193 protein-coding genes, 6 tRNA genes, 2 pseudogenes and 1 riboswitch (1 of these 202 only partly in view) are annotated in these 230,686 nt (G+C 69.5%); of the genes and pseudogenes, 99 read left to right on the plus strand and 102 right to left on the minus strand.

What is annotated here, in order from left to right:
- From ACFYXF_RS10460 to ACFYXF_RS10485, 6 genes are all read right to left on the minus strand, one after another.
- Positions 1 to 798 carry the beginning of an ArnT family glycosyltransferase gene (locus ACFYXF_RS10460; RefSeq protein ID WP_389349145.1) on the minus strand. 1,479 nt of this gene lie to the left of the window's left edge, so the window shows 798 of its 2,277 coding nt (coding positions 1-798); the start codon lies at positions 796 to 798; its stop codon lies off the left edge, out of view.
- A complete protein-coding gene (locus ACFYXF_RS10465) occupies positions 795 to 2,288 on the minus strand; it encodes a glycosyltransferase (RefSeq protein ID WP_389349146.1) in 1,494 nt (497 codons plus the stop codon). Before ACFYXF_RS10465 ends, ACFYXF_RS10460 begins: the two co-directional genes overlap by 4 nt.
- 14 nt (positions 2,289 to 2,302) lie before the next feature.
- Positions 2,303 to 3,895 (minus strand): ATP-binding protein, encoded by a 1,593-nt coding sequence (locus ACFYXF_RS10470; protein WP_389349459.1) that lies wholly within the window; start codon positions 3,893 to 3,895, stop codon positions 2,303 to 2,305.
- A 275-nt stretch (positions 3,896 to 4,170) separates the two neighbouring features.
- On the minus strand, positions 4,171 to 4,908 hold the full coding sequence (locus ACFYXF_RS10475; RefSeq protein ID WP_235476918.1) for a response regulator transcription factor: 738 nt from the start codon (positions 4,906 to 4,908) through the stop codon (positions 4,171 to 4,173).
- Between the two features lie 379 nt (positions 4,909 to 5,287).
- Positions 5,288 to 6,196 carry a DUF2797 domain-containing protein gene (locus ACFYXF_RS10480; protein ID WP_389349147.1) on the minus strand — a complete coding sequence of 303 codons (909 nt, stop codon included), beginning with the start codon at positions 6,194 to 6,196 and terminating at the stop codon, positions 5,288 to 5,290.
- Positions 6,197 to 6,286: 90 nt separating this feature from the next.
- Positions 6,287 to 6,637 (minus strand): HGxxPAAW family protein, encoded by a 351-nt coding sequence (locus ACFYXF_RS10485; RefSeq protein ID WP_389349148.1) that lies wholly within the window; start codon positions 6,635 to 6,637, stop codon positions 6,287 to 6,289.
- Positions 6,638 to 6,796: 159 nt separating this feature from the next.
- Between ACFYXF_RS10485 and ACFYXF_RS10490 the strand changes: the two genes are divergently transcribed.
- Positions 6,797 to 7,225 (plus strand): MarR family winged helix-turn-helix transcriptional regulator, encoded by a 429-nt coding sequence (locus ACFYXF_RS10490; RefSeq protein ID WP_389349149.1) that lies wholly within the window; start codon positions 6,797 to 6,799, stop codon positions 7,223 to 7,225.
- Positions 7,226 to 7,253: 28 nt separating this feature from the next.
- Here ACFYXF_RS10490 and ACFYXF_RS10495 read toward each other — a convergent pair whose 3' ends face one another.
- Positions 7,254 to 8,894, minus strand: coding sequence for a CocE/NonD family hydrolase (locus ACFYXF_RS10495; protein WP_389349150.1), 1,641 nt, complete (start codon positions 8,892 to 8,894; stop codon positions 7,254 to 7,256).
- Positions 8,895 to 9,134: 240 nt separating this feature from the next.
- On the opposite strand from ACFYXF_RS10495, the gene ACFYXF_RS10500 reads away from it, so the two are divergent.
- Complete coding sequence (locus ACFYXF_RS10500) at positions 9,135 to 9,656, plus strand: tyrosine-type recombinase/integrase (RefSeq protein WP_389349151.1); 522 nt, start codon at positions 9,135 to 9,137, stop codon at positions 9,654 to 9,656.
- Between the two features lie 185 nt (positions 9,657 to 9,841).
- Here ACFYXF_RS10500 and ACFYXF_RS10505 read toward each other — a convergent pair whose 3' ends face one another.
- From ACFYXF_RS10505 to ACFYXF_RS10515, 3 genes are all read right to left on the minus strand, one after another.
- On the minus strand, positions 9,842 to 10,336 hold the full coding sequence (locus ACFYXF_RS10505; protein WP_389349152.1) for a hypothetical protein: 495 nt from the start codon (positions 10,334 to 10,336) through the stop codon (positions 9,842 to 9,844).
- Positions 10,337 to 10,755: 419 nt separating this feature from the next.
- Positions 10,756 to 10,828 (minus strand) — tRNA-Arg (locus tag ACFYXF_RS10510).
- Positions 10,829 to 11,024: 196 nt separating this feature from the next.
- Positions 11,025 to 11,115 (minus strand) — tRNA-Ser (locus ACFYXF_RS10515).
- 194 nt (positions 11,116 to 11,309) lie between these two features.
- Here ACFYXF_RS10515 and ACFYXF_RS10520 point away from each other — a divergent pair.
- Together ACFYXF_RS10520 and ACFYXF_RS10525 are read left to right on the plus strand one after the other, a co-directional pair.
- On the plus strand, positions 11,310 to 11,801 hold the full coding sequence (locus tag ACFYXF_RS10520; protein WP_389349153.1) for an SSI family serine proteinase inhibitor: 492 nt from the start codon (positions 11,310 to 11,312) through the stop codon (positions 11,799 to 11,801).
- Positions 11,802 to 12,058: 257 nt separating this feature from the next.
- Entirely contained in the window at positions 12,059 to 16,627 is a 4,569-nt protein-coding gene (locus ACFYXF_RS10525) for a PAS domain-containing protein (RefSeq protein WP_389349154.1), read from the plus strand.
- Between the two features lie 93 nt (positions 16,628 to 16,720).
- On the opposite strand, the gene ACFYXF_RS10530 is transcribed toward ACFYXF_RS10525, so the two are convergent.
- The 6 genes from ACFYXF_RS10530 to ACFYXF_RS10555 all read right to left on the minus strand — a co-directional run bounded on the left by ACFYXF_RS10530 (position 16,721) and on the right by ACFYXF_RS10555 (position 22,352).
- Positions 16,721 to 18,397, minus strand: coding sequence for a long-chain fatty acid--CoA ligase (locus ACFYXF_RS10530; RefSeq protein WP_389349155.1), 1,677 nt, complete (start codon positions 18,395 to 18,397; stop codon positions 16,721 to 16,723).
- A 158-nt stretch (positions 18,398 to 18,555) separates the two neighbouring features.
- Positions 18,556 to 19,128 (minus strand): SigE family RNA polymerase sigma factor, encoded by a 573-nt coding sequence (locus ACFYXF_RS10535; RefSeq protein ID WP_389349156.1) that lies wholly within the window; start codon positions 19,126 to 19,128, stop codon positions 18,556 to 18,558.
- Between the two features lie 225 nt (positions 19,129 to 19,353).
- A complete protein-coding gene (locus ACFYXF_RS10540; protein WP_389349157.1) occupies positions 19,354 to 20,520 on the minus strand; it encodes a lipid-transfer protein in 1,167 nt (388 codons plus the stop codon).
- The gene (locus ACFYXF_RS10545; RefSeq protein WP_389349158.1) at positions 20,517 to 20,915 is read right to left on the minus strand and encodes a MaoC family dehydratase; all 399 of its coding nucleotides are present in this window, start codon (positions 20,913 to 20,915) and stop codon (positions 20,517 to 20,519) included. The genes ACFYXF_RS10540 and ACFYXF_RS10545 overlap by 4 nt, the downstream gene beginning before the upstream one ends.
- Positions 20,912 to 21,862, minus strand: coding sequence for a bifunctional MaoC family dehydratase N-terminal/OB-fold nucleic acid binding domain-containing protein (locus ACFYXF_RS10550; RefSeq protein ID WP_389349159.1), 951 nt, complete (start codon positions 21,860 to 21,862; stop codon positions 20,912 to 20,914). Before ACFYXF_RS10550 ends, ACFYXF_RS10545 begins: the two co-directional genes overlap by 4 nt.
- Before the next feature lie 184 nt (positions 21,863 to 22,046).
- Positions 22,047 to 22,352 (minus strand): hypothetical protein, encoded by a 306-nt coding sequence (locus ACFYXF_RS10555; protein ID WP_389349160.1) that lies wholly within the window; start codon positions 22,350 to 22,352, stop codon positions 22,047 to 22,049.
- A 412-nt stretch (positions 22,353 to 22,764) separates the two neighbouring features.
- Here ACFYXF_RS10555 and ACFYXF_RS10560 point away from each other — a divergent pair, with 412 nt between their 5' ends.
- The gene (locus ACFYXF_RS10560; protein WP_389349161.1) at positions 22,765 to 23,625 is read left to right on the plus strand and encodes a bifunctional DNA primase/polymerase; all 861 of its coding nucleotides are present in this window, start codon (positions 22,765 to 22,767) and stop codon (positions 23,623 to 23,625) included.
- A gap of 323 nt (positions 23,626 to 23,948) precedes the next feature.
- Here the strand turns inward: ACFYXF_RS10560 and ACFYXF_RS10565 are convergent, their stop codons facing one another.
- Positions 23,949 to 24,215 carry a hypothetical protein gene (locus tag ACFYXF_RS10565; protein ID WP_389349162.1) on the minus strand — a complete coding sequence of 89 codons (267 nt, stop codon included), beginning with the start codon at positions 24,213 to 24,215 and terminating at the stop codon, positions 23,949 to 23,951.
- Between ACFYXF_RS10565 and ACFYXF_RS10570 the strand changes: the two genes are divergently transcribed.
- The gene (locus ACFYXF_RS10570; protein ID WP_389349163.1) at positions 24,193 to 25,407 is read left to right on the plus strand and encodes a hypothetical protein; all 1,215 of its coding nucleotides are present in this window, start codon (positions 24,193 to 24,195) and stop codon (positions 25,405 to 25,407) included. The genes ACFYXF_RS10565 and ACFYXF_RS10570 overlap by 23 nt on opposite strands.
- Positions 25,388 to 25,963: a hypothetical protein gene (locus ACFYXF_RS10575; protein ID WP_389349164.1), complete on the plus strand. Its 576-nt coding sequence runs from the start codon at positions 25,388 to 25,390 to the stop codon at positions 25,961 to 25,963. The genes ACFYXF_RS10570 and ACFYXF_RS10575 overlap by 20 nt, the downstream gene beginning before the upstream one ends.
- Before the next feature lie 86 nt (positions 25,964 to 26,049).
- On the opposite strand, the gene ACFYXF_RS10580 is transcribed toward ACFYXF_RS10575, so the two are convergent.
- A tRNA-Ser gene (locus ACFYXF_RS10580) sits at positions 26,050 to 26,136 on the minus strand.
- Positions 26,137 to 26,201: 65 nt separating this feature from the next.
- Complete coding sequence (locus tag ACFYXF_RS10585) at positions 26,202 to 27,686, minus strand: S1C family serine protease (protein ID WP_389349165.1); 1,485 nt, start codon at positions 27,684 to 27,686, stop codon at positions 26,202 to 26,204.
- A 309-nt stretch (positions 27,687 to 27,995) separates the two neighbouring features.
- Between ACFYXF_RS10585 and ACFYXF_RS10590 the strand changes: the two genes are divergently transcribed.
- The 3 genes from ACFYXF_RS10590 (at position 27,996) to ACFYXF_RS10600 (ending at position 30,773) form a co-directional block, all read left to right on the plus strand.
- Positions 27,996 to 28,805, plus strand: coding sequence for a glycerophosphodiester phosphodiesterase (locus ACFYXF_RS10590; protein ID WP_389349166.1), 810 nt, complete (start codon positions 27,996 to 27,998; stop codon positions 28,803 to 28,805).
- 197 nt (positions 28,806 to 29,002) lie between these two features.
- On the plus strand, positions 29,003 to 29,641 hold the full coding sequence (locus ACFYXF_RS10595) for an ATP-binding protein (RefSeq protein WP_389349167.1): 639 nt from the start codon (positions 29,003 to 29,005) through the stop codon (positions 29,639 to 29,641).
- A gap of 166 nt (positions 29,642 to 29,807) precedes the next feature.
- On the plus strand, positions 29,808 to 30,773 hold the full coding sequence (locus ACFYXF_RS10600) for a DUF5926 family protein (protein ID WP_389349168.1): 966 nt from the start codon (positions 29,808 to 29,810) through the stop codon (positions 30,771 to 30,773).
- Positions 30,774 to 30,995: 222 nt separating this feature from the next.
- On the opposite strand, the gene ACFYXF_RS10605 is transcribed toward ACFYXF_RS10600, so the two are convergent.
- Together ACFYXF_RS10605 and ACFYXF_RS10610 are read right to left on the minus strand one after the other, a co-directional pair.
- Complete coding sequence (locus tag ACFYXF_RS10605) at positions 30,996 to 31,568, minus strand: hypothetical protein (protein ID WP_389349169.1); 573 nt, start codon at positions 31,566 to 31,568, stop codon at positions 30,996 to 30,998.
- A 56-nt stretch (positions 31,569 to 31,624) separates the two neighbouring features.
- A complete protein-coding gene (locus ACFYXF_RS10610) occupies positions 31,625 to 32,302 on the minus strand; it encodes a bifunctional DNA primase/polymerase (protein ID WP_389349170.1) in 678 nt (225 codons plus the stop codon).
- A gap of 494 nt (positions 32,303 to 32,796) precedes the next feature.
- Between ACFYXF_RS10610 and ACFYXF_RS10615 the strand changes: the two genes are divergently transcribed.
- Together ACFYXF_RS10615 and ACFYXF_RS10620 are read left to right on the plus strand one after the other, a co-directional pair.
- Positions 32,797 to 34,329, plus strand: coding sequence for a PP2C family protein-serine/threonine phosphatase (locus tag ACFYXF_RS10615; RefSeq protein WP_389349460.1), 1,533 nt, complete (start codon positions 32,797 to 32,799; stop codon positions 34,327 to 34,329).
- Between the two features lie 81 nt (positions 34,330 to 34,410).
- On the plus strand, positions 34,411 to 35,877 hold the full coding sequence (locus ACFYXF_RS10620) for an aminopeptidase P family protein (protein WP_389349171.1): 1,467 nt from the start codon (positions 34,411 to 34,413) through the stop codon (positions 35,875 to 35,877).
- A gap of 67 nt (positions 35,878 to 35,944) precedes the next feature.
- On the opposite strand, the gene ACFYXF_RS10625 is transcribed toward ACFYXF_RS10620, so the two are convergent.
- Together ACFYXF_RS10625 and ACFYXF_RS10630 are read right to left on the minus strand one after the other, a co-directional pair.
- A complete protein-coding gene (locus ACFYXF_RS10625) occupies positions 35,945 to 36,763 on the minus strand; it encodes a triphosphoribosyl-dephospho-CoA synthase (protein WP_389349172.1) in 819 nt (272 codons plus the stop codon).
- Between the two features lie 9 nt (positions 36,764 to 36,772).
- Positions 36,773 to 37,711 carry an intradiol ring-cleavage dioxygenase gene (locus ACFYXF_RS10630; protein ID WP_389349173.1) on the minus strand — a complete coding sequence of 313 codons (939 nt, stop codon included), beginning with the start codon at positions 37,709 to 37,711 and terminating at the stop codon, positions 36,773 to 36,775.
- Between the two features lie 484 nt (positions 37,712 to 38,195).
- Between ACFYXF_RS10630 and fxsA the strand changes: the two genes are divergently transcribed.
- The 4 genes from fxsA (at position 38,196) to fxsT (ending at position 46,416) form a co-directional block, all read left to right on the plus strand.
- The gene (gene fxsA, locus ACFYXF_RS10635; protein WP_389349174.1) at positions 38,196 to 38,393 is read left to right on the plus strand and encodes an FxSxx-COOH cyclophane-containing RiPP peptide; all 198 of its coding nucleotides are present in this window, start codon (positions 38,196 to 38,198) and stop codon (positions 38,391 to 38,393) included.
- Between the two features lie 37 nt (positions 38,394 to 38,430).
- Entirely contained in the window at positions 38,431 to 40,824 is a 2,394-nt protein-coding gene (locus ACFYXF_RS10640; RefSeq protein ID WP_389349175.1) for an FxsB family cyclophane-forming radical SAM/SPASM peptide maturase, read from the plus strand.
- A 310-nt stretch (positions 40,825 to 41,134) separates the two neighbouring features.
- The gene (locus ACFYXF_RS10645) at positions 41,135 to 42,382 is read left to right on the plus strand and encodes a TIR-like protein FxsC (protein WP_389349176.1); all 1,248 of its coding nucleotides are present in this window, start codon (positions 41,135 to 41,137) and stop codon (positions 42,380 to 42,382) included.
- A gap of 68 nt (positions 42,383 to 42,450) precedes the next feature.
- Positions 42,451 to 46,416: an FxSxx-COOH system tetratricopeptide repeat protein gene (fxsT, locus tag ACFYXF_RS10650; RefSeq protein WP_389349177.1), complete on the plus strand. Its 3,966-nt coding sequence runs from the start codon at positions 42,451 to 42,453 to the stop codon at positions 46,414 to 46,416.
- 80 nt (positions 46,417 to 46,496) lie between these two features.
- On the opposite strand, the gene ACFYXF_RS10655 is transcribed toward fxsT, so the two are convergent.
- Both ACFYXF_RS10655 and ACFYXF_RS10660 read right to left on the minus strand, forming a co-directional pair.
- Entirely contained in the window at positions 46,497 to 47,369 is an 873-nt protein-coding gene (locus tag ACFYXF_RS10655) for an alpha/beta fold hydrolase (RefSeq protein ID WP_389349461.1), read from the minus strand.
- Between the two features lie 94 nt (positions 47,370 to 47,463).
- Complete coding sequence (locus tag ACFYXF_RS10660) at positions 47,464 to 47,958, minus strand: ATP-binding protein (protein ID WP_389349178.1); 495 nt, start codon at positions 47,956 to 47,958, stop codon at positions 47,464 to 47,466.
- Between the two features lie 251 nt (positions 47,959 to 48,209).
- Here ACFYXF_RS10660 and ACFYXF_RS10665 point away from each other — a divergent pair, with 251 nt between their 5' ends.
- From ACFYXF_RS10665 to ACFYXF_RS10705, 9 genes are all read left to right on the plus strand, one after another.
- The gene (locus tag ACFYXF_RS10665) at positions 48,210 to 49,052 is read left to right on the plus strand and encodes a hypothetical protein (protein ID WP_389349179.1); all 843 of its coding nucleotides are present in this window, start codon (positions 48,210 to 48,212) and stop codon (positions 49,050 to 49,052) included.
- A gap of 196 nt (positions 49,053 to 49,248) precedes the next feature.
- Entirely contained in the window at positions 49,249 to 49,992 is a 744-nt protein-coding gene (locus tag ACFYXF_RS10670) for a YcnI family protein (RefSeq protein ID WP_389349180.1), read from the plus strand.
- An 89-nt stretch (positions 49,993 to 50,081) separates the two neighbouring features.
- Positions 50,082 to 50,735, plus strand: coding sequence for an SCO family protein (locus tag ACFYXF_RS10675; protein ID WP_389349181.1), 654 nt, complete (start codon positions 50,082 to 50,084; stop codon positions 50,733 to 50,735).
- A complete protein-coding gene (locus ACFYXF_RS10680) occupies positions 50,732 to 51,199 on the plus strand; it encodes a copper chaperone PCu(A)C (protein WP_389349182.1) in 468 nt (155 codons plus the stop codon). Before ACFYXF_RS10675 ends, ACFYXF_RS10680 begins: the two co-directional genes overlap by 4 nt.
- 19 nt (positions 51,200 to 51,218) lie before the next feature.
- Entirely contained in the window at positions 51,219 to 53,195 is a 1,977-nt protein-coding gene (locus tag ACFYXF_RS10685) for a copper resistance CopC/CopD family protein (protein WP_389349183.1), read from the plus strand.
- Between the two features lie 8 nt (positions 53,196 to 53,203).
- Positions 53,204 to 54,511, plus strand: a complete 1,308-nt coding sequence (efeB, locus tag ACFYXF_RS10690) for an iron uptake transporter deferrochelatase/peroxidase subunit (RefSeq protein ID WP_389349184.1) — start codon at positions 53,204 to 53,206, stop codon at positions 54,509 to 54,511.
- A gap of 51 nt (positions 54,512 to 54,562) precedes the next feature.
- Positions 54,563 to 55,495: a prephenate dehydratase gene (pheA, locus tag ACFYXF_RS10695; protein WP_389349185.1), complete on the plus strand. Its 933-nt coding sequence runs from the start codon at positions 54,563 to 54,565 to the stop codon at positions 55,493 to 55,495.
- Positions 55,496 to 56,032: 537 nt separating this feature from the next.
- On the plus strand, positions 56,033 to 57,310 hold the full coding sequence (serS, locus tag ACFYXF_RS10700) for a serine--tRNA ligase (RefSeq protein ID WP_389349186.1): 1,278 nt from the start codon (positions 56,033 to 56,035) through the stop codon (positions 57,308 to 57,310).
- Complete coding sequence (locus ACFYXF_RS10705; protein WP_389349187.1) at positions 57,307 to 58,119, plus strand: HAD family hydrolase; 813 nt, start codon at positions 57,307 to 57,309, stop codon at positions 58,117 to 58,119. Before serS ends, ACFYXF_RS10705 begins: the two co-directional genes overlap by 4 nt.
- 288 nt (positions 58,120 to 58,407) lie before the next feature.
- Here ACFYXF_RS10705 and ACFYXF_RS10710 read toward each other — a convergent pair whose 3' ends face one another.
- From ACFYXF_RS10710 to ACFYXF_RS10730, 5 genes are all read right to left on the minus strand, one after another.
- Complete coding sequence (locus ACFYXF_RS10710; RefSeq protein WP_235476883.1) at positions 58,408 to 58,635, minus strand: hypothetical protein; 228 nt, start codon at positions 58,633 to 58,635, stop codon at positions 58,408 to 58,410.
- Between the two features lie 90 nt (positions 58,636 to 58,725).
- Positions 58,726 to 59,445 (minus strand): ABC transporter permease subunit, encoded by a 720-nt coding sequence (locus ACFYXF_RS10715; RefSeq protein WP_389349188.1) that lies wholly within the window; start codon positions 59,443 to 59,445, stop codon positions 58,726 to 58,728.
- Between the two features lie 11 nt (positions 59,446 to 59,456).
- Positions 59,457 to 60,368: an ABC transporter ATP-binding protein gene (locus ACFYXF_RS10720; RefSeq protein WP_235476881.1), complete on the minus strand. Its 912-nt coding sequence runs from the start codon at positions 60,366 to 60,368 to the stop codon at positions 59,457 to 59,459.
- A complete protein-coding gene (locus ACFYXF_RS10725) occupies positions 60,365 to 61,270 on the minus strand; it encodes an ABC transporter permease (protein ID WP_389349189.1) in 906 nt (301 codons plus the stop codon). Before ACFYXF_RS10725 ends, ACFYXF_RS10720 begins: the two co-directional genes overlap by 4 nt.
- Positions 61,260 to 62,246 carry an ABC transporter ATP-binding protein gene (locus ACFYXF_RS10730; protein ID WP_389349462.1) on the minus strand — a complete coding sequence of 329 codons (987 nt, stop codon included), beginning with the start codon at positions 62,244 to 62,246 and terminating at the stop codon, positions 61,260 to 61,262. Before ACFYXF_RS10730 ends, ACFYXF_RS10725 begins: the two co-directional genes overlap by 11 nt.
- A 276-nt stretch (positions 62,247 to 62,522) precedes the next feature.
- On the opposite strand from ACFYXF_RS10730, the gene ACFYXF_RS10735 reads away from it, so the two are divergent.
- The 6 genes from ACFYXF_RS10735 to ACFYXF_RS10760 all read left to right on the plus strand — a co-directional run bounded on the left by ACFYXF_RS10735 (position 62,523) and on the right by ACFYXF_RS10760 (position 68,270).
- A complete protein-coding gene (locus ACFYXF_RS10735) occupies positions 62,523 to 63,365 on the plus strand; it encodes a M24 family metallopeptidase (protein WP_389349190.1) in 843 nt (280 codons plus the stop codon).
- A gap of 46 nt (positions 63,366 to 63,411) precedes the next feature.
- Positions 63,412 to 65,166 (plus strand): SDR family oxidoreductase, encoded by a 1,755-nt coding sequence (locus tag ACFYXF_RS10740; RefSeq protein WP_389349191.1) that lies wholly within the window; start codon positions 63,412 to 63,414, stop codon positions 65,164 to 65,166.
- 151 nt (positions 65,167 to 65,317) lie between these two features.
- Positions 65,318 to 65,866, plus strand: a complete 549-nt coding sequence (locus ACFYXF_RS10745) for an RNA 2'-phosphotransferase (protein WP_389349192.1) — start codon at positions 65,318 to 65,320, stop codon at positions 65,864 to 65,866.
- Between the two features lie 35 nt (positions 65,867 to 65,901).
- A complete protein-coding gene (locus tag ACFYXF_RS10750; RefSeq protein ID WP_389349193.1) occupies positions 65,902 to 66,348 on the plus strand; it encodes a hypothetical protein in 447 nt (148 codons plus the stop codon).
- 62 nt (positions 66,349 to 66,410) lie between these two features.
- Entirely contained in the window at positions 66,411 to 67,322 is a 912-nt protein-coding gene (locus tag ACFYXF_RS10755) for an LLM class flavin-dependent oxidoreductase (RefSeq protein ID WP_389349194.1), read from the plus strand.
- 78 nt (positions 67,323 to 67,400) lie between these two features.
- Positions 67,401 to 68,270, plus strand: a complete 870-nt coding sequence (locus ACFYXF_RS10760) for an HAD family hydrolase (RefSeq protein WP_389349195.1) — start codon at positions 67,401 to 67,403, stop codon at positions 68,268 to 68,270.
- A 74-nt stretch (positions 68,271 to 68,344) separates the two neighbouring features.
- Here the strand turns inward: ACFYXF_RS10760 and ACFYXF_RS10765 are convergent, their stop codons facing one another.
- The 6 genes from ACFYXF_RS10765 to hisC all read right to left on the minus strand — a co-directional run bounded on the left by ACFYXF_RS10765 (position 68,345) and on the right by hisC (position 78,446).
- On the minus strand, positions 68,345 to 69,406 hold the full coding sequence (locus tag ACFYXF_RS10765) for a M23 family metallopeptidase (protein ID WP_389349196.1): 1,062 nt from the start codon (positions 69,404 to 69,406) through the stop codon (positions 68,345 to 68,347).
- Between the two features lie 102 nt (positions 69,407 to 69,508).
- On the minus strand, positions 69,509 to 71,023 hold the full coding sequence (locus ACFYXF_RS10770) for a GAF domain-containing sensor histidine kinase (RefSeq protein ID WP_389349197.1): 1,515 nt from the start codon (positions 71,021 to 71,023) through the stop codon (positions 69,509 to 69,511).
- Positions 71,024 to 71,074: 51 nt separating this feature from the next.
- Complete coding sequence (cydD, locus tag ACFYXF_RS10775) at positions 71,075 to 74,602, minus strand: thiol reductant ABC exporter subunit CydD (protein ID WP_389349198.1); 3,528 nt, start codon at positions 74,600 to 74,602, stop codon at positions 71,075 to 71,077.
- 78 nt (positions 74,603 to 74,680) lie between these two features.
- Complete coding sequence (gene cydB, locus ACFYXF_RS10780; protein WP_389349199.1) at positions 74,681 to 75,685, minus strand: cytochrome d ubiquinol oxidase subunit II; 1,005 nt, start codon at positions 75,683 to 75,685, stop codon at positions 74,681 to 74,683.
- Between the two features lie 21 nt (positions 75,686 to 75,706).
- A complete protein-coding gene (locus ACFYXF_RS10785; protein ID WP_389349200.1) occupies positions 75,707 to 77,215 on the minus strand; it encodes a cytochrome ubiquinol oxidase subunit I in 1,509 nt (502 codons plus the stop codon).
- Between the two features lie 151 nt (positions 77,216 to 77,366).
- Positions 77,367 to 78,446 (minus strand): histidinol-phosphate transaminase, encoded by a 1,080-nt coding sequence (hisC, locus tag ACFYXF_RS10790; RefSeq protein WP_389349201.1) that lies wholly within the window; start codon positions 78,444 to 78,446, stop codon positions 77,367 to 77,369.
- Between the two features lie 441 nt (positions 78,447 to 78,887).
- On the opposite strand from hisC, the gene ACFYXF_RS10795 reads away from it, so the two are divergent.
- The 3 genes from ACFYXF_RS10795 (at position 78,888) to ACFYXF_RS10805 (ending at position 82,607) form a co-directional block, all read left to right on the plus strand.
- A complete protein-coding gene (locus tag ACFYXF_RS10795) occupies positions 78,888 to 80,000 on the plus strand; it encodes a LacI family DNA-binding transcriptional regulator (RefSeq protein WP_389349202.1) in 1,113 nt (370 codons plus the stop codon).
- A gap of 413 nt (positions 80,001 to 80,413) precedes the next feature.
- Complete coding sequence (locus ACFYXF_RS10800; RefSeq protein ID WP_389349203.1) at positions 80,414 to 81,532, plus strand: metallophosphoesterase; 1,119 nt, start codon at positions 80,414 to 80,416, stop codon at positions 81,530 to 81,532.
- Between the two features lie 205 nt (positions 81,533 to 81,737).
- Positions 81,738 to 82,607, plus strand: coding sequence for a hypothetical protein (locus tag ACFYXF_RS10805; protein WP_389349204.1), 870 nt, complete (start codon positions 81,738 to 81,740; stop codon positions 82,605 to 82,607).
- 93 nt (positions 82,608 to 82,700) lie between these two features.
- Here the strand turns inward: ACFYXF_RS10805 and thiC are convergent, their stop codons facing one another.
- Positions 82,701 to 84,503: a phosphomethylpyrimidine synthase ThiC gene (gene thiC, locus ACFYXF_RS10810; protein WP_389349205.1), complete on the minus strand. Its 1,803-nt coding sequence runs from the start codon at positions 84,501 to 84,503 to the stop codon at positions 82,701 to 82,703.
- Positions 84,496 to 84,682: riboswitch (TPP riboswitch) on the minus strand. Its footprint overlaps the gene before it by 8 nt.
- A 437-nt stretch (positions 84,683 to 85,119) precedes the next feature.
- Between thiC and ACFYXF_RS10815 the strand changes: the two genes are divergently transcribed.
- Positions 85,120 to 86,724: a YibE/F family protein gene (locus ACFYXF_RS10815; RefSeq protein ID WP_389349206.1), complete on the plus strand. Its 1,605-nt coding sequence runs from the start codon at positions 85,120 to 85,122 to the stop codon at positions 86,722 to 86,724.
- A gap of 83 nt (positions 86,725 to 86,807) precedes the next feature.
- On the opposite strand, the gene ACFYXF_RS10820 is transcribed toward ACFYXF_RS10815, so the two are convergent.
- The 4 genes from ACFYXF_RS10820 to ACFYXF_RS10835 all read right to left on the minus strand — a co-directional run bounded on the left by ACFYXF_RS10820 (position 86,808) and on the right by ACFYXF_RS10835 (position 89,201).
- Positions 86,808 to 87,245 carry an SsgA family sporulation/cell division regulator gene (locus tag ACFYXF_RS10820; protein ID WP_235476861.1) on the minus strand — a complete coding sequence of 146 codons (438 nt, stop codon included), beginning with the start codon at positions 87,243 to 87,245 and terminating at the stop codon, positions 86,808 to 86,810.
- Between the two features lie 99 nt (positions 87,246 to 87,344).
- Positions 87,345 to 88,283, minus strand: a complete 939-nt coding sequence (locus tag ACFYXF_RS10825) for an IclR family transcriptional regulator C-terminal domain-containing protein (protein ID WP_389349207.1) — start codon at positions 88,281 to 88,283, stop codon at positions 87,345 to 87,347.
- A 215-nt stretch (positions 88,284 to 88,498) separates the two neighbouring features.
- Positions 88,499 to 88,711 carry a DUF5326 family protein gene (locus ACFYXF_RS10830; RefSeq protein WP_006373816.1) on the minus strand — a complete coding sequence of 71 codons (213 nt, stop codon included), beginning with the start codon at positions 88,709 to 88,711 and terminating at the stop codon, positions 88,499 to 88,501.
- Between the two features lie 172 nt (positions 88,712 to 88,883).
- Positions 88,884 to 89,201, minus strand: coding sequence for a cupin domain-containing protein (locus tag ACFYXF_RS10835; RefSeq protein WP_389349208.1), 318 nt, complete (start codon positions 89,199 to 89,201; stop codon positions 88,884 to 88,886).
- A 48-nt stretch (positions 89,202 to 89,249) separates the two neighbouring features.
- Here ACFYXF_RS10835 and ACFYXF_RS10840 point away from each other — a divergent pair, with 48 nt between their 5' ends.
- The 5 genes from ACFYXF_RS10840 to ACFYXF_RS10860 all read left to right on the plus strand — a co-directional run bounded on the left by ACFYXF_RS10840 (position 89,250) and on the right by ACFYXF_RS10860 (position 93,075).
- Positions 89,250 to 89,627, plus strand: coding sequence for a phage holin family protein (locus tag ACFYXF_RS10840; protein WP_389349209.1), 378 nt, complete (start codon positions 89,250 to 89,252; stop codon positions 89,625 to 89,627).
- A 9-nt stretch (positions 89,628 to 89,636) separates the two neighbouring features.
- Positions 89,637 to 90,128 (plus strand): low molecular weight protein-tyrosine-phosphatase, encoded by a 492-nt coding sequence (locus ACFYXF_RS10845; RefSeq protein ID WP_389349210.1) that lies wholly within the window; start codon positions 89,637 to 89,639, stop codon positions 90,126 to 90,128.
- Positions 90,125 to 91,294, plus strand: coding sequence for a cystathionine gamma-lyase (locus ACFYXF_RS10850; protein ID WP_389349211.1), 1,170 nt, complete (start codon positions 90,125 to 90,127; stop codon positions 91,292 to 91,294). Before ACFYXF_RS10845 ends, ACFYXF_RS10850 begins: the two co-directional genes overlap by 4 nt.
- A gap of 234 nt (positions 91,295 to 91,528) precedes the next feature.
- Entirely contained in the window at positions 91,529 to 92,434 is a 906-nt protein-coding gene (locus ACFYXF_RS10855) for a LysR family transcriptional regulator (protein ID WP_389349212.1), read from the plus strand.
- Between the two features lie 158 nt (positions 92,435 to 92,592).
- Complete coding sequence (locus ACFYXF_RS10860) at positions 92,593 to 93,075, plus strand: NUDIX domain-containing protein (protein ID WP_389349213.1); 483 nt, start codon at positions 92,593 to 92,595, stop codon at positions 93,073 to 93,075.
- A gap of 15 nt (positions 93,076 to 93,090) precedes the next feature.
- Here the strand turns inward: ACFYXF_RS10860 and ACFYXF_RS10865 are convergent, their stop codons facing one another.
- The gene (locus ACFYXF_RS10865) at positions 93,091 to 94,749 is read right to left on the minus strand and encodes a globin domain-containing protein (protein WP_389349214.1); all 1,659 of its coding nucleotides are present in this window, start codon (positions 94,747 to 94,749) and stop codon (positions 93,091 to 93,093) included.
- Between the two features lie 414 nt (positions 94,750 to 95,163).
- A complete protein-coding gene (locus ACFYXF_RS10870) occupies positions 95,164 to 95,796 on the minus strand; it encodes an HAD family hydrolase (RefSeq protein ID WP_389349215.1) in 633 nt (210 codons plus the stop codon).
- A gap of 162 nt (positions 95,797 to 95,958) precedes the next feature.
- Between ACFYXF_RS10870 and ACFYXF_RS10875 the strand changes: the two genes are divergently transcribed.
- Both ACFYXF_RS10875 and ACFYXF_RS10880 read left to right on the plus strand, forming a co-directional pair.
- Positions 95,959 to 96,825, plus strand: a complete 867-nt coding sequence (locus ACFYXF_RS10875) for a GNAT family N-acetyltransferase (RefSeq protein ID WP_389349216.1) — start codon at positions 95,959 to 95,961, stop codon at positions 96,823 to 96,825.
- A gap of 41 nt (positions 96,826 to 96,866) precedes the next feature.
- Positions 96,867 to 97,319 carry a GNAT family N-acetyltransferase gene (locus ACFYXF_RS10880; RefSeq protein WP_389349217.1) on the plus strand — a complete coding sequence of 151 codons (453 nt, stop codon included), beginning with the start codon at positions 96,867 to 96,869 and terminating at the stop codon, positions 97,317 to 97,319.
- Positions 97,320 to 97,372: 53 nt separating this feature from the next.
- Here the strand turns inward: ACFYXF_RS10880 and ACFYXF_RS10885 are convergent, their stop codons facing one another.
- On the minus strand, positions 97,373 to 98,758 hold the full coding sequence (locus ACFYXF_RS10885; protein ID WP_389349218.1) for a serine hydrolase domain-containing protein: 1,386 nt from the start codon (positions 98,756 to 98,758) through the stop codon (positions 97,373 to 97,375).
- Positions 98,759 to 98,823: 65 nt separating this feature from the next.
- Positions 98,824 to 100,299: a replicative DNA helicase gene (gene dnaB, locus ACFYXF_RS10890; protein ID WP_389349219.1), complete on the minus strand. Its 1,476-nt coding sequence runs from the start codon at positions 100,297 to 100,299 to the stop codon at positions 98,824 to 98,826.
- Between the two features lie 460 nt (positions 100,300 to 100,759).
- Here dnaB and ACFYXF_RS10895 point away from each other — a divergent pair, with 460 nt between their 5' ends.
- The gene (locus ACFYXF_RS10895) at positions 100,760 to 102,097 is read left to right on the plus strand and encodes an MATE family efflux transporter (protein ID WP_389349220.1); all 1,338 of its coding nucleotides are present in this window, start codon (positions 100,760 to 100,762) and stop codon (positions 102,095 to 102,097) included.
- A 140-nt stretch (positions 102,098 to 102,237) separates the two neighbouring features.
- Here ACFYXF_RS10895 and rplI read toward each other — a convergent pair whose 3' ends face one another.
- The 4 genes from rplI to rpsF all read right to left on the minus strand — a co-directional run bounded on the left by rplI (position 102,238) and on the right by rpsF (position 103,988).
- A complete protein-coding gene (rplI, locus tag ACFYXF_RS10900) occupies positions 102,238 to 102,684 on the minus strand; it encodes a 50S ribosomal protein L9 (RefSeq protein WP_006381650.1) in 447 nt (148 codons plus the stop codon).
- 18 nt (positions 102,685 to 102,702) lie between these two features.
- Entirely contained in the window at positions 102,703 to 102,939 is a 237-nt protein-coding gene (gene rpsR, locus ACFYXF_RS10905) for a 30S ribosomal protein S18 (protein WP_006381652.1), read from the minus strand.
- A gap of 57 nt (positions 102,940 to 102,996) precedes the next feature.
- On the minus strand, positions 102,997 to 103,617 hold the full coding sequence (locus tag ACFYXF_RS10910) for a single-stranded DNA-binding protein (protein WP_389349221.1): 621 nt from the start codon (positions 103,615 to 103,617) through the stop codon (positions 102,997 to 102,999).
- Between the two features lie 80 nt (positions 103,618 to 103,697).
- Positions 103,698 to 103,988, minus strand: a complete 291-nt coding sequence (gene rpsF, locus ACFYXF_RS10915; protein ID WP_006381649.1) for a 30S ribosomal protein S6 — start codon at positions 103,986 to 103,988, stop codon at positions 103,698 to 103,700.
- Between the two features lie 265 nt (positions 103,989 to 104,253).
- On the opposite strand from rpsF, the gene ACFYXF_RS10920 reads away from it, so the two are divergent.
- From ACFYXF_RS10920 to ACFYXF_RS10930, 3 genes are all read left to right on the plus strand, one after another.
- Positions 104,254 to 104,568, plus strand: coding sequence for a hypothetical protein (locus ACFYXF_RS10920; protein WP_105970260.1), 315 nt, complete (start codon positions 104,254 to 104,256; stop codon positions 104,566 to 104,568).
- Between the two features lie 151 nt (positions 104,569 to 104,719).
- Positions 104,720 to 105,841: a peptidoglycan bridge formation glycyltransferase FemX gene (gene femX / locus ACFYXF_RS10925; RefSeq protein WP_389349222.1), complete on the plus strand. Its 1,122-nt coding sequence runs from the start codon at positions 104,720 to 104,722 to the stop codon at positions 105,839 to 105,841.
- 66 nt (positions 105,842 to 105,907) lie between these two features.
- Entirely contained in the window at positions 105,908 to 106,939 is a 1,032-nt protein-coding gene (locus tag ACFYXF_RS10930; protein ID WP_235476843.1) for an alanine racemase, read from the plus strand.
- Between the two features lie 82 nt (positions 106,940 to 107,021).
- On the opposite strand, the gene ACFYXF_RS10935 is transcribed toward ACFYXF_RS10930, so the two are convergent.
- Both ACFYXF_RS10935 and ACFYXF_RS10940 read right to left on the minus strand, forming a co-directional pair.
- Complete coding sequence (locus tag ACFYXF_RS10935) at positions 107,022 to 108,530, minus strand: glycosyltransferase family 87 protein (RefSeq protein WP_389349223.1); 1,509 nt, start codon at positions 108,528 to 108,530, stop codon at positions 107,022 to 107,024.
- A gap of 153 nt (positions 108,531 to 108,683) precedes the next feature.
- Entirely contained in the window at positions 108,684 to 111,407 is a 2,724-nt protein-coding gene (locus ACFYXF_RS10940; RefSeq protein WP_389349224.1) for a transglycosylase domain-containing protein, read from the minus strand.
- Between the two features lie 383 nt (positions 111,408 to 111,790).
- Here ACFYXF_RS10940 and ACFYXF_RS10945 point away from each other — a divergent pair, with 383 nt between their 5' ends.
- The 4 genes from ACFYXF_RS10945 (at position 111,791) to ACFYXF_RS10960 (ending at position 115,550) form a co-directional block, all read left to right on the plus strand.
- Positions 111,791 to 112,477, plus strand: coding sequence for a PadR family transcriptional regulator (locus tag ACFYXF_RS10945; protein WP_389349225.1), 687 nt, complete (start codon positions 111,791 to 111,793; stop codon positions 112,475 to 112,477).
- A 43-nt stretch (positions 112,478 to 112,520) separates the two neighbouring features.
- A complete protein-coding gene (locus ACFYXF_RS10950; RefSeq protein ID WP_389349226.1) occupies positions 112,521 to 113,603 on the plus strand; it encodes an inositol-3-phosphate synthase in 1,083 nt (360 codons plus the stop codon).
- A 119-nt stretch (positions 113,604 to 113,722) separates the two neighbouring features.
- Positions 113,723 to 114,985: an MFS transporter gene (locus ACFYXF_RS10955; protein WP_389349227.1), complete on the plus strand. Its 1,263-nt coding sequence runs from the start codon at positions 113,723 to 113,725 to the stop codon at positions 114,983 to 114,985.
- A gap of 115 nt (positions 114,986 to 115,100) precedes the next feature.
- A complete protein-coding gene (locus tag ACFYXF_RS10960) occupies positions 115,101 to 115,550 on the plus strand; it encodes a hypothetical protein (RefSeq protein WP_389349228.1) in 450 nt (149 codons plus the stop codon).
- Positions 115,551 to 115,666: 116 nt separating this feature from the next.
- On the opposite strand, the gene ACFYXF_RS10965 is transcribed toward ACFYXF_RS10960, so the two are convergent.
- Positions 115,667 to 117,109 carry a CCA tRNA nucleotidyltransferase gene (locus tag ACFYXF_RS10965; protein WP_389349229.1) on the minus strand — a complete coding sequence of 481 codons (1,443 nt, stop codon included), beginning with the start codon at positions 117,107 to 117,109 and terminating at the stop codon, positions 115,667 to 115,669.
- A 219-nt stretch (positions 117,110 to 117,328) separates the two neighbouring features.
- Here ACFYXF_RS10965 and ACFYXF_RS10970 point away from each other — a divergent pair, with 219 nt between their 5' ends.
- From ACFYXF_RS10970 to trxA, 7 genes are all read left to right on the plus strand, one after another.
- Positions 117,329 to 119,710 (plus strand): DUF6049 family protein, encoded by a 2,382-nt coding sequence (locus ACFYXF_RS10970; RefSeq protein WP_389349230.1) that lies wholly within the window; start codon positions 117,329 to 117,331, stop codon positions 119,708 to 119,710.
- Between the two features lie 47 nt (positions 119,711 to 119,757).
- A complete protein-coding gene (gene murJ, locus ACFYXF_RS10975) occupies positions 119,758 to 122,019 on the plus strand; it encodes a murein biosynthesis integral membrane protein MurJ (protein WP_389349231.1) in 2,262 nt (753 codons plus the stop codon).
- Positions 122,020 to 122,135: 116 nt separating this feature from the next.
- Positions 122,136 to 123,833, plus strand: coding sequence for a protein kinase family protein (locus ACFYXF_RS10980; protein WP_389349232.1), 1,698 nt, complete (start codon positions 122,136 to 122,138; stop codon positions 123,831 to 123,833).
- Positions 123,834 to 123,856: 23 nt separating this feature from the next.
- A complete protein-coding gene (gene sigM / locus ACFYXF_RS10985) occupies positions 123,857 to 124,567 on the plus strand; it encodes an RNA polymerase sigma factor SigM (protein ID WP_235476833.1) in 711 nt (236 codons plus the stop codon).
- Entirely contained in the window at positions 124,564 to 125,364 is an 801-nt protein-coding gene (locus ACFYXF_RS10990) for an anti-sigma factor family protein (protein WP_389349233.1), read from the plus strand. The genes sigM and ACFYXF_RS10990 overlap by 4 nt, the downstream gene beginning before the upstream one ends.
- A 168-nt stretch (positions 125,365 to 125,532) precedes the next feature.
- Entirely contained in the window at positions 125,533 to 126,504 is a 972-nt protein-coding gene (gene trxB / locus ACFYXF_RS10995) for a thioredoxin-disulfide reductase (RefSeq protein ID WP_369029133.1), read from the plus strand.
- A 42-nt stretch (positions 126,505 to 126,546) separates the two neighbouring features.
- Positions 126,547 to 126,879, plus strand: coding sequence for a thioredoxin (trxA, locus tag ACFYXF_RS11000; RefSeq protein WP_037754283.1), 333 nt, complete (start codon positions 126,547 to 126,549; stop codon positions 126,877 to 126,879).
- 81 nt (positions 126,880 to 126,960) lie between these two features.
- On the opposite strand, the gene ACFYXF_RS11005 is transcribed toward trxA, so the two are convergent.
- The 9 genes from ACFYXF_RS11005 to rpmH form a co-directional block, all read right to left on the minus strand.
- Positions 126,961 to 127,578 (minus strand): GNAT family N-acetyltransferase, encoded by a 618-nt coding sequence (locus ACFYXF_RS11005; RefSeq protein ID WP_369029135.1) that lies wholly within the window; start codon positions 127,576 to 127,578, stop codon positions 126,961 to 126,963.
- 331 nt (positions 127,579 to 127,909) lie between these two features.
- Positions 127,910 to 129,013 (minus strand): ParB/RepB/Spo0J family partition protein, encoded by a 1,104-nt coding sequence (locus tag ACFYXF_RS11010; protein ID WP_389349234.1) that lies wholly within the window; start codon positions 129,011 to 129,013, stop codon positions 127,910 to 127,912.
- On the minus strand, positions 129,010 to 130,083 hold the full coding sequence (locus ACFYXF_RS11015; RefSeq protein WP_369029266.1) for an AAA family ATPase: 1,074 nt from the start codon (positions 130,081 to 130,083) through the stop codon (positions 129,010 to 129,012). The genes ACFYXF_RS11010 and ACFYXF_RS11015 overlap by 4 nt, the downstream gene beginning before the upstream one ends.
- Positions 130,084 to 130,406: 323 nt before the next feature.
- Positions 130,407 to 131,123 carry a 16S rRNA (guanine(527)-N(7))-methyltransferase RsmG gene (gene rsmG / locus ACFYXF_RS11020; RefSeq protein WP_235476827.1) on the minus strand — a complete coding sequence of 239 codons (717 nt, stop codon included), beginning with the start codon at positions 131,121 to 131,123 and terminating at the stop codon, positions 130,407 to 130,409.
- A 181-nt stretch (positions 131,124 to 131,304) separates the two neighbouring features.
- Positions 131,305 to 131,820 (minus strand): protein jag, encoded by a 516-nt coding sequence (locus ACFYXF_RS11025; protein ID WP_369029137.1) that lies wholly within the window; start codon positions 131,818 to 131,820, stop codon positions 131,305 to 131,307.
- A 15-nt stretch (positions 131,821 to 131,835) separates the two neighbouring features.
- Positions 131,836 to 133,122, minus strand: coding sequence for a membrane protein insertase YidC (gene yidC, locus ACFYXF_RS11030; protein WP_389349235.1), 1,287 nt, complete (start codon positions 133,120 to 133,122; stop codon positions 131,836 to 131,838).
- 3 nt (positions 133,123 to 133,125) lie between these two features.
- Positions 133,126 to 133,479, minus strand: a complete 354-nt coding sequence (gene yidD, locus ACFYXF_RS11035) for a membrane protein insertion efficiency factor YidD (protein ID WP_105970238.1) — start codon at positions 133,477 to 133,479, stop codon at positions 133,126 to 133,128.
- A complete protein-coding gene (gene rnpA / locus ACFYXF_RS11040) occupies positions 133,476 to 133,847 on the minus strand; it encodes a ribonuclease P protein component (protein WP_235476823.1) in 372 nt (123 codons plus the stop codon). Before rnpA ends, yidD begins: the two co-directional genes overlap by 4 nt.
- 21 nt (positions 133,848 to 133,868) lie before the next feature.
- Complete coding sequence (gene rpmH / locus ACFYXF_RS11045) at positions 133,869 to 134,006, minus strand: 50S ribosomal protein L34 (protein ID WP_006381191.1); 138 nt, start codon at positions 134,004 to 134,006, stop codon at positions 133,869 to 133,871.
- Positions 134,007 to 134,393: 387 nt separating this feature from the next.
- Between rpmH and dnaA the strand changes: the two genes are divergently transcribed.
- The 9 genes from dnaA to ACFYXF_RS11090 all read left to right on the plus strand — a co-directional run bounded on the left by dnaA (position 134,394) and on the right by ACFYXF_RS11090 (position 147,302).
- On the plus strand, positions 134,394 to 136,283 hold the full coding sequence (dnaA, locus tag ACFYXF_RS11050; RefSeq protein ID WP_389349236.1) for a chromosomal replication initiator protein DnaA: 1,890 nt from the start codon (positions 134,394 to 134,396) through the stop codon (positions 136,281 to 136,283).
- An 881-nt stretch (positions 136,284 to 137,164) separates the two neighbouring features.
- Positions 137,165 to 138,295 (plus strand): DNA polymerase III subunit beta, encoded by a 1,131-nt coding sequence (dnaN, locus tag ACFYXF_RS11055; RefSeq protein WP_105970234.1) that lies wholly within the window; start codon positions 137,165 to 137,167, stop codon positions 138,293 to 138,295.
- A gap of 164 nt (positions 138,296 to 138,459) precedes the next feature.
- Entirely contained in the window at positions 138,460 to 139,335 is an 876-nt protein-coding gene (gene gnd / locus ACFYXF_RS11060) for a phosphogluconate dehydrogenase (NAD(+)-dependent, decarboxylating) (RefSeq protein WP_389349237.1), read from the plus strand.
- Between the two features lie 52 nt (positions 139,336 to 139,387).
- Positions 139,388 to 140,509 carry a DNA replication/repair protein RecF gene (recF, locus tag ACFYXF_RS11065; protein ID WP_389349238.1) on the plus strand — a complete coding sequence of 374 codons (1,122 nt, stop codon included), beginning with the start codon at positions 139,388 to 139,390 and terminating at the stop codon, positions 140,507 to 140,509.
- On the plus strand, positions 140,506 to 141,066 hold the full coding sequence (locus tag ACFYXF_RS11070) for a DUF721 domain-containing protein (RefSeq protein ID WP_389349239.1): 561 nt from the start codon (positions 140,506 to 140,508) through the stop codon (positions 141,064 to 141,066). The genes recF and ACFYXF_RS11070 overlap by 4 nt, the downstream gene beginning before the upstream one ends.
- A gap of 373 nt (positions 141,067 to 141,439) precedes the next feature.
- The gene (gene gyrB / locus ACFYXF_RS11075) at positions 141,440 to 143,512 is read left to right on the plus strand and encodes a DNA topoisomerase (ATP-hydrolyzing) subunit B (RefSeq protein WP_389349240.1); all 2,073 of its coding nucleotides are present in this window, start codon (positions 141,440 to 141,442) and stop codon (positions 143,510 to 143,512) included.
- A gap of 42 nt (positions 143,513 to 143,554) precedes the next feature.
- Positions 143,555 to 146,149: a DNA gyrase subunit A gene (gene gyrA / locus ACFYXF_RS11080; RefSeq protein ID WP_389349241.1), complete on the plus strand. Its 2,595-nt coding sequence runs from the start codon at positions 143,555 to 143,557 to the stop codon at positions 146,147 to 146,149.
- An 18-nt stretch (positions 146,150 to 146,167) separates the two neighbouring features.
- Complete coding sequence (locus ACFYXF_RS11085; protein WP_389349242.1) at positions 146,168 to 147,073, plus strand: DUF3566 domain-containing protein; 906 nt, start codon at positions 146,168 to 146,170, stop codon at positions 147,071 to 147,073.
- A gap of 155 nt (positions 147,074 to 147,228) precedes the next feature.
- Positions 147,229 to 147,302, plus strand: a tRNA-Ile gene (locus ACFYXF_RS11090).
- Between the two features lie 132 nt (positions 147,303 to 147,434).
- Here the strand turns inward: ACFYXF_RS11090 and ACFYXF_RS11095 are convergent.
- Positions 147,435 to 147,734 (minus strand): DUF6344 domain-containing protein, encoded by a 300-nt coding sequence (locus ACFYXF_RS11095; protein WP_389349243.1) that lies wholly within the window; start codon positions 147,732 to 147,734, stop codon positions 147,435 to 147,437.
- Between the two features lie 318 nt (positions 147,735 to 148,052).
- On the opposite strand from ACFYXF_RS11095, the gene ACFYXF_RS11100 reads away from it, so the two are divergent.
- Together ACFYXF_RS11100 and ACFYXF_RS11105 are read left to right on the plus strand one after the other, a co-directional pair.
- Positions 148,053 to 148,181, plus strand: a complete 129-nt coding sequence (locus ACFYXF_RS11100; RefSeq protein WP_003999697.1) for a DLW-39 family protein — start codon at positions 148,053 to 148,055, stop codon at positions 148,179 to 148,181.
- Positions 148,182 to 148,371: 190 nt separating this feature from the next.
- Positions 148,372 to 149,763: a hypothetical protein gene (locus ACFYXF_RS11105; protein WP_389349244.1), complete on the plus strand. Its 1,392-nt coding sequence runs from the start codon at positions 148,372 to 148,374 to the stop codon at positions 149,761 to 149,763.
- 9 nt (positions 149,764 to 149,772) lie between these two features.
- On the opposite strand, the gene ACFYXF_RS11110 is transcribed toward ACFYXF_RS11105, so the two are convergent.
- Both ACFYXF_RS11110 and ACFYXF_RS11115 read right to left on the minus strand, forming a co-directional pair.
- Positions 149,773 to 151,662 (minus strand): serine/threonine-protein kinase, encoded by a 1,890-nt coding sequence (locus tag ACFYXF_RS11110; protein ID WP_389349245.1) that lies wholly within the window; start codon positions 151,660 to 151,662, stop codon positions 149,773 to 149,775.
- Positions 151,663 to 151,884: 222 nt separating this feature from the next.
- Positions 151,885 to 152,433, minus strand: a complete 549-nt coding sequence (locus ACFYXF_RS11115) for a DNA-binding protein (RefSeq protein ID WP_235476814.1) — start codon at positions 152,431 to 152,433, stop codon at positions 151,885 to 151,887.
- A 182-nt stretch (positions 152,434 to 152,615) separates the two neighbouring features.
- Between ACFYXF_RS11115 and ACFYXF_RS11120 the strand changes: the two genes are divergently transcribed.
- Together ACFYXF_RS11120 and ACFYXF_RS11125 are read left to right on the plus strand one after the other, a co-directional pair.
- Positions 152,616 to 152,688: transfer RNA gene (locus ACFYXF_RS11120), tRNA-Ala, on the plus strand.
- Between the two features lie 228 nt (positions 152,689 to 152,916).
- Positions 152,917 to 153,522 carry a GtrA family protein gene (locus tag ACFYXF_RS11125; RefSeq protein WP_389349246.1) on the plus strand — a complete coding sequence of 202 codons (606 nt, stop codon included), beginning with the start codon at positions 152,917 to 152,919 and terminating at the stop codon, positions 153,520 to 153,522.
- Positions 153,523 to 153,570: 48 nt separating this feature from the next.
- On the opposite strand, the gene ACFYXF_RS11130 is transcribed toward ACFYXF_RS11125, so the two are convergent.
- Complete coding sequence (locus tag ACFYXF_RS11130; RefSeq protein ID WP_389349247.1) at positions 153,571 to 155,808, minus strand: MMPL family transporter; 2,238 nt, start codon at positions 155,806 to 155,808, stop codon at positions 153,571 to 153,573.
- 228 nt (positions 155,809 to 156,036) lie between these two features.
- Positions 156,037 to 156,741, minus strand: coding sequence for a DUF5324 family protein (locus ACFYXF_RS11135; RefSeq protein WP_389349248.1), 705 nt, complete (start codon positions 156,739 to 156,741; stop codon positions 156,037 to 156,039).
- A gap of 391 nt (positions 156,742 to 157,132) precedes the next feature.
- Here ACFYXF_RS11135 and ACFYXF_RS11140 point away from each other — a divergent pair, with 391 nt between their 5' ends.
- Both ACFYXF_RS11140 and ACFYXF_RS11145 read left to right on the plus strand, forming a co-directional pair.
- The gene (locus ACFYXF_RS11140) at positions 157,133 to 157,660 is read left to right on the plus strand and encodes a peptidylprolyl isomerase (RefSeq protein WP_389349249.1); all 528 of its coding nucleotides are present in this window, start codon (positions 157,133 to 157,135) and stop codon (positions 157,658 to 157,660) included.
- A 152-nt stretch (positions 157,661 to 157,812) separates the two neighbouring features.
- Positions 157,813 to 158,709, plus strand: a complete 897-nt coding sequence (locus ACFYXF_RS11145) for a rhomboid family intramembrane serine protease (protein WP_389349250.1) — start codon at positions 157,813 to 157,815, stop codon at positions 158,707 to 158,709.
- 317 nt (positions 158,710 to 159,026) lie between these two features.
- On the opposite strand, the gene crgA is transcribed toward ACFYXF_RS11145, so the two are convergent.
- A complete protein-coding gene (gene crgA / locus ACFYXF_RS11150; protein ID WP_006383246.1) occupies positions 159,027 to 159,281 on the minus strand; it encodes a cell division protein CrgA in 255 nt (84 codons plus the stop codon).
- A gap of 141 nt (positions 159,282 to 159,422) precedes the next feature.
- Between crgA and ACFYXF_RS11155 the strand changes: the two genes are divergently transcribed.
- The 6 genes from ACFYXF_RS11155 to ACFYXF_RS11180 are packed head-to-tail and all read left to right on the plus strand — an operon-like array spanning position 159,423 to position 163,934.
- Entirely contained in the window at positions 159,423 to 160,202 is a 780-nt protein-coding gene (locus tag ACFYXF_RS11155; RefSeq protein ID WP_389349251.1) for a DUF881 domain-containing protein, read from the plus strand.
- 27 nt (positions 160,203 to 160,229) lie between these two features.
- Positions 160,230 to 160,940, plus strand: coding sequence for a class E sortase (locus ACFYXF_RS11160; RefSeq protein ID WP_389349252.1), 711 nt, complete (start codon positions 160,230 to 160,232; stop codon positions 160,938 to 160,940).
- Between the two features lie 43 nt (positions 160,941 to 160,983).
- The gene (locus ACFYXF_RS11165; protein ID WP_198539328.1) at positions 160,984 to 161,166 is read left to right on the plus strand and encodes a hypothetical protein; all 183 of its coding nucleotides are present in this window, start codon (positions 160,984 to 160,986) and stop codon (positions 161,164 to 161,166) included.
- Positions 161,163 to 161,801, plus strand: coding sequence for an aminodeoxychorismate/anthranilate synthase component II (locus ACFYXF_RS11170; RefSeq protein ID WP_389349253.1), 639 nt, complete (start codon positions 161,163 to 161,165; stop codon positions 161,799 to 161,801). The genes ACFYXF_RS11165 and ACFYXF_RS11170 overlap by 4 nt, the downstream gene beginning before the upstream one ends.
- Positions 161,798 to 163,150: a class E sortase gene (locus tag ACFYXF_RS11175; protein ID WP_389349254.1), complete on the plus strand. Its 1,353-nt coding sequence runs from the start codon at positions 161,798 to 161,800 to the stop codon at positions 163,148 to 163,150. Before ACFYXF_RS11170 ends, ACFYXF_RS11175 begins: the two co-directional genes overlap by 4 nt.
- 34 nt (positions 163,151 to 163,184) lie before the next feature.
- Positions 163,185 to 163,934: a class E sortase gene (locus ACFYXF_RS11180; protein ID WP_389349255.1), complete on the plus strand. Its 750-nt coding sequence runs from the start codon at positions 163,185 to 163,187 to the stop codon at positions 163,932 to 163,934.
- Between the two features lie 102 nt (positions 163,935 to 164,036).
- Here the strand turns inward: ACFYXF_RS11180 and ACFYXF_RS11185 are convergent, their stop codons facing one another.
- From ACFYXF_RS11185 to ACFYXF_RS11215, 7 genes are all read right to left on the minus strand, one after another.
- A complete protein-coding gene (locus tag ACFYXF_RS11185) occupies positions 164,037 to 165,089 on the minus strand; it encodes a restriction endonuclease (protein ID WP_389349256.1) in 1,053 nt (350 codons plus the stop codon).
- A gap of 145 nt (positions 165,090 to 165,234) precedes the next feature.
- Positions 165,235 to 167,235, minus strand: coding sequence for a Stk1 family PASTA domain-containing Ser/Thr kinase (pknB, locus tag ACFYXF_RS11190; protein ID WP_389349257.1), 2,001 nt, complete (start codon positions 167,233 to 167,235; stop codon positions 165,235 to 165,237).
- Between the two features lie 171 nt (positions 167,236 to 167,406).
- Positions 167,407 to 168,879: a peptidoglycan D,D-transpeptidase FtsI family protein gene (locus ACFYXF_RS11195; protein WP_389349258.1), complete on the minus strand. Its 1,473-nt coding sequence runs from the start codon at positions 168,877 to 168,879 to the stop codon at positions 167,407 to 167,409.
- Positions 168,876 to 170,315, minus strand: a complete 1,440-nt coding sequence (locus ACFYXF_RS11200; protein ID WP_369029162.1) for an FtsW/RodA/SpoVE family cell cycle protein — start codon at positions 170,313 to 170,315, stop codon at positions 168,876 to 168,878. Before ACFYXF_RS11200 ends, ACFYXF_RS11195 begins: the two co-directional genes overlap by 4 nt.
- Positions 170,316 to 170,342: 27 nt before the next feature.
- The gene (locus tag ACFYXF_RS11205; protein WP_389349463.1) at positions 170,343 to 171,899 is read right to left on the minus strand and encodes a Stp1/IreP family PP2C-type Ser/Thr phosphatase; all 1,557 of its coding nucleotides are present in this window, start codon (positions 171,897 to 171,899) and stop codon (positions 170,343 to 170,345) included.
- Between the two features lie 98 nt (positions 171,900 to 171,997).
- Positions 171,998 to 172,522, minus strand: coding sequence for an FHA domain-containing protein (locus ACFYXF_RS11210; protein WP_164315837.1), 525 nt, complete (start codon positions 172,520 to 172,522; stop codon positions 171,998 to 172,000).
- A 10-nt stretch (positions 172,523 to 172,532) separates the two neighbouring features.
- Entirely contained in the window at positions 172,533 to 173,399 is an 867-nt protein-coding gene (locus ACFYXF_RS11215) for an FhaA domain-containing protein (protein ID WP_389349259.1), read from the minus strand.
- A gap of 348 nt (positions 173,400 to 173,747) precedes the next feature.
- On the opposite strand from ACFYXF_RS11215, the gene ACFYXF_RS11220 reads away from it, so the two are divergent.
- A tRNA-Leu gene (locus ACFYXF_RS11220) sits at positions 173,748 to 173,831 on the plus strand.
- A 190-nt stretch (positions 173,832 to 174,021) separates the two neighbouring features.
- Here ACFYXF_RS11220 and ACFYXF_RS11225 read toward each other — a convergent pair.
- Positions 174,022 to 175,764: a hypothetical protein gene (locus tag ACFYXF_RS11225; RefSeq protein ID WP_389349260.1), complete on the minus strand. Its 1,743-nt coding sequence runs from the start codon at positions 175,762 to 175,764 to the stop codon at positions 174,022 to 174,024.
- Entirely contained in the window at positions 175,765 to 176,676 is a 912-nt protein-coding gene (locus ACFYXF_RS11230; RefSeq protein WP_389349261.1) for a hypothetical protein, read from the minus strand.
- 111 nt (positions 176,677 to 176,787) lie between these two features.
- Between ACFYXF_RS11230 and ACFYXF_RS11235 the strand changes: the two genes are divergently transcribed.
- A complete protein-coding gene (locus ACFYXF_RS11235) occupies positions 176,788 to 177,099 on the plus strand; it encodes a helix-turn-helix domain-containing protein (protein WP_389349262.1) in 312 nt (103 codons plus the stop codon).
- Between the two features lie 215 nt (positions 177,100 to 177,314).
- Here the strand turns inward: ACFYXF_RS11235 and ACFYXF_RS11240 are convergent, their stop codons facing one another.
- On the minus strand, positions 177,315 to 177,857 hold the full coding sequence (locus tag ACFYXF_RS11240) for a hypothetical protein (RefSeq protein WP_389349263.1): 543 nt from the start codon (positions 177,855 to 177,857) through the stop codon (positions 177,315 to 177,317).
- A 349-nt stretch (positions 177,858 to 178,206) separates the two neighbouring features.
- Positions 178,207 to 180,837, minus strand: a complete 2,631-nt coding sequence (locus ACFYXF_RS11245; protein WP_389349264.1) for an AAA family ATPase — start codon at positions 180,835 to 180,837, stop codon at positions 178,207 to 178,209.
- Between the two features lie 329 nt (positions 180,838 to 181,166).
- Between ACFYXF_RS11245 and ACFYXF_RS11250 the strand changes: the two genes are divergently transcribed.
- The gene (locus ACFYXF_RS11250; protein WP_389349265.1) at positions 181,167 to 181,496 is read left to right on the plus strand and encodes a hypothetical protein; all 330 of its coding nucleotides are present in this window, start codon (positions 181,167 to 181,169) and stop codon (positions 181,494 to 181,496) included.
- A 57-nt stretch (positions 181,497 to 181,553) separates the two neighbouring features.
- Positions 181,554 to 182,021, plus strand: coding sequence for a hypothetical protein (locus tag ACFYXF_RS11255; protein ID WP_389349266.1), 468 nt, complete (start codon positions 181,554 to 181,556; stop codon positions 182,019 to 182,021).
- A gap of 119 nt (positions 182,022 to 182,140) precedes the next feature.
- Here ACFYXF_RS11255 and ACFYXF_RS11260 read toward each other — a convergent pair whose 3' ends face one another.
- The 5 genes from ACFYXF_RS11260 to ACFYXF_RS11280 form a co-directional block, all read right to left on the minus strand.
- A complete protein-coding gene (locus ACFYXF_RS11260) occupies positions 182,141 to 182,506 on the minus strand; it encodes a hypothetical protein (protein ID WP_389349267.1) in 366 nt (121 codons plus the stop codon).
- Positions 182,507 to 182,733: 227 nt separating this feature from the next.
- Positions 182,734 to 183,096 (minus strand): hypothetical protein, encoded by a 363-nt coding sequence (locus ACFYXF_RS11265; RefSeq protein ID WP_389349268.1) that lies wholly within the window; start codon positions 183,094 to 183,096, stop codon positions 182,734 to 182,736.
- Positions 183,093 to 183,884, minus strand: a complete 792-nt coding sequence (locus ACFYXF_RS11270; RefSeq protein WP_389349269.1) for a hypothetical protein — start codon at positions 183,882 to 183,884, stop codon at positions 183,093 to 183,095. Before ACFYXF_RS11270 ends, ACFYXF_RS11265 begins: the two co-directional genes overlap by 4 nt.
- Positions 183,881 to 185,905, minus strand: coding sequence for a hypothetical protein (locus ACFYXF_RS11275; RefSeq protein WP_389349270.1), 2,025 nt, complete (start codon positions 185,903 to 185,905; stop codon positions 183,881 to 183,883). Before ACFYXF_RS11275 ends, ACFYXF_RS11270 begins: the two co-directional genes overlap by 4 nt.
- A gap of 29 nt (positions 185,906 to 185,934) precedes the next feature.
- Complete coding sequence (locus ACFYXF_RS11280) at positions 185,935 to 186,348, minus strand: hypothetical protein (RefSeq protein WP_389349271.1); 414 nt, start codon at positions 186,346 to 186,348, stop codon at positions 185,935 to 185,937.
- A 403-nt stretch (positions 186,349 to 186,751) separates the two neighbouring features.
- Here ACFYXF_RS11280 and ACFYXF_RS11285 point away from each other — a divergent pair, with 403 nt between their 5' ends.
- Positions 186,752 to 188,659 (plus strand): hypothetical protein, encoded by a 1,908-nt coding sequence (locus ACFYXF_RS11285; RefSeq protein WP_389349272.1) that lies wholly within the window; start codon positions 186,752 to 186,754, stop codon positions 188,657 to 188,659.
- 13 nt (positions 188,660 to 188,672) lie between these two features.
- Here the strand turns inward: ACFYXF_RS11285 and ACFYXF_RS11290 are convergent.
- Together ACFYXF_RS11290 and ACFYXF_RS11295 are read right to left on the minus strand one after the other, a co-directional pair.
- A pseudogene (locus tag ACFYXF_RS11290) lies at positions 188,673 to 188,882 on the minus strand (sporulation protein); the annotation flags it as partial.
- 164 nt (positions 188,883 to 189,046) lie between these two features.
- Positions 189,047 to 189,424, minus strand: a complete 378-nt coding sequence (locus ACFYXF_RS11295; RefSeq protein ID WP_389349273.1) for a MerR family transcriptional regulator — start codon at positions 189,422 to 189,424, stop codon at positions 189,047 to 189,049.
- Positions 189,425 to 189,541: 117 nt separating this feature from the next.
- Between ACFYXF_RS11295 and ACFYXF_RS11300 the strand changes: the two genes are divergently transcribed.
- Positions 189,542 to 190,615: an alkene reductase gene (locus ACFYXF_RS11300; protein ID WP_389349274.1), complete on the plus strand. Its 1,074-nt coding sequence runs from the start codon at positions 189,542 to 189,544 to the stop codon at positions 190,613 to 190,615.
- A 234-nt stretch (positions 190,616 to 190,849) separates the two neighbouring features.
- Here the strand turns inward: ACFYXF_RS11300 and ACFYXF_RS11305 are convergent, their stop codons facing one another.
- The 4 genes from ACFYXF_RS11305 to ACFYXF_RS11320 all read right to left on the minus strand — a co-directional run bounded on the left by ACFYXF_RS11305 (position 190,850) and on the right by ACFYXF_RS11320 (position 194,441).
- On the minus strand, positions 190,850 to 191,635 hold the full coding sequence (locus ACFYXF_RS11305; RefSeq protein ID WP_389349275.1) for an SDR family NAD(P)-dependent oxidoreductase: 786 nt from the start codon (positions 191,633 to 191,635) through the stop codon (positions 190,850 to 190,852).
- A 16-nt stretch (positions 191,636 to 191,651) separates the two neighbouring features.
- Positions 191,652 to 192,596: a cyclase family protein gene (locus ACFYXF_RS11310; RefSeq protein ID WP_389349276.1), complete on the minus strand. Its 945-nt coding sequence runs from the start codon at positions 192,594 to 192,596 to the stop codon at positions 191,652 to 191,654.
- 67 nt (positions 192,597 to 192,663) lie between these two features.
- Complete coding sequence (locus ACFYXF_RS11315; protein WP_389349277.1) at positions 192,664 to 193,641, minus strand: VOC family protein; 978 nt, start codon at positions 193,639 to 193,641, stop codon at positions 192,664 to 192,666.
- Positions 193,642 to 193,733: 92 nt separating this feature from the next.
- Positions 193,734 to 194,441 (minus strand): TetR/AcrR family transcriptional regulator, encoded by a 708-nt coding sequence (locus ACFYXF_RS11320; protein WP_389349278.1) that lies wholly within the window; start codon positions 194,439 to 194,441, stop codon positions 193,734 to 193,736.
- A gap of 226 nt (positions 194,442 to 194,667) precedes the next feature.
- Between ACFYXF_RS11320 and ACFYXF_RS11325 the strand changes: the two genes are divergently transcribed.
- Complete coding sequence (locus ACFYXF_RS11325; protein WP_389349279.1) at positions 194,668 to 195,639, plus strand: LLM class flavin-dependent oxidoreductase; 972 nt, start codon at positions 194,668 to 194,670, stop codon at positions 195,637 to 195,639.
- 160 nt (positions 195,640 to 195,799) lie between these two features.
- On the opposite strand, the gene ACFYXF_RS11330 is transcribed toward ACFYXF_RS11325, so the two are convergent.
- A complete protein-coding gene (locus ACFYXF_RS11330; RefSeq protein ID WP_389349280.1) occupies positions 195,800 to 196,741 on the minus strand; it encodes an AraC family transcriptional regulator in 942 nt (313 codons plus the stop codon).
- 164 nt (positions 196,742 to 196,905) lie between these two features.
- On the opposite strand from ACFYXF_RS11330, the gene ACFYXF_RS11335 reads away from it, so the two are divergent.
- A complete protein-coding gene (locus tag ACFYXF_RS11335; RefSeq protein ID WP_389349281.1) occupies positions 196,906 to 197,751 on the plus strand; it encodes an LLM class F420-dependent oxidoreductase in 846 nt (281 codons plus the stop codon).
- A gap of 192 nt (positions 197,752 to 197,943) precedes the next feature.
- On the opposite strand, the gene ACFYXF_RS11340 is transcribed toward ACFYXF_RS11335, so the two are convergent.
- Positions 197,944 to 198,555: a phosphoribosylanthranilate isomerase gene (locus tag ACFYXF_RS11340; RefSeq protein WP_389349282.1), complete on the minus strand. Its 612-nt coding sequence runs from the start codon at positions 198,553 to 198,555 to the stop codon at positions 197,944 to 197,946.
- Between the two features lie 28 nt (positions 198,556 to 198,583).
- Entirely contained in the window at positions 198,584 to 199,234 is a 651-nt protein-coding gene (locus ACFYXF_RS11345) for a GntR family transcriptional regulator (RefSeq protein WP_389349464.1), read from the minus strand.
- A 146-nt stretch (positions 199,235 to 199,380) separates the two neighbouring features.
- On the opposite strand from ACFYXF_RS11345, the gene ACFYXF_RS11350 reads away from it, so the two are divergent.
- The 8 genes from ACFYXF_RS11350 (at position 199,381) to ACFYXF_RS11385 (ending at position 205,085) form a co-directional block, all read left to right on the plus strand.
- A complete protein-coding gene (locus tag ACFYXF_RS11350) occupies positions 199,381 to 200,055 on the plus strand; it encodes an SDR family oxidoreductase (RefSeq protein ID WP_389349283.1) in 675 nt (224 codons plus the stop codon).
- An 88-nt stretch (positions 200,056 to 200,143) separates the two neighbouring features.
- Positions 200,144 to 200,542 (plus strand): Rid family hydrolase, encoded by a 399-nt coding sequence (locus ACFYXF_RS11355; protein WP_389349284.1) that lies wholly within the window; start codon positions 200,144 to 200,146, stop codon positions 200,540 to 200,542.
- A gap of 35 nt (positions 200,543 to 200,577) precedes the next feature.
- Positions 200,578 to 201,243, plus strand: coding sequence for an NAD(P)H-binding protein (locus ACFYXF_RS11360; RefSeq protein ID WP_389349285.1), 666 nt, complete (start codon positions 200,578 to 200,580; stop codon positions 201,241 to 201,243).
- A 181-nt stretch (positions 201,244 to 201,424) separates the two neighbouring features.
- Positions 201,425 to 202,537: an NADH:flavin oxidoreductase/NADH oxidase gene (locus ACFYXF_RS11365; protein WP_389349286.1), complete on the plus strand. Its 1,113-nt coding sequence runs from the start codon at positions 201,425 to 201,427 to the stop codon at positions 202,535 to 202,537.
- A gap of 35 nt (positions 202,538 to 202,572) precedes the next feature.
- Positions 202,573 to 203,316 (plus strand): SDR family oxidoreductase, encoded by a 744-nt coding sequence (locus ACFYXF_RS11370; protein WP_389349287.1) that lies wholly within the window; start codon positions 202,573 to 202,575, stop codon positions 203,314 to 203,316.
- A 31-nt stretch (positions 203,317 to 203,347) separates the two neighbouring features.
- Entirely contained in the window at positions 203,348 to 203,749 is a 402-nt protein-coding gene (locus tag ACFYXF_RS11375) for a RidA family protein (RefSeq protein WP_389349288.1), read from the plus strand.
- Between the two features lie 69 nt (positions 203,750 to 203,818).
- The gene (locus ACFYXF_RS11380) at positions 203,819 to 204,256 is read left to right on the plus strand and encodes an SRPBCC family protein (RefSeq protein WP_389349289.1); all 438 of its coding nucleotides are present in this window, start codon (positions 203,819 to 203,821) and stop codon (positions 204,254 to 204,256) included.
- A gap of 184 nt (positions 204,257 to 204,440) precedes the next feature.
- Positions 204,441 to 205,085, plus strand: coding sequence for a LuxR C-terminal-related transcriptional regulator (locus ACFYXF_RS11385; protein WP_389349290.1), 645 nt, complete (start codon positions 204,441 to 204,443; stop codon positions 205,083 to 205,085).
- 67 nt (positions 205,086 to 205,152) lie between these two features.
- Here ACFYXF_RS11385 and ACFYXF_RS11390 read toward each other — a convergent pair whose 3' ends face one another.
- Entirely contained in the window at positions 205,153 to 205,446 is a 294-nt protein-coding gene (locus ACFYXF_RS11390) for a hypothetical protein (RefSeq protein WP_389349291.1), read from the minus strand.
- Between the two features lie 557 nt (positions 205,447 to 206,003).
- Between ACFYXF_RS11390 and ACFYXF_RS11395 the strand changes: the two genes are divergently transcribed.
- Both ACFYXF_RS11395 and ACFYXF_RS11400 read left to right on the plus strand, forming a co-directional pair.
- A complete protein-coding gene (locus ACFYXF_RS11395) occupies positions 206,004 to 208,157 on the plus strand; it encodes an ABC transporter permease (protein WP_389349292.1) in 2,154 nt (717 codons plus the stop codon).
- A 209-nt stretch (positions 208,158 to 208,366) separates the two neighbouring features.
- Positions 208,367 to 209,296, plus strand: a complete 930-nt coding sequence (locus ACFYXF_RS11400) for a helix-turn-helix domain-containing protein (protein ID WP_389349293.1) — start codon at positions 208,367 to 208,369, stop codon at positions 209,294 to 209,296.
- A gap of 25 nt (positions 209,297 to 209,321) precedes the next feature.
- On the opposite strand, the gene ACFYXF_RS11405 is transcribed toward ACFYXF_RS11400, so the two are convergent.
- Together ACFYXF_RS11405 and ACFYXF_RS11410 are read right to left on the minus strand one after the other, a co-directional pair.
- Positions 209,322 to 210,452 (minus strand): ABC transporter substrate-binding protein, encoded by a 1,131-nt coding sequence (locus ACFYXF_RS11405; protein ID WP_389349294.1) that lies wholly within the window; start codon positions 210,450 to 210,452, stop codon positions 209,322 to 209,324.
- 230 nt (positions 210,453 to 210,682) lie between these two features.
- The gene (locus ACFYXF_RS11410; protein WP_389349295.1) at positions 210,683 to 212,629 is read right to left on the minus strand and encodes a pectinesterase family protein; all 1,947 of its coding nucleotides are present in this window, start codon (positions 212,627 to 212,629) and stop codon (positions 210,683 to 210,685) included.
- 257 nt (positions 212,630 to 212,886) lie between these two features.
- On the opposite strand from ACFYXF_RS11410, the gene ACFYXF_RS11415 reads away from it, so the two are divergent.
- Positions 212,887 to 216,642, plus strand: a complete 3,756-nt coding sequence (locus ACFYXF_RS11415; RefSeq protein WP_389349296.1) for a hypothetical protein — start codon at positions 212,887 to 212,889, stop codon at positions 216,640 to 216,642.
- A gap of 243 nt (positions 216,643 to 216,885) precedes the next feature.
- Here the strand turns inward: ACFYXF_RS11415 and ACFYXF_RS11420 are convergent, their stop codons facing one another.
- The 7 genes and pseudogenes from ACFYXF_RS11420 to ACFYXF_RS11450 all read right to left on the minus strand — a co-directional run bounded on the left by ACFYXF_RS11420 (position 216,886) and on the right by ACFYXF_RS11450 (position 226,739).
- On the minus strand, positions 216,886 to 217,311 hold the full coding sequence (locus ACFYXF_RS11420) for a hypothetical protein (RefSeq protein WP_389349297.1): 426 nt from the start codon (positions 217,309 to 217,311) through the stop codon (positions 216,886 to 216,888).
- A 25-nt stretch (positions 217,312 to 217,336) separates the two neighbouring features.
- Positions 217,337 to 217,960 (minus strand): hypothetical protein, encoded by a 624-nt coding sequence (locus ACFYXF_RS11425; protein ID WP_389349298.1) that lies wholly within the window; start codon positions 217,958 to 217,960, stop codon positions 217,337 to 217,339.
- Positions 217,953 to 218,573, minus strand: a complete 621-nt coding sequence (locus ACFYXF_RS11430) for a hypothetical protein (protein WP_389349299.1) — start codon at positions 218,571 to 218,573, stop codon at positions 217,953 to 217,955. Before ACFYXF_RS11430 ends, ACFYXF_RS11425 begins: the two co-directional genes overlap by 8 nt.
- Positions 218,567 to 219,274, minus strand: coding sequence for a hypothetical protein (locus ACFYXF_RS11435; protein WP_389349300.1), 708 nt, complete (start codon positions 219,272 to 219,274; stop codon positions 218,567 to 218,569). Before ACFYXF_RS11435 ends, ACFYXF_RS11430 begins: the two co-directional genes overlap by 7 nt.
- A gap of 47 nt (positions 219,275 to 219,321) precedes the next feature.
- Complete coding sequence (locus tag ACFYXF_RS11440) at positions 219,322 to 222,744, minus strand: hypothetical protein (RefSeq protein ID WP_389349301.1); 3,423 nt, start codon at positions 222,742 to 222,744, stop codon at positions 219,322 to 219,324.
- Positions 222,741 to 223,516 (minus strand): annotated as a pseudogene (locus ACFYXF_RS11445) (DUF4132 domain-containing protein). The gene ACFYXF_RS11440 and the pseudogene ACFYXF_RS11445 overlap by 4 nt, the downstream one beginning before the upstream one ends.
- A gap of 211 nt (positions 223,517 to 223,727) precedes the next feature.
- The gene (locus tag ACFYXF_RS11450) at positions 223,728 to 226,739 is read right to left on the minus strand and encodes an ATP-binding protein (RefSeq protein ID WP_389349302.1); all 3,012 of its coding nucleotides are present in this window, start codon (positions 226,737 to 226,739) and stop codon (positions 223,728 to 223,730) included.
- 189 nt (positions 226,740 to 226,928) lie between these two features.
- On the opposite strand from ACFYXF_RS11450, the gene ACFYXF_RS11455 reads away from it, so the two are divergent.
- Together ACFYXF_RS11455 and ACFYXF_RS11460 are read left to right on the plus strand one after the other, a co-directional pair.
- The gene (locus ACFYXF_RS11455; RefSeq protein ID WP_389349303.1) at positions 226,929 to 227,390 is read left to right on the plus strand and encodes an Lrp/AsnC family transcriptional regulator; all 462 of its coding nucleotides are present in this window, start codon (positions 226,929 to 226,931) and stop codon (positions 227,388 to 227,390) included.
- A gap of 138 nt (positions 227,391 to 227,528) precedes the next feature.
- Entirely contained in the window at positions 227,529 to 230,360 is a 2,832-nt protein-coding gene (locus ACFYXF_RS11460; protein WP_389349304.1) for a LuxR C-terminal-related transcriptional regulator, read from the plus strand.
- Positions 230,361 to 230,686: the final 326 nt, after the last annotated feature.

Below are 230,686 nucleotides of genomic sequence, written 5' to 3' on the forward strand. Positions count from 1 at the left end.
CACCTGTCCGATGCGCCTGCGCACGCTGGTCGGCGCGAAGATCACATAGACCAGGGCGAGCACCGGCAGGATCAGGAAGGCCTGGAGCGTCTTGACCAGGAAGGCGAAACCGATCGCCGTACCCGCCCAGAGCAGCCACTTCGTCTCGGCCTTCTCCATGGCGCGCTGGGTCGCGTACACCGCGGCGGCCATGAGGAGCGCGAGGAGCGCGTCCGGGTTGTTGAAGCGGAACATCAGCGCGACGACGGGCGTCAGCGCGAACACCGCCATCGTGAGGAAACCGGCCGTGGCGTTGAACCGGCGCCGCACGGACGCGTACAGCACACCCGCCGTGGCGACGGCCATCAGGACCTGCGGGAACAGGATCGCGAAGGATTTGAGGCCGAAGACCCTGACGGACAGCGACATCGGCCAGAGGGAGGCCGGGGGCTTGTCGACGGTGATCGCGTTGGCCGAGTCGAGGGAGCCGAAGAAGAAGGCCTTCCAGGACTGGCTGCCGGCCTGAACCGCCGCCGAGTAGAAGGAGTTGGCGTATCCGGAGGCGGTCAGGTTCCAGCAGTACAGCGCGCCGATCACCAGCAGCGTGGCGAGGAACGCGGGCCGTACCCACCGGTTGTCCTCGGGCCGCCCGCGCCACAGTCTGTGCACGAAGGGCTGGTTGGGCTCACCGGAGGAGGGCGCCGGCACGGCGGTGTCGGTAACCACCGTCTGCTGTACGGCTGTTGAGTCCGATGAGTCCGATGAGTGCGGTGAGTCCGGCGGCGGATAGGTCGTCTGGTCGAAGTGAGCGGTGGTCATCGCGGGTTCCTCGGATCCTGGAGATCGTTCGGGCGCACCGGCCGGAGCCGCGTGGTCGGCTCCCCCCAGGTGCGGTCCGCGACTTCACCGGCGCGGAACTGGTCAGTGGGGTAAGGGGAGTTGCCGTACGAGCCGTTGTCGTACTGCGAGTTGCCGTACTGCGCGTTGTTGTACGAAGTCGAGGTGTAGGCCTGGTACGTGGGTGAACTCGGCGTGTGCGAGGCCACGACGGTCGAGGCCGCCGGCTCGTCGCGCTGGTCCGGGAACACCCAGGCCCTGAAGAGCAGGAACCGCAGCACCGTCGCCGCGAGGTTGGCGGCGATGAGCACCGCCAGTTCCGTGGAGTGACCGGGGTCGCTGGTCGCCGCGTTGAGGGCGGCGAGCGAGCCACTGGTCAGGGCGAGTCCGATGCCGAAGACGACCAGGCCCTGCGCCTGGTGGCGGACGGCACCGCCCTTGCCGCGCACCCCGAAGGTCAGCCGCCGGTTGGCCGCCGTGTTGGCGACCGCGGAGACCAGCAGCGCGAGCGCGTTGGCGATCTGCGAGCCGGCGAAGCCCCGGAAGGCGCTGTAGAGCAGCAGGTAGAAGAGGGTCGACATCCCGCCGACCACACAGAACCCGACGAGCTGGCGGGCCAGCCCCTTGGGTACGTCCTTGATGTCGCGGTCGCGCGGATCGTCGCCGAAGGGCCGGGCGAGCCGGTCCAGCGGGAGCGAGCCGGAGGCCAGGGCCTTGCCCACCCGCACCACCCCCTTCAGGTCGCCGGTCGCCGTCTTGACGATGTGGACGGTCGAGTCCGGGTCGTCGACCCAGTCGACCGGCACCTCGTGGATGCGCAGTCCGGCGCGCTCGGCGAGCACCAGCATCTCGGTGTCGAAGAACCAGCCGGTGTCCTCGATGAGCGGCAGCAGGATCTGGGCGACATCACGCCGGATGGCCTTGAATCCGCACTGCGCGTCGGAGAAGCGGGCCTGGAGCGAGCCGCGCAGGATCAGGTTGTACGTCCGGCTGATGAACTCCCGCTTCGCACCGCGCACGACGCGCGAGGAGCGGGCGAGCCGGGAGCCGATCGCGAGGTCCGAGTGACCGGAGATCAGCGGTGCCACCAGCGGCAGCAGGGCGTTGAGGTCGGTCGAGAGATCGACGTCCATGTAGGCGAGGATCGGCGCGTCGGACGCGGACCACACTGTCCGCAGGGCCCGGCCGCGCCCCTTCTGCTCCAGCCGGAAGGACCTGACCTCCGGTATCTCCGCCTCCAGCCGCGCGGCCACCTGAGGGGTGGTGTCCGTCGACGCGTTGTCCGCGACCGTGATGCGGAACGCGTACGGGAACGTGCGCTTGAGGTGCTCGTGCAGTCTGAGCACACATGGCTGGAGGTCCTTCTCCTCGTTGTAGACGGGGATCACTACGTCCAGGACAGGCGTACCGGCGTCTCCGGCCGGGAGGTGCTCCCGCGCCGGCAGAGTGCCGGGAGAAGAGTCGGTTCGCATAGGACCGACTTTCGTCAGGCCCCCTGTTCCACCCATGTGGTGGCACTGTGCTGTACCTGTGAGTCCGATTGCCAGTTTGTTTCGGGGGCAAGAGCTGGCAAATGCACCGTAAAGATGGTCTGTCCGGGCACACTGTCGACGGTCACGGCACCGCCGTGCGCGGTCGCGACGGCCTGCACGATGGCGAGCCCGAGGCCGGTCGACCCGGTGGAACGGGAGCGCGCCGAGTCGCCTCGCGCGAACCTCTCGAACACATGCGGCAGCAGATCGGCGGGGATGCCCTGTCCGTCGTCCTGCACGTCCACACACAGCCACGGCCCGCGCCGCTGCACGCGCGCGGTGACGGTCGTACCGGGCGGTGTGTGCGTACGGGCGTTGGCCAGCAGGTTCACCAGGACCTGCTGGAGCCGGGCCGCGTCCGCCGACACCAGCGCGGGTTCGTCGGGCAGGTCGAGCCGCCAGTTGTGGTCCCGGCCGGCGGCGCGCGCGTCGCTGATCGTGTCCACGACGAGGGGGACGAGGTCAGTCTGGTCGAACTGGAGCGGGCGCCCCGCGTCCAGGCGGGCCAGGAGCAGCAGATCCTCGACGAGGAGGGTCATCCGCCCGGCCTCGGACTCGATCCGTCCGAGGGCGTGCCGGGTGTCGGGCCCGGTCTCCTCACGTCCACGTCTGGTCAGCTCGGCGTATCCACGGATCGACGCGAGCGGCGTACGCAGCTCATGGCTGGCGTCCGCGACGAACTGGCGTACGCGCATCTCGCTCTGCTGGCGTGAGTGCAGGGCGCCGTGCACATGGTCGAGCATGCGGTTGAGGGCGGCGCCGACCTGGCCGACCTCGGTGTGCGGGTCGGTCTCGGACTCGGCGACCCGCTCGTTGAGGGTCACCTCGCCGGTGTGCAGCGGGAGTTCGGAGACGCGGGTGGCCGTGGAGGCGACCTTGCGGAGGGGGCGCAGGGCCACTCCGACGAGCACGGAGCCGGCGATACCGGCGGCGACCAAGCCTGCGGTCGTGACGCTGACCTCTACGAGGATCAGGGTGTTGATGGTCGCGGTCACGGAGTCGGTGGGGAGGGCGACGTAGTAGCTGCCCCGGTCTCCGGTCGTGTACTTGACGCGGTACTCGCCGAGCCCGGTGAGGGTGACGGTGTGCAGACCGCCGTCCCGGGAAACGGCGGCCAGCTCGGACCTCTGCGTCTCGTTGAGCGCGACGGCTTCCATGTCGCTGACGCCGGTGTCGCTCGTGCTCGTGCTCGTGGTCGACTGCATCTTGGCGATGTAGGCCTGGGTGACGCCGCCGTTCGCGTCGACGCTGGCGGCGACGGTGTCCTCCTGCGTCCCGCCCTTCTTCATGAAGTCCGTGAGCCGTTGCGCGGCGGTCTGCGTACCCGTGCCCGCGCCGGAGGTGGTGCTGTTGCCGGTGGAGGACGAGGAACCCGAGGAGGACGAGTCGTTCTCGGCCCCCGGCGCCCCCTCGGGCGGGGTGCCGTTGCCACCGCCCTGACCGGGCCCGTTCGGGGGAGGGCCGACGCGCCGGGCGGCCTCACTGACCTGGGTGCCCAGCTGCTTGTAGAGGTGCTGTTCCAGCGCGATGGTCGTCACCGTGCCCATCACGGCGCACACCACGGCGATCAGCGAGACCGCCGAGACCACCAGCCGCGTGCGCAGCGTCCGCGGCTTGTTCTGCCGCGCCTTCCGCTGCAACCTGTGCGACTTCCTCTGACTGCTCACCGTGCTGCCCTCCTGCCGGGCTCGACTACGTCTTCCGGAGCGGCACCACCATTGACGCGCCCTACATTCTGACCGCGCGCCGTCCCGTACGCCGGGGAACCGACCGACCCGCGACTATGAGGGCGAACACATGCCCGCCCCACGCCGAGTACGGATCAGCCGGCGGGCTTGATCAGATACCCGGCACCGCGCCGGGTGTGGATCATCGGCTCGCGCCCGGCGTCTATCTTCCGTCGCAGGTAGGAGATGTACAGCTCGACGACGTTCGCCTGGCCGCCGAAGTCGTACGACCACACGCGGTCGAGGATCTGGGCCTTGCTGAGCACGCGCCGCGGGTTGCGCATCAGGAAGCGGAGCAGCTCGAACTCGGTCGCGGTGAGGTGGATGCCCTCCCCGGCACGGGACACCTCGTGGCTGTCCTCGTCGAGGGTGAGGTCACCGACGACCAGTACGGAGTCGGAGCGGCGGTCGGCGGCACCGGAGCGCCGGATCAGGCCGCGCAGCCGTGCCACGACCTCTTCGAGGCTGAAGGGCTTGGTGACGTAGTCGTCGCCGCCCGCGGTGAGGCCCGCGATCCGGTCCTCGACGGCGTCCTTCGCCGTCAGGAACAGCACGGGTACGTCGGGCAGCTCGCGCCGCAGCCGGCCGAGGACGGTGAGGCCGTCCATGTCGGGCAGCATCATGTCGAGTACGACGGCGTCGGGCCGGAACTCGCGCGCGGTCTGCACCGCGCCCGTTCCGTCACCCGCGCTGCGGATCTGCCAGCCTTCGTAGCGGAGGGCCATGGAAAGCAGCTCGGTGATCGACAGCTCGTCGTCCACCACAAGCACTCGGACGGGGCTCCCGTCCGGCCTCAGCAGTTCGGTGCGCCCCTGGGGCGAGGTCGTGGTCATAGCGGACACCTTGTCGGTGTCCTCTGAGAGCAAGCTTTCTGGAACCTGTGATTTTCCTGAGAAACTCACAGGCGCCTCTCAGGGAACCTCTGGGAATCCGCCGCCCAAATGTCGCTTACGGCCCCGCCCGGCCAACCCTGCCCGCCCCACCCATACCCGTCCTGACCTGCCCTTTCCCCGGCCACGCAGGCCGCCGGCCCCGTTGACGACAAGCCCCTGAGGCCACCAGAGGGCATCCTGTGCGTCTCCTGGGCGAACCTGATCCGACGTTGCGCACGCCACTTCCGTACGCCCGATTCGTCCCCTCCGACCTCCTCTTCTCACCTCATCCTCATACCGATGTCAGACCTTCCTCAGCTCGGTACCCCCCTGAATCGGCTCAGAACAACCCGTCCTGCACCCCCGCCGCCTCCCGCGCCCCCTTCGTCCCCTTGAACTCCCGCACAGGCACAGTGAGTCCACCGCTCCCGACCGGCACCAGCTCCCACCCCGTCATCAGCCTCGTGTCCAGCACGACCACGCCCCGCCCGTCCTCAGCCGCGTCCCCGAGGTCGAGATGCAGATCGGGCCCGGCCGCCGCCACCAGCTCACCCCCGACGACGCCACCAGCCGTCAGCTCGCTCACCGCACCCACGGCCGACGCCACCCCCGCCAGCCCGAACACCCCGACGTGGTCGACGACTTGGCAGGGCGCCCGCTCCAGGGACTCGGGCCAGGCGTCCAACCCCACCGCCCGGGCGTGCAGTTCCTCGACCTCGACGGCCCGCTCCGCCGCGGTGCCCGGCAACCCGGCCCGCACCGCCCGCTTGTCGGCGTACGGAATCCGGTCCGGGACCCCGAGCGCGGCGCGCAGCAGTTCCTCCGTACGCCGGGCGGCCATCAGCGGGCCGGACCCCAGCCAGCTGAAGGCGACCGCGCCCTGCTCAAGCAGCCGCGCCGAGCCCCGCTCCAGCGCCGTGATGCCGACCTTGGTCATGCCGGGCCCGAACCAGGCCAGATATACGTGATAGGGGCGTGGGTCGTCCGCGATCGTGTCGGCGGCGACCGAGTGCGCCCGGTCCAGCCGCGCGCACTCCTCGCACCGCGCCCCCGTACTCCGCCCCGACACCGCCGCCCGTATCGGACAGGCGTTGCCCCGCGCTCCCACACATGTCCGTACGCCCCCTTCCGTGACCCCGAAGGCCACCCTCTTTCCCCACGTCAGCGCACTGTCACGCCCACCGTCCCACCGCAGCACGGGACCGTCCGCCGACCAGCGCAGCCCCGAGCATCTCCATGCCTGTGCCATCCCTTGCGAGAGTACGGGCTGCCACTGACAACGCCCCCTCGACCAGCAAAAGACCAGTTCAGATGGCTAGCGAGGCAGAGAGGCAGAGATTCAGGCGCGTTCCGGAACGGCCTCGGCGCCGGTGCTGACGGCCGTACCACTCACCCGCCGCCCCCGCCCCGCCAACCGGCACCCCACACACCCCGGATGCCCGGCCCGCGCCGACCGGTCCCGCTCCCGCATCCGCCACTCGCCGACCGGCCGCACGCCCGGCGCCTTCCCCCACCCGGCGAGATGCAGCACCCAGGTGACCAGTACGGCGACCACGAGTACCGCGATCCCGCCCGTCACCGCGAGGGCCGAGGTCGTACAGATTCCGAGGCCGAGCACACAGGACCCGACGGTCCCGATGGCGGTGCCGGTCCAGCCGGCGACGGTGTGTCCCTCGTCGTAGGTGCTCACGTCCGCGTCTCCCCACGTAGAATCGAGAATCTCTCACGCCGTAAGCAGTTTAACCACAAAACCTCTCACGAGCTAAGGCAATACCCGATGCAAGGCCCCGCGCAAGGCCCACCCGCCCCGTCCCGCATGCCCGCGTCCCCCGCCCAGATGCTCACGGCGATGGACCACACCATCGCGACGCATCTGCTCAGCCAGCAGGAGATGGCCCGGCGTCTCGGCCTGAACGTCACCGACCTCACCTGCTTCGCCTTCGTCCTGGAGGCGGGCGAGGAGCTGCTCACCGCCGGTGACCTGGCCGAACGCGCGCATGTCACCACAGGCGCGGTCACCGGGATCCTCAACCGCCTCGAACGCGCGGGCTACATCACCCGCCGCCCCGACCCGAACGACCGCCGCCGCGTCCGCGTGGCCGCCCAACCGGCCGCCGTGGCCCGGGTGCACGCCCTCTACGAGCCGTACTACGCCCGCCTGGCCGCCCTGATCGCCGACTACTCCCCCGACGAAGTCGCCGTACTGGCCGACTGGTTCACGCGCCAAGGCCAACTGGCCCGGGAGTACATGGACAAGATCCGCGAGACGGACACGTAGCCAGACATGCGGGGGAACGGGTGGTCACTCACTCCCGCACCGGCAGAACGACCGCCGACGGACACCCACCCCCGTGATGGACCTCCTGGTCGGCGGCGAGCAGAACCGTCGCCGTGCCATGCGGCTCGCCGGTCCCGGTGTTGCGCGCGAACCTCGGGAATGCCCCGCTGGACACCTGCACCCGGATGCGGTGCCCGCGCCGGAAACGGTAGGCGGTGGGCCACAACGAGACGCGGACGAGGCGGAGTTCATCGGCCCCGGTGACACTGACCAGCCCGTCGCACACGTTGTACGACCGACCACGCGCGTCGACATCGCACACCCGCACGAAGACATCGGCGTGGGCCAGGCTGGACCTGAACCAGATCTCCGCCCCGACCTCCCCGACGACCTCGACGTCATCCTCCAACTCGGGTGTCGTGTACGTCAGGACGTCGGCCCGCGCCTCCAACTCCCCGTTGGCGACCCGCCCGCTGCCCCGGCCCATCCGGACGCCGCCGACGGCAGGGGTGGGGTCGGCGGGGTCGTACCGATAGGTGTCGTGCGCCGCCCGCTCACCCGGTTCGCCACCGAGCACACCACCGGCCCCGAGATGAAACCGCCGGGCCGCGTACCCGACGGGCGGCCAGGCGGAGAAGTCCCGCCAGGCCCCCTTCCCCTCCTCCTCCCCGCCCATCACGAACAGCCGTACGGGTGCCCGCTCCGGAGGCGCCTCCCCGCGCGCGTGGGCGAGCCCGAACTCGACCGCCTCGCGGATCGGCGTGCCGTGCGGGGACAGATGGGACCACGGCCCGACGGTGAGCCGCGCCGGCCGCCCCGCCTCCTGGAGGGCCCGGAAGTCCCGCAACTGCCCCGGCAGAAAGATGTCGTACCAGCCCCCGATCGAACTGACCGGCACACTCACACCCGCCACCCGATGCCGATGGTCGAGCTGGTCGTCCCAGTCGTCGGTGCCGGGACCATGACCGTTGGTGTCATGGGCGAAGATGCTCTGGAGGTAGTCGGAGCGGTGGCCGAGCGCGGCCAGGTCGGCGCCGCTCAGCGGGAGTGTGGCGAGGGCCCGCCGGTTCCGGGAGGCCTGGGCGATCTGGCGCAGCACCGCGAAGGGACGTTCCTGCCCGGCGACCATGACGCCCCACTCGAACGGCGTCTCCAGCGAGAACCCGTCCGCCCGCAGGAACTCCAGGGTGAGCGCCGACTCGGTCACCATCGGGATCATCGCCTTGACCTCGGGCGGCAGCGAATCGGCGACGGCCCACTGGACGAACCCCATGTAACTGGCCCCGACCAGCACGACGGACCCCGCGCACCAGGGCTGCTTCACCACCCACTCCAGTGTCGAGAGCCCGTCCGCCCGCTCACGCCGGAACGGCTCGAAGACCCCGCCCGAGCCGAAGGTCCCGCGCGCGCTCTGCACGACCACCTGGAACCCGCGTTCGGCCAACAGCCGTACGGAACCGCCCCCTTGAACCCCGCGCCGACCGTACGGCGTCCGGATCAGCGCGACGGGCAGCCCGTCGTCCTCCCGCCCCCGGGCCACCCACCGGTCCGCCAGCAGCTCGATCCCGTCGGCCATCGGAACCCGCAGATCCCGCTGGACGACGAGATCCCGGGTGAGGGGAGGGCCGAGCCCCAACACCCGCTGAAGAAGATGACTACGCAGATTCATGGACGGCGGCCCCTTCGCGAACTCCGAGCCGCCACACGCCCCACGGGATCGGTCATGGGCCCAACGGTGACACAGGAAGGGCGCGAAAACGGAGCAGAAAGAAGAGATGAAGGGGAAGGGCCCCACCGCGAACGATGGGGCCCTGCGCCTATACACCTGTCCAGATACCTGTCCAGGGAAGATCAACTACCCTGCGGAGCCCACCCGTCCGTGCCCGTCAGGTACGCGGAGACCGTGTAGGTGCCCTCCGTCTCGGCCGTCAGCTGGGGGCGGTTGGTGTTGGTGCCAGTGTTGTCGGCGCCCGCGCCCGTGTTCAGGTACTCGGCGAAGCGGGCGGCCTGCCAGATCGTCGCGCCGAAGACCCAGCGCTCGGCCCGCCGCGTGACCCTGCCTGCTGAGTGTGTGACGGCGCTACGTGCTCAGCGTGCCCAGCAGATCGCCGACAAGAAGGCGGCCGGGGACAACTGGAAGGAGACTGGCCACGGTCTCGTCTTCACCACGAAGAACGGGACACCGATCGAGCCGCGCAACATGAACCGCCCCTTCGAAGCACTGTGCGTCCGCGCCGGCGTCCGCAAGGTCCGCCTGCACGACCTGCGCCACACCTGCGCGTCACTCCTCCACGAACAGGGCGCGGACGCCCGCATGATCATGGAAGTACTCGGCCACAGCTCGATCCGCGTGACCATGGACATCTACACATTCGGACGGCTCGACTCACAACGATCGGCGTTCGATCGCGTCGGGGACGTCCTGAGGTGACCGAAGTTCTCACTCCGCCTGTGGGGGCCCGCGCCGAAGCAGAATTGGTGCGGGCCCTTGAGACCTACCGGCAGCCGCCGGGGGGACACGGGTTGTAACAGCCACCCGGCGGGCACCCGCCCTGGTCCCCCGGGTAATAGTCATCCTCGCCGCTATCGCTCCCTCCGCTGCTGCTGTTGTCGTCTTCAGACAAGCCGGCATCTGGGGCAACATCGGGCGCAACATAGAGCGGATCGTTCGCGGGTTCCTTGTAAAGCCCCTTCGATGACGGGCACCCGTCGCCGTTCTCTACGGCATGAAGGGTGACGTCTGGGCTTGTCTTCCAGGGACGCCCCAGCCTTGACGCTCTGGAAGCACACCTTCCAATTCGCGTAGCTACCGGTTTCGTTGTCCGCGTCGTAAGCGGCCTCATCCGCGTAAGCAGCCTCGATCGCGACCCGGCCAGCGTCGCCCTCAAGCCTCTCCACTGCCTCGGCGTACGTGACGCCAATCACCTTCGGCATCTTGGGCCAAGGAATGCGCTGACCATCCTTCTTCGGGCAGGGCGCCCCGTGCGGCACTGCGGCAAAGTCGACCTTGGTCAAGGTCGCCTTCTCGAAGCACACTGTCCAGTCGGCGCCCGGAGTCTCGTCCTGGTCGCTGGCATCGTGCACGACAACGCTCAGCCCAGTCTGCTTCATTCGCTCTAGGGCTCCTTCGGCGCCGTTGTCGGCGTGCCGTCATCGCAGTCATCACATGATCCCAGCAGCAGAAGAAGGAGCAGCACCGCAGCCAAGACGGCCACAGCACTGAAACATCCCTTTTCATGCTTATTCATAGCCAAAACAGCGATACCCCCTGGTTGCGCACACAGGTTCATCGGGAGACCCGCCCAGGGCGCGGGACCGCTGTCCAGAGCGGTCGGTGGATGATGATCCACGCGTATCGGGTTGTATCGGAACAGGGGAGCTGATGGCAACAGATGGGACGAATGACGTCCGTCCGAGCGCATGCCTCACCGCTGCCTGATACGCCCACCGACGCGGTTGCCGTCAATCACTGCCGTCAAGGCAAAAGCCAGAGGCCCCGTGGATTCCTCCACGGGGCCTCTGGTCTGCTGTGCACTCGGCAGGATTCGAACCTGCAACCTTCTGATCCGTAGTCAGATGCTCTATCCGTTAAGCTACGAGTGCTTGTGTGTTCTGTTCTGTTCGCTCTTCCTTGCGGGCTTTTCGACCCGGTCGGCGTTGCGGGAACAACATTACATGACTGGCGGCGTGAGGTGAAATCCGTTAGCCGCACCCTGCCTGACCTGCGGAAACGGCCTGGAACAGCCCCCGGAACCGCCGAAGCCCCGGTCAGTCGTGACCAGGGCTTCGGGATCAGGTGCGGAGGCGGAGGGATTTGAACCCTCGATGGGATGTAAGTCCCAAACCGCATTAGCAGTGCGGCGCCATAGACCGGACTAGGCGACGCCTCCAGCACAACCTCCCGCGCGAGCGCGAGTGGTGCGTGCAGATGATGACACAGACGAGCGCGGTGTCACCAATCGCCTCCCACGGTACTAGGCAGGCGGGGCGCAGGGCAAAGCCGTTACGCCTGCCGCACCTGCCGCCCAGCGGCGCACTGACACAGCCCGCGCAACATCCCCCGGCGTCACGCGTTAGTCAGGTCATGTTCAAGGTCATCCCGCTCCACCGCGTCCTCTTCGCCGCCACCGCCGGCGTCTCCCTCGCCGCCGCCTCCTTCTCCGCCTCGCCCACGGCCGCGCACGCCGACACCGCGCCCCAGACCCGCCCGCTCTCCCCCTTCGCGCCCCTCGTCCCCACGGCGGCGCGCGCCTCCGATCACCTCACCGTCACCGTCCGCGGCACCGGCGGGCGCGCTGACGGGCGGTTCGAGCTGGAGTGTCATCCCGGGGGCGGAAGTCACCCGGACGTCGAGGGGGCCTGCGGGTCGCTCGACCGGGGAGCGAGGTGGGGGAAGGACCCGTTCGCCCCCGTACCCCCCGACAGCGTCTGCACGATGATGTACGGCGGTCCCGCGACCGCCCACGTGACCGGGACCTGGGCCGGGCGTCCCGTCGACGCCACGTTCGACCGCAGCAACGGGTGCCAGACCGCCCGCTGGGACCGGCTGGTGCCGCTGCTCCCCGATCTTCGATAGGGCATTCGGCAAGCGGCCCGGGGCCCGGCGGAGCCCACCGCACGCCCTCACACCACAGTCACAGGCGTCCCGTACCGCATAAGTGGTGTGAAGTGCACCGTCACCGGGTCTCTGTCACTTCGTCGTGCGACCTCCCTCTCATCCGGCGTCGCGAGCGCAACCACTGCCCTTAGACTCCCTCGCGTGACACGTTGCGGGCCGGTTGGCAAGATGGCGCCCGCGGTCGGCAAGGTGCGGTAACAGGGAGGAAGCGTCTCGTGAGCAGCAGGCCATCCCGAGGCGCTGCTCGCCTCGCAGCCATACTCGACGCGCTGCCCGATGCGTTGGTGCTGGTCAACGCCAATGGGACCGTCGTCAACGCCAATACGATCGCCCTCGCGGCCTTCGAGACGCCGGGCACCGCCCTCGTCGGACGCGGACTGCTCGATCTGCTGCCGCAGTTCGACTCCCGGCTGATCCCCGGCACCATGCGACGCCCCGATTCCATGGACCCGCACGGGCAGACCAAGCCGACCCGGATGATCGCCCGGCGGACGGACGGGAGCGAGTTCCCCGTCGAGGTCACCAGTGCGAATCTTGAGAACGGCCAGCAGGCGTACGACAGCTACGGCTACGCCAATGACGAGCTGCTCATGCTCGTCGTACGCGATCTGTCCGGCACCGTCGACACCGAGGCCGAACTCGCGCGTTCGCAACGTCAGACCGAGATGATCCTGCGCGCGGCGGCGGAGGGGGTCGTCGGGACCGACACCGAGGGGCGAGTTGTACTCGTCAACCCGGCCGCCGCTCAGATACTCGGTTACCGGGCCAGCGACCTCGGCGGGCGCGAGCTGCACACGCTGATCCTGCACTCGCGCGCCGACGGCGAGCCCTTCCCGTACGGCGAGTCGCCGCTCGCCGACACCCTGCGGTCCGGGCGCAAGCACCGGGTGCGCGGGCAGGTGCTGTGGTCCAAGAGCGGGGACAAGGTCTCTGTCGATCTGACGACCGCGCCCGTGCGGGACGGCGACCAGCTCGTCGGCGCCGTGATGACCTTCACCGACCGGCGCCCGTACGACTCCCTCGCCGAGGAGAAGGACGCCGCCGACAAGCTGCACGCGCAGGAGCTGGAGCGGGTCGCCGAGGAGCACGCCTCCGAACTCACCGCCCTGCGCCAGCAGCACGTCACCGAGACCGAGCAGCTGCGCGAGGAGCACGAGGAGGAACTCGCCGCCGGCGAGGACCGGTACGCGGCGCTCGCCGAGCGCGAGAAGGACCGGTACGAGGCCCTGGCCGGCCGCCAGGAGCAGCTGCTCGTGCTGCTCGGGCGTTCGCTGCGCGGGCCCCTCGACGAGCTGCGCCGCGAGTTGGCCGCCCTCGCCGCCGACGACGCCGGTCAGCTGTGGCCCGAGGCCAACCAGGTCCTGCATCACTTGTCGGCCGGTTACTCGCGCATCACGACATTGGTCGACAACGTCCTCTCCTACCAGCGGCTCGACACGGGCACCGACTCCGTCACCCGTACGAAGGTGATGCTCGACGCGGTCGTCGCCGCCGGTGTCGACGGGGCCGTCGAACTGATCGGCCCTGGACGCGTCCAGTTCGCCGTGCACGCGCCGCCCATCGAGGCCGAGGTCGATCCGCAGCGCCTCGCCACCGCCCTCGCGCATCTCGTCGCGGACGTCGCCGGCGTCGACGCGACCGGCAACTCGCCCGCCTCCGCGGGCGGGTACATGGACAACACGGTCGTCGTCGCGGCGGCGCAGCGCGGTGAGGTCGTACGGATCGAGGTGCGCGGGCCGTATCCCGGGGGAGACCCGGTGCACGAGCCGATCGTGCGCGGGATCGTGCGCGCCCACGGCGGAGTGCTCCAGACGCACGAGGTGCCGGGCATGAGCGGCAGCGCGTACGTCCTTGAGGTGCCCCTCGGGGGTGGGGCGGGCGCGGTGGTGGCCGAGGTCACGGACCCGGCCGTCGGAGCCGAACTCGCCGTGCCCGGGCAGGCCGAGGGCGACAACGGCAACAGTGGTGTCAGCGGGCGGCGGCGGGCCCGGCGGTCCTCCGTGGACGCCTTCCTTGAGGGTGACGGTCCGGAGAGTGCGCCCGAAGGGGACCCCGACGCCGAGTCCGGTGACTCAGGTGTTTCCGGTGGCTCCGGGAACGAGGCGGTCGCGCCCACCGGGCGGCGCCGGAGGCGTGCGGCCGAGGAGGCCGCCGCCGCGTCCTCGGGTCCCGCTGCCCAGGGCCAGCCCTCGGGCGACGGGGACGGCGGTACCGGGCGTCGGCGCGGTCGGCCCAGTCCCGTCGAGGGCGCGGGCGCCGACGTGAGTGAGCAGGACAGTGTCTCCGAAGGCGCCGTCGTCATGGCGGGCGAGCACGGCGCGGGCACCGCTGCCGTGGGCACCGGCCTGGGCGGGACGGTGCCGCCCCAGGGCGTACCGGGCGCTCCGGCACGGCGGGCCGGGGGCGAGCAGCACGCGTTGCCGCCCGCCCTGCCCGCCGCTCCCGCGCAGGGCGGCGCCGACGAGAGCGCGGGCGGGCAGCCCACCGGGCGTCGGCGCCGGGCCCTGGCGGCGGCCGCCGAGCGCGGTGCCGCCCAGGAGGCGGGCCCCCGTCCGGTGTTCGCCCTGCCCCCGGCCGAGGCCGACCGGACGGACCAGGCCGCCCCCGAGGCGCCCGCCGGGCCGGTCGGCGACCGCTTCGACGACGGTGGCCGTCATGACGGGCTCACCCACGACCCCGACGACGACCACACCCCGCCCCAGCCGCACCCGACGTCCACGCCGACCGGCCGCCGCCGGGCACGCCCGACCCCGGAACAGCCGGGGGCCGTACCGCCGGGCGGGATTCCCGGGCAGGGGACGCCCGTACCGGCTCCCGGGCAGGCGGCTCCCGTACCGGCAACGGCCGCCCAGGCCGCCGCCGTCGGCCTGGAGCAGGGCGGCGTACCGGGCCAGGGGCAGTCCATGCCCGGCCAGCCGCCCTTCCCTGGACAGCAGATGCCCGGGCAGCCCGTGCCGGGGCAGGCCGTCCCCGCCGCACAGGTCGCGCAGGCCGTGTCAGGACAGGCGGTGCCCGCACAGGGGCTTCCCGCGCAAGGACTCCCCGCGCAGGCGCTCCCCGGCCAGCCCGCCCTCGGCCAGCAGCCGGTCGCACAAGCCGCCCCGGGCCAGCCTCTCCCCAACCAGCCCCTTCCCGGTCAGCCCGTCCCCGCACAGGGCGTCCAGGGCCAGCAGGTTGCCCAACAGGCCCCGCAGCAGGCCGCCCAGGCCGTTGCCCAGCAGGTCCCGGCGCAGGGTACGGCGCCCCAGCCCGCCCTCGCCCAGGGCCTCGCCCCCGGCCAGGCGATCCCGACCCAGGCCGCCGCCGGTCAGCCGCAGCCCTGGCCCCCGGCCGACGACGAGACCCCGGACGCCGGCACCGCCGTACCGTCGAACCCGGCCGCCGCTCCTGCCCCCGCCCCTCAGGCGGCAGCCGCGCCGCTCCCTCCGGAGCGTGCCGTGCAGCCCCGGCCGCCCGGTCAGGCGCTGCCCGCCGAGGCCGCCACCGCGCCGGTCGACCCGAACTCGACTCAGGGGCGGGCGTTCAGTGTGCGGACGCTCGGGCAGGGGGTGGCGTTCACCCGGGCGGCGGCGCAGCTGCAGACGCCCGGCCAGCCGCAGCCCGCCACGCCCCCGCACGGCACCAACGGCTCGAACGGCTCCGGTCGTCGCCGCAAGCTCGGCACCCGCCCCGAGCCCGCCGCAGGCCAGCCGGAGACGACGGCCCGGCAGCACCCGCAGAGCAACCAGGCCGCCCCCGCCACGCCTCCGGCCGCTCAGGCCGCCCCCGCCGCGCCGGCCCAGCCCTCCCTGGCCGGCCAGGCGTCCCTGCCGGGCCAGCCCTCCCTCGCCGGGCAGGTGCCGTCCCCCCAGGCGCCGTCGCCCACGCAGCCCTCGCTCGCCGGGCAGACGCAGCTCGCCCCGGGCAATCCACGGCTGCCCGGGTTCACCGACGGCGCCGGGCGCTCGTACGCCATAGGGGCACCGGACGAGAACGCCGCCGAGGGGCCCGAGCCGCTCGACGGGCCGGGCGGAGCCGTCGAGGTCTCCGACCAGCCGCAGCCCCGCCCGATGGACGACGAGTTGCCGCCGGAGCCGCTGGACAACCCGCGCCGGCTGCTGGTCTGGCCCGCACCGGACGTCACCACGCAGCAGGCGCTCAGCGACCGCGGGTACCGGCCCGTCATCGTGCACTCGCGCGAGGAGGTCAACGCGCAGATCGCGGCCTTCCCGGCGGCGCTGTTCGTCGACCCGCTGACCGGGCCGATCACCCGGACCGCCCTCCAGTCGCTGCGTCAGGCCGCCGTGGCCGCCGAGGTTCCGGTGCTGGTCACGGCGGGACTCGGGCAGGCGACGCGCGAGGCGGCCTACGGCGCCGACCCCGCCGTACTGCTGAAGGCGCTCGCCCCGCGTGACAGTGAGCAGCATCCGCCGCGGGTGCTGCTGATCGAGGAGCACGCGGAGATCGCGCTCGCGCTGACGGCGACGCTGGAGCGGCGCGGGATGCAGGTCGCGCGGGCCGCGAGCGACGCGGACGCGGTCACGCTGGCCTCGCAGTTGCGGCCGAACCTGGTGGTCATGGACCTGCTTCAGGTGCGGCGGCGCAGGGCCGGGATCGTGGACTGGCTGCGGGCGAACGGGCAGTTGAACCGCACCCCGCTGGTCGTCTACACGGCCGCCGTCGACCAGGCCGACCTGCCGAGGCTCGCCTCGGGCGAGACGGTGCTGTTCCTCGCCGAACGGTCCACGAGCACCGAGGTGCAGAGCCGGATCGTCGATCTGCTCGCCCGTATCGGCACCAACTAGCCGACCAATCGGGATCGACCAGTACGTTCCTCCGTGGGTTGGGGCAATGTTTCACGTGAAACATTGCCCCAACCCACGAGCACACCCCGGCTCTCAGAGCTTGGTGACGTCCAACTCGCCCTGCGCGTACTGCTTGCGCAGCACCTTCTTGTCGAACTTGCCGACACTCGTCTTCGGGACCGACTCGATGATCGTCCAGCGCTCCGGGAGCTGCCACTTGGCGATCTTGCCCTCGCCGGCGAGGAAGGCGCGCAGGGACTCGAAGTCGGCGGTGGAGCCCTCCGACAGCACGACCGTGGCCAGCGGGCGTTCGCCCCACTTGTCGTCGGGGACGGCCACGACGGCCGCCTCCATGACGTCCGGGTGGGCCATGAGGGCGTTCTCCAGGTCGACGGACGAGATCCACTCGCCGCCGGACTTGATGACGTCCTTGGCGCGGTCGGTGAGCGTCAGGAAGCCGTCGTGGCTGATGGTGCCCACGTCGCCCGTCTTGAGCCAGCCGTCCTCGCTGAACTTGTCGGCGGGGCGCAGGGGTTCGGCGTCGGTGCCGTTGTAGTAGGAGCCCGCGATCCACGGGCCGCGCACCTCCAGCTCACCGGCCGACTCGCCGTCCCAGGGAAGCCGCTCACCGCCGGGGCCGGAGAGCCGGGCCTCGACGCTCGCCGGGAACCGGCCCTGCGTGAGGCGGTAGGCGAACTCGGCGTCCGTGCCCACCGCGTGGGCCGGCGGCCGGGCGATCGTGCCGAGCGGGGAGGTCTCCGTCATGCCCCAGGCGTGGCAGACGCGCATGCCCAGCTTGTCGAAGGCCGCCATGAGGGCGGGCGGGCAGGCGGAGCCGCCGATGGTGACCTGGGTGAGGGACGAGACGTCCCGGGGGTTCGCGGTCAGCTCCCCGAGCAGGCCCTGCCAGATGGTGGGGACGGCGGCCGCGTGCGTCGGCCGCACCTTCTCGATCATCTCGGCGAGCGGGGCGGGCTGCAGGAACCGGTCCGGCATCAGCAGGTTGACGCCGGTCATGAAGGTCGCATGGGGCAATCCCCATGCATTTACATGAAATTGGGGCACAACCACCAGGGATGTGTCCTGGTCGGTCAGGCCCATGGACTGGGCCATGTTGACCTGCATGGAGTGCAGGTAGATGGAGCGGTGCGAGAACACCACGCCCTTGGGGTCGCCCGTCGTCCCGGAGGTGTAGCACATGGCGGCGCCCGTGCGTTCGTCCAGCTCGGGCCAGTCGTAGCTGGTCGGCTTGCCGGCGATGAGGTCCTCGTACTCGTGCACCTGGGCGTGCGATCCGGCGAGGGCGGAACGGTCGCCGGGGCCGGAGATCACGACGTGCTCGACCGTCTTGAGGTGCGGGAGCAGCGGGGCGAGCAGCGGCAGCAGCGAGCCGTTGGCGATGACCACCTTGTCGGCGGCGTGGTTGACGATCCAGGCCAACTGCTCGGGGGGCAGGCGCAGGTTGAGGGTGTGCAGGACCGCGCCCATGGAGGGGATCGCGAAGTAGGCCTCGACGTGCTCGGGGTTGTTCCACATCAGAGTGGCGACGCGCTCGTCGCCGGTGATTCCGAGGTCGTCGCGCAGGGCGTGTGCGAGCTGTGCCGACCGGGCCCCGATCTCGGCGTAGGAGCGGCGCTGCGGTTCCGCCTCGCCCGTCCAGGTGATGACCTGTGACTCGCCGTGGATCGTCGACCCATGGGTCAGGATCCTTGAGATCAGCAGCGGTACGTCCTGCATGGTGCTCAGCACGGCGTCCTCCCGGGGCTTCATTGCCTACTCGGTGGTAAAGGTTGTGCTGATTCTGCGCACATACCGAGCGGTACGTCACTAGGGGAGGGTGATCGATCAGATCACGTCGTGCCTGGGAACTGCCTGGGGAACTATCGGGGGTCACCAGAGGTTCCCGTGAGGGAACCAACAGACACGAGTTATCGGGCGAGCACCAGCTCAGGGTCCTCGCGCAGCTTGCCCAGCGCCCGCGAGACGGCCGACTTGACCGTGCCCACCGACACCCCGAGCACCTCGGCCGTCTGGACCTCGCTCAGGTCCTCGTAGTACCGCAGCACCACCATCGCCCGCTGCCGCGCCGGCAGTTTCATGATCGCGCGCCACATAGCGTCGTGCAGCACCTGGTGCTCCGCCGGATCGCCGACCGGCGTCCCCTCGGGCTCCGGCAGCTCGTCGCAGACGAACTCGTCGACCTTGCGCTTGCGCCACTGCGACGTCCGCGTGTTGAGGAGCGCGCGGCGGACATAGCCGTCGAGCGCACGGTGGTCCTCGATCCGCTCCCACGCGACGTAGGTCTTGGTGAGCGCGGTCTGCAGGAGGTCCTCCGCGTCGCTCGGGTTCGCGGTGAGCGACCGGGCGGTGCGCAGCAGCACCGGGCGGCGGGCTTTCACGTACGACGAGAACGACGGGTACGAGGTGTACGACGCGAACGCCAGGGTCTGCGTCGCCGTCGTAGCCGCGTTCGAAGCGCTGGTGCAGACGGGTGTGGTCATGGCTCTACGCTAGGTTCGCCCCCTACTCGGGCGGATCGGCCGCAGGTCCCGAAGCCGCGTCCGCCTCAGGTTGTAGGAGGGGGGCTGCCTCCACCTCCTGAAGGTGGAGGCAGGGTACGGGGCTATGAGGGTCCGACCCTGAGGTGTCGTACGGCGGTAGTACGGAGGCTGGTCCTCCGGTAGTAGTGACAGCCGCGGGCGGGACAGTCGCCAGGTCGGTCGGGCTCATCCGGCGGCCTCCAGGACCAGCCCCGAGGTCGGCACCCCCGTACCGGCCGTGACCAGCGCTCTTTCGGCGCCCGGCACTTGGTTCACGGAGGTCCCGCGCAGCTGGCGTACCGCCTCCGCGATGCCGTTCATGCCGTGCAGGTACGCCTCCCCGAGTTGACCCCCATGCGTGTTCAGGGGCAGCCCCTCGGCCGCGACGAAGTCGGCCGCCTCGCCGGGGGCGCAGAAGCCGAACTCCTCCAGCTGCATCAGCACGAACGGGGTGAAGTGGTCGTAGATGATGCCGACGTCGATATCGGCCGGCCCCACCCCCGCGGTCCGCCACAGTTGCCGCGCCACCACGCCCATCTCGGGGAGCCCGGTGAGGTCGTCGCGGTAGAAGCTGGTCATCTGCTCCTGGGCACGCCCGGCGCCCTGGGCAGCGGCAGCGACAACAACCGACGGGTGCCGCAGTTCGCGCGCCCGTTCGACGGAGGTGACGACGACCGCCTGGCCGCCGTCCGTCTCCTGGCAGCAGTCCAGCAGCCGCAGCGGCTCGGCGATCCAGCGCGAGGCCGCGTGGTCGGCGAGGGTGATGGGCCGGCCGTGGAACCAGGCGGCCGGATTGGTCGCCGCGTACTTCCGCCCGCTCACGGCGACCTGCCCGAACACGTCCGCCGACAGCCCGTACGCGTACAGATACCGCTGCGCCGCCATCGCCACCCAGGAGGCGGGCGTGAGCAGCCCGAACGGCAGCGACCAGCCAAGCGCCACCCCTTCGGCCGACGGCTCCCGCCGCTGCACCCCGGACCCGAACCGCCGCCCCGACCGCTCATTGAAGGCCCGGTAGCACACCACGACTTCGGCCACCCCGGCCGCGACAGCGAGCGCGGCCTGCTGCACGGTCGCGCAGGCGGCGCCCCCGCCGTAGTGGACGCGGGAGAAGAAGGACAGCTCCCGTATGCCCGCCGCCTGCGCGACGGTGATCTCCGGGCTCGTGTCCATCGTGAACGTGACCATGCCGTCCACATCGGCGGGCGTCAGCCCGGCGTCGTCGAGCGCGGCCCGCACCGCCTCCACGGCCAGCCGCAGCTCGCTGCGCCCCGAGTCCTTGGAGAACTCGGTGGCCCCGATGCCGACGATGGCCGTACGTCCGCCGAGGTCGTCGCGCGCGTGCAGGGTCACGGGGTGCCTCCCGAGGGGGGTACGAGGACGGTCACCGTCCCGGAGACGTGCCGGCCGATCGCGTTGACCCCGAGCACGCGTACGACGGCCAGGTCGCCGTCGACCTCCTCGATGCGGCCGGTCAGCACCATGGTGTCGCCGGGGTGGTTGGGGGCACCGAGGCGGATGGCGACTTTGCGCAGGACGGCGGCGGGCCCGAAGCAGTCGGTGATGTACCGCCCCACCAGCCCGTTCGTGGTGAGGATGTTCATGAAGATGTCCGGGGACCCCTTCGCCCGCGCCGACTCGGCGTCGTGGTGCACGTCCTGGAAGTCGCGGGACGCGATCGCCCCGGCGACGATCAGCGTGCGCGTGATCTCGATCTCCAGCGACGGCAGCTCGTCCCCGGCCTTCATCCGCCCACCTCGCCGGGAAGATCGCCCCGGAACACGGGCAACTCCGGCTGCCCGTCCTCGTACCGCACGAACTCCAGCCGCACCGGCATCCCGATCCGCACCTTGTCGTACGGCACACCGATCACGTTGCTGATGATCCGCACACCCTCCGCCAGCTCGATCAGCCCGACGGCATAGGGCGGGTCGAAGGCCGGGAAGGGCGGGTGATGCATGACGACGTACGAGAAGACGGTGCCGTCGCCGGATGCCTCGACGGTGTCCCAGTCGCCGCTACCGCAGGCGTTGCAGCCGGGGAGCCAGGGGAAGCGGAGAGTACGGCACTCCAGGCACCGCTGGATGAGGAGCTGACGCCTACCGACCCCGTCCCAGAACCCGGCGTTGTCGCGGTTGACGACGGGCCGGGGGCGGGTGGCGGCAGCGGACGTGTGTGTGGCCTTGGGGGCGTGTGCGGGGGCGTACTTGAGGATCCGGAACCGATGGGTGCCCACCGGCTCACCGTCCACTCGTACATCCATCCGGGTCGTGACGAAGTACCCGGTGCCGAGCTTGGTGGTCTTAGGCCCCGAGACGGACTCGACGAAGGAATCGAACGTGACCCGGTCCCCCGGACGCAGGGGCCGCAGATACTCCTGCTCGCAGTCGGTGGCGACGACGGAGGTGCAGCCCGCGCCGTCGAGCAGGGCGAGCAACTCCTCGTACGCCTCGGAGCGGCTCGAATGCCCGGACAGGCCGCCCATGGTCCACACCTGGAGCATCGTGGCCGGCGCGACGGCCTCCGGCCCGGCGTACGCCGGACTGCTGTCGCCCAGCGCCTCGCACCAGTGCCGGATCATCGGTTCGTTGACGGGATCCTTGCCGACACCGCCGACGACGGCGGGGCGCCCTTCGAACGCGGCGAGGCGCACGGCGAGTTGGGGACCGGACGAGTGGCTGGGTGGCTGACTCACGGTTTCTGACTGTCCGTCAGATACGAATGGGTGTCAAGGGACGGACCTGACACCCGGCGTGGAAAACGTCTGCGCGGCGACACGAAGTTCGTGCCGCCGCGCAGACGTGTTACCACCCCATGAAGCGCTCCCCACAAGGGAGTTCAGGACCGCCGGGGACCCACACCCCCGCCGGCCCGAGGGCCTACCAGAGGTTGGTGAAGTTGACGACGGCGTTGGACTGGTCGATGGCCGTGAACCCGGAGCCGTTCACCTGCGCGGTGTTGTTCTGGTTCGAGGCGCCGGAGCCGACCGCCTGCTGCTGCGAGGTGGACGAGTTGCCATTGTTGTCGCCACCCACGCCGCTGCCGATGATGCTGGCGACGGCCGAGTTCGATCCGTCGTCCGCGAAGGCGCCGTTGTCCGCCGTCGCGACGCCGCTGAAGAGCGCGGCGGCGAGGGGCAGGGCCGAGACGGCGGCGAGAACGCGGGCGGTACGGATGCTTGCCATGTCTGTTCCTCCAGAACATGTACGCCCCGGCTCCAGTGCCGGACCGTACGAAGTACGTGTGATGCGTGAACTACGCGAACTACCACTACTTCCAAGGCAGTTGGCCACCCGCCCCGGTGTTTCTCGCCGCTGTGCACTGCGTCGCGAGATCAGGATTGCCCACCGAATCCCCGGCGAACCACCCCGGAACCGTTTATTCCCCCTGAAGCGTGATGACAAGTCGATAAACCCTCTTCACATCACCAAAGTCGCAGGTCAGCCGATTAACCCTGATTCACGCCAGGCTGCGGCAGTGACACCCAAGGGACGCAAGGGACGAAGCGTTCCCGCAGATTTCCAGCCATTCGCCCGATGTGCCCCCACCGACCAACACACCCTTCCCTTTTTCGAACAGGTGTACGAACATGGAAGCATGGCCACCACCGACCGGCAGGCCACGACGCTGGCCCTCGCCCACGCCTTGTCAGCCGCCGAACGCGGCCTGGCCGTCATCCCGCTGTCCCGGACCAAACTCCCGGCCCTGCGCTCCCCCCACCGAGACGACCCGCTCCCGTCCCCCTGCCACGGCGAATGCGGTGCGATGGGCCACGGCGTGTACGACGCCTCGACCGACCCCACCCGCATCCGCGAACTCTTCGCCGCCGCCCCCTGGGCCACCGGCTACGGCATCGCCTGCGGCCTGCCCCCGCACCACCTCATCGGCATCGACCTCGACACCAAGTCGGGCACGGACTCCTCGGCCGCCCTGCGCGAACTGGCCCTGCGCCACCTGTTCACGATCCCCGAGACGGTGGTCGTCCTGACCCCGTCCGGCGGCCGCCACCTCTGGCTGACCGGCCCACCGGACGCGGTGATCCCCAACTCGGCAAGCAGGTTGGCCCCCGGCATCGACATCAGAGGAGCCGGCGGCTACCTGGTGGGCCCCGGCTCCCGCACGGACCACGGCGTCTACGGCACGGCCCCGGGCACGTCCCACCTGACCCCGGCCGCCTGCCCTCCATCCCTCCTGCGCCTCCTCCTCCCTCCACCCCGCACCCACCGCTCGACGTCCCCCGCCCCACCCGAACACGGCCAGGGCCTGGTCCAGTTCGTCCTGGCGGCCCACGAGGGCCAACGCAACACACGCCTGTTCTGGGCGGCTTGCCGGGCTTACGAGAACGGGCTGGGGGAGGTTCTGGTGGGGGCGTTGGTGGAGGCGGCTGTGCAGACGGGGCTTACGGAACGGGAGGCTCGGGCGACCGTCGCCTCGGCCGCACGGATGACGGCCCGCTGATGACAGGCCGCCGATGACGGCCCGCCGACGCCGATTCCGTAAAGACTTGAGCAGGATTTGAGCTCAGGGTAAAGCGATCCCAAACCCCGGCCGACATTCGTTGACTCTTCAAGATCCGCCGCGTTAGCTTTCAGTCCTGCCGGCAGAACAGACCAGCCGAGCGGGCACCGGGGGATAATTCAAAGGCGATTTCCTGTTCCGCGCCCATTCGCAGCCGCTTGACACGCGACTTCACACATCCTTTCGCGCGCGGCTTCTTTCAGTAACAGGAAATCGGGGAATTCCTTCATGAGCAGAATCATGGGCAGAACTTCTGTCAGACGTCAGACGCTGGCCACCGCACTCGGCGTCGTCGCCGCATCGGCCGTGATCGGCCTGGGAGTGTCGTCACCGGCCAACGCCGTCTGCACGCAGAGCACCACCGACTCGTCGGGCTGCGGCAGCACCAGCAGTCCCAGCCCTACTCCCACGCCGACGGCGACCGACGTCAAGCCCACCGACTCGGCGGCGCCACCCACCAGCGGGCCGACGATCACGGCGGCGCCCAGCCCGAGCACCCTCGCACCCGTGTCGGGCGCCGCGACGGTCAAGGGCGTACTCACCCTGGGCAACGGATCACCGCTGGCCGGCGCCACCGTGACCCTGACGCCGGTGGACGAGGTACCGGAGGACGGCAGCGACATCACGCCGACGACGGTGGGCACGGCGACCACGGCATCGGACGGCAGCTGGTCGTTCACCCTGCCCGCGACCCTGCCGAGCAAGCTGCAGTCCTACGCGGACGCGAACGGAGGAGTGCTCTCCCTGGAGGCGTCCTTCGACGGACAGGCGCCGGACGGCACGCTGCTGACCGGCACCGACTACGTCGACGCCGGAGTGGCCACCGGGTCGGCGACGACGGATGGGTCGGCCGCGGCCCGCGCCGAGACACCGGACACCGTCGCGATCCACCCCGACGTCGACGAGGCGCTGGTGACGCCCGCGGACTCGACCCTGGCCGACAGCGCGGACAGCGCGTCCGACACACCGGCGAACCACTGGCAGGCCGCGGACGGCTCGTCCACCACCGGCTTCTCCCCGGACAAGGTCGACGGCGTCGACTACAGCGCCGTGACGCCGGATCTCGGCGGTGCCTGCATCGTCAGCAAGCACGTCGTCAAGCAGCACGACTACTACACGACCATCGGCGAGGGTCACGCCTACTACGACACCACCGCCGCCTTCGAGTACAACAACACGCTGTCCAGCACCTGGGGCATCGCGACGAGTGTCGACGGGGAACACTGGTCGATCACCGGAAAGATCTCCCGCAAGAACAGCACCGGACACGCGGTCGGATTCACGAACCAGGGGCCCTACTGGGCCAAGCGCTTTCAGGTTCCCATCGAATACCAGGACGTCGACCGCCGGGTCACCTGCGTCGGAAAGAAGACCAAGCATTCGTACTCCATAATTCCAGTGAAGTACGACATCCCGTCCGGTGGCGATGTGGCGCGGTACGGTGCCGATGTCAGGTCCAAGGACGGACTGACCCCCTACCGGAATTCGAACCCGTCCTATCGCGCGGTCCTCGGCAAGAAGCAGTACGCGACCATCACCTCCGGAACCTCGATCACCTACGGTGTCGCCGCCAAGGTGTTCGGAGTGACGGTCAGCCTCGACACGGAGTACGGCGCGTCGCACTATCAGAAGATCAGCGCGGGATCGGGCAGCTCGGAACATGACATCTGGGGCGCGAAGGGCAAGATCTCAGGGAACCCCGGTGTCATCTACTCGTACTGACCGCGGCGTTCGAGCCCTCGCCGCGACGGCCCTGCTGCCCCTGCTGCTGTCGCTCGCGACGGCCTGCGCGGGCGCGGCGAGCGACAACAACACCGCCGGCACGGCGCTGCAGGCGGAGGGGCCGGGCACCAGCGGCTCCCTCGGCTTCTCGGACGTGAAGGTCGGCGATGTCTACCGCATGGCCTTCCCGCTGACGAGAAACACGTCCAAGCAGCCCGTCTCCGTCACCGCGTTCGAACTGCTGAACATCCCGGCAGGCGTGAAGGTCCTCGGATACGCCGTCTACTCGGTCAACGACACCCCCGGCTACCGGCTCGGCTACCAGGAGACGGCTCATCCCACCGCCGGGGACATCGACCTCGACAAGTACCCGAACTACTCCGGACACGCCTACACCATCAAGCCGGGTGCGCTCAGCGACAAGTACGCGGTGGTACGACTCCGGGTCACGGGAAGGATCACCAAGCCGCTCTCGGGCTGCACAGCCGACTACACCCAGGACGGACGGACCTACCACCAGACCCTGGCCTGCAAGTTCGGCCTCGACATGACCTGAACCGCCCGCGACTCACGCAGAAGGGGTGTCTCCCGACCGGGAGACACCCCTTCTGTACTGCCTGTCCTGCAAGGCTTCTGACGCTGCGGAAGCGGTGAGATTCGAACTCACGGTGACATCGCTGCCACGACGGTTTTCAAGACCGTTCCCTTAGGCCGCTCGGGCACGCTTCCCCGCACCGGGCCTGATCAGCTCGGTGCGGGGACCAGAGTAACGGGTCCCCGCACGCGCGCGTGGGTCAGCTGTCTCCCTCGCGGGAGCCCAGGGTCAGTTCGACCGTCTTGGACTTTCCGTCTCGTTCGTATGTGATCTGGACCTTGTCGCCGGGCTTGTGCGTCCAGATCTCGCCGATCAGGGTCGGGCCGCTGTCGATCACGTGGTCGTCGAGCTTGGTGATGACGTCGCCGGGCTTGAGGCCCGCCGCGGCCGCCGGGCCGCCCGACTCCACCGGGTCGGTGGTGTCGGCGGTCTTCTGGCTGATCTGTGCGCCGCCCGTGCCCTCGGTCAGGGCGACCGAGGCGCCGATCTTCGCGTAGACCGGCTTGCCGGTCTTGATCAGCTGCTGGGCGACGTACTTGGCCTGGTTGATCGGGATCGCGAAGCCCAGGCCGATCGAGCCCGACTGGCCGGTGCTCAGGCCGCCGCTGCTGGAGGACTGGATCGCCGAGTTGATGCCGATGACATTGCCCGACGCGTCCAGGAGCGGGCCGCCGGAGTTGCCGGGGTTGATCGACGCGTCGGTCTGCAGGGCGCTCATGTACGAGGCCTTGCTGCTGGCGCTGCCGTCGCTGGAGGCCACCGGGCGGTTCTTGGCGCTGATGATGCCCGTGGTCACCGTGTTGGACAGGCCGAAGGGCGCGCCGATCGCGATCGTCGAGTCGCCGACGGCCACCTTGTCGGAGTCGCCGAGGGTGAGCGGCTGGAGGTCGGACGGCGCGTTCTTGAGCTTGATGACCGCCACGTCGTAGCCCTGCGCGTGGCCGACGACCTCGGCGTCGTACTTCTTGCCGTCGGGGAACGTGGCCGTCACCTTGCCGCCGTCGACCGCGTCCGCGACGACGTGGTTGTTGGTGACGATGTGCCCCTGGGTGTCGAAGACGAAGCCCGTGCCGGTGCCGCCCTCGCCGCTGGAGCTCTCGGCCTCGATGGTGACCGTGCTCGGCAGCGCCTTGGCGGCCACGCCCGCGACCGTGCCCGCGTCGCGCTTCAGGTCGCCGCCGGTCTGCTGCGCGGCGGAGACCGTCGTCGACGTGGTGGAGTCGTCGTTGTCCTTGGCCAGCGTGTAGCCGATGCCGCCGCCCGCGCCGCCCGCGACCAGCGCGGCCACCAGCACCGCGGCGATCAGCCCGCCGCGCCCGGACTTGGGCTTCGGCGGCTGCTGGTCGTACGTGGCACCCCAGGGGGCACCCGGGTCGCCCGGGGCGCCACCCGAACCGCCGTCCATGTACGACGGGACCGCCGGCGGCGGGGGAGGCGGCCAGGCGGCTGCCTCGGGGCCCAGACCGGCGCCCTGGGGTGCGTCGGGCGCTCCTGCCGACGCGTACGCCGGTACCTGGTCCGCGTGCGCCGGTGCCGGCTCCGGGGCGCTCGGGGGCACCGGCGGGAGCTGGGTCGTCGGGGCCTCGGGCGCGGTGGCCTGCGGGGAGGCAGCAGGAGATTCCACCGGCACGGGAGGTGCGGACGGGGCCGGGGGTACCGCAGTGCCCTCGTTCTCGGTGCTCACAGCTCTTTCTCCTCGATCCACGGCTGTCCTTCTCGGTCGCACTCGGTCACGCCCGATCCACTCGATCCACCCGATTCCATACGTGCGGGTGCCCGTTCGCACGGGTACGCGGTCGGTACGTGATTCAGCTGTGCGTGTCCTTTTGTATGCCGTCAGCTTTTCCCACAGGCCGTCAGGGCACCATAAGCGGTGCCTGTGGGTCCGGGGCCACCCTTTATATCTGACAAATCACACCGGGGTGACCTTCTGTTGGGCGGACTGGGTGCCCACCACGTCACACCCGCCCTTCGACGGTGACACCATGACGCGGTGACCCACGCACGACAGCACCCGATCCAGGTCGTCGCCCACCGCGGAGCCTCCGAAGAGGCGCCCGAGCACACGCTGGCCGCCTACAAGAAGGCGATCGAGGCCGGCGCCGACGCCCTGGAGTGCGATGTACGGCTGACCGCGGACGGCCATCTCGTCTGTGTCCACGACCGTCGCGTCAACCGTACGTCCAATGGCCGCGGCGCGGTCTCCGCGCTGGAACTCGCCGACCTCGCCGCCCTGGACTTCGGTTCCTGGAAGAACCGCGACGAGGCGCCCGACTGGGAGCACCGCCCGGAGGACCGCGAGGACACCTCCGTACTCACCCTGGAGCGGCTGCTCTCCCTCGTCGCCGACGCCGGGCGGCGGGTGGAGCTGGCCATCGAGACCAAGCACCCCACGCGCTGGGCCGGCCAGGTCGAGGAGCGGCTGCTGTTCCTGCTCAAACGGTTCGGCCTGGACAGTCCGGAGTCCCCGGCCGATTCACAGGTACGGGTCATGAGTTTCTCGGCGCGCTCGCTGCACCGTGTCCGGGCCGCCTCGCCGACGCTGCCGACGGTCTATCTGAACCAGTTCCTCTCGCCCCGGCTGCGCGACGGACGGCTGCCTGCCGGTGTCCGGATCGCGGGCCCCTCGATCCGGATCGTGCGCGGTCACCCGGCGTACGTCGAGCGGCTGAAACGCGCCGGTCACCAGGTGCACGTCTGGACCGTGAACGAGCCCGAGGACGTCAGCCTCTGTGTCGATCTCGGCATCGACGCCATCATCACCAACCGCCCGGGCGCGGTGCTGCGGCAACTGGGCCGCTGACCAGGAGCGCTCCCACGACTCAGGAACCTCCCCGGCCGCGAGCCGGCTCTTACCCGACTCCGACCCCGGTTCCTGCCAGAGGTCTTGACCTGTGGTCCCGAGTGAGGAAACCTCCACCTTTGGCCATACCGTCGAAATCCGGCCACTTGGTTACAGGGAGTGCACCGGCGCGTTCGATCCGTATTCGATCATTGCGAGTGCGTCACCGAAGGCGGAAGGGGCGGTTTCCGGTACAGGCCAAAGGGGCATTCACACCGTGGCGTGGGGCAAAGGAGGTCTCGGGGGTGGCGTTGGTGGTGGCACAGGAGGTGCCCACGTCGTCGAGCATGGCCGTTCCCCATGGCCCTGCGGGCGTGGGGGAAGCAAGACACCGGATGCGTGATCAGTTGCGTACGGGCGGTGTGGCGGAATCGGTCATCGACGACGCTGTGTTGATCCTGTCCGAACTCTTGAGCAATGCGTGCAAACACGGTCGGCCACTGGGCGAGGCCCTGGCCGGGGACGGCGACGTCCGGGCCGCGTGGCGCGTGGATTCCGGCGGCAGGCTCGTCGTCGAGGTGACGGACGGCGGCGGTCCGACACGCCCGGTTCCGGCGACCCCTTCGGTCACGGCGCACGGCGGACGCGGGCTGAACATCATCACGGCGCTGGCCAACGACTGGGGTGTCCGGGACGACACCCGGGGCGAGGTCACGGTGTGGGTCGTCGTCAACGACGACGTGCACGACCCGGACGCGGGCCATCGGCGTACGGACTTCGCCACCCGCATCACGGCCCGCTCGATGTCCGCGATACCCGACCTGGACTTCGCGGACGCGTTCGACGACATGGACTGACATCGGCTGACAGAGTCCGGCGGCTCCCCTGGCACAAGCCGGCGGATCCGCTGACAGAACCTGGCAGATCCGGTGACGGCCGTTGTCCACAGGGTCCCGTCGGCCGTCGTACGAGCGGCTAGGCTCGCGCCAGTACGAGACGAGCCGTAACCGGGAGACACCCACGATGGCCAAGAAGCGACCCCAGACGAAGGCCTCGCGGCCCCAGCTGTCCGACGGCGACATCCCTGTTGTCGGTGCGCGCGAGCCCTGCCCCTGCAACAGCGGCCGGCGCTACAAGGCCTGTCACGGCCGGGCCGCCGCGCACGCGGTGACCGAACTGGTGCACCGGCCCTTCGAGGGCCTGCCCGGCGAGGGCGACTGGGTGGCCCTGCGCGAGCTGGTCCCCGCCGCGACCGTGGAGCTGACCCTCAAGTCCGGTCTGCCCGAGGGCGTTCCCTCGGTCACACTCGCGACCGTTCTGCCGATGGCCTGGCCCGCCCTGCGCCGCGACGACGGCTCGGTCCTGCTCGGCCTGCAGAACGACACGTCGTCCGGCGACATCAGCCGCGACCTCGCCGACACCCTCCAGCGCGCGCTCACCGCCGCGCCCGGTACGCCCGTACAGGGCCGCCGGGCCCCGGCCGACGGTCCGCGGCTGCAGGATCTGCTCGATCCCGAAGGCGCGTTCGAGCCAGTTGTGCACACGGGCTTCGAGTTCTGGGTGCCGGACGCGCAGAACGCGACAGCGGACGTCACCGCCTCCCTGGAGCGGGCCAACGACGCCGCCATCCCGACCGTGAAGCTGACGGGCGTCGACGCCGCGTACTGGTGCGAGACCCCCGACAAGAACCACCTGCGCTGGGTGATGCCGCACGGCGAGGAGCAGCTGCTCGACGCCCTCGCGCGGCTGCACGCGGCCGGGCAGTCCAGCCTCGGCGAGGGCACGCGCCTCGTGGGCTCCTTCCGCGCGCACGGCCTCACCGTCCCGGTCTGGGACCTGCCGACCGGCGTCACCGCGGAGGACGTCGAGAAGCCGGCCGCCGAGTTCGCCGACCGCCTCGCCACCGCGCTGGCCTCGGACGCCCCGCTCACTCCGGAAGAACGCCGCGCGCGCGGCGGCCTGACCAACCGACAGGTGACGCTCAGCTGAAACACGGTCGGAGGCGCATACTCCGCTTGAGGTGACTCCTGTCACAACTCCCGCTGAGAATCGCAGAATCGGTGTCCGAATAGCCGAGATCGAATTTGCGAACAGCCGATCTCTTGTTAGCGTTGCAGTAGCCCGGTTGCTGGTGCATCCCCCGTCGCCAGCAACCGGGTCTTTCTGTGCCCGGAGTGCCGCACCGCGTTCTGTACGGAACCGCGCCGGACGTCAACTCCCGTCGGACGCCCCGGAGTTGCTCCCCGATCGCAGCAGCAGCGGCCCCTGTCCGGCCGCCCCCGCAGCCCCCGCCGCGGCGAACTCCGCCACCGCCGAGTACGCCCCCGGCCCGCCCGTCGTGCGCTCCCTGGGCGTCTCGCACACCCCCGGCTCGTCTTCCGCACCGACCGCGCACCGCAGTTGCACAGTGCGGGCAGCGGGCCCCATGAGGCTCAGCACAGACGTCAGTTCATGACCGGTCGCGTTGCGGTAGTAGGTGCGTGCCCAGGTCTCCTCCCCCTGGGACAGCACACAGGTCTGTGCCTCGATGCCGTCGGGGGAGGTGAGTTCGGGACCGCAGCGGGCCGCCGTGGCAAGCCCCAGGCCCAGCAGCGGGGAACCCGTGGGATCGGCGGCGTCCGGCGCCTTGCCGTCACCGGGGTCGTCCTGAGGACCCTTCTCGGGCATCAGGGAGAGAAGGGCGTCGCGGTCCGCGTCGCCCACGGGCCCCGCGGAGGCCACGGCCAGCGGAAGCGCGACCGTGAGCGCCACGACGCCCGAGAGCGCGAGCAGACGGAGGTTCATGAAGCCGAAGATAACTACAGGGACCGGGCGCCCGGTTGCCCGCGCGCCCGACACCCCTACAACTCGGGCGCGCTCACACCCGTACGAGTGAGAGCCTCGACCACGGCGTCCACCACGGCCTCGACATCGGGTACCCAGGGCGAGGCCGAGCCGGGCAGCGGTGCGCGCTCCCAGCGGACCTGGCCAAGACCGGTCTCGGACGGGGGCAACGCGATGTAGCCGCCCTCGCTGTGGAAACGGAGGGAACCGGGCACGAAGTCCTTCGCGTACAGCAGTTCGCCCAGCTGTTCCATCGTGTACGGCTTCACGAGCAGCGACCAGCGGGTGGGCGCCGCGACGACCGGACCCAGGCGCATGCCCATGCGGTCCAGGGCGTGGAGCGCGCGGGCCGCGGCCGGGGCGGGCAGGCTCACCGCGCACGGGGCCGTGCCGCCGGTGGCGAGGATGATCGGGGCCGTCGGCCGGTTCGTCCACCACCAGCGCACCATGCGCTCGTCGGTGGTGGCCGCGAGCAGGCCGGGGTCGAACGGGTGAGCACCGGGGACCGTGCACTCCGGATCGGGGCAGCCGCAGCGTGCGCGCCCCTGTGGGTCCGGTGCCACGCCCGGGAGTACGGGCCACTGCCATTCGGTCGCGAACGTCAGAGCCGCGCCGAGTACTTCAGGCTTCCCGCCGCCGTCACGCCGGGACAGGAGCCTGCGTCGCCTTCCGAGCCTTCCGAGGATCTCGCGCATGAGCGCTCGTTCCTTTCCGTTGCACGCCTGGCAACACCGTGGGCCACATCACACCATGTGTCGATCACTTCACTGTGCGTACCTTTTGGCGCATCACGCCCCGGGGAGAGGCAAGGGGAAGCCCCCTTGTGCGCCGAGCGCCGATCGTTGGCTACGTCCGCGTCCATACTGCGTTCAGCAAAAGCATGGGCATGGCGCGGGGTGGCGGAGTCTGGCGTTTTGCCGTCCCGCGTATTTCTCTCCGCCTCCACCAAGGGAGGATGGGGCACGGCCGTCGGTGGTTAAGACGCCCGGGTCCGTCGCCAGGTTCCGGGCGGTTCCACAACCACCCCTGGCCTTCTCCGAGTACGTACCCACCAAGACCGCTGTGACGCTCCGTCGAACCAGGCCAGTCGACCGCAATAACCCGCTACCCGAGTCAGTTTTAAGCCAACTTTGCTTTTTCGCAAGGGGACCCCGGGAAACCCATGGACACCAGGAATCCCGGCAGGACAATGCTGGACATCCCCTCACGAGTGCGTGTACATGTGGAGACACTGCTAGCGGCGCAGAATCACATGGGGGTTTGCGATGCTATTGAGCAATACGCGCCGGTCGGAAGGCCGGACGCCATGAACGCCCCTCACCTCCCGAAAGTGGCTGGAATCGATTCAACGGTTCCCTCGCCCGCACACACTGTCGCGCCCGCGCCCGTAGCCCCGGCAACCCCTGCCGACACACCCGCGCTGACCTGCCAGAACGACCCCGGAATCCTCCTCCAGGACCGCCTCGCCGGCTGGGTGTCGGACCTCACAACACTGCACGAACTCACCGAGCGGCTGGCACGCACGGCAGCACTCGCGGACGCACTCCAGGAACTGCTGCGCGCCGGAGCCGCCCTCGTGGGCGCCCGGCGCGGTCTCGTCGTCCTGGAGCCCGGTGACGGACTCGGCCCCGACACCACCATCGGCCTGGGCCTTGCCCGCGCGGACCTCGGGCACATCGAGACGATCCCGCGCGGCGCGATGCCGTACGGACAGCTCCTCGACACGGCCGCAGGGCTGCCCGGCGGCGAGAGCGAAATCACACACCCGGACCTCCTCGCCGAGGACGGTCTCGACCCCCGCCACCGCGAGGTGGCCGCCCGTCTCGGCTACGCGGCGAGCTACGCGCTCCCCCTGTCCACCGAGTCCGCGGGCCGCCTCGGCGCGGCCGTCTGGCTGTACGACGAACCCGCGGAACCGGTCGAACGCCAGCGCCATCTCGTCGGCCTGTACGCGCGGTACGCGACCGAGCACCTGGCGCGACTGGTCGAAGTGGAGCGCACGCGCGCGTGCGTGACGACGATCTCCGAGGAGCTGCTGCCCGCCCGGCTGCCCCGGGTGGCCGGTGTCCAGCTCGCCGCCCGGCACCGCACGGGCCCGCGCGGCGGCGGCGACTGGTACGACGCGCTGCCGCTCCCGGACGCGGCCCTCGGCCTCGCCGTGGGCGCGGTGACCGGCTCCGGGCCCAGCGCGATCGCCGCGATGGGCCGGCTGCGGGCCTCCCTGCGCGCGTACGCCGTGATGGAGGGCGAGGACCCGGTGGCGGTCCTCTCCGACCTGGAGCTGCTGCTGCGGCTCACCGAGCCCGCCCGCTGCGCCACCGCCCTGTTCGCTTACTGCGAGCCCGCGCTGCGCAAGGTCACGCTGGCCGGTGCCGGGCACTGCCCGCCCCTGGTGATCGGCGAGCGGCGCACGGAGTTCGTGGAGACCACCGTGTCGGCGCCGCTCGGGATGCTCGCCTGCTGGGAGGCGCCCAGCGTGGAGTTCCGGACCGAGCCCGGAGAGACGGTTCTGCTCTACACCGACGGGCTGCTGCACCGTACCGGCGAGCCCGTGGACCGGGCCTTCTCGCGGCTGCACGCGGCGGCGGCGAGCGTGCCCAAGGGGCTGCGCGACGATCCCGGCGCGGTCGCGGACCACGTCCTGCGGAGCATGCTGCCGGACGAGGTGGACGCGTCGGACGGTCAGGAGGACGTCGTACTGCTGGCGGCACGGTTCGAGTGAGCGGCCGGTCGCTTCTCGTACCTCTGGGCCCTGTCCCGTACGACCGTACGATGGACGGGGTCCAGTGCCGTATCTAGGAGGATGACCGTGGCCGACGAACTCGTTCCGGAGACCCCGGAAACTGAGTCTGAGGAGCCCATCAAGCAGCGGAAGAACGGCCTTTACCCGGGCGTCTCCGACGAGCTTGCCGAGAGCATGAAGTCCGGCTGGGCCGACACGGAGCTGACAGGCCTTGCGCCCATCGCGCAGGCCGCGGAGACCGCCGCCCGCCGTGCCGCGCTCTCCGCGCGTTTCCCGGGCGACCGGCTGGTGGTCCCCGCGGGCAATCTGAAGACGCGTTCGAACGACACGGAGTACCCCTTCCGGGCCTCGGTCGAGTACGCCTATCTGACCGGCAACCAGACGGAGGACGGCGTCCTCGTCCTGGAGCCGACGGCTGACGGCCACAAGGCGACGATCTATCTCCTCCCGCGTTCCGACCGCGAGAACGGCGAGTTCTGGCTCTCGGGGCAGGGCGAGCTGTGGGTCGGCCGTCGGCACTCACTCACCGAGGCCGAACAGGTGTACGGCATTCCGGCCTCGGACGTGCGCGAACTGACGGACGCCTTGCGTGAGGCGACCGGTCCGGTGCGGGTCGTACGCGGGTTCGACGCGGGTGTCGAGGCCGCGCTGACCGACAAGGTCACCGCCGAGCGCGACGAGGAACTGCGGGTCTTCCTGTCCGAGGCGCGGCTGGTCAAGGACGAGTTCGAGATCGGTGAGCTGCAGAAGGCCGTCGACTCGACCGTGCGCGGGTTCGAGGACGTGGTCCGCGTCCTGGACAAGGCCGAGGCCACCAGCGAGCGGTATATCGAGGGCACCTTCTTCCTGCGCGCGCGGGTCGAGGGCAACGACGTCGGCTACGGCTCCATCTGCGCGGCCGGGCCGCACGCGTGCACGCTGCACTGGGTGCGCAACGACGGGGCCGTGCGCTCCGGTGAGCTGCTGCTGCTGGACGCGGGCGTCGAGACACACACGTACTACACGGCCGATGTCACACGGACGCTGCCGATCAACGGCACGTACACCGAGATCCAGAAGAAGATCTATGACGCGGTGTACGACGCGCAGGAGGCCGGGATCGCGGCGGTTCAGCCCGGTGGGAAGTACCGGGACTTCCACGATGCGGCGCAGCGGGTGCTGGCCGAGCGGATCGTGGAGTGGGGGCTTGTCGAGGGGCCTGTGGAGCGGGTGCTGGAGCTGGGGTTGCAGCGGCGGTGGACGCTGCACGGGACTGGGCACATGCTCGGGATGGATGTTCACGACTGTGCGGCTGCGCGGGTCGAGTCGTATGTGGACGGGGTTCTTGAGCCGGGGATGGTGTTGACCGTTGAGCCCGGGTTGTATTTCCAGGCCGATGATCTGACTGTGCCTGTGGAGTATCGGGGGATCGGGGTTCGGATCGAGGACGACATCCTGGTGACCGAGGGTGGGAATCGGAACCTTTCGGCTGGGCTTCCTCGTCGGTCGGATGAGGTTGAGGCTTGGATGGCTCGGCTCAAGGGTTGAGTTTTGGCTGCCGAGTCGGTGGGGGCTTGTCGCGCAGTTCCCCGCGCCCCTAGGGGATTACCCGCCCCTAGGGGATAGCCGGTAGGGAGTCCAGGAACAGGGCGCCCGCGAAGAGGCCCGCGCTGCCTCTTGGGCTCCATCCTCGTGTGTGGAGGTCGGTGTCGAAGGCCGTCAAGGCCTTGGCGCCCGCCTCCGTCGATGTGCCGCCCGCTTCCAGGATTTCTCGGGCGCCTGCCTGGACGTGACGTAGGCCGTGGGGGCCTGCCGTGTACAGGAGTTCGGTGTCCTGGAGCGTCGACATGACGGTCAGGAGGGCGTCCAGGCGGGCCTCCTCCTCCGTCGCGCCGTTCGAGCGGGCGGTGGCGAGGGCGTCCAACGCCCGGCGTACGTGGGGGAATCCGGCCCTCGCCTCGCCTCGGGCGCCGGCCGCGCCGTACTTCGCCGACACCGAGGAACCCCGGGAGGGTCTGCGCGGGGCGCGCTTGTCGGGGTGGGAGGCGATCCGCTTGGCGGCGGCAGCGACATCGCGTGCCTTGGCCCCGGGGTCCAGGGCCGCCGCCGCGACCAGCAGGCCGAGCGCCCACAGGGCGCCCCGGTGGCCGCCGCCCGCCAGCGCCACCGAGTGCTCGGTGGACCGGCCGATCGCGCCCAGCTCCGTACGGAGCGCGGGCGTCGGTTCGCCGGTGCGGCGGGCCGCGGCGGCCATGGCCGCGAGGCCGGGCGCGAGCGCCTTGGCCGACCAGCGCAGGGCAAGTTGGTCCTTGCGCGTCACCCGGGCGTCGAGATCGCGCGGGTCGGGCAGGCCCGGCTTGGGAGCCAGGGCCAGCTGCCCGGTCAGCGCGTCCACGGCGGCCAGCGCCAGCGCCTCGTCCTCACGGCTGCTCATGGCCGTACCTTACGAGGAGGCCGTGGCGGACGGTGAGGCACTTTCGGTCGGAGCGTCCGTCGGCGGCTCGCCACTCGGGGGCGTACCGCCGCCACCGCCGCTGCCCGCGCCGGTGTTCTCGGCGTCCGGGTCGATGCCCAGGGTGATGAAGCCCTTGTAGCCCTTGGAGACGTCCTTCTTGTGGACCGGCTTCAGGGTGAGCAGACCGCTGGAGGTGCCGCCGCCGTCGTACACCATGTCGTTGTCGAGGGTGGTGTAGCTGCCGGTGTGCTGGGAGTAGGGCTCCAGGGCGAAGATCGCCTCGGCCGCGTCGTCCGGGAAGAAGAACTGGCCGGTGTAGTTGACCTTGCCACCCTCGTAGGTACCGTCCTCCTTCTCGCCGCCGGTGTGCACCTTGACGTGGATGTGGCAGGTGCGCGGGGTGTACCAGCCGGGGAAGATCGTCTCGAACTTGACGACCCCGTTGGCGTTGGCGATCTGGTAGCCGCGCAGATAGGTGTTGTCGTCGGCGGTGGAGCCGTCCTCGCTCTCGGCGGGGGCCGAGCCGCCGGGGTTGGCGGTGGTGTAGCCGGAGTAGTAGCCCCAGGCGTCGCAGTGCCAGATCTCCACGGCCGCGCCGGCCACCGGGGCGCAGGACTCGGTAGTGTCCTGGACGGTGATGCGCAGCGTCAGCGGGACGCCGGATTTGCCTTCGGTGATGTCTTTTCTGACCAGGGCGTTGTCGAGGTAGTACGGCCCCTCCGTCACGCTGGACATCAGCACGCAGGTGCCGCTGCTCTCGCTCGCCGTGGCGGACGCGGTGGCGTCGGCCGTCGTCGTGGTCGTCGCCTCGTCCGCGAAGGCCGACTGGTAGCCCGCGACAGCGAGCCCGCCTGCGGCGACCGTGCCTCCGGTCACCGCGAGAGCGCGGCGCCGGCTGATCGTTGAGTCCTTGTGGTTTCCCGTCATGATCGGGACGGTAGGAACGCAGACCGTCAAGTACTTGGGCGAGAGCTGTGAGCAAGCTGAGGATGCTGAAAAAGCTGAAACGGCGCTTTGGGCGGACACAGGGGGATGCGGCCGCGACACGCGCGGGTGAACTCCGCCCGTGCGCCGCCGCTTTAACCCCCAGACGCGGTTACGATTTGATAACTCGCCCTTGGGCATGCATCCGGTCAGGTATCCCTTGAATCCCCAAAAGAACGACTCGGGTACCGAAAAAAACCCACACCAGACCCCTCTCGGGGCCAGGGGATCGGAGCCGTATGGTCATATGCACAACTCCCTTTACCGTAAAGGGAGTTGAATAACCGCCGTGCGCCTCACCGGCCGCTCGGCTCGTGTGGTTTCATGGCTGCCTCACTCCCAGTCACGAGCGCGCTCCCGACACAGGACGCCCTACATGTCCGTAATGTCTATTTTATCTTGACTTACGGAAGATCGAGGTTTACCCATGAACGCGCCCACCACCGCCTCGGCCGAAGAGCCGGGGAAGCAGCCGGCGGCCGGACCCGAGCGGGTCCCGCTGGTGCGGCTCGCCGCCCGTGCGGACGGGCTCGGCTCCGGCGCCCTCACCCGTGTCGTGTCGCACGGCACCCCCGACCGCGGCCCCGCCCGGGTCTCGGTCGCGGCGTTCCAGTCGGCGGTCTGACCGCCTGCCCCCGAGCAGGCAACCGCACCGTGCACTCATGGACCCGTCGCCGCATCCCCTGAGCCAGTTCGTGCTGAAGATGCACAGCCGCTGTGATCTCGCCTGTGATCACTGCTATGTATTCGAACACGCGGACCAGAGCTGGCGAGGCCGCCCCAAAGTGATCTCCGAAGAGATCCTCGACCTCACCGCCCGGCGCATCGCCGAGCACGCCCGCGCCCATCGGCTCGACACCGTGTACGTCGTCCTGCACGGCGGGGAACCGCTCCTGGCCGGCCGGGCCGGACTGCGCCGGGCGGCGGAGAGCTTACGGACCGCCCTGTCCGGCGTCTGCGCCCTCGATCTGCGTATCCACACCAACGGCGTCACTCTCGACGAGAAGTTCTGCGACCTGTTCGCGGAGTTCGACATCCGGGTCGGCATCTCGCTCGACGGTGACCGCGCCGCCAACGACCTGCACCGCCTCTATCGCGACGGCCGCAGCAGCCACGATCAGGTGCTGCGCGCGATCGCCCTGCTGAGCGGTCCCCGCTACCGGCACCTCTTCGCCGGCCTGCTCTGCACCATCGACCTGCGCAACGATCCCACCGTCGTCTACGACGCCCTGGCCGAACTCGCGCCGCCGCGCATCGACTTCCTGCTTCCCCACGCCACCTGGGACGAGCCACCGGCACGCCCCGCCGACAGCATGTCGTACGGCGACTGGCTGCTGACCGTCCATGACCGCTGGACCGCGACGGGCCGGCCCATGGGAGTACGGGTGCTCGACTCCGTGCTGCGCACCCTGCGTGGGGCCGACAGCCTCACCGAGTCCCTCGGCCTCGCCCCGGTGGAGCTGGCGGTCATCGAGACCGACGGCTCGCTCGAGCAGGCGGACTCGCTGAAGACGGCGTACGACGGAGCACCCGGCACCGGCATGAACGTCACCGCCGACTCGCTGGACGCGATGGCCGAGCACCCCGGCGTCGTGGCCCGGCAGCTGGGGCTGGACGGGCTGTGCGACACCTGCCGCGCCTGCGAGGTCGTCCAGTCGTGCGGCGGCGGGCTGTATGCGCACCGCTACCGCTCCAGGAACGATGCCGACGAGTCCGGCGGGTTCATGAACCCGTCCGTGTACTGCGCCGACCTGAAACAGCTCATCACCGGAATCCGCGACAGGGAGGCCCAGCGAATGCCCAGTCCCCGACTCCCCCTGGACGACATGCACCTCGGCGAACTCTCCGCCGGCTTCGGCGGCGCCGACGCCGTGGAGGCGCTGGCCCGCCACGAGCTCACCGTCAACCGCGAGCTCCTCGCCGCCGTATGGCACAACAGTCCGCACGACGCGACCGGCGCGGCCGCCTGGGAGACCCTGGCGGTCCTCGATGCCGAGGCGCCGGAGTCGGTGGACGCGGTGCTCGCCCACCCCTACCTGCGGCCCTGGGCACAGCGGGCCCTGGCCGGCGACGCGGAGACCGGTCCGATCGCGATGCGCGGGGTGGCGGAGCTCGCCGCGGCGGCGCTGCTGCGGGCCGGCCGAGCGGGCACGGTCACCGTGCCGACCGGCTCCGGGGTGCTGCGGCTGCCGACCCTGGGCGCGCTGGTGGTGGGCGAGGCGGGCGAGGCACAGGTCACCGCGGGCGGGGACGAGGGCTTCGGTGTCCGGGTCTCCGGGCGGGAGCACCTCGTGGGCCGCAAGGCCGGATCCGATCCGGCGTGGCTGGCCCGGCACCGGTTCGAACTGCCCGGCTGGGCCGTCGTCCTGGAGGACACGGACCCCTGGCGGGACGCCCACGGATATCCCGTGCGGGCCCGGCTGTCCGCCGCGGCGGCCGAGGGGTGGCGGAGCGATCTCACCGCCGCGTGGGAGTGGATCCGGCGCGAACTGCCCGCGTACGCACCAGGACTCGCCGCGGGGCTCAGTGTCGTCACCCCGCTGCGGGAGTCCGCCGCGGACGCGGACATCAGCTCGGCGGCGCGGGACGCCTTCGGCGCGGTCGCCATCGCGCGGCCTGGGACGCCCGAGACCCTGGCGTGTCTGCTGGTGCACGAATTCCAGCACGTCAAGCTGGGCGCCGTACTCGATCTGACGGATCTTCACGACCCCGGCTGCGAGCGGTTGTTCTACGCTCCGTGGCGTCCGGATCCGCGGCCGCTGGAGGGGCTGTTGCAGGGGACGTACGCGCATGTCGCCGTGGTGGACTACTGGCGCGCGCTGCACCGCAGCACAGGTGACGCCACCGCCGAGGTGCAGTTCGCCCGGTGGCGCGAGCAGACCGCGGAGGCGGTGCGGACGCTGGCCGGCTCCGGGGCCCTGACGAAGCTGGGGGAACGGTTCGTGACGGCCATGGGGGAGACCCTGTCGACACGGCTGACGGATCCGGTGAACGCCGACGCCCTGGCCGAGGCCCTCAGGACGGCTGCGGACCACAGAGGGATCGCGGCGCGGTAGGGGCGCCGGAACGGCGGCGAGAACCCGTCGCGGCAGCACACCCCGACCGGTGGCTCCGCTCATCGCACAGCGCGAGCCTTGGAGTCCTCGTGCCCTCTCCAGCACCCCACCCCGGTCACCGGCAGTGGGCCCGGGCGCGGCGTTCGGTCTGCCGACCGCCGTCTTCATCGTCATGTCGTTCGTCCTCCGCGACCGACGTCCCGTCAGTTCACGCCTTCCGAGCACCAACTTCGCTGCACTGTTCCGCAGTTGAGGCTGCCGTTCCTACACTGGACCGTCATCGGCGGCCTATCGGGGGGTATTCGTGCGAGTGGACGCGGAAGACCCCAGAAGCGGGCGGCCGTACTTCTTTCTCAGCTACGCGCACACACCGCCGAACGCCCCCGAAGTCGCAGGCCCCAACCCGTGGGTGAAGAAACTGTACGACGACCTGTGCAAACACATCCTGGAGATGACGTCGTTACAGGTGGGCGAGAAAGCCGGGTTCCTGGACCAGGAAATAGCGCTGGGAACGCGGTGGACGGACAAACTCTCGGAGAATCTGGCCCGGTGCCAGGTGTTCGTGCCGCTGTACTCGCCCCGGTACTTCATCAGCGAACAGTGCGGCCGTGAGTGGTGGGCGTTCTCCCAACGGGAGATCTACCGCCGGGCCCTGCGCGGGAAGTCGCACGAGAGCGCCATCGTCCCGGCGTTATGGGTCCCCGTCGAACTCGCCCAACTGCCCCAGGTGGCGAAGGACCTGCAGTTCCACCACGCGGAGTTCGGGGACGACTACGCGGCGGAGGGGTTCTACGGACTGACCAAGCTCAGCTATCTCAACGAGCAGTACGAACGCGCCGTGTACCGACTGGCCCAGCGGATCGTGCGCGCGAGCAGGGCCATCGACCTGGAGGAGGGACAGATCTTCAGGCAGTACGAGTCGCTGCCCAGCGCCTTCGGCGACGCAGCGCACCCTCCCGGGTTCGACGTCACGGTGATCGCCCCCTGCCGGTCGGACCTGCCTGCCGGCCGGGTGCCCGACTACTACGGGGACACCCCGGCCGAGTGGAACTCGTACCACCCCGTGTCGACCCGCCCCATCGCGGAGCACGCCGCCGACCTCGTGCGGGCCATGAACTTCCGGGTCACCGTCAGCGACTTCGAGAACGACGCCGACCGCCTCCTCTCCGCCGGTTCGCCCACCGCCCCAGTCCTGCTGCTGCTCGACCGGTGGGCCCTGTACTCGCCGCGCGTCGCCCAGCTCCTGGCTCAGTTGGGCGAGCAACAACGGCCCTGGATCAGCGTGATGATCCCCCAGTACAAGGACGACGCGATCCCCCCGGACCGGGAGCGGCAGCTGCAGGAACTCACCGACCGGGCCCTGGCCGCACGGCAGACCGCCGGCTCGGGCCACCGGTCGCACAGCGGTGGCATCCGCACCCTGGAAGCCTTCCAGGCCGAACTCCACAAGGCCGTACGACAGGCAGTGACCTACTACGAGGCCCACGCGAAGACCTACCCGCCGCCGGGGCCGCCCACCGATCCCCCGTGGCTGCCCAGATTGGGGAATCCCGTCTGAGCACGCCGCCGAGAGACCCGGCGGACATGGCACGAGGGAAGAGCAAGGCCGACACAGCGGAGGGCTCCATGACCGAGAACCGCAAGGGTTCAGTGATCACCTTCTACTCGTACAAGGGCGGGACCGGCCGGACCATGGCGCTCGCCAATGTGGCCTGGATCCTGGCCGCCAACGGGTATCGCGTGCTCGCAGTCGACTGGGACCTCGAGGCCCCGGGCCTGCACCGGTTCTTCCACCCGTTCCTCAAGCCCTCCTTACTGCGGGCCACCCCCGGCCTGATCAACCTGATCGACGACTACCGCCGCGAGGCACTGCGCGACCTCCCCGACCGCGAGCCGGACTGGCACCGCCGCTACGCCCGCGTGCGCCCCCACGCCATCTCCCTGGAATGGACCTTCCCGAAGCCGGGCAGCCTGGACTTCCTGTCGGCCGGCATACAGCACCGCGACTATCCGATCGTCGGCAACATGGACTGGGACAGCTTCTACAGCAGCTACGGCGGCGGGCAGTTCTTCGACGCGATGCGCTCGGACATGGAGCGGTACTACGACTACACACTGATCGACAGCCGTACCGGCCACAGCGACCTCGCCGACATCTGCACCGTGCAGATGCCCAGCACCCTGGTGGTCTGCTACACGCTCAGCGACCAGAGCATCGAAGGCGCCGCCACGGTCGCCCAGGACATCGAGGAGCGCTACGGCGACAAGGGGATCCGCATCCTCCCGGTCGCCATGCGCATCGACGACGGCGAGAAGGACAAGGTCGACGCGGGACGGGCGTTGGCCCGGGAGCGCTTCGAGGACCTGCCCAGCGGCCTGGACGCCGAGGAACTCGACGCCTACTGGGGCGCAGTGGAGATCCCCTACCGCCCCTACTACGCCTACGAGGAGATCCTCGCCCCCTTCGGCGACCCGCCCAAGGTCGCCAGCTCCATGCTGACCGCCTGCGAACGGCTGACCTCCGTCGTCACTGCGGGCCGGGTGTCCTCCCTGCCACCCCTCAACGACGTCAAGCGCAACCAGTACGTCTCGGCCTACACCCGCCGCCGCCCCCTGCCGCCGTCGAAGCTGCTGCTGCAGTACGTCTCCGAGGACCGGATGTGGGTGGACTGGCTGGAGTCGGTGCTGCGCGAGGCGCGCTTCGAGGTGGTCTCCCAGGACGTACGGGCGATGACAACCCTGGAGATCGGCGGCGAGGCCGTCTCCAGCGGCTCGCACCGGGTGCTCGCCGTGGTCTCCCCCACCTTCCTCAGCTCCCGTACGGCCATGGCGGCCTGGGACGCCACGGTGCACTTCGGCGGTTCGCAGAAGCACCAGCCGGTCGCCCTGCGGGTCGGGGACGTGCAGCAGATCCCGCACGCGAGCCGGGGCGGCACCATCGATCTGGCCCGACTGGACGAGGAGACGGCGACGACCGCGCTGCTCACCGGTCTGGGCCGCCCCGGATCACCCCAGACGGTCGTCCGCCCGCACGGCGCACGCTTCCCGAACACCAGCACCAGCGTGTCCAACGTCCAGCCCCGCTACCCCTTCTTCACCGGCCGCTCGCCGATCCTGGAGCAGGTGCGCAGTCAGTTCGTGGCCGTCGCCGCCGGACAGCGGCTGCCCCAGGTGCTGCACGGTCTCGGCGGCGTGGGAAAGACCCATCTGGCCCGCGAGTACGCCAACCGCTTCAAGGCAGACTACGACCTGGTGTGGTGGGTCGACGCCGAACAGCCCGACCTGGTCGCGCCCAAACTCGCCGACCTCGGCCGACGGCTCGACCCGAGCATCGGCGACGACGTGTCCGAGGCCGTCGAAGCCGCGCTCCAGGCACTCAGGGCCGCCCGCCCGTACAAGCGCTGGCTGCTGGTCTTCGACAACGTCGAGGACCTGGACCAGGTGATCAATCGTTTCAGCGAGCTGACCGGTCCGATCCCGGACGAGGTCTACGGCCATCTCCTGGTCACCACCCGCACCAAGCCGACCTCCACCCAGGTGCGGCCGCTCCAGGTCGACGTCTTCACCCGGGAGGAGAGCGTCGAGCACCTGACCCGGCGGGTTCCGGGGCTCAACGAGGAAGACGCGGCCCGGGTCGCCGACGCGGTCGGCGACCTGCCCCTGGCGATCGAGGTCGCGGCGGGCTGGCTGGAGACGACCGCGACGCCCGTGGGCGAGTACATCGAGCAGCTGCGCGAACAGAGCACCCGGGTGCTGTCGGTGCCGGCCGCCGTCGACGCCGTGGAGTACCCGTCCTCCGTGGGCGCCACCTGGAACATCTCCATCACCCGGCTGCGCCATGAATCGCCCGCGGCGGCCCGGCTGCTCGAACTGTGCAGCTTCCTGTCCGCCGAACCGATCTCCATGACCCTCGTCGGCAGCGACCCCATGATCAAGGCCCTATTGCCCTACGACAAGGACCTGCGCGCCCGGTACATGCTCGGCAAGGTCACCCAGGCGCTGCGCAAGTTCGCGCTGGCCAAGGTCGACTCCACGGACAACTCCATCCAGGTGCACCGGCTGGTCCAGTCCGCTGTGCGCGACAGCATGGACCCGGCCGTGGCCGAGGACACCGTCCACGAGGTGCACCGCATCCTTGCCGCCGTACGACCGCCCGAGGGAGCGGTGGACGACCCCGCCAAGTGGGACGAGTTCGAGGTGATCTGGCCGCATCTCGTCCCCTCCAACATCCGAGAGTGCGCGGAGGAGGAGCCCCGGCAGCTGATGGTGGACCGGATGCGCTATCTGTGGAAGCGCGGCGAACTGCATGTCGCCCGCACCCTGGGCACGCAGCTCAACGAGTTCTGGAGCACCGAGTTCCCGGACTCCAACGACGAGCAGATCCTCAACCTCCGTTTCGAGCTGGCCAACATCCTGCGCTCCCAGGGCGAGTACCAGGCCGCCCGCGAGATGGACGAGAACACCCTGGCCGCACAGCGCCGGCTCCTCGGCGAGGACCACCCCTCCCTGCTCATCACCTCCGGCAGCGTGGCCGCCGACCTGCGGGCGCTCGGCCGCTTCAACGAGGCACTGCAACTGGACCGGCGGATCTACAGCGGATTCCGCGAGATCCTCGGCGAGGACGATTCCCGGACCCTGCGCTCCGCCAACAACCTCGCCATCGACCACCGCCTCACCGGCAACAGCGAGGCGGCCCTGCAACTCGACGAGGACACCGTGCGCCGCCGTACCGCACTCGACGGCCCTCTGCACCCGTACACCCTCACGACCCGCAGCCACTACGCCCGCGACCTGAGGGAACTGGGCGAGTACGACGACTCGGTGGAGATCCTGCGCGAGGTCAGGGACAACTTCGGGCAGGTGCTCAACCCGTACGTTCCCGAGGTGCTGCGGGTCGACAAGAGCCTCGCCGTGTCCCTGCGCAGGGCCGGCCGGACCGAGGAGGCGCTGCGGCTGAGCGAGCAGACCTGGGAGACCCACACCCGCTACCGCGACCGGTACGGCCGCTCCATTCCCGAGGAACTGGCCTGCGGGCTCAATCTCGCCGCCGACTACTTCGCCACCGACCCCGAGCAGGGGGCCCGGCGGGCGGTACAGCAGATCGCGGAGGTGCAGGAGGGCTACCGGAACTCCTTCGGTCCCGAGCACCCGTTCACCATGTTCTGCCTCAACAACCTGGCGACCTACCACCGGGCCCTCGGCGAGCCGGAGAAGGCCGCGGAACTGGCCGAACAGGCCCGCGCCGGCCTCACGACGACCCTCGGCGACGCACACCCGTCCACCCTCAGCACGGGAACCACCCTCGCCAACGCCCTGGCCGACCTCGGTCGCCTGGAGGAGGCCGAGCACTGGGAGCGGCTGACCGTGACCGGCCTGCGGGGGCGTCTTGGCCCCACCCATCCCGACACCCTGAGCAGCATGGCCAACCTCGCGGTCACCCTCCGCGAGCTGGGCCTCGACAAGGAGGCCACCCAGCTCCACCAGGAGGCGGAGACCGAACTGGTCCACCGCCTGGGCGATACACACCCCTTGAGCACGGCGGCGGTCGGGTGGCTGCGGAGCGACCGGGATCTGGAACCGCAGCAGGTGTGACCGGGCAGGTGGGTCTCGTCCGGCGGGCTCATCGGCCGGGGGCTCCCGCCGAGCCCGTACGCCGAGCCCATCAATCGTGCTCACCCGTCGTGCCGGGAGGCCCATCCGATCACGCGGGTCATCACGCGCAGCGCGCCGAAGTGGGCGGCGTGGCGTTCGACCTCGACGCGGGCCCTGGGGATCTTGCGGCCGAGCCAGCGAGTGTGTTCCACCGGGGCGAAGATGTCCTCCTCGCCGTGCCAAAGGAAGACCGGGGCGGTGATGCCCGACAGCTCGAAGCCCCAGCCCGTGCTGAACGCCATGACGTCGTCCACCCAGCCGTCGGCGGAACTGCGCAGCCCCTCCGCGAAGTTGCGCTCCAGCATGGCCCGGATGCCGGCGTCCGCGATGATCCGGCGATCGGACTCGGGCAGTCCGCTGCGCATCTCGGCGATGGAGGCCGCCGGATCAGCGCGGATCGTCCGCGTGCGTCGCCCCAGCGTGGCAGTGAGCCGGTGCCGGCCCGCGGCCGCGTTGACGTACGCGTGAACGTTGGCCTCGGTCATACCGTCGAACCAGTCGAGGTCGGCGGCGTCCGGAGGGGCGAGCCCAACCAGTGAGCCAGCCCGTGCCGTGCGCTCCGGAAGCAGCGCCGCACAAGCGAGCGCGTGCGGTGCGCCGCCCGAGCGGCCCACGACCCCGAACCTGTCGATCCCAAAGGCGTCGGCGATCAGGCGGACGTCCTCCGCCGCCGCGCTCACCGAACGGCCGGGACTGCGGTCCGAGCCTCCGTATCCCGGCCGGTCGAACGTGATCAGCCGGACCCTCATACGGTAGAGGACCGAAGGCCGCGGCGCGGGTCCGAGTCTGCTGCCGGGGGTGCCATGCAGCAGGAACACCGGACGGCCCTGCGGATCACCCCGCTCCTCGACCGACAGCCGCCGTCCGTCCCTCGCTCGTACCGTCCACGCCATGGTCAGCCCCCCGTGGCCCGACGTCGCGCCGATTTCCCGTCCGGTCAGTATGCAGACCGGAGTCTCCGGAGTCATGACGTCGGTGGAAAGGGCGTCACACCGCCATCAGCGGCGCGTCCTTCCGCCACTTGAGCATCTTGTCGAAGCTGACCACCGCGCCGCCCCGGCCCGGCTTGTTGCCGATGGTGACGTGGTCGGCGAGTTCCTCGATCAGCGACAGGCCCCGGCCGTGCTCCGCGTCGTACGGGACGGCCGCGACGGGTACCGGGCGGCGCGGGGTCTCCGGGGCCACCGTGCTCGCCGTGTTCAGCGGGCTCGCCGGGAAGCCGGGGCCCGAGTCGGCGACCTCGATGCGGCACTTCTCGCCGTCGAGGTACGCGGTGACGCGATAGGCCCCGCGGGAGTCGCCGTGCGCGCCGTCCCCGGCGTGCTCGACGGCGTTCGCACAGGCCTCGCTGAGCGCGAGGGACAGGTCGTAGGAGATGTCCGGGTCGACGCCCGCCGTCTCCATCGTGCCCAGCAGCAGGCGTCTGGCGAGCGGAACGCTCGCAGCCTCGCGGCGCAGATGGAGTGACCACCAGATGCTCATGCTCCAGCCTCCAGGCCGCGGCTCGACATACTTGTACGTATTGCCGCGAGTGCCGGTGTGTAAGCACGCAGTTGACGTGATGCCGCCCATACGGGGGATGCGCTGCGGGCTGCAATCGGTGTATGCGGGGCGTTGATTAGCAGAAGTTGTCTTCCGCTTGTACCCGGCCGTACGGGGTGTAACCCGGCCGTACACCACCTTGTGGACCTGCCGTATGGGCGCCGTGGGGCCAGTGCGATGATGAGCCCGCCATGACTGCCCGCCGCCGGCGCACAGCGCCCTCCGGAAGCGCACTCCGGATGCTGAGGGCCGCGGTGTTCGCCGCGGTCTGTGTCGTGCTGGCCGGTGCCGGACACACTCTCGCCTCCTGCGCCTCCGTTCCGCTGTGGACCCTGGGCGCCGGTTTCCTCGGGATCCTGGCGTGCGCGGCACCGCTCGCCGGACGGACCCGCTCGCTGCCGGGCATCGTCGCCCTGCTGGCCGTCGGGCAGACGGTCCTGCACACCCTGTTCGGGCTCGGGCAGCACACCGCCACGTCGGCGGCGACTTCGGCTTCGACGGCCGCCGCTACGGACACCGACCTGGTCGCCCGGGCCGCCCGACTGCTGTGCGGTGCGCCGCTCGCGGCGATCAGCCCGGCCCAGGCCCAGCGGATCCTCTCCGACGCGCGAATCAGCACGGGCGGTACCGAGATGGGTGCCGGTGCGGACATGGGGTCCATGAGCCACTCCGCAGGCTCCCTCGCCCCCTCCGCCGGGTCCCTCACCTCCGTACTGCCGTCGCTGCCCATGCTGCTCGGGCATCTGTTCGCGGCCCTTGCCACCGGCTGGGTGCTGCGGCGCGGGGATCTGGCGCTGCTGCGGCTGATGCGGCTGTCGGCGCACGGTGTGGCCGAGGGGGCGCTCGTACGTTCCCTGCGCGGGGCGCTCGCGCTGGCGCGCGCACTCCGTGCGGGCCTTCCGGGTACGCCCGGTGCGGCACCGCGGGTCCCGCGCGCGTGCACCCTCGTACCCCTGAGGCCGCCCGCCGCCGCGCTCCAGCACACGGTGATCCGGCGCGGGCCGCCGGCCGCCGCTCTCGTGCTCGCCGCCTGACACGACGCGACCGCTCCCCGTCGGGTCCCCAGGGTCTTCGGATCCGAGGGCCCGGGGGTTCGAGGAGGCCGCCGTCGTGCGGCACGCGCGCGTGTGCACCGTTCCGCACGCGCGTCCCTCTTCCTCCGCGAACCCTCTCCGAACGTCCGGATCCCTCCGGGCCCTCGGACCTCACCGAAGTGGAGCGCCTTCCGTCATGAAGGTTTCCCGTATCGCCGCCGCCGGTGCCCTCGCCGGCGCCACCGTCCTCGTCCTCTCCGGCCCCGCCTTCGCGCACGTCAGCGTGTCCGCCGAGGGCACCGCCGCAAAGGGCGGCTACGCGACCGTCAACTTCAAGGTGCCGAACGAGCGCGACAACGCCTCGACCACCAAGCTGGAGGTCAGCTTCCCGACCGACCACCCGCTCGCCTCGGTGATGCCGGAGCCCATCCCCGGCTGGACCGCCAAGGTCACCAAGTCCAAGCTGGCCACCCCCGTCGAGCTGCACGGCGAGAAGATCTCCGAGGCCGTCTCCAAGGTCACCTGGACCGCCTCGGGCAAGGGCATCGAGCCCGGCTTCTTCCAGAAGTTCCCGCTCTCCGTCGGCCAGCTGCCCGAGGACACCGACGAACTCGTCTTCAAGGCGCTCCAGACGTACTCCAACAAGGAGGTCGTCCGCTGGATCGAGGTCCAGGAGGACGGCGCCGAGGAGCCCGACAACCCCGCTCCGGTGCTCGCCCTGTCCGCCGCCACCGAGGACCACCACGGCGGCTCCTCGTCCACGGAGGAGACCGAGGCGGCGGCCTCCGCGGAGCCCGCCGCGAAGACCACGACCACCGCCGCCGAGCCCGCCGACAGCAGCGACACCACCGCGCGCGTGATGGCCGTCGTGGGCATCGTCGTCGGTGTCGCGGGCGTGGCGTTCGGCGTGCTGGCCGGCCGTCGCCGCACCACCGTCTGACCCTCGCTCACCTCCGGTGCGCGCCGGGGGCGTGCGGTTGTCCCGCACGCCCCCGGTGGCCCACCGACACCACCTTCGGGAACTCTCCTATGCGCAAGAAGCTGTTCGCCGCCTCCGCCCTGCTCGTCGCGGCCACCCTGACCCTCTCCGCCTGCGGCAGCGGCGACGATTCCAACCAGTCCGTCGCCGATGTCTCCGTCGAGGCCGGCTCCGACAAGGCGGCCACGATCCTCGACCAGCCGTTCGAGAAGCCCGACCTCGTCCTCACCGACACCCAGGGCAAGTCGTACGACTTCCGCGCGGAGACCAAGGGCCGGCCCACCCTCATCTACTTCGGCTACACGAACTGCCCCGACGTCTGCCCGCTGACGATGAGCAACATCGCCGTCGCCAAGAAGCAGCTGTCCAAGGCCGACCAGGACAAGCTCCGCATCGTCTTCGTCACCACCGACCCCAAGCGGGACACCCCGGCCGCGCTCGGCAAGTGGCTCAAGGGCATCGACCCCCAGGTGGTCGGTCTGACCGGCGACTTCGCCACCATCCAGGCCGGCGCCCGCACCCTCGGCATCTCCATCGAGCCGACGTCGAAGGACAAGAACGGCAAGACGATCTCGATGCACGGCACCCAGGTCATCGCGTTCTCCCCCAAGACCGACGGCGGCTATGTCCTCTACGGCGAGGACGCCACCGTCGACGACTACACCAAGGACCTCCCGAAGATCATCAAGGGGCAGAACCCGTGAGGCGCCTCCCCCTGGTGACGGCCGCGGTGCTCGCGGGGGCGCTCGCCCTCACCGCGTGCGGGAGTTCGGACTCCGGTTCCGACGACAGCGGCGCCGGACTCTCCGTCGGCTCCGCCTACATGCCCCAGCCCGTCTCGGACACCATGGCCGCCGGATTCCTCGTCATCACCAACAAGGGCGCCGCCGGTGACGTCCTCACCCGCGTCACCAGCGAGGTCGCCGGCGAGGTCACCGTGCACAAGACCGTCGGGCAGACCATGGAGGAGGCCAAGAGCCTCGACATCCCGGCCCACGGCGAACTCGTCCTCCAGAGCGGCGGCGACCATCTGATGTTCGAACAGCTCAAGCGCAAGCCGCTGGAGGGCGAGAAGGTCGCCGTCCAGCTGCACTTTGCCAAAACCTCGCCGATCACCGTCGAGATGCCGGTGAAGTCCGCGACGTACAACCCCAAGACCGGACACTGAGACCGAGGGAGGGATCACCGTGACACAGACCATCGCCCCCCGCGTACGGCCCCTGGTGCTGCTGCTCCTCGCGGTCGCCGCCGCGCTGCTCGCCGGGCTGGCCGGCGCGGCGCCGGCCTCCGCACACGCGGCGCTGACCGGCAGCTCCCCTTCCCAGGGAATCGTGGTCGACAAGGCCCCGGACCAGGTGACGCTGACCTTCTCCGAGAAGGTCGCGCTGTCCGACGGCTCGATCCGCGTGCTCGACCCCAAGGGCAAGCGCGTCGACACCGGCAAGGCGGCCGAGATCAGCGGCACGACGTACGGCGTCCCGCTCCACTCCGGGCTGCCCGACGGCACGTTCACCGTCGCCTACCAGGTCGTCTCGGCGGACAGCCACCCCGTCGCCGGCGCCTACACCTTCTCCATCGGCGCCCCCTCCGTCACCTCCGTCAAGGTCTCCGACGAGGCTGCGGGCGGCGGAGTCGTCGGCGCCCTCTACGGCTTCGGCCGGTACGTCTCGTACGCGGGCTTCATCGTCATGGTCGGCGGCGCCGCCTTCGTCCTCGCCTGCTGGCAGCGCGGGGCCGGCGTACGGGCGCTCCAGCGGCTCGTCGCCGCCGGGTGGCTCGCGATGACCGCGGCCACGCTCGCGCTGCTGCTGATGCGCGGCTCGTACACCGGCTCCGGCAAGGTCGGCGACATCTTCGACCTGGGCCTGCTCGGAGACGTCCTCCAGACCAAGACGGGCGCCGCGCTCGTCTCCCGGCTGCTGCTGCTCGCGGCCGGCGCGCTCTTCATCGCGGTCCTCTTCGGGGCGTACGCCCGGCCCGAGGAGGAGGACTCCGACGAGGACGCGGAGGACGACCAGGACGCGGCGTACGACGCCACGGCGAAGCGGGATCTCACCTTCGGGCTCGCCATCGGCGGCGGTGTCGTGGCGATCGGCCTCGCCGCCACCTGGGCGCTCGCCGAACACGCCTCGACCGGGCTCCAGGCGGGCATCGCGATGCCGGTCGACGTGGTCCACCTGGTGGCCGTCGCCCTCTGGCTCGGCGGGCTCTCCGCCCTGCTGGTCGCCCTGTTCCGGGCACCCGCCGACGCCCCGATCGAGGGCTCGGCCGTACGCCGCTTCTCCCGCCTCGCCTTCGGCAGCGTGGTCGCGCTGGTCGCGACCGGCATCTACCAGTCCTGGCGCCAGGTCGGCTCCTGGTCGGCGTTCACCGGCACCTCGTACGGCCAACTGCTGCTCGTCAAGATCGGCCTGGTGATCGTCCTCGTCGGCCTCGCCTACATCTCGCGCCGCTGGACCACCCAGCTGCCGGAGACCGCCGACGCCGACGTGACGGAGCGTACGGAGGACGAGACCGCCGACGCCGAGAAGGAACCCGTCGCCGCCGGAGCCGTCAAGGGCGGGGACGCCAAGCGCGCCGCACAACTCGCCCGGCAGCAGGCGGCCGTCGACACCGCGCGCGTGAAGCGGCTGCGCGACGCCGACCCCCTGCGCACGGGGCTGCGCCGCTCGGTGCTCGCCGAGGCGGGTATCGCCGTCGTCCTGCTCGCCGTCACCACCGTGCTGACGTCAACCGAACCGGGCCGTACGGAGGAGGAGGCCAAGTCCGCCGCCGCGGCAGCGTCCTCGTCGTCCTCGTCGTCGGACTCCTCGGTCGGGACCGGCGCGCTGACCCTCGACATGACCTTCGACACCGGCGGCCAGGACGGCAAGGGCCTCGTCCGGCTCGACATCAACCCCGCCCGTGTCGGCGGCAACGTCATGCACGTGTACGTGGAGCGGCCCAACGGCCGGGCGTTCGACGTGCCCGAGGTGAAGGTCGCCTTCACCCTCACCGCCCAGAACATCGGACCGCTGCCCGTGAACCCGGACCGCGTCGCCACCGGCCACTGGACGGCGAACGAGGTCCAGATCCCCATGGCCGGCACCTGGAAGATCGCCGTGACGGTGCGGACCTCCGACATCGACCAAGTGACCGTCACCAAGAACGCGCAGATCGGCTGAACCGCACCATGTCTGACCAGTCCACCAAGGAAAACGACCAGGAAAGCGTTCCCGGAAGCACCGACGAGAACGGGGAGCCCGGCATCTCGCGCCGACGGCTGCTCGGTACCGCCGGGGCCACCGGGCTCGTACTCGGGGCGGCGGGCGGGGCCACCGGCTATGCCGTCGGCTCCTCCGCCGACTCCGGATCCGACTCCTCCGGCCAGTCCCTCCCGCTCACTTCGGTGGGCACGGACATGGCAAAGTTTCACGTGAAACATCAGCCGGGCATCACCGAGAGCCTCCAGGCGCGCGGCCACCTCGTCGCCTTCGACCTGGCGGCGGGCGCGGGTCGCACCGAGGCCGCCGCACTGCTGCGCCGCTGGTCCGACACCGCCCGGCGGCTCATGGCGGGCGAGGCCGCCGCGCACGACGACACGGACGTCGCCCGCGACGCCGGCCCCTCGTCCCTGACGGTCACCTTCGGCTTCGGCTACGGCTTCTTCGCCCGCACCGGCCTGGAGAAGCAGCGCCCGGTCGCGCTGGACCCACTGCCCGAGTTCTCCTCCGACCACCTCGACAAGGCCCGCAGCAACGGCGATCTGTGGGTGCAGATCGGCGCCAACGACGCCCTGGTCGCCTTCCACGCCCTGCGCGCGATCCAGAAGGACGCGGGCAGCGCGGCCCGCGTCCGCTGGCAGATGAACGGCTTCAACCGGTCGCCGGGAGCCACCGCGCAGCCCATGACCGCACGCAACCTGATGGGCCAGATGGACGGCACCCGCAACCCCAAGCCGTCCGAGGCCGACTTCGACAAGCGCATCTTCGTCCCCGCCACCGGCGAACCCGCCTGGATGGCCAACGGCTCCTATGCCGTCGTACGCCGGATCCGCATGCTGCTCGACGACTGGGAGCAGCTGTCGCTCAAGCAGCAGGAGGACGTCGTCGGGCGGAAGAAGTCGAACGGGGCGCCGCTCAGCGGCGGTACCGAGACGACCGCGATGGACCTGGAGAAGGTCGACGCCCAGGGCAATCTCGTCGTCCCCATCAACGCCCACGCCCGGATCACCCGGCCCGACGAGAACGGGGGCGCGGCCATGCTGCGGCGCCCGTTCTCCTTCCATGACGGGATCGGCGCGGACGGTACGCCCGACGCGGGGCTCCTCTTCGTCTGCTGGCAGGCCGACCCGCTGCGCGGCTTTGTCACGGTCCAGCGCAAGCTCGACCGGGGCGACGCGCTCTCCAAGTACATCCGGCACGAGTCGAGCGCGCTGTTCGCGGTGCCGGGCGGGGCGGGCGAGGGGGAGTACGTGGGGCAGCGGCTGCTGGAGGGGTGACAGGGAAGGGAAGCGTGCGTCGGTTTCTGCAAGGGCCATTAGGGTGAGGGCATGCCAGCCAGCTACGCGTATCTCGGCCCCGAGGGCACCTTCACCGAGGTTGCCCTGCGCACGCTTCCGGAGGCGGCCACCCGAGAGCTGATCCCGATGGTGTCCGTGCCGGCCACGCTCGACGCGGTGCGCAGCGGAGAGGTCGAGGCCGCGTTCGTACCGATCGAGAACTCCGTCGAGGGCGGTATCACCACCACGCTCGACGAGCTGGTCGCGGGCTCCCCGCTGATGATCTACCGCGAAGTGCTGCTGTCGATCACCTTCGCGCTGCTGGTCAGGCCGGGCACCAAGCTGTCGGAGATCAAGACCGTCACTGCCCACCCCGCGGCGCAGTCCCAGATCCGCAACTGGATGAAGATCAACCTCCCGGACGTCGTCTGGGAGTCGTCCGCCTCGAACGCGGACGGCGCCCGGCTGGTGCAGGAGGGCCGGTACGACGCCGCCTTCGCGGGCGAGTTCGCCGCCGCCCGGTACGGCCTGGAGGCCCTGGAGACCGGCATCCACGACGCGGAGAACGCGCAGACCCGGTTCGTCCTGGTCGGCAGGCCCGCCCGGCCCGCCGCCCCGACCGGCGCCGACAAGACGTCCGTCGTCATCTGGCAGCGCGACGACCACCCCGGTGGACTGCGCGATCTGCTGGACGAGTTCGCCGTACGGGGCGTCAACCTGATGCTGCTCCAGTCCCGGCCGACCGGGCAGGGCATCGGCAACTACTGCTTCGCGATTGACGCCGAGGGGCACATTTCCGACCGGAAGGTCGCCGAGGCGCTCATGGGACTCAGGCGGATCTGTCTCAAGGTGCGGTACCTGGGTTCGTACCCGCGTGCGGACATCGGGGTCGAGGACGTCCGCGCGCCGCTGCCGGGGACGTCCGACGAGGAGTTCGTGACGGCCGCCGACTGGGTGGCCCGCTGCCAGGACGGCCGCTTCTAACCGGCCCTGCCGTTCCTCGGGCCAGTCCTACCAGCCGATTTCCGTTATCCACAGAAGTTATCCACAGGCCAGCTTCTCGACCTGGGGACAAGTCGACAACGGAGTGCCAGTCTGTCGACAAATCGGCCTACAGGCCGTCGACTCGTCCACAGCCCGGCATGCCACCCTTCGTCCACTCGTTTCCCTGGCGTAACTCCCCGGGGTTACGCATTTCCACCCGAAAGTGGGCGTGAGGGTGGTTTGCTTCGGGAATTGGTCATCTGGCGGACACCTTCGGAAACGATCACTTCCGTCATCCACAGATCTTTCGCACAGCCTGTGGATAACTTTTCGGGGGTGTGGATTACCACGCCCCACCCCGCCCCAAGTCCCGTTCTCCACAAGGGATTCGAGTCAACCGGCGAGACCTCGGCAAACCCTTCCGGGGTCACTCCCCATTCCTCTTGACGTGATCGACATTTCGGTCAAATGGCAACACAAGGGGTGTATGGAAATACCGAGTCGTGAGCGCCAACCGCGCACCGGTAGCCTTGGAGGGTGATTGACCTTCGCCTGCTTCGTGAGGACCCCGACCGTGTGCGCGCTTCGCAGCGCGCCCGTGGAGAGGACGTCGCGCTCGTCGACGCTCTCCTGTCCGCCGACGAGCGGCGCAGGGCGTCCGGCGTCCGCTTCGACGAGCTGCGTTCCGAGCAGAAGGCGCTCGGCAAGCTGATCCCCAAGGCCTCCGGCGACGAGAAGGCCGAGCTGCTGGCGAAGGCCGGGCAGCTCGCCGCCGGCGTCAAGGCGGCCGACGCCGAGCAGCACGAGGCCGACGAGGAGACCAAGCAGCTCCTCGTCCAGCTCGGCAACCTGGTCCACCCGGACGTCCCGGTCGGCGGCGAGGAGGACTTCGTCGTCCTGGAGACGCACGGCACGATCCGCGACTTCGGCGCCGAGGGCTTCGAGCCCAAGGACCACCTGGAGCTGGGCGAGGCGCTTGGCGCCATCGACGTCGAGCGCGGCGCCAAGGTGTCCGGCTCGCGCTTCTACTACCTCACCGGCGTCGGCGCGCTCCTGGAGCTGGCCCTGGTCAACGCGGCGATCGCGCAGGCCACCGAGGCCGGCTTCATCCCGATGCTGACCCCGGCGCTGGTCCGCCCGCGCGCGATGGAGGGCACCGGCTTCCTCGGCCAGGCCGCGGAGAACGTGTACCACCTGGAGAAGGACGACTACTACCTGGTCGGCACCTCCGAGGTCCCCCTCGCCGCGTACCACATGGACGAGATCCTCGACGCCGACAAGCTCCCGCTGCGCTACGCCGGCTTCTCGCCGTGCTTCCGTCGCGAGGCCGGCACCTACGGCAAGGACACGCGAGGCATCTTCCGCGTGCACCAGTTCGACAAGGTCGAGATGTTCTCGTACGTCGACCCGGCGGACGCGGAGAACGAGCACCGGCGTCTCCTGGACTGGGAGAAGCAGTGGCTGACCGCCCTCGAACTGCCCTTCCAGGTCATCGACGTGGCCTCGGGCGACCTGGGCGCCTCCGCCTCGCGCAAGTTCGACTGCGAGGCGTGGATCCCGACCCAGGGCAAGTACCGCGAGCTGACCTCGGCCTCCAACTGCGACGGCTTCCAGGCCCGGCGGCTGTCCGTGCGCATGCGTGACGGCAAGAAGGTCCAGCCGCTCGCGACGCTCAACGGCACGCTGTGCGCCGTACCGCGCACGATCGTGGCGATCCTGGAGAACCACCAGCTGGCCGACGGCTCGGTGCGTGTGCCCGAGGTGCTGCGCCCGTATCTGGGTGGCCGGGAGCTGCTGGAGCCGGTCGCCAAGTGACCTCCGCCGCAGGCTCGTTCCCCTACCCGCTCGTCGCGACCGACCTCGACGGAACGCTCCTGCGCTCCGACGAATCGGTCTCGGCGCGCACCCGTGAGGCACTCGCCGCGGCTACCGCGCGGGGTGCCGCGCACATCGTCGTCACCGGGCGCGGGGTGCGCTGGACGCGGCACATCCTCGACGAACTCGGTTACGAGGGACTCGCGGTCTGCGGCCAGGGTTCACAGGTGTACGACGCCGGGGCGCACCGCCTGCTGACGTCGATCACGCTGGACCGGCAGCTGGCCTCGCTCGCGCTGGCGAAGATCGAGGCGGAGACCGGGCCGCTGTTCCTGGCGGCGAGCCGGGCGGGCCTCGACGGCGACGTGCTGGTCGGGGCGGGCTACTCGGGCGTGGGCGCGCTGCCCTTCGTCCCGCTCACGGACCCGTCGGAGCTGTGGGCAGAACCGCTGAGCAAGATCTACATCCAGCATCCGACCCTGTCCGCCGACCAGCTGACCGAGGTCGCGACCCGGACGGCGGGCGGTTTCGTCACGGTCACCATGGCGGGCGAGGACATAGTCGAACTGCTCCCCCTGGGCCTGTCCAAGGCGAAGGGGCTGTCCCTGGCGGCCCGTCGGCTCGGTCTGAGGTCCGCGGACACGATCGCCTTCGGTGACATGCCCAACGACATCCCGATGTTCGCCTGGGCGGCCCACGGGGTGGCAATGGCGGGTGCCCACGCCGAACTGCTGGCGGTGGCGGACGAGGTGACGGCGTCGAACGACGAGGACGGCATCGCGGTGGTGCTGGAGCGGTTGCTGGCGTAAGCCTCGCCGGCCGGCCGGGGGGCTGGGAGGGCGGCCCGCGCGAAGTGACTCGCGCGCTCGAAGTGGCCGCCCTGGGCAGTCCCCCTGCTGAGCGGACTCGACGGAGTCAGTGACGCTCCGGAGCCCGTCGCGGGCTGCCCTGAAGGAAGCCGTACGGACGCCGTGCATCGGCGTCGGTCGGCTCCCGCTCCCAGTACCCGGCCCCAGAACACCGGACACATCCGGCGTACTGGACACAACTACTGTGCCTTTACGCCGAGTCGGGCGCCACCGAATAAAACTGGTGTCCTACTTGCGGCGCCACCTGCGGCGACGGGACTTGCTGAAGAACCAGCCGGCCGGGGGCTCGTCCGACCGCCAGGGCTGCGGCTCGGGCGCCTCTTTCCGCCACCGTGCCGCCAGCATCCGGGCGCGGGCGGACGGTTCGGCGGTGTCGGCGGAGCGTATGAAGTCCTCGTCGAGAACCAGCGCGTCCCAGTCGTCTCCGGACCCACCCCGTGCTGTCTTCCCTGCCATCCCCGTCCTCCTCGCCCTGCTTCCCGTTTGTCCAGTGTGCCCGGACACGCGTGAAGTCTCTGTCAAGACCGACGCGCGCCCGGGGCCGTCCTATTCGTCGCCGGTCGGCGTGAGGGTGCGCAGCTTCTGGCCGGCGAACCAGGTGGCGAGGACGGTGACCACGATCAGCAGGATCGTCGCCGTGGTCAGGCCGACGTCCGAGGTGACCAGGTCGCCGTCGGTGACCTTGTGGCCGACGGCCAGCGCCCACTGCTGGACGCTCAGCGTGCGCGCCCCGGGCACCAGGGAGCCGAACAGGGCCTCCCAGACGAGGGCGTAGACGAGGCCGAAGACCACCGCGTGCCGGGAGACCGTGCCGAGCAGCAGGAAGAGCGCCGCGTAGGCGATGGAGGCGACGAGCGCCGCGACCGTGTAGGCGACGGCGACCTGCTGGCCGTTGCCGTTGAGGATCAGGCCGGCGATGAAGGTGGGCACCGCCGAGAACGCCATGGTGACGCCGATGGCGACGATCAGCTTGGTGTAGATGATCGTGGGCCGCTTCAGCGGCTTGGCGAGCAGGTAGATGACGGAGCCGTCGTCGATCTCCGGGCCGATCGCGCCGGTGCCCGCGATGACGCCGATGATCGGCACCATCGTGGCGAGCGCGAGCCCGCCCAGGACGTCCGCCGCGGTCTGGTCGTCGGCGCCGACGAGACCGCGTACGGCGACGGCGATGACGATCAGCAGCAGGGGCAGCGCGCCGAGGATGAGGGCCCGGCGGCGGCCGAGCAGGGCCCGGTAGGTGAGCCGGGCGACTGTGGGGTCGTACATGAGTCGGCCTCCTACGCGGCGACGAGATACGAGAACACGGATTCGAGGGACTCGTCGGACGGCGAGACCGTGAGCAGCCGGATGCCGTGGTCCCGGGCAACGCGGGGCAGCAGGGCGGTGAAACGGCCGAAGTCGACGGCCTGGATGCGCAGGGCGCCCTCAGCGAGGTCCACCTCGATGCCGGAGGTCGACGGGTCGGCGATCAGCGCGGCGGCGAGGGCCCGGTCGTCGCTGGAGCGTACGAGGTAGCGGTGCGGGCGGTCGGTCATGAGGCGGCGGATGCGGCGGAAGTCGCCGCTGGCCGCGTGCCGTCCGGCGACGACGACCTCGATGTGGGCGGCCAGTTGTTCGACCTCTTCGAGGATGTGCGAGGAGAACAGGACCGTGCGGCCCTCGGCGCCCATGCGGCGCAGCAGGTCCATGAGCTGCATGCGCTGGCGCGGGTCCATGCCGTTGAAGGGCTCGTCGAGGAGGAGCAGCGAGGGGTCGTGGACGAGCGCGCTGGCCATCTTGACGCGCTGGCGCATGCCCTTGGAGTACGTGGAGATCTTGCGGTCCTGCGCGTACTCCATCTCGACCGTGGCGAGCGCCCTTTGGGCCGCCTTGGCGCCGAGGCCGTGCAGTTCGGCGTTGGCGACGACGAACTCGCGGCCGGTGAGGAAGTCGTACATCGCCTCGCGCTCGGGGACGATGCCGATGTGCTTGTAGATCTGCTCGTTGCGCCACACGGGCTGTCCGTCGAGGGTGACGGTGCCGGTGGAGGGGGCCAGGAAGCCGCCCATCATGTTGATGAGGGTGGACTTTCCGGCGCCGTTGGGGCCGAGCAGGCCGGTGACGCCGGGGCCGATCGTCATGGTGATGTCGTTGACCGCCACCACGTTGCCGAACCAGCGCGAGACGTGGTCGATGTTGAGCGTGGTCACAGTCCGACCTTTCGGTAGCGGCGCATCAGAAGGCCGTAGCAGCCGGCGATCAGGCCCAGGACGGCGAGGAGGAAGATCACACCTTCGCCGGTGCTGGGGCCTACCCCTCCGGGGTAGGCGGACGTCGCGCCCAGGAAGGCCGTCTGCACCCCGTCGACGAGCGTGATGGGCGAGAAGAGGCCGATCCAGGGGACGGCACCGCTGCTGCCCTGCGCGTCGGCGATGGCCTGGAGCGTGGAGACCGCCCCGTAGGAGATGGTCAGTACGGCGATGACGGCCGCGATGCCGAAGCCGCGGCGCGGGGTGACGGCCGAGATGACGAGGCCGATACCGGCGAAGAGCAGCGAGAGCAGTGCCACGGAGACGAGCCCCTGGAGGAATCCCTTGGTCTGGTCGGTGAAGTCGAGCTTGGCCAGCAGGGCGCCCACGTAGAGCACGACCAGTGGCACCGCGGTGATGAGGAACAGGGCCGAGGCCAGCGCCGCGAACTTCGCGCGGACGTAGTCCGCGGTCTCGATCGGGCGCGAGAAGTACAGCGGGACGGTCTTGAAACGCAGGTCCCGGGAGACGGCCTGGGGTGCCTGGGATGCGACGTACAGGCCGATGACCGCCTGCATGACGATCGCGTAGTTCGTGTACTCGACGGGCAGTTCCTTGGCCGTGGTGGCGACCGTGACCGCCACCATGATGGCCGCCGGGGCGCACATCACGGCGAAGAGCACCATGGGCAGCACCTTGGACTTGACCGAGCGGCCGAGGCCGTAGGCGCCGCGCAGGGACTGCGAGTAGAGGGAGCGGCGGGCGTAGGCGCGGCCCAGGCGCTGGCCGTCGTACGAGCGGTAGCCGATGTTGTGGATGCGGGACTGGGCGCCCGCCTGTGCCGGGGTCTGCTCAACCGCCATGGCGGACCGCCTCCTTGCCCAGGTTCTGCGGTACGTCGCCGCTTTGTTCGTCGCTGTCGGTGAAGACCTCGGAGATGTGGTGCCTGCGCTGTTCCATGCGCACCAGGCCGAGGCCGAGGTCGGCGACGATGTCCCGGACGAGGTCGTAGGTCTCCTCGCCCTGGGCGGTGAGCAGCAGGATGTGTCCGGCGCCGGGCAGGCCGCTGCCGTCGTGGGTGTCCACCCCGCGCGCGTGGAGCGCCTCGCGCACCGCGTGGGTGCCGTCCGGGTGGTCGTCGGTGTCGGTCACCTCGATGGCGAGGACGGCCGTGTTCTGCGTGAAGTCCGTGGTGGAGCTGGACCGCAGGAGCTTGCCGCCGTCGACGACCACCACGTGGTCGCAGGTCCGCTCCAGCTCGCCGAGCAGGTGCGAGGTGACCAGGACGGAGATGCCGAAGTCGGTGTGGATCCGGCGGATCAGACCGAGCATCTCGTCGCGGCCGACCGGGTCGAGGCCGTTGGTCGGCTCGTCCAGGAAGACCAGTTGCGGGTCGTGGACGAGGGCCTGGGCGAGCTTCACGCGCTGCTTCATGCCGGTCGAGTAGCCGCCGATGGGGCGGTAGCGCTCCTCGTAGAGGCCGACATGGCGCAGGGTGTCCGCGGTGCGCTCCCGTGCGGCGGCCGGCGGGAGCCCGGACATGCGTGCCATATGGACGACGAACTCGGTGGCCGAGACGTCGGGCGGCAGGCAGTCGTGCTCGGGCATGTAGCCGACGCGCTCACGGATGGCGCCGCCCTCGGTGGCGACGTCGAGGCCGAGCACGGTGGCCCGGCCCTCCGTGGCGGGAGACAGACCCAGCAGGATCTTGATCAGGGTGGACTTGCCGGCGCCATTGGCGCCGACGAGTCCGGTCACACCGGGTCCGATGTCCATGGAGAGCCGGTCGAGCGCGGTCACCCGGGGGAACCGCTTGCTCAGGCTTTCGGTCGCGATCACAGTCACGTCCTCGACGGTAGTGGCGCACACCACACCGGTCGTCAACCCGTAGAGCTGTCTCGGCATCCACCTTCAGTCGTACGGGCCCGTAGGGGTCCCCCTGAGGTCGAACAACCGGCCCCTGAGTTTCCACATCGCCGGGTAGGTCGTCGGAAGATCGGACCCGGTTGTCCACAGACAGGCGTTCGACTGTTGACGCGGGCTCTAACAAGTGCCAGATTCGCAAGGTCAAGTTACGGGTGCGTAGCGCGTCGATGGGGACTGTGGGCGGCGACGATGGCGACGGCGGAGGCGGGTGAACTCGCCGCGGAACTGGCCGGGTTCAGGCGGGTGCAGCGGCTGGCGTACGAGTGCGCGGAGGCCGTCGCGGCGCGCCTGGAGCCGGGGATCACCGAGCGCGAGGCGGCCCGGATGCAGCGGGAGTGGCTGCGCGAGCGGGGTGTGCGGGACTGGTTCCATCTGCCCTTCGCCTGGTTCGGGGACCGCACGGCGTTCGTGAACTTCCGCATCCCGCTCCAGTTCTTCCCGACCGGCCGCCGGCTGGAGCCCGGGATGCCGTTCATCCTGGACATGGCCCCTGTCCACGGGGGTTTCGCGGCGGACATCGGCTACTCGGGCTCGCTCGGCGTCAACCCGGTGCAGGACCGGCTGATGGCCGACCTCGAAGCCCACCGCGAGCTGATCCTGCGCGAGGTGCGCGAGCGGCGCCCGCTGCGCGAGATCTACGAGGACGTGGACCGCCTCATGGTCCGCCAGGGCTACGCCAACCGGCATCGCGCGTATCCCTTCGGGGTGATCGCGCACAAGGTCGACCGGGTACGGGAACGGCCCTGGTCACCCAGGCTGTTCGGGTTCGGCACGCAGTCCCTGAAGGGGCTCGCCGGGGACGCGCTGCGCGGCCACCGCGAGGGCTGGTCGCCCCTGTGGTCGCCGTACCGCTTCTCCGACCACCCGCCGCGGCCGGGTCTGTGGGCGGTCGAGCCGCATCTCGGATTCCGGGGCACGGGCGCCAAGTTCGAGGAGATCCTGGTCGTCACGGACTCCGCGGACCCGCTGGAGAGCGCGTTCTGGCTGGATGACGATCTGCCGCATGTGCGGCGCTGGGCGGAGGCGAAGTGACGGTCGTGACCCCTGAGGACGCGCGTGAGCGCCGGACGGAGGACGAGTGACTCTCGACGGGGCGCGTGAGCGCCGGGTGCGGACGGGCGGGATCGAGCTGTGCGTCGCCGAGTCGGGCGACCCCGCCGATCCCACGGTGATCCTCGTGCACGGCTATCCGGACACCAAGGAGGTGTGGTCCGAGGTCGCCGCGCGTCTCGCCGACCGCTTCCATGTCGTGCTGTACGACGTGCGGGGCCACGGCGCATCGACGGCGCCGCGTCCGCTGCGCGGCGGCTTCACCCTGGAGAAGCTGACCGACGACTTCCTGGCGGTCGCGGACGCGGTGAGTCCGGACCGGCCGGTGCATCTGGTGGGGCACGACTGGGGCTCGGTGCAGTCCTGGGAGTTCGTCACCGTCGCGCGCGCGGAGGGCCGGATCGCGTCCTTCACGTCGATGTCCGGGCCGTCCCTTGACCACCTGGGCCACTGGACGAAGGGCCGCCTGAAGCGGCCCACCCCGCGCGCGGTCGCCCAACTCCTGGGCCAGGGCGGCAAGTCCTGGTACGTGTACGCGCTGCACACGCCCGTGCTGCCCGAACTCGCCTGGCGCGGTCCCCTCGGCAAGCGCTGGCCGAAGATGCTGGCCCGCGTCGAGAAGGTCTCCGGCGAGGGCTACCCCATGGCCTCCCTGCCCTCGGACGCGGCCAACGGCGCCTGGCTGTACCGGGACAACGTACGGTCCCGGCTGAGCAGACCGCGCGAGGACGCGTACGCACACGCGCCCGTACAGCTCATCACGCCCCTGGGGGACGCGTTCCTCTCCGAGCGGCTGTACGACGGACTGGAGCGGTGGGCGCCCCGGCTGGTGCGCCGCACACTCGACGCCAAGCACTGGATACCGCGCACCCGGCCCGACCAGGTCGCCGCCTGGATCGGGGAGTTCGTGACCGCCAACGAGGGCGGACGGCTCCCGGCGACGGCGACGGGCAAGCACGCGCAGCGTTTCGGCGGACAGCTGGTCCTGGTCACCGGGGCGGGCAGCGGCATCGGACGGGCCACGGCGTTCGGGTTCGCCGAGGCGGGCGCCCGCGTGGTGGCCGTCGACCGGAACGCCGAAGGTGCCGCCCGCACGGCCGAGTTGGCCCGTCTGATCGGCGCCCCGGAGGCCTGGGCGGAGGTCGTCGACGTCACGGACGAGCAGGCGATGGAGAAGCTCGCCGAGAAGGTCGCCACCGAGTACGGCGTCGTGGACGTGCTGGTGAACAACGCGGGGATCGGGCTCTCCGGGTCCTTCTTCGACACGACCCCGGAGGACTGGAAGAAGGTCCTGGACGTCAACCTGTGGGGCGTGATCCACGGTTGCCGGCTCTTCGGGAAGCAGATGGCCGAGCGCGGGCAGGGCGGTCACATCGTGAACATCGCGTCGGCCGCCGCGTATCTGCCCTCCAAGGCGCTGCCCGCGTACAGCACGTCGAAGGCCGCGGTGCTGATGCTCAGCGAGTGTCTGCGCGCGGAGCTGGCGGGACAGAGCATCGGCGTCTCGGCGATCTGCCCCGGCTTCGTCAACACGAACATCACGACGACCGCGCGCTTCACGGGAGTCGACGCCGAGGAGCAGTCCCGTAAGCAGAAGCGGACAGCTCGGCTGTACGGGCTGCGCAACTACCCGCCGGAGAAGGTCGCTTCGGCGATCCTGCGAGCGGTGGTCCGCAACGAGGCGGTCGCACCGGTGACACCGGAAGCCCGGGGCGCGCACCTCATGTCCCGTTTCCTGCCGGGGGCGTTGAGGGCACTGGCGCGGGTGGACCCGCCACTGTGACGGTCCACCCGTTATCCACAGTTTCTCCAATTCCCCTGTGGATAACTGCACTTGGCTGTGGATCAAACCTCCGGTCCAAAATCAAATGCGTGATCACGGTCTCACCCGGCACCCTTGCGGGGTGAACGAAAACAGGACGACCAAGAACGAGATGGATGAAAGACGCACCGTGAAGGTGTCGAAGTACCTGTCGAAGCATCTGCGGCACCAGCCGGAGCGGATCGGGCTCACGCTCGACGAGGCCGGCTGGGTCGAGATCGACGAGCTGATCGCCGCGTGCGCCGCCCACAACTTCCGGTTCACGCGCGAGGAACTGGACCATGTGGTCGCCGCCAACGACAAGAAGCGCTTCGCGGTCGACGGCACCCGGATCCGCGCCAGCCAGGGCCACAGCGTCGAGGTGGACCTCGGGCTGCCCCCGGCGACCCCGCCGCCGTACCTCTACCACGGCACGGTGGACCGCTTCCTGGACGCGATCCGCGCCGAGGGCCTGCGGCCCATGAACCGGCACGCCGTGCACCTCTCACCCGACCGCGAGACCGCGACCCGGGTCGGCGCCCGCCGAGGCCGGCCCGTCGTGCTCTCGGTGGACTCGGCCGCCATGCACCGCGACGGCCACGCCTTCCACGTCAGCGCGAACGGCGTATGGCTCACGGAGGCCGTACCGCCGCGCTATCTGCGCTTTCCCGGCCCACACTGACCCCGTACGGCACGAGCACCGGCATGATCGAGGGCATGGACCACCTGCCCACCACCGAAGCCGCCGTCACCGCCCTGCGCGCCCTCGCCGCCGAGTACGCCCGTGAGATCGAGGTCAGCCACGACATCGGCGCCGACCAGACCTCCCGCCGCACGGCCGCGGGCATCGGCGTCACCACGGACCCGGACGGCTCGCTCCCGCACGAGGCCTTCGCCGAGCTCGGCGGAGTCCCCCGGGTGACCGTCCGCCTCTTCCCCGACGACGACGCGCTGATCACGGTCGAGGGCGTCGAGTGCCCCGACATCCCGCGCGACGACGTCCCCGCCTTCCTCCGCTCGGTCTACGACGGCCTGGCGTTCGTCACGGCCCGCCGCTTCCTGCCCGCGCACCACCTGGTGGTACCGCTGCCCGGCGACCGCACGTACAAGGAGTACATCCCGCTGCTCGGCCTCAGCCCGTGGCTCAGCGCTCGCGTCCGGTGACCGCCCGGGGGCGCTCCGCGACTGTTTCACGTGAAACATGAACGGCGCCTAGGCTCTGATCCATGAGTCTGCGTCTGAGCACCGTGATCCTGCCGTACCGCCGCTGGCACGAAGGTGGCCGTTCGGCCTGGCAGCGCGCGGAGCAGCTCGGCTTCCACACCGCGTTCACGTACGACCACCTCTCCTGGCGCACCTTCCGGGACGGCCCCTGGTTCGGTGCCGTGCCCACGCTCACGGCCGCCGCCGCTGTCACCGACCGGGTGCGGCTGGGCACCCTGGTGACCTCGCCGAACTTCCGGCACCCGGTGACGCTGGCCAAGGACCTGATCTCCCTCGACGACGTGTCGAACGGCCGGATCACCCTCGGTATCGGCGCGGGCGGCACCGGCTTCGACGCCACCGCGCTGGGCCAGGACCCGTGGACACCCCGGGAGCGTGCCGACCGGTTCGGTGAGTTCGTCGCGCTGCTCGACAAGCTGCTGACCGAGGACGGCAAGGACGGCGTCTCGTACCAGGGCGACTACTACTCGGCGCACGAGGTGCGCAACATTCCGGGCTGTGTGCAGCGCCCCCGGCTGCCCTTCGCGGTGGCCGCCACCGGGCCGCGCGGGCTGGACCTCGCCGCGCGGCACGGGCAGGCGTGGGTGACCACCGGTGACCCTCGGCTGTTCGAGAACGGCACGCCCGAGCAGTCGCTCCAGGCGCTGCGCGGACAGGCCGAGAGGCTGGCCGACGCCTGTGCCGCGATCGGCCGGGACGTGAGCGGGCTCGACAGGATCCTGCTGACCGGGTTCACCCCGGACCGGGGGCGCCCGCTGGAGTCCGTGGACGCGTTCGTCGACTTCGCGGGCCGGCACCAGGAGCTGGGCTTCACCGAGATCGTGATCCACTGGCCCATCCCCGACTCCGACTTCGCGGCCGACGAGCAGGTCTTCGAGCGCATCGCCACGGAGGCGTTGGCACAGCTGGGCTGACCCGGCGCCGGTCCGTGCGGCCACTCACCTGTGCGGGCTCCCGCACGGCCGTGCACGCTCATACGCGAGAATGGCCGGGTGACCTCAGCGACCCGAGAGCCCGAGACCCCCGCCGCCACCGTCCCGATCCGGCTGATCGCCACCGACCTCGACGGCACACTGCTGCGCGACGACAAGTCGGTCTCCCCGCGCACGGTCGCCGCCCTGGCCGCCGCAGAGGCCGCGGGCGTCGAGGTCTTCTTCGTCACGGGCCGCCCGGCCCGCTGGATGGACGTCGTCAGCGAGCACGTCCATGGCCACGGTCTGGCGATCTGCGGCAACGGCGCCGCCGTGGTCGACCTGCACGGCGGCCCCGGCGCCCACCGCTTCGTGAAGGTGCGGGAGCTGGCCAGGGACAACGCGCTGGACGCCGTACGCCTGCTGCGCGAGGCCGCGCCGGGGACCGTGTACGCCGTGGAGCAGACGTACGGCTTCCACCAGGAGCCGGAGTATCCGAAGCTGCACATGGAGCTGCCGGACAATCTGGCGCCCGCCGAGAAGCTGCTGGCCCCGGGCGGGCCGAGCGACGGCGAGCCCGTGCTCAAGATCCTCGCGTACCACCGCACGATCGACCCCGACGCGTTCCTCACCACGGCCCGGCTGGCGATCGGCGACCGGGCCACCGTCACCCGGTCCAGCCCCAGCGCGCTGCTGGAGATCAGCGGCCCCGGTGTCTCCAAGGCGAGCACCCTGGCCCTGTCCTGCGCGGAGCGGGGCATCTCGGCCGAGGAGGTCGTCGCCTTCGGGGACATGCCGAACGACGTCGAGATGCTCACCTGGGCGGGCCGGTCGTACGCGATGGGCAACGCGCACCCGGACGTCCTCGCGGCGGCCTCGGGACAGACGGCGCCCAACAACGAGGACGGGGTCGCCATCGTGATCGAGCGGCTGCTCGCGGAACGCGGCTGAGGGAGCCGCTGCGGGCCGCGGTAAGGGGCGTCCGCCAGGGCACATGCCCCTTACCGACGCGCCCCACCCGCCTCCTACAACTGCACCCCGCGCGCCGAGAGCCACGCCGCCGGGTCCACCCCGGAGCCCAGTTCCGGGGTGACGCGTACCTCGAAGTGCAGGTGCGGGCCGGTCGAGTTGCCGGTCGTGCCGGTCTGGCCGATCCACTGGCCCGGGGTCACCCGCTGCCCCTGGTCGACGGTGACGGCGGCGAGGTGCGCGTACTGCGTGTAGTAGCCGCCAGGGTGCTCGATCACGATCTCGATCCCGAAGGCGCCCCCGCACGACACCGACACGACCGTGCCCGCGCCGACCGCCCGCACCGGAGTGCCGATCGGCACCGCGAAGTCCTGCCCGGTGTGCCCGTTGGCCCAGCGGTCACCGCCGCTGCCGAAACTCGCGGACAGCTCGTACGTCTCCACGGGCGTGACGTACTCCGGCATGGTCCCGGGGTCCGGCTGGTCGAGCCGGACGGCACCCCGGCACGAGCCCGCCGCGACCGAGGCGTCGGCGCGGCCCTGCAGCGTCCAGCGGGCCTCTTCGAGCTTCGCCTCGATGGTCCGCTTCAGCTTGGCGATCTCGCCGTTGCGCCGCTCCAGCTTCTGCCAGTGCGCCGCCGCCTTCGCCTCGTCGGCGGCGAGCCGGGCCTCCGCGCGCCGGCTCTTGTCGATCGCGTTGTTCACGGCGAGATCGGCCTGCCACACGGCCCGCTGACCGCGCATCAGCTCGTCGGGGCTGTCCGCGAGCAGCATCTGCGCGGTGAGCGGCAGACCGCCGCCGCTGCGGTACTGGCCACGTGCGATCCGGCCCAGATCCTCGTGCAGGACGGCGATGTCACGCCGTTCACGGACGAGGAGTTCCTCGTACCGCCTGGCCTTTGCCCCCTCCGCCTCGGCCTCGCGCCGTCCGGCCTCGTACTGCTGCGTGATCACGGCGGCATCCGCGTACAGCCGGGTCACCTCGGCGCTGAGGCCCGAGTCGGTGGCGGAGTCGGGGTCGACACCTTCGCCCGAGGCGTCCGTGGGCCGGGCGACCAGGACCACGAACGCGCACAGCAGAACCGGAACGAGCAGCGGATGACGGCGACGTGAGCCCATGTCAGCGATCGTGCACCGCAAACCGGGCAGGCTGCCTGTTCAAGTCGTACGCCTGGGGGACCCGTTGCCACGAACGGCTCAGCAACGGGGTTCACGACGGCCTCAGTACGGCGCTTGCCACACCACCGTCGTACCGCCGCCGTCCGGGCCGCTGCCGGGTCCGTGACTGCTGTCGCCGCCCAGCGACTCGGCACGCCGTCGCAGGTTCCTGAGGCCGCTGCGCCGACCGCCCTCGGGGATGCCGACGCCGTCGTCGGCGACGGTCAGCCGTACGCCCGGCCGGCCGTCCGGCAAGGTCACGTTCGCGTCGACCACGACGTCGATCCGGGACGCCCCGGCATGGCGGAAGGCGTTGGACAGCCCCTCGCGCAGGGCGGCGACGAGGTTCTTGCCGGTCAGCTCGCCGACGGCGGTGTCGACCGGGCCGACCACCCGCAGCGAGGGCGTGAAACCGAGCGCCACGGAGGCCATGTGGATCTCCCGCTCCACCCGTGTGGACAGTTCGGACGGCACTTCGCCGGGGTCGTCCTGGAGCGCGAAGATCGCGGTGCGGATCTCCTGGATGGTGACGTCGAGTTCGTCGACGGCCCTGCCGACGCCGTCCCGTACGCCGGGAGCGACCGATCCGCGCTGGGCGCTCTCCAGCATCATCCCGGTGGCGAACAGCCGCTGGATGACGAGATCGTGCAGGTCACGGGCGATCCGGTCGCGGTCCTCGTACACCGCGAGCCGTTCGCGGTCGCGCTGGGCCTCGGCCATCATCAGCGCGAGCGCGGCCTGTGCGGCGAACTGGACGGCGAGCGCGCGCTCGGTCTCCGTGAACGCGCGCTCTCCCCGCGCGCGGGGCATGGCGAGGCTGCCGACGACCCGGCCGTCGCTCTGCAGGGGCAGCAGCATGGCGGGCCCGAAGTCGCGGGTGAGGCCGGTGCCGAGGGCCAGTCGGGGGTCGGTGGCAGCGTCCTCGACGAACACCGGCTCGCCGTCGAGGAGTTCGGCGACGACCTCGCTCTCCGGCGGGACGATCACCCCGAGCGCGTCCGACGGGCCTTCCGCGTCCATGGCGACGATCTCCAGGCCGCCCTCGGCGGTGGGCAGCAGCACGATCCCGGCCGCGGCCCCGGAGAGCCGGCGGGCCTGTTCGGCGACGATCCGCAGGGAGTCGCCGATGTCGCCGCCCGAGAGCAGCGCGGTCGTCACGGCCACGGACCCGTCGATCCAGCGCTCGCGCTGCCGGGCGGCCTCGTACAGACGGGCGTTGCCGATGGCGATGCCCGCCTCGGTGGCAAGCACCCGGACCAGGGTCAGGTCGTGCTCGGTGAACGGCCCGCCGCCGCGCTTGTCACCCAGGTACAGGTTCCCGAAGACCTCACCGTGCACCCGGATCGGCTCGACCCACCGGGCGGTCTCCGCGTCGACGCCGTGGTGAACGAAGTCGGCGAAGCCGTCACCGTCCTCGGCGAGGACCTCGATGTCCGCTCGCTCGGCGTCCACCAGGGCGATCGCCGTCGCACAGATCCGCTCCAGCGTGGCATGCGGCCCGAGCCCGCTCCCGACGGCCCGCATCGCCTCCAGCAACTGCGGCACACACGGCTCGGGACGAAGCGGTGGGTCGGACATCCCCCGAGCCTAATTAGTACCGTTTGTCACCGAAAGTCGAGCAGTGCGCGGCTAGCTCCCCGCCGCCACCAGAGCCAGCCGCTCGGACTCCGCCTCCCGCTCCGCCATCCCCCGCAGCGGGCCGTCGACGGCGACCAGTTCCGCGTACGTCCCCCGCTGCGCGACCCGCCCGCCGTCCAGCACGATCACCTCGTCCACGGCGTCGAGACCGGCCAGCCGGTGGGTGATCAGCAGCGTCGTACGGCCCTTGGTCGCGTCCAGCAGATCGGCGGTGAGCGCGTCGGCGGTCGGCAGGTCGAGGTGTTCGGCGGGCTCGTCGAGCACCAGCACCGGGAAGTCCGCGAGCAGCGCCCGGGCGAGCGCCAGCCGCTGTCGCTGCCCGCCGGACAGCCGCGCCCCGTGCTCGCCGACCAGTGTGTCGAGCCCGTCGGGCAGCGACTCGGCCCAGTCCAGCAGCCGGGCCCGGGCGAGGGCGTCCCGCAGGTCGTCCTCGGTGGCGTCCTTCTTCGCGAGCAGCAGGTTCTCGCGCACGGAGCTGTCGAAGAGGTGCGCGTCCTGGGCGCACAGCCCGACCAGCCGCCGTACGTCGTCGCCGTCCAGCGCGTACGCGTCCACGCCGCCCAGCGTGTAGGAGCCGGCGTCCGCGTCCAGGAACCGCAGCAGCACCTGCGCGAGGGTCGTCTTCCCGGACCCGGACGGGCCGACCACGGCGATCCGACGTCCTTCGTCGAGGGTGAAGTCGAAGTGGGCGAGCGCGTCCCGGGCCTGCCCGGCATGGCGGGCGGCCAGCTCCTTGACGACGACCGGGAACGGCGACAGGGGCGCGGGCCGGGGCTGCTCGGGTTCGCGTACGGGCTCGGGCGCGTCCAGGACCTCGTACACGCGCTCCGCGCTCCTGCGCACCCGCTGCCGGTAGCGCACGGCGAGCGGCAGCCCTAGGACGGCCTCGAAGGCGGCCAGGGGAGTGAGGACGACCACGGCCATCACGACACCGCCGAGCCGCCCGTCGGCGACCGCCTGGGCGCCCACGAGGGCGGTGGCCGCCACGGTGAGTCCGGACAGCAGGGCGGTGAGTCCGTCGCCGAGCGCGGTGGCGGTGGCAGCGCGCTCGGCGATCCGGGTGAGCGTGGAGTCGGCCCGCCGGACTTCCTCGGTACGTGCGTTCAGGGCGCCCGCGACCGTCGACTCGGCGGTTCCGGTGAGCAGGTCGGCCACGTGCGTGGCGAGAGCCCCGCGGGCCGGGGCGAGCCGGCGTTCCGCGCGCCGGGCCACGGCGCTGGTCACGAGGGGGACGCCGACTCCTGCGGCGAGCAGCCCGGCGGCGAGCACGGCGCCGGCCTCGGGCAGCAGCCACGCCGTGAACCCGACGGAGGCGGCGGAGACGACGAGGGCGGCCCCGGCGGGCAGCAGCCAGCGCAGCCAGTAGTCCTGGAGGGCGTCCACATCGGCGACGAGCCGCGACAGCAGGTCGCCGCGCCGGGTCGTCCGCAGTCCTGCGGGCGCCAGCCGCTCCAGCCGCCGGTAGACGGCGACCCGGGTGTCGGCCAGCATCCGCAGCACGGCGTCGTGCGACACCAGCCGCTCGGCGTACCGGAAGACGGCCCGCCCGATCCCGAAGGCCCGCGTGCCCGTCACGGCGACCATCAGATACAGCACGGGCGGCTGCTGCGAGGCCCGCGAGATGAGCCACCCGGAGGTCGCCATGAGCCCGACGGCACTACCGAGCGCGAGACTCCCGAGCAGCAGCGCGAGCCCGAGCCGCCCGCGCCGGGCCCCGGACATGGCCCGCACCCGCGCAAGCACACCAACTCGCCCTGCGGGAGCGCCGGATACGAGTTCCTCCTCGTCGACCACGGGCAGCTGCGGAGCATCCACGAGGAGCCCGTCGCCGCCGAGGGAACCACGGGCCTGCTCGGAAACGGGCAGGTGAGCGGGTACAGCGGCCTCCGTCAGCCGTACCACCCGGTCCGCCACCCCCAGCAGCGCCGGCCGGTGCACGACCAGCAGCACCGTCCGTCCGACGGCGAGGCGTCGCACGGCGGCCACGACCTCGGCCTCGGTCTCCCCGTCCAGCGCGGCCGTCGGCTCGTCGAGCAGCAGCACGGGCCGGTCCGCGAGGAACGCCCGGGCCAGCGCAAGCCGTTGCCGCTGCCCTGCGGAGAGCCCGGCGCCGTCCTCACCGAGCGCCGCGTCGATGCCCTCGGGCAGCGCGTCCACGAACTCCAGCGCACCGGCGTCGGCCAGTGCCCTCCGTACGGCGGTGTCGTCGGCGTCGGGGCGGGCCAGCCGTACGTTCTCGGCGATCGACCCGGCGAACAGATGCGGCCGCTGCGGCACCCAGGCCACCCGTGAACGCCACTGCTCCAGATCCAGGCCCGCGAGATCGGCTCCCCCGACGCACACCCGGCCTTCCGTCGGCCGTACGAACCCGAGCAGCGCGTGCAGCAGCGTCGACTTGCCCGCTCCGCTCGGCCCGACGAGCGCGACCGTCTCCCCGGCCTCCACCGCGAAGGACACGTCGGCCACCGCGTCGACCGACCGCCCGGGATATCGGACGGTGACGCCCTCGAAGGCCACCCCGCCCTCCGGAACCGCCCCCGTGCCGGATTCCGGCACCGGCGTCTCCAGGACGGCGAAGATCTCCTCGGCCGCGGCCAGCCCCTCCGCCGCCGCGTGGAACTGTGCACCCACCTGCCTGAGCGGCAGATACGCCTCGGGCGCGAGGATGAGAATGACGAGCCCGATGTACAGGTCCATCTCGCCGTGCACGAGCCGCATACCGATGGTCACCGCGACCAGCGCCACGGACAGTGTCGCCAGCAGTTCCAGCGCGAAGGACGAGATGAAGGCGATCCGCAGGGTCCGCATCGTCGCCTGCCGGTACTCACCGGTGATCCGCCGGATCGACTCGGCCTGCGCCTTGGCCCGGCCGAACACCTTCAGCGTCGGCAGCCCGGCCACGACATCGAGGAAGTGCCCCGACAGCCGGGACAGCAGCCGCCACTGACGGTCCATGTGGGACTGCGTGGCCCAGCCGATCAGCACCATGAAGACCGGAATCAGCGGCAGGGTGCCGACGATGATCGCCGCCGACACCCAGTCCTCGGTGACGATCCGGGCCAGCACGGCGACGGGCACCACGATCGCGAGCCCCAACTGCGGGAGATAGCGCGAGAAGTAGTCGTCGAGCGCGTCGACTCCCCGGGTCGCGAGGGCGGTCAGCGACCCGGTCCGCTGACCGCTCAGCCACCCGGGGCCCAGCGCGACGGACCGCTCCAGCAGCCGCCCGCGCAGCTCCGACTTCACCGCGGCGCTCGTCCGGTGCGCGGCCAGCTCTGTGAGCCAGGAGACCACCGCCCGGCCGGCGGCGACGGCCGTCAACAGCAGCAGGGGCGTACGGAGTTCGGTGACCGACAGTCCGTGCTGGAAGGCACCGACCACCACCTCGGCGATGAGCATGGCCTGCGCGATGACCAGCCCGGCGCCGACGGCACCCAGGCCGACGACCGCGAGCAGGAAACGGCGTGTGGCACCGGCGTACCGGAGGAGTCGCGGATCGATTGGTTTCACGTGAAACATGCCCTTCGGTCCAGGGGGACGGTTTCGCGATGTTTCACGTGAAACATCGCGAAACCACCTCCCGCAGACAGCTGCAACTCAGTGCGCGGCTTCGGCGATGTGGTGCGTGCCGATCCGCTTGCGGAACACCCAGTACGTCCAGCCCTGGTAGAGCAGGACCAGCGGGGTGGCGATCCCGGCACACCACGTCATGATCTTCAGCGTGTACGGGCTCGACGAGGCGTTGGTGACCGTGAGGTTCCAGTCCGGGTTGAGCGAGGACGGCATGACGTTCGGGAAGAGCGTCAGGAACAGCATCGCGACGGCTGCCACGATAGTGACCCCGGAGAACGCGAACGCCCAGCCCTCACGCCCCTTCTGTGCCGCCCCCAGCGCGGCGACGAGCGCGAGCACGGCCACGATCATCGCGGCCAGGGAGCCTCCGTCGCCCTTGTCGGCCTGGGTCCAGGTCAGGAAGGCGAGCGCGACGACGGCGGCCACGAGTCCGACGCGAACCGCCAGCTTCCGTGCCCGTTCCCGGATGTCCCCGACGGTCTTGAGACCGACGAACACCGTGCCGTGGAAGGTGAACAGCGACAGGGTGACCAGGCCGCCGAGCAGGGCGTACGGGTTGAGCAGGTCGGCGAGATTCCCGGCGTAGTTGAAGTCCGCGTCGATCTTCACCCCACGCACGATGTTGGCGAAGGCCACGCCCCACATGAACGCGGGCAGCAGCGAGGTCCAGAAGATCACTGTCTCCCAGTTGCGCTGCCAGTTCTCCTCGGGCCGCTTCACGCGGTACTCGAAGGCGACGCCCCGAAGGATCAGACAGACCAGGATGAGGAGCAGCGGCAGATAGAAGCCGGAGAAGAGGGTGGCGTACCACTCGGGGAAGGCGGCGAAGGTCGCGCCGCCCGCCGAGAGCAGCCACACCTCGTTGCCGTCCCAGACGGGCCCGATGGTGTTGATGAGGACCCGCTTCTCGGCCCGGTCACGGGCGAGCAGCTTGGTGAGGACACCGACCCCGAAGTCGAAGCCCTCCAGGAAGAAGTAGCCGGTCCACAGGACGGCGATGAGGACGAACCAGACGTCGTGAAGTTCCATGGCGATTCCAGCTCCCTGGGCCTAGTAGGAGAAGGCCATCGGCTTGTCGGCGTCCTGTGGGTCGCCGCCGATCTTCGTGGGCGGGTTGAGGTCGGCCTCGGTCAGTTCGGGCGGTCCGGCCTTGACGTACTTCACGAGGAGCTTGACCTCGATGACGGCGAGAATCGCGTAGAGCGAGGTGAAGACGATCATCGAGGTGAGGATCTCGCCCTGCGAGACCCCGGGGGAGACCGCGTCCCGGGTCTGGAAGATGCCGTAGACGACCCAGGGCTGACGGCCCATCTCGGTGAAGATCCAGCCCCAGGAGCTGGCGATCAGCGGGAAGCCCAGGGTGAGGATGGCGATGCGCCAGTACCACTTGGTGAGCGTCGGGCCGAGGGCCTTGCCGGGAAGCAGCGAGAGGTTCGGCACCTCGTCGTCGCCGACCCGCAGATGCTGCGGCAGCATGAACTTCTTGCGGGTCAGCCAGAGTCCGGCAAGACCGATCGCGAAGGACGTCATGCCGAAGCCGATCATCCAGCGGAAGCCCCAGTAGGCGACCGGGATGTTGGGCCGGTAGTCGCCGGGCCCGAACTTCTCCTGCTCGGCCTTGTTGACGTCGTTGATGCCGGGGACGTACGAGCTGAAGTCGTCGTTGGCGAGGAAGGACAGCAGGCCCGGGATCTCGATGGCGACCTTGTTGTGGCCCTTGTCCACGTCGCCGTAGGCGAAGACGGAGAAGGGCGCGGGTGCCTCGCCGTCCCACAGGGCCTCGGCGGCGGCCATCTTCATCGGCTGCTGCTTGAACATGACCTTGCCGAGGGTGTCGCCGCTGATCGCGGTGAGCAGACCACCGATGACGACGGTGACCAGGCCGAGCCGCAGCGAGGTCTTCATCACCTGAATGTGCTTCTTGCGCGTCAGATGGAAGGCGGCGATGCCGACCATGAAGGCGCCACCCGTGAGGAAGGCCGCGGAGAGGGTGTGGAAGACCTGGGTCAGCGCGGTGTTCTGGGTGAGGACCAGCCAGAAGTCGGTGAGTTCGGCGCGCCCCTTCTGCTCGTTGATCCGGTAGCCGACGGGGTGCTGCATCCAGGAGTTGGCCGCGAGGATGAAGTACGCCGACAGGATCGTGCCGATCGAGACCATCCAGATGCAGGCCAGATGGATCTTCTTCGGCAGCTTGTCCCAGCCGAAGATCCACAGCCCGATGAAGGTGGACTCGAAGAAGAAGGCGATCAGCGCCTCGAAGGCGAGCGGAGCACCGAAGACATCGCCGACGAAGCGCGAGTAGTCGGACCAGTTCATACCGAACTGGAACTCCTGCACGATGCCGGTGACGACACCCATCGCGATGTTGATCAGGAAGAGCTTGCCCCAGAACTTGGTGGCCTTGAGGTACTTCTCCTTCTCCGTGCGCACCCAGGCGGTCTGCAGGCCGGCGGTGAGCGCGGCCAGGGAGATCGTCAGCGGGACGAACAGGAAGTGGTAGACGGTGGTGATGCCGAACTGCCATCGCGCCAGGGTCTCCGGCGCCAGAGCCAGGTTCACGGTGCCGCTCCTTACCTACGCTTGTGAAAGCGTTCACATTCACAAGCAATTATGCAGCACCGTTTCCTCAGTAGGTGAAGGGGGTCCCCGCCCGCTCGGCAGCGACCCCCTTCACCAGCTCTGACCAGCTGAAACGGCATCCGAATGTGCCCTAGATCTCCTTGCGGAAGCCCTCCGCCACCTTCAGGAAGATGTCGTTCGCCTCGGTCTCGCCGACCGTCACCCGGACCCCCTCGCCCGGGAACGGCCGCACGACCACCCCGGCCCGCTCGCACACCGCCGCGAAGTCCACCGTGCGCTCCCCCAGCCGCAGCCAAACGAAGTTCGCCTGGGTGTCGGGCACCGTCCAGCCCTGGCCGCGCAGCCCGTCGACCACCCGGGTGCGCTCGGACACCAGCGAACCGACCCGGCCGAGCAGCGCGTCCTCGGCCCGCAGCGAGGCCACCGCCGCGTCCTGGGCGAGCTGGCTCACCCCGAACGGCACCGCCGTCTTGCGCAGCGCCGCCGCCACCGGCTCGTGCGCGATCGCGAACCCGACCCGGAGCCCGGCGAGGCCGTACGCCTTGGAGAAGGTCCGCAGCACACAGACGTTCGGCCGGTCGCGGTAGAGCACGACCCCGTCCGGCACCTCGATGTCCCGCACGAACTCCTTGTAGGCCTCGTCCAGTACGACCAGCACATCATCGGGCACCCGGTCCAGGAACCGCTCCAGCTCGGTCCGCCGTACGGCCGTTCCCGTCGGGTTGTTGGGGTTGCAGACGAAGATCAGCCGGGTCCGGTCGGTGATCGCGTCCGCCATCGCGTCGAGGTCGTGCACGTCCCCGGGCGTCAACGGAACCTTGACCGACGTGGCGCCGCTGATCTGCGTGATGATCGGATAGGCCTCGAAGGACCGCCAGGCGTAGATCACCTCGTCGCCGGGCCCACTCGTCGACTGGACCAGCTGCTGCGCGACGCCGACCGAACCGGTGCCCGTGGCGATGTGGGAGACCGGCACGGCGAAACGTTCGGCCAGCTCGTTCATGAGCCCCGTACAGGCCATGTCCGGGTAGCGGTTGAAGGCCCCGGCCGCGGCCGTCACGGTCTCCAGCACGCCGGGCAGCGGCGGATACGGGTTCTCGTTCGAGGACAGCTTGTAGGCCACCGGACCATCGGCCGCGGCCGGCCTGCCCGGCTTGTAGGTGGGGATACCCTCCAGCTCGGCACGCAGCTTGGGGCTCGTCTCGCTCACCACAGTCCTCCTCGTGACCACCAGCTACCAATGCTCCTCACCTTATGAGGATTCGGCGCCGCTGCGTACGGGTCGGTCGTGTCCGGAACACGTCCACCGGCTTCGCCCCGCCCTGCGTGCGCCAACCCCACCTGTCACACAGGCATCAGGGGTACCACCGTACAAAGTTGTACGAATCAGGGGGCGCACCACACCTTTCGGCATGCGCCGGTGGCTCACGCCGTGGCGCGCATCCCTCGTAGAGGTGAGTTGAGACCTCTTCGAAACATCGGTCACTTGGCAGGCCTATGCGCGCGGACAAGTCACGTAGGGCAGTAATATCGTTCAACTGACTTTCTTTCTAAGGCAGTTGACGACTTTTGACCATGCAGAAACGTGCCTGTCAACGACTGCATATGCGTCCGCACTACCCCACCGCATGAGCCCTACTATCGGCTCGCCATGACAGCAGCAGGGAAGCACCAGGTGAGCCGCGCGGAGACAACCCGACGAGGCAGTCGGCCGGGACGGGCAGGCATCAGAGACGTGGCCGCCGCCGCCGGGGTCTCGATCACGACCGTCTCCGACGCCCTCAACGGAAAGGGCCGGCTCCCGGACGCCACCCGACGCCATGTCCGTGAGGTCGCCGACCGGCTGGGCTACCGCCCGTCGGCCGCGGCCCGAACCCTCCGTACCGGCAAGTCAGGACTGATCGGCCTGACCGTGACGACATACGGGGATGAACCTTTCACCTTCACCGAGTTCGCGTACTTCGCGGAGATGGCGAGAGCCGCCACCTCGGCCGCGCTCGCCCGGGGCTACGCCCTGGTCATCCTGCCGGCGACCTCGCGCCACGACGTGTGGTCGAACGTCGCCCTGGACGGCACGGTCGTCATCGACCCGTCCGACCACGACCCGGTGGTCACCGAACTCGTCCGGCAGGGCCTGCCGGTCGTCTCCGACGGCCGCCCGGCGGGCTCGCTCCCGGTAACCGCGTGGGTCGACAACGACCACGAGGCGGCGGTCCTGGGCATCCTCGACCACCTGGCCGCCGCCGGCGCCCGCCGCATCGGCCTCCTGACGGGGACCTCCACCGACACGTACACCCACCTCTCCACCACGGCGTACCTCCACTGGTGCGAGCGGGTCGGCCAGGACCCGGTGTACGAGGCCTACCCGGCGCACGACCCGTGCGCGGGCGCCGTGGCCGCCGACCGGCTGCTGGCCCGCCCGGACCGTCCGGACGCCGTCTACGGCCTGTTCGACCCCAACGGCACCGACCTGCTGGCCGCGGCCCGCCGCTACGGCCTGCGCGTCCCGGACGACCTGCTGCTGGTCTGCTGCAGCGAGTCCACGGTGTACGCCACCACGGAACCGCCGATCACCACGCTCTCCCTGAAGCCGCGCCGCATCGGCACGGCGGTGGTCCAGCTCCTGATCGACGCCATCGAGAACGTCGATTCGGACCTGCCGGTCGAGCAGGTGATACCGACGGAACTGATCGTGCGGACGTCCTCGCAGCGCCGTCCGCCGCGTACGACGGTCAGTCCGCCGCGGTCGCCCGAGGAAGGCTGATCCGGGGGCGGTGAGGAGGGGCGGGGAACGTGGGCTTGTGCGGGGCGGGCTCCCGACGAGCGGGGCCGTACGAGGGGTCGGCCCCGTAGGGGAAGCGGGAGCCCGGCCCCGTTCAGGAACGCGGGCACCGGCCTCGGGACAGTTCTCGGGCGCCGGTGTCATGATCGTACGAAGCGTCGGTGTCCGAGGGGTGGAGCAAGGTACGAAGCAGGGGAGTCCAGGGCGGTCCCGTACGGGAAAGCCCCTCCGAATCGGGGCGAAAGCCGCGATGAACTGGGCTCCTTCGCCGATTCACCACCCCTGGGTCATCACATGGCGCGATCCGCATTCCTATGATGGGCCCACGACACCGCGGGCCGCTGCGACCAGGCAGTCCGATGCGGTGCAGATGCGGCGCGATGGTGGAGGGGTCGATGACTCAGGGGGCCGGTCAGGGACCCGAGGTGACGCGGACGGCGACGTTGCGCGACTTCCGGGTGCCCGCGTACGTCCATGAGACCGGTCCGTACGCCGACGGCACGGCCCCCGGCGACAGCGCCGCCGGGGCGGCCGGCACCGAGGTCCAGGAGACCGCGGAGGGCGCGCAGACCCTGGCGGACCTGGAGGAGCACCCCGACGGGTACACGCCGACCCAGCGCGACCTGCCCGTCATCAACCGCGGTGACACGCTTCAGGTGACCGTCGACCCAGCCGACCTGGCCGCCGACGGCCCTGGACCCCTGTTCGTCGTCGGGGACGTCCACGGCTACCTCGACGAACTGGTGGGCGCCCTCCAGGAACAGGGCCTGATCGACAGCGAGTGCAACTGGTCCGCGGGCACCGCCCGGCTCTGGTTCCTCGGCGACTTCACCGACCGCGGCCCGGACGGCATCGGCGTCATCGACCTGGTGATGCGGCTGTCCGCCGAGGCGGCCGCGGCCGGCGGCTACTGCAAGGCCCTCATGGGCAACCACGAGCTGCTGCTCCTCGGCGCGAAGCGGTTCGGCGACACCCCCGTCAACTCGGGCGCGGGCACGGCCACCTTCCAGGCGGCCTGGCTGCTCAACGGCGGCCAGAAGACCGACATGGACCGGCTGCAGGACCACCATCTCCAGTGGATGGCCCGCCTCGACGCGATCGAGGAGGTCGACGGCCATCTGCTCGTGCACTCGGACACCACCGCCTACCTCGACTACGGCGACTCGATCGAGGCGGTCAACGACACCGTCCGCGAGACGATCACGCGCAACGACGCGGACGAGGTGTGGGATCTGTTCCGCAAGTTCACCAAGCGCTTCTCCTTCCGCGACGAGGGCGGTGCCGAGGCCGTACGCTCCCTTCTCGATACGTACGGCGGCACCCGCATCGTTCACGGCCACAGCCCCATCCCCTATCTGGTGGGCGACGTCGGCACCGAGGACGACGGCGAGGACAACTCCGGTCCGAACATCGAACATCCGCACGTCTACGCCGACGGACTCGCCATCGCGATGGACGGCGGCGTGACCATGGCCGGAAAACTGCTGGTCCAGGAACTTCCGCTGGATCTCTGACGGATATCCGGGCGTTCTTGGGGCAGGCGTTCCCCGGCGGTGAACCGCATCGGGCGGGGGACAGTCACACGGCAATTTCTTCAAACCCCCTGTCACCGCGCGCCGTCGCCGCTCTACCATCGGCTTATCCGTAGCAGGCTCCCCTCCGTTTCTGCCCGACGGCTCGTCAGCATGCCGAGCCCCAAGCCCTACGGAGCATCGGGGGATGCACATGAACAGCGTTCCGCAGCACCTGCTGAACGAGGACCGCCAGGAATACGAGCGGATCCTCGATGAGGCGCTGCGCTCCGCCCCACACCGCCCGGAACTGGCCGCCGTCGGTCAGCGTCTGAACCCCGAACAACTGCGCACCATGGCACTCAACGCCACGGCACTCATCACGGTCGCCGCGGCGGCCGAATACCAGCACTACGTGAAGGTCCGCGACGAACTGCGCCACCCGGCGCCGTCCAACCCGTCGTCCGTCCGCGGATCCGGCTCCACCGAGCCGGGCGCCATGGGGTTCGCCACCGGCATGGGCGAGGTCGCCGCCGAGACCGCCGGGGCGGGCGCCGTCGCCGTCGTCGCGGTCCTGGCTCCCGTCCTCGCCGGCACGGCCGCAGCGATCTTCCTGCTCGTGGGCTACATCCTCAAGATGCTCGACCCCGAGCCGGCGTTCGCCAAGACCATGCTCACCACCGGATGGGTGTTCGGTGCGGTGACCGCGGCAGCGATCCTCGTCGCCGCGGTCGGCCTGCTGCTCACCGCCCTGCGCAACAGCCCGGACCAGGAGGAGGCCGGGGCGTACGGCGAACTGACCGGGGAGGTGGCGCAGGCCAGGGAGGCCTGGCGCGAGGCCCTGCTGGAGCGCGGCATCCTGCCGTTCCTCCGCGAGGCCCTCGCCGACCCCGGTACGACGGCCATGCACCGCAAACCGGCCCCGGAACCCACCACCGGCCGCATGCCGAACCTCGGCTACAACCGGCCCGGCTTCACCAGCCCCGAAGGTGGCCCGACGACGAGCCACCGCCCCAGCTTCTCGAGCCCGGACTTCACCAGCCCGGACTTCGGAGGCCCGGACCACCCGCCGGAGTGACCGACCGGTGGTCCGCACGCAGGACTCAGGTGGAGCGGGCGGCTGTCTCAGCCGCCTGACCACCTGGGCTTCCGCACAGCCCCTCTGTCGCTGTCAGTCCGCGATCGGCAGATAGACCCGGTTGCCCGCGGCCGCGAACTCCTTCGACTTCTGTGCCATGCCCTGCTCGATCTCGACCGGTGTGCTGCCGTGCTCCCGGCGGATGTCGTGGGAGATCTTCATCGAGCAGAACTTCGGCCCGCACATAGAGCAGAAGTGGGCTGTCTTGGCGGGTTCGGCCGGCAGGGTCTCGTCGTGGAACTCGCGTGCTGTGTCCGGGTCGAGGGCCAGGTTGAACTGGTCCTCCCACCGGAACTCGAAGCGGGCGTCGGAGAGCGCGTCATCCCATTCCTGCGCACCTGGGTGCCCCTTGGCGAGGTCGGCTGCGTGGGCGGCGATCTTGTAGGTGATGACGCCGGTCTTGACGTCGTCACGATTGGGCAGGCCCAAGTGCTCCTTGGGCGTGACATAGCAGAGCATGGCCGTGCCCCACCAGGCGATCATCGCGGCACCGATGCCGGAAGTGATGTGGTCGTACGCAGGCGCGACGTCCGTCGTCAGCGGGCCGAGCGTATAGAACGGAGCTTCATCACAGATCTCCTGCTGAAGGTCGATGTTCTCCTTGATCTTGTGCATCGGGACGTGTCCCGGGCCTTCGATCATCGTCTGTACATGGAAACGCTTCGCGATTGTGTTGAGTTCCCCGAGCGTCCGCAACTCCGCGAACTGTGCCTGGTCGTTGGCGTCCGCGATCGAGCCGGGCCGCAGGCCGTCGCCGAGCGAGTAGGTGACGTCGTACGCGGCGAGGATCTCGCACAGTTCTTCGAAGTTCGTGTACAGGAACGACTCCTTGTGGTGCGCCAGGCACCACGCCGCCATGATCGAACCACCGCGCGAGACGATGCCGGTCTTGCGGTTCGCGGTGAGCGGTACGTACGCCAGGCGGACGCCCGCGTGCACCGTCATGTAGTCGACGCCCTGCTCGGCCTGTTCGACGACCGTGTCCTTGTAGATCTCCCAGGTCAGCTCCTCGGCCCTGCCGTCCACCTTCTCCAGCGCCTGGTAGAGCGGCACGGTGCCGATGGGGACGGGGGAGTTGCGCAGCACCCATTCACGGGTGGTGTGGATATTGCGGCCGGTGGACAGGTCCATGACGGTGTCGGCGCCCCAGCGCGTCGCCCAGGTCATCTTCTCGACCTCCTCCTCGATGGAGGAGGTGACCGCGGAGTTGCCGATATTGGCGTTGACCTTCACCAGGAACCGCTTGCCGATGATCATCGGCTCGATCTCCGGGTGGTTGACGTTGGCGGGCAGTACGGCCCGCCCGGCGGCGATCTCCTCGCGGACGACCTCGGGGTCCACGTGCTCCCGGACGGCCACGAACTCCATCTCGGGCGTGATCTCCCCGCGGCGGGCGTACGCGAGTTGCGTCACCGCCTGTCCGGTCCGGCTCCGGCGCGGCTGCCGGGGCCGTCCCGGGAACACCGCGTCGAGGTTCCTGAGCCCGCCGCGCGGCGAGGTGTGCTTGATCCCGTCGTCCTCCGGACGGACGGGACGGCCCGCGTACTCCTCAGTGTCGCCACGGGCGATGATCCAGTTGTCGCGCAGCGGGGCCAGCCCCCTGCGGACGTCGGTGTCGACCAGCGGGTCGGTGTACGGGCCCGAGGTGTCGTACAGCGTGACCGACTTCCCATTGGTGAGGTGCACCTGACGGACCGGCACCCGCAGATCGGGGCGCGAGCCGCCGACATATCCCTTGTGCCAGCCGATGGACTTCCGGGCCTCCTGGGACGGTTCGCCCTGAAGGGGCTGTTCGTCCTGGCTGGAGGCAGGCGTGCGTGCGTCCTTGATGGTCATGAGACCTACTCCCTACGCCGGCATTACCCGGTAACAGGTTCAGCGGTCGACGCAGCGGATTCCGTCTGCCGATGTTTCATGTGAAACATCACTCGTTCCACATGTTCCACGTGAAACATCGCAAAGACGGAGGTCAGCGCCCTCTCAGCCCGGTGCTCCGAGCTCCCGCGTGTGCAAAGGTGCCTCCACGCTAGCGTCAATTTGGGCGAGGTGAACAGAGGGCCCCTGCCGTTCTTGCGATGATCGGGCGGTGACCACGACGCAAGGACCCCCGTACCCGCCCTCCGAGCCACCGCGCGGAAGCGGTGCCGGGCGCGCCTCCGGGCCGGGCAGCGGAAATGGCGACGACACCGGCCCGCAGCGCAGGTTCCGGCTGGGCGACGGCCCCGGCGGCTCCGGTGGTGCGCCCGGAACCAGAGCCGGAACGGGCGGCGGCACCGGCGGAGCGACCGGACCGAGTAGCGGTCCCGGATACGGGCCCAGTCAGCGGATCGATCGCGGCTATGGGCCCGGATCGGGGGCGGGTCAAGGCAGCCGTACGGGCCCGGGCGGCCAAGGCCCAGGTCCCGGGTACGGAGCCGAAGGGCCCGGGACCGGTCAGTTCGGCCCCCTTCCCATGTCCGGTGGCGGGCGAGGTCCTGGCCCCGGGGCAGGCGGTGGGCACGATCACGGCGCAGACCATGGGCACGGGCATGGCCCCGGTGACGGCCACAGTGGCGGACCTGGCGGCAACTCCGGTGGTGGCCATGGCCCTGGACGAGGTGCTGGGCACGGAGCCGGACCGGGTGGCGAGCACGAGGGCGGGCACGGACCCGGGTCCGACGACTCCCACGGGCCCGACGACAATCACGGTTCGTCGCACGGCCACAGTCACAGCCATGGCCCGGCCGCCCCTGTCTCCATCCATCTGCGGAAGATCATCGGCGCGATCCTGATCCCCTTCGCCGCGGCGGTCGTGGTCGGGCTCGCGGTGCTGTGGCCCGGGGGCGCTCCGGCGCACGAGCGCACCGGCGTCGGATTCGACCGGCAGACCCAGGAGGCGACGGTCACCAAGGTCGTCGCGGTGGACTGCAAGTCCGTCAACGCCTCGGGGGACACCCCGACCGGCGACACATCCACCGCCGAGGGCTCCTCCGCCCAGCAGCAGGCGACCGGTGACTGCAAGAGGGCGACGATCCGGGTCGACACCGGTGACGACAAGGGCCGTACGTTCACGGAGATCGTCCAGCCGGACCAGTCACGGCAGTTGCACCAGGGCGAGAAGGTCGTGGTCGCCTACGAGCCCTCCGCGCCGAGGGACCTTCAGTACTCGGTCACCGATGTGAACCGCAGGCTCCCCATGGCCCTGCTGGCCGGCATCTTCGCGCTCGCCGTCGTGGTCGTCGGCCGTATGCGCGGTGTGATGGCGCTGGTCGCACTGGCGGTCAGCTTCATGGTGCTGACCTTCTTCATCCTGCCGGCGATCCTCCAGGGCTCGAATCCGCTGGTCGTGGCGGTCATCGGCGCCAGTGCCATCATGCTGATCGCGCTCTACATGTGCCACGGCCTCTCGGCCCGTACGTCCGTGGCGGTGCTCGGCACCCTGATCTCACTGGTGCTGATCGGCGTCCTCGGCTCGGGGTTCATCGACTGGGCCGCGCTCACCGGCAACACAGACGACAACACGGGCCTGATCCATGGCCTGTATCCGTCCATCGACATGAGCGGCCTACTGCTCGCGGGCGTCATCATCGGTTCGCTCGGTGTCCTCGACGATGTGACGGTGACGCAGACATCGGCGGTCTGGGAGCTCCACGCGGCCAATCCGACAATGGGGTGGCGTGGGCTGTATCGCGCAGGCATCCGCATCGGCCGCGACCACATCGCGTCCGTCGTCAACACCCTCGTACTCGCCTACGCGGGCGCCGCGCTGCCGCTGCTGCTGCTCTTCTCGATCGCGCAGAGCAGCGTCGGGACGGTCGCCAACAGCGAACTCGTCGCGGAGGAGATCGTACGGACCCTGGTGGGCTCGATCGGCCTGGTCGCGTCCGTGCCGGTGACCACGCTCCTGGCGGCCCTGATGGTCTCCGCCGACCGCCCGGGCACGGCACCTCTGGCCGCGGGAGCGACAGCGGGGGCCGGGCCCGCGACTCCGGCGGGAGCAGGCACGGGAGCGGGAGCAGGGGCGGCGGCCCAGTCGGCCCCGGCCCGCGCGGGGAAGGGCCGTCGCCGCAAGCACTGAGCGAGGCGCGACTGGGCACGCTTCTCCTCCGGCCGAGGAGGAGAAGCGTTACGTCACCGCCGGGAACTCCGCCGCCGATCCGTTCAGCCGGCGCTCTGTTCCTCCGCCAGGATGCGGACCAGCGCCTCGTCGAGGTGGGCGTCGAAGTCGGCGAGGGAACGCTCCTGCCCCAGCGGCACCAGCTTGTCCGTGCGGTCGAGGAACGCCACCAGCGGCGCCGCCCCGGAGCGGAACAGCGCCTGGTCGCCGCCGACCTGAAGCCGGATCAGCACCTCGCCCAGGACATCCGCGTCGGCGGGCGAGATCCGCACATCTCCGTCCCCGCACGGCCGACCCACGCCGTCGATCAGCAGCTCGCGCCCGAAGGCCCAGGTCACAGGGGCGTCGCCAGGCAAATGGAAGGTCAGCCGGACGGCATAGGGATCACAGGTCTCGTAGCGCAGCTCCACCGGAATGCGGAAGGAGAGCTCCTCCGAGACAAGAAAGCTCATCATGACTTCTGCCTGCACCGACTCGCGCATCGCCTACCCCGTCACTTGCCGTGAACTGGCCTGGAATCATCGCTCTGATACTGCTCGCATCTTGCTGAAAGTACACGGTGAATCACAAGGAGTGAGTTTTCAGATACTGATAGAGATCGCAAGGGACCCGAGCAGTCTTCCGACCTCTGTTTGCAGCTGTTGCGCCGCGATTAGCAGTCGATCGGCCTGGCTGGAAGGTAGAGAAATGGCCAAAGTGGCGGCCGTGGATCCGATGGTGATCGGAATCGCCGCACAGACCGTCCCCAGCGCGTACTCCTGCCGCTCCACGACCAGTTCCATCCGCCGCATCCGGTCGAGGCGGCGCAGCAGCGCGTGACTGTCGCGGACCGTGTAGGGGGTGACCGCCTGCACGGGGTGACGTTCGAGATGGTCGCGGCGGTCCTGTTCGTCCAACTGCGAGAGCAGGCACTGTCCGACGGCGTGCGCGTGCCCGGTTTCGCGGAAGTCCGCCCACTCCTCGACCGCCGGGTTGGCGGGGGTGTCCGAGACGCACATGACCTCGACCTCGCCGTCGCGGTACACCGCGTAGTACACGGGTACGCCGATCGCGTCCCGCCAGTGCGCGAGTGCGTCCACCACCGTGCTGCGCCGCTTCTGCCGTGCACCGCTGCTGCCCAGCTGCTCGGCCGCCTCGCCGAGGAAGAACAGCCCTTTCTCGCGCCGCAGATAGCCTTCGAAGACGAGCGTCCGCAGCAGGTGGTAGGCGGTCGGGAGGGCGAGGCCGGTCTCGCGGGCCAGTTGTTTGGCGGGAGCGCCGTGCTCGTGCGTGGCGACGGACTCCAGCAGTCGCATCGCCCGCTGTACGGAGCCGATGAGGGTCGCCGTGGGGTGCGGTTCGGCGGGCGGCACGAGGACGGGGACAGATGCCGGTACGAGCGCGGCCACGGGTGCCGGCGCGGGTCTCTCGGTGGGCCGGACGCGTGTCCCCGGGGAGGGCGCGGCCCGCTGCTCGGGTCGGCGCTGTACGGGTGGAGCCTGTGGTTCCGCGGGTGCGGTGTCGACCATGACGAGGGTCACTCTCGAAGGCGAGGGGGCTGCCCGTGCGGAGAGACACGGAAGGAGGGGATGCGCCGTCCGCGGGGGCCGTCCCCGCGTCGGGTTCCGGACTCTAACCGCCTGTCGCCGCGCGCAGACGGCCCGTACGGGAAACTTCCCCCGCCCGAGGGAACCGGCGAATCCTGTTACCGGCGCCCGCGTTGTCCCGCTCCCGTACGCCGATCACCCCTCGCCGGTCACCAGTCGCTGCGTGAGGACGAACTCGACATGAACTTCCGTACGACGTAGATGAGTCCGCCGACCAGGGCGACGAAGACCAGCGCCTTGAAGAGCAGGCCGATGACGAAGCCGACGACGGTCGCTATCAGACCGCCGAACACGACGAGGGCGATGACCGGCACCGCGACCCACTTCACCCACCACGGCATTCCCGCGAAGATCTCTCGCATCGCCCTTTTCCTTACTGTTCCGCCCGTCGCATCCGCCGGGGCCTGTGCCCTTCGCTCGTGCCGGGACATTCGATGTTCCGCCTTCGATGCTAGGGGCGGAGGGGGCCGGGCGGGGGCCTCGCATCCCTTGTCCTCCCCTGATCGAACCCCTAGGGAACCCTGAGGCCGCAGGTCACCTCTCGGGCGGAGAGAAGATCACCATGACCCGCAGATCCTCGCTGATGTGGTGGAACTTGTGGGCCACCCCGGCCGGCACGTACACGACGCTGCCGCGTGCCACCTGGGTCGTCTCCATGCCGACGGTGATCGCGGCGCGCCCGCTCACCACGAAGTACACCTCGTCCTGGCTGTGCGGCTGCTGCGGGTCCTGCTCGCCCGCGTCCAGTGCGTACAGGCCGACCGACATGTTCCGTTCGTGCAGGAACTGCAGGTAGGCGCCGTCGTTGGCGGCACGTTCCGCCTCCAGTTCATCCAACCGGAATGCCTTCATCGCCCTCGCCCACGCTCGTAACCGATCTCGTCTGCCACGATCAGACACATGAAGAATTTCGTAGTCAAGACGATCGCCAACGCGGGTGCTCTCGGCGTGGCCGTGTGGGTGCTGGACAAGATCACCCTGACCGGTGACAGCACGGGCAAGAAGATCGGCACACTGATTGTCGTCGCTCTCCTGTTCGGCCTGGTGAACTTCCTGGTCAAGCCGATCCTCCAGGTGCTCACCTTCCCGCTGTTCATCCTCACGCTCGGCCTGATCACCCTGGTGGTCAACGCCCTGATGCTGCTGCTCACCTCATGGCTGGCCGACAAGTTCGACCTGAGCTTCCACGTGGACGGCTTCTGGACGGCAGTCCTGGGCGGCCTGATCATCTCGATCGTCTCCTGGGCGCTGCACATCGTCCTGCCCGACAATGACTGAGGACTCCCGATGACCTACCGCGTCTGCTTCGTCTGCACCGGCAACATATGCCGCTCCCCGATGGCGGAGTCGGTCTTCCGCGCGCGCGTGGAGGAGGCCGGGCTGGCAGGCCTGGTCGAGGTCGACAGTGCCGGCACGGGCGGCTGGCACGAGGGCGACGGCGCGGACCCGCGTACGGTCTCCGTGCTGGCGGCGGCGGGCTACGAAGGCGACCATGCGGCCCGTCAGTTCCGGGCCGCGTGGTTCGCCCGCCTCGACCTCGTCATCGCCCTCGACGCAGGCCACCTGAAGGCGCTGCGCCGCCTCGCACCCACTCCTGAGGACGCGGAGAAGGTGCGGCTGCTGCGCTCGTACGATCCGGCCGCGGGCACCGATCTCGACGTACCGGACCCGTACTACGGGAGTGTCGACGGCTTCGAGGAGTGCCTTGAGATGGTGGAGGCGGCGAGCGAGGGCCTGCTCGCCGCGGTACAGGCGGAAGTGGAGGGACGGGCGGCATGAGCGATCCGGCTGCGGACAAGGATTCGGGCGTACGCGCGAACCCGGGTTTGGGTGACGGCACGCGCGCGGTGCGGGCGGGGCTGCCCGAGCCGGTCAAGTACGAACCGGCCCTCCCCGGTCCGGTGTTCGCGGCCCACTACCACCTGCCGGGTGCCCCCACCGGCCCCTATACCTACGGCCGCGACGAGAACCCGACCTGGACGCTGCTGGAGCGCGCCATCGGCGAGCTGGAGGCTCCGGGGCGGGACGGCGTCGAGACACTCGTCTTCGCCTCCGGCATGGCCGCCGTGTCGGCGGTGCTCTTCTCCCAGCTGCGCACCGGGGAGACCGTCGTCCTGCCCGACGACGGCTACCAGGCTCTGCCCCTGGTACGGGCCCAACTGGAGGCGTACGGCATCGAGGTGCGCACCGCTCCGACGGGTGGCGACGCCCAGCTAGACGTTCTCGACGGCGCGCGCCTGCTGTGGATCGAGACCCCGTCGAACCCCGGACTCGACGTGTGCGACGTCCGACGGCTCGCCGAGGCGGCACACGCGCGTGGCTGTCTCGTGGCCGTCGACAACACCCTGGCGACACCGCTCGGCCAGCGCCCGCTGGAACTCGGTGCCGACTTCTCCGTGGCCAGCGGAACCAAGCAGCTCACCGGGCACGGCGACGTGCTGCTCGGTTACGTCACCGGGGCGGACGCCTCCGCGATGGCCTCCGTACGGCGGTGGCGCAAGATCGTCGGGGCGATTCCCGGGCCCATGGAGGCCTGGCTCGCGCACCGGTCGATCGCCACGCTCCCCTTGCGGGTCGACCGGCAGGACGCGACCGCGCTGGCTCTCGCCGAGGCCCTGCGCGGGCGGCCCGAGGTGACCGGGCTGCGCTATCCGGGGCTGCCGGAGGATCCCTCGTACAAGATCGCTTCGCGGCAGATGCGGCGCTATGGGTGTGTGGTTTCCTTCGTGCTGCCCACGCGCGCGCGTGCCGACCGTTTTCTCGACGCGCTGCAGCTCGTGGACGACGCGACGAGCTTCGGTGGTGTGCGGTCCACGGCCGAGCGGCGCGGCCGGTGGGGCGGGGACGCCGTGCCCGAGGGCTTCGTGCGCTTCTCGGTCGGCGCCGAGGACCCGGAGGACCTGGTGGCGGATGTGCTGCGAGCGCTGGAGGAGTCGGCCGAGTGACCACTCGGCGCGGGGCGGAGAGGCGCTCAGCTACCCGCGACGGCGGTCCGAGCCTCCCCCCTCGTGGCTCGGACCGCCGCGGTTCCGCGCGCGAAGAACCGCGCAAGCAAGGCTAGTTGACTCTGTGTCAGTGTCCAATCACTGTAGCGACAGAGACCTATCGACTTATTTATAGTTGGGCGCGGCCGGGGGGCCGGGAGAAGGGCAGAGAAGCGGAGAAGGGGAGGGCGCGGCATGGACCTGGCCTTGCTGCGCACCTTCGTGACCGTCCACCGTGCCGGCTCCTTCACCCGTGCCGCCGCTCTGCTCGGCCTCTCGCAGCCTGCCGTCACCTCGCAGATCCGCACCCTGGAGCGACAGCTGGGGCGCCCTCTGTTCCTGCGTCAGGCCCGTGGAGTGACCCCCACGACCATCGGCGACGAGCTCGCGCACAAGGCCGCGCCGCATCTCGACGCGCTCGTGGAGATCACCGAGACCGGTCTCGACGAGGACTCCTCCGTACGGACACTGCATCTGGCGGGACCACCGGAGTTCACCGCCGAGCGCGCGCTTCCCGCGCTCACCGAACTGACCGGGGACGACGGCCAGGGCTTCGCGCTGCGTGTCTCGTTCGGCAATGCCGAGGAAACCCTGGAGGGACTGTCCGCCGGACATCACGATCTGGCCATCAGTACGGCCCGTCCGCGTGGCTCCCTGCTCACAGCGACTGCGCTCTGCGACGAGGAACACGTCCTGGTCGCCGCGCCGCGCTGGGCCGGCCACTTCGGCCCCGGGAAACTGCGCCGCAAGGGGGCGTCCGTCCTGGAGAACCTCCCTGTGGTGGAGGTCCACGAGTCACTGCCCTTCATCGCCCGCTACTGGGCCTCCGTCTTCGACTCCCGCCCGGCGGCCTCGGGCACCGTCATCGTGCCCGACCTGCGCGCGGTGCTCACGTGCGCCGCTGCGGGCGCAGGGCTCGCGGTACTGCCCCGCTATCTGTGCGCGCCCGCGCTGGAGCGCGGCGAGGTGGTTGCCCTGCTCGATCCGGCGGTGCCCCCACTGCGGACGTACTTCCTGGTGGTCCGCACCGGCACACTGGCGATGCCCCATATCGCGCGGGCGCACGAGTGGCTCCAGCGTGCGGCCGCCGACTGGGCCTGAGCCTCCATGAATCCCGGTGATCCTTCTGCGGACCTCTGCGATGTTTCACGTGAAACAGGCATTTCACCCGTGCGGACCCAGCGCATTTTGCGCGGCCGAGAACGCTTCATGGGGAGCCGATATGTTTCACGTGGAACCAGCCGGGCCACATTTCTCCCATGACCGTCCGACCCGTGGTCAAGCGCACCGCACGCGCCATCCTGCTCGATGGCAATGACCTGATCCTCATCAAGCGGACCAAGCCGGGGGTCGATCCCTACTGGCTCACTCCGGGCGGCGGGGTCGAACCGGACGACACGACCGTCGTCGACGCCCTGCACCGTGAAGTGCACGAGGAACTGGGCGCCAAGGTCACCGACGTGGTGCCCTGCTTCGTGGACACCGTCGAGCACATCGGCGCGGACGGCGGTGCCACGGGTGTGAAGGTGCAGCACTTCTTCGTCTGTCGGCTGGAGTCCATGGACCCCGCGCTGCGCCATGGCCCTGAAATCGACGAGCCCTGCGGCGAGTACGAGATCGTTCGTATCCCCTTCACCCGGGTCGGCATCGCCTCCGTCCACCTCGTGCCGCTGTCGCTGCGCCACTATCTGGACGGGAACATCGAGGGTGTACGAGCGATGCACGCGCCCGACCTGGGCTGACATCGCTCAGGCGGGTCAGTTCCCGGTGACGACCAGTTCCTCCACCGCGTCGTGGCGGATCCGCTCCGCGGGGAAACCTGCGCGACGCAGCGCGTCCACACCGCTGCGGATCATCCCGGGCGGGCCCGACAGATAGGCGTCGTACTCGTACCAGGGCCCGTACTCCCGTACGGCGTCGGGGAGCTGGAAATGCGACTGCTCGTCGATGACCGCACGTACGGCCAGCCAGGGGTGGTTCTGCTGGAGGCGCAGCATGGTGTCGATGTCGTACAGGTCGACATCCGTACGGGCGCCGTAGAACACCTCGACCCGCCGCCGGTCACCGTGTTCGGCGACGTCCTCGACCAGTGCCTTGATGGGCGCGATGCCAGTGCCCCCGCCCAGACAGAGCAGGCCGCTGTTGGTGGTGTGGTCGACGGTCATCGTGCCGGCGGGCGGGCCGAGCCGGACGATGTCTCCGGGCCGGGCCCGGTGCACCAGCGCGTTGGAGACCCAGCCCGCGGGCACCGCCTTCACGTGGAACGACAGCAAGCCGTCGGAGCGGGGCGCCGAGGCGAAGGAGTAGTGCCGCCAGATGCGGGGCCACCAGGGCGTCTCCAGGCTCGTGTACTGCCCGGCGAGGAACGGGTACGGCTGGTCGGGCCGGACGGTGAGGACAGCTATGTCCGGGGTCCTGAGTTCGTGCGAGACCACCTCCCCGTACCACCAGGCAGGAGCGCGCAGTTCGTCGACGGCCGCCGCGTCGATCATCACCTGCGACATCGTCGTGTACGCCCGTACCCAGGCCGCCTCGGTCTCCGGGTTCCAGATCTCGGCGGCGTACCGGCTCAGCGAGCCGATGAGGCACTCACCGACGGCCGGGTAGTGCTCGGGCCGGGTGCCGTACTTGCGGTGGCCCCGGCCGAGGTTCTGCAGATACGCGACGAGGACCTCGGTGTTGTCGATGTGCTCGGCGGCGGTGAGCAGCGCCTTGAGCAGCCGGTCCCGCTGGGTGTCCATCGCTGCCGGGAACAGTGAGCGCAGTTCGGGATGACGGACGAAGAGGAGCGCGTAGAAGTACGAGGTTGTCTTGTCGGCGACAGGACCGACCACGGACATGGTCCGCCGGATGAGCACCGCGTCCGAGGAGGCCTCCCGGAGGGGCTCGGAAGCGGCGGCCACGGGAACCGGCTCCAGTCGGGGACGGGCGGGTCCTGCGGGGGGAGCGGCCTCGGGTGCGGGGGCCGGCGTATCGGAAGCTGGGGGTACTGATGCGGGGGGTACTGATGCCTGGGGCCGTGGGGCGAAGGGCGGGGGCATCGGGGCTTCGGTGGCCGGAGGCACCGGAGCGAAGGGCGCGGGAAGCGGTGACGCGGGAGCAAGGGGCAGGGGAGGCAGGGGTGCGGGAGTCGGAGGGACCCGCGGAGGCTGGGGGGTCGACGGCGCGGGTATTCGTTCCTGCTCGGGCACGGGCTCTGCCACGGCCGGACGGGCGCCGTCGTCCGGCGAGGGGCTCGGGGAGGCGCCCGTACCGGGCCTGCCCACGGGACGCAGCGCGGCCAGCCGACTGCCTTCCGTCGCCTCCTGCTCGCCGCCCGGGGGTGCCTCCGGCTGCTTGCGCGGCTTGAACCAGCCGCCCCCGCCGCTGCCGCCGGAAGTGCCGTTGTCGGCGGACGTGGTGGTCGGAGCGTCCATGGTCTGCCTCGCCTCGAACATCTTTCGGTCGGTCTGCGCACTTCCTCGGTCGGAATGTGCCCGCGTTCCCCCGCTGACGGCTTGCTTTTCCCTGTTCGGCCTCTGTCCAATGCGGCCACATTCAACCCGGATTACCGTCCCGTACGGACAAGTAAGGCCAGAGTGTGACAATCACCGCAGTCCTCTCACCGCAGCGTCCCACCATGGACGAACGCCTCCACCGCGTAACCGGAAATGCGAGTCTTCGATCTCTCCGTCCCGTTAGGCTGTATTGCCCTGCTCTTGCCGCGTGTGCGGGATACGCGCCCCGACGCGGACATGAACCGGAGTCGACCATACCGGCCGTTGCCGCGCACACAAGTCCCGCCCTTCTTCACCGTGAAAGAGCATGGGGCGAACCATGAATTCCCTCAATTACCGGGCGCCGCACACCAATTCATAGGCATCCCACAAATCCCGCCCCGCGTAGGCGTGAGTCGCCAGGCCCGCCAGATGACGGTCCGCGTTCACCGCGACAGAGACCGGCACCGCCCCGAAGAGTTCCGTGTCGGAGAGCGAATCGCCGTACGCGACGCAGTCGGCCCGGGTCAGCCCGAACTGCCCGCAGAGCCGGTCCGCGATCTCCACCTTGGCCGCCGGAGTCAGGATGCCGCTGGGATCCAGGGGCTCCGTGAAAGGCACCGCGGGGAAACGTGAGCCGTGCGCCGCGTGCGCGCCCCACCCCGTCAGCCGTTCGACGAAGAACGAGGGCGACAGGGAGACGACCGCGCAGTACTCCCCTCGGTCCCTGATCTCGGCCCAGGTCTCCCTGATCCGCAGGAGCCACGGCGCTCCCACGAAGGCCGCGTCGACATGCGCCTCGGTCAGCTCCGCCCAGAGAAGACGCACACGGCGGGCGTACTCCGCGGGCTCGACGCGCCGCATCACGAAGTCCCGCTCCAACTCGGCTATTTCGCGGTCCAGTCCCAGTTGCCGGGATATCTCCACTGGGGCAGCCGAGCCATACAACAGCGTTCCATCGAGGTCGAAGAGATGCAGTCGCGTCATGTGTACCGAGGCTAGAGCCTGTCGCCCGATGACCGATGCTCAGCGTTTCACGTGAAACATCTGTCCACGCGCTGTACGGACAGGCACGACATGGCCAAAAGAACGTGCGTCCGACCGCAAACAGGTGGACGTCAGGGGCGCCGGTCGGACAGCCTGACCTGCGTGCCGACTCCTTCCCCCGCTGATCTGCCCATCCGCCGTCTGACGCACCGCGATCTCACCGCCTGCGCCGACCTGTCCGAGAACCGGGGCTGGCCCCGCGAAGAGCACAAGTGGGGCCTCCTCCTCACAGCCGGGAAGGGCTACGGCATCGACGACCCCGGCGGCGGGCTGGTCGCCGCATGTGTCGTCACCGAGTACGGGCCGTACGGAAACCCCGACTTGGGCGCCATCGGCATGGTGCTGGTCGCCGAGCGGCACACCCGTCAGGGCATCGGACGGCGGCTGATGCAGTACGTCATCGCCGCGATGGGCACCACTCCGCTGACGCTGCACGCGACCCCGTACGGCCGTCCTCTCTATGAGGAACTCGGCTTCAAGGTCACCGGCAAGGCCGAGATGGTGCGCGGGCGATTCACACCGCACGGGCCGGAGTCGGAGGTCGGCACACGCGCGGCCACGGCCGAGGATCTCGCCAGGATCATCCGGCTGGACGAGGAGGTGTTCGGTACCGACCGCACGCACATCATCACCCGGCTCCCCGCCTTCGCCGACCAGCTGCGCGTCGCCGAGGAGAACGGCCGGATCATCGGCTACTCGGCGGCCTGGCCCACCACGGACACCCAGGTCGTCGGCCCGCTGATCGCCCGCGACACGGAGACGGCGAAGGCACTCCTCGCCTCACTCGCCGCCCGCACCGACCGCCCGCTGCGAACGGACATCGACGTACGGCACGAGGAACTGCTGACGTGGGTGAAGGAGCGCGGACTGGCTCCCCTGAGCTTCAACGCCGTGATGACGTACGGGATCTCGGAACTGCCGGGCGACTGGACACGACGGTTCGCGCCACTGACGGTCGCTGCGGGCTGAGGTCGCGGCGAGACGGGAATCTGCCCGCATAGGCTGCGGCCATGGGAGATCTTGAGATGCGGCCCGTGACGACGCAGGACATTCCCGCGGTCGTCGGCATGCTCGCCGACGACCCGCTGGGCGCCGAGCGCGAATCGCCGGACGACCTGACCCCGTACTACACCGCGCTGAACCGTCTCGCCGCAGACCCGAACCAGCACCTGGTCGTCGCGGTCCGCGAGGGTCAGGTGGTCGGCACGCTGCAGCTCACGATCGTGCCCGGACTGTCCCGCAAGGGCGCGACCCGGTCGATCATCGAGGGTGTGCGTGTCCACGCCGCCGAACGCGGCAGCGGCCTGGGCACGCAGCTCATCGAGTGGGCGATCGACACGTCACGCCGCGAGAACTGCCAGTTGGTGCAGCTGACGTCGGACGTCACTCGTGCAGAAGCCCATCGCTTCTACGAGCGGCTCGGTTTCACGGCTTCGCACGTGGGCTTCAAACTCCAGCTCTGACCGGGAAAGCGTCATGTTTCACGTGAAACATGACGCTTTCCCGTGTCCGACGCCTAACTGATCCCGCGCCACCCCTCCGGATCCACCCCACCCGGCACAGAAGCCCCTTCCTCGTACGGCTGACGCACGAAGACGAACGACCCGAGGTCCAGGTGGTCCACGGTCTCGTTCGGCCGCCGTACGGCCCGCAGAAGCTCTCCGGCGAAATAGCCGTCGAGGCCCGTCCAGGTGCCGTCGCCGTTCGCCCTGAAGCGCGAGCGGCGGCCGATGCCGGTCAAGGGTCCCAGTGAGACGCCTCCGTCGGCCGACAGCCGCAGGGCATACGGGGCGGTCCCCCAGTACCACTGGCCAGTCAACTCCAGTACGGAGCTGTCGACTTCGGGCAACGGTCGCCACGGCTCGGGAATCCGCGGCTCAGCCTCCGCGACGATCCTCACGAGGTCGGCGGCGACCGCGGACACCAGCGGACCGGAGGTGCAGTTGGCCAGGACGACAGCCGCGAGGTCGTCCGCCACGCAGATGGTGAGGCTCGCCAGAAAGCCGGGCAGCGATCCGCCGTGTCCCACCAGCATCCGGCCGTCCCGGTACTGGACCTGCATACCGAGGCCGTACGCCGAACCTGCGGCCACGTCCGCCGCCTCGGGCGGAGCGGCCGGCGTACGCATCTCCGCAACGGACGCGGCGCTCAGCACCCGGTCGTCTCCCTCGGCGAGGAAGACGGCGAAGCGCGCCAAGTCCCCTGCGGTGGACCAGAGCTGACCGGCCGGTGCCATCCGCCCGAGGTCCTCGATCGGCTCCGGCAGCAGTACATCGGCCCAGGGATGCACCGCCCACCCGCCCGCGTGCGGTGCCTGCGGCTGCCCGCTGGTCCGCTCCAGCCCCAGGGGTTCGAGCACCTCACGCCGCAACACGTCCTCCCACGGAGCACCGCGCAACTCCTCGACCAGCGCGCCGAGCAGGCTGTATCCGGGGTTCGAGTAGTGGTGACGCCGACCCACGGGATGCAGCAACGGCCGCTCCCCGAGGACGTCTGCCAGTTCGGGCCGCAGGGATCCGGGCGTCCGCTCCCACCAGGGAGGGGGCGACTCGGCCGCCAACCCACCGGTGTGCGCGAGGAGTTCGGCGATGGTGGCCTCCCCCGCACCGGTACCCGGCAGATGCTTCTCCAGCGGGTCGACGAGATCGAGCAGCCCCTCGTCGCGCAGCCGCATCACCAGTACGGCGGTGAAGGTCTTGGTGATCGAACCGATCCGGTACTGCACGTCGGCGTCGGGCACCTCACCGTCCACCGAACTCCGCGCCCCCGTCCACACCGTCTCCCCGCCCCGCACGAGCGCCGCGACCAGCGACGGCGCCCGCCCCTCGCTCTGGGCAACAGCGATCCGGTGCAGCAACGCCCGTCGCGTACCGGGAAGAAGTTCGTCCTGAGGTGTTGTCATGGGGCAAGTCCATCGGCCGGGCCGCGTCGCGTCGAGCGCATTTCCCCTCTGTCGCGGACCCGGTCCTACGTCTGGGCCATGTCCACGAACCGTGAATAGTGGCCCTGGAAGGCGACCGTAATCGTCGCCGTCGGGCCGTTTCGGTGCTTGCCGACGATGATGTCCGCCTCGCCCGCGCGCGGTGACTCCTTCTCGTACGCGTCCTCGCGGTGCAGCAGGATCACCATGTCCGCGTCCTGCTCGATCGAGCCGGACTCACGCAGGTCGGAGACCATGGGCTTCTTGTCCGTGCGCTGCTCGGGGCCACGGTTCAGCTGCGAGAGCGCGATCACCGGCAGCTCCAGCTCCTTGGCCAGGAGCTTCAGGTTTCGCGACATGTCGGAGACCTCCTGCTGGCGGCTCTCGGAACGCTTGCCGCCGGACTGCATCAGCTGGAGGTAGTCGATGACCACGAGCTTCAGATCGGCGCGCTGCTTGAGGCGGCGGCACTTGGCGCGGATCTCCATCATCGACAGGTTCGGGGAGTCGTCGATGTACAGCGGCGCGGCCGAGACGTCCGGCATCCGGCGGGCGAGCCGGGTCCAGTCGTCGTCGGTCAACGTGCCGGAGCGCATGTGGTGAAGGGCCACGCGTGCCTCGGCGGACAGCAGACGCATGGCGATCTCGTTGCGGCCCATTTCGAGGGAGAAGATCACGCTCGGCATGTTGTGCTTGATCGAACAGGCACGGGCGAAGTCCAGCGCCAGCGTCGACTTACCCATGGCGGGGCGAGCCGCGATGATGATCATCTGTCCGGGGTGGAGACCGTTGGTGAGCTGGTCGAGGTCGGTGAAGCCGGTGGGCACACCGGTCATCTCCCCCGAACGCGAGCCGATCGCCTCGATCTCGTCGAGCGCGCCCTCCATGATGTCGCCGAGCGGCAGATAGTCCTCGGTGGTGCGCTGCTCGGTGACCGCGTAGATCTCGGCCTGGGCGCTGTTGACGATCTCGTCGACGTCCCCGTCGGCCGCGTATCCCATCTGGGTGATGCGGGTTCCGGCCTCGACCAGACGCCGCAGGACCGCGCGTTCGTGGACGATCTCCGCGTAGTACTCGGCGTTGGCCGCTGTCGGCACCGTCTGCACCAACGCGTGCAGATAGGGTGCGCCGCCGACCTTGGTGATCTCGCCGCGTCTGGTGAGTTCGGCCGCGACCGTGATGGGGTCGGCCGGCTCGCCCTTCGCGTAGAGGTCGAGGATCGCCCCGTAGACGATCTCGTGCGCGGGCCGGTAGAAGTCATGGCCCTTGAGGACCTCGACGACGTCGGCGATCGCGTCCTTGGACAGGAGCATGCCGCCGAGGACGGACTGTTCGGCGTCGAGATCCTGCGGCGGTACCCGCTCGAAGGACGTGCCCTCGCTCTCCCACGCACCGTTCTCGCGGCCGCGGTCGTGCTGTTCGTCGCGGCCCCGGCCCCCTTCGCGGCGCTGCCGGGAGGCGGGCAGACGATCACTGGGACCGCTGTCGGCCCACGGGTCGTCCAAGGGCTCGGAAATACTCACCGAGCCACCTCCTCCCGTCCGCCGAGCGGACCTCGCCGTGCCTCTCTGTTCTACGGCACGGCACTGACAAATAAGAGGCCCAACTCCGGTTCCGGCGCGTCGGTTTTGTGACGTTTCCGAGGCCAAGGGAAGGGAGCGGGCGCCGCACCACCGTAGGCCCGTCGGCACCGTCAGCCAATCTGGTTATCCACAGGCCATGTGGACGACGGCCCGGATGCTGTGGAGAACTTGCCAAAACCTGTGCACGACCCGGTGGACAGCCCTGTGAACAAGCTTTCGCGACTTCCAAAAAACCCCTTCTGACCAGCACGTTTCCCATCCACCGGCTGTGCAGAAGAAAAAGTTTCCTCATTGGGCCAAGATCTCCGCGAACGGCGCGTGGCAGCGCACACCTCAGGAGGAGAGGTAATAGTCACAACCGCATTGCATCTCTTACCTGTGGAAGATTAGATTGGTGGTCATGACACAGGCTCCAACTGCACCCAGGGCGACCCGGCGCCGGCACGACCGAGAGATCGTCGCACTGGCCGTCCCCGCCTTCGGCGCACTCGTCGCCGAGCCTCTCTTCGTCATCGCCGACAGCGCGATCATCGGCCACCTCGGCACAGCTCAACTGGCCGGACTCGGCATCGCCTCCGCCCTTCTCACCACAGCCGTCAGCGTCTTCGTCTTCCTCGCATACGCCACCACGGCCGCCGTCGCCCGACGCGTCGGCGCGGGCGATCTCCAGGCCGCCATCCGCCAGGGTGTGGACGGCATCTGGCTCGCCCTGCTGCTCGGAGCCGCCGTCATCGCCGTCGTCCTGCCCTCGGCACCCGCACTCGTGGGCCTCTTCGGCGCCTCGGACACCGCGGCCCCGTACGCGGTCACCTATCTGCGGATCTCGGCGCTCGGCATCCCGGCCATGCTCGTCGTCCTCGCCTCGACCGGAGTTCTGCGCGGCCTCCAGGACACCAGAACCCCGCTGTACGTGGCCGTCGCGGGCTTCGTCGCCAACGCCGTCCTCAACGCAGGCCTCGTCTACGGCGCGGACCTCGGCATCGCCGGCTCCGCGTGGGGAACCGTCATCGCGCAGTGGGGTATGGCGGCGGCCTATCTCACGGTCGTCGTCCGCGGCGCCCGTCGGCACGGCGCCTCACTGCGCCCCGACACCAAGGGGATACGGGCCTCCGCCCAGGCGGGCGCCCCTCTCCTTGTCCGCACGCTCTCCCTGCGGGCGATCCTGATGATCGCCACAGCCGTCGCCGCGCGGCTCGGGGACGCGGACGTCGCCGCGCACCAGATCATTCTGTCCTTGTGGAGCCTGCTCGCCTTCGCGCTCGATGCGATCGCCATCGCAGGGCAGGCCATCATCGGGCGTTACCTCGGCGCGAACGACACCCAGGGTGCCCGTGAAGCCTCCCGACGCATGGTCGAGTGGGGAATCGCCACGGGAGTCGCGCTCGGTTTGTTGGTGATCGTCAGCCGTCCGCTGTTCCTGCCGCTGTTCACCAGTGACTCCGTGGTCAAGGAAGCCGCGTTGCCTGCCCTGCTCGTGGTCGCGTTGGCACAACCGATCTGCGGGATCGTCTACGTCCTCGACGGCGTACTGATGGGCGCGGGTGACGGTCCTTATCTGGCCCGGGCGATGGTGGTCACGCTCGCCGTCTTCACACCGGTGGCCCTGCTCGTGCCGACTCTCGGTGGCAGCCTCACCGCGCTCTGGGGAGCGATGACGCTCATGATGGCTGTCCGCATGCTGACCCTGTGGCTGCGAGCCCGATCGGGCCGATGGATGGTCACGGGCGCGACCCGCTGAGACCGCCTCGGCTCCCTGTTTCACGTGAAACATCGACCGGATTCCTGCTGTTTCACGTGAAACATCGGGTGCGCCCAGCGCAAGCAGAAGGGCCGCACCCCGGAGGGTACGGCCCCACAACTGCTCAGTGAGCGCTGGGCTCAGGCAGCAACGACCTCGATGTTGACCTTGGCGGCAACCTCGGGGTGCAGGCGCACGGACGTCTCGTGGGCGCCGAGCGTCTTGATCGGGGAGCCCAGCTCGATGCGGCGCTTGTCGACCTCGGGGCCACCGGAAGCCTTGATCGCCGTGGCGATGTCGGCCGGGGTGACGGAACCGAAGAGACGACCGGCGTCGCCGGAGCGGACGGCCAGACGGACCTTGACGCCTTCGAGGCGGGCCTTGATGTCGTTGGCCTGCTCGATGGTCTGGATCTCGTGGATCTTGCGAGCGCGACGAATCTGCTCGACGTCCTTCTCGCCGCCCTTGGTCCAGCGGATCGCGAAGTTCCGCGGGATCAGGTAGTTGCGAGCGTAGCCGTCCTTGACGTCGACGACGTCGCCCGCGGCACCGAGGCCGGAGACCTCGTGGGTGAGGATGATCTTCATTAGTCGGTCACCCTTCCCTTATCGCGCGGTGGACGTGTAGGGCAGCAGCGCCATCTCACGGCTGTTCTTGACGGCCGTGGCGACGTCACGCTGGTGCTGCGTGCAGTTGCCGGTCACGCGGCGGGCACGGATCTTGCCGCGGTCGGAAATGAACTTCCGCAGCATGTTCGTGTCCTTGTAGTCCACGTACTGGACCTTGTCCTTGCAGAAAGCGCAGACCTTCTTCTTAGGCTTGCGCACAGGCGGCTTCGCCATGGTGTTTCTCCTGTGTGATCAAGAAGTGTGGGTACGACCCGCCCTCGGCCCGAAGGCCTAGAAGGGGGGCTCGTCCGAGTAGCCGCCGCCACCGCCGCCACCGCCGCCACCGCTGGCGCCGCCGGAGTTTCCACCCCAGCCGCCACCGCCGCCGCCCTGGTTGCCACCGGCGGGAGCGCCGGTCGCCCAGGGGTCGTCGGCCGGAGCGCCGCCGCCCTGCGGAGTGCCGCCGGAGTTTCCACCCCAGCCGCCGCCCTGCTGGCCGCCACCGCCACCGCCGCCGTAACCGCCCTGGCCACCGCGGCCGGCACCGCCGGCGGTCTTGGTGACCTTGGCCGTGGCACTGCGCAGGCTGGCGCCGACTTCCTCGACGTCCAGCTCGTAGACCGTGCGCTTGACGCCCTCACGGTCCTCGTAGGACCGCTGCTTCAGCCGGCCCTGCACGATGACGCGCATGCCTCGCTGGAGCGACTCCGCGACGTTCTCCGCCGCCTGACGCCAGACCGAGCAGGTCAGGAACAGGCTCTCGCCGTCCTTCCACTCGTTCGTCTGACGGTCGAACGTGCGGGGCGTGGACGCGACACGGAACTTCGCGACCGCCGCACCGGAGGGGGTGAAGCGCAGCTCGGGGTCGTCGACAAGATTGCCGACGACCGTGATGACGGTCTCGCCTGCCATAGGGGAACCTCTCGGCGGGTTTGCTGCTGGCTGCTTTTGGTGCTGCTACTCGAAATCCCGGGATCAGCTGAGCGGGAGGCTCAGTGGGTCTCGGGGCGGAGGACCTTGGTCCGGAGGACCGACTCGTTCAGGTTCATCTGGCGGTCGAGCTCCTTGACGATCGCGGGCTCAGCCTGCAGATCGATGACCGAGTAGATGCCCTCGGGCTTCTTCTTGATCTCGTACGAGAGACGACGACGGCCCCAGGTGTCGACCTTCTCCACCTTTCCGTTGCCCTCACGGACGACGGAGAGGAAGTTCTCGATCAGAGGGGCGACAGCGCGCTCCTCCAGCTCGGGGTCGAGGATGACCATCACTTCGTAGTGACGCATGTGGAACCCACCTCCTTTGGACTCAGCGGCCACGGTCGTTCCGTGGCAGGAGGGTTGTTGATGCGTACGCAACGGTATCCGCGGCCACTGACAATCGGAGTTCCCGGAAGGAATTCCTCGTCATGGCCAGGGCAGACACCGGTGCAGACGGTACAGAGTACCCGCACAGCGGCTTCCGGTTGAAATCAGCCCCCTGTGACCGTCAATCTGTACACATCGGGTGTGTACGGCGCTACGATGCGCCGCCTTCCGCAGGAGGTGCCACATGGCACAGGCATTGCGACCCAACACCGCCGGATCCCTCTTCGCCACCGACGGCAAGCCCCATCCGCTCCAGGACAGCCTCCTCGCTGTGACACTGGTGCTCGGGGTGACGGCCTTCGTCACGGCGATGTTCCACAGTCTGCATCTGCTCAGTTCCTGGACCGGCCTGGTGGGGATCCTCACCGGCGCGTACGGACAGTTCGTCTCGGAGACGACCCGTGAACGCTTCGGGCTGATCCTGGGCCTCGGCGCCGCAGCGGTCGGCTTCTTCCTCGGCATGGCGCACGGCGGCCTCTTCGGCGGCGTGATCGGCTGACGCGGACCGTGCTCCCGTGCCCCGGCCGACGCAGAGCCGGGGCACAGGTGCCATACGGCCAGACGAGGCGCTCGCAGGGCGCAGTAGGCTTCGGCGCGAGAGCCGGAGCCCCTGTACCCATGGGGACACACCAGCCCGAGGAGCGCCCCGAATGAGCCTGACCCTGAGGACGATCAGCCGAGAGCAGCATCTGGCGTACATCCAGAGCCTGCCGTCGGCGAGCCACATGCAGGTTCCGGCCTGGGCCGACGTCAAGGCGGAGTGGCGCTCCGAGAACCTCGGGTGGTTCGACGACCGGACCGGCGAGATCGTCGGCGCGGGTCTTGTGCTGTACCGCCAGCTGCCCAAGATCAAGCGGTATCTGGCGTATCTGCCCGAGGGCCCGGTCATCAACTGGTTCGCGCCGAATCTCGACGACTGGATCCAGCCGATGCTGGCGCACCTCAAGCAGCAGGGCGCCTTCTCCGTGAAGATGGGCCCGCCAGTGATCATCCGGCGCTGGGACGCCCCGTCCATCAAGGCCGGCATCCAGAGCCCGGACGTGAAGCGGCTGCGCGACATCGAGGCCGACTTCATCGAGCCGCGTGCCTTCGAGGTCGCCGACAAGCTGCGCCGCATGGGCTGGCAGCAGGGCGAGGACGGCGGTGCCGGCTTCGGCGACGTACAGCCTCGCTACGTCTACCAGGTGCCGCTGGCGAACCGTTCACTGGAAGAGGTGCACCAGAACTTCAACCAGCTCTGGCGCCGCAACATCAAGAAGGCCGAGAAGTCCGGTGTCGAGGTCGTCCAGGGCGGTTACCACGACCTGGAGGAGTGGCAGCGGCTGTACGAGATCACGGCGGTGCGCGACCACTTCAGGCCCCGCCCGCTGTCGTACTTCCAGCGCATGTGGACGGCCCTCAACTCGGAGGACCCCAACCGCATGCGGCTCTACTTCGCGCGCCACAACGGAGTGAACCTGTCGGCGGCGACGATGCTGATCGTCGGCGGGCACGTCTGGTACTCGTACGGCGCCTCGGACAACATCGGCCGTGAGGTCCGTCCCTCGAACGCCATGCAGTGGCGGATGCTGCGCGACGCCTACGCACTGGGCGCCACCGTGTACGACCTGCGCGGCATTTCGGACTCGCTGGACGAGACGGACCACCTCTTCGGTCTGATCCAGTTCAAGGTCGGCACAGGTGGGCAGGCTGCCGAGTATCTCGGCGAGTGGGACTTCCCGCTCAACAAGCTGCTCCACAAGGCGCTCGACATCTACATGTCGCGCCGCTGATCTCCCCGATTCTCCGTTCGTACCTCTGACAGATCGCAGCCACGAGAAAGGTTCCAGGTCCCGGCCATGGCGCTCACGCTCTACGTCGACACCGCGCGCTGGCGTGCGCACCACAAGCACGTGTCCGAGCAGTTCCCGGGGCTCGTCCCGGTCTGCAAGGGCAACGGCTACGGCTTCGGGCACGAGCGGCTGGCCGAGGAGGCCACGCGGCTGGGCTCGGACGTCCTGGCCGTCGGCACGACGTACGAGGCCGCGCGGACCAAGGACTGGTTCAGCGGCGATCTGCTGGTGCTGACTCCCTTCAGACGGGGCGAGGAGCCCGTACCGCTGCCCGATCGCGTCATCCGCTCGGTGTCGTCGGTGGACGGCGTGCACGGCCTCGTCGGCGCCCGTGTCGTCATCGAGGTCATGTCCTCCATGAAGCGCCACGGTGTGACCGAGCAGGAGCTGCCCCAGCTGCACGCCGCCATAGAGGACGTACGCCTCGAAGGCTTCGCGATCCACCTGCCGCTGGACCGCACCGACGGTTCGGACGCCGTGGAGGAGGTCATCGGCTGGATGGACCGGCTGCGCGCGGCCCGGCTGCCGCTGCACACCATGTTCGTCAGCCATCTCAAGGCCGAGGATCTCGGGCGGCTTCAGCAGCAGTTCCCGCAGACCCGCTTCCGCGCCCGTATCGGCACGCGGCTGTGGCTGGGGGACCACGAGGCCACGGAATATCGCGGCGCGGTCCTGGACGTCACCCGCGTGGCCAAGGGCGACCGCTTCGGCTACCGGCAGCAGAAGGCGGCCTCTGACGGCTATCTGGTGGTCGTGGCGGGCGGTACGTCGCACGGAGTGGGCCTGGAGGCCCCCAAGGCGCTGCACGGCGTCATGCCGCGCGCCAAGGGCGTCGCCCGGGCCGGTCTCGCCACCGTCAACCGGAACCTCGCCCCGTTCGTCTGGGGCGGCAAGCAGCGCTGGTTCGCCGAGCCGCCGCACATGCAGGTCTCGATCCTCTTCGTGCCCTCGGACGCCCCGGAGCCGAAGGTCGGCGAAGAACTGGTGGCCCATCTGCGACACACCACCACGCAGTTCGACCGGATCGTCGACCGCTGACCGCACAGCCGCGAGCCATGCGAAAGGCCGTACACGAAGTCCGTGTACGGCCTTTCGCATGGCCCTTCCCTGCCGCGTTCGCTCAGAGCGAACGCTCCTCGTCCTCCCGTACCGGCCGGCTGCCCCACTCCACCTGAGGCCCGTCGAAGTGCGCGGCGTGCCGCGGCGGACGGGCGGCGGCGCCGAGCACGAAGACGTCCTCGGCGCCGTCCAGCACACCCCCGGACGGATCGTCGTCGCCGGCCCGGCGCACCACGTCCCGCTCCGGCATGAGGATGTCCCGGACGATCACGGCGCACAGGTACAGCGTGCCCACCAGGTGGGCGGCGATGGCGAACTGATAGCCCTCGGTGGGCAGGCCCTTGTGGGCGTCACCGCTGGTCGTGTAGGCGAGGTACATCCAGATCCCCAGGAAGTACGCAACCTCGCACGCCTGCCAGATGAGGAAGTCCCGCCACTTCGGGCGGGCCAGTACGGCGAGGGGGACCAGCCACAGGACGTACTGGGGTGAGTAGACCTTGTTGGTGAGGATGAACGCGGCGACGATCAGGAAGGCCAGCTGGGCGAAGCGCGGACGGCGCGGGGCGGTCAGTGTGAGTGCCGCGATGCCCACGGCCGAGGCCAGCATCAGCAGCGTCGCGAAGGTGTTGACGGTCTCAGTGCTGAACGGATAGTCGAAGCGCTGGGCGATGATCAGCCAGAAGGAGCCGAAGTCGACGCCCCGCTCCTGGCTGAACGTGTAGAACTTCGACCAGCCCTCGAAGGCGAAGACCATCACCGGCAGGTTCACGGCGACCCAGGCGACCACGGCGCCCCCCAGTGCCGTGCCGAACGGCCGCCACTTGCCCGCGCGCCAGCACAGCACGAACAGCGGGCCCAGCAGCAGGAAGGGATAGAGCTTGGCGGCCGTGGCGAGCCCCAGCAGGACACCGAAGGCGAGCGGCCGCCCCCGGGACCACATCAGCATCGCCGCGGCCGTCAGAGCGACCGCCAGCAGGTCCCAGTTGATCGTGGCGGTGAGCGCGAAGGCGGGCGCCAGGGCGACCAGCAGACCGTCCCAGGGGCGCCGCGCGTGGGTGCGCGACACGCATACGGCGATGATCGCCGCGCACACCATCAGCATTCCAGCGTTGACGAACCAGTACCACTGCTCCTGGTGCTGGATGGTGCCGCTGCCGGGCGTGAGCCAGGCGGCCACCTCCATGAACACGCCGGTCAGCACCGGGTATTCGAGGTACTTCATGTCGCCGGAGAGCTTGTCGAAGTACGGCACGAGTCCGTCGGCGAATCCACGGCCCTGGTAGAGGTGCGGGATGTCGGAGTAGCAGGCGTGGGTGTACTGCGTGCTGGCCCCGAAGAACCAGCCGCCGTTGTAGCAGGGCGCCTTCTGGACCAGGCCGAGGGCGAACATACCGATCGCCATGAGCGCTACCACCCGTACCGGAGTCCACCAGGACGTCCCCAACAGGGCACGGCGGCCGATGGGGCCGCCGATCAGCTCACTGCCGGCCACGGCGATCTCGTCGTCCTTGGTCGGCCGTACCAGGTCCGGTTCGCGCACGCTCGCTTGCGTCGTCTCTGCACTGGGCATGGGCCTCATCCTGCCGTACGCATCTAGGAATACGCCGAGGGCCGCCGCACCTGGTCGGTGCGACGGCCCCATGTTTCACGTGAAACAGCGCGAATCGGATCGGTGTTTCACGTGAAACACCCGCGCCGGGCGCTGATCCGGTCCTCAGCTCGGTCAGCCGAAGATGCCTCCGCCGTTCCCGTTCGCGTTGCCGTTACTTTCCTCTTCGCTTTCCGTCGGCGTTGGACTCGATGTCACTCCGCCGTCGGTAGTGCCTTCGTCCGTGCCGCCCGTCTCGGTCCCTCCGGTGTCTTGGCAGCTGACGTCGAAGGTGCCGCAGGTCTCGCTCGGCGAGGGCGACGGAGAGGTCTCGATCTCGTCGGTGGGCGTCGGACTCGGTGTCGGGATCTCTTCTTCCTCGGACTCGGTGACGGAAGGAGTCGGGCTCGGCAGCGGGTCCTCGTCGACGACCTCGCCGTAGGGCTCGGGAGTCGGGAAGTTCTTCACCGGTACGCCCTTGAGCGCCTGTTCCATGTAGTCGTGCCAGATCTCGGCCGGGAACGAGGCGCCGTGGATCTTCTCCTGGCCACCCGTGCCGTACATCTCCAGGAACTCGCGGTTCTTCTTGGTCTCGTCGTCGTCCATCCGGAACATGCTGATCGCGGTGGACAACTGCGGGGTGTAGCCGACGAACCAGGCCGACTTGTTGCCGTCGGTGGTACCGGTCTTGCCGGCCACCTGACGGCCGGTCAGCTGGGCCGCCGTACCCGTTCCGTCCTCGACCACGGTCTTGAGGACGTCGGTGACGTTGTCGGCGACCTGGGCGGTGAACGCCTGCTTGGCCTTGGCGATCTTCCTGTGATCGAAGACCGTGCCGTCCTTGCTGGTCACCTTCTCGACCGAGTAAGGGTTGTTCTGCTTGCCGCTCGCCGCGAAGGTCGCGTAACTGCCGGCCACGCGGATCGCGCTCGGGTCAGAGGTACCGATGGAGAACGACGGGAAGTCGGCGCTGGCCAGACTGCTGTCGAGGAGGCCCGCATCTGTGGCGGACTCCCTGACCTTGTCCAGGCCGACATCCATACCGAGCTGGACGTAGGCGGAGTTGGAGGAGACCCGCATCGCCTCACGCAGGTCGATCCGGAAGCTGGGCGCGTTGTACGACTCGTCGCCGTCGTTGCGCTGCAGCCACTCCTTGTCGTCCTTGTCCTTCCAGATCGTGCCGTCGTAGTTCTCGATCTTGAGCTTGTTCTTGCCGCTGTAGATGCTCTCCGGAGAGACCTGGGTCCGCTCGTCCTGTGCCTGCGTCGCCCCCAGATCGGGATCCCGGACGCCCCACTTCATCGCGGCGGCGAGTACGTACGTCTTGAACGTCGAACCCACCTGGGCGCCGGTCGTGTCGGCGTTGTTGGTGAAGTGCTTGGTCGCGTCCTCACCGCCGTAGATGGCCTTGATCGCGCCCGTCGTCGGGTCCACGGAAGCGCCGCCGAACTGGACGTACTTGTCGGTGTCCGGGCGTTCCTTGGGCTTGATGTTCGCCTTCTGGACCTTCGTGACCGCCTTCTCCAACGCCGCGACCTTCTTCTTGTCGAAGGTCGTGTAGATCGAGTAGCCGCCCTGCTGCAGTTGGTCGGCGGTGATCCCGGTCTTGTCGGTGTTGTTGATGAGGTAGCCCTTGGCGAGGTCGACGAGGTAGCCGACCTGGCCGCCCAGCGCGGTGTTGGAACGCGGGCTCTGGATCTTCGGGAAGGTCGTGATCTTGGCGCGATCGACCGCGGTCATGCGCCCGTCCTTGACCTCCTCGTTGAGGATCCACTCCCACCGTTCCTCGACCCGCTTGCGGTTTTTCTCGGGGGTGGCGTTCACGGGGTCGACGGCCACGTTGCCGGCCGGGTCGTAGTACGTGGCGCCCTTGAGCACCGCGGCCAGGAAGGCGCACTCGCTGGGGGTCAGGTCCTTGGCGTCCTTGTTGAAGTACGCGCGCGCGGCCGCCTGAAGGCCGTAGGAGTCACGACCGAAGTAGCCGGTGTTCAGGTAGCCGGCCATGATCTCCTCTTTGGAGACGTTGGTGCCGACCTTGATGGAGATGAACAGCTCCTTGAACTTCCGCGTGAGCGTCTGCGACTGGTCGTCCAGGCGGGCGTTCTTCACGTACTGCTGGGTGATCGTCGAACCACCCTGTGTCTGACCGCCCTTGGCCATGTTGAACAGGGCCCGGGCGATACCCATCGGGTCGACGCCGCTGTCGGTCTCGAACGTCTTGTTCTCGGCCGACATCACGGCGTACCGCATCGACGCAGGGATCTGCTCGTAGCCGATGATCTGGCGGTTCGTCTCACCACCGGTCGCGACCATCTGGCTGCCGTCGGCCCAGTAGTAGACGTTGTTCTGGGCGTTGGCGGCCTTGGCGACATCCGGCACACCCACCAGGGCGTAACCGATGCCGGCCACCGCCACCAGGCTGCCGACGAAGCCGATGAACAGCCCCGTCACCTGCCGCCAGGACGGCATCCAGCGTGCCGCTCCGTACTTGCCCGCGCGCGGATAGTCGATGAAACGCTTCTTGGGCGGGGGACCGGCAGCGCGGCCTCTGCCGCGCCCGGGTCCGTTCGGGCCGCTGGGACCGCCGCGGCGTCCGCCGTCCTCGGCCCCTCTGCGACGTCCACCAGTACTTCTCTGGGCGGCGCGCCGGGACTCGGCGCGGCCTGCGGACTGGCGCTCGTCACCTTCGGCTCCGTAGGGACCCAACCCGTAGGAACCCGATCCGTAGGAATCGGAAGGAGACTCGGTTGCGCCCCGCGGTGCCGCACGGCGGCCGGAGGACGAACCGGACTGGCCGCGTCGGGCCGCGGCACGTCCGCCTCCCTGCGGCTGCGGCGGTTTGCGACGGTGCTCGCTCATCGAACGATTACTCCTTGGGCAGGCGCACCCGCGCGCGCCTGGAAACGGCGGCTGGTTTCCGGTCCCCCCCAAGTACGGATGCGGCCGTGTTCGCATTCACCCGTACCGCACCAAGCACGACGACGTCCCCAAACGTCACTCGGTTCCCGGTGGACTGCATGCCGCACAGACTACGCACCGTCAAAACCCGCCTAGCGCCGAAGTTCACCCCAAATCAGGCAACTTGCTTCCTACGAATCGGTGATGTGATCCCGTTCACCACCTCCCCTCTTGTCGCATCCACGGGGTCGATCTATCGTCTAGATGTATCGAGTCGATACATCAGCTCGGCATAAACAGTGCTGGAGACGTCACGGTCGGACCGTGGGAGAAAGGAGGCGACGATGAGCCGGCGTTCCGGGATCCTCGAGTTCGCCGTCCTCGGTCTGCTCCGCGAGTCCCCGATGCACGGCTATGAGCTGCGGAAACGACTCAATACGTCACTGGGTGTGTTCCGCGCCTTCAGCTACGGCACGCTGTACCCCTGCCTCAAGACGCTCGTCGCGAGCGGCTGGTTGATCGAGGAGTCCGGAGGCGCGTCGGAGGACGCGCTCGCCGTTCCCCTCACAGGGCGCCGCGCCAAGATCGTCTATCGGTTGACGGCGGAAGGTAAGGAGCACTTCGAGGAGCTGCTCTCGCAGACGGGCCCGGACGCGTACGAGGACGAGCACTTCGCCGCTCGTTTCGCCTTCTTCGGGCAGACGTCCCGCGATGTGCGCATGCGCGTGCTCGAGGGCCGTCGCAGCCGGCTGGAGGAGCGTCTGGAGAAGATGCGCGCCTCTCTGGCGCGTACGCGGGAGCGCCTCGACGACTACACCCTCGAGCTCCAGCGCCACGGGATGGAGTCCGTGGAGCGCGAAGTGCGCTGGCTGAACGAGCTGATCGAGAGCGAGCGGGCCGGACGGGACCTCAAGGGTGCCGATTCCGGGGAACCCGACTCGCAGGACACCACATCTGGAGCGCCGGGCGGCCTGCCCCGGTCCCGGGAGGACGACTCCCGGACCGGTCCGTCCGACGACACCGCCACGTGAGGCCCCTGCCAGGGCCTCACTCGTACACACAGGGAGCAACCGAATGGGTTCGGTTCGCGTAGCCGTCGTCGGCGTGGGCAACTGCGCCGCGTCGCTGGTACAGGGAGTCGAGTACTACAAGGAGGCCGATCCGGCGTCCAGGGTCCCGGGCCTCATGCATGTGCAGTTCGGGGACTACCACGTCAAGGACATCGAGTTCGTCGCCGCGTTCGACGTGGACGCCAAGAAGGTCGGCCTCGACCTGGCGGACGCCATCGGCGCCTCCGAGAACAACACCATCAAGATCTGCGACGTCCCGAACACCGGTGTGAAGGTCCGGCGTGGCCACACCCTCGACGGTCTCGGCAAGTACTACCGCGAGACCATCGAGGAGTCCGAGGCCGAACCGGTCGACGTCGTCAAGATCCTCAAGAAGAAGCAGGTCGACGTTCTCGTCTGCTACCTGCCCGTCGGTTCCGAGGCGGCGGCGAAGTTCTACGCCCAGTGCGCCATCGACGCCAAGGTCGCCTTCGTCAACGCCCTCCCGGTCTTCATCGCCGGTACGAAGGAGTGGGCGGACAAGTTCACCGAGGCGGGCGTCCCGATCGTCGGTGACGACATCAAGTCGCAGGTCGGCGCCACGATCACGCACCGCGTGATGGCGAAGCTGTTCGAGGACCGGGGCGTGGTCCTGGACCGCACGATGCAGCTGAACGTCGGCGGCAACATGGACTTCAAGAACATGCTCGAACGTGAGCGCCTGGAGTCCAAGAAGATCTCCAAGACGCAGGCCGTCACCTCCCAGATCCGCGACCGCGAACTGGGCGCCGACAACGTCCACATCGGCCCGTCCGACTACGTGGCCTGGCTCGACGACCGCAAGTGGGCGTACGTCCGGCTGGAGGGCCGCGCGTTCGGTGACGTCCCGCTGAACCTGGAGTACAAGCTGGAGGTCTGGGACTCCCCGAACTCCGCCGGCGTCATCATCGACGCCGTGCGCGCCGCGAAGATCGCCAAGGACCGCGGTATCGGCGGCCCGATCCTCTCCGCGTCGAGCTACTTCATGAAGTCCCCGCCGGTCCAGTACTTCGACGACGAGGCACGGGACAACGTCGAGAAGTTCATCAAGGGCGAAGTCGAGCGCTGAGGTCGTGCGCTGAGAGGAGTCCAGCGCCGGTCGAGCTCCCACAGGCTTGTCGCTCCTGCCCGTCGAGGGTCCCCGGGTCATCCGCCCGGGGACCCTCCTCGTATGTGAGGCTGTGCCCCATGGCTGTCGTACGTGACCTGCGCGTACTCCTGCGTCTGAGGAACTTCCGGCGCCTGCTCGCCGTACGGCTGCTTTCCCAGGGCGCCGACGGCGTCTATCAGGTCGCACTCGCCACGTACGTCGTCTTCTCGCCGGAGAAGCAGACCTCGGCGGCGGCGATCGCCTCCGCGATGGCGGTCCTGCTGCTGCCGTACTCCCTGGTCGGCCCCTTCGCGGGCGTCCTGCTGGACCGCTGGCGACGCCGCCAGGTCTTCCTGTACGGCAATCTGCTGCGCGCCCTTCTCGCATGTGTGACGGCCGTTCTGATGCTGAGCCATGTCCCCGACTGGCTCTTCTATGTCTCCGCCCTCTGCGTCACCGCCGTCAACCGCTTCGTGCTGGCCGGACTTTCGGCGTCCTTGCCGCGCGTGGTCGACGACGACCGGCTGGTGATCGCCAACTCGCTCTCCCCGACGGCCGGCACGCTCGCGGCCACGGCGGGCGGCGGACTCGCCTTCGTCGTACGGCTGGCGGCCTCCGACTCGGACGCCGCGGTGGTTCTCCTGGGCGCGGCTCTGTACCTCTGCTCGTCGCTCGCCTCCCTCCGCCTCGACCGGGAACTGCTGGGACCCGACCCCGAGTTGGTGCAACCCCGGCTGGCGGCCGCGCTCAGCGGCACCGCACGTGGCCTGGCGGCGGGCGTACGGCACCTTGCCGAGCCGGGGCGTCGGGAGGCGGCCTGGTCGCTGGCCGCGATGACGCTGATGCGGTTCTGCTACGGCGCCCTGACGGTCATGGTGCTGATGCTCTGCCGGTACGCCTGGTCGGACGGCTCCGACGACGGGCTGGCCCTGCTGGGCCTCGCCGTGGGGATCTCAGGGGCGGGCTTCTTCGTCGCGGCCGTGATCACCCCGGCGGCGGCCGTACGGCTCGGTCCCGGCGGCTGGATCGTGGTGTGCGCCGGAGCGGCGGCGGTCCTCGTGCCCGCGCTCGGCCTGGCGTTCACCGAAGTGCCCATGCTGATCGCGGCGTTCGTCCTGGGCCTCGTCACCCAGGGCTCGAAGATCGCCACGGACACGATCGTCCAGTCCTCGGTCGACGACGGCTTCCGCGGCCGGATCTTCTCCCTCTACGACGTCCTGTTCAACGTCGCCTTCGTCGGCGCGGCCGGAGTGGCGGCCCTGATGCTGCCCTCCGACGGCCGCTCGGTGTCTCTGTTGGTCACGATCGCCGTTATCTACGGGGCAATTGCTGTATCTATGGCCCGCTTTGAACGCCGGTAAGTGTCACATGAAGGCCACAGAGACTCTCTGAGCTACAGAGTTGTCAGTGGGTCCCGGTAACTTACGTGCGTCTTACTTCGCACCAAGCACACCCATAGCCAAGGGGGACCCCCGAGTGACCACTCCGCCGCAGGACCAGAACCCGAACACCCCTGCCTCTGTCGAGCCGACGGCGCCCCAGCAGCCGTACCCGCCGCACCAGGGTGCCCCGTTCCAGGGAGTTCCGGTCCCGCCGCCCGCGCCGGCCAAGCGCTTCAGCAAGAAGCTGCTGCGCATAGGCGTGTTCATCGTCGTCGCCATAGCCATCGCCGGCGGCAAGTGGTACTTCGGCCAGAGCGACGCCGAGACGACGTCGGTGGGCTCCTGCATGCACAACGACGGTACGGACACGAGCCCCGACCTCAAAGAGGTCGACTGCACCTCCAGCGACGCCCAGTACAAGGTTGTCCAGAAGTTCGACAACACCAGCGACGCCAACAAGTGCGAGGCCGTCACCGAGGCGACGATCTCCTACTACCAGCAGGGCAGCAGCCACGACGTCGTGCTCTGCCTCAAGGAAGTCTGAGCAGTCCGGGCTGACGCAGCCCACACGCACAGAGGGCGATGTTTCACGTGAAACATCGCCCTCTGTGCGTTCCGGCGGTGATGTTTCACGTGAAACATCACCGCCGTTTCACGGCCTCAGCCCTGCTCGGCCCACCACTCCTTCAGTGCCGCCACCGCCGCCTCCTGCTCCATCGGCCCGTTCTCCAGCCGCAGTTCCAGCAGGAACTTGTACGCCTGCCCGATCGCCGGCCCGGGTCCGACGCCCAGGATCTCCATGATCTGGTTGCCGTCCAGGTCGGGACGGATCGCGTCCAGCTCCTCCTGCTCCTGGAGTTGAGCGATGCGCTCCTCCAGGCCGTCGTACGCACGCGAGAGCGCCGTGGCCCTGCGCTTGTTCCGCGTGGTGCAGTCCGAGCGGGTCAGCTTGTGGAGGCGGTCGAGGAGGGGGCCTGCGTCCCGGACATAGCGTCGGACCGCCGAGTCCGTCCACTCCCCGGTGCCGTACCCGTGGAAGCGCAGGTGGAGTTCAACCAGACGTGAGACGTCCTTCACCAGCTCGTTGGAGTACTTCAGCGCCGTCATCCGCTTCTTGGTCATCTTCGCCCCGACCACCTCGTGGTGATGGAACGAGACCCGCCCGTCCTCCTCGAAGCGGCGCGTGCGCGGCTTGCCGATGTCGTGCAGCAGCGCGGCAAGACGGAGGACGAGGTCGGGAGCGTCCTGCTCCAGCTCGATCGCCTGCTCCAGGACGATCAGTGTGTGCTCGTAGACGTCCTTGTGCCGGTGGTGCTCGTCGCGCTCCAGGCGCAGGGCCGGCAGCTCGGGCAGTACGTGGTCGGCGAGGCCGGTGTCCACCAGCAGCGTCAGGCCCTTGCGGGGGTGCGCGGACAGGACCAGCTTGTTCAGCTCGTCCCGTACCCGCTCCGCCGAGACGATCTCGATGCGCCCGGCCATCTCGGTCATGGCGGTGACGACCTCGGGGGCCACCTCGAAGTCGAGCTGGGCCGCGAACCGCGCGGCCCGCATCATCCGCAGCGGGTCGTCGGAGAAGGACGCCTCGGGCGTGCCCGGGGTACGCAGTACCCGCCTTGCCAGGTCCTCGCGTCCACCGTGCGGATCGATGAACACCTTCTCCGGCAGCGCCACGGCCATCGCGTTCACCGTGAAGTCGCGCCGGACGAGATCCTCCTCGATGGAGTCGCCGTACGACACCTCTGGCTTGCGCGAGGTCCGGTCGTACGCCTCCGACCGGTACGTGGTCACCTCGATCTGGAAGCCTTCCTTCTGTGCCCCGACGGTCCCGAAGGCGATCCCGACGTCCCACACCGAGTCCGCCCAGGGCCGCACGATCTTCAGTACGTCCTCGGGCCGGGCGTCGGTCGTGAAGTCCAGGTCGTTGCCGAGCCGGCCCAGCAGCGCGTCCCGGACGGAGCCTCCGACCAGGGCGAGCGAGAACCCGGCCTCCTGGAAACGGCGGGCGAGGTCGTCGGCGACCGGGGCCACCCGCAGCAGCTCACTCACCGCGCGGTGCTGCACCTGGCTCAGGGCGCTGGAATTGTCTTCGTTGGCGTTCGGCACAACAGAAAAGGGTACGTGGCCCGGGCGACGGCCCGCGCCTCCATAAAACGTCCACGCCCACCAGTGGGGACTCCTCCATCAATACACGTACATAGAGGACAGCCGGACGGTGTTCCACGATCTTGTGGAGCAGTCCGCGGCACTTCCCCTCAGCGCGCATCGTTACCATGCGTGGACGCACATTCCGACGACCACTGACGACTAGGGACGGGCGAACGCGTGGCCGAGCCGGCAGACTTCCCGGGGCTGACTCCCTCTCCCGCGCGCCGGTGGTTCCGGCGGGCCGGAGTGCTGCTCACGGGGGCGCCCCTGCTGGCCGGTCTCCTCCAGCTCCCCGCCGGACAGCCCGCGTACGCCGCCGGGTCGGACCCGGTGGTCGTCTCCGTCGACACCCTCACCCCCAGCGCCCCCACGGACGGCGACACGCTGACCGTGTCCGGCACGGTGACCAACAAGGGCAAGCGGACCGTCACCGACGCCCACGTGGACCTGCGGGTGGGGCAGCTGCTGACCACCCGCTCGGGGATCGACGATGTCGCCGCACGTACCGACTACGTACCGGGAGCCGACGGGACGGAGATCGGCGGCAAGTACGTCGAGGAGTTCTCGAAGCTCACTCCGGGCGTCGCCCAGCCGTTCACCATCTCCGTACCGGTCGACAAGCTGGACCTCGGCCAGGACGGCGTCTACCAGTTCGGCGTCTCCCTGTCCGGCGAGACCGCCGCGGAACCGTACGAGCAGGTGCTCGGAATCCAGCGGACGTTCCTGCCGTGGCAGCCCGAGGAGGCGGACACCAGGACGCGGACGACATATCTGTGGCCGCTGATCTCCACGGTCCACATGACGGCGGAGACCGGCCCGGGCGAGCAGCAGACGCCCGTCTTCCTCAACGACGACCTCACCACGGAGATCTCCCCGGGCGGCCGCCTGGACCAGCTGCTCACCCTGGGCAAGGACCTCGACGTCACCTGGGTGATCGACCCCGACCTGCTGGCCTCCGTCGACGCGATGATCGGCACCTACGGCGTCCGGGGCGCCGACGGCACCACCACGCCCGGCACCGGTCAGGCCGTCGCCAAGCAGTGGCTCGCCGAACTCCAGGACGCGGTCGAGGGCAAGGAGGTCGTCGCCCTTCCCTTCGCGGACCCCGACCTCGCCTCCATCGCGCACAACGGCAAGAACGTCACCGGCACCCTGAGCCACCTCAAGAGCGCCACGGATGTCGCCGCCAGCACGGTGGAGACGATCCTCCACGTCACCCCGAGCACCGACTTCGCCTGGCCGGTGAACGGTGCCGTCGACCCGTCGATCGTCAAGATCGCCACCTCGGCGGGCGCCGACAAGGTGATCGCGCGCAGCGACAGCCTCAAGGAGACCGGCGACCTGCCGTACACGCCCTCCGCCGCCCGCCCCATCGGCGGCGGCACCACGGCGGTGGTCGCGGACGCCCGGCTGTCCACGGCCTTCCAGGGCGACATGACGAACGCCGACGGCTCCACGCTCGCGGTGCAGAAGTTCCTCGCCCAGAGCCTGACGACCACCCTGCAGGCCAAGAAGCAGCGCACCGTCGTCGTCGCCCCGCAGCGCATGCCGTCCACGAGCCAGGCCCAGACGATGGCGGAGGCGGTCACCGCCCTGCAGAACTCGAACTGGTCCGAGTCGCAGGAACTCACCGCGACGGCCGACACCAAGCCGGACCCGGGCGCCACCACCAAGGTGCCCTCGGCGTCCTCGTACCCCGCGACACTGCGCAGGCACCAGCTGCCCCAGGCGGCCTTCGCACAGATCGCGACGACGCAGGACAAGCTCGACAACTTCAAGATCATCCTCACCGACCGGACCCGCGTGGAGACCCCCTTCGGGCGGGCCATCAACCGGGAGATGGCCACCTCGTGGCGCGGCCGGTCCGGCGCGGCGGACAGCTTCCGCAAGGGCGTGAAGTCGTACCTCGACGTCCTGACCGACCAGGTCAAGCTGATCAAGAAGTCCGAGACGAAGCTCTCCGGCGGCAGCGCCACAATCCCGGTGACCGTCCAGAACAACCTCGTCCAGCCCGTCGACAACCTCGTACTGCGGGTCACGTCGACCAACCCGACCCGGCTCAAGATCGGTGACGAGGACTACCAGGAGCATCCGGTCGAGGTCTCCGGCGGGCACAGCCAGTCGGTGAAGTTCACCACGTCGTCCAACGCCAACGGCCCTGTCACTGTGATCGCCCAGCTGTACACGAAGGACGGCCAGAAGTACGGACCCGCTGTCACCTTCGACGTGAAGGTCACCGAGTTCACGGCCATGGTGATGCTGGTCATCGGCGGCGGCTTCCTGCTGCTCGTACTCGCCGGCCTGCGCATGTACACCCAGCGCAAGCGCGCCGCCGCCCGGACCGAGGAGTCCGGCGACGGACCCGAGGACAAGGCCGCGGACGAGACCGACGGCATCGACAAGAACGACGAGAACCACGGCAGCCCCGATAACCGTCCTCAGGGGGAGTCGGACACAGCGTTGCGGGCAGACGCCCCGGAGCAGCCGAGTGACCCGGCGCCGGACACCGCACCGGAAAGCGCAGACCCGTCCGGGACGGGTGAGAGAGTGGACCGTTGAGCGATGTCGTGGCCGGTGGGCCCGGTGAACGATGAGGTGGGGTAACCATGAACGCGCCGTACGACGGTGACCGCGGTCAGGGCGCGGGCGACCCGGGCTACCCCGAGGGCCCGCCGCCCGAGCACGGCCAGGTGCCAGCGCAGCCCCCCGCGGACATGTACCTCCAGGACGCCTACACCCAGGATCCGTACCGGGCACAGGACCTCTCCGCCCAGGACCCGGTGGCCGAGGCGCTCTACGACCGCGCCGCGCACCCCCCGCCGCCCCCCGGGACTTACCAGCCGCAGCCCCCGCTCTACGGACAGCCCGCCCAGTCGCCGTACGCCCCCGACCCCCAGGTCTGGGCCCAGCCCCCGGCTCCCGAGCCGGACGGAGCCACGCAGTACCTGCCGTACGGCGACGACCCCCGCACCACCCAGTACGTGGGCGTCGACGCCCTGGTCACCCAGGCCGGCGAGGAACGGCACGAGCCGGACGCCTTCGCCCATCTCTTCCGGGACCAGCAGCAGGGCGGCGGACAGCAGCCCCTGGAGCCCCCGGCGGTGCCCGGCCCGTCCCCCTCGCCCGCCCCGGGCCACGGCCCCACGCCGCAGGCGCAGACCCCGGCGTCCGACGCCACGATGCAGCTCACCCCCAAAACAGCGCCCGCCTCCGCGCATGCGGCCCCCAAGAAGGGCGGTCGTGCCGCGGGGCTGCTGAAGTCGAGCGCCGTCATGGCGGCGGGCACGATGGTCTCCCGCCTCACCGGCTTCGTCCGCTCCGCGCTGATCGTGTCGGCCCTCGGCCTCGGCATGCTGGGCGACTCCTTCCAGGTCGCCTACCAGCTGCCCACTATGATCTACATCCTGACCGTGGGCGGCGGCCTCAACTCCGTCTTCGTGCCGCAGCTCGTGCGCGCCATGAAGGAGGACGACGACGGCGGAGAGGCATACGCCAACCGCCTTCTCACCCTCGTCATGGTGGCCCTCGGCACGCTCACCGCACTCGCGGTCTTCGCGGCCCCGCTGCTGGTGCGCGCCCTCTCGGTGAAGATCGCCGACGACCCGGCCGCCAACGAGGTCGCCGTCACCTTCACCCGCTACTTCCTGCCCACGATCTTCTTCATGGGCATCCACGTCGTGATGGGCCAGATCCTCAACGCGCGCGGCAAGTTCGGCGCGATGATGTGGACGCCGGTCCTGAACAACGTCGTCATCATCGTGACCCTCGGCATGTTCATCTGGGTGTACGGCAGCGCCGCGGACTCCGGCATGGGGGTCACCACCATCCCGCCGGAGGGCCAGCGGCTCCTCGGCATCGGCGTACTGCTCGGCCTCGTCGTACAGGCCCTGGCGATGATCCCGTATCTGCGCGAGACCGGCTTCCGGATGCGGCTGCGCTTCGACTGGAAGGGCCACGGCCTCGGCAAGGCCGCGATGCTCGCCAAGTGGACGATCCTGTTCGTCCTCGCCAACCAGGCGGGCGCCCTCGTCGTCACCCAGCTGGCCACCGCCGCCGCGGGCGAGAACCCCAAGATCCAGGGCACCGGCTTCGCGGCCTACGCCAACGCCCAGCTCGTCTGGGGCCTGCCGCAGGCCATCATCACGGTCTCCCTGATGGCGGCCCTGCTGCCCCGGCTGGCCCGCTCGGCCCACGAGGGCGACGCCGGCGCGGTCCGCGACGACATCTCCCAGGGCCTGCGCACCACCGCCGTCGCGATCGTGCCCATCGCCTTCGGTTTCGTGGCCCTCGGCATCCCGATGTGCACCCTGATCTTCGGCTCCTCGGGCACCACCGAGGCCACCAACATGGGCTTCATGCTGATGGCCTTCGCCCTCGGCCTGATCCCCTACTCCGTGCAGTACGTCGTCCTGCGCGCCTTCTACGCGTACGAGGACACCCGCACTCCCTTCTACAACACGGTGATCGTGGCCGCCGTCAACGCGACGGCCTCCGCCCTCTGCTTTTTCGTACTCCCGTCCCGCTGGGCCGTGGTCGGCATGGCGGCCTCGTACGGCCTCGCGTACGCGATCGGTGTCGGCGTCGCCTGGAACCGGCTGCGCAAGCGGCTCGGCGGCGACCTCGACGGCACCCGCGTCCTGCGGACGTACGCCCGGCTGGGCATCGCTTCGGTACCGGCCGCGCTGCTCAGCGGCGCGGCCTGTTACGGCATCGGCCACACTCTGGGACAGGGCGTCGGCGGCTCGTTCGCCTCCCTGCTCGGCGGCGGTGCCGTCCTGCTCGTCGTCTTCTACGTGGCCGCCCGCCGCATGCGCATTGAAGAACTCAACTCGTTGGTGGGTATGGTGCGCGGGCGACTGGGACGGTAAGTCGAGGGCAAGCACAACCATCGTCTGCCACCGCGTGTCGTGCAGAGCGGCGGACTGTGGGCACAATTGGGTTTGGCGTCGGAAAGCTCGCATTGGATGGGGAGGCAGGAGCGACGGTGGCGGAACGGAGCACGGCTGCCGTCGACGTGGCAGACAACAGCGGCGACGAGCCGCTGACCGCGCAGGCGGACGAGTCCACGGCCGACGGCGTGGCCCAGAACCGGGAGCGGGACACGGAGAACGACGAGGCACAGGGGAGCGGCGGGACCGAGAGTCCCGAAAAGGCCTCACCGCCCGAACTGCACAGCGGCCACAAACTCGCCAGGCGATACCGCCTGGAGGAGTGCGTCACCCGTCTGGACGGATTCAGCAGCTGGCGCGCGGTCGACGAGAAACTTCGTCGCGCCGTCGGCGTGCACATCCTGCCCGCGGACCACTCACGGGCGCGTTCCGTGCTGGCCGCGGCCCGCTCCTCGGCGCTGCTCGGCGACCCACGCTTCGTGCAGGTCCTCGACGCCGTCGAGGAGAACGACCTCGTGTACGTCGTCCACGAGTGGCTGCCCGACGCCACGGAGCTGACCGCGCTCCTGGCCGCCGGCCCACTGGAGGCGCACGACGCCTACCAGATGGTCAGCCAGATCGCCTCTGCGATGGCTGCCGCCCACCGTGAGGGCCTCGCGCATCTGCGCCTGACCCCGGGCACCATCCTGCGGAGTTCGTCCGGCCAGTGGCGTGTGCGCGGCCTCGCGGTCAACGCCGCGCTGCGCGGCATCACTTCCGACACCCCGCAGCGCACGGACACGGAGGCGATCGGCGCCCTGCTGTACGCCGCCCTCACCCAGCGCTGGCCCTACGAGAGCGACGCGTACGGCCTGTCCGGGCTGCCCAAGGGCGTCGGCCTCATCGCGCCCGACCAGGTGCGGGCCGGAGTCCACCGCGGCCTGTCGGAACTCGCGATGCGCGCGCTCGCCAACGACGGCGCCACCGCCTCACGGCACGAGTCCGCGTGCACGACACCCGAGGAACTGGTCAAAGCGATCGGCGAGATGCCCCGCATCCGCCCGCCGGAGCCGGTGTTCACGGCCCCGCCCGAGTACCAGCGCACCACGTACCAGCAGGGCTCGTACGGCCGTCAGGCGCCCCGCCCGGGCGTCACCCAGCCCATGCCGACCCCGCCGCCTCCGCTGCAGAGCCGTACCGGCAAGGCGTTGAAGTGGGCTGTGTCAGCGCTGCTGATCGCCGCGCTGGGCCTGGGGAGCTGGCAGCTCGCGGACGCGCTCATGGACCAGGGCGGCAAGTCGGACGAGACGAACCAGACCCAGACGACGGACGACGGCGACAAGAGCGGTGACAAGGGCAAGGTCGCCAGCGCGCCGATCGCCATCGCCGGCGCCCGGGACTTCGACCCGTTCGGTGATGGCTCCGAGAAGCCGTCGGACATAGACAAGACGTACGACAACAGCTCCAGCACCTACTGGCAGACGGACTTCTACAAGGGCGCCGACTTCGGGAACCTGAAGCCGGGCCTGGGGATAATCCTCGACCTCGGCAAGGTCCAGGACGTCGGGAAAGTCACCGTCTCCTTCGTGGGCGACACGTCCGTCGAACTGCGCGCCGCCTCCAGCGACTCAGGTTCGGAGCCCACCTCCTTCGACGCCTACAGCAAGGTCGCGGAGGGTTCCGGCACGAGTGTCGCGCTCTCGCCGGACAAGGCCGTCAAGTCCCGCTACCTTCTGATCTGGCTGACCAAGCTCCCGCTGACGGACGAAGGCACCTACCGCGGCCGGGTGGCGGACATCAAGGTCACCAGCTGAGGCTGAGAGGGAGAGGGGGTCCGATGGCAGAAGGTGACGGGTACGACGGGACGAGCGATCAGGACCTCCTCGCCCGCCATGTCGACGGTGACCCCGACGCCTTCGGTGAGATCGTGCGGCGGCACCGTGACCGACTCTGGGCGGTGGCCCTGCGGACGCTGGGGGACCGCGAGGAGGCCGCTGACGCCGTCCAGGACGCCCTCGTCTCCGCCTACCGGGCCGCCCACACCTTCCGCGGCCAGTCGGCCGTCACGACGTGGCTGCACCGCATCACGGTGAACGCCTGCCTGGACCGCGCCCGCAAGGCCGCCTCCCGCAAGACCTCACCGGTCGACGACACCGAACGGCTGGAGCAACTGCTCGAACCGCACGAGTCCGCGTCGGCCCCGGCCGAACGCAACGACCTGCACCGCCAGCTCATCGAAGCCCTCGGCACCCTCCCGCCCGACCAGCGCGCCGCCCTCGTCCTCGTGGACATGCAGGGCTACCCGGTCGCGGAGGCCGCCCGCGTCCTGGACGTGCCCACCGGCACGGTGAAGAGCCGCTGCGCCCGGGGCAGAGCCAGACTGCTGCCGCTGCTCACCCATCTGCGGCCGGAAAACGCCGGTGACGGCAAGGAATCGGGTGACGGACGGAACCGGGCGTCGGGGACATCCGTCCCACCCGCAGCGGGACCAACGGATGCAGGGCCAAGCGATTCAGCTGCTGTGAAGGGCGGAGGTGGGCGAGCGTGACATCCACGACCGACACGGCCGGGCACCCGGACGTCACGGAGATCTCCGACCTCACCGAAGGCCTGCTCACACCGTCCCAGACAGCGGACGTGCAACGGCATCTGGACGAGTGTGTCCTCTGCGCCGACGTGTACGCCTCCCTGGAGGAGCTCCGCGGGCTCCTCGGCACCCTGCCGGCCCCTGCGCGCATGCCCGACGACATCGCCGACCGTATCGACGCCGCCCTCGCAGCCGAGGCCGATGTTTCACGTGAAACATCGGCTCCCGCCGACCGGCTCGCAGACCGTCCCGCGGGTCACGCTCACGCGGCCACCGGACCGGGGCGGAAGGACCGTGCGCGACGCGGTCGACGCCGGACCATTGTCCTGAGCACCGTTTTCACTGCGGCCGCGCTGGGGCTCGGCTCCCTGCTGGTGTCGTCGCTGGGCGATGACACCAATCAAACCGAGGCCGCGAGCACGTTCTCCGGGAAGAAGGTCGAGACCCAGGTCGCTCAGATCCTCAAGGACCAGGGCGTCAAGACAAACCGCGAAATCACGGGGATGGACACGGGCAACCCCAGGGTCAAGATCGTTCCATCGGTCCCCCCCTGCGTCTCCAACGGCATCGGCCGCGGCGACACACCCATCCTCGGCGTCAAGCTGGGCTCCTACGACGGCACGAACGCATATCTCGTCGTGCTGCCCGCAGCGAAGGACACCACCCGCGTCACGGCCTACGTCGTCGACTCGGCCTGTGTGAAGCGGCCGTCGGTTCCTGGAGAGGTTCTGCTGACGCAGTCCTACGCGCTTCGCTGAGCGCGGATGCTTCGACCCAGCCCTCCCATGTATCCCGTACCAAGCGGCGCCCTTGTGTGCCCGGACACAGCGGGAATGCGGGCCCCGTAGGATCCGTTGGGTGGGGTGAGAGTTCTGAGAGAGGCTCCCACCGGTCGACGAAGCCGTCCAGAAACGAGGAAACACGCCGTGAGCGACGTCCGTAACGTGATCATCATCGGCTCAGGGCCCGCCGGCTACACAGCGGCGCTCTATACCGCACGCGCGTCGCTGAAGCCGTTGGTCTTCGAGGGCGCTGTCACAGCCGGCGGTGCGCTCATGAACACCACCGAGGTCGAGAACTTCCCCGGCTTCCAGGACGGCATCATGGGCCCCGACCTGATGGACAACATGCGGGCCCAGTCCGAGCGCTTCGGCGCCGAACTCGTCGCGGACGACATCGTCTCCGTCGACCTCACGGGTGACATCAAGACCGTCACGGACACCGCGGGCACCGTGCACCGGGCGAAGGCCGTCATCGTCGCGACCGGCTCGCAGCACCGCAAGCTCGGCCTGCCGAACGAGGACGCACTGTCCGGCCGCGGTGTCTCCTGGTGTGCGACGTGTGACGGGTTCTTCTTCAAGGACCAGGACATCGCCGTGATCGGCGGCGGCGACACCGCGATGGAGGAGGCGACCTTCCTCTCCCGCTTCGCCAAGTCGGTGACGATCGTCCACCGCCGGGACACCCTGCGCGCCTCCAAGGCGATGCAGGAGCGCGCCTTCGCCGACCCGAAGATCCGCTTCGTCTGGGACAGCGAGGTCGCCGAGATCCAGGGCGACCCGAAGCTCTCCGGCCTGAAACTGCGCAACCTGAAGACCGGCGAGCTGTCCGACCTGGCCGTGACCGGCCTGTTCATCGCGATCGGCCACGACCCGCGCACCGAGCTCTTCAAGGGCCAGCTGGATCTCGACGAAGAGGGCTACCTGAAGGTCGAGGCTCCCTCGACCCGGACCAACCTGAGTGGTGTCTTCGGCGCCGGTGACGTGGTCGACCACACCTACCGCCAGGCGATCACCGCCTCTGGCACCGGCTGCTCCTCGGCTCTGGACGCCGAGCGCTTCCTCGCCGCTCTGGCGGACAACGAGGAGCAGGCCGAGCCCGAGAAGACCTCTGTCTGACCCCCATCCGCCCCACCGCAGCATCGAGTTAAGGAGCCCCCTGTGGCCGGCACCCTGAAGAACGTGACCGACGACTCCTTCGACGAGGACGTCCTCAAGAGCGACAAGCCCGTCCTGGTGGACTTCTGGGCCGCCTGGTGCGGACCGTGCCGCCAGATCGCGCCGTCCCTTGAGGCGATCGCCGCCGAGTACGGCGACAAGATCGAGGTTGTCAAGCTCAACATCGACGAGAACCCGGGTACGGCCGCCAAGTACGGCGTGATGTCCATCCCGACCCTGAACGTCTACCAGGGTGGCGAGGTCGCCAAGACCATCGTCGGTGCCAAGCCGAAGGCCGCGATCGTGCGTGACCTTGAGGACTTCATCGCCGAGTAGTCGACGCAGCAGCCGATGTTTCACGTGAAACATCAGTGGGCCGGTCCGCAAGGACCGGCCCACTCGTCTTTTCCCCAGCGCCTAGAGCGGCCGAAGCACCGGCTCCTTCTGTACGGCTCCCAGCAGCCGGTCGATCGCCAACTCCACGTCTTCCTTCCAGGAGAGCGTCGTCCGCAGCTCCAACCGGAGGCGAGGGTGCACTGGATGGGGCCGCACCGTCTTGAAGCCCACAGCGAGCAGATGGTCAGCGGGCAGGACGCAGGCCGTCTCCTTCCAACGGGCGTCCCCGAAGGCCTCGATGGCCCTGAAGCCCCGCCGTAGAAGGTCCTTGGCGACCGTCTGCACCATCACGCGCCCCAGTCCCTGCCCCTGATAGCCCGGCATGATGAACGCGGTCATCAGCTGCACCGCGTCCGGCGAGACCGGGCTCGTGGGGAACGCCGTGGCACGGGGGACGTAAGCCGGAGGGGCGTAGAGCACGAACCCCACCGGGTTGTCGTCGACGTAGACGACACGACCGCAGGAGCCCCAGTCGAGCAGGACCGCCGAGATCCACGCCTCCTTCTCCAGCGCCGGTGTGCCCGCCTTTACCGCGGCTTCCCCGCTGACGGGATCCAGTTCCCAGAAGACACACGCGCGACAGCGCTTGGGAAGGTCCTGAAGGTTGTCCAGCGTGAGCGGTACGAGCCGACGCCCCATGAAGGCTGTTCCTCGCTTCCCTCGCCCGCAGCGTCGCGGGCGGCTGTCAGAGCGCTCCGTTCCCTGAGCAGACTGCCGACGAACCCGCCGACGGCGCCCAGTCCCAGACCCGCGCTCACCAGTCCGGTGCGGTTCACCGTTCGCATGACCCCCGCCTCCTCAACTCAGAGGTGCTGCCAGGTGGATGCGCCATACCCGAACGCATCGTATCCACGAAGCGATTGCATCGATACCGCCTGAAAGCAAAGAGCGGGGTGTGTTCCGGTAGACACCGGAACACACCCCGCTCCGACCGCCGAATGAGCGGAAATCCGCCCGGCCGGCCGAGGACTCAGTCCTCCGTGTCCTCGGAGTCGTCGTCCAGAAGGCTCTTCTGAAGGACCGGCCCCTCGCCCGGGGCGAGGGAGCTGAGGATGCGCTCAAGGTCTTCCATCGAGGCGAACTCGACCGTGATCTTCCCCTTCTTCTGCCCCAGGTCGACCTTCACCCGCGTCTCGAAACGGTCCGAGAGACGGCCCGCCAGCTCGGTCAGTGCGGGAGACACCAGGGCTCCGGCCCGCGGCCCCTTGGAACGCGCGGCCGCCTTCGGCCGCGAGCCCATCAGGGTCACGATCTCCTCGACAGCCCGCACCGAGAGTCCCTCGGCCACGATCCGGTGGGCCAGCCGGTCCTGCTCCTCCGAGTCGTCCACGGAGAGAAGCGCCCGCGCGTGTCCGGCGGAGAGGACTCCGGCGGCGACACGGCGCTGGACCGCCGGCGAGAGCTTCAGCAGCCGCAGGGTGTTGGAGACCTGCGGACGCGAACGGCCGATCCGGTCCGCCAGCTGATCGTGCGTGCAGTGGAAGTCCTGCAGCAACTGGTCGTAGGCGGCCGCCTCTTCCAGCGGGTTCAGCTGAGCCCGGTGGAGGTTCTCCAGCAGCGCGTCCAGGAGGAGCTTCTCGTCCTCCGTGGCCCGCACGATCGCGGGGATCGCCTCAAGGCCCGCTTCACGGCAGGCCCGCCAGCGCCGCTCGCCCATGATCAGCTCGTAGCGGGCGGGACCCACCTGCCGTACGACGACGGGCTGGAGGAGACCGACCTCCTTGATGGAGGTGACCAGCTCCGCCAGCGCGTCCTCGTCGAACACATCACGAGGCTGCCTGGGGTTCGGCGTGATGTAGTCGAGGGGCAGTTCGGCGAAGTGAGCGCCGATGGGCGGCGCCGGTGTCTCCCCGAATTCGTTCGAGGAGAAGTCCTCTGTTTCACGTGAAACAGGCGGCAGCGTGGCCACCTTCGCCGCGGCCACTCCGCGCTCGGCGGTGAGTACGGGTACCGCAGCCGGTGAAGTGGAGGCGGCACCACCCCCCATCGCCGGTGGCGTCGGCCTGTCTCCGGTCGGTGCAGCAGGGATCAGTGCGCCGAGACCACGGCCCAACCCCCTCCGTCGCTCGCTCACTGGATCCCCTCCACGATGCTCTGTTCGCTCTGTGCGCCGATGTGGGCGTGCTGCGCGTCATAGCTGACGCCGACACCCTTCAGCGCGATTTCCCGGGCTGCCTCAAGGTAGGACAGGGCACCGCTCGATCCTGGATCGTAGGTGAGCACCGTCTGTCCATAGCTCGGTGCCTCGGAAATACGGACCGAGCGCGGGATGCTCGTCCGCAGCACCTCGTCGCCGAAGTGGTTGCGCACCTCGTCCGCGACCTGAGACGCAAGGCGCGTCCGCCCGTCGTACATGGTGAGCAGGATCGTCGAGACATGCAGGTCCGGGTTGAGGTGACCCCGAACCAGATCGACGTTGCGCAGCAGCTGGCCCAAGCCCTCCAGCGCGTAGTACTCGCACTGGATCGGGATGAGGACCTCGGCACCGGCGACCAGGGCGTTGACCGTCAGCAGACCGAGCGAGGGAGGGCAGTCGATGAGGATGTAGTCCAGAGGCTGCTCATACGCCTGGATCGCTCGCTCAAGCCGGCTCTCTCGTGCGACCAGTGACACCAGCTCGATCTCCGCACCGGCGAGATCGATGGTGGCGGGTGCACAGAAGAGGCCCTCGACATCGGGGACCGGCTGAACGACTTCCGAGAGTGGCTTGCTGTCGATCAACACGTCATAGATGGAAGGAACATCGGCGTGATGGTCGATCCCCAGTGCCGTGGAAGCGTTGCCCTGAGGGTCGAGGTCCACGACCAGAACGCGAGCCCCGTGCAGGGCCAGCGAGGCGGCAAGGTTGACGGTTGTTGTCGTCTTCCCCACCCCGCCCTTCTGGTTGGCGACCACCATGACGCGGGTCTGCTCCGGCCGTGGCAGGCCTTCGCCGGCCCGCCCCAGAGCCTCCACCGCCAATTGGGCAGCACGACCGATGGGAGTGTCGTCCATCGGGGGCGGTGTTTCACGTGAAACATCCTCCCCAATCGACTCGGTTCGGGGACCGGGGACCGGATCGGTCATCGGTCCCGCGATGTTGGCGTTGGACCGCAAGGATTCACTCTCCTCGACTTCAGGCTCGCAATGAACAGAGCCTGCCATGTCTTCGGGGTCGTGAACCAGTGAGGCCTGGTGTTCTGTGGAGAAATCCACCTCTGTGGACAACTCCGTTACCTCTCCGAGTGAACGGAGCGGCTTTCGGTCGCGGGGAGCGGCCGCGGCCCGGCCGCGGCTGATGATGCCGTGCAGCAGTGAGCGACGTTTCACGTGAAACAAGATGCCTAGCCGCGAGAGCCACGGTGGCGCGACACTCCGAGATGTATAGGTTTGGCAGCTTGTGTGGAGTAAGGCTCGTCGTCAGGGCGGATCAACGAACGTGACGAAAAACTCCCGACTCGGAGCCGACACCCTCAGCCCCGACACCCTCAACGCCGACGCCGGGTCCGTCCCGTCCGAGCAGCCTTGGCACGCTTCGCCGCGAACCGCACTCCGCCAGGACTCTCCCCGACCACGACCCGCACAACGGTGGACAGCGGATCCACCACGCCCTCACCCACATGCAGGATGGACGTCTCGACCGCCCCGAGCTTGCTCAGCGCGGTGGCCGAAGCCTTCAGCTCCTCCTCCGCCGTGTCCCCCTTGAGCGCGAGCATCTCCCCGTACGGACGCAGCAGCGGGATGCCCCAGGTGGCCAGACGGTCCAACGGAGCCACGGCACGCGCCGTCACCACATGGACAGGCTGCAGCGACCCCATGACCTCCTCGGCACGCCCACGGACGACCGTCACATGGTCCAGGCCCAGCAGCTCGACGACCTCGGAGAGGAAGTTGGTCCGGCGCAGCAGGGGTTCGAGCAGCGTGATCTTCAGGTCCTCCCGGACCAGCGCCAGCGGAATACCGGGCAGACCGGCACCCGAGCCGACATCGCACACCGTCACGTTCTCGGGCACGACCTCCGAGAGCACCGCACAGTTCAACAGATGCCGCTCCCACAGGCGGGGCACCTCACGCGGCCCGATCAGACCGCGCTGCACACCCGCCTCGGCGAGCAGCTCCGCGTATCGGACCGCGTCCGCGAAGCGATCGCCGAACACCTCGCGCGCCTCCTCGGGCGCCGGGGGAAGCTCCGCTGCCTCCGTCACGGGGGACCGTCCTTCCGTACCGCATGAGCGCACTGGGCGCTGATCACCAGGACTATCAGGGACCGGTGCTGTCGAGGACCACAAGGGGACGAACAGGGGGCCAACAGCTGCCGGGAACCAAGGCTGACAAAGTTCGGCCCCGTCTGCGCAACAGACGGGGCCGGAGTGACGTACGTATCGATCAGGCGGGAAGGACGACGACGAAGCGCTGGGGCTCCTCGCCCTCGGACTCGCTGCGCAGGCCGGCGGCCTTGACCGCGTCGTGCACGACCTTGCGCTCGAACGGGGTCATCGGCTTCATCTTGACGGGCTCGCCGGAGCTCTTGACCTCGGCCGCCGCCTTGGCGCCCAGCTCCGACAGCTCCTCGCGCTTCTTGGCACGGTAGCCCGCGATGTCGAGCATCAGGCGGCTGCGGTCCCCGGTCTCCCGGTGCACGGCCAGGCGCGTGAGCTCCTGGAGTGCCTCCAGCACCTCGCCGTCCCGGCCGACCAGCTTCTGCAGGTCGCGGCTGCCGGCGTCGCTGATGATCGAGACAGCGGCGCGGTCGGCCTCGACATCCATGTCGATGTCGCCGTCGAGGTCGGCGATGTCCAGCAGACCCTCAAGGTAGTCCGCCGCGATCTCGCCCTCCTGCTCCAGGCGGGACAGGGTGTCGACACCCTCTGCTGCGGCGGAGGTGGTGGTGCCTTCCGTCACGGGATGGACTCCTTCTTACTTCTTGGACGGGGACTTGGGGCGCTGCGGACCCTTGCGCTGTCCGGACTGGGCCTTGCTGCGGGTACCGGCGCCGGGCTTGGAGGCGGCCTGCTTGGCGGCTCCTCCGGCCGGCTTGGCGTCCTCGGGCTCGTCGGACTTGCTCAGCGAGGTCGTGGGGGTGTCCGGATCGGCACCGCCCGCGGGCTTGGGGCCGCCCGACTGACGCTGGGACTTGCTCTGGCGCTTGGGCTGCTGGCGCTTGGGCGTGCCGGTGGCGGGCGTACCGTCCTCGGTCTCGGTGACCTCCGGGTTCACGCCCTTCGTCACCGTGCCGTCGGCCTGGGCCGCCAGACCCGCCTTGTTCAGACCGTTGATGAACTTGCGCTCGAACTCGTTGCGGTCGCGGCCCTTGGTGACGATGGCCTTCACGATGGCGCGCTCACCGCGGCCACGGGTCTTGCCGTGGTGCGTGACGTGCTTGTGCAGGCGCTCCAGGTAGGCGGCCTGCGCCTTGCTGCCCGGGGTCGGGTTGTTGCGGATGACGTACATCTGCTGGCCCATGGTCCACAGGTTGGTGGTCAGCCAGTACACGAGGACACCGACCGGGAAGTTGATGCCGAAGACGGCGAACATGACCGGGAAGACGTACATCAGCATCTTCTGCTGCTGCATGAACGGCGTCTTCACCGTGGTGTCGACGTTCTTCGTCATCAGCTGGCGCTGCGTGTAGAACTGCGACGCCGACATCAGGACGATCATGATCGCGGTAACGATGCGGACGGTGGCCAGCGAAGCGTCGAGCGCCGTGACGTCCGCCGAGCTGTCGGTGAACTTCGCAGCCAGCGGTGCACCGAAGATGTGCGCCTTCTGTGCACTCTGCAACAGGCTCTGGTTGATGACACCGATGGTGTCGTTGTTCGCGATGCCGTTGAGCACGTGGTACAGCGCGAAGAAGAACGGGGACTGCGCCAGGATGGGAAGGCACGAGGAGAGCGGGTTGGTGCCCGTCTCCTTGTACAGCTTCATCATCTCTTCGGACTGGCGCTGCTTGTCGTTCTTGTAGCGCTCCTGGATCTTCTTCATCTCGGGCTGCAGCGTCTGCATGGCCCGGGTCGCCTTGATCTGCTTCACGAAGAGCGGGATCAGGCAGATGCGGATCAGGATCACCAGGGACACGATGGACAAGCCCCAGGCCCACCCGGTGTCGTCGCCGAAGATCGCGCCGTACACGCTGTGGAACTGGACGATGACCCAGGAAACGGGTGTCGTGATGAAGCTGAAAATACTGGCAATCGTGTCCACTAATCATGCTCCTTGGACATGGGACGGGGTCTCGGCGGCCGGACTCGAAGGATTCTGCCCCTCGATGGCCGCGCCGGCGGCGGAGGTCCCGCCCTTGCGTGCATGCCAGGCGTTGCGCAGCATTTCGTGCCACCGCGGACGCTTGCGCGGCGGGACATGGTCCACACCGCCGAGCGACCACGGGTTGCACCGCAGGATGCGCCAAGCCGTGAGTGCCGTTCCCTTGACCGCGCCGTGCCGGTCGATGGCCGTATGGCCGTAGTGGGAGCACGACGGGTAGTACTTGCAGACCGGCCCGAGCAGCGGACTGATCGTCCACTGGTACAGCTTGATCAGAGCCAGTAGCGGGTACTTCATCGCGCGCCCCCTCCCAGCAGCCGCTGCAGAGCGGCGTCCAGGTCTCGGGCCAGCTGTGCATGGTCGGCATCGCCCGCACCGGGCAACGCTCGTACGACTACCAGGCTACCGGGGGGCAGCTCGGCGACTCTGTCCCGCATCAGGTGGCGAAGCCTGCGCTTCACCTTGTTGCGGACGACCGCGCCGCCCACTGCCTTGCTGACGACGAAACCCGCACGCGTCGGGGGAGCGCTCTCCCCAGGCGCGTGCGGGTCTGTGGTACCGCTACGAAGATGGACGACGAGGAGCGGGCGGCCGGCCCGGCGACCCCGTCGTACCGCGGTCGCGAAGTCCTCGCGCCGCCTCAGCCGATGCTCGGTAGGCAGCACGACGTCATGACCTGATCAGGATCAGGCGGACAGGCTCGCGCGACCCTTGCCACGGCGGTTCGCGAGAATCGCGCGACCGGCACGGGTACGCATCCGCAGGCGGAAGCCATGGGTCTTCGCGCGGCGACGGTTGTTCGGCTGGAAGGTGCGCTTGCTCACTCGGGGGCTCCAGAAAGAATCGGTAGGTACCGGGGTGCCGTCTTGGCTGTCACCGTGCGCCCACGAGTAGCTCGCTTACGCCCGAGTGCACCGCTCCCGATCACTGGAAGGTGCCCTGGTGGGAGCACCTGTTGGTGATCTATGCCCATCGGAGGCAGGCGGCAGCAGCCATCGACAACTCGACCTGGTTACGGTACGCGGGGCTACGCCATCCGGTCAAACCAGCACCCTGGGCGAGACACTATCCACAGCCTGGGGACAACAACTTGAACCGCACCCGTCGCCCTGACTACCTTGGCCGGACTCCCATTCGCCCGTCCCACCCGATGTACATCCCGATACGTCCCAGAACCACACGTTCGTGGGACCCGTGAGAGAGCGTGCCCTGTGGCTGACGTACCTGCCGATCTTGCCGCAGTGTGGCCACGAGTGCTGGAACATCTCCTCGGTGAGGGCCGCGGACAGGGCGTCGAGGTGAAGGACGAGCGCTGGATCAGGCGCTGCCAGCCGCTGGCCCTGGTCGCGGACACCGCACTGCTCGCCGTACCGAACGAATTTGCGAAAGGCGTGCTCGAAGGCCGCCTCGCGCCGATCGTCAGCGAGACCCTCAGCCGCGAGTGCGGCCGGCCGATCCGTATCGCGATCACCGTGGACGACTCCGTCGGCGAGCCCTCCCCGCCCGCGCCCCCCGCCCCGCCGCAGTCGCGCTACGACGAGCCCGAGCTGCCGCCGTCCCGCGACCCGTACCAGGGATACGGCCGCCACCGCGCCGACAACCACTCCCAGACGCGCGACGACCAGCAGCCCTCCCACGGGGACCAGCTCCCCACCGCCCGCCCCGCCTACCCGTCCGAGTACCAGCGCCCCGAACCCGGCGCCTGGCCGCGGACCTCCCAGGACGACTACGGCTGGCAGCAGCCCCGGCTCGGCTTCCCGGAGCGCGACCCCTACGCCTCCCCTTCCTCGGACTACCGCCCCCAGCCGCCGCGCGACCGCTCCCCGTACGAACAACAGCGGTCCGAATACGAGCAGCAGCAGTCCGAGTACGGCCAACAGCGCAACGACTACGAACAGCAGCGCTCGGAGTACGAGCAGCGGGACAACCGCCGCGACCTCCCGGAGTCGCCGTCGGGCGGCGGCCACGCACACCGGAGCGGCCCCGGAGGGCCCGGCGGCTCCATGCGCCCCGGTGGAGGCGGCCCCGGCTCGTCCGCTTCGAGGCAGACACCGGCACCCGGCGAGCCCACCGCACGCCTCAACCCCAAATACCTGTTCGACACCTTCGTCATCGGGGCGTCGAACCGTTTCGCCCACGCGGCCGCCGTCGCCGTCGCCGAAGCACCCGCGAAGGCGTACAACCCGCTCTTCATCTATGGGGAGTCGGGACTCGGCAAGACCCACCTGCTGCACGCGATCGGGCACTACGCGCGGAGCCTCTACCCCGGCACGCGCGTGCGGTACGTCAGCTCGGAGGAGTTCACCAACGAGTTCATCAACTCCATCCGCGACGGCAAGGGCGACAGCTTCCGCAAGCGCTACCGCGAGATGGACATCCTGCTCGTCGACGACATCCAGTTCCTCGCGGACAAGGAGTCGACGCAGGAGGAGTTCTTCCACACCTTCAATACGCTCCACAACGCGAACAAGCAGATCGTGCTCTCCAGCGACCGGCCGCCCAAACAGCTGGTGACTCTGGAGGACCGGCTGCGGAACCGTTTCGAGTGGGGACTGATCACCGACGTCCAGCCGCCCGAACTGGAGACTCGCATCGCGATCCTCCGCAAGAAGGCGGTCCAGGAGCAGCTCAACGCCCCGCCGGAGGTACTGGAGTTCATCGCCTCCCGCATCTCGCGCAACATCCGCGAGCTGGAGGGGGCGCTGATCCGGGTGACGGCGTTCGCGTCGCTCAACCGGCAGCCGGTGGACCTCGGCCTCACCGAGATCGTCCTCAAGGACCTGATCCCCGGCGGCGAGGACTCGACCCCCGAGATCACCGCGCCGGCCATCATGGCGGCGACCGCCGACTACTTCGGCCTCACGGTCGAGGACCTCTGCGGCAGCTCACGCGGCCGCCAGCTGGTCACGGCCCGCCAGATCGCCATGTACCTGTGCCGCGAACTCACGGACCTGTCCCTGCCGAAGATCGGCGCGCAGTTCGGCGGCCGCGACCACACGACGGTCATGCACGCCGACCGCAAGATCCGCGCGCTGATGGCCGAGCGCCGCTCCATCTACAACCAGGTCACCGAGCTGACCAACCGCATCAAGAACGGCTGACAGCAGGGCAGTCGGACCACCGAGGGCGCCCCGGGACGAGTTCCCGAGGGCGTCCTTCGGCGTTTCCGGCACCCGGCGGCCGTTGCCGGGCCGCAACCCACTGTTCGAATGCGGGCCGCGTTACGGCCACCCTCCACAGATTTGGTGACTTTCTCGCATCCACACCCTGGGGACCGGGAAGTTGTCCAGACTGTGTCCACAGGCAAGGCTGGTGATAGACCATCAGACCAGGTCAGGTGGTTGTGGATTGGTGGACAAAAGATCTCCACAGGCTGTGGACGAAGAAATGATCCACAGGCTGTGCACGGAGTTGTCCACCGGCGGCCCACAGGCTGCGGCCGGTTGTCCCCAGCGATCACCGGCTTCTCCACACCTCTGTCCACTGTTCGGCAACACGACGCGCCTCCTCACCGTGTCGAGTGAAAGGCGTCACACGAAGGTGCCGGGTTGGGCTGTGGGAAAGATGGGTAAAGCTGGGGACGGCGCTGGGGAGAAGTGACCCCCGGCTGTGCATGGGGTGTGCAGAACTTTCTGTTCTCCACAGAGAGGCCGGGTTATCCACCGCCTCCACCCACAGGGTCAGTGGACAAAATCTCCCGCCTGAGCTGCGAAAACGGGGTTATCCACGGTATCCACAGCCCCTACTACTACTGACAACTAGAGAGAGCTGGGAATCCGTTTCGAAGGGGGTCCTGTGCACAACTCGCTGTCGGGAGCCCGGCTGCCCCTCGTCACGACTTGACCCCGACGGGCACCTACTGTCAGTGCCGTGCGTCAGACTGTTCCCCGGTGTCCTTCCCAGCACGGGGACCGACGACACCGAGACAGACGACGAAGCCAGGCAGGCCGAGAAGCGCCGGCAACAGCAGGAGGCGGCAACAGTGAAGATCCGGGTGGAACGCGACGTACTCGCGGAGGCAGTTGCCTGGGCGGCGCGCAGCCTCCCGGCCCGTCCGCCGGCCCCTGTCCTCGCCGGGCTGCTGCTGAAGGCCGAGGAAGGCCAGCTGAGCCTGTCGAGCTTCGACTACGAGGTCTCCGCGCGGGTCTCGGTCGAGGCCGAGGTCGAGGAGGAGGGCACGGTCCTGGTGTCCGGCCGCCTGCTCGCCGACATCTGCCGCGCCCTGCCCAACCGCCCGGTGGAGATCTCCATGGACGGTGTACGGGCGACGGTGGTGTGCGGCTCCTCCCGCTTCACCCTCCACACACTGCCTGTGGAGGAGTACCCGGCGCTGCCGCAGATGCCGACCGCGACCGGCACGGTGCCCGGTGAGGTCTTCGCGTCCGCCGCCGCCCAGGTGGCCATCGCGGCCGGCCGTGACGACACGCTGCCCGTCCTCACCGGTGTGCGCATCGAGATCGAGGGCGACCGGGTGACGCTGGCGTCCACCGACCGCTACCGCTTCGCGGTCCGTGAGTTCCTGTGGAAGCCGGAGGACCCGGAGGCGTCCGCGGTGGCCCTGGTGCCCGCCAAGACGCTCCTGGACACCGCCAAGGCCCTTACGAGCGGCGACAGCGTGATTCTGGCGCTGTCCGGCTCGGGTGCGGGCGAGGGCCTCATCGGCTTCGAGGGCGCGGGTCGTCGTACGACGACGCGGCTGCTGGAGGGCGACCTCCCGAAGTACCGCTCGCTGTTCCCGACGGAGTTCAACTCCATCGCCGTGATCGAGACCGCCCCCTTCGTGGAGGCCGTCAAGCGTGTGGCCCTGGTGGCCGAGCGGAACACCCCGGTGCGGCTGAGCTTCGAGCAGGGCGTGCTCATCCTGGAGGCCGGTTCCAGCGACGACGCACAGGCTGTGGAAAGGGTCGACGCGCAGCTGGAGGGCGACGACGTCTCGATCGCCTTCAACCCGACGTTCCTGCTGGACGGCCTGAGCGCCATCGACTCCCCGGTCGCCCAGCTGTCCTTCACGACGTCCACGAAGCCCGCGCTGCTCAGTGGCAAGCCGGCCGTGGACGCCGAGGCGGACGAGGCGTACAAGTACCTGATCATGCCGGTGCGTCTCAGCGGCTGAGGTCTTTTGGGCAGCTGATCGCCTTCCACAGGCAGGCCGCAGGTGTGGGCATACGTCTGAGCGCGTATGCCCACAGATGTGCGTGAGCGTCCGGGTTTAGGCTCGGACATGGGTACGAGCAACAGGAGTGCCCTCATGCCACGTCGCAACCTAAGGAACAACTGATGCAGCTCGGTCTCGTCGGCCTCGGCAAGATGGGCGGCAACATGCGCGAGCGGATCCGCCGCGCAGGCCACACCGTCGTCGGATACGACCGCAACCCGGACGTCGCCGATGTCCACAGCCTGAAGGAGCTTGTGGACGGGCTCAGCGCCCCGCGGGTGGTGTGGGTGATGGTCCCGGCCGGCGCCCCGACCCAGTCCACCGTCGACGAGCTGGCCGAGCTGCTCGATCCCGGTGACGTCGTCGTGGACGGCGGCAACTCCCGCTGGACGGACGACGAGAGGCACGCCGAGGAGCTGGCGGCCAAGGGCATCGGCTTCGTCGACTGCGGTGTCTCCGGAGGCGTCTGGGGCCTGGAGAACGGCTATGCGCTGATGTACGGCGGCGACGCCGAGCACATCGCCAAGGTCGAGCCGGTCTTCGACGCCCTCAAGCCCAAGGGCGACTTCGGGGCGGTCCACGCGGGCAAGGTGGGCGCCGGTCACTTCTCGAAGATGGTCCACAACGGCATCGAGTACGCCATGATGCAGGCCTACGCCGAGGGCTGGGAGCTGCTGGAGAAGGTCGACTCCGTCACGGACGTACGGCAGGTCTTCCGGTCCTGGCAGGAGGGCACCGTGATCCGCTCGTGGCTGCTGGACCTGGCGGTCAACGCCCTCGACGAGGACGAGCACCTGGACAGGCTGCGCGGGTTCGCGGCGGACTCCGGGGAGGGCCGCTGGACCGTGGAGGCCGCGATCGACCACGCCGTTCCGCTGCCCGCGATCACCGCGTCGCTGTTCGCGCGGTTCGCGTCCCGGCAGGACGACTCCCCGCAGATGAAGATGATCACGGCGCTGCGCAACCAGTTCGGCGGCCACGCGGTCGAGGCGAAGTAATCCACAGGGCCGTTCAGCGGTCCACAAGTTCGGGGGAGGTCGGCGAACGACCATGCACGTCACGCATCTTTCGCTGGCCGACTTCCGCTCGTACGCCCGGGTCGAGGTCCCGCTCGATCCGGGCGTCACCGCGTTCGTGGGCCCCAATGGGCAGGGCAAGACCAACCTCGTCGAGGCGGTCGGCTATCTGGCCACGCTGGGCAGCCACCGGGTCTCCTCGGACGCGCCCCTGGTCCGCATGGGCGCCGACCGGGCGATCATCCGGGCGCAGGTCAAACAGGGCGAGCGGCAGCAGCTGGTCGAGCTGGAGCTGAACCCGGGCCGCGCGAACCGCGCCCGCATCAACAGGTCGTCGCAGGTCAGACCCCGTGACGTGCTGGGGATCGTACGGACTGTGCTGTTCGCGCCGGAGGATCTGGCGCTGGTGAAGGGCGACCCGGGTGAGCGGCGGCGGTTCCTCGACGAGCTGATCACCGCGCGCTCCCCGCGCATGGCGGGTGTGCGCTCCGACTACGACCGGGTCCTCAAGCAGCGCAACACCTTGCTGAAGTCGGCGGCGCTGGCCCGGCGGCACGGCGGTCGCACGATGGACCTGTCGACGCTCGACGTGTGGGACCAGCATCTCGCGCGCGTGGGGGCCGAGTTGCTGGCCCAGCGGCTCGACCTGATCGCCGCGCTCCAGCCGCTGGCCGACAAGGCGTACGAGCAGCTGGCGCCCGGCGGCGGTCCGATCGCCCTGGAGTACAAGCCGTCGGCGCCGGGTGAGGCCCACGCGCGCGAGGAGCTGTACGAGCAGCTGATGGCGGCCCTGGCGGAGGTCCGCAAGCAGGAGATCGAGCGGGGCGTCACTCTCGTGGGGCCGCATCGGGACGACGTGCATCTCAAGCTCGGCTCGCTGCCCGCCAAGGGGTACGCGTCCCACGGTGAGTCGTGGTCGTACGCGCTGGCCCTGCGCCTTGCCTCGTACGACCTGCTGCGGGCCGAGGGGAACGAGCCGGTGCTGGTGCTCGACGACGTGTTCGCGGAGCTGGACACCCGGCGCCGGGAGCGGCTGGCGGAGCTGGTGGCGCCCGGCGAGCAGGTCCTGGTGACGGCCGCGGTCGACGACGACGTACCGCATGTGCTGGCGGGGACGCGGTACGCGGTGGCCGACGGGGCGGTGGAGCGCGCATGAGCGCCCAGGAGCCGTTGTCCGGGGGAAGCCCCGAGGAAGCCCCCAAGCCGTCCCCCGAGCCCTCCGGGGTGGATCTCGCGCGGGTGGCGCTGCGGGCGGCGAAAGAGGCGGCACGCGCGCGTGGGGACGCGGCGCAGCAGAAGAAGCAGTCGCGGCGCGGGGGCGGCCTGCGCTCCGGCTCGGGGCGGGACAGGCGTGACCCCATGGCGCTCGGTGCGGCGATCAACCGGCTGGTGACGGAGCGCGGGTGGGAGGCGCCGGCCGCGGTGGGCGGGGTGATGGGGCGCTGGCCGGAGATCGTCGGTGCGGACCTGGCCAAGCACTGCGAACCGGAGTCGTACGACGAGGACGAGCGGGTGCTGGTCGTGCGGTGCGACTCGACGGCGTGGGCGACGAACCTGCGGCTGCTCGCTCCGCAGCTGGTCGCACGCCTGAACGAGGATCTCGGGCACGGCCGGGTGCGGTTCCTCAAGGTGCTCGGGCCCAATGGTCCGGCCCGTCGTTTCGGCCCGTTGCGGGCGCCCGGGAGCATGGGTCCGGGTGACACCTACGGGTGAGCCCGAGCACTTCCTGTGGGTGAGGTGTGTCACATGGAGGGCAGGTCGGGGGCGTGCGGACGGTGGTGCGCGCTTCTGCGAATCGCCACCTGACTCCCCGGTAGCCAAGGGTTGACACCCGGAAGCGCTGAGTGCCTCTCCAAGCCTCTTGGAGCCCCGCTCCGCATATGGGGACTCGGGAGAGACCGGTTGAGGGCGGCACATGCGGACTCAGGTACCGGCAAACCCCCATCACTGTCGGCGCTACCGGTAGACTGGAAGCTAATCCCGCCCCATTGGAGGGGATCACCGGGAAATGGTGTCCCACCGCTGACCAAGGCTTACCAACGCAACATGCCGCAGCCGCTCCGGCCACTCGCCGGGAGTCCGGCTTGTGCTGTGCCAGAAAGGGCGCTTCGTGGCCGATTCCGGCAACCCCAACGAGAACATCCCGTCCACCGAGGCCCCGACGGCCGGAACCGCCGAGGCCTCGCCGACGGCGTACGACGCCAACGCCATCACCGTCCTCGAGGGTCTGGACGCGGTCCGCAAGCGACCCGGCATGTACATCGGTTCGACCGGTGAGCGCGGTCTGCACCACCTGGTGCAGGAGGTCGTCGACAACTCCGTCGACGAGGCGCTGGCCGGTCACGCGGACACCATCGACGTGACGATCCTCGCCGACGGCGGAGTACGCGTCATCGACAACGGCCGTGGCATCCCGGTGGGCATCGTCCCGTCCGAGGGCAAACCGGCCGTCGAGGTCGTGCTGACCGTGCTGCACGCGGGCGGCAAGTTCGGCGGCGGCGGCTACGCGGTCTCCGGCGGTCTGCACGGCGTCGGTGTCTCCGTCGTGAACGCCCTGTCCAGCAGGGTCGCCGTCGAGGTCAAGACGGACGGCTACCGCTGGACGCAGGACTACAAGCTGGGCGTCCCGACGGCTCCGCTGGCCCAGCACGAGGCGACGGAGGAGCACGGCACGTCGGTCACCTTCTGGGCCGACGGCGACATCTTCGAGACCACCGAGTACTCCTTCGAGACGCTGTCGCGGCGCTTCCAGGAGATGGCGTTCCTCAACAAGGGGTTGACGATCAACCTCGCTGACGAGCGCGAGGTGGCGAAGGCCACGACCGGTGCGGACGAGGCGGGTGCCGACGCGAAGGACGAGGTCAGGACCGTCTCGTACCACTACGAGGGCGGCATCGTCGACTTCGTGAAGCACCTCAACTCCCGCAAGGGAGACGTGGTCCACGCGACCATCATCGACCTGGAGGCGGAGGACAAGGACAAGAGCCTGTCCCTCGAGGTCGCGATGCAGTGGAACACCGGTTACAGCGAGGGTGTGTACTCCTTCGCCAACATCATCCACACGCACGAGGGCGGTACGCACGAGGAGGGTTTCCGGGCGGCGCTGACCTCGCTGATCAACAAGTACGCGCGCGACAAGAAGCTGCTCCGCGAGAAGGACGACAACCTCACGGGTGACGACATCCGCGAGGGTCTGACGGCGATCATCTCGGTCAAGCTGGCCGAGCCGCAGTTCGAGGGTCAGACGAAGACCAAGCTGGGCAACACGGAGGCGAAGACCTTCGTCCAGAAGGCGGTCTACGAGCACCTCAACGACTGGCTGGACCGCAACCCCGTCGAGGCGTCGGACATCATCCGCAAGGGCATCCAGGCGGCCACCGCGCGCGTGGCGGCCCGCAAGGCCCGTGACCTCACCCGTCGCAAGGGTCTGCTGGAGACGGCGTCGCTGCCGGGCAAGCTGTCCGACTGCCAGTCGAACGACCCCACCAAGTGCGAGATCTTCATCGTCGAGGGTGACTCCGCCGGCGGCTCGGCCAAGTCCGGCCGTAACCCCGAGTACCAGGCGATCCTCCCGATCCGCGGCAAGATCCTGAACGTCGAGAAGGCGCGGATCGACAAGATCCTGCAGAACCAGGAGATCCAGGCGCTGATCTCGGCCTTCGGCACCGGGGTCCACGAGGACTTCGACATCGCGCGGCTGCGCTATCACAAGATCATCCTGATGGCGGACGCCGACGTCGACGGCCAGCACATCAACACCCTGCTGCTGACCTTCCTGTTCCGCTTCATGCGGCCGCTGGTCGAGGCCGGACACGTGTTCCTGTCGCGTCCGCCGCTGTACAAGATCAAGTGGGGCCGGGACGACTTCGAGTACGCGTACTCGGACCGTGAGCGCGACGCCCTGATCGAGCTGGGCCGGCAGGCCGGCAAGCGGGTCCGCGAGGACTCGATCCAGCGCTTCAAGGGTCTCGGCGAGATGAACGCCGAGGAACTGCGCATCACGACGATGGACCAGGAGCACCGGGTCCTCGGCCAGGTCACGCTCGACGACGCCGCGCAGGCCGACGACCTGTTCTCGGTCCTGATGGGCGAGGACGTCGAGGCACGCCGCGCGTTCATCCAGCGCAACGCCAAGGACGTCCGCTTCCTCGACATCTGAGTCGGTCTCAGCTGACCGCACCGGAAAGGATCTTCACCAGCAATGGCCGACGAAATCACCCCTGGCACGCCTGAAGAAGGCGGCGAGATCACCCTGCGCGTCGAGCCCGTCGGGCTCGAGACCGAGATGCAGCGCTCGTATCTCGACTACGCGATGTCCGTCATCGTGTCGCGCGCGCTGCCCGACGTAAGGGACGGCCTCAAGCCCGTCCACCGCCGCGTCCTGTACGCCATGTACGACGGCGGCTACCGGCCCGAGAAGGGCTTCTACAAGTGCGCCCGTGTCGTCGGTGACGTCATGGGCACCTACCACCCGCACGGCGACTCCTCGATCTACGACGCGCTGGTCCGCCTCGCACAGCCGTGGTCGATGCGGATGCCGCTGGTGGACTCCAACGGCAACTTCGGCTCTCCCGGCAACGACCCGGCCGCCGCCATGCGGTACACCGAGTGCAAGCTGAAGCCGCTGTCCATGGAGATGGTCCGTGACATCGACGAGGAGACCGTCGACTTCACGGACAACTACGACGGCCGCAACCAGGAGCCGACGGTTCTGCCGGCCCGCTTCCCGAACCTGCTGATCAACGGCTCGGCGGGCATCGCGGTCGGTATGGCGACGAACATCCCGCCGCACAACCTCCGCGAGGTCGCGGCCGGCGCCCAGTGGTACCTGGAGAACCCCGAGGCCTCCCACGAGGAGCTGCTCGATGCCCTGATCGAGCGCATCAAGGGCCCCGATTTCCCCAGCGGTGCCCTCGTGGTGGGCCGGAAGGGCATCGAGGAGGCGTACCGCACGGGCCGTGGCTCGATCACGATGCGCGCGGTCGTCGACGTCGAGGAGATCCAGAACCGCCAGTGCCTGGTGGTCACCGAACTCCCCTACCAGGTCAACCCGGACAACCTCGCGCAGAAGATCGCCGACCTGGTGAAGGACGGCAAGATCGGCGGCATCGCGGACGTCCGCGACGAGACGTCGTCCCGTACGGGTCAGCGCCTGGTCATCGTCCTGAAGCGGGACGCGGTCGCCAAGGTCGTGCTGAACAACCTGTACAAGCACACCGACCTGCAGACGAACTTCGGCGCGAACATGCTGGCGCTGGTGGACGGCGTACCGCGGACCCTGTCCCTGGACGCGTTCATCCGGCACTGGGTGACGCACCAGATCGAGGTCATCGTCCGGCGTACGCGCTTCAGGCTGCGCAAGGCCGAGGAGCGCGCGCACATCCTGCGTGGCCTTCTGAAGGCCCTGGACGCCATCGACGAGGTCATCGCGCTGATCCGGCGCAGTGACACCGTGGAGATCGCGCGTGAGGGCCTGATGGGCCTTCTGGAGATCGACGAGATCCAGGCCAACGCCATCCTGGAGATGCAGCTGCGCCGGCTGGCGGCTCTGGAGCGCCAGAAGATCGTCGCCGAGCACGACGAACTGCAGGCGAAGATCCGCGAGTACAACGCGATCCTGGCCTCGCCCGTGCGGCAGCGCGGCATCATCAGCGAGGAACTCGCCGCGATCGTCGAGAAGTTCGGCGACGACCGGCGTTCCAAGCTGGTGCCGTTCGACGGTGACATGTCCATCGAGGACCTGATCGCCGAAGAGGACATCGTCGTCACGATCTCGCGCGGTGGCTACGTCAAGCGCACCAAGACCGAGGACTACCGCTCGCAGAAGCGCGGCGGCAAGGGCGTACGCGGTACGAAGCTCAAGGAAGACGACATCGTCGACCACTTCTTCGTGTCGACGACCCACCATTGGCTGCTGTTCTTCACCAACAAGGGCCGTGTCTACCGCGCGAAGGCGTACGAACTGCCGGACGCCGGACGTGACGCGCGTGGACAGCACGTCGCCAACCTGCTGGCCTTCCAGCCGGACGAGGCGATCGCGGAGATCCTCGCGATCCGCGACTACGAGGCGGCGCCCTACCTGGTCCTGGCCACCAAGGGTGGTCTGGTCAAGAAGACGCCTCTGAAGGATTACGATTCGCCGCGTTCCGGTGGTGTCATCGCGATCAACCTCCGTGAGACGGAGGACGGTTCTGACGACGAACTGATCGGAGCCGAACTCGTCTCTTCCGAAGATGATCTACTTCTGATCAGCAGGAAGGCACAGTCGATCAGGTTCACGGCGACGGACGACGCACTGCGTCCGATGGGCCGCGCCACCTCGGGTGTCAAGGGCATGAGCTTCCGTGAGGGAGACCAGCTGCTCTCGATGAATGTTGTTCGACCCGGTACGTTCGTGTTCACTGCCACAGACGGCGGGTACGCGAAGCGGACCAACGTCGACGAGTACCGCGTCCAGGGTCGCGGCGGCCTCGGTATCAAGGCCGCCAAGATCGTCGAGGACCGCGGTTCGCTGGTCGGCGCGCTGGTGGTCGAGGAGACCGACGAGATCCTCGCCATCACGCTGTCGGGCGGTGTGATTCGTACGCGAGTCAATGAGGTCAGGGAGACGGGCCGTGACACCATGGGCGTCCAACTGATCAACCTGGGCAAGCGCGATGCCGTAGTCGGCATCGCACGAAACGCCGAGGCGGGACGCGAGGCAGAGGAGGTCGACGGCGAGGACGCCGTCGACGAGTCGGCCGAGGGTGCCGCGACCACCGGCACGGACGAGGGCGATCAGTCCTCGTCGGAGTAGCGCGAGGAGTGAGTCATCGTGAGCGGAGCCACGGGCGCCGGTTCGTCCGGCAGTTCGTCCGGTCCCTCGACCGGTACGGACAATGACGGCGGCGGTCGTGGCTCCGCCGCGCGTGCGACCGAGGCGCAGGGTGCGAGGGACGCACAGAGTGCGACAGATCCGCACACGACCAACCTGCAGGCCATCAAGCCGCACAAGACCGGTTCACGCTCGCCCGACACACATGGATCCCATGGATCCCAGGGGGGAACTGTGACGGACGCCAGAGGTCCGCAGACCCAGCAGTACGGGGCCGGCGCGGGCCCTGCCGCCCAGGGCGCCGCGGGTGCCCTGCCGGTGGCGGAGCCGGCCGCGCAGCGCGCCACGGCGCCGCCGCAGCAGGCCTCGCCGTTGCCTGGTGAGCGCCAGCCGCAGCAGCCCGCGGGGCCCTACCACCCGCCGCAGGCCTACCCGCCGGCCGCTCCGGCGGTCCCCCCGGTCCAGGTCCAGCCTCCGGGGGCGAGTCCGGCAGGAGCCGTACGGCGTCCCCGTACGGGCGCGCGCACCCTGCCCCGTACACGCAAGGCGCGGCTGCGCGTGTCCAAGGCCGACCCGTGGTCGGTGATGAAGGTCAGCTTCCTGCTGTCGATCGCGCTGGGCATCTGCACGATCGTGGCGGCGGTGGTCCTCTGGATGGTCATGGACGCGATGGGCGTCTTCTCGACGGTCGGCGGCACGATCTCGGAGGCCACCGGCTCGAACGAGTCGAACGGCTTCGACCTCCAGTCCTTCCTGTCGCTGCAGAACGTCGTGCTGTTCACGTCGGTCATCGCGGTCATCGACGTCGTCCTCGCGACGGCGCTGGCGACCCTCGGCGCGTTCATCTACAACCTCTCCGCGGGCTTCGTCGGCGGCATCGAGCTGACGCTCGCCGAGGACGAGTGAGCAGTCGAGCAGGTATGTGAAGTCCGGGTGACGTGCGGGTCTCGCGCCGGTGAGGAGAGGCCTCAAACGTCGCCCGGCTATCGATTTTGGGACTGGCCACGTCGTGCGCTAATCTTCAGAGGTCAGCGCGCGGGACATACACCGCAGAGCGCGGCGGGGCTATAGCTCAGTTGGTTAGAGCGCATCCCTGATAAGGATGAGGCCACAGGTTCAAATCCTGTTAGCCCCACAGCGAAAAGACCCCCAGCCAGTGATGGTTGGGGGTCTTTCGTTTGTCCTGGTGGTGCTGTTCTGGTGCTTCTCCGTGTGGCTTTGTACGCAAGTTCGCCGCTACATGGGGAGGGGGGTCACAACAGGGGGATCACTGGATCGCAGAGGGATCGTCCGGTTCGGCGTCCGGCTCCGCTTCCGTGTCGGAGGGCGCGTGGTGGCGGCAGCTCGGTGAGGAGCCGTGGGCCTCGGCTCCGATGCGCTGTTTCATCGTGGGGGGCAGGGAGCGGGCATAGGACCAGTCCCAGGCGGCTGTCGTGCAGTTGCGCGCCGGACGGCTGTCGGCTACCGCCGTGGTGGCGGTCGTCGTGATCAGGCCGAGCGTCGTGCACAGCGCCAGGAAGGCGGTGACGACGGCGGTCCACAGCTTCATGACCTTGTTCTGGGCCATGGCCCCTCACTTTCGGGTCGGGCGATTTGCGTACTTTCCTCATGATGTGTATGGCGGCCGGGAAGTGGCGGACCTACGGCCGTGGCGCGTCGATCTTCTGATGAACACCACCCGGATGGGCGTAAGGGGGGTAATGGCCGCAAATGGTCACCGTGCGTGGAGGTGTGATCACCTTCCGATCGGAGCGGTGCCGTCCACTTCTACTGTGGTGTGCAGGGCGGGAGTTGGTGGCCGGCGTAGGTAACTGATCGGTCTCGGCCGGAGGGTATAGTCGGGCGCCAGAAGGTCCCCTACGTCAAGGAAAGACGAGGTCGCACGGTGAAGAAGCTTCTCCTGGTCGCACTGGCCGCCATCGGCGGGCTCCTCGTGTACCGCCAGATCCAGGCGGATCGCGCCGAGCAGGATCTGTGGACGGAGGCGACCGACTCCGTGCCCACGGGTTCCTGAGTATCGACAGCAGTCTGTGAGCAGACCCCGGCCGCCGACGCGGTCGGGGTTTTGTGTTGCTGGGGCAAATCACGACGCATAAGGGGCAGTCGTTTCGGGCGGTCGTGCGAATCGTGCGGTGACGGGGCGGACGGCGGGGCAGGATGAGCGACGGTCCGGGCAGAAACGGTGCCCGGACGGAGCTGGGCCGGTGGGCGGTTCGGGCGGCGAGTGGGACGAGGGGTGGCGCGTGATGGGGCGGCGCACGGTGCGGGGCGCGGTCGTGGCGGCGGTGCTGTGCGCGCTGGCGGGAGTGGGCGCGGGCCCCGGGGCCGGCTCGGAGGCGGCCGCCGCGCAGGACGCGTACGCCTATGACTTCGCCGAGGACGCCCAGGTCGTCGAAGGGGCCGCGAGCACCACGGACGCCGTCCGGCTGGAGCCCGGCTCCACCTACCGGAGCACCCTCCCGGTCAACGGCAGGCTCTACTACCGCCTCGCACTCGACGCCACGTCGAACGCGTACGTCTCCGCCACCGCTGTCCCCCGCCAGGGCACGACGGTGTCCTCCTCCGACGGCGTCAAGGTGGCCGTGCAGGACGCCGACGCCCGCTCCTGCTCCTACGACAGCACCCGCTTCGGGGCCTCCCGCAGCCCGCATCCGGTCGCCGCCTGGGCCTCGCGCGAGACCGACGGCACGACGACGGGCTGCCAGGACGCCGGTACGTACTACGTCGTCGTCGACCGCATCGACTCGGCGGGCTCGTCCTCGGACGACTGGGACCTGGAGCTGACGTACGTGTCGGAGCCGGGCCTCGTCAACCAGGCGGCGACGGTCGCGCCCGAGTCCCCCGGGTCCTGGGACTCCGCCTCGCCCGATCCCCTCACCGGAGACGCCGTCCCGCGCGCGGGGGGCGCCGGATTCGCCACGGCCACCGCGGTGGGGCAGGGCGTCTTGCAGGACGACATCACGCCCGGCCGGACGCTGTTCTACCGGGTGCCGGTCGACTGGGGGCAGCAACTCCACGCCGTCGCCGAACTGGGCAGTTCCAGCGGCGGAAGCAGGTTCCTCGGCAACGCGCTCGTCATGTCGCTCTACAACCCCGCGCGCGGGTACGTCGACGACGAGGGCCTCGGCTACAACGGCAGCCAGACCTCCGCCGCCCTCGACCCGCTGCCACCCGTCGAGTACGCCAACCGCTTCGGCGTCGGCGACCGGATCCAGGGGATGCGCTTCGCCGGCTCCTACTACCTCGTCATCCACCTCGCCGAGCAGATGACGGAACGATTCGGCGCGGGACCGTACGGGCTGACGCTGCGGATCCAGGTGAGCGGCACGGCGCAGGACGCGCCCGCGTATCTGGGGCAGTCCGTGCCCCGGGACACCTTCGCGGTCACGGAGGAGGAGCGGGAGGCGGCCGGGGGATGGACGTCCGGCGGGGTCGCGGGCGGTACCGGAGCCGACGAGAGCGCCGCCGGGAGCGACGGGACCGATGACGCCGCCATGCGGGTGGTCGCGGTGAGCGGTATCGGCGCGGGGAGCCTGCTGATGCTGGGGCTCGGGCTGTGGACGGTGGTCGCCCGACGGCGGTCCGCGCGCGCGTAGTCGCGTGGTTCAGATGCGGAACAGAGCCCAGAAACCGACCGCGTAGCAGGTCAGGGCGAGGACCAGCACCGGTATCGCCACCTTCGCGGACGGCCCGGGACGACGCTGGCGACGTCGGCCGCGGCGCTGCGGAACCGCCTGCGCGGACGCGGGAACCTGCGGGACCTGAGCGACGTACGAAGAGGTGGGGGCGTACGCGTCCGGGTGACGCAGCGTCGGAGTGGGGGTCGCCGTCGCGGTCGGAGCCTGCGTCTGGGTGGTGGTTCCGTGCGGGTGCGGATGGGGGGAGGGCGCGTGCGTCGTTTCGAAGGGTGCGGATACGTGCTTGGCGGCCGTGGGGGGAGTGGCGGGGGCGGTCAGCTGGGGAGGGGGCAGATGGAAGCTGCCCGTGTCCGACATGGAGGACGGCCGGGGCGGGGCCGCTGACGGCGGCTGCGGGGGGACGGGGGCGACGGCCTGGGCTGCGTTCGGGTCCGTGGGCGAGGGGAGGGAAGGCGCCGTGGACGGTGGGTGCGTGGGGCGTGGTGGTGTGGTGTCCGGGTGGGGCGGGATGCCGTTGCGCTGAGCGGGGTGGGGCTGCTCAGGGCTCGGCGGCTGGGGCGGTCGTACGGAGTCGTTGCCCGGCCAGATGGGGGCGGCGCCGGAGGACGGCCAGGGCTGCTCGGTCCCGGAACCGGTGGGTGAGGGGGCCTCGACCGGCCGGGAGGGGATGGCACCCGCGCCTGGTCCGGAGGGTGGGGAGACGGGATCCGGCATCGGGCCGGGCAACGGACTCCGCGTCGGCCCGGGGCCCGGTCCCGTGTGTGTGCCGCCCGTCGCCGGGCCGGTGGGTGTGCCGTCCGGGTTCGGTTCGCGGTACGGGTCGTACGGGCGGGCTGCTCCCGGGCCGGTGTGCGTGCTGTTCGAGTCCGGGCCGCCGTACTCGCCGTGTCCGGTGCCTGTGGCCGGACCGCCCGCCGTGCCGGCGCCTGTAGCCCCGCCGGTGCGCGCGCCGTTCATGGTCACGCCGGGGGACGGTTTGAGGGGACCGGCCGGGGCGAAACCCCTTGGGAGAGGCCCGAGTTGGTCGAAGATCTCGATCAACTCGTCGTCGGGGCCGGGCTCGGGCAGGAGCTCGGCGGCCTGGCCGAGGGCCTTGCGCGCGCCCGTGGCGGTGCGGAACCGCGCCTGGGGGTCCGGCTGCAACAGCGTGGCCACGACCTGCCAGAGCGGCTCCGGTATGCCCTGCGGGGCACTGGGCGTGCCGTGCTCCGCGAAGTACTCGATGAGGGCCTTGGAGTCCGGCTTGGCGCCCTCCAGGAGATAGAGCGCGACCAGGCCCACGGCGAACAGATCGGAAGGGAAGTCCGGGTCCGCGCCCAGCATTTGCTCCGGAGCGAAGTAACCCGGCGTGCCCACCACGTAGTCGGTCTCCGTCAGGCGCGGCTCGCCCAGCCGCATCGCGATGCCGAAGTCGGACAGACGCAGCCGCGGGCGGCCCGTACCGGTCGCTTCGAGCAGCACGTTGGCGGGCTTGATGTCGCGGTGCACGACGCCTTCCGCGTGCACGGCGGCGAGGCCCGAGAGGAGCTGGTCGAGAAGGGTGCAGACGAACGCGGGCGGCAACGGGCCGTAGTCCGCGATCAGATGGACGAGCGAGCCGCCGGCGACCAGGTCCATGGTGAACAGGACCTTGTCGTCGTCCGCCGCCCAACTGGCCGGGGCGAGCACATGCGGGTGGTCGATCCGCAGCGCCTGTTCACGGACGAAGCGCAGCAGCGAGTGGGCGTCGCTCTGCTGGAGCACCTTGGCGGCGACATACCGGCGGCGGCGGTGGTCCCAGGCACGCCAGACGGCGCCGACTCCCCCACGCCCGATCGGGTCGGCCAGTTCGTACCGGCCGGCGAAGACCTCACCCATGGCTCTGCGTCGATCCCCCTTCGGATCCCCGCTCGGTCGGCTCCGGACCGGCGGTTGGTACGGCTCCTCCTACCCCGCTCCGGAGCCCGCTGTCACCCCGCTCGCCCAGAACCTGTCTCCGTACCTGTTTTCCCGCCCGTCTCCCGTGCACCTGCCCCGTCCCCGCTGCTCCTGAGCCGGAGCCCGGCCGCCGAACCCCCGGTCGGCGGCCGGGCCGACGGCTCAGTTCTGGTGGGACTGGTAGTGCGTCACGGCGTCCGAGGTGCGACCCGCGCCGTACACCCGGAGGAACTCTGCCAGTTCCGGGTGGGTCGGGGCGAGAGTGTCCGCAGCCTCGATGATGTCCCCGGCGGCCGCCACCGAGCGCAGCAGCGACTGGATCTCGCGGACCACCCGCTTGACCGTGGGCGCCCCCGAACTCGTCGTCGACTGCGTGGTGTTGCTGAGCACCGAACCCCCCTGCGACTTCTTGATCTCGTCCATCCGCTCGGTCGCCTCGGCCGCGCTGACGCTGCCGTCCGCGACCTGACCGGCCAGATCCTGCAGCAACTGCACCCGCTGCACCACTGCCGGATTGCCGATCTTGGCCCGCTGGCCGCTCATCAGCTGTGACAGCATCGGCGCGGACAGCCCCAGTACCCCCGCGAGACGAGCCTGGTTGAGACCAAGATCGTCGATGAGCTTACGGAAGAGCGCCCCCAGCGGCTCCCCGTACCAGTTCCGCTGAAGCTCCCGCGCTCTTGCGGTGGCTTCCTGCTGTGCGGCATCCATTGCGTCTCCCCATCGCTTCCCCAAATACCGCGGTTCGCTGTAGCGAACCACGTCGAGCATCTTACGGAGAGTGGTCGTCCACGGGGACCCCCAATCCTTTTGCGGGATACCGGGGATGACCCGGTACTCTTGTCGACGGCACCCACCAGTACTTGGTTGTTCTGGGCGGACGCCTTTCCCTCGGGGCCTTAGCTCAGTTGGTAGAGCGCTGTCTTTGCATGGCAGATGTCAGGGGTTCGACTCCCCTAGGCTCCACATCAGAAATGCCCCCTGAACTGCGGAAACGCAGTTCAGGGGGCATTTTTCGCAGCCAGCCCCCGCCTGCCCCGGTAGTGCCTCCCGGCCCCCGATGGTGGGGCCAGCTACACCCCCGGTTCGGGAGTACACGTCATCGTTTCCATGAGCGCGCGACGGCATCGTTGAACCCAGTTGATCCCCGTGATCCACAGAGGTCCACAGCCAGCCCGCCGGAAGGAAACCGCCGTGAAGTCGCAGCTCTCGTCGAAGCCCAGCACGACCGGCGCCGCTGCTGCTCCCGGACCGCTCGCCTCCTTCGCCCGGTTCGTCCTGTGCGGCGGTGGCGTCGGCCTCCTCTCCAGCGGCGCCGTCGCGCTGCTCGCGGTGGCGATGCCCTGGGCGCTGGCCAACGCGCTGATCACGGTCGCCTCGACCGTCCTGTGCACCGAACTCCACGCCCGCTTCACCTTCGGGTCCGGCAAGCGCGCCGGTTGGCGACAGCACTGGCAGTCGGCGGGCTCGGCCACCGCCGCCTACGTCGTCACCTGCGTCGCGATGTTCGTCCTGCACCTGGTCCAGTCGTCGCCCGGCATGCTGACCGAGCAGATCGTCTACCTCAGCGCCTCCGGCCTCGCCGGCATAGGCCGCTTCCTGGTCCTCCGGCTGTTCGTCTTCGCCGCCGGCCGGAGCAAGGGCACGGTCCAGGTGGTCCCGGTGACCCTCGCGAAGCCGGTGGTTCCGGTGGCTTCGGTGATCCCGGTGCCCTCGACAGTCCGCCGCACCATCCTCCGTGCCCCGGCCACGAGGGGTATCGGCAGCCCGAGGACGAGCCCGCGACTGGCCGTCTCCTGACGACGAGGACACGGGCCGCCGACGGCACCGGGAACGGGCCTCACACCGTCACACCAGCGTCGACGTCGAGTCGGCGCTGTCGTCGGTGTCCGTACCGCCCGCCTCCGCCGCACGCGCCGGCGGATGCTCCTTGGCAAGCTTCTCGCCCTCCACGTCCACATGCGGCAACAGCCGGTCCAGCCACCCGGGAAGCCAGCTGACCCGGTCGCCGACCAGAGCCAGAACGGCCGGTACGAAGGCCAGCCGGACGACGAACGCGTCGAACAGGACGGCGATGGCCAGACCGAAGCCGATCATCTTGATCATCGACTCACCGGCGGTGATGAAGCCGGAGAACACCGCGATCATGATGAGCGCGGCGGCCACGACCACCCGCGCGCTGTACCGGAAGCCGGTGGAGATCGAGGCGCCGGAACTGTCCCCGTGGACGTACGCCTCCCGGATGCGCGAGACCAGGAAGACCTCGTAGTCCATGGCGAGGCCGAAGACGATGCCGACCAGGAAGATCGGCATCAGGCTCATGATCGGACCCGTGGTCTCCACACCCAGCAGCGAGGCGCCCCAGCCCCACTGGAAGACCGCGACGACACACCCCAGCGCGGCCAGCACCGACAGCAGGAAGCCCACCGCGGCCTTCACCGGGATGACGATCGACCGGAACACCAGCAGCAGAAGCACGATCGCCAGACCCACCACGACGATCAGATACGGGACCAGCGAACCCTGCACCTTCTGGGCCACGTCGATGTTCAGCGCCGTCGTCCCGGTCACGTCGAAGGTCGCTCCCGGCGCCGCCGACTCGATCGCCGACCGTTCGTCGCGGATGGTGTGGACGAGGTCCACGGTCTTCTCACTGGTGGGCGCGTTCGCCGGAACCGCGGAGAACATCGCCGTGTCACCCGCCGCGTTGAACCGCGGGGCGGCCACCGACACCACCCCGTCCGTCGCCCCGATCCGCTGCTCGATCGTCGCCACCGCGGCCTTCGGATCAGCGGCGTTCCGCGCGTCGACCACGACCGTCAGCGGCCCGTTGAAACCCGGTCCGAACCCCTCGGCCAGGTCGTCGTAGGCGCGCCGCTCCGTGGTCGCCGTGGACTTCGCCTCGTCCCCGGTCTGCCCCAGCTGCAAGCCCAGCACCGGCAACGCCAGCACGACCAGCCCCGCCACCGTGGCCAGCAGCACGGGCACCGGATGCCGCAGCACGAAATTGGCCCAGCGGCTGCCCATGTTGCCCACGACGCCCTGGATACGCCGCCCGGTCTTCTTGTACGGCCGTGACAACACCGCACGCGGCCAGAAACCCAGCAGCGCCGGCACCAGCGTCAGGGAGATCAGCACGGCGACGACGACCGCCCCTGCCGCCGCCAGCCCCATCTTGGTCAGCATCGGGATACCGACCACCGAGAGCCCGGCCAGCGCGATGACGACGGTCAGCCCCGCGAAGACGACCGCCGAACCCGCGGTACCCACCGCCAGACCGGCCGCCTCCTCCGTCGTATGCCCGTTGGCACGCTCCTCGCGGTACCGGAAGACGACGAACACCGCGTAGTCGATGCCACAGGCCAGACCGAGCATCGTCGCCAGGGTGCCGGTCGTCGACGACAGCCCGAAGGTGCTCGCCAGAGCCGTGATCGAGGCCATGGAGACCCCGACACCGACAACCGCCGTCAGCAGCGGCAGTCCGGCCGCCGCCAGCGACGCGAACGTCACCATCAGGACCACGGCGGCGATGGCGATACCGATGATCTCGCCCGCCCCGCCCGCCGACGGCTGGCTCGCCAGTGCCGTACCGCCGACCTCGACGGTCAGACCGGTGTCCCTGGCCCGCTCCACCGCGGCCTTCAGCGTGTCCTTGCTGGCGTCGGTGAGTTCGTCCGCCTGCACCGTGTAGGTGACCGTCGCGAACGCCGTCGTTCCGCTCTCGCTCACCGCGTTGGCGGCCTGGAAGGGGTTCACCACACCGGCGACCTGCGGTCCGCCCGACACCTCGTCCACCAGCCGGTCGATCGCCGCCCGTTCGTCGGACGCGGTGACCTTCTGGCCGTCCGGTGCGACGAACACCACCCGGGCGACCGCGCCGTTGGCCTGCGCGCCCGGGAAACGCTCTTCCATCAAGTCGAACGCCCGCTGGGACTCGACCCCGGGAGTGGAGAACTCGGTCTCAGGAGCCCCGGGCGCCTTGGCTGCGCCGAAACCGACGGCGGCCAGGACGGCCACCCACAGCAGGACGACGTACCAGCGCCGCCGGAAGGCCAGACGGCCCAGTCGAAACAGGAAGGTAGCCATGGACGGAGATCTCTGCTCTGCCCTCGGATGCCCCCAAGCTCTCCGAGTATGGAGCGACCGTGCGCCGTCCGCCCGTCGAGAAGATCTCGCCCGGAGAACGCCTCCGACGATGTTTCACGTGAAACAGCGAAGGGTGATGTTTCACGTGAAACATCGCTGTGGGGCGGGAGGCCCTCTGGTCTCCCGCCCCACAGCGACACCACACACGAACCGTCCGTCGAGCAGTTGTCAGCGGCGGTCCTCGTCGCCCTCCGCCGCCTCCGACTCGGCCTCCTTCGCCTCGACCTCGGGGTCAAGATGCGAGGGAGCGGTGCCGTCCACCGACGTCAGACGGCCCGTCTCCGGGACCTCGGTCGCGGCGGGCGGCTCGACCAGCCAGTCGGGGTTGGCCTGCTTGTCCCACCACTTCCACGCGGCGAAGGCGCCGCCCGCCAGGATGCCCAGCACGACCAGCCCCTTGGCGAGTCGGCCGGCCCGGGCCCGCCGCTCATGCCTGCGGGCCAGCTTCCGGATCTCCTGCGGAGTGACCTGGCCACGCAGCGCGGCCAGCGCCGCGACACTGCGTGCGGCGGCCTCCTCTCGTACGGGTCCGGCCGCCGCGACCGCCCGCTCCACGCGCGGCGCGGTGTAGTCGGCGGCCTGCCGGGCCGCCTTGGCGGTACGGGCAGCGGCTTCGTGGGCGGCATGGTCGACCTTCGGCGGCACATGCGTACGGGCCTGCTCCAGTCGCGGCGCCAGATGCGCGCCGTACTGGACACGGGCCTGTTCCGCAGCCTGGGACACCTTGGGCGCAAGCCGCACGCGTGTCTCGTGGGCGTACTGGGTGGCCCTGTCCTTGGCCGTGTCGGCGTAGGGCGCCACCACGTCCGCGGCGTGCAGGACGCTGTCCTTCGCCGAGCTGGTTGCGGCGCGCACGCTTTCGATGCGGGTCACGGGATCCTCCTCGTCGGTGGCGTACGGTTATTCGACTCTCCACCCTTTTACGGATCATGCCTGGCAATACGTCACGGGGCATGCGAGGGCGGGCATCCGGGTCATGGACGGCCGGTCCCACGGGACTGACGGCACCGAACCGATCGCATGTGGCAGCGGATGACGATCACATGCAATAGCGATGAATACCGGGCAACAGGAGCTTGTCGTCGACAATGCCACGGATCGCCGCGCCGTGCGCCCGTCCCGTGCCTACTCGACCGGTTTTCTGCGCACCGCCGGAAGCGCAAGCGAAACCGCCGGATTTTCGCTCGGAGGTGGGCGCCGGGCGACGCACCGCGTGGACCGTGCGAGGATCGGGGAGTCACAAGAGGACAACGGAAGGCAGATCGTGGCCGAGCAGCTTTACGCCACCCTGAAGACCAATCACGGCGACATCGAAGTCCGGCTCCTGCCGAACCACGCGCCCAAGACGGTCCAGAACTTCGTCGAGCTCGCCACCGGCGGGCGTGAGTGGACCAACCCGGAGACCGGTCAGAAGTCCACGGACAAGCTCTACGACGGCACGGTCTTCCACCGGGTGATCAGCGGATTCATGATCCAGGGCGGTGACCCCCTCGGTAACGGCACCGGCGGTCCCGGCTACCAGTTCGAGGACGAGTTCCACCCGGACCTCCGCTTCGACAAGCCGTACCTCCTGGCCATGGCCAACGCCGGCCCGGGCACCAACGGCTCGCAGTTCTTCATCACCGTCTCCCCCACGGCGTGGCTGACCCGCAAGCACACCATCTTCGGCGAGGTCACCGACGCGGCCAGCCAGAAGATCGTGGACGCCATCGCGACCGCGGCGACCAACCCGCGCACCGACCGCCCGGTCAACGACGTCGTCATCGAGTCGGTCGTCATCGAGACCCGCTAGAGCTCACCCCCGGGAACCCCTACCGCCGGCTCTTCCCGGAGGGGAACCAGCAGGGAACCAAACGCCCCGCTCATCCGTAAGGATGGGCGGGGCGGTGCATTGCATACGACGCCTGACCGAACGACGACGGACTGACGGACTTAGGGGATCCCATGGACCAGGCGCCAGGCAGCCCGCAGGGCCCGCAGGACGCCCAGAGCCTGCCCACCTGCTACCGCCACCCGGACCGCGAGACAGGCATCCGCTGCACCCGCTGCGAACGCCCGATCTGCCCCGAGTGCATGGTCAGCGCCTCCGTAGGCTTCCAGTGCCCGGAATGCGTGCGCAACGGCTCCGGCACGGGACACGCGCCGAGCGCCTCCCGCCCCCGCACCCTCGCCGGCGGCACCGTCACGGCCGACCCCAGGCTCCTCACCAAGATCCTGATCGGCATCAACCTCGCCGTCTACCTGCTCCAGATGTCGCTCGGCGACGAGTTCACGGACCGCTTCCAGCTCCTCGGCAGCGCCTACGTCCCGAGTCTCGGCTCGATGGAGGGCGTCGCGGAGGGACAGTGGTACCGGCTGCTGACCTCGATGTTCCTGCACGGCAGCGTCATGCACATCCTCTTCAACATGCTCAGCCTGTGGTGGATCGGCGGCCCCCTGGAAGCCGCCCTCGGCCGCGCCCGCTACCTCACGCTGTATCTCGTCTCGGGCCTCGCGGGCAGCGCGCTGACGTATCTGATCGCCGCCGCGAACCAGCCGTCGCTCGGCGCCTCCGGTGCCATCTTCGGCCTCTTCGGCGCGACCGCCGTCCTGATGCGCCGCCTCAACTACGACATGCGGCCCATCCTCGCCCTGCTGGTGATCAACCTGATCTTCACCTTCGGGTGGAGCAACATCGCCTGGCAGGCCCACATCGGCGGCCTCGTCGCCGGTGTCGTCATCGGGTACGCCATGGTCCACGCCCCGCGCGAGCGCCGGTCCCTGGTCCAGTACGGCGTCTGTGCGGTGGTCCTGGTCGTGGTGGTCGCCATGACGCTGATCCGCACGGGCCAGCTCATCTAGCACGCCTCGACGGGTTTCGGCGCGCCCGGACAGGTCACTCCTGTCACTGAGTGCCTGTTGTCCACAGTCCGTGGCGCTACCTGTGCACAGTGTGCGGGAACAGCTGTGCCCCCTGTCACCGACCGGAGTTTTCCCAGGTCAGGCAGGGGGCGAACAAGCTTGCGGTTACCGGTGTGTCAGTCGTACCGGCGTCAACACTCGATGAGTTATCCACAGATCGTCGTCTTTTCCCCAGGCGGGGTGTGGAAATTCAACCTGGCTGTGGATAACTCAGCGAAAAGCCCTGGGCAGAGCCCTGATGGCCCGCCCTGAAGGCCCTACTTCCACTGCGTGGAGACACCGAAGCCCGCGGCGATGAAGCCGAAGCCCACCACGATGTTCCAGTTGTCCAGTGAGTCGATCGGCAGCGTGCCGTCGGTCACATAGAAGAGGACGATCCAGGCCAGGCCGATGAGGAACATCGCCAGCATGACCGGTGCGACCCAGCCGCGGCTGTTCAGTTTGATGGCCGTCGCCTGCTTGGCGGGCGGCGGCGTGTAGTCGGCCTTCTTGCGGATACGTGACTTCGGCACGAGGGTCTCTCCTGTCGATGCGCTGCGTGGCCGCGCAGGGAACTGGTCGGGCTCCGGGGCAGCGTACAAGGGGACACTTAGTGCTCCCCCGGGCGTCCGTTAGCGTAGTGCTTCCGCGGCGCCGAAGGAGATAAGGGTACGTTGAGCAATTCCGCCGACTTCCCCGGGACGGATGTCAGTCCCGCCCGTAACCGCCGTTTCCGCCCGGTCCGGGTGCTCACCGTGGGGGTCTTCGCCCTCGCGGGGCTGATTTTCTTCACGAGCTTCGACACGGCCAAGGGTACGAACATCCGCACGGACGCCTCCCTGCTGAGGCTCTCGGACCTCATCCAGGAGCGCAGCCACAAGAACGGCCGGCTCGACGAGTCCAACGCAGCCCTGCGCGACGACGTCGAGGCCCTCGCCGAACGCGACGACGGCAGCACCGAGGCCGAGGACGCCAGGCTGGCGGCGCTGGAGAAGTTCGCGGGCACCCAGAAGCTCAAGGGCGAGGCGCTCACGGTCACCCTCAATGACGCCCCGCCGAACGCCACGGCGAAACTCCCCGGCTACCCCGAGCCGCAGCCCGACTACCTGGTCATCCACCAGCAGGACCTCCAGGCCGTGGTGAACGCCCTGTGGCAGGGCGGGGCCAAGGGCATCAAGGTCATGGACCAGCGGCTGATCTCGACCAGCGCCGTCCGCTGTGTGGGCAACACGCTGATCCTTCAGGGACGCGTCTACTCGCCCCCGTACAAGATCACGGCGGTCGGGGACCCGGAGAAGCTGCGGAACGCGCTCACCGCGTCCAAGGCGATCCAGAACTACATGGTCTACGTCAACGTCTACGGGCTCGGCTGGCAGGTCGACGAGGACGGGACGGTGACTCTGCCCGGTTACTCGGGCACAGTGGATCTGCAGTACGCGACACCTGTGAAGTAGCTGGCGTAGCTCACCACTGGGGGGCCTGTGTCGGGGCGCGTGATCATCAGGACGGTCAGCGAACTGTGCGTCACGGTGGGCACGGTGATCGTGCTCTTCGTCGTGTACGTGCTGTTCTGGACCGGTGTGAAGGCCGACGGCGTCATGGACGACCAGATCGACCAGTTACAGGACCAGTGGTCGAAGGGCACGGTGACCCAGGCGCCGGAGCCGGAGACGTCGGCCACTCCCACGAGCACGGCGGGCCCGAAGCCGCCCGGCCCCTACTCCTCGGGCAAACCCTTCGCGATCATGTACATCCCCCGGCTTGGTTTCACGTGGAACAAGCCCGTGCTCGAAGGCACGAAGACCAGCACCCTGAAGAAGGGGCTGGGCCACTACGCCACCACCACGCGGCTCGGCCAGGAGGGCAACTTCTCGGTCGCGGGCCACCGGCGTACGTACGGCGATCCGTTCAAGGACTTCCCGAAGCTGCGCCGCGGGGACGCGGTGGTGCTGACGGACGGGACGACGTGGTTCACGTATCGGATCGACAAAGGCCCCTACAAAACCGTGCCCACGGACATTGAGGTGATCGATCCTGTGCCACGTAAGAGCGGGTACACGCGTCCGGGTCGTTATCTCACGCTGACCACGTGCGATCCGGAGTGGGGCCACAGCCATCGGTTGATCGTCTGGGCGCACCTGGATTCCACACAGCCTGTGGAGGCCGGGAAACCTGCGGCGCTACGCCGTTAATCTGGTGAGGTACGCGTGAGTCCGGTGCCGCGAGTCGGGTGCCGTGGGCGACGGAAGGGACGGCATGTACGGCTGGATCTGGCGGCATCTGCCGGGGAACGCGTGGGTGAAGGCGTTGCTCTCCCTCGTACTGGCGCTGGCGGTGGTCTATGTGCTCTTCCAGTACGTCTTCCCGTGGGCCGAACCCCTGCTCCCCTTCAACGATGTGACGGTGAACGACCAGTGAGCGCCCGGATTCTCGTCGTCGACAACTACGACAGCTTCGTCTTCAACCTGGTCCAGTACCTGTACCAGCTGGGCGGCGAGTGCGAGGTGCTGCGCAACGACGAGGTGTCGACGGCGCACGCGCAGGACGGCTTCGACGGTGTGCTGCTGTCGCCGGGCCCGGGTACGCCCGAGGAGGCCGGCGTCTGCATCGAGATGGTGCGGCACTGCGCGGCCACCGGGGTGCCGGTGTTCGGGGTCTGCCTGGGCATGCAGTCGATGCAGGTGGCGTACGGCGGTGTGGTGGACCGCGCGCCCGAGCTGCTGCACGGCAAGACGTCCCTCGTGGAACACGAGGGCAAGGGCGTCTTCGCGGGTCTGCCGAGCCCCTTCACGGCGACCCGCTACCACTCCCTGGCGGCGGAACCGGAGACGGTCCCGGCCGAGCTGGAGGTCACGGCCCGTACGCACGACGGGATCATCATGGGCCTCAGACATCGTGAACTCCCGGTCGAGGGTGTGCAGTTCCACCCCGAGTCGGTGCTGACGGAGCACGGTCACCTGATGCTGGCCAACTGGCTGGTGGAGTGCGGCGACCCGGGTGCGGTGGCGAGGTCGTCGGGGCTCGCCCCGGTGGTGGGCAGGGCCACGGCGTGACCGCCCTGCGCCCCGAGCGCGAGTCCGGCTCCGCGTACGGAGACACCGGCGACCAGGGAACCTCGTACGGGCAGCAGGAGCCGTACGGGGTGCCGGGTGCGTTCGAGGCGCCGGCGGAGCGGCCGGTGGATCCGCTGAGCGATCCCTTGCCGGGGCAGCGGAACGATCCGCCGCCGGGTCCGGGCAGCGGGCGGCGCAGGCGTGGCCATGCGCGGCCGTACGACGCCTCGGCCGAGCAGGGGGCGGCGGAGCACCGGGGCTCCGGGCCCGAGTCGGGGTACGACTCGCGGGGGTACGCGCAGGACTGGCAGGTGGGGGTGTACGAGGAGCAGGTGCCGTACGTGGCTCCCGCGGCCCCTCCTCGTGCGACGCAGCCGCCCGTGGCTCCTCCCGTCGTGCTGCCTCCGGTCGACGAGGAGACGGTGGCGCTGCGGCTGGCGGATCTGCCGCGAATACCCGACGAGGAGTCGGTGTCGGACGCCTCGGCCGGCGCAGGGGCCACAGGCGCCTCTGAGAGCCCTTCGGCGGCAGGTGGGCGGGCAGCGCGCCGGAAGGCCGCCAAGGCCCGTCACGGGCGCCATGGAGGCCCTCAGGAGGCATCGGAGGGTCAGGCCGCCGATTCGGCGGAGGGCGCGCCCCTCTCGCGGGTGGCCGCGCGGCAGGCGGCGCGGGCGCAGAAGCCGGGCATGGCCGTGATGGCGAGCCGGGCGGTCGGTGAGGTGTTCATCACCACCGGCGTACTGATGCTGCTGTTCGTGACCTACCAGCTGTGGTGGACGAACGTACGGGCGCACGCGCAGGCCGGGAACGAGGCGAGCAGCCTCCAGGACGACTGGGCGAGCGGGAAGCGGGCACCGGGGGTGTTCGAGCCGGGGCAGGGGTTCGCCATCCTGGACATCCCCAAGCTGGACGTGGTCGTGCCGATCGCGGAGGGCACCAGCAAGAAGAAGGTGCTGGACCGGGGGATGGTCGGTCACTACGCGGAGGGCAGCCTCAACACGGCGATGCCCTCGGCGGCGACCGGCAACTTCGGGCTCGCGGGGCACCGCAACACGCACGGCGAGCCCTTCCGGTACATCAACCGGCTGAAGAAGGGCGACGCGATCGTCGTGGAGACGCAGGACAAGTACTACGTCTACAAGATGGAGGCGATCCTGCCGGTCACGTCGCCGAGCAACACGAGCGTGCTGGACCCGATCCCCAATGGCTCGGGTTTCACCGAGCCGGGCCGCTACATCACCCTCACGACGTGTACTCCGGAGTTCACGAGCAAGTACCGGATGATCGTGTGGGGCAAGATGGTCGAGGAACGGCCGCGCAGCAAGGGCAAGCCGGATGCGCTCTTGTAGTACCGGTCTCGTGCAGCAGTAAGGGCGATGAAGAGTGGCAGCGACGACGGACCACGACGAGCAGGCCGCGGACGTGCCCGTTTCCCCCTCGCAGGCCCGCCCCAGGGGCACGACCGGAAAACTGGCCACCGCGGTGAGCGTTTTCGGTGAACTCCTCATCACGGCGGGCCTGGTGCTGGGCCTGTTCGTGGCGTACTCGCTCTGGTGGACGAACGTCGTCGCGGACCGCGAGGCGGACAAGCAGGGCGACGAGGTACGCGACCACTGGGCCGACGCGGACACGGGTCCCGGTGCCCTGGACACCAAGGACGGCATCGGCTTCCTGCACGTCCCGGCGATGAAGAACGGCGAGGTCCTGGTCAAGAAGGGCACGTCGTCGAAGGTCCTGAACGACGGCGTCGCCGGCTACTACACGGACCCGATCAAGTCGGGTCTCCCCCAGGCGAAGTCGGGCAACTTCACGCTGGCGGCCCACCGGGACGGCCACGGCGCCAAGTTCCACAACATCGACAAGCTGAAGAAGGGCGACCCGATCGTCTTCGAGACGAAGAACGAGTGGTACGTCTACAAGGTCTACAACACGCTCCCGGAGACCTCGAAGTACAACGTCGAGGTCCTGTCCCCGATCCCGAAGGAGTCGGGGAAGCGGAAGGCGGGGCGGTACATCACCCTGACGACCTGTACCCCGGTGTTCACGTCGGAGTACCGGTACATCGTGTGGGGGGAGCTGGTGCGGGTGGAGAAGGTGGATTCGAAGCGGACGGTGCCGGAGGAGTTGCGGTGAGGTGACTGAGGTCCTGGGAGGACCTCAGTCCTCTAGCATGACAAAGGCCCGAAGCCGCAACTTTCTCTTGCGGCTTCGGGCCTCTTCCTGCGAGTGCCGCAGTTACTCCAGGATCTCGAGCGGCGCTCCGGCGCTCCACTCCTCCAGCAGCCCACGGTGTACGGCGGTGATGCCGCCGCTGGCGGCGATGCTCAGCGCCTCTGGGGTGAAGGGGCACGTTGCCACGTAGAGCGCCACTTCCGCGCTGTACAGCACCTTGGCCGAGCCGACGAACTTCTGTACGTCGGGGCTGGTGATGTTGAGGTAGGGCGCGAACCTCTTGCATTGGACGACGAGGCGTCGCCCGTCGGCCGTGAGCGCGATGATGTCGACGCCCCGGTCTCCGTGACCGCCTTGGACTACGACGTTCGTACATCCGTCGCGGCGCAGCAGTTTGGCGATGTGGTGCTCGAACGTGCGGCCGTTCATGGCGTCCATGGAGGCCATGACTCCGGGGAGGGGACGGCCCTCGTGCGGGCTTTCGAGCCTCTGCAGCCGGGCGTGGTGCTGCCGGAGCCGCTGCTCGACGCGCTGGACTCCTGCCCGCAGGGCGATGAGTTCCTTGCGGTGTTCGCCTGAGGTTTCGATCAGGGCGTTGAACATGGGGACGACTGTCTTGCCGAGGATGTGGGTGATGCGCTGGTCGATGCGGTCGTCGAGGGACTGTGTAGCTGCCTCGGCCGGGTTGTCCACCGAGTGGGTGGTGCGTGCCAGGTACTCCATGTCGAGGAGATAGGTGCGGACCTGGCGGGCCACCTCGCTGTCGCGGAGGAGCATGGCCGCGTTGAGAACGGCTCGGCGGGACCAAAGGGCCAGGCTGGAGCGGGGTTGTGGATAGCTCTCAGGATAGAGAGACAACGTGTCTCCCTTAAATCGCGCGAGTTCTTCGCCGCGCAGGATCCGCAGGCCGTTCACCGTCAGCTCGTCCCGGTGCCGTTGTGCCATACGGTTGACAGCGCGCTCCGCGACTTCGAAGTACGCCGCGACCATCGCCGTTGTCACATGCATGCCGTCCGGCAGTAGTGACAGAGCCTTGACCTTGTCGAGCACATCTGTGCGTTCCAGCACGCTGTCGCGCAAGGTCTTCGACTCCAGCAGTGCCGTTTCGTTGATCACGTTTCGTTTCTCCTCGACTCGTCGGGTTTTCCTCACCCGTCCAACGAGTCCAGGCATACGAAGTTCTGGTCGGATTTCGTACATGGGTATGAGTGAGCCCCGGCGCCTTCTCAGGTGCCGGGGCTCAGCTGCGTGACAAGAGACGTCAGCCGAAGATGCCGCCGTTGTCGTTGTCGCCGTTGTTTCCGCCGTTGTTGTTGTTTCCGAAGCCGACGCTCTGGAGCGTGACCTGGGTGTTGCCCGGGTCGTTGACCTCGCTGCCCTGGCCCGGGTTCTGGCCGGTGACGATCGCGGTGTCGCTCTGGTCGCTGTCGTTGGTGAACTGGATGTTGTTGAAGCCGGCTGCCTGCAAGGTCTGCTTGGCCTGTCCGACCGTCTGTCCGACGACGTTCGGGACCTCGGTCTTGTCGGCCGCCTTGCCGATCTGGATGGTCACCGTGGAGCCCGGGTCGGCCTGGGTGTTGGCCTGGGGCGAGGTCGCGATGACCTTGCCGATCAGGTTGTTGTCCTCGGTCTCGACCTCTGTGCACTCGCCGACGAGGTCGTTGTCCTGCATCTGCTGCTTGGCGGTGTCACAGTCCTGGCCGGTGACGTCCGGGACGGTCGACTTCTCTTCCTCCTTGGCGACGGTGAGGGTGATCGTCGTGCCCTTCTCCACCTCGTCGCCAACCTTCAGGGACTGTTCCAGGACGGTGCCCGGGTCCTCGGGGGATTCCTTCTCGACCGTCTTGACGTCGAACTGGTAGTCGTCGCCCTCGAGTTTCGTCGTGGCGTCGTCGACGTCGTCGCCGAGCACGCTCGGTACGACCACCTTCGGCGCCCCGGTCGACACCACCAGCGCGATGGTGTCGCCCTTCTTCACGTCGACGCCCTGGGCCGGCGTCTGGGAGCAGATGTTGCCCTTGGGTTCCGCCTCGCAGGCCTTGTTCGTGAACGTCAGTTTCAGGTCGACGTTCACCGCTGCCTTCTCGGCATCGGCTTTGGTCTGGCTGACGAAGTTGGGGTTCGTGATGGTGGAGTCGCTGGCGTTCTGGCCGTCGAAGACCCACCTGCCGATCAGGATCGCGCCCACCAGCACCAGCAGCCCCGCCACGACCAGCAGGATCGTCGAGGTGTTCGACTTCTTCGGCTGCTGGCGGCGCCGTGGACCGCGGTCGTCGTAGCCGAAGCCGCCGTCGTCCGGGTTCATCGGCGGGAGCATGGTGGTCGCGCCGGCGTCGGAGCGCAGGGCGGTGGTGGCCTGGTCGTCGGGGTAGCCGTAGCCGCCGTAGCCGACCGAGCTCATGGCCGCCGCTGCCGCTACCGGCTGGCCGTCGAGGCAGGCCTCGATGTCGGCGCGCATCTCGTCGGCGGACTGGTAGCGGTAGTCCGGGTCCTTGACCAGGGCCTTGAGGACGATGGCGTCCATCTCGGGCGTGATCTCGGGGTCGAACACCGACGGGGGCTGCGGTTCCTCCCGTACGTGCTGGTAGGCCACCGCGACCGGGGAGTCCCCGATGAAGGGCGGACGTACCGTCAGCAGCTCGTAGAGGAGGCAGCCGGTCGAGTAGAGGTCCGACCGGGCGTCGACCTGTTCGCCCTTCGCCTGTTCCGGCGAGAGGTACTGGGCCGTTCCTATGACCGCCGATGTCTGCGTCATCGTCATGCCGGAGTCGCCCATCGCGCGGGCGATGCCGAAGTCCATGACCTTGACCTGGCCGTTGCGCGTGAGCATCACGTTCGCCGGCTTGATGTCGCGGTGGACGATGCCGCTTCTGTGGGAGTACTCCAGTGCCTGGAGAATCCCGATCGTCATCTCCAGTGTCCGCTCGGGCAGCAGCTTGCGGCCCGAGTGGAGGAGTTCGCGGAGGGTCGAGCCGTCCACGTACTCCATGACGATGTACGGGATGGACGTCCCGTCGATGTAGTCCTCGCCGGTGTCGTACACGGCGACGATCGCGGGATGGTTGAGCGAGGCGGCCGACTGGGCCTCCCGGCGGAACCGGGCCTGGAAGGAAGGATCGCGCGCGAGGTCGGCGCGCAACGTCTTCACTGCCACGGTGCGGCCCAGGCGGGTGTCATGTGCGAGGTATACCTCCGCCATGCCACCACGGCCGAGCACCTGGCCCAGCTCGTACCGGCCGCCGAGGCGACGCGGCTCTTCCATAGCTTCCTACCAGCCCTCTCCGTCGGTCCCGACCGCACCTGCTGTGTGGTCCGGCGGTGTGCCGTCCGGGGATACGGTACCCGGGTTCATTTGTGTGACCTGGCCAAGCCCGTCAGCCGATACCGGACCGGTATCGCAACGTGCACCGATGTGAAGGGGACGTGACGGGGCTCACTGCTTGCTCTTGATGACCGCCTCCATCACGCTCTTGGCGATGGGCGCGGCCAGACCGCCGCCCGAGATGTTGTCACGGACGGCGCCCTCGTCCTCGACGACGACCGCGACGGCCACCGGTGAGCTGCCGTCGGCGAGCTTGGCGTACGAGATGAACCAGGCGTACGGCTTCTCGCTGTTGTCGACGCCGTGCTGGGCGGTGCCGGTCTTGCCGCCGACGGTGACGCCGCTGATCTGGGCGTTCTTGCCGGTGCCGTCCTTGACGACCGTCTCCATCATCGACTGGAGGATCTGGGCGTTCTTGGAGGACAGCGGCTGGCTCATCTCCTCGGGCTCGGTCTGTTCGAGCACGTCGAGGTTGGGGGCCTGGAGCTTGTCGACCATGTACGGCTTCATGAGCTTGCCGTCGTTGGCGATCGCGGAGGCGACCATGGCCATCTGCAGCGGGGTCGTCGCGGTCTCGAACTGGCCGATCGAGCTGAGGGCGGTCTGCGGCTTGTCCATCTTCTCGGGGAAGTTGGAGGCGGAGGAGCGGACCGGGACGAACTGCTGCTCGTTGAAGCCGAACTTCTTGGCCTCTTCGAGCATCTTGTCCTTGCCGAGGTCGGCGCCGATCTTGCCGAAGACGGTGTTGCAGGAGTACTGGAGGGCGACGCGCATGGTCGCGTTCTCGCAGGGGATGTTGCCCTCGTTCTTCAGCTCGGTCGTGGTTGTCGGCAGGGTGTAGGGGAGCGGCGAGTCGGTCTTTTCGTCGGCGTCCGTGTAGAGGCCGTTCTCGAGGGCCGCCGCCGCCGTCACGACCTTGAAGGTGGAGCCGGGCGGGTAGATGTCGCGCAGGGCCCGGTTGAGCAGGGGCTCGTTCGGGTCCTTGTCCTTCTGGAGCTTCTGCCAGGCCTCCGCGTCCTTCGTCGAGTTCCCGGCGAACACCGAGGGGTCGTACGAGGGGAAGGAGGCCAGGGCGAGGATCGCGCCGGTGGACGGGTCGATCGCGGCCACCGCGCCCTTGCCGCGGCCCTTGAGACCGTCGTACGCGGCCTTCTGGGCGGCGGCGTTGAGGGTGGTGACGACGTTGCCGCCCTGCTTCTTCTTGCCCGTGATCATGTCGAGGGTGTTGCGGAAGAAGAGCCGGTCGTCGTTGCCGGTGAGGATGCCGTCGTCGATGGACTCCAGCTGCGTCGCGCCGAACGCCTGCGAGGCGTAGCCCGTGACGGGCGCCCACATGGCGCCGTCCTTGTAGGTGCGCTTGTACTCGAAGTCGCTGCTGTTGGACGTGGTGGAGCCGGTGATCGACTCGCCGTCGACGATGATGTTGCCGCGAGGCGTGGCGTACCGCTCGATGGCGACGCGGCGGTTGAGGGTGTCGTCCTTGAGGTCGTCGGCCCGGACGTACTGGAGCCAGTTGTCACGGACCAGCAGGGCGAGCACGAGGAGCCCGCAGAAGATCGCGATCCGGCGCAGGGGCTTGTTCACGGTCGGACCACCTGGGTCATCTCGGCGTCGGGACTGGGGGCCGGGGCGGGCGCCGGCCGGCGGGCGGTGTCGCTGATTCTGAGCAGGATGCCGATGAGGGCCCAGTTGGCGATGACGGAGGAACCGCCGTACGCCAGGAACGGCATCGTCATACCGGTGAGCGGGATCAGGCCCATGACACCGCCGGCGACGACGAAGACCTGGAGGGCGAAGGCGCCGGAGAGGCCGATGGCGAGCAGCTTGCCGAAGGGGTCGCGGGCGGCGAGGGCGGTGCGGACGCCGCGTTCGACGATCAGGCCGTAGATGAGCAGGATCGCCATGACGCCGGCCAGGCCGAGTTCCTCGCCGAAGGTGGCGAGGATGAAGTCGGAGTTGGCGGCGAAGCCGATGAGGTCGGAGTTGCCCTGGCCGAGGCCGGTGCCGAGGGTGCCGCCGGAGCCGAAGGCCCACAGGGCCTGCATGGACTGCTCGGTGTGGCCGGCGACGCCCTTCTGGCTGAGGAGGTATTCGTTCATCGGGTCGAGCCAGGCCTCGACGCGCTGCTGGACGTGCGTCTCGAAGCTGGCGACGCCGACCGCGCCGGCCGCCGACATCAGCAGACCGAAGACGATCCAGCTGGTCCGCTCGGTGGCGACGTACAGCATGATGATGAACATTCCGAAGAACAGCAGCGACGTTCCGAGGTCGGTCTCGAAGACGAGGATCAGGATCGAGATGATCCAGACGACGATGATCGGTCCGAGGTCGCGGCCGCGGGGCAGGTACAGGCCCAGGAAGCGGCGGCTGGCGAGGGCGAGGGCGTCGCGTTTCACCATCAGGTAGCCGGCGAAGAAGATCGCGAGGGCGATCTTGGCGAACTCACCGGGCTGGACGGTGCCGAGGCCGGGGATCTTGATCCAGATACGGGCGCCGAAGATGTTGACGCCGAGGCCCGGGACGAGCGGCAGGATCAGCAGGACGATCGCGCCGGCCATGGAGATGTAGGTGTAGCGCTGCAGGATGCGGTGGTCCTTGAGGAAGACCAGGACGGCCACGAACAGGGCGACGCCCAGCGCGGAGTACAGCAGCTGGCGGGGTGCCGCCTCGACGAACGTGTCCCGCAGCTGGAGCCGCTTCGACTGGTCCAGGCGCCAGATGACGACCAGGCCGACGCCGTTGAGCAGCGTGGCCAGGGGCAGCAGCAGTGGGTCCGCGTACGGGGCGAACTTGCGTACGACGAGGTGGCCGACGCCGGCGATCAGGCCGAGGCCGAGGCCGTAGCTGAGCAGCCCGGCCGGGACCTTGTCGTCGATGGCCAGACCCACGTTGACGTAGGCGAACACCGGGATGACCACGGCGAACACCAGCAGCGCCAGTTCGGTGTTGCGTCGGCTGGGTGTGCCGATCGCGCCGATCGTGGACGTGTGGTGTGTCGGACTGTTGGTTGTACTGCTCATCGTATGAAGTGGCCCCTCACGGCTTGCCTACTGCTTACCGCACTGCGAGACCAGCTTCTGCTCTTCCTCGGAGAGGCTGGGGCCGGGTGTGGGAGTGGGTGCGGTTGTGGACGGGGACGCCGATCCGGACGGCGTCGGGCTCGGCGTTGCCTTGGACGCGGCGGCGGTACGGGTGGTTCCCGTGGTGCCTCCGGCCTCGCCTTCGCCGGTCTCGGCGTTGTTCGCGTTGCCGGCCGCGCGCCGGGCTTCCTGCTTCTTGCACGCGGAGGCCTGGGTGGCCAGTTCGGAGATCTTCGACTGGGCGTCCTTGAGGCCGCCCTCGGTGATCGTGGCCTCGACCTGCTTCTGCTGGTACGACGGCAGGTACTTGAGTTCGATCTCGGGGTGGTCCTTCTCGACCTTCGAGAGCGAGACCCAGGCCAGGTCCTGGCTGATGCCCCGGTACAGCGCGACGTGCTCGTCGTTGGCGCCGACGTAGTACTGGGTCTGGGTCCAGCGGTAGCCGCCGTACAGGCCGCCGCCGATGACGGCGAGGGCAAGCGTGATGTAGAGGGTTCTCTTGAACCACTTGCGGCCGGCGCTGGGCTTGACGAAGTCCTCGTCGGTGTAGCCGCCGAAGCCGCCGGTCTGGATGTAGCCGGTGGTGTCGCCGGAGCCGGGCGGGCCGAACTCGCCGCCCCCGCCGTGCGCGGGCCGCTGCCGGCCGAGCCCGGAGGCGCGTCCGGCGGGCGTCTGCATGGCGCCGCCGTCGTGCAGGTTGTGCTGGTTCTCGGCGACCGCGCCGACCACCACGGGTACGTCGGACAGCTGCCCGGCGAGGGTGTCCCCGGTGTCGAGGTCGAGGACGTCGGCGACGATCACGGTGATGTTGTCGGGGCCGCCGCCGCGCAGGGCCAGCTCGATGAGCTGCTGCACGGTCTCCTGGGGGCCCTGGTAGCTGGCGAGGGTGTCCTCCATGGTCTGGTGGGACACGACGCCGCTCAGGCCGTCGGAGCAGATCAAGTAGCGGTCGCCGGCGCGGACTTCGCGGATGGAGAGATCGGGCTCGACGTGGTCGCCGCTGCCCAGCGCGCGCATCAGCAGGGAGCGCTGCGGGTGGGTGGTGGCCTCTTCCTCGGTGATGCGGCCCTCGTCGACGAGGCGCTGCACCCAGGTGTGGTCCTGTGTGATCTGGGTGAGGACGCCGTCGCGGAGGAGGTAGGCGCGCGAGTCGCCCACGTGTACGAGGCCGAGGCGCTGGCCCGTCCACAGGAGGGCGGTGAGGGTCGTCCCCATGCCTTCGAGCTGGGGGTCCTCCTCGACCATCATGCGGAGCTGGTCGTTGGCCCGTTGCACCGCGGTGCCGAGCGAGGTGAGGATGTCGGAGCCGGGGACGTCGTCGTCGAGGGCGACGATCGTGGAGATCACCTCGGAGGAGGCGACCTCACCGGCCGCCTGTCCGCCCATGCCGTCGGCGATCGCGAGGAGGCGTGGACCGGCGTAGCCGGAGTCCTCGTTGCCCTCGCGGATCATGCCTTTGTGCGATCCGGCGGCGAAGCGCAGTGACAGACTCATGCGCACCTCGCCCGTCGGCTCCGGGTACATCCGCACGGTGCCCACCCTCCGGTCGGGAGCGCGCCGCGGTCCGTCGCGTGGACCGCCGCCGCGTGCTCGCTCCGCTCGCGCCTATTCATGATGTAGCACTACTTCCGCAGCTCGATGACGGTCTTGCCGATGCGGATCGGCGCGCCCAGCGGAATCGGTGTGGGAGTAGTCAGTCGGGTCCGGTCGAGATAGGTGCCGTTCGTGGACCCCAGGTCCTCGACGATCCACTGGCCGTCCCGGTCCGGGTAGATCCTGGCATGCCTGCTGGAGGCGTAGTCGTCGTCCAGCACGATGGTGGAGTCGTGGGCCCGGCCGAGCGTGACCGTCTGCCCCTGGAGGGCGACCGTCGTGCCCGTCAGGGTGCCCTCGGAGACCACCAGCTTGCTGGGGGCGCCCCGGCGCTGCCTGCCGCCGCCTGACGGCTGCTGCTGGCGTTGCTGCGGGGGCGCGGCGGCCTGTCGGGCGGCCGCCTGCTGCTGGCGGCCGCTGTCACGCCTCGACCCGCGCTGGGTGACACGCGTACCGAACAGGTCGCTGCGGATGACCTGCACGGCCACGATCACGAACAGCCACAGTACGGCCAGGAAACCCAGCCGCATGACCGTGAGGGTCAGCTCTGACATTGCCCCCGCTTCACCCTTCGGCTTGCCGGTAAATGATGGTGGTGCTGCCCACGACGATCCGCGAGCCGTCGCGGAGCGTAGCGCGGGTGGTGTGCGTTCCGTCCACCACGATGCCGTTGGTGGACCCGAGATCCTGGATCGTCGGGGGCGTTCCGGGACGGATCTCACAGTGCCGGCGCGAGACGCCGGGGTCGTCGATCCGCACGTCGGCCTCGGTACTGCGGCCCAGCACCAGCGTCGCGCGGGTGATCTGGTGGCGTGCGCCGTTGATCTCGACCCACGCGCGCGTGCGGCCCGCTCCCGCTGTCGGCCGCTGTCCCATGGGCGGACCCGCCGGGGCGGCTCCGGGACGTCCGCCGGGGGGCGGTGCGGCGGGCATCGGAGGCGGTACGGCGGCGGGCGGATAGCCGTAGCCACCAGCGCCCGCGCCTGGCCGGCCCATCGGCGGAGCCGCGGGAGCGGCGGTGCCGGGGCCCGGGCGGCCGGGTGCCTGCTGGTTGGTGGAGGAGGCGAGCGTTCGGCTGCGCACCCGGTACAGACCGGTGTCCAGGTCGTCGGCCTTCTCCAGGTGCACCTTGATGTCGCCCATGAAGGTGTAGCGCTGCTGCTTGGCGTAGTCCCGCACCATCCCGGCGAGTTCGTCGCCGAGCTGCCCGGAGTAGGGGCTGAGGCGGTCGTAGTCCGGTGTGCTCAGTTCCACGATGAAGTCGTTGGGTACGACGGTCCGGTCGCGGTTCCAGATGGTCGCGTTGTTGTCGCACTCGCGCTGCAGTGCTCCCGCGATCTCCACGGGCTGGACCTCGGACTTGAACACTTTGGCGAAGGTGCCGTTGACCAGACCTTCGAGACGCTGCTCGAACTTCTTCAGGACTCCCATGGGGCACCTCCTCCAGGTTGCTGCTCTGTCTGTACTGCTTACTGATCGTATCCACGCGCCGGGAAATCGGGTGGTTCCCCTTGTACTCAGATCGTAGAGGCGCCGCCGAACCAGTGTCCCGCACCTGACTGTGCACCTTGCCCGCCTCCTGAGGAGATGGGCTGGACCGGTACGAGGTTGATACGTGAACCGGCACGTGTTGATACGTAGTCGCAGCCGGTCGGGCTCGGTGGGGGTGGCCTGGGGCGGGGGGAAAGGGATGTGAACCCACCACCTCCAGCGTGCTAATCTTCTCGATGTCGGAAGGCGCCAGCACCGCGAGGAGCAGGGCCCGAGGACACACCCAATGCGCGGGTGGCGGAATAGGCAGACGCGCTGGATTCAGGTTCCAGTGCCCGAAAGGGCGTGGGGGTTCAACTCCCCCCTCGCGCACAAGGGAGCACCGACGAAAGTGCTCTAGCTACACCGACGGAACGGTCGACACCAAGATCATGGTGTCGGCCGTTTTGCGTTGGGCTCGCAGGTCAGGCGGGTGTGGAGTGGGAGAACGCAGACTGCCGACGGCCTTGAGGCCGTCGGCAGTCTTGTTTGTTTGGTTGTAGCGCAGGGGCAGAGGTTGGCGTCAGGTTGCTGCTGTGAGATACCCCACGGGTGTCCATTCGCCGAGGGACTTGGTGGCCCGTCGGCGGGTGGAGCGGCGCTGGGCGTGATCACCGTGGAGGGCGACAGAGCGGGCCCAGGCTGCGAGTTTGCGTTTGTTGGCGTGTGCCAGTTGGAAGGCCAGCAGGACGGCCTGGGAGGCGATCCCGCGGATGCGGCGGGTGCCGCCGGATTCGAGGCGTTCGTACAGCGGGTCCTTGCCGAATCCGTTCATGCCCTCGATGGCGTTGCGGAGCCGGAAGTAGACCCGCTGCCATTCTGCGGTGCCGTATTGGAGGGGCTGCCAGAGCTTGGCGCCGGCCTCGGGCGGGATGGTGATGGTGCGCTGGGTGCAGCAGGCGTACGGGTCGACGGGGGTCTTGCCGGGGTCGACGTCGATGAGGGGCAGGTGGATGCCCCGGCCGAGGGTGTAAGGCTTGAGGGGGCACTGGACGCGGTTCGCCTCGGCGGGGCACATCATGCGGCGGTGGCCTTCGGCGTCGGGGCGTTGTTTGGGCATGAAGAGGTGGGCTGTGCGTCCCCGGATCCGTTCGATCCAGGTCTGCTTGTCGATCTTCTTGGCGATCAGGTCCTTGGTGGCGTCCTTGAGGGGCTGGGGCATGGAGGGGCAGTACCAGTTGCCTTCGATGAGTTCGGCTCCGGCGAAGTCCGCCTTTACTCCGAGTTGGTTCTCGGCGAAGTCGTAGACGGGCTGGTAGCCCATGGCACGGATGGGGAGCTGGAATTTGTCCTGTTTCTGGTCGGGGTAGAGGCGGTCGCCGGCGAGGTATCCGCGCGGGTAGCGGGGATCGACGTGCTGGAGGGCCTCGATGGCGACCTCGGCGGGGCGCTCGCTGGGCTTGTCGAGGGAGAAGGCGACGACGAGGGCGGGGACGACATCGGGGTCGGCCGAGCCGTCGGGCAGCGGGGTGCCGGTGTGGTCGGGATCACGGGCGACTACGAGGAGGACGTCGTAGCCGTACAGGCTTTTCTTCACCCGGTCCTTCTGCTTGCCTTCCTGCTTCTCTGCTCCGCGGGCTAGGGGATCCTTGTGCCTGGCCGTGCGGACGTACCAGCCGGCGTCCGGGTCGCTGGCCGTGACCGGACTGTCGGAGGACAGGCCCTTGGAGTAGGCGCCGACGACGGTGGCGTCCAGGGCGGCCGAGCCGTTCCAGCGGCCTTCCAGGAGCGCGTGGGCGTCGCGCAGGGACATGGCGAGGATCAGGTTGACTATCCGGAGCATGAGCGCCCGCCTGTGGGCGAGCCGGTCCGGGTCGGCCTCGCTTCGCAGGCGGTTGGCGATGGTCTTGTCCAGGCGATGGTTCTTGGGCAGCGGCGACGGGTCGATGGCGCTGACGATGCGGTGGAAGCGGCGGCGGACGGTCGCGTACGCGGCTTCGAAACCCTGGGCGTGGTCGGCGTAGCGGCAGATCCCGAGCTGTTCGCGCGAGGCGTCGGACAGGGAGTAGAAGAGCAGGTCGGTGACCACGGTGAGGGTGACGGTGCCGACGTGGCGTGCGGAGGCCAGGCACATGCCCAGGAGCAGGGCTTGCACCGGCAGACGTGAGGAGCGGCCGGTGCGGCGGGCGAGGAGCGGTTCGATCTCCGCGACCAGGTGGGACTCGTCCAGTTCGGCCAGCAGTTCCTGGACCTCCGTGTCGGGGACGGGAGTGCGGCAGGAGCGGAGCTTGGCGATGCGTTCATGGCGGTCGAGTCGGCTGGTCACCTAGAACTCCTTCAGCATCGCGGCGGCTTGCTCGGGCGCGAGGTTGCGGACGTGGGGCAGGATCCGGTCGATGGAGCGAAGGGTGGTCAGCCCGGCGGCGGCCATCAGCGTGGGCAGGTGCATGCGGGCCTCGATGGCGTCGACGAGCCAGGTGGCGCGGGCCCGGCCCATCACCAGGGCCGGTGTGCCGGGCGACCGTTTGGACCGGGCGAGGAAGTTGGTCACGGTGTTCGTGCCGCGGCTGTGGCTGCCTGGGCGGAAGAGGTAGCGGGCCTGGCTGGGGCGGGACGCCCAAGCGGCGGCCTCGGTGAGGACCGGGCCCCACGCGGTGCGGCACAGTACGACGCGGGCGCGTGGTCCGCGTACGGCGACGGCTACGGCTCCGTTTGACGCGGTGCGCACGTCGTGGGTGCGCAGCGGGATGATCTCGGGTGAGTCCAGGGCGCAGCCGAAGCCGAGGGCGAGCAACAGCAGGGAGCCGTGGCGCAGTTGGTCGGTGGGCTGGGCGCGGGCGGAGGAGTAGAGCCGCGTCTGGTCGGCGCGGCTGTAAGGCCGGGAGGAGTCCGAGCCGGAGTACGCGGCCGGGTTGCCGGTGATGAGATCGGGGCCGAGCAGGGCGCGGCGCAGGTGGTTGAGGCGTCCTCGGCGGTTGGACCGCGAGGACTCTTGCAGGTGCTGGCAGCCGGTGGCGAGGTACCACTCGATCGCCTCCAGGGTGAGCAGGTGCTCGGCCTTGGTGGGGCGTCCGCAGGCGTCCGCGTGCGCGGCGGAGTACGCCAACGCGCCGAGCCAGTCACGGGCTTGTTTGGGGGTGGCCGGCTTGGCCTTGGTCACGGCGCGGCGGCAGTCGGGCCCGACGCGGCCCCAGACGGGGTCGGACAGCCGGGGCCGGTAGTACTCGATCGCGTCCATCGTGACTCTCCACCAGGAATAGACCCCGGGCGGGGTGATATTCCAATAACATTCGGTGGATGAGGCGGCCGCTGTCATGCCGGGAGGTCCGTATGGGCGACACTCTTCGCTGTGCCACAAGGAGACAAGCGCAGCCGCAAGCCCGTCGAGTACCTCCTCCAGGGCACTTGGCCGGGCGCTGTGCTCGATGACCACCACGGGGCGCAGGTCGCCCAGGAAGTGGCCGTGCGGCTGAAGAAGGCGATCGACGCGCAGGGCTGGACGATGGTCGAAGCATCCCGGCGGACTGGTGTCGACCGGCTGACCATCACGCGGGTGCTCGGCGGGCACGTGTGGCCCGACCTGCTGACGATCGCGACCCTGGAGAAGGCGCTCGACGTGGACCTGTGGCCCGGGCGTGAGCCGGGCAATCCGCCAAAGTGAATTCGCATGGGCATTCGGCTCCTCAGGAAAGAGGCAGACTGAATTGGCCGAATGCCGGGCACGCCCGGTCATCACCGGGGTAGTGTCGGAAACGGCCTTTGCGGGCCGACCGTCACCGCAGACCCTGGCTGCAATCCAGGGAGAACACTGCGGTGGCGGTCAATTGTTTGCGGTGGGACTCACGGCTGTTGCCGGTGCCGCTGATCGGCTCCGGGTCAGATGAACCTCCAGTTCATGCGCGCCCTGTAGTAGGTGCCGCTGTCGGAGGTGACGCGTTCCAGTGCGCCGCGGTCGACCAGGGAGCGCAGGTTCGAGCGCACCGCCCGCCGGCCGGACCGGTCCTCCTTCGCGACGCCCAGCAGGTCGGCGACGTCGCTGCTCAGCCAGTTGGCGTCGGGCCGGGAACCCACCACGGTCAGGATCTCCTGCATGCGCCGGCCCCGGACGACGACCTCTTTGCTGACGGGAGTGTCCGGAGCCGGGGTGTCCGCGGCCGTGGCGGTGGGGCCCTCCGGGCCGGGCGCCCCGGCGGCGGAGAGTGTCTGCGGCGGGGTGCCGGGCGCGGGACCGCCCTCGTCTTCGTCGTCGCCGGGGACGACCCAGAGATGGGTGGCGGCCCCCGGTGCCGACTCCATGAGGCCGAGGTCGACCGCGCGGTTGTACTGATGCAGCAGAATCGACAGAGCCGACTCTGTTGCTTCGTCCATGGCGTCGAGTTCGGCCTGCATCTCCCGCGCCTCGCTCAGCTTTTTCTCCAAGCCGCCGATGGTACGCCTGTACTCCTGCCTAACCGCCTTGAGGCGGCTGGGCAGGGCGCTCATCCCGGCCAGGGGAATACCGGAAGAATCTTCGGGGATTGGCTGATGGGCCATAGAAATACGGTAGAGGCCGGGCAGTATGCCCGCCATGCTTTCGAGCGTTCGCCCTCCCGGGGCCTGAGGAAAGTCCGATTTCACTCTATTCGTGAGGCGAAATGCATTCGGCTGCCGGACTGTTGTTTCATTTTCCGTGCGGACGCCTGAGGGGAGGGGATCCTTCCGTCTCAGGATAGATGGCTGCCCCCGGCAGGTATGAGGCGAACGTCCGGCTATAGCTGGCCACTTGTGCTCAAGGTTGCGTGGGTGGCTCGCTGGCCTCGGGCAGCCATGGGGCAGCGAGGGTGTCGAGCAACTCGCGGCTGAGGGACTCCGTGCCGTCGCGGATGGCCCGGATCGCGCCGCTGCGGACGAGATAGCCCAGGCGATGGACGGTGCCCCCGGTGACGCGGTAGAGGTGCTCGGACATGTCCGGAAGGGAGCCGGGCACCTGTTTGCGCAGCAGCAGTGCTTCTTCCACCCGTGTGATCAGGTCACGCCAGGCCGGCCCGGACGGTATGGGGCCGAGTGGCAGGGGAATCAGCCGACGGCTGCGCTGCCCGGCGGCGCGTACGGGGGTGATGATCCCGGCGAACACGAAGGTGGCCGGAACCTGGTCGCACAGGTAGTCCACCACGTCGGGGGCAGGGCCGGCGGCGCCGGGCGGGGTGTGCAGGTATTGGAACTCGTCGACCAGGACCAGTCCTGTGCCCGCGGCGCGGAGCGCGTCGCTCACCCGATGGGTCAGCTCGGCCGTGGTGGCTCGGGCCCGGACCGGTGCGTCGATCTGCCGGGCCAGTTCGGCCAGCAGGGTGCGAGGGGTGGCGGATGGCGCAAGCTGAATGTGGACGACCGGCGTGGGACGGGATCCGGGCCGCAGCGACTCCAACTCGGTGTGCCGGCGGGCCAGTTCCAGCAGCGCGGTCGTCTTGCCGGTTCCGGGGTCACCACACACCAGCAGTGCCGGACGGGCCCCCGTCGCATACCGGTTGAGGAGGATCAGCTCCTCTGCCCGGTCGATCACCGCGACCACATCCGGTGCCAGGAGCGGAAGTTGCGCGTGATAGGCGACCCTGACGCTGTCCGGATCATCGGCCGACGGAACCTGGCCCGGCGCACCGACGTCCGCTTCGGCCGGGTCCCAGGCCCTGGGACGGGTGCGGCGCCGGCCGGTCAGGGTGGGCACATCGGCTGTGGAGGGTGCGGGGCGCTCGGCGTGCGAGGGCAGCGCCTTCGTCGGCGAGGAGTGGGCAGGAAGGGGAGCGGGTTCGGGGAGGGCCGCGGGCACGGTCACCCAGCCGTTCTCCGGGGTGCACAGCCAGACATGACGGACGTCGTAGGGATCCCAGCGGATGTCGAACGCCAGGCGTCGTCCCCCCGAGTTGTCGGTGCAATGACGCAGACCGTCCAGTGCGGGATCGTCGTAGCGCTGTCCTGCGAAGTACAGCCCCGACGGGCCGACCCTCCTCCGGGCGGCGGGAAACAGGTCCACATATGTCCGGGGTGGCAGGGGCATGGAGATCCAGCCGGCCCTGGAAACCAGTGCGTCATACGCCTGGCCAGGACTTGCCGAACTGCCGAACAGGCCCGAAACGGGCGTGTCCGGTGGTAGTTGTCCCTCGGTCCAGACGTCATGGACCCAGACGTCCAGTACCTGCTGCACCATGTCCATGGGCCACCCTGCCGCGCGGGCCTCGTCGGCCTCCTCCGAATACAGGCGGTCCATGACGAGCGCCACGATCTTCGGGGCGAGCCGCTCCGCGATGGAGGACTTCGTCGAAGGAGACCGCGTTCGGGAGTACCGCACCTCTATGCCGTGCCGTCGGCACGCCTCCATGAACTGGCGGGTTCGTACGCGGACCGCGCCGTTGACGACGAGGGTCCGCGGGCGAACGAGCGGACCGGCAGCACCGGTCCCGTAGTACCGGGAGGTCCGCACATCCACCCGGACCATGGGCCAGTTGGTGCGCAGGTCCGGGGGCACGCACATCCGGGCCAGCACGGCAGCCGGCTCCATCGGATGCGGACGTGAGTGGACAACCACGGTCAGCAGTACACGGGTGTCGACATCCACGGCGAAGGTCAGCCACAGAGGACGGCGCAGGCCTTTGGGCGAGCGCAGCCTCGGCAACCGGACCGTATCCATCTCGACCACGCGCCCCGGCCACCGGTCCGGTTCCGCCAGCAGCCCGGCCGCTTCCGTCTCGGCGTACAGACGGTGAAACGTGGACCGGGAAGGCAGGGCCAACTCCCCGAAAGGGGGCTCGCTCCGGGCGAACTCCGCGACCGCCTTGCGGATGGACTCCACGCTGGGCCTGTCCTCCCGCGCTTCGTACACCGCCCGGCGCACCAGCTCCAGCACCAGCGGGTCCCACCGGGACTCGAGGTCCCGGCGGCGCCCCGCCCGGCCGTCCGCGAGGCCCGGCATCCCTTCCAGCTGGTACCGCTGCCGTTTGCGGCGGATCGTCCGCGCCGAAGCACCGCGCACGCCCGCACGGGCGAGCTCCTCCGCCTTGGCCGCCTCCCGCTCCCCCAGGGGGTTGCGCGCCGGATCGTACTGCGGTCGGGGCCGGGCACCGGCCGGTGCGTCCGGGGGCAGCCCGGTCATCACCTCGGTGATGTGGGCGTGCCACCAGCGAACCTGCTCGGAGACGGCAGCGTCGTCCGACGGGGACCGAACCGGCAGGCCTGTGTCCGTCAGCCCGTGGTCCAGCAACCTGAAGCCCGGCATAAGCATCACCGCCATCACGTCGGTGACCGCCACGAGGCCGGAAGCGTCCGACAGTATGACCCGCCGACCGCGCAACTCGCTGATCGTGCACGCGCGTCCCATGTACCGGACTCGGTCGCCCACGGCCAGCCGGTCGGGCCATTCGGTCGTCATGCCACCCCCGCCGTCCACACGCAAGCCCCGGCCGAGTTCACCCCGGCACTCCGCCCGAAGGCCGCCCGGCCTGGCAGCCTTCGTCCCCTGCTGCTCCGTCCCAGTTCACCGTACGCAAAGCTAGTCCACTACCTTCACTCACTCGAATGGCCTCCCAATAGGTGATATTCCAATATCTATCGGGGGAGGGTGGCGGTGTGACAAACCCGTGTTCCGCCCCGGCCGGCTCCGGCGGCATCGTTCGCCCGGTCGTCATCGACCCGGCAACCCGGCGCTTCCTGCTCTGTCCCGCTGACCGCGTACGGCCGGTTTCCTGGACCGTTCCGGCCGTGCCGGTGCGACCGGGCGAGCACTACCGCCTCACCGCGGTCCGCTACCTCGGACAGGAACTGCGGACTCCCGGCGTGCGGATCGGCGCCGTCGTCGGACGGCTTCCCGCCGGGCACGACCGTGACCATGAGGAGTATCTCGTCCTCGCAGCGCCCCCGGCCGCGGCATGGCCCGACGACGTCCGTGCCCGGCTGGCTGCCGGTGCGCGCTGGTGGAGCACGGCGCAACTGCGGGCCGCAGGCGTGCCCGTGGAACCCGGGTCGCTGGTCCTGCTCATCGAGGGCTACTGGGAGGGGTGGCTGCCCGACGGGGAGATCTCGCTCGAGTGAGAGCCGTCGCCGTACCGCAGCGGGGCTTCGTCGCACCAACGATTGAGGAGAGCTCAAGTGACCTTGTACGCCGTTGAGATCACCCTGACCCGTGCTGTCGGAGCCGTGGAACTGAGAGCCGCGCGACAGGAAGGCCGCCTGCCGCTGGTGGCCTCCGGGGACCGAAAACGCCTCGCCGTACTCGTGTCGGCGAAGGGCGAGCACCGGGCCATGAAGAAGATCTGGCGCCGACTGCAGCACACACTGCCGATTGATGTGCTGTGCAGTGTGTTCCCCGGGACCGACGGCAAATACCTCATGAGCATCCCCATGGCCGACGACGTGTGGGAGCGAGTCCGTGACCAGGCCGCCGCAGCCGGGAAGGCACCCGAGGACTTCCTGGGCGAGGCGGTCGCAGAGGCGCTCGCCCGCGAACGGTCCGATCGCCGGGCGCGGTTGGACCGCTCACTCGATGGGCTGCTTCGGGCGTTCACTCCCGAGGAGGTCACGGCGGCAGCCGCCCGGCGGATCGGACCGCAGGGCTGAACGCCCAGCGCTGACACGCCGTTCAGCGGAAGGCCGGGGCGTCATTGCCGCCCGTGCGGGCGCTACTCGCAACGGAGGTCTGCCCACCGTCCTTCCGCTGCTGTGGCTGCCGGTGGGATTCATGCGGTGGCGGACTCCCCGGGCTGGAGTTCGGGGAAGGCTTCCTCCCACACGCCGCGGACATGACGGCTGATCATGGTTCGCATCCGGGGCCACTGAGCGAGCAGAAGATCGCGGTTCAGGAAGGAGACGATGTCGTCGCCCTGCCCTTCTGCGAGCACGATCCGGTACAGGCTCATGCACTGCCGAGACTTGTCCAGGTCGTAGGTGCGAAGCCCTGACCAGGCCACGTGCAGAGGCAGGTCGACCCGCCCGTGGGCCGGTCCGGCGAGATCTTCGAGCGCGTCGGGAAGACGGCTGGCGTATCGCGTACGCAAGACATCGGCGTGGGAGGCCACGGCGTCAGGGTAAGGCTCCTGGACCATGGCTTCAGCATGCCCTGAGCGCCCTCCGCACGGCCATGTGGAGGGCGCTCAGGGGCCAGGCATCGCGGTTGACCCGCGCCTTCGGCATCGGTACCAGCGTGCCCCGGCACATGGTCCTCACCTCGCGCGCCGGCAAAGGCAAGCTCAGGTACGCCGTCACCACGCCTGGGTTCGCCGGGGAACAGCAGATCGACGCCGACCCGCTGCCCGTCGGTCGCCAGGCGCGGTCAGCCGTCGTCCTTCGGGACACCCCAGTCCACGACACGCAGCCCGGACCGCTGCAACTGCCCTACTGTGAGGTTGAGTTGCTGAATCGGTGTCTTCCCGTGCCGTGCGAGCCAGCGTGTCCTGCGCGTGCGTTCTCGCATGCTGAGGGTGTTCCAGTCGTCGAAGTGGAGGCCGCCCTCGGAGGTGAAGCCGGCCTCCCGGGTGGCCTGTTGTACGTAGGCGAATTCGTCGGGGCTGCCGGCCAGGGTGATGAGGGCCCAGGCGGTCGGGTAGTCGAGGGACGGGCCGTGCCGGCGGAGGAGGTGGTGGGTGCGCCATTGACGGACCGGGGCGAGGAGCCAGCGTCTGGTGCGTACGTTCATGCGGTGTCGACTCCGGGTTCGGTGAGGTGGCCGGACAGCCAGCGGGCGGCCGTGGTCTGGAGGTCGGTGCTGCCGAGCGTGCGCAGGGTCTGGGTGAGGGCGCGCAGGAAGATCTCGCGCTGGTGCGGGGTGTGGAGGTCGGTCAGTAACTGATCGACGAACCGCGTGACTTCGGCATGCAGGCCGTCGTGAGTGGAGTCGCGTGGTGGTTTGAGGTCCGCTACGGCCTTGGACAGCTGGGCGAGTTCGCCGAGGCGGTCGGGGTACTGGTCGATCCACCACACGGCACGCCGGTCGGGATCGGACAGGATGAGCTGGAGGAAATCGACGCGACGGTTGGTCTCTTCCCGGTCGAGGTCACCGTGCTGGGCGCGCCGGAGGTGTTCCTCGGCCAGGTCCTGGTCAGTGCCTGTGACGGCCAGGAGAACGACGCCTCGTGTGACGAGCCACGGCTCCGGGGACCACGGACGCGCGATGGTGGCGTTCACGGCGTCTTGCGCCGCGGGCGTCTCCAGCACGGAGTGGCGTCGGAGAATCCGAGCGGTATGCGCGCGCAGATGGTGGCGGGCGAACGACGACGGGTCGCCGTGGGGTGGCGGGGTGTCGCCGAGGGGCTGCCAGGCGCCGTCGATTCGTACCGTGAAGTGGACGCTGGACACCCGGCTGGGCATGCGCTCGTCCTTGATGAGGAGAAGGTTCTCTGTCGGCCCGGTGGCCGGGACCGCCGCCACTCTCGCCGGAGCGGACGGTGGTCCCGGCTGCCGGTGCCGCCTGGTGAACGGGTTCATGCGGCAGATGTGGTCAACTCATCTGCCTCGGAGGGCGGTTCATCAAGAAGCTCAGGCGCTTGTGGTGGTTCGGGGGCAGCGGGCAGGAGGCGACTGAGCACAGCGATGCGCCGTGTGCGCCCGGGCCCGGCCGGATCGCACTGTCCCACGAGCAGCTCGGAGACACGGGCGTCCCGCAGGCGTCCCGCGAGAACGGCCACGGCGACCTCTACAGCGTGGTCCTCCGGCACGGCCGGGGAGTCCAGCCAGGTGACCAGCGACTCCAGGGCCTGATCGGCGGAGGGTTCGTGGCGCCAGGTCGCACGCCAGCCGCGTACGAAGAGCTGGTCCTCCAGGCCGGTCTCCTTGTGCGCGGCCAGCTCCTGCACGAGCGCCAGGGCGAGCGGCACCTCGCCCGACGGGCTGGTCAGGTCGGTCAGGGCCAGGAACGCGCGTGCCCCGGCCTGCCGGACGACGTCCTCGTCGGCCTCGGTCCAGTCGACGATCTCCCCGAGGACCAGATCGCGGAGTTCTGGTTCGGCCGCGAGTTCGCGGACGGCGTGGGCGACGGCCTGGGCGCCGCGCTGGTCGGTACGGCCGGCCAGGAGGCGCAGCCGGGTCAGCGCGACGCGTGGATAGGTCCGGCCCAGTCGGCCCGCGCAGACCTCGGCCACCGTCTGTGCGAGCGCCTCGCTGAGGTTCTTCTGCTTGGCGGCGTCGTAGAGGTACTTGCGGACGGCCACACCGATGCCGGGATGTGTCGCGGTGCTCTCAAGCACGCCGGCCGCTAGCCGCCGGTGCGCGGCGCTTTCCGAGGCGATCCATTCGGTGACGATCCGCAGGACAGGTTGACCCGCAGAGCCTGTCGCCAGGCGGGTCAGTGCTGCGGCGACCTGCGTCCGGTACTTGTCGGCGATACCCTTCGGCGCAGTGATCTCCGAGGCCCAGCGCAGCAGTTCGCTGCGCAGGTGCGGGCGCTGTGCCCAGACGTGAGTGAGCACCGCTTCGTCGAGCCCGTGGCGCGCCTTGTCGAGCGAGAGACCGTCGTCCTTCACCCGTTTGGCGCCGACGATCTCGAGCCGTGTCGCCAGGTCGGGTCCCGCCAGGGCGCCACCAGGCGGCAGAACTCCCTCCACCTGAGCGAAGAGCCGGTCGGCAGCGGCCATGACGACGTCGGCCGGCAGCCGGTCGAGCAGCGCGATGGCGATGAGCAGCGCACGGTCGCGCAGATGCTCGGCCCCGTCGTGGTCCTTGAACCACTTCGTGAGGTGATCCCGCCAGTTCTCGAACTCTTCCTTGGCCGACGCCTGGCCGCCGTCGGCGGCTTCGGCGATGATCTGCGCGAGGCGGACCGCATCGGCAGGCGAGGTGGTGGAGCTCAGCAGGAGTCTCAACTCTGAGCCCTCGTCCAGCCAGCTCAGACGGTCGGCCTTCCGCTGCCGCAGATGGGCCTTGGCCACGTCCAGGGCCGACGGCGGTACGTGTTCGATGCGGGCGATGGACGCGAGTGTCGAGGGCTTCCACGTGCCGGTCGTGGCGAGGATGACGAGGTACGAGCCGGCAGCGGCCGCCTCCTTCTGATAGCCGCTGAGGCCCTGGTAGAAGTCTGCGGGCAGGCTGCTGTAGCCGGACAGATCCAGGACGTATCCGTGGCCCGGGGTGACGGGGAGCTGCTCCGTACGGGGGCGGTCCCAGTCGAGAAGCAAGCTGTGCAGATGCTCGGCTTCCACGCCCACGTCGCGGAGTACGCGCAGGGCTGTGGTGCGTCGGCCGGTGTCGGCAGCGCCGGTCAGCACGACAATGTTGTGCTGACCGAGCGGACGCTTCAACAACCGTACTGCCCGGGCGACTTGACGCTCCACGGACGGTACGGACGGCTCCGCCTGGACGTACTCCGACGCTACGAGGCGTACTTCGTCCTCGTCGAAGCCAACGGATCTCAGGTACTCCCAGCCGCGGACGTAGCGGTGGTGGTGTTCCTCGTAGTCCCCGGCCACCTGCTTGACCACGGCGTGGTCGGAAGCCTCCGCCTCCTGCCGCACCCGCCCCTCCGGGGGCTAGGCCACGGCGCTCATGACCGCTCCGGTTTGATGATGGTCTGGTCACGGCCGACCTGCGTGATGCGGGACTTGCCTCTGGCCTCGGCCCGCTGGCGGACCACTGTCAACTGCGGTGCGGTCTCGGGGTGCTCCGCCCGCCACTGCTTCACGTAGGCGAGCAACTCCTGGGCCGCCTCAGGATCTTCGTCCGCCGCGTCCTGCAGCCGCACGGCCCACGCGGACGACAAGTCCCCGGCGCGATCCGCTCTCTCGCCCTCCGGCACAGCCAGGAGCGTCTCGCGGTCCCGGTCCAGCCGATCGAGCTGACGGGCAGCGGCCCTGTCGCCTCCGCGCCCGAACCAGCGCCCCAGCCAGCCCCGGAAACCACTCCACCCGTCCCCCGTCATGGCCACGACCAACGCTGAGGCCGCAGTCGTCCCCGCCATGGCTAATTCCGCTGATACGTCCAAGACCGCCCCCATCTCTGCGCCTTTGCAGTAACGAGACCCATCCGTTCCCTTCGCATCGTCTTGCCATGGGCACAGTACGCAACATGGCGTGTTCATAGCGTTACGCGACTGGAAAGTGACCGACGGTCTGCGGAGCTCCGGCACTGGAGCCACCGTGGGCCACGGCGCGGTGTGAAGAGCAGCCTTGGTGCAAGCACGGATGTCCGGGAGACGTCTGGACTCCCCAGGTCGGGAGGCCGATCAGGCCCGGGACTCAGGCATGCCGGGCTGGGGTTATTCGTTTGGCTTGGACCGTCTTGGTCGTCGATCCTGGGACCTCTGGATCGGGATGTCGGCAGCCCAGTCCACAGTCGGCCGTATTTGCACGACGGGAGCGCCGATGGGCACCGGAGACCGCCTTGCCCGGGAGATCGAGACCCTGAGGGAGATGCTCGTCGACGCCGAGCCTGCCTCCCTGCGGAACGGCTATCTTGCCGATTCCTCGGCCGGAAACCCGGTGCTGCAGGGATCGACTGCGACGGCTCTCGTCCCACGTTGGAACGAACACCCCAGCGGGTTGTGGATCCCTGCCTCGTCCCAGGAAACGGCCCCGATCGACCTGACCGCGTTCTTCCTCACCCCGGATGAGATCTTCGGGTTCCAGCTGTCCACCGACTACACCGAGAACGAACTGAGGCGTCTCCCCCTGGAAGGCGTTCTGCGTTTCTGCGCCATGGTCCTCAACGCCTTGGCCGCCCCCAATGCATCCGTTGCCGCTGTGGATCGGGGGTTTGTCGACCTCGTGTTCAACGAACCGGCCCGTAGCCGTGTTCTGAACCTGCTCAGGGACGAGTCCCGCCGACTCCTCGTGCCCCAGGCGTTCATGCTCCTGGCCCGAAGGGCCATGGAGATCTCGCCGGACACGCTTCCCGAGGGCACCACCGAGGGCGATGTCGTGGGCGCCTTGTTCGGCCTCACCCAGACGATGGGGCGGTTTCCCGACCCCAGCACGAACGTCATCAGCGACCAACCGGGCACGCTGGGCCGGGAACTCATCGCCAACCAGCACTTCAACCACAGCTGGTCCGTCGCGGGAATCCTGGCCCGATACGCACGCCGCTGGCTGCAGTTGCCAGCCGAGCACCAGGGCGAGCCGGGCATCGTCGACCTCAGACAGGCCTACCGGGACAGCACGGGTATCCAGTTCGAGGCTCTGGCAGCTGTCGCCGGCTATCTGTGGATGGTCACCACCACCGGCCGCTTCGTCATCGCACCGGGAGAGTTGACCAACCTGGACATACCCGCCGAGCAGGTCGAGGCGGTCCTGGCGCTGATCAGCACCGACCTGCCGGGCATGCGGAATGCGGTGCGCAACGGACGGCCCGGACAACGCACCGAGTGGTCCTTCGACCCGTTCCAGCAGTGGCCGGTCCTCCGCCTGCCCGAAAACGGGCTCCTCATCCTCGACCCCCGCCACCTGCTCCACCGCGCCTTCGGATGGCTGCCGATCTGGGACATCAAGTTCCCGCCGCCGCAGCACAGCCGACCTGTCGGCCACCGCAAGTTGGCTGCCCGGGCCGAATCGACCCTGCGCCACCTCAGCGAGGTCTACGTCAGCGAAGTCCTACACAGGATCACCGGCGACGAAAGCACCACGCGTCGGGTCTACGACGACGCCGAGCTCAAGGCGGCCTACACCGCCGAGGGCCAACGTGTCGCCGACGCTGTGATCGACTATCCCGGCACCTGGATCGTCATCGAGGTCACGACCACTCAATTGCGGCGTGAAGCAGCCACTGCCGTACCCGACGAATCGCAGATCGAGGACATCGACAAGCTCATCGATGAACTCGACCAGATCAACGCGACGATCACCGCCCTGCGCCGTGATGAGTCCGCGCTCACCGGCTCGCCCGCCACCGCCGACCGCCGCTACCTGCCGCTGCTCGTGCTGCCCGAGGGCTTCCCCGTCAACCCGATCACCCTCACCGTCATCCGTGAACGCGCCCGGGCCCGCGGGCTGCTGCAGGTACCGGACACGGATCCGGTGGAGATCGTGGACTTCGAGGAACTGGAGATGATCGAAGGAATCCAGGAGGAGTCCGGACCCACCATGCTGGACATCCTGCGGGGCAAGCAGTCCGGCAGTCTGCGCAACTCAGCCGTACGCGACCACATCTTCCACGTCATGCGGCTACGGCCCAGCCGCCCTGCCCGGCAAGCAGACTTGTTGCATGCGGCGCTGCGGCCGCTCGCTGACGCTCTGCCGCGTCCGACGCAGGGCCAGGCGCCCCGCGAGCAGGGCTGAAACCGGCGACGTCGGCTTGGACGAAGTGCCACTGGGCGGCTTCGTCCTGGCCGACGTCGAATGCGGTCCATCCGGCCAGCCGGGACAACTCGGCTGTGACGGAGAAGAGTTCGCGGCCGATCTCGTCGGAGAAGCTGCCCTGAGGGAGCGGGGCGGCCCGGTGGTCGAGGCAGTCGGTGACCGAGTTGGCCTTCCAGTTCCCACCGCCGTACTTGGAGTCCCAGCTGGTCCGTTCGCGCCTGGGCCACCTCTCTGGCAGCCGGGACACGAGCGCTGAGTCGTCGCCCGCACCCGCCCCGTTGCGTCAAGCGAGGACACAGCTGAGGTGGTCGTGCAGGCCTTCCTGCTCACGGCGATAGTCGTTGTCGTCGGCCCGGGGCTCACCAGTCAGCCGACCGCGGCCGTCCCCAGCTGTTCGCGGTATGCCCGGGCCGTGGCCATCAGTTTGTCGAGTGCGTCCCTGGTCCGTACGAGGTCGGTGATGTGTGTGGAGAGGCGGTCGCGCTCCTGCGCCATCCGCTCCAGTGCGGAGTCGGAGTTCGCCTCGTCGGGCGTGTCGACGCAGGGCAGCAGCTCGGCGATGGTGCGGCTGGACAGGCCCGCGGTGTACAGCCGCTGGATGAGGGCGACCCGCTCGACCTCGATGTCCGTGTAGTGCCGCTGTCCGCTGGGACTGCGGGTGCTGGTGAGCAGCCCCTGCTCCTCGTAGTAGCGCACGGACCGGACGCTGACTCCGGCCCGTGACGCGAGTTCCCCGATTCGCACGATGCCCTCCCGGCCATGTCTCATGTCACAGGAGCTTGCCTCTGACGTCAGTGTGAGGTTTTAGCGTAGCTGATGTGCCCGACATCCGGGCGCTGCGGACCGTGAAGGAGTCCTGATATGACGACCCTTTTCACCAGCTACCGGCTCGGCGGCCTCACGCTGCCCAACCGGGTGGTCATGGCCCCGATGGCCCGGGTCCGGGCCACGGCCAGTGGCCTGGCGACGCCGTCGATGGCGACCTACTACGCCCAGCGGGCCACAGCCGGGCTGATTGTGACCGAGGGGACGCAACCGAGCGTGATCGGGCAGTCCAACCCGGGTACACCGGGACTGCACACCGACGAGCAGGCCGAGTCATGGCGCCCCGTGACCGCCGCTGTCCACGCCAACGGAGGTCGGATCTTCGCCCAGATCATGCACGGCGGCCGGGTCTCACATTTCGACACCATCGGCATGCAACCGGTCGGGCCCTCGGCGGTCCCCGCTGTGGGCGACGTGTTCACCCCGACCGGGCTCCAGCCTGCTCCGATGCCGCGCGCGCTGGACACCGCCGAAGTGCCCGAGCACGCGCGGTCGTACGCCGAAGCCGCCCGCCGCGCCGTCGACGCGGGCTTTGACGGAGTGGAACTCCACGGCGCCAACGGCTACCTGATCTCGCAGTTCCTCTCGTCCAACGCCAACCTGCGCACGGACCGCTACGGGGGCTCGATCGCCAACCGGATCAGGTTCGCCGTCGAGGCTGTCGCCGCCACCGTCGAGGCCGTCGGCGGGGACAGGACCGGCATCCGTTTCTCGCCGGGCGGGTCAATCTGGGGAGTCGAGGAGACCCAGGTCCGCGAGCTCTACACCGCGCTGCTGACCGAACTGGCCACCCTCGGGCTGGCATACGTGCACCTCGAAGGCAGCACCGACGAAGAGGTGCTCGTCGCTCTGCGGCGGGCGTGGCCGGGCACCCTCATCATGAACCCCGGGCGTCCGATGGGACCGAAGCAGACCAGCCGGGACGACGCCGACCACTGGCTCGGTCTGGGCGCCGATCTCATCAGCTTCGGCCGCGCCTTCCTCGCCAACCCCGACCTGGTCGAGCGGCTGCGGGTCGGACTTCCGATCGCCCCCGTCGACGAGGCCACGTACTACCAGGGCGGTGACGCGGGCTACCTGACCTACTCGGCCCACCAGTACACGGCTTGACCCCGAGCTGCGGCGAACGAGCGGAGCGGGCGCGGGCGGTGGTGCTCAGCTTCGCTCGCGAGCACCTTCCGCCGGCCTGGTAAGCACGAGCGTGCAGCACGTCGGGCAACACCGTCACCGGGACGCCAGAGGCGCGACCCGCAACAAGCACACTCGCGAGGGCGAGGCTGACCCGCGCGAGGGGGGAGGGGTCCAGTCCGCCCCGTCCGCCAGGGCGGATCGGCCGCCGTAGACCTACGACCTTGCGCCGACGGTGGCTCCGCCGTCGACGGGGATCACCGTGCCCGTCATATATCTGGACGCGTCCGCGGCGAGAAAGAGCGCCGTTTTCGCGATGTCGAGGGGATCCGCCAGCCGGCCCAGCGGGACCATGGCGGAGATGGCTGCGAGCGAAGACTCGATGGTTCCTTCCTGGAAGGCCGCTCTCAACCCCGCGGTGTCGGTGCCTCCGGGACAGATCGCGTTGGCCCGGATTCCTTCGGGGGCGAGCGTCAACGCGACCGACTTCATGAACTGGATGACCGCTCCCTTGGACGCGGCGTAGACGGGCAGGCCGGGTACGCCCACGATCCCCGCGGTCGAGGCGGTGAAGATGATCGACGCCGCCCGCGATCGCCGTAGGCTCGGCAGCAGTTGCTGTGTCATCACCATCGGCACCCAGGCGTTGAGCGTCATGCAGGCGCGCCAGCTCTCCGCGTCGAAGTCGAGGCCGGGCGGCCCCGTGACGCCGACGTGGTTGAACAGCACGTCCAGGACCTCATGACCGGCCCGCACGGAGTCGAGGAACGCGTCCAGTGCCTGCTGGTCGCCCACGTCGACTGCGTGCGCTTCTCCCGAACCTCCTTGCCGGCCGATCTCGGCGACCGTCTCCTCGCAGCGCGCGGCGTCGATGTCGGCCACGATGACATGGGCGCCGTGGGCGGCGAACAACAGAGCCGCAGCGCGGCCGATACCCGAGGCACCGGCGGTGATCAGCGCCGTCCTGCCCTTGAGCGAAAGAAGCTCGTCCGGCTTGCTCATGGCGGGGTCGGCCCGCTCACTTCAGTGCCAGCGGAGTGACGGGGGAGCCGACCGCGCCGGTCACCTTGAGGCCCGGAGCGCACAGCAGGAACTCCCAGACGCCGTCCTGCTCGCAGTCGGCTGCCAGATCCTCCAGGTTGAACATCTCGCCCAGGGTCAGACCCATGTCACGGATCACCACCTGGTGGAACGGGATGGTCGCGTTCGGCACGGTGCTCGGCCACACCTCTCCGGACCAGTTGTCGACCGCGAGGGCCGCGATCTCCCGCTCGTACAGCCAACGGCAGCTGTCGAGGCCGGGGCCGGAGGCGTTGCCGAGGAAGTGCTCGCGGTCGCCCTCCAGGAACCACCGGTACCAACCGGTCCGCAGGAGCAGGATGTCGCCCGATCCGACCCGCACGCCTTGGCGTTCCTCGGCGGCCGAGAGGTCCGCGGCGGTGACTTCGTAGGAGTCCGGCAGACGGTCGACGCCCTTGAGGCCCGCGATGTCCAGCAGTACCCCGCGCGAGACGAGACGGTCTATGACCTTGGGGAAGTCGATCCTGGCCGCGCCGGTGAAGTTGTTGACCACGGCCGCCGGCACACCGTTGTAGAAGGTGCCGCCGTAGCCCACGTGCGCGAGACCGTCCCACTGGGTCGCCGACTGCAGACCGGTGATGACCATGTCGTCCGCGGATATGAGCCCGTCGGGGGACTGCTGGGTGTCGGACGGCAGGAGGGTCATGACATGGATCGGATTCACCCGGAACCCACCTGCGGGGAATGGTCCGTTCTTGTCGAACGGCATCCCGAGGTCGAACGTCTTGCCGGTCCTGACTAGTTGGGCGGCCTGCACCCGCTTCTCGGGCGTGACGAAGTTGAGAGTGCCGATCTCGTCGTCGTCGCCCCACCGTCCCCAGTTGCTGAGGCTCTTTCCGAGTTCGTGGTGCGGCCAGCTGGTGGTGATGGTCGTATCGCTCACAACGGCTCTCTTTCCAAACGGCGTTGTTCGGTCCGACCCGGCCTCGGCGACCGGGCAGCAGTGGTGGTCAGTGGACGCGCGGGTCTCCCGGCGTCAGTGCCGTGACGAAACGCCACGGCACGCCGAGGCTGCTGGCGGGGCTGGTGACGACGGCGTCGTCGGTGCGGGTGGCGATGCCCACGCCCTGAGCCCTCAGGTGGCGTTCCGCACGGTCCAGATCGACGACCTTGAACGCGATCGCGTGGTACGTGTCCTGCGGAGCGCTCGCTGCCCAGTCGAGGTGCGCCGCGGTGCCCTCGTCGGGGGTAGCCAGTTCGTAGACGGCGTCGGCAAGGTGCACGTAGATGCTCGTGGCCCCGATGACGTCGTCCCGTCCCTCGTGGATCACGGTGCCGCCGAGCACCTCGACGAAGAGGCGCAGTGCCCGTTCGGGCCGGTCGGTGAGCACGGTGTGGTGGGAGCAGCACTCGATCCCGAGCGGGTCGTCCTCGGAGACCGCGGGCAGGACCCAGTCGGGCTCGACCCGCGGATCGAGGGGGAACGGAATGGGTGGCACGAACTCGTACCGCAGCCCGGCATCCTCGGCGACCGTGAAGAACAACGGCATCGGACCAGCGGTAGGAGGGTCGTCGCCCTCGGCGACCTCGTCGAGCTGGCTGACGATCCGGAAGCCACGGCTTCTCAACTCGCGGTAGAGATCGGCGACCCCGTCCACGTACCAGCCGAAGCCCTTCAGATGCGGCTGCTCCACCGAGGGGTAGCGCTGCACGCCACCCAGGATGTACCGCCGGGGATCGATGGTGTCGAAGAGAACGTCGCTGATCGGCGTGAAGGTGGAGTAGTCGTTCCGCCGTCCGGACCCGGCCGGCGCTTCGCCCATCACCGCGACGATGGACGTGCTCGTGCGCCCGAAAACGCGCTCGAACCAGCGTTCGGCGTCACCAAGATCGAGGACATGGTGGCTGGGGTGGTACATCATCGTCACTCGATGGTCGTGCTTCGTGTCGCCGCTCTCCGTCGAGGCGGGCCCGTCTTCGGCCGTCACGTTCTCCTCCTTCTCCTCGATGTGGCCATGGCCACATCGAGGGTTGACCCTGCACGGTGGAGTCGGGATCCCCGGCCCCTGTTCAGCTCGTCCTACGGCACCAGCGGCCAGGCCGACCCGCCGAAGTCGGCGCCCTCCAGTGCTGCGAGCGCGGCCGTCGACACCGGAGCCCCGAGAAACGCGGTCAGGCCGTCGATCAGATCCACGACGTGTACGGCGAACGGCAGTACATCCCCACCGCCGGCCCGCACCAGCTCACGCTCGGCCCCTGCGTGCACGCCGAACGTCATCGACTGGGCGATCCGGTGGGTCCGCAGCGGTTCGGGAACGTGCGTCATGTAGAGACCCATCCGCTCGCGGAACTGCTGCGCGCTCTCCAGGTGCTCCTCGTCCATCCCGTCGGCGACGTCCTGCTGGTCGGGGCGCCGCAGCATCTCCGGGAAACTCAGGTGGCCGTGCCGCTGCAGCATCGCGACGAAACCCAGATATCTGCCCGCCCCGTGCTCGCCCAGTTCGAGGACGGGCAGTACGTAGCACTCGACCCACGACCTGAGATCGGCCGGGCGCCGCAGCGCGACCAGCGTCCTGCGCCGCTGGTGCAGGTAGGGCAGGCGGTACTCGAAGATCGCCTGGACCAGCCGCGCCTTCGACCCGAAGTGGTACTGCACGGCGGAGTTGTTGCCGTTGCCCGCCTCCACGCCGATCTGCCGCAACGACACTCCGTCCACACCGCGCTCGGCGAACAGACGCTCCGCGGTGCGAATGATCTGTTCCCGGATCGATGACGGTGGAGTGACCACACAAGCCCCTTGGGAAATCAGACAACCCGTGAGAGAGAACGAGATTCTCGCCTGCCGACAGCGAAGCACTCCGCTCCGGTGAAGTCAACTGTCTTAAATCTAAGAAGACCGAGTTATCGAGCACGCTGCGGCGTCGACCTGGCGTCGATCGGCATGTTCGAGTCCTCGATGCCATCCATGAGAATGACCTTCTCGATTTTGAGAACATCACTGGTATCGTCGAGCCATGAAGTTTGCCCTGCGCTTCGACTTCCGCAATCCGGTGATGTCGGGCACGACCATGGCTGACCGCTATGCGGCGGCCCTCGACATGGCCGAATGGGCCGACCGGCTCGGGTGCGTGAGGATCACCGTCTCCGAGCACCACGGCTCACCGGACGGGTATCTCCCCAGCCCGATCCCGATGCTCGCGGCGATGGCGGCCCGCACGAGCGATGTCCGCTTTCTCATAGCCGCGCTGATCGCTCCGTTCCACGACCCGCTGCGCCTGGCCGAGGACATGATCGTGCTCGACAACCTGAGCCGGGGACGGGTCGACCTGATTGCCGCCGGCGGCTACGTGGACGAGGAGTTCGCCATGTTCGACGTCCCGATGGGCGAGCGGGCGAGGCGCGTGACCGAGGCGGTGAGCACCCTCAAAGCGGCGTTCGCCGGGGAGCCGTTCGCCTACCGGGGCCGCACGGTGCACCTGACGCCCGCGCCGTTCCGCCCGGGTGGGCCGACTGTCCTGATGGGTGGCAGCAGTGAGCCGGCCGCGCGGCGGGCCGCCCGTATCGCGGACGGGTTCGTCCCCTCGGTACCCGAGGTGTGGGAGTTCTACCGGGACGAGGTCCAGCGGCTGGGCCGGCCCGACCCCGGCGCCAGTCCCATCGGCGAGAACCGCGTCGTGGCGCTCGCCGAGGACCCCGAGAAGGGGTGGGAGCAGATGGCGCCGTTCTTCCTCCACGAGACGAACGCCTACGGTGCCTGGCAGGCCCGGAGCAATGCGGCCGCGCCGTTCCGCACCGTCGTCGACAGCGCAGAGTTGCGGGCCACCGGCCAGTACCGGGTGCTGACGCCCGATCAGTTCGTGGCGGAGCAGAAGGCGTCGGCGTTCCCGTTCGTCCAGTTCCATCCGCTGTGCGGGGGGATGCCGATGGAGTTGGCCTGGTCGAGCCTGCGCCTCTTCGAGTGCGAGGTGCTGCCCGCCTTCGCCTAGCCTGCGGGAGCGTGCTTCCGTGCGCTTCCACGCCATGCCGGGTGTTTCTCACAACGCCCGGACGCGGCAAGGGAGTTGCTTGGGGTCGGGGCCAGCGCCCGGCGCTACCGCGGTGTCCGTCCGCGGACAGGTTTCGGCCGGCCTGGAGGTGCGAAGGCCGTTACGAGCGTGCCGCCAACGTGCTGCGCCGGTAGCGGCCGGGCGCGATGCCGTGTTCTCGGGAGAAGGCCCGGGAGAAGGCGAACTCGGAGCTGTAGCCGACGGCTTGGGCGATCTCGCCGACCGGGTCGGCGGTGTCGCGCAGCAGGCGGGCGGCCAGGTCGATGCGTACGCGGGACAGGTAGGCCAGCGGGGTGAGGCCGACCACGGCCTTGAACTGGCGGGCGAAGGCCGGACGGGACATCGCGACGGTGTGGGCCAGGCTCGCCACCGTCCAGTCGCGTTGCGGCTCCTCGTGCATCAGTGACAGGGTGGTGCCGATGCGCGGGTCGCGCAGGGCCGTCAGCCATGACGGCCCCGTCTCGTCGGCGCTGTCGGCCCGTTCGAGCCAGGCGCGGACCGTCAGCACGAACAGCACCTCGGTCAGGCGTGTGGCCACCGCCCGCGATCCGGGCTGCCCGTTCCGCGTCTCGGCGGCCAGGATCCGTATGACGCCCTGCAGTTGCGGGTCCGCGCTCATACCGGGCACGTGGATGATCTCGGGCAGCGCGGACAGGACCGGATGGCCGTCGGTGCTGCCGGCGTAGTGGAACTGCCCGCACACCACCCGGACGACCGGACCGTTGCCGCCGAGGTTGAGCACGCCGCTGCGGTCCGGCGGGTGGGCGGCCTTCAGCTCCGCGTAGGGCAGGGCGTCCTCGTCGGGCGCCCCGATGAGCGTGTGCGGTGTACCGCGCGGCAGCAGCACCACGTCCCCGGACACCAGCTGCATCGGTGGTGCATCGGCGATCTGCAGCCAGCAGGCACCCTCGGCGATCAGGTGGAAGCCCGCGGTGTCGAGCTGTTCCAGGGCGCAGCCCCAGCCGGAGCCGAGAGAACGCAGCTGCCCGAGCAGCACGCCCTTGAGGCCGGTGGCGGCCAGTACGTCAGCGAGCACATCCATGCCCGCACCCTAGCGGCGGAATAACCCTGAGGATCCGAGGGTGAGACTCTGAGGCAAATTTCTGATCCTTTCTGTCATGGATGCTCTTGTGATCGCTACATAGAGTCGAGGGTGAACGACGACTTCAGAACGGCGCGCGGTCGCCGTCCGACCAGGAGAAAGCCATGAAGCTCGGCATCGCCATGTTCCCCGCGGACTTCGCCGTCCGCCCCGACGAACTGGCCGTGGCGGTCGAGGAGCGCGGGTTCGAGTCGTTGTTCCTTACCGAGCACACCCATCTGCCCGCCACCGAGCGCACCCGCGCCGAGGTGGGCGAGCTGCCCGCGCACTTCTCTCACATGTACGACCTTTTCGTGGCCCTCACCTACGCAGCGGCCGCCACCCGCGACCTGCTCGTCGGCTCCGGTATCGCCCTTGTGCCCCAGCGCGATCCGATCGTCACCGCCAAGGCACTGGCCAGTCTGGACGTCCTGTCGGGCGGACGGGTGCTGTTCGGGGTGGGCGCCGGATGGATCAGCGAGGAGATCGCCAACCACGGCACCGACCCCGCGCGCCGCTGGAGCGTGACGGCCGAGCGGGTGAAGGCGATGCGTGAGATCTGGGAGAAGGACGTCGCCGAGTTCCACGGCGAGCACGTGCGGTTCGGACCGCTGTGGTCCTGGCCCAAGCCGCACCGGCCGTCCGGCCCGCCGGTACTGGTGGGCGGCTCCGGCCCCCGCGCGACCGCCCGCGTACTCGACTTCGGCGACGAATGGATGCCGCACGCCGGACTGCCCGTGGCCGAGCTGGCCGACCGCATCACCAAGCTGCGCAAGGCGGCGCACGAGGCGGGACGGACCGCCGAAGTGCCGGTGACCGTCTTCGGCGCCCCGGCCGACGCCACGCACCTGGCCCAGCTGCGGGAGATCGGCGTGAACCGCGCGGTGCTGTACGCGCCCCCGGCCGAAGCCGACACCGTACGCCGCTTCCTGGACGGGATCGCACCGCTGGTCGCCACCTTCCAGGACTGACCGCACGGCCGACCGGAATCCCGCCCGGCTCAGCCGTCGGGCTCTTGAACGTCAGCACCATCAAAAACGGAGAAGCACCATGAGCAAGATCTGGTTCGGAGCGAAGACTGCGGCATGCGATCGGCATTCGATGGGCTCGGCGTCGTACGGGTGAAGAGCCGTGCGTTGCGTCCGACTGCCGCGTCCGACCGTTCAGGACCGGGCGCGGGCGGCTTCGATGAACGCGGTGATCAGCGCGGGGTCCTTGACTCCCCGGCTCTGCTCGATGCCGCTGGACACGTCGACGCCCCAGGGCCGTGCGGCGTCGATGGCGGTCCGTACGTTGCCCGGGGTGAGGCCACCGGCGAGAAGCCACTTCTCCCCGGGGTCGGCCAGAGGCTTCCTGGTCCAGTCCCAGGTGACGCCGGAGCCTGCGACGGGGGCGTCAAGAAGGAGGATCTCCTCGCCCATCTCTCCATAGCGCGGCACGGGGTCGCCGAACGCCGTGGCGCGGATCAGTGTCCATCCGCCTGAAGCCAGACCGTCGTAAAAGCCGCGGTCCTCCGGACCGTGCAGTTGGACGGCGCGGATTCCCGCGTCGCCGGCCAGGGACCGTACGTCCTGGAGCGTCTCGTTTCGGAAGACGCCGACGGTCAGGACGTTCTCCGGTACGCGACCGCACAACTTGGCCGCCGTTGCCGCGTCGATGCGGCGCGGACTGTCCGAGAGGACGAACCCGATGGCATCGGCACCCGCGGCGACGGCCGTGTCGACGTCCCTCTCGGTTTTCAGGCCACAGATCTTGACGAACAGGGAGTTGCTCAAAATGGTGCTCCGATGCGGCGTCCGTCGGTCAGTTCGGGGTGATGGTTCCGGCGACCACGTCGACGGCGAGCCGGCGATGTGCGGCGAAGAGCCTGAGAGCCGCGTCGGTGTCGCGGGCGCGCAGGACGGCGACGAGCTCGCGGTGCTCCTCCGGGATGCGCGCGAGGTAGCCCTCGGTGCTGTGGGTGATCCGGGTCAGCAGGAACAGGTGGACCTGGCAGCGGATGGCCTCCCACGCGTCCTGCAGCCGCAGATGTCCGGCGGCGGCGAAGACGGCGTCGTGAAAGGCGATGTCCAGGCGCACCATTTCGTGCTCGTCCGTGGTGCGCTCCATGAGGCCCGCCGCCTTTTCCACGGCGGCCAGGTCCTCGTCCGACGCGTGGGCGATCACCTGCCGCACGGCAAGCTCTTCCAGCGCACCGCGCAGGCTGTCCAGCTCCGCGACGTCCTCGGCGGACAGCGCCGTCACCGTGGTGCCGCGGTGCCACGCACAGTGCACCAGGCCCTCACGCTCCAGCAGCCGCAACGCCTCGCGCACCGGACCGCGGCTGACATCCAGCGCGCCCGACAACTCCACCTCACGCAGCTGCGCACCGGGGGCATAGGCCCCGCTGAAGATCGCCTCCCGGATACGGTCCGCGACCTCGTCGGCCAGACCCCTGCGCCGTGCGGGGGCCACCCCGCCCTGGCTTCTCATGATTTCTACCTCCTCGATGTTCTAATGTTAACATTCAGTCGTTGTCCCAATGTCAACATTGGGACAAGTACTCCAGGGCCCAGAAGACCCGAGGTCAGAAGGTCCGAGTCCAAGAGAGGTGGTCCCTCATGAAGGTGTTCCAGATCGGTGCGGCCGGCGGTATCGGGAGCAGGCTCACCCGCCTGCTCACCGACCGCGGCGACGCGGTCACCGGTATGCACCGCAACCCCGCCCAGGCCGACACCGTGCGCGCCACCGGCGCGGGTCCGCTCCTCGGGGACCTCATCGAGGACTCCGTCGAGGAGCTGGCGCAGAAGTTCGTCGGTCACGACGCCGTCGTGTTCTCGGCCGGCGCCCACGGCACCGGCCGGGAGCAGACGACCCTGATCGACGGCAAGGGCCTGGAGAAGGCCGCCGACGCGGCCGTCCGTGCCGGGGTCCCGCAGTTCGTGCTCGTCTCCGTCTTCCCGGACGCCCTGCGCGGCGGCGAGGCCGGCGAGGGCTTCGAGCACTACATGCGGGTCAAGAAGACCGCCGACGTGTACCTCACCCGCACCAGCCTCGACTGGGTCATCGTCCGCCCCGGCACGCTCCTCGACGAGCCCGGCACCGGCCGCGTCACCGCGGGCCAGGCCATCGAGTACGGCGACGTGCACCGCGACGACGTCGCGGCGTTCATCGACGCCGCGCTCCACGAGCCCGACCTGAACCACGTCATCGTCGAGCTCACCGGCGGCGAGACCCCCGTCGCCGACGCGGTCGCCGAGCTCGTGACCTCGACGACCGGCCGACGCGCTCCCTGAACCCCGGGTGTCCGCACGGCCCCCGGTATCCCCACCCGATCACCCCGATCACCCCGATCAAGAACCAGAAATCAAGAGGAGAAAGACCATGACGACCCAGTCCTTCAGCTTCGACATCGGCGCGGAGCAGGTCTTCGGCTACTCCCAGGCGGTCAAGGTCGGCGACACGATCTACGTCGCAGGCCAGCTCTCGTACGACGAGGACGGCACCTTCCTCCACGCCGGTGACTTCGAGGCCCAGGCCAAGCAGTCCTTCGCCAACCTCGACAAGGTCCTGGCCAACTTCGGCGCCACCCGCAGGCAGATCGTGCAGGACACCGTCTTCGTCGTGAACCTGAGCCAGTACGTCGACGCCCTCGCCGCCGCCCACGTGGGGTACTTCGGCGACCACCGCCCCGCCACCACCGGCCTGAGCGTCGGCGGACTGGTCTTTCCCGGCCAGCTCTTCGAGATCAACGTCGTCGTCGACCTGCGTGCCGACGCCTGACATCAGGCCAGGAGAGTCAAGGAGGAGCCGGACACATGCGTGTTGTCATCGCCGGAGGGCACGGCAGGATCGCCCTCATCCTGGAAAGACTCCTGTCCACGCGGGGGGATTCCGTCGCCGGCCTGATCCGTGACCCGGACCAGGCCAGGAGCCTGGCGGTGGCAGGCGCGGAAGCCCTGGTCGTGGACCTGGAGAGCGCCTCGGCCGAGGACGTCGCGAAGCACCTGGACGGCGCGGACGCCGTGGTGTTCGCGGCGGGAGCCGGAGCAGGCAGCGCGGCCGCGCGCAAGGAGAGCGTCGACCGCGATGCAGCGATCCTGCTGGCGGACGCCGCCGAGGCCGCTGGAGTACGGCGCTACCTGCTGATCTCCGCGATGGGCGCCGACCTGCGGGCACGGGACGACGCCCCCGACCCGGTCTTCCGCGCCTACCTGCGCGCCAAGGCCGCCGCCGAGGAAGCGGTGCGCGCCCGAACCGCGCTGGCCGTGACGGTCGTACGACCCGGGCTGCTCATGGACGCCGAGGCCACCGGCCGGGTGACGCTCGCCGATGTCACCGACGCTGGCGGCATCACCCGTGAGGACGTGGCCGCCGTACTGGTCGCCCTGCTCGACGTACCCGGCAGCGAGGGCCGGACGCTCGAGGTCATCGCGGGAGGCACGCTGATCGCGGACGCCGTACGGGCTCTCGCCCCGCGCTGAACGAGCCGCCCGCCGCGCTCATCCGCCCGTTCACGGCGGGCGGTGCCCACAGCGGCACGGCCGACACACCTCGGTACACCCGGCGGCCGAACGCAGAACCTTGCATACCCCCCCCATAACACCCGAAAGGCGGGCCACCGTCCGTGGCCGAGCAAGCCCCCCACCCTGAGGAGCACCACCCGTGAGCGCCCTGTTCACCCCGCTGACCCTGCGGTCGCTGGAGATACCCAACCGGGTCTGGATGTCCCCGATGTGCATGTACTCCGCCGCCTCCGACGGGCCGGACACCGGTGCACCGACCGACTTCCACCTCACCCACCTCGCCTCGCGGGCGGCCGGTGGTGCCGGGCTGGTGATGGCCGAGGCCACCGGTGTCCGTCCCGATGGGCGTATCAGCCCGTGGGACCTCGGTCTGTGGAACGACCGCCAGCAGGAGGCGTTCGCCCGGGTCACCGCGGCCGTCAAGGCCCATGGTTCGGTCCCGGCCGTCCAGCTCGCCCACGCAGGCCGCAAGGCGTCGGTCGACAAGCCCTGGCTCAGCGACCGGTACCTGCCCGAGGTGGAGGGCGGCTACCGGGCCGTGGCGCCCAGCGCTGTCGCCTTCGACGGGCTGCCCGTTCCGCACGAGCTGACCGTCGACGAAATCCAGCAGCTGGTACGGGACTTCGCCGCCTCGGCCGAGCGCGCGCTGGCCGCCGGTTTCCAGGTCGCGGAAGTGCACGGCGCCCACGGCTACCTGATCAACTCCTTCCTGTCCCCGGCCTCCAACCACCGCACCGACGCCTACGGCGGCAGCTTCGACAACCGCATCCGCTTCGCCCTCGAAGTCGTCGACGCCGTGCGCGCCGTGTGGCCCGACGAACTGCCGGTCTTCTTCCGCACCTCGGCCACCGACTGGCTGACCGAGAACGCCGAGGACGACCGCGAGGGCTGGACGGGCGACGACACCGTCCGCCTCGCCAAGGAGCTCCAGGCGCACGGCGTGGACCTGCTCGACGTGTCCTCCGGCGGCATGGTCCCGGATGCCCGCATCCTCACCGGGCCCGGCTACCAGGTCCCCTTCGCAGCCCAGGCCCGCACCGCGACCGGCCTTGCCACCGGCGCCGTGGGCATGATCACCGACCCCCGCCACGCCGAGGAGATCGTCGCCGGCGGACAGGCCGACGCCGTCCTGCTCGCCCGCGAACTGCTCCGCGATCCCTACTGGCCGCAGCACGCCGCGCTCGAACTCGGCGCCGAGACCCGCTGGCCGGACCAGTACGCCTACGTCGTACGACGCCGCACCAAGCGCTGACCTTCGCCCCCGGACCACCTGAAAGGACACCCTTCATGAACCACCTCGACGGCAAGGTCGTCGTCATCACCGGCGCCTCCTCCGGCATCGGCGCCGCCTCCGCCAAGGCTCTCGCGGCGCGTGGCGCCAAAATCGTCGCCGCCGCCCGCGACCAGGACGGGCTCGACAAGCTGGTCGCGGACATCCACAAGGCCGGAGGCACCGTCACGGCCAGGGTCACCGACGTGACGGACGCCGACGCGGTCCAGGCGCTGGCCGACTTCGCGGTCGACACCTACGGCGGCATCGACGTCCTGGTCAACAACGCGGGCCTGATGCTGTTCTCGTTCTGGAAGGACCGCGCGCTCGACGACTGGAACCGGATGATCGAGGTCAACATCCGGGGCTACCTCAACGCCATCCACGCGGTCCTGCCCGTGATGCTCCGGCAGAACTCCGGCCACATCCTGAACATGGACTCCGTGGCCGGCCACCAGGTCGGCGACGGCGCAGGCGTCTACTGCGCCACGAAGTTCTTCGTCCAGGCCGTCACCGAGAGCATGCGCAGGGAACTCGGCGTCCGTGAGGGCATCAAGGCCAGCACCATCAGCCCCGGCGTCATCGACACCGGCTGGGCCGACAAGGTCACCGACCCCGTGGGCAGGCTGGCCGCCAAGCAGCTCAACGAGATCGCCATCACCCCGCAGAGCGTCGCCGACGCCGTCGTCTACGCCCTCGACCAGCCGGCCGATGTCACCGTCAACGACCTGATCATCTCCCCCACCCGCCAGAACTGGTAACCGAACCCCCCCCAATAACAGGAGCAACACCATGACCACCATCGACTCCTTCAGCCACAACGTCTCCGGCGAGGACGATTTCGGCTTCGCCCAGGCCATCAGGTCCGGCGACACCATCTACGTCTCCGGCCAGCTCTCCCACGACGAGAAGGGCGAATTCCTCCACCCGGACGACTTCGACGCCCAGCTGAAGCAGGTGTACGCCAACTTCGAGAAGGTCCTGGCCCACTACGGCGCCACCCGCAACCAGGTCATCTCCGAGACCCAGTTCGTGGTGAACCTGCCCGAACACAACATGGCCATGGCCGCCGCCAACCTCGCCTACTTCGGCGCCCACCGCCCGACCAGCAGCACGGTGGGCGTCGCTTCGCTGTTCTTCCCGGGCCAGCTCATCGAGATCAGCTTCGTCCTCGACACGCGCCTGCCCGCCTGAGGCCACCGCCAGTCGGCGACGGCACCCCCAGGGTGCCGTCGCCCACCCGAACAGTTCCCAGGAGTAGTCATGGCTGAGGCCTATTGGAGTTCCGTGTTCACCAGCTCCGCAGATGAACTGTGGTCCGTCCTGCGGCAGTTCAACGGTCTGCCCACCTGGCACCCGGCCATCCGGTCCAGCGAACTCGTGGAAGGCGAGGGCGAGTTCGCGCCGGGCGCGGTGCGTGTCCTCACCGGCGCCGACGGCAGTACGTTCCGGGAGCGGCTCGTGGCTCTCGACGACGCGCGCCACTCTCTGACGTACGAGATCATCGACTCGCCCCTGCCGGTGCGCGGCTACCGCTCGACCCTGCAGGTCTGGCCCGTCGCCGACAGCGGTGGAGCCTTCCTCACCTGGTCCGCGACCTTCGACGCCGCCGACGGGCACACCCCCGACGAGGCCGTCGCCGCCATCACCGAAGGGGCCTACGCACCCGCGATCGCAGCCCTGCACAAGACCGTGCACTGACCGGGACCTCCTGGCTCCCCACCCCATCAGCACCATTCGCTCGTGCCGACCAGATCCACGAAGCCTTCCAACACGTCCTCAACGCGACGTCCGCTGAAAGTTCCTCCCACATGGAGCCGTTGTGTGTTGTCACTTCGTTGCCCGATCGGGTGTATCCCCCGCGCGATCGTTGTCGGTCGCCCTGGTGAACCCGCAGGGGCGCAGGCCGATCCACCTCACCGGGGTGTGCGCCCGGCTGGTCCGTGAACCGCACGAGATCCGCCCGAGTGACGACGTCGTGCTGTTCTACGGGGACTGCATGGGGCAGAGCGTGCGCCGGTTCTCGGCCGAGACCGAAGGCGGACTGCCGCCCGCAGTGGTCCTCGCGCCCGGACTCGACTGGGACGATGTGTCCCTGGCGCTGCACCACGGGGCTGTCGGTTATCTGCTGGAGAACCAGTATGTGTTCCTGCTCGCCGAGGCACTGCTGTGTGCGTCCCGGGGGGCCAGCATCCTGGACCCGGTGGTCGCCGCCGAACAGGTCAGAGTCGCGTGCAGGGCGCGTGGGGACGCGGAGACAGGGCACGCGGAGCCGAAGGTGCCGCACGGCAGACCCGGGGCGGTGTCACCGGACCGGCTTCCTCGACTGTCCCCGCGTGAGCGGCAGGTCATGGATCTGCTCGTTGCGGGACTCGGGGTCCGTGAGGTCGCCCAGGAGATGTTCCTCACGGACAAGACGGTCAGGAACTATCTGAGCCGCATCTACTCGAAGCTCGGGGTGCGCCGCCAGTCGGAGGCAGTCCTGCACTGGGTCGGACAGCCGGCAGCCACAGGGCCTCGCGGTCGCTGAGTTGTTCAGCTGCAGAAGCGGAAAGCGTGCTCGGCCTTGGCAACTCCGCGTGCGACAGTCGTGCAGTTCAGGTTGTTCTCGCGGACGTCGTCATCTGCCTGGAACCTGTACTCAGGTTCCAGGTGACGTCCGCGTGGATGACCGTCCCTGTATCGGTGGTTTTCGAGCTGGTGTTGAGCTTCGCGCAGGCGGTGGCTCCCGAGGCCGGGATTTCGAGCTTCACACTGCCAGTTCCCGAGGGGATATTGGCGTTGATGATCTGCACTTTCCACGCGCTGTTGACTGAAGCAGTACCGGTACTTATACCGAAACCGATGCCGGACTTGAGTGAAGGGCGACGGCGAGGGGTGCGAGTGGGCATGCCGAACCCCCTTGATCCAAGTGTCTGCAGCGCGGTGCGGCAAGGAATAGAGTCATTTGCCTCTATCCGCGGTGCGGCAAAGGTGATCTCGAGATACCGGTGACGATTGGCGCGGACTGCAATTGAGGCGGTGACCTGGGCGGATATCCTCGCGGACTGACCTGAATACGACGGCTGCAGTATTTCGGCAACGAGATGGTCAATTTGCAGTATTCACACCAACCGACCTTGACTCTTGTCGCGAGCCTCCGACAGGCTCACTTCGTGAGACTGTTCAATAATTCGGCAGCCTGGAACTCCGCAGAGGCATGAACTCATGGTTCCCGAGGTGGTACTGGCGGCGGAAGACGGAATGCCCGCCGTGAGGATCTCGCAGGAATTCCTCCGGCCGGGATCGGTGTCGGCGAGCCTCGGTCCTGGAATGAGATCCGCCGCGTCCCGGGCCGGTTGCGCCTGAGCAGGATCGCCGCCAGTCGCGGTGAAGGAAGTCACAGCAGTGCAGATCGCGGAGCAGGTACCCCTCCTGGCGCCCGATGCACATCGAACAGGAGCACAGCATGGAATCACCGACACCTGTCGGCGTGGCGAGCGGGCGCGAGCCGGGTTCGCACGAGGCGGACAGGAGGAAGGAGGAGATCGCCAAGAAGGTCTTCATCTTCCTCATCCCGTTCCTCATGGTCACGATGATGTACGCGACGTACATGGGCACCATGCACTCGCCGCAGACCCGGGACATGCCCGTCGCCGTCGTCGGCTCCGGGGCCGTGGCCCAGTCCGTCGTCGACGAACTGGAGTCCGTTCGGGACGGGGCCGCCGCGCCCCGGCTGGTCTCCGACCGCTCGAAGGCGCTCGACCTGCTCAAGGACCGTGACGTCGCCGGCGTCCTGCTGATCCCCGCGGACGGCTCCACCGAGGCGACCGTCTACACGGCCCAGGCGGCCGGCGCCTCACAGGCGGGAACGGTGAAACAACTCCTCACCCCGGTGGCGGCGGGGCACGACTGGACGACCAGGACCGAGGACATCGCGCCACTGCCGTCCGGCGACAGCTCCGGCACCGCGATGCTGTTCGCCACGATCGGCATGATCATGGCCGGGTACGTCCCGCTGAGCGCGATGACGGGGGCGACTCCGCAACTGCTCGCCCTGCGCAGGTTCCTGCCCCTGCTGGCGGGCTGGGCGGTGGGCACCAGCACGTTGATCTGGCTGATCCTGGGACCCATCGTGGGCGCACTCGACGGCAACTACCTGAAGTTCGTCGGAGTCGGACTGGTCGCGACATCCGCCGCGGCCCTCGGCCAGCTGCTGCTCGTCAAGACCCTGGGCAGACTCGCGGTGGTGCCCGGCATGCTGCTGTGGGTCGTCTTCGGGGTGCCCTCGTCGAACCTCGCCATGTCGATCCACCAGATGCCCGGCTTCTTCGGCTTCCTGCACGGTGTACTGCCGATGCCGGCCACCGGTGAGGCACTGCGGTCGATCACCTACTTCGACGGCCGGGGAGTCGGCGGTCACCTGCTGACGCTCGCGATCTGGATCGTGGTCACTCTCTCGCTCTCGGTCCTGATCGAACGCCGCAAGGGGAACGTCGTCCCGGGCGACGAGCCGTCCGAGGACCCCAATGCTCCGCTGCCCGCGATGGCCGGCGGTCCGATGCGCTCCAAGCGGTTCCGGTACTTCGCCGTGGCCGCCTTCCCGCTGGCCATCCTCACCGTCGTCGTCGGCCTGATGAGCGCTTCCCTGCACCAGCCGGAGGTCCGCGACATGCCCGTCGTGGTCGTCGGAGCCTCGCAGGACCAGGCCGACCAGGCGGCCCGTGGTCTCCAGGACGGCATGGGCGGCCTGCTCGCCCTGACCACCAGCACCTCCCTCGACAAGGCGACGGACCAGATCCGCGACCGCGAGGTCGTCGGCGTGTACGTACTCCCCGCCTCGAAGGACGGCGCGGCGACGCTCTACACCTCCTCGGCCGCGGGTGCCAGCCAGCACTCCGCCCTGCAGGCGATGTTCCAGCAGGTCGCGACCAGCCAGCACACCCCGCTGAAACTGACCGATGTCGAGCCGCTGACCGAATCCGACTCCAACGGCAGCAACAGCATGTACGCGGCCATGTCCTGGATCATGTCCGGCTTCCTGATCATGGCGGTGCTGCGCGGGGCCGCGCCGGAGATCAAGCGGCTGCGGAAACTCCTGCCGATGGTGATCGGCTGGTCCATCGGCATGGGCGTGTGGCTGTGGTTCCTGTTCGACGTCCTGATCGGCGCGATCAACGGCCATGCCCCGGCGATGATCGGCTTCGGAGCGCTGACGATCTTCAGCATCGCGATGTTCACCGGAGTCTTCACCCGCACGCTCGGCATCGCCGGCCTCATCCCCGTCATGGTGATCGCCCTGATGATCGGGATCCCCGCCTCGGGCGGCGGCATCTCGCTCTACATGGTCCCCGAGGTCTTCCGCGACCTGAACGACGTCCTCCCCCTGCCCGCCGCGGTCGACGTGATCCGCGCCACCGTCTACTTCGACAACAGCGGCATCGGCGGCCACCTGCTGACCATCGCCGCTTGGGGAGCCGTGTGCCTGCTGCTCCACCTGGGGATCGACAGGGCAATCGCCCGCCGTGACCGCAGGCGGGGCACGGACGGGACGAACGGCGGCGGTCCTGCCGGGGACGACCGCCAGACCGGGCCCACCCTCGACCGGACCGGCATCGCCTGAGGCGCCGGTGTGACCAACGCGGCTCCTGTGCCTGCGGGTTGAGGCTTCGAACGCCTCTCCCAACGGCACGGGAGCCTCGTGCGTTGTCCGGGGGCATGTAGCTGTGGACCCGTACCGTCCCTTCTAGATCTGCTTGCCGGCCAGCGGTGTCGGTGGACGGTCTGACACCCACCTTCTTGATCCCGAGTCGGACATCGGAGAGTTCATCCATGCCCATACCGTTAGACGCGGCGCAGCCGCCGACGCCGTACGTATCGCCAGGGGGCGACTCGATTCCCGAGTTCGGGTTCAACGCGCCGGACGCACCCGTGCCCGGGCTCGAAATGGTCGACCTGGCCACGCTGCGCCGTCGCGTTCAGGGCGGCCGGCTGCATCGCGTGCACCGCGTGGACTTCCACACGATCACCCTCGTCACGCGCGGCGGCGGTGAGCACACCGTCGACTTCGTCGACTACCCCTGCCGCCCCGGCACACTGCTGTGGGTGCGGCCGGGCCAGGCACAACGCTTCGGTACGACGGACGAGCACGACCCCGAAGCGAAGCTGAACGGACCGCATCTGATCTTCACGGCCGACTTCCCGCCCGAATTCAGCGCCGCCGACCGGCTGATCACCGACTGGTTCGGGCCCGTCTGCTGGCAGTTGGGGACCGGCCGGGAGTACGCCCGGGTATCCGGCCTCCTGGCTCAGCTCGCCGCCGAATACACCAGCTCACAGGGTACTGTCTCGCGTGAGATCCTCCGACTGCTGCTGGCCACGCTCATGCTGCACATCGACCGCCTGCCCCGCCCGGGGACGGACCCGCGCTCGGCCGGCGAGGTGTACGCCCGCTTCCACGCCGAGCTGGAACGTTCGTACGCCACGACCCGGCGAGCCGAGGACTACGCGGCCCGCCTGGGCTACAGCGTGAAGACCCTGAGCCGGGTCTGTCTTGCCGCCACCGGGCAGCCGGTCAAGTGCGTCATCAACGCCCGGGTCGTGCTGCAGGCGCAGCGGCTGCTCGCCCACACGGACGACCCGGTCGCCCTCGTCTCGCAGCAGCTGGGCTTCTCGGAACCCACCAACTTCGGCAAATTCTTCGCCCGTTACACCGGTACGACGCCCGGGGACTTCCGCCGTGCCCACCGTGAGGAGACATGACGGGCGTGTCCCGGCCTCCTTCGGCTCACGGCCGGTCGGGGAAGGTTTCCTTGGTCGGGGAGTCGCCCTTCGGGGCGCCGAGGTAGAAGACGATCTGGTTGCGGAACTTCTCGACCTCGGTGCGGTTGCGCAGCCACTTCGCGAACGCGGTCGGGTCGGTGTTCTCGTAGTCGAAGATCGTGCCCCAGCCGTTCTTCGCCTGGACGTCGGAGCGTACGGACCACTGGGACACCATGGTGTCCTGGTACTCCTTGGAGGTCAGCCAGCTCAGGTACAGCTTGGCCGTCTCGGGGTGCTTGGCCTGCTTGAGGATCGACGCCGACTGCGCCCAGCTGAGGAAGCGGTCCGTCTTCGGCAGGGTGAACGCGACCGTGGAGTTCGCGGGCTGGTTGAGCGCGTTGGACGCGGTGAAGGTGGCCTGCTTGGTGCCGGCGACCACGGTGTTGGCGGCCGGACGGGAGCCGCGGATCCACTGCGGGTTCTGGGCGCGCAGCCGGTCGAAGTAGTCCCAGCCGTACGTCTTCACGAGTTGCTGGAACTGCCACAGCACCGCGTCGTCGTCGTTCGGGTAGGTCAGGACGAGTTGGTCCTTGAATTCGGGCTTGAGGTAGTCGAGGGCCTCGACCGGTGCCTCGCCCTTCGTCTGGAGGTCCTTGTTGACGACGTTGGCGAAGGCGGTCACGCCCATGCCGGTGATGTAGCCGTCGTCCTTGAACTGCGGGTAGATCCTGTTCCAGCCGATCGGCCGGTACTTGAGCAGCTCGCCCTCCTTCTTCCATCGCTCCAGGTCGTTGGAGAGCTGGATGTGGGCGATGTCGGCCTTCACCTCACCGCGGGCGATCTCGTTGTCGATGCGCGGGACCAGGTCCTTGCTCAGGTCGACCTTGATGTCGATGTCCAGCCCGGGGAAGCGCTGTTCGAAGGCCTGCACGACGCGGTCCTGACCGCGGAACGCGTCGCCGCCCGCGTAGACGGTGAGCGTGCCGCCCTCCTGCTTCGCCTTCTCGTACAGTGCGGCAAGCTGGTCGCTCTCGGACGCGGCCTTCACTGTCCCGCCGGAGGGCCGGGCGCCGGCCGTGGTGACACCCGCGGTCACGGTCACCGTCAGCACAGCGGCCAGAGTGGTCAGTCGACGTCGATTCGACTTGCTGGTCAAGGGAGCTCCTGTCCATACGGCTGCCATGACTGCGCAGCCCTTGATCAGAAGCCTCACGCGCCCTCTTCGGCGCTGCCAGGTGTCCTCCGGACTCGTACTGGTCATTCGAGGACTCGGGCGGGGATACCGCCCGGCGTGTACCTGTTGTGCACCTGCGCGGAGGCCCTTCCCGTCCGCCGGACGGGAAGGGCCTCCGCCGGTGGGCTGTGTGCCCGTCGGCTCGGTTTCGGTCAGTAGACCGGGTTCCAGCCGTCGGTGCCGGCCAGGTACTTCCTGGCGGTGTAGTCAGGGGCCTGGGCGTCGGTCAGCTGCGGTGCGTTCGGGTTGTCTCCGGCTCCCTGGCCGTAGTTGTTGTATTCCTTGAACCGGGCCTGCGTCCAGGAGTAGTCGGTGGTCATGTCGGTCCAGGGGTGGTCGGAGTTGACGCCCGAGTGGATCACGCTGTCGCGGACGACCGCCTGGGGCGAAACGTCCGGCGAGTTGTGCCACGGCCGGCCGAGGTACATCGTCTTCACCGGCACGCCGTTGGTGAAGATCTCGCTGCCGGAGATCAGGATTCCGTACTTCTTGCTCTTGTCGGTGTTGGGTGCCAGCACCGTGCCGCCGACCCAGTTGCGCATGGCGATGTTGCACCGGTCGAACACCGCGGTGGCGTTGCCGAAGATGAAGTCGACCGTGCCCTCGATGTAACTGCCGACGAAGTACTGGCGGGCCTGGTCCGTGGGCTGTATCCCCTTGACGAGCACCGTGTCCTGGCGGCTGATGATCCGGTCCTGGCTGAAGGTCTGCCGGTCGCCCATGGCGGCCACCGCGACGGCCTGCGTCTCGTACGGGCCGACCTCCGGGTGCTTGGCGGGGTCGAACGAGTTGACGATCGAGATGGTCGCGACAGTGATGTCGGGCGCCTTGAAGGTGGCCACGGCGCTGCCCTGGGTTCCGTACGGCGCGCCGGTCGCGGGATTGATCATCCCGTGGGCCTTGTCGGCGGTGATGACGACGTCGGCTGCGTTGCCGGTGGAACCCTTGATGAACAGCTTGCGCTTGCTCGCCGGGACGTTGATCGTCTCGTGGTAGGTGCCCGGCGCGATGATGATGTTGTGCTCGACCCCGTCCGTGGGAGCGGCGTCGATCGCGGCCTGCACGGTCGGGTAGTCGCCGAAGCCGTCGGGCTGGACATACTCCGAGAAGTCGCCCTCGGCAAGGTGCCTGCCCTTGGTGTTCACGTTCGAGTGATGGGCCGTCATGACCGCGGCCGCGAGGGCCGCCACGGTCCCGAAGACGACCGCGCCGACCTCGATGGGAGCCGCGAGGACGGCGACGCCCGCGACGATCGCGACCAGGAGCGCCCTGCTCATGGTGGCCCAGTTGTTCTGCTGCGCCATGTGCTGCGCGGTGACGGTGAAGGCCTGCCCCCTGCCGAACGCCGTCGCCGTTTCACCCGCTTGGTTCCGGAACCGAGAACCTTCGGCGACTGCCACGATCACCTGAAGGATCGACTGCGCCCCGAGCCTGGTCTCGATCTGCTCACCGCCCTGGAGCCTCAGCACGGCGGTGTTCAGGCTGGCCGGAGTGATCTGCATGCCCTCGCGGGTGGCGCCCTGCTGCTGCAGGTCGCTGTAGTTCGCCAGGTTCTCGAACCGCGAGTTCACGTTCGCGCCATTGCCCGTCCGGATGGCCCCCGGCAGGTTCACGTGGGGGTCCAGCGTCAGGAAGTTGCCGAAGTGCACAGCACCGGCACCGTCCTCGGTGGCCACCCGCCATCCCATGACGTAGGAGTCCGACCGGCGCATGAACACCCGGATGAACTCGGGTCTGTCCTCGGCGTGCAGGTCGACGGTGATGAACTGGTTGGCCCCGTCGACGTCGGTGACGTCGACGGCCGGGCCTCCCGAAACCGGTCTGACCCTGCCGGCCCTGATCGCCTCCCTGATGCCGTTGAGCATGGTGACGTAGCCGGTCTTGGCGTCGGCGGGCTCGCTGCTGATGCGCCAGGTGACGTTCGCACCGGTCGCGGCGCTCGCGCTCTGCAGTACGCCCAGCGGGCCGAGCAGAGTGGCGAAGATCGACAGCACGACCGTGGTCACGATCGATCCGACGGTGACCCTGCGGGCGCCTCGCCGGGGCGGAGGCTGGGGTACCCCCCGTTCGGGGAGCGCCGTGATGTCGGTAGAGGACATGCGCTGTTCTCCAGGTGCTCGGTGGGCCGGGGATCCGGAGATCCGGGCTGACGTGACCGAGGCTGACAACGCACAGGTTGTTGCTCACCCCCCTGCATCAGGGGAATCAATCCCGCGCGGTGCCGCCGAGTTGATGCGCGGCCCGTTCCATCACTGTCATCAACGTCACATCTCGGAGGAAAGCGGTGACTACCGAGCGGCAGGAAACATATGTTTTTGGTCCTTGAGTAGAGATTTCACCGCTCTGCGGAATCTGCATGGAAGTGGGCAAGTCCGTGGCGCGTCCCGAAAGACCTCTGGATCCGGCGGCCGGACCGGCGCAGCGCTTCGCCCATGAGCTGCGGGAGTTGCGAAGGGCCGCCGGCAACCCGTCGTACCGGACCATGGCCGACGTGGCGGGGTTCTCGGCGGCAACGTTGTCAAAGGCTGCGGCCGGCACCCGGCTGCCGTCGCTCGCCGTGGTCCAGGGGTACGTGCGCGGCTGCGGAGGCGATCCGGGCGAGTGGGAGTCGCGCTGGAAGGAGGCCGCGGCCGCGGGGGAGGCACGGGAGGATGCCGAGGACGCGCCGCCGCCGTACCGGGGACTGGCCCGGTTCGAGCCGGACGACCGCGATCTGTTCTTCGGCCGGGACCGACTGACGGAGGAATTGCGGGAGTTGGTGTGCGAGCACCGGTTCGCGGTGGTGGTCGGGGCGTCCGGCAGCGGCAAGTCCTCGCTGCTGCGGGCCGGGCTCATCCCCCGGCTGCGGGAGCGGATCCGGGACCTGGGCGGCCCGGCGGTGCTGCGCATCCTCACCCCGGGGCCACGGCCCGCCGCCACGTACGGCCATCTGCTGGCCCCGGCGGAGAGCGAGCCGGAGAGCTGGGTCGTGGTGGACCAGTTCGAGGAGGTCTTCACCCTGTGCCGGGACCGCGCGGAGCGGACCCGCTTCATCGACCTGCTGCTCGCCGCCCGGGACCCGGACAGCCGCGTGCGGGTGCTGATCGCCGTACGGGCCGACTTCTACGCCCGCTGCGCCGAACACCGGAACCTGGCGGACGCCCTGCGCGGCGCGGCCCTCCTGGTCGGCCCGATGTCGGCGGACGAACTGCGCGAGGCAGTGGTGAAGCCTGCTCAGGCGGCCGGTCTCCTTGTCGAGCGGGAGCTGACGGCACGGATCGTCGAGGAGGTGCTCAACGAGCCCGGCGGACTGCCGATGCTCTCGCACGCACTGTTGGAGACCTGGCGGCGGCGCCGGGGCCGGACACTGACCTTGGCCACCTACCAGGCGGTGGGCGGTGTACACGGCGCGATCGCGGCGACTGCCGAAAAGGCGTTCGCGCAGTTGTCGCCCGAGCAGGCCCGCACCGCCCGGCACCTGCTGCTGCGGATGGTCGAGCCCGGCCAGGGCACCCCCGACACGCGACGCCCGCTCACCCGGGCCGAACTTGAGGAGTGGGCGGGAGCCGACGTGTCGGCGGTGGTGGACCGACTGACCCGCGCCCGGTTGCTGACCGTCGACGAGGACGGCGCCCAGCTCGCCCACGAGGCGCTGATCACCTGCTGGCCCCGGCTGCACGGCTGGATCGAGGAGAATCGCGAACGCCTGCGCCACCACCGGGCCCTGGCCGAGGCCGCCCGCACCGGGCTGGAGCACGACCGCAACCCCGGCGCCCTGTACAGCACCCGGCTGGCCCGCGCGGAGGAGCTGTTCGCTGACGACGACGGCCTGCTCACCGCGACCGAGCGGGCTTTTCTCACCGCCGCGCTGGACGCCCGCGAGGCCGAGCAGCACGCGGCTGCCCGTTCCGCGCGCCGGTGCCGGGCACAGCTGGTCTCGCTCGCGGCAGTCCTGGCCGTATCCCTGGTCGCCGGCCTGGTCGCCTGGACACAGCACAGCGACAACCAGCGCCGGCGTACCGAAGCAGCGGCCCACCGGGTCGCCGAGGTCGCCGACGCCCTGCGCACCACCGACCCGCGCACCGCTCAGCTGCTCGGCGTCGCCGCCTGGCGGGTCACCGAGTCGCCGGACACCCGTCGCGCCCTGCTCGGCGCCCTTGCCCAGCCCGAGACCGACACCTTCACCGACCCGGCTCCCGGAAGCAGCCCCGCCCGCTTCCTCACCCGCTCCGGCCGTACGTTGCTCAGTGCTGCCGACGGCACCTGGCGCACCTGGGACGTGGCGACCCACCACCGGCTCGCCTCGGGCCGGCTGCCGGACGGAACCGTGGCCGGGGCCGACCCCGAGGGGCGGCTGCTGGTGGTCGCCGGGGACGACGGCACCCGGCTGTGGGACACATCGGCCGGGCGGTGGAGCGGCGCCCCTGTGCCGGCCGACGCCGTTGTGAACTTCGGCGCCGACGGCCGCAGTTACGCGGTGAGCGGTCCGGACGACGACCGGGTGCGGTTGCGCTCGGCCGCGGACGGCACACTGCTGTTCGAGACACGGGCGACCCGCCTCGCGAACGTCGCGGCCGGCACCGGCGGCCGACTGCTGGCCGACTGCCCCAACGGCAGGCCGCCGCGGCTGTGGGACACCGAGCGCGGGCGTACCCTGCCCGGCGACTGGGAGGACGCGGGCGCCCTCTGCGACGACGACTCGACGCTGGTGTTCGGCGGCCCGGGCGCCGGGGCCGACCGGTTCGCCATGGCCTCCCCCGACGGCGTCCAGGTCTGGGACGCCGTGTCAGGACGCCTGATCGTCGGCCTCGCGGACCGGGACGTACACAGCCTCGCCTTCAGCGAGGACGGGGCCTTCCTGGCGACCGCCGGCGGCAGCGAGATCAGGGCCTGGCGTCTCACGGCCGTCACGACAGACGCCCCCGCCCCGGCGTTCCGCCACCCCCTGAACAACGAGCACCTCTACGGCGGCCTCGCCTGGGACCCCGGCCGGCCGCTGCTGCGCTACCTCGAAGGCGGCACCGTCCACACGCTGGACCTCACGGGCGCCGTCACCTCCGCATGGCGCGACGATCCCCTTGAAACGGTGCTGCTCAGCCCGGACGGCCGTACCCTCGCCACCGCCGAACGCGCCGACAACATGTACCGCTTCCAGCTGCGCGACACCCGCGACGGACACGTGGTGCGGACGCTGCCGCCGGTGCCCCTGCCCGTCTCGCGCGATCCCGACGGGCCGGTCCTCGCGCAGGACACCCTGGCCCTGATGGCGTTCGACCCCGAGGGCGGCGCGCTCGCCTACGGCGTCTCCGCACCCGGCCGCCTCGCCTCACCGCAACGGTTCACCCTCTGGGACACGGCCCGCGGCCGCGCACGGACCGCACTGGATCTGGCGACGCCGTCGCCCGTCGGAGCGGTGGTCACCCTGGCCCTGGGACCCGACGGCCACGCCCTGTACGCCGTACGCACAACCCCCCTCGGCAAGCCGAGCAACGAGGTGTGGGACACCGCGCGGCACCGGCGGACCGCCGTGCACCCGGACGCGACCGGCACCGAGCTGGCCGTCCGCCCCGACGGACGACTGCTCGTCGGCGCCGACCGCGCCGTCCGCCTGCCCTCCGGCACCGTCCGCTCCCACGACCTCGTCCAGGGCAACAGGATCGGTGCCCTCGCCTTCGCCCCCGACGGCTCCCGGCTCGCGGCGGGCGACCAGACCGGGCGGGTCTCACTGTGGGACGGCGCCCTGAAGAACCGCGCGGGGGTGCTGCGCAACGTCTTCCCCACGCCGCTCGGCGACACGGCCGAGGCGGTCAGCGCACTCGCCGTCAGCCCCGACGGCCGCACCCTGGCCGCCGGCGGCGACGCCGGCACGCTCCAGCTGTGGGACATCGCCACCCAGCAGCCCCTCGGCGGCCCGCTGACCACCCCCGGCGACGCCATCACCTCCCTGGCCTTCGATCCCGACAGCACCACGCTCCACGCGGCCGGCGCCCACGCCCCGCTCCAGCGGTACACCATCGACCCGGCCCGGGCCGTCACCCGGATCTGCGCCCGCACCGGCGGCGCCGACCTGACCCCCGCCCAGTGGCACACACACGTACCCGACGCGCCGTACCGCAAGGTGTGCGGGCGCTGATTCCGGGGCCGTTGGTCGCGGCGCGGTGGCGTGGTTGAAGTCGGTGCCGGCGTCCGCTGGGTGCCGCGTTCGGGGTCGTGGGCCGTTGAGTTGGCGTGGGCGGGCTGTCCGGTGTGCCTTTCACTGAGTCTCCTTCATCGCACAACGGTCGCCCTACGCGGTGCCCGTGGAGTTCGCCGACGACCAGGACCTCGAAGCGTGGTGGTGGCAGCTGTAGGCCCCGGCAACGGGGGTCGCACAGGCTCAGTCCACCCCGCCGAGCACCGCCTTTCCCTCGGCTGCGGCGGCCGCGAAGAACGGGCCCAGGTCCTGGAGCCCGTGGTCCTCGCTCTCCCCGTCCCAGTCGGCCGCCGTGGCACCGACGGCCCAGCCTTCGGCGACCAGGCCCTTGGCGACCTGACGGACCTCGTCGGGGGTGAGGATGAAGGCGGGCCCGTAGCCGAACCGGTGCTCCTCGATGACGACGCAGCCGTGGCCGGTCGACCTGGCGAGCCATGGGTAGGCCTTCGTCCAGTCCGCGGTGCCCTCCTCGACCTCGGCACGGCCTTCGGCGACGGCGCTGAGCAGGCGGTAGTCGCACCCAAAGGAGTCCCCGGTCCGTCTGAACTCCTCCAGCGCCGACTTGAGCAGCGACGGTTCGAGCTTCGTGAGCTTCAACCACATGGACATGGGGCCTTGCCTCCGTTCGGCATGTTCACCTTCCGCCGTCACGGATCAGGAGCAGGTCGCGGCCGTGGACGATGGTCGCGTCCACCCACGCCGGGAACGACTCGTCCAGCAAGGGCACCACTTCCTCCACGTCGTCGCCGCCCGGCAGGAAGCCGTAGTCGTCGTAGACGCGGTCGGTGTCGAAGGCGGTGAGCTCGTCCCGGATCCGGTCCAGCTCCTTGAGCGGCGCGAGCACCGGGAAGGGCCACGGGTCGGGTTGCCGTGGGTTGTCGGTCAGGGGGAACGACCAGGCACGCCCCCAGAGTTCGGCGAGAGAGGCCAACCCCCAGGAACACAGCGCCTTCTCCAGGTCGTGCCATCCCCGCCCCGGCAGGACCACCTCACCGACGGGCTCCCCGAGAGCAGGGGCTAGGAGCTCCAGCAGCCAGCCGTACCCACCTGCGCGGGATGGGGTGGGCAGCCCGGAGACGATCTCCCGGAGCGCCCGCTCCACCTCGCGGGCGTCCGTGGCACGCAGCAGTTTCCCCGCCTTCCGCAGGGGGCGGACAGCGGCGACGGCCGTACGGACGAGGTCCTCGTCCCGGGAGCCGACCATGGCCCGGAAGTGCTCCTCCTCGACGACGAACGCCGATACGTACTGCTCAGCCACTGCTCTCGTCCTTGAACAGGGGCCGGCCGGCGTGCAGCCGGGCACGGATCCGGTCATAGCTCGGCCTGCGCGACTCCGACTCTTCCTCCTCCGCGTCCCGGTCCTCCTCGTACACCTCGGGGACGAAGATCTCGTGGGCGGCCCGGAGCTGCTCGGGCGTGGGATCGTACGCGTCGATCTCCACCCCCAGGGTGCCCCTGCGGTAGTCGCCGAACTTGTCGTCGAGGATCAGGGCCCGGGCGTGCACCGCGCCCGCGACCTCGAAGGTGAAGTCGTTGTAATAGGCGTGGACCACGCCCTGTGAGCGCAGGTCGCCCCCGACGTAGAGCGCGCCCCACGACAGCAGGTCCCGTACGACCAGGTCGCCCAGGACGACCAGCATGCCGAGGCCGGACACATGGTCGTCGAGGAAGCCGTGCACCACCAGGTCGCCGTCGACGACCAGCGCGATGTCAAGGTCGGTGTCGTCGGGGAGGATCAGGTCGCCGGCGTGGTGGTACCAGCCGTGGTCGTGCCTGAGGAAGTCGGCGATCTGGCCACCGGTTTGCCGGGCCACACCGGAGGTGTCGTGCAGGGGGTCGAAGCGGGCCCGCCAGGTGGACAGCGTCAGCACTGGCTCCCACCTCGTCCGGCGATCAGCCCCTGCCCTGGAAACAACTGCTCGTAGAGGGGGGCGAACTCGAACGGGTACTCCACACAGGTCTCGCCCGCGAAGCACTGCACGGCGTGGCGGCGCATCCGGGGCCCGTAGGTGCCATGGTCGATGAGGTCCGTGTAGGTCTGCCGCTTGCCCAGTTCCAGCAGGCCTGCGGTGTCGGCGAGGTAGACGTCGAAGCCCGGGTACATGAGTCCGAGGTACGGCATGTCGTCCAGGTCGAGCGCGAGGACGGGGTACTCGCCCTCCTCGTCGGGCTCCGTGACGGCCAGGATCCGTCGGGAGTCCGATCCGCCTGGCAGGAGGAAGCACTCGGAGAGGTGCCCGGACAGCCATGCGAATGGCTCGGCCCAGAAGTCGCCCATCTCGTCCCCGACCAACTGGTCCAGTGGCCGCGGCGCGAACCCGCCGTCCGGGGCGAACCACTTGTGGCGCTCCAGCAGACTGGTGTCGTACGCCAGCCAGGCGCGCAGGCTCGGCGGCAACGGGCGCCCGGACGGGAACACGGCCTCCGCGAGCACGTCCTCGGCCATCGGCCTGGCCTCACCGCCTTCCACCCAGGGCACATTGACGTACGGCAGCAGGTGCGGCAGCGCGCTGGCTCCCGGATCGCGGCGCACCGCCTCGATGACCCGCTCCGTCAGCGGCACTCCATGCATGGACTTACCTCTCGTTCGTTCGTGATGGGTGCGCTCATGGGGTGTGATCAAGGCAGGAAGGGGCGGACCCAGTCCGCGAACCGCTGCCCCAACTCCTCCTGCGCCGCCGCGAGGACGGCATCGGGGTTCGTGGCCACGGGCAGACCGAAGTGCTGGTCCAGCCAGGCCACGTACTCGTCGCGGCCTTCGGTGTACGGCTCGTCCTCGTCGCGGTAGAAGTAGGCCCTCTCCCAGTCGACGCTGATCTCCGCGTCGAAGCCGAGCAGCTGGAACAGCTCCCGCACATCGCGGGCCACCACGTGCTGCCCGCCCTCGTCGCCGAAGACGACCACAGGCAGGGTGGCGAGGTCGGTCCGGTCGTCGATCTTCCAGAGCGCGTAGAACGAGCCGCCGCCGGTGGCCTGCGCGAAGGGAATCAGCCGACCCGTGAATTCGAGGTCGTCCGACCAACCCGCCACCAAGCCGGAGAGGTCACCGTATTCCGTCAGACCGAATCCGTCGGCGAAATTCTCGTAGCCGATCCTGTCCTGTAGATCCATCAGGAGGTTGAATTCCGTTACGGGTGAGTATGCGGTATTCATTGCGTCTCCGGGCAGGGGAATAGGAGTTAGGGGTGGGGAAAGCAGTGTCGGATACGGTCGGCGCGCGGACTCGGACCCGGTCGCGGTGAGCGCCTCCTTGAGCCTGGCCGCCACCCTGTCGAGGACCGCCTGCTGCTCGGCGGCGAATCGCAGCACTCCGGCGATCCCCGACACCAGGGCGTCATGGGTGACCTGCGGCACCAACTCCCGTACAGCATCCGGGAGTTCGTCCTCGGATCGCGTCGAGGCGGCCCCGAGCAGGGCTCGCGCCGTGTCGTCGTCGATGCGGCGCAGTGCGGCGGAGCCCTGGGGGTCCCGGGGGCGCAGACAGTGCCAGTAGGTCGGGGGCGGGAGGATCGGGGTGCCCTCCGCGAACGCGCCGGGGGCGCCGTCCACCCGCGCGGTGGCCGTGACGACGCCGTCCGCATCGACGAGGTGGACGGCCCAGCCGGTGTCCCGGCTCGCGGCCACGGGCCGGTCCGCGCCGGGAAACACCACCGCGGCGCACGGCAGCCCCGCGCCCGCCGGCACGGTGACGCGGCGTCCGGCCAGGTCCTCGCCGCGCCGCGAGCCGTCGGGCAGCCGGATCACGCGCCAGCCGAGCAGTTCGTCCACCGGCGCCGCGGCGGGGCCGAACTCGGCGTCGTAGTGGGGCAGCAGCGTGCCGTACTCGAACGTGCTGCCCTCGGGGGCGTCGAGCGTCGCCTCGGTGAGAAAGGCGGGCATGCTCTCGGGGCCGAGCGTGCCGGTGTCGGGGTCGAATCCGAGCCAGGTGTCTCCTCCCCGCATCCAGTACGAGTCGCCGTCGCTGAGCAGCAACGCCTCCTGATGCAGGAAGGTGCCGCCGAGGTGGAGGACACCCGGCCCGACGATCCGTCCGCCGCAGGGCAGGGGCAGGGTCGACACCCCGGTCTCCTCCCGGTACCAGTCGATGCCCATGCGGGCGCCGCGCAGGCCCTCCAGGGCCACGATCCGGTCGGGCGTGTGGTGCCAGTAGCCGCTGTTTCCGTGGTCGCCGGTCCGCCAGTGGACGAGGAGTTCACCGTCCACGAAGTGGAAACCGGGACGGTCGTAGTACCCCGCCGTCTCCGGCAACCGCAGATCATGGACGAGCACCGTGCCGTCGGCGTCGATCACCCGGACCTGCGAGTCACCGGCGACGACGAGGTACGGCCAGGCGTCCGCGACATGCAGGAACTGGATGTCCTCCTTCTCCACCAGGGCGCGGGCCGCCTCGTCCCAGGCGGGCCAGCCGAGTTCGTCGAAGAGGCCGGTTCGCAGGGTCCGGGCCAGCAGTGGGGCCAGGCCGGCTGCGGCCGCTGCCCGCATCTCGTCCTCTGCCAGGTTCAGCACCTCGGCGGGGAGCCAGTGCAGGGGGCCGAGTGCCTCGGGGAGATCGGGCAGTCCGGCGGCGGGCGCGCGCGGCGCGACCTCGCGCACCCAGTCCGCCAGCATCGGACGGCCGCCGGGCGACCGGGCGAGGACCCTGAGCGTGTGCAGGTGGTCCGTACTGCCGTAGAACCCGTCGGCGCTGCGGTGGAAGACCTCCTGGAAGCGTTCGTCGGCCGCGAGGGCGAACAGGTCGCGCCGGTCGTCGAAGCTCACCCACTGCTCCAGGGGCAGCCGGTGGTTCTCCGGGAACGGGGCGACGGGCACGTTCCGGGCAAGCAGCAGATCCAGCAGATCGAGATCCCGCACCACCTCCAACTCCCGCCCTGAACCGGCGAGTTCGGTGCGCAGTCGGTCGGCGGCACGCTCCACCAGCCGGTACAGCGCGGGCAGGCGGGCGGGTTCGCTCCAGTGCAGTGCCCCGGTGTGGAACTCCAGGAACCGGACGAACCAGCCCGCGGTGCCGTCCCGGGGCCGCCGCTCCTCGGGCAGGGTGTCGTCCCAGAGCCCGGCGAGGGCCCCGGACTCCTCCAGGACGTCCAGCCACAGCACCAGCACGTCCTGGTCGTAGGAGACGGGCATCGCGTCCAGGAGCGCGCCGCGCGCCGAGGGATGTCGGCGGGCCAGCTCGACGAGGGCCGTCCGCTGGGCCTTCCACCAGCCGGTCGGCGCCCTCATGGCGGCGGGCAGAGCGAGCAGTTCCACGAGGTATGTCTGCTCGGCCTCGGCTCCGTCCGGCCCGACGGCGCGCGCCAGCCTGCGTATATCGACCCCCGACCGGACGGACGGCACGAGCCCGCCCGCGCTGCCCAACAGACACAGCCGGGTGAACCGATCCAGAGCCTCGGGCGCCGGCAAGCGGGCGGCCAGATCCCTGGCGTACGCCGACAGCGCCTTCACCGACACCGCCCCGGCGAGCGCGAACTCCAGGAAGACGGCGTCCTGCCGCTGCTCGTCCACCGTCAGCCCGTGCTCGGCCTCGGCCTCGCGGGCCCGGGTGAACATCTGCGCCGCGTACGCCGTGCTCTCCGCCGACAGGAAGATCCGCCCGACCTGTTCGTGGAACGTCGGCAGGAAGTGCGGCACGGAGGCGGCCAGTCGCCGGGCGACCTTCCGGCTGTCGTCCATGGCGGCCTGCACACTGGACTTCGCCCGGCGGGCGATCCGCTCCAGCTCCGGGACGACGTCCAGCGCGTGCTGAGCGTCCTGCGGGTGGTGCACCAGCACCCACTCCGGGAAACCGAGCGCCCGGCGCGCCGCCAGCCCGACCTCGACCGGTTTCCCGTCCGGTACGAAGCCGGCGTGACCAGCGGCCAGGTCCTCCGCCGCGCCCAGCTCCTCGGTGACCAGCCGCACCACCACCCGGTCGTCCGGCCCCGGCTGACGGTACGTACGTGCCGTCAGCGGCACGGCCCGCTCACCGACGTCCCGTGAGCCGCGCGGCAGTACCGCACCGGCTTCCAGCAGTTCCTCGTACGACACCCGCGTCCCCCCGCTCACGCGCCCGTCCCCTCCTCGATCACGCGCCGGGCATAGAGTGCCGCAGCCATCCGCATCCCCTCCGACCAGGCCACCGGGCCGACCTCCCGCAGCCGGAGCGCGCGGTCGCCCCAGAACAGGGCCCCGCTCTGCGTGCTGTACTCGTACGATCCGGTCCACAGCAGGCGTCGACGGTCTGCCGCCCGTCGTGCACGCGGCAGCTGGTGTAGCCGGCCGTCGTCCGGTAGCCGAGGGAGGAGGCCAGGGCGGCCAGCGCGTAGCGCGAGCCGAAACTGGCCCCGGCGAACTCCGTCACCTCGGTCCCGTCGCCGTACAGGTTCGCCGGCTTGCGCCAGACCGCCCGGTGAATCTGCTCGACGCGCTGGACGATCCCTTGTCCCGTCGCGAACTCCCGCAGCTCCTCCAGGTCCGGCAGCAGTACCGGATGCGGCAGCGTCACCGTCCTCGGCGACAGCCGGACCGTCTCGCCGTCCAGGTTCACCACCCGCAGCTCGCCCGACTCGGTGGCATCCCGCAGGAACCCCACCTCGTCCGGCGCGTCACCGACGACCACGAGGTCACGCAACGCCGACCGCCACACCTCGTCCGGCCACACCCGGGCCACGAGCTCCGTCGGCACCGGAAGCGACGACGAGATCCACGCGTCGACCTGCGCCAGGCACGCAGCCGTGTGCCGCTGAAGCCACTCGGCGAGCCGGCGCAGCCGCTGCACTTCCGGATGGTCCCTCACCAGGGCAACCTCGTACCCGTCACCCGCAGTCAGCCAGCTCACTGATCTTGCCTTCCGTATCAACAGAACCTGCAATCGGCACGGTCAAGCCAGGACTGACGCAAACCAGGTGTGCGGAGCGGGTCTCTCCGGCGTACAGCGAGTCAAGCCCTTGCGGCACCCGGACGCATCCGTGGAAGCACGTAACGGGGGTACGTACTGTCGATCGGTCATCATCCAAGGGAGCCCGCCCTCAGGTGGGCGGTGGGCGGTGTCAGAGGGTGGGCTCCGGACCGGCGTTCGACAGCGCTGTGGCCAGCGCGGTCCGGGAGCGCACACCGGCCTTGCGAAAGATGCGGGTGAGGTGGGCCTCGACGGTCTTCGACGAGACGACCAGGACGCGGGCTATGTCGTTGTTGGACATGCCGAGAGCCACCATGCGGGCTATCTCCTGCTCCCGCGCCGACATGTCCGGCAACGATGTCGCGGCTTCCCGCACCGGGCGGGGCCGACGAGCGCCCAGCCGCCGCTGGATGTCCACCGCCTCCCGGTAGAGACGGCGCGCCCCCGAGGCCTCCGCGAGTGATTTCGCGCGATTGGCATGCTCCAGCGCCTGCTCCAGCCCACGTATCTGGTCGCGTGGTCCGCGTGACGTGAGTTCCGCGGCGAGCAGCAGCCTGGCCCGGCACTCCATCGGGACCAGACCGCCGGCCCTGAAACCGGAGACCGCCTCCTGAAGCGGGCCGACGGGATCCGGGGCGCTGTGGGCCCGAGCGAGGGCGGCGTATCCACGCTGCCCCGGCAGACCCAGCAGATCCGCGTCGAACGACGCCCGCCGCGCCCACTCGGCGGCCTCGTCGCGGTCACCCAGCGCCGCCGCGGCCCGGGCCGCGGCGGCGTACCAGATCGGCCTGATGGACCGGGCGGTGCCGGGATGCCTGTCGTGCTCCATGGCCGACCGGATCAGCTCCAGGCTCTCGCCGGGCCGCCCCTGGTCGAGCCGGACGTCGGCGAGTACCCCGGCGGTGACCGCCCAGAGCCTGCCGCCCGCACCCAGCTCCTGCACCGCCCGCTCTGCCGTCGTCGTGGCGACGTCCGGGCCGTCCACCAGCGCGGTGGCCCAGGCGCGCAGGGCCAGGGCGAAGCCGAGCAGGGCCGGCCGCTCCATCCGGTGGGCGTCCTCCTCGGCGCCTTCGGCCGATCTCAGCGCGTCCGAGAGCCGGCCGACGCTGACGCTGGCGTAGGCGTGCGCGAGCCGCAGGTAGGGCAGGACGAACAGTTGTCCCGAGATCTGCGCGAGCCGGATCCCGCGGGCCGTGTGGCGCAGCGCGTCGTGATGCCGCTCGGCGAGGGCCTCGGCCCAGCCGAGTTGGGAGACGGTGTCCAGGTGCGGAGTGAGTTCGCTGTCTCCCGTCGAGTCCACCAGTGCGCCGGCCTCCCGGGCCCGGTGCAGCAGAGTGGGGACGTCTCCCGCGAAGGCACTGCAGTGGGTGAGACGGACGGTGGCAGCCATGCGGAGGTGGCGGTTCTGTACCTCCGTCGCGTGCCGCAGCACATCCTCGGCCAGTGCCCGTGAGCGGGGGAACGCGCGGCGCAGGAGACTGACCGTGGCCAGCTCCAGCCGCAGAGGGTTGCTCAGCTCGGCGAAATCGGCGACGCCGTCGTTGTCTTCGGCGTCTTCGGCCATCAGGGCGAGTTCGGCTGTCAGGAGGGACTCGGCCCGGCCGTAGTTGCCGAGGTGGCGTTCGACCATGGCATGGAACGCCACGAGTTCCGTGTCCGCCCTGGTGCGGGGTGCGCCGGACGGCCGGGGGATCCGTCGCAGCAGTTCCCGGCATTCGCGCAACTGCCCGATGGCTCCGAGCGAGCGCGCCAAGGACGTCGTCAGCCGCACCCGCAGCCCCTCTCCGTCCTCGCGGATGAGGCTCAGCGCCGTGCTCAGCCATGACGCGGCAGCCGCCGGATCCGTGTCACACACCTGATCGGCCGCTTCCGTCAGCAGGCGGACCGCGTTCTGGTCACCGGGCTCAGCGCACCGGGCGACGTGCGGAGCACGCTGCGCCGGGTCGGCGCCCGCCTCCCGGAGGACGCGGTCGGCGCGTGTGTGCGCGGCCAGGCGCCAGCCGTGCGGCGCGCCCTGATAGACAACGGTGCGCAACACCGGATGGCGCAGGCGGCACCGCCGTCCCTGGGCGTGATCGGCGCGGACCAGGTCCATGGCGATCAGACGGTCGAGAGCCTGTGTGGTGCTCGCCGGGTCCCGGCCTGCCAGTTCGGCCAGGTGTGTGGGGTCGAACTCCTCGCCCAGCACGGCGGCGGCCCGCAGGACGTCCTGCTCCGCGGCGTCCAAAGGGGCGAGTTCACGTGCCAGCACGGAGCCCGCTGTCATGACCGTCTCGTCCGACAGGACCCATGGGTTGATCCCGCCGGGTGGCGCGAGCGGTCCTGGTGACTGGGACAGCACGCGCAGGTAGAACGGATTGCCGCCGGCGGCCTCGTACAGGAATCGCTGCCGTTCGGTGGTCGCTGCGAGGCCGGGCAGCTCACCGGCCGTGCCGCGCGGCAGCGGCCGGAGCCGGAACCGCTCCACGCGGAAGGCGTCGTCCGGATCGGCGAGACACGCCGTCAATGCCGTCGGCCGCTGCCTGGGGCGTACGGAACACACGAGGATCAGCGACGTGCCAGGCCGGGGCCGGCGCAGGAGATGGCCCAGGAGCTCGACGGACTCGTCGTCGGCCCACTGGAGGTCGTCGAGGCAGAGGGTCAGACGACGGCGGTCACCGGCCGCCGCCCACAGGAGACCCGCGATACATCGGCGCAGTCGAGGTTGTTCCTCGGCGGGGGGCTCGGCCCCGGCCGCCGGTCCGTCCGGACCTGCTTCCGGTACCGGTCCTGTTTCCGGTTCTGGCTCCTCCTCCCCCTCCGCTACCGCTTCCGTGAAGTGGCGGAGCAGGAATGCCCGGTCCTCCGGGGCGACCGCTGCGAGCACACCGGGAAGTTCGAGGGCCCGGACGACCGGTGTGCGAAAGACCCCGAACGGCCGTCCCCGATCCGCCCCTGACACTCTGCCCGACAGCACGGTCAGCCCCGCCCTCTCGGCGAGCCCGGTCCATTCCGTCAGCAGCCGGGTTTTGCCGATGCCGGGGTCTCCGGTGATCTCCAGCAGCCAGGGCCCCGCGTGCGTGCGAGCCGTGACGACCCGCCGTAGCCGTTCGGTCTCCCGCTCACGACCGGTCAGAGGCTCCTCACAGACGGAGGATCGTGCTCGGTCCAAGGGCGTGTCCAACGATGTCTCCCTCACAACAGTGGTCAGCTGCGAGATCAACCTTCATCGAACCCAAGTGCGAATACGTCGGGGGAAGTACGTAAGCCTTGTACGTACCTGCCGTACCGTTGGGCGTCAGGGGACTCCTCCGGCTGACGTCGCCGAATTGCTACGGTCGCGTCCGGACACCCAGGGAGGAAAGAGGAGCGCGTGACGGCCCGTATCGAGCTGGACGCAGTCGACAAGGTTCTGATCCGGCTGCTTCAGCAGGACGGCCGCGCCTCGTACACCGACCTGGGCCGGGAGGTGGGGCTGTCCGCTCCGGCCGTGCGAGCCCGGGTGCAGCGCCTGACGGAGCGCGGCCTGCTGGAGTTCGCCGCGGTCACGGACCCGCTGAAACTCGGACTGCCTGTCATGGCGCTGCTCGCCATCAAGGTCGACGGTGGACTCCCGGAGATCATCGACGCGCTGGAGGCCATCGACAGCGTGATCTACCTCGTGTCCACAGCCGGTTCCTGCGACCTGTTCGCGGAGGTCGTGTGCCGGACCATGGACGAGCTGTCCACGATCATCAACGACAGGGTCCGCACCATCCCAGGAGTGCGCGCCGTGGAGTCCTTCCCGTACTTCGGTATCCATGTGCACCGGTTCACGTGGGACATCCCTGACTGAGACGGCTGCAATACGCAACTGTGACATCGCAATCGACGTCCAAGTATGCGTGTCACTTCAAAAACGGAAGTCGAGTCCAGTGGTTTCCGTCTGTATGGTTGTCCTGTCAGTACCCTGTGCGGAGGGAGAACGGCGTTCATGGCCGCAGCGCCCATACCGGCTGCCAGGGAGCGCCTCGTCGGACGGCAGGCCGAACTCTCCTTGCTCAAGCGAACCGTGGAGGCGTTGGGAAACGGTCAGGGCTCGGTCGTCGAGATCTCCGGAGAGCCGGGCATCGGGAAGACCAGCCTGGCCACCGCGCTGACCGAGCTGGCCGCGCAACGGGGCATCCCGGTGGTCCGCGCCCACGCCGTACGCGGCAACACCGCCTCGTTGCAGGTGTTCCGCGACGCCTGGGCGGCACGCGCGGCCGACGGCGGCCCGCGGCGCTTCGACGAGGTCGGTGACCGGCCCGCCGAGTGGGCGGCGGGTTGCGCCCTGGTCCTGGACGACATCCACTGGTGCGATCCGGACTCGACGGCGCTGCTCGTTCGGCTGGTGCGATCCGTGGTGCCCGGCCCTTTCCTGCTCGCCCTCGCCCACCGCCCCGGTCAGACGCCACCTGAGCTTCGGGAAGCGCTGGAGGACGGGGCACGGGCCGGCGCGGTGACGCGTGTCGAACCGGGCCCTCTCGCCCCGGAACCAGTGGCCGCGTTGCTGGCCGACCTGCGCGCCCCTGGGGGCTCCGGATCGCGTACCCCGGCCGTACTCCAGGAGTTCGCCACCCAACTGTGCACCGCGGCCGAGGGCAATCCGCGCCACGTGCGGCTGCTCGCAGCGGCGAACTGGCACCCCGAGCACTGGCCGGAGCGCCCGGGCACCGACACCGCCGGGCTGCTCCGCGAGGCGAAGCCACTGATCGCCGAGCTCGACGCGCTGTCGCCCCAGGCGGCGGTCACGGCGTCGGCGGCGGCCGTCATCGGCAGCCCGTTCCGGCCGGAGGACACCGCCCAGGTCTCCGGCCTGGGGATGGACAGCACGCTCGACGCACTCGCCGAACTGGAGCGGGCGGATCTGGTGCGCTCGGCCGACTGGAAAGGCGGCCTGACCTTCCGTCATCCCGTTGTCGGCCATGTCGCGCACGAGCGAGCCGGACTCTCCTTCCGGCTGCGCGCCCACCGTCGCGCCCTGCAACTCATCACCGGCCGTGGCGGGCGGGCCCGCGAACGAGCCCGCCACGCCGAGCACCTGCTGGGCACCGACGCCGCTCTCGCCGCGCGCACCCTGGCGGAAGGGGCCGCCGAGATCACCGCACAGGAACCGGCGACCGCGGCGCACTGGCTTCGGCTGGCCCTGGAGGCCCTGCCCGACGGGGGAGGCGATTCCACCGTACGGACCGAGATGGAAGTCGCCTGCTGTCGTGCGCTGATCGCCTCGGGCCGGCTGGACGAGGCCCGCACCCGCGCACACGAACTACTGGGACGCCGGCCCGAGACTCTCGGCGAGCGGCAGTTGCTTCAGACCCACGCCGTCTGCGCCGGCGCCGAGCGGCAGCTCGGCCGGTACGCGGAAGCGGCGGCCATCGCCGGCGCCGCTCTCGGACTGCTGCCCAGACCGCTGCCCGATCCGTTGCCGGCCGAGGCCGCCGAACTGATCATCGAGTACGGGCTGGTCCATGTCCTGCGCGGTACGCACGACCAGGCACGCGTCCTGCTCCGGGAGGCCGTACGGACGCCGGGCGAAGCGGACGGTACGAAGGAGACGGATCGCACCGTACTGCGGGTCCTCAACGCCCTCTGCGCCACGCACGCCGGTGACCTCGACGAGGCCGCCGACGAAGTCACCCACTGTGCCCGGCTCGTCGACGCCCTTCCGGACCCCCTCGCCGGGCGCACGCCGGAAACCCTTGCCCTGCTCGGCAGCGCCGAGCTCTACCTGGAGCGGTTCACGGACGCGGTCCGCCACCTGAGCCGGGGGCTGGCCGCCGACCACACGGGCCCCCAGCAACCCATCCTGCTCCACCGGCTGCTGGGACTCGCCATGGCCGAGCAGTGGACCGGCCACCTGGACGCCTCCCAGCGGCATGCCCGAGAGGTCGAGACTCTGGCCCGCTCCCTGGGCGTGCCGCCCGCGGTCGCCCTGGCGCAGGCGATGCGCGCGACGGCGCTCGTGTGGTCCCGCGGCCGGGAGTACGCCGACGAGGCCGTCGCCCTCGTCGAGGAGGCGACGAGCATCACCTCGGCAGGCCACAACTGGTGGGCCGCCTCGGCGACGGGCCTGCTCGCACAGGCCCGGCTGCTCGCCGATGATGCCGCCGGGTGCCGGCGGACCCTGCTGGACAGCGGGGTCAGCAAGGGACTGCCGCTGGTCAGGCCCTTCTCCCGGCCCTACCTGCTTTCCCTCTTGGCCATGGCCACGCTGAGCTGCGGGGACCGCGAGGAGGCACACCGACTGGTCCGGTCCGCCGAGGCGGAGGCCGAGCGGCTCGGACTGCCGGTCCAGGAGGCATACGTACGCCGGGCCCGAGCTCAACTCCACATGAGCGACGGCGAACACGACGCGGCGTCCAAACTTTTCGAACTCGCCGGGGAGGCCTTCCGATCCGCCGGCATGCCCGTGGAGTACGCCTGGACCTTGGCGACCGGCGCCCGCTCCCTCCACGAGACGCAAGGCCCGGCCGCGGCCTTCGGCCACCTCGACGCGGCCGAGGCGATCGCCCGCGCCTCCACGGCGCTGCTCGTGCAGGAACACGTGGCCCAGCTGCGCGCCGAACTGTCGGCGGACAGCCGCACCGCACACCCTCTCGGCCTGCTCAGCGACCGCGAACGGGAGATCGCCGAACTGGCCGTGGCGGGGCTGCGCACCCGCGAGATCGCCGAGCGGCTCTTCCTCAGCCCTCGCACGGTGGAGACCCATCTGTCCCGCGTCTACCGCAAACTCGACGTCACGTCCCGGCTCGCCCTGTCCGACCTCCTGCGCCGGATCAGCTAGACGCCCGGCCCGGCAGACGGCCCGGGTCCGGCGAACCGAACAAGCGCGCCAGGCCCGTCCGCCGGGACCGTTCAGGAACTCCCGCTGGGCCGGGCCTGGTTGATCATTCGGATGCGGGCAGTGCTCGTCGTTCGCGTTCACCCCGCACCTCCTCGAGTCCGGCATCGAGCCTCGGTCGGTACATCGGCGACGCCCTGGACAACGTGCTCATGGAGTCCCGGATGGGCCTCCGCGAAACGGGGCCGGCCCAGCTCTGCGGGACTCGGCGCGCTCTCCACACCGTGCTCGACAGGCCCTCCTGCGCGACGGGCGACGCTACGAACGCC

The sequence above is a fragment of the Streptomyces sp. NPDC002680 genome (assembly GCF_042889145.1).
In the GTDB taxonomy this organism is placed as follows: Bacteria; Actinomycetota; Actinomycetes; order Streptomycetales; family Streptomycetaceae; genus Streptomyces; species Streptomyces adonidis.

Bases quoted from the DNA above. Each gene is read 5' to 3' on its own strand.
- ACFYXF_RS10465 (WP_389349146.1), bottom strand. From the start codon at position 2,288: ATGCGAACCGACTCTTCTCCCGGCACTCTGCCGGCGCGGGAGCACCTC.
- ACFYXF_RS10470 (WP_389349459.1), bottom strand. From the start codon at position 3,895: ATGGGCACGGTGACGACCATCGCGCTGGAACAGCACCTCTACAAGCAG.
- ACFYXF_RS10475 (WP_235476918.1), bottom strand. From the start codon at position 4,908: ATGACCACGACCTCGCCCCAGGGGCGCACCGAACTGCTGAGGCCGGAC.
- ACFYXF_RS10480 (WP_389349147.1), bottom strand. From the start codon at position 6,196: ATGGCACAGGCATGGAGATGCTCGGGGCTGCGCTGGTCGGCGGACGGT.
- ACFYXF_RS10490 (WP_389349149.1), top strand. From the start codon at position 6,797: ATGGACCACACCATCGCGACGCATCTGCTCAGCCAGCAGGAGATGGCC.
- ACFYXF_RS10495 (WP_389349150.1), bottom strand. From the start codon at position 8,894: ATGAATCTGCGTAGTCATCTTCTTCAGCGGGTGTTGGGGCTCGGCCCT.
- ACFYXF_RS10505 (WP_389349152.1), bottom strand. From the start codon at position 10,336: ATGAAGCAGACTGGGCTGAGCGTTGTCGTGCACGATGCCAGCGACCAG.
- ACFYXF_RS10520 (WP_389349153.1), top strand. From the start codon at position 11,310: ATGTTCAAGGTCATCCCGCTCCACCGCGTCCTCTTCGCCGCCACCGCC.
- ACFYXF_RS10530 (WP_389349155.1), bottom strand. From the start codon at position 18,397: ATGAAGCCCCGGGAGGACGCCGTGCTGAGCACCATGCAGGACGTACCG.
- ACFYXF_RS10535 (WP_389349156.1), bottom strand. From the start codon at position 19,128: ATGACCACACCCGTCTGCACCAGCGCTTCGAACGCGGCTACGACGGCG.
- ACFYXF_RS10545 (WP_389349158.1), bottom strand. From the start codon at position 20,915: ATGAAGGCCGGGGACGAGCTGCCGTCGCTGGAGATCGAGATCACGCGC.
- ACFYXF_RS10555 (WP_389349160.1), bottom strand. From the start codon at position 22,352: ATGGCAAGCATCCGTACCGCCCGCGTTCTCGCCGCCGTCTCGGCCCTG.
- ACFYXF_RS10560 (WP_389349161.1), top strand. From the start codon at position 22,765: ATGGCCACCACCGACCGGCAGGCCACGACGCTGGCCCTCGCCCACGCC.
- ACFYXF_RS10600 (WP_389349168.1), top strand. From the start codon at position 29,808: ATGGCCAAGAAGCGACCCCAGACGAAGGCCTCGCGGCCCCAGCTGTCC.
- ACFYXF_RS10605 (WP_389349169.1), bottom strand. From the start codon at position 31,568: ATGAACCTCCGTCTGCTCGCGCTCTCGGGCGTCGTGGCGCTCACGGTC.
- ACFYXF_RS10610 (WP_389349170.1), bottom strand. From the start codon at position 32,302: ATGCGCGAGATCCTCGGAAGGCTCGGAAGGCGACGCAGGCTCCTGTCC.
- ACFYXF_RS10615 (WP_389349460.1), top strand. From the start codon at position 32,797: ATGCTGGACATCCCCTCACGAGTGCGTGTACATGTGGAGACACTGCTA.
- ACFYXF_RS10620 (WP_389349171.1), top strand. From the start codon at position 34,411: ATGACCGTGGCCGACGAACTCGTTCCGGAGACCCCGGAAACTGAGTCT.
- ACFYXF_RS10625 (WP_389349172.1), bottom strand. From the start codon at position 36,763: ATGAGCAGCCGTGAGGACGAGGCGCTGGCGCTGGCCGCCGTGGACGCG.
- ACFYXF_RS10630 (WP_389349173.1), bottom strand. From the start codon at position 37,711: ATGACGGGAAACCACAAGGACTCAACGATCAGCCGGCGCCGCGCTCTC.
- fxsA (WP_389349174.1), top strand. From the start codon at position 38,196: ATGAACGCGCCCACCACCGCCTCGGCCGAAGAGCCGGGGAAGCAGCCG.
- ACFYXF_RS10640 (WP_389349175.1), top strand. From the start codon at position 38,431: ATGGACCCGTCGCCGCATCCCCTGAGCCAGTTCGTGCTGAAGATGCAC.
- fxsT (WP_389349177.1), top strand. From the start codon at position 42,451: ATGACCGAGAACCGCAAGGGTTCAGTGATCACCTTCTACTCGTACAAG.
- ACFYXF_RS10655 (WP_389349461.1), bottom strand. From the start codon at position 47,369: ATGGCGTGGACGGTACGAGCGAGGGACGGACGGCGGCTGTCGGTCGAG.
- ACFYXF_RS10660 (WP_389349178.1), bottom strand. From the start codon at position 47,958: ATGAGCATCTGGTGGTCACTCCATCTGCGCCGCGAGGCTGCGAGCGTT.
- ACFYXF_RS10665 (WP_389349179.1), top strand. From the start codon at position 48,210: ATGACTGCCCGCCGCCGGCGCACAGCGCCCTCCGGAAGCGCACTCCGG.
- ACFYXF_RS10670 (WP_389349180.1), top strand. From the start codon at position 49,249: ATGAAGGTTTCCCGTATCGCCGCCGCCGGTGCCCTCGCCGGCGCCACC.
- ACFYXF_RS10675 (WP_389349181.1), top strand. From the start codon at position 50,082: ATGCGCAAGAAGCTGTTCGCCGCCTCCGCCCTGCTCGTCGCGGCCACC.
- efeB (WP_389349184.1), top strand. From the start codon at position 53,204: ATGTCTGACCAGTCCACCAAGGAAAACGACCAGGAAAGCGTTCCCGGA.
- pheA (WP_389349185.1), top strand. From the start codon at position 54,563: ATGCCAGCCAGCTACGCGTATCTCGGCCCCGAGGGCACCTTCACCGAG.
- ACFYXF_RS10710 (WP_235476883.1), bottom strand. From the start codon at position 58,635: ATGGCAGGGAAGACAGCACGGGGTGGGTCCGGAGACGACTGGGACGCG.
- ACFYXF_RS10715 (WP_389349188.1), bottom strand. From the start codon at position 59,445: ATGTACGACCCCACAGTCGCCCGGCTCACCTACCGGGCCCTGCTCGGC.
- ACFYXF_RS10725 (WP_389349189.1), bottom strand. From the start codon at position 61,270: ATGGCGGTTGAGCAGACCCCGGCACAGGCGGGCGCCCAGTCCCGCATC.
- ACFYXF_RS10735 (WP_389349190.1), top strand. From the start codon at position 62,523: ATGGCGACGGCGGAGGCGGGTGAACTCGCCGCGGAACTGGCCGGGTTC.
- ACFYXF_RS10745 (WP_389349192.1), top strand. From the start codon at position 65,318: ATGGATGAAAGACGCACCGTGAAGGTGTCGAAGTACCTGTCGAAGCAT.
- ACFYXF_RS10750 (WP_389349193.1), top strand. From the start codon at position 65,902: ATGGACCACCTGCCCACCACCGAAGCCGCCGTCACCGCCCTGCGCGCC.
- ACFYXF_RS10755 (WP_389349194.1), top strand. From the start codon at position 66,411: ATGAGTCTGCGTCTGAGCACCGTGATCCTGCCGTACCGCCGCTGGCAC.
- ACFYXF_RS10765 (WP_389349196.1), bottom strand. From the start codon at position 69,406: ATGGGCTCACGTCGCCGTCATCCGCTGCTCGTTCCGGTTCTGCTGTGC.
- ACFYXF_RS10770 (WP_389349197.1), bottom strand. From the start codon at position 71,023: ATGTCCGACCCACCGCTTCGTCCCGAGCCGTGTGTGCCGCAGTTGCTG.
- cydD (WP_389349198.1), bottom strand. From the start codon at position 74,602: ATGTTTCACGTGAAACCAATCGATCCGCGACTCCTCCGGTACGCCGGT.
- cydB (WP_389349199.1), bottom strand. From the start codon at position 75,685: ATGGAACTTCACGACGTCTGGTTCGTCCTCATCGCCGTCCTGTGGACC.
- ACFYXF_RS10795 (WP_389349202.1), top strand. From the start codon at position 78,888: ATGACAGCAGCAGGGAAGCACCAGGTGAGCCGCGCGGAGACAACCCGA.
- ACFYXF_RS10800 (WP_389349203.1), top strand. From the start codon at position 80,414: ATGACTCAGGGGGCCGGTCAGGGACCCGAGGTGACGCGGACGGCGACG.
- ACFYXF_RS10805 (WP_389349204.1), top strand. From the start codon at position 81,738: ATGCACATGAACAGCGTTCCGCAGCACCTGCTGAACGAGGACCGCCAG.
- thiC (WP_389349205.1), bottom strand. From the start codon at position 84,503: ATGACCATCAAGGACGCACGCACGCCTGCCTCCAGCCAGGACGAACAG.
- ACFYXF_RS10815 (WP_389349206.1), top strand. From the start codon at position 85,120: ATGTCCGGTGGCGGGCGAGGTCCTGGCCCCGGGGCAGGCGGTGGGCAC.
- ACFYXF_RS10820 (WP_235476861.1), bottom strand. From the start codon at position 87,245: ATGCGCGAGTCGGTGCAGGCAGAAGTCATGATGAGCTTTCTTGTCTCG.
- ACFYXF_RS10830 (WP_006373816.1), bottom strand. From the start codon at position 88,711: ATGCGAGAGATCTTCGCGGGAATGCCGTGGTGGGTGAAGTGGGTCGCG.
- ACFYXF_RS10835 (WP_389349208.1), bottom strand. From the start codon at position 89,201: ATGAAGGCATTCCGGTTGGATGAACTGGAGGCGGAACGTGCCGCCAAC.
- ACFYXF_RS10840 (WP_389349209.1), top strand. From the start codon at position 89,250: ATGAAGAATTTCGTAGTCAAGACGATCGCCAACGCGGGTGCTCTCGGC.
- ACFYXF_RS10845 (WP_389349210.1), top strand. From the start codon at position 89,637: ATGACCTACCGCGTCTGCTTCGTCTGCACCGGCAACATATGCCGCTCC.
- ACFYXF_RS10850 (WP_389349211.1), top strand. From the start codon at position 90,125: ATGAGCGATCCGGCTGCGGACAAGGATTCGGGCGTACGCGCGAACCCG.
- ACFYXF_RS10855 (WP_389349212.1), top strand. From the start codon at position 91,529: ATGGACCTGGCCTTGCTGCGCACCTTCGTGACCGTCCACCGTGCCGGC.
- ACFYXF_RS10860 (WP_389349213.1), top strand. From the start codon at position 92,593: ATGACCGTCCGACCCGTGGTCAAGCGCACCGCACGCGCCATCCTGCTC.
- ACFYXF_RS10865 (WP_389349214.1), bottom strand. From the start codon at position 94,749: ATGGACGCTCCGACCACCACGTCCGCCGACAACGGCACTTCCGGCGGC.
- ACFYXF_RS10870 (WP_389349215.1), bottom strand. From the start codon at position 95,796: ATGACGCGACTGCATCTCTTCGACCTCGATGGAACGCTGTTGTATGGC.
- ACFYXF_RS10880 (WP_389349217.1), top strand. From the start codon at position 96,867: ATGGGAGATCTTGAGATGCGGCCCGTGACGACGCAGGACATTCCCGCG.
- ACFYXF_RS10885 (WP_389349218.1), bottom strand. From the start codon at position 98,758: ATGACAACACCTCAGGACGAACTTCTTCCCGGTACGCGACGGGCGTTG.
- ACFYXF_RS10895 (WP_389349220.1), top strand. From the start codon at position 100,760: ATGACACAGGCTCCAACTGCACCCAGGGCGACCCGGCGCCGGCACGAC.
- rplI (WP_006381650.1), bottom strand. From the start codon at position 102,684: ATGAAGATCATCCTCACCCACGAGGTCTCCGGCCTCGGTGCCGCGGGC.
- rpsR (WP_006381652.1), bottom strand. From the start codon at position 102,939: ATGGCGAAGCCGCCTGTGCGCAAGCCTAAGAAGAAGGTCTGCGCTTTC.
- ACFYXF_RS10910 (WP_389349221.1), bottom strand. From the start codon at position 103,617: ATGGCAGGCGAGACCGTCATCACGGTCGTCGGCAATCTTGTCGACGAC.
- rpsF (WP_006381649.1), bottom strand. From the start codon at position 103,988: ATGCGTCACTACGAAGTGATGGTCATCCTCGACCCCGAGCTGGAGGAG.
- ACFYXF_RS10920 (WP_105970260.1), top strand. From the start codon at position 104,254: ATGGCACAGGCATTGCGACCCAACACCGCCGGATCCCTCTTCGCCACC.
- femX (WP_389349222.1), top strand. From the start codon at position 104,720: ATGAGCCTGACCCTGAGGACGATCAGCCGAGAGCAGCATCTGGCGTAC.
- ACFYXF_RS10930 (WP_235476843.1), top strand. From the start codon at position 105,908: ATGGCGCTCACGCTCTACGTCGACACCGCGCGCTGGCGTGCGCACCAC.
- ACFYXF_RS10935 (WP_389349223.1), bottom strand. From the start codon at position 108,530: ATGCCCAGTGCAGAGACGACGCAAGCGAGCGTGCGCGAACCGGACCTG.
- ACFYXF_RS10940 (WP_389349224.1), bottom strand. From the start codon at position 111,407: ATGAGCGAGCACCGTCGCAAACCGCCGCAGCCGCAGGGAGGCGGACGT.
- ACFYXF_RS10945 (WP_389349225.1), top strand. From the start codon at position 111,791: ATGAGCCGGCGTTCCGGGATCCTCGAGTTCGCCGTCCTCGGTCTGCTC.
- ACFYXF_RS10950 (WP_389349226.1), top strand. From the start codon at position 112,521: ATGGGTTCGGTTCGCGTAGCCGTCGTCGGCGTGGGCAACTGCGCCGCG.
- ACFYXF_RS10955 (WP_389349227.1), top strand. From the start codon at position 113,723: ATGGCTGTCGTACGTGACCTGCGCGTACTCCTGCGTCTGAGGAACTTC.
- murJ (WP_389349231.1), top strand. From the start codon at position 119,758: ATGAACGCGCCGTACGACGGTGACCGCGGTCAGGGCGCGGGCGACCCG.
- sigM (WP_235476833.1), top strand. From the start codon at position 123,857: ATGGCAGAAGGTGACGGGTACGACGGGACGAGCGATCAGGACCTCCTC.
- ACFYXF_RS11005 (WP_369029135.1), bottom strand. From the start codon at position 127,578: ATGGGGCGTCGGCTCGTACCGCTCACGCTGGACAACCTTCAGGACCTT.
- ACFYXF_RS11015 (WP_369029266.1), bottom strand. From the start codon at position 130,083: ATGGCAGGCTCTGTTCATTGCGAGCCTGAAGTCGAGGAGAGTGAATCC.
- yidD (WP_105970238.1), bottom strand. From the start codon at position 133,479: ATGAAGTACCCGCTACTGGCTCTGATCAAGCTGTACCAGTGGACGATC.
- gnd (WP_389349237.1), top strand. From the start codon at position 138,460: ATGCAGCTCGGTCTCGTCGGCCTCGGCAAGATGGGCGGCAACATGCGC.
- recF (WP_389349238.1), top strand. From the start codon at position 139,388: ATGCACGTCACGCATCTTTCGCTGGCCGACTTCCGCTCGTACGCCCGG.
- ACFYXF_RS11070 (WP_389349239.1), top strand. From the start codon at position 140,506: ATGAGCGCCCAGGAGCCGTTGTCCGGGGGAAGCCCCGAGGAAGCCCCC.
- gyrA (WP_389349241.1), top strand. From the start codon at position 143,555: ATGGCCGACGAAATCACCCCTGGCACGCCTGAAGAAGGCGGCGAGATC.
- ACFYXF_RS11095 (WP_389349243.1), bottom strand. From the start codon at position 147,734: ATGGCCCAGAACAAGGTCATGAAGCTGTGGACCGCCGTCGTCACCGCC.
- ACFYXF_RS11110 (WP_389349245.1), bottom strand. From the start codon at position 151,662: ATGGGTGAGGTCTTCGCCGGCCGGTACGAACTGGCCGACCCGATCGGG.
- ACFYXF_RS11115 (WP_235476814.1), bottom strand. From the start codon at position 152,433: ATGGATGCCGCACAGCAGGAAGCCACCGCAAGAGCGCGGGAGCTTCAG.
- ACFYXF_RS11130 (WP_389349247.1), bottom strand. From the start codon at position 155,808: ATGGCTACCTTCCTGTTTCGACTGGGCCGTCTGGCCTTCCGGCGGCGC.
- ACFYXF_RS11145 (WP_389349250.1), top strand. From the start codon at position 157,813: ATGGACCAGGCGCCAGGCAGCCCGCAGGGCCCGCAGGACGCCCAGAGC.
- pknB (WP_389349257.1), bottom strand. From the start codon at position 167,235: ATGGAAGAGCCGCGTCGCCTCGGCGGCCGGTACGAGCTGGGCCAGGTG.
- ACFYXF_RS11200 (WP_369029162.1), bottom strand. From the start codon at position 170,315: ATGAGCAGTACAACCAACAGTCCGACACACCACACGTCCACGATCGGC.
- ACFYXF_RS11205 (WP_389349463.1), bottom strand. From the start codon at position 171,899: ATGTACCCGGAGCCGACGGGCGAGGTGCGCATGAGTCTGTCACTGCGC.
- ACFYXF_RS11210 (WP_164315837.1), bottom strand. From the start codon at position 172,522: ATGTCAGAGCTGACCCTCACGGTCATGCGGCTGGGTTTCCTGGCCGTA.
- ACFYXF_RS11215 (WP_389349259.1), bottom strand. From the start codon at position 173,399: ATGGGAGTCCTGAAGAAGTTCGAGCAGCGTCTCGAAGGTCTGGTCAAC.
- ACFYXF_RS11230 (WP_389349261.1), bottom strand. From the start codon at position 176,676: ATGGACGCGATCGAGTACTACCGGCCCCGGCTGTCCGACCCCGTCTGG.
- ACFYXF_RS11245 (WP_389349264.1), bottom strand. From the start codon at position 180,837: ATGACGACCGAATGGCCCGACCGGCTGGCCGTGGGCGACCGAGTCCGG.
- ACFYXF_RS11260 (WP_389349267.1), bottom strand. From the start codon at position 182,506: ATGGTCCAGGAGCCTTACCCTGACGCCGTGGCCTCCCACGCCGATGTC.
- ACFYXF_RS11265 (WP_389349268.1), bottom strand. From the start codon at position 183,096: ATGAACGTACGCACCAGACGCTGGCTCCTCGCCCCGGTCCGTCAATGG.
- ACFYXF_RS11270 (WP_389349269.1), bottom strand. From the start codon at position 183,884: ATGAACCCGTTCACCAGGCGGCACCGGCAGCCGGGACCACCGTCCGCT.
- ACFYXF_RS11280 (WP_389349271.1), bottom strand. From the start codon at position 186,348: ATGGCGGGGACGACTGCGGCCTCAGCGTTGGTCGTGGCCATGACGGGG.
- ACFYXF_RS11285 (WP_389349272.1), top strand. From the start codon at position 186,752: ATGGGCACCGGAGACCGCCTTGCCCGGGAGATCGAGACCCTGAGGGAG.
- ACFYXF_RS11300 (WP_389349274.1), top strand. From the start codon at position 189,542: ATGACGACCCTTTTCACCAGCTACCGGCTCGGCGGCCTCACGCTGCCC.
- ACFYXF_RS11305 (WP_389349275.1), bottom strand. From the start codon at position 191,635: ATGAGCAAGCCGGACGAGCTTCTTTCGCTCAAGGGCAGGACGGCGCTG.
- ACFYXF_RS11325 (WP_389349279.1), top strand. From the start codon at position 194,668: ATGAAGTTTGCCCTGCGCTTCGACTTCCGCAATCCGGTGATGTCGGGC.
- ACFYXF_RS11330 (WP_389349280.1), bottom strand. From the start codon at position 196,741: ATGGATGTGCTCGCTGACGTACTGGCCGCCACCGGCCTCAAGGGCGTG.
- ACFYXF_RS11335 (WP_389349281.1), top strand. From the start codon at position 196,906: ATGAAGCTCGGCATCGCCATGTTCCCCGCGGACTTCGCCGTCCGCCCC.
- ACFYXF_RS11350 (WP_389349283.1), top strand. From the start codon at position 199,381: ATGAAGGTGTTCCAGATCGGTGCGGCCGGCGGTATCGGGAGCAGGCTC.
- ACFYXF_RS11355 (WP_389349284.1), top strand. From the start codon at position 200,144: ATGACGACCCAGTCCTTCAGCTTCGACATCGGCGCGGAGCAGGTCTTC.
- ACFYXF_RS11360 (WP_389349285.1), top strand. From the start codon at position 200,578: ATGCGTGTTGTCATCGCCGGAGGGCACGGCAGGATCGCCCTCATCCTG.
- ACFYXF_RS11370 (WP_389349287.1), top strand. From the start codon at position 202,573: ATGAACCACCTCGACGGCAAGGTCGTCGTCATCACCGGCGCCTCCTCC.
- ACFYXF_RS11375 (WP_389349288.1), top strand. From the start codon at position 203,348: ATGACCACCATCGACTCCTTCAGCCACAACGTCTCCGGCGAGGACGAT.
- ACFYXF_RS11380 (WP_389349289.1), top strand. From the start codon at position 203,819: ATGGCTGAGGCCTATTGGAGTTCCGTGTTCACCAGCTCCGCAGATGAA.
- ACFYXF_RS11390 (WP_389349291.1), bottom strand. From the start codon at position 205,446: ATGCCCACTCGCACCCCTCGCCGTCGCCCTTCACTCAAGTCCGGCATC.
- ACFYXF_RS11395 (WP_389349292.1), top strand. From the start codon at position 206,004: ATGGAATCACCGACACCTGTCGGCGTGGCGAGCGGGCGCGAGCCGGGT.
- ACFYXF_RS11400 (WP_389349293.1), top strand. From the start codon at position 208,367: ATGCCCATACCGTTAGACGCGGCGCAGCCGCCGACGCCGTACGTATCG.
- ACFYXF_RS11410 (WP_389349295.1), bottom strand. From the start codon at position 212,629: ATGTCCTCTACCGACATCACGGCGCTCCCCGAACGGGGGGTACCCCAG.
- ACFYXF_RS11415 (WP_389349296.1), top strand. From the start codon at position 212,887: ATGGAAGTGGGCAAGTCCGTGGCGCGTCCCGAAAGACCTCTGGATCCG.
- ACFYXF_RS11420 (WP_389349297.1), bottom strand. From the start codon at position 217,311: ATGTCCATGTGGTTGAAGCTCACGAAGCTCGAACCGTCGCTGCTCAAG.
- ACFYXF_RS11435 (WP_389349300.1), bottom strand. From the start codon at position 219,274: ATGCATGGAGTGCCGCTGACGGAGCGGGTCATCGAGGCGGTGCGCCGC.
- ACFYXF_RS11460 (WP_389349304.1), top strand. From the start codon at position 227,529: ATGGCCGCAGCGCCCATACCGGCTGCCAGGGAGCGCCTCGTCGGACGG.